General features: G+C 38.3%; 222 protein-coding genes, 1 other RNA gene, 2 pseudogenes, 1 riboswitch and 3 other annotated features (2 of these 229 only partly in view). Of the genes and pseudogenes, 45 read left to right on the top strand and 180 right to left on the bottom strand.

Features of this window, described 5'->3' with window-relative positions; all coding sequences use genetic code 11:
- From MHI34_RS15470 to MHI34_RS15455, 4 genes are all read left to right on the top strand, one after another.
- Positions 1-393, top strand: the 3' portion of a protein-coding gene (locus MHI34_RS15470; RefSeq protein ID WP_036120348.1) for a hemolysin family protein. Its footprint begins 945 nt before the window's first position; 393 of the gene's 1,338 nt are visible here — the last part of the coding sequence; its start codon lies off the left edge, out of view; it ends in the stop codon at positions 391-393.
- Positions 394-485: 92 nt separating this feature from the next.
- On the top strand, positions 486-890 hold the full coding sequence (locus tag MHI34_RS15465) for a hypothetical protein (protein ID WP_330493178.1): 405 nt from the start codon (positions 486-488) through the stop codon (positions 888-890).
- Positions 891-1,015: 125 nt separating this feature from the next.
- A complete protein-coding gene (locus MHI34_RS15460) occupies positions 1,016-1,465 on the top strand; it encodes a helix-turn-helix domain-containing protein (RefSeq protein ID WP_036120355.1) in 450 nt (149 codons plus the stop codon).
- 261 nt (positions 1,466-1,726) lie between these two features.
- A complete protein-coding gene (locus MHI34_RS15455; RefSeq protein ID WP_342503611.1) occupies positions 1,727-2,461 on the top strand; it encodes a metallophosphoesterase in 735 nt (244 codons plus the stop codon).
- A gap of 85 nt (positions 2,462-2,546) precedes the next feature.
- On the opposite strand, the gene cyoE is transcribed toward MHI34_RS15455, so the two are convergent.
- The 6 genes from cyoE to MHI34_RS15425 form a co-directional block, all read right to left on the bottom strand.
- Positions 2,547-3,497, bottom strand: coding sequence for a heme o synthase (gene cyoE / locus MHI34_RS15450; RefSeq protein ID WP_036120361.1), 951 nt, complete (start codon positions 3,495-3,497; stop codon positions 2,547-2,549).
- A 120-nt stretch (positions 3,498-3,617) separates the two neighbouring features.
- Positions 3,618-3,788: a hypothetical protein gene (locus tag MHI34_RS15445; protein ID WP_342503610.1), complete on the bottom strand. Its 171-nt coding sequence runs from the start codon at positions 3,786-3,788 to the stop codon at positions 3,618-3,620.
- 21 nt (positions 3,789-3,809) lie between these two features.
- The gene (locus MHI34_RS15440) at positions 3,810-4,463 is read right to left on the bottom strand and encodes an alpha/beta fold hydrolase (RefSeq protein ID WP_058844801.1); all 654 of its coding nucleotides are present in this window, start codon (positions 4,461-4,463) and stop codon (positions 3,810-3,812) included.
- A gap of 38 nt (positions 4,464-4,501) precedes the next feature.
- Positions 4,502-5,059, bottom strand: coding sequence for a hypothetical protein (locus MHI34_RS15435; RefSeq protein WP_058844802.1), 558 nt, complete (start codon positions 5,057-5,059; stop codon positions 4,502-4,504).
- Positions 5,060-5,189: 130 nt separating this feature from the next.
- Entirely contained in the window at positions 5,190-5,891 is a 702-nt protein-coding gene (locus tag MHI34_RS15430; protein ID WP_058844803.1) for an O-linked GlcNAc transferase, read from the bottom strand.
- A 659-nt stretch (positions 5,892-6,550) separates the two neighbouring features.
- Positions 6,551-7,030: a thioredoxin family protein gene (locus MHI34_RS15425; protein WP_036120381.1), complete on the bottom strand. Its 480-nt coding sequence runs from the start codon at positions 7,028-7,030 to the stop codon at positions 6,551-6,553.
- A gap of 196 nt (positions 7,031-7,226) precedes the next feature.
- Between MHI34_RS15425 and MHI34_RS15420 the strand changes: the two genes are divergently transcribed.
- Both MHI34_RS15420 and MHI34_RS15415 read left to right on the top strand, forming a co-directional pair.
- Entirely contained in the window at positions 7,227-9,521 is a 2,295-nt protein-coding gene (locus MHI34_RS15420; RefSeq protein WP_058844125.1) for a YhgE/Pip domain-containing protein, read from the top strand.
- An 80-nt stretch (positions 9,522-9,601) separates the two neighbouring features.
- Positions 9,602-10,108 carry a PCYCGC motif-containing (lipo)protein gene (locus MHI34_RS15415; protein WP_036120389.1) on the top strand — a complete coding sequence of 169 codons (507 nt, stop codon included), beginning with the start codon at positions 9,602-9,604 and terminating at the stop codon, positions 10,106-10,108.
- Between the two features lie 28 nt (positions 10,109-10,136).
- Here MHI34_RS15415 and MHI34_RS15410 read toward each other — a convergent pair whose 3' ends face one another.
- The 6 genes from MHI34_RS15410 to MHI34_RS15385 form a co-directional block, all read right to left on the bottom strand.
- Positions 10,137-12,179 carry a cellulose biosynthesis cyclic di-GMP-binding regulatory protein BcsB gene (locus tag MHI34_RS15410; RefSeq protein WP_342503609.1) on the bottom strand — a complete coding sequence of 681 codons (2,043 nt, stop codon included), beginning with the start codon at positions 12,177-12,179 and terminating at the stop codon, positions 10,137-10,139.
- Complete coding sequence (locus MHI34_RS15405; protein WP_036120395.1) at positions 12,179-13,450, bottom strand: glycosyltransferase family 2 protein; 1,272 nt, start codon at positions 13,448-13,450, stop codon at positions 12,179-12,181. The genes MHI34_RS15410 and MHI34_RS15405 overlap by 1 nt, the downstream gene beginning before the upstream one ends.
- Positions 13,443-14,891 carry a DUF2334 domain-containing protein gene (locus MHI34_RS15400; protein ID WP_342503608.1) on the bottom strand — a complete coding sequence of 483 codons (1,449 nt, stop codon included), beginning with the start codon at positions 14,889-14,891 and terminating at the stop codon, positions 13,443-13,445. Before MHI34_RS15400 ends, MHI34_RS15405 begins: the two co-directional genes overlap by 8 nt.
- The gene (locus MHI34_RS15395; RefSeq protein WP_271910335.1) at positions 14,881-15,738 is read right to left on the bottom strand and encodes a diguanylate cyclase; all 858 of its coding nucleotides are present in this window, start codon (positions 15,736-15,738) and stop codon (positions 14,881-14,883) included. Before MHI34_RS15395 ends, MHI34_RS15400 begins: the two co-directional genes overlap by 11 nt.
- On the bottom strand, positions 15,719-16,777 hold the full coding sequence (locus tag MHI34_RS15390) for a hypothetical protein (protein WP_342503607.1): 1,059 nt from the start codon (positions 16,775-16,777) through the stop codon (positions 15,719-15,721). The genes MHI34_RS15395 and MHI34_RS15390 overlap by 20 nt, the downstream gene beginning before the upstream one ends.
- A 275-nt stretch (positions 16,778-17,052) precedes the next feature.
- The gene (locus tag MHI34_RS15385; RefSeq protein ID WP_036120402.1) at positions 17,053-17,589 is read right to left on the bottom strand and encodes a hydrolase; all 537 of its coding nucleotides are present in this window, start codon (positions 17,587-17,589) and stop codon (positions 17,053-17,055) included.
- A gap of 415 nt (positions 17,590-18,004) precedes the next feature.
- Here MHI34_RS15385 and serC point away from each other — a divergent pair, with 415 nt between their 5' ends.
- Together serC and MHI34_RS15375 are read left to right on the top strand one after the other, a co-directional pair.
- Positions 18,005-19,093 (top strand): 3-phosphoserine/phosphohydroxythreonine transaminase, encoded by a 1,089-nt coding sequence (gene serC, locus MHI34_RS15380; RefSeq protein ID WP_342503606.1) that lies wholly within the window; start codon positions 18,005-18,007, stop codon positions 19,091-19,093.
- A 274-nt stretch (positions 19,094-19,367) separates the two neighbouring features.
- Positions 19,368-19,727, top strand: a complete 360-nt coding sequence (locus MHI34_RS15375; protein ID WP_036120408.1) for a hypothetical protein — start codon at positions 19,368-19,370, stop codon at positions 19,725-19,727.
- Between the two features lie 66 nt (positions 19,728-19,793).
- Here MHI34_RS15375 and MHI34_RS15370 read toward each other — a convergent pair whose 3' ends face one another.
- From MHI34_RS15370 to MHI34_RS15360, 3 genes are read right to left on the bottom strand one after another with little or no spacing between them, the layout of a single operon-like run.
- Positions 19,794-20,222, bottom strand: a complete 429-nt coding sequence (locus MHI34_RS15370; RefSeq protein WP_036120410.1) for a Fur family transcriptional regulator — start codon at positions 20,220-20,222, stop codon at positions 19,794-19,796.
- A complete protein-coding gene (locus tag MHI34_RS15365; protein WP_036120412.1) occupies positions 20,219-21,082 on the bottom strand; it encodes a metal ABC transporter permease in 864 nt (287 codons plus the stop codon). Before MHI34_RS15365 ends, MHI34_RS15370 begins: the two co-directional genes overlap by 4 nt.
- 14 nt (positions 21,083-21,096) lie before the next feature.
- A complete protein-coding gene (locus MHI34_RS15360) occupies positions 21,097-21,843 on the bottom strand; it encodes an ABC transporter ATP-binding protein (protein WP_036120413.1) in 747 nt (248 codons plus the stop codon).
- A 167-nt stretch (positions 21,844-22,010) separates the two neighbouring features.
- Between MHI34_RS15360 and MHI34_RS15355 the strand changes: the two genes are divergently transcribed.
- Positions 22,011-22,247, top strand: a complete 237-nt coding sequence (locus MHI34_RS15355) for an endonuclease IV (RefSeq protein ID WP_036120418.1) — start codon at positions 22,011-22,013, stop codon at positions 22,245-22,247.
- A gap of 65 nt (positions 22,248-22,312) precedes the next feature.
- Here the strand turns inward: MHI34_RS15355 and MHI34_RS15350 are convergent, their stop codons facing one another.
- Complete coding sequence (locus tag MHI34_RS15350) at positions 22,313-23,206, bottom strand: deoxyribonuclease IV (RefSeq protein WP_141905082.1); 894 nt, start codon at positions 23,204-23,206, stop codon at positions 22,313-22,315.
- Between the two features lie 12 nt (positions 23,207-23,218).
- Positions 23,219-24,520 (bottom strand): DEAD/DEAH box helicase, encoded by a 1,302-nt coding sequence (locus tag MHI34_RS15345; protein WP_036120423.1) that lies wholly within the window; start codon positions 24,518-24,520, stop codon positions 23,219-23,221.
- 293 nt (positions 24,521-24,813) lie between these two features.
- Between MHI34_RS15345 and MHI34_RS15340 the strand changes: the two genes are divergently transcribed.
- Positions 24,814-25,869 carry a 2,3-butanediol dehydrogenase gene (locus MHI34_RS15340; RefSeq protein ID WP_342503605.1) on the top strand — a complete coding sequence of 352 codons (1,056 nt, stop codon included), beginning with the start codon at positions 24,814-24,816 and terminating at the stop codon, positions 25,867-25,869.
- Positions 25,870-25,908: 39 nt separating this feature from the next.
- Here the strand turns inward: MHI34_RS15340 and kdpC are convergent, their stop codons facing one another.
- The 3 genes from kdpC to kdpA are packed head-to-tail and all read right to left on the bottom strand — an operon-like array spanning position 25,909 to position 30,339.
- Positions 25,909-26,553 (bottom strand): K(+)-transporting ATPase subunit C, encoded by a 645-nt coding sequence (gene kdpC, locus MHI34_RS15335; RefSeq protein ID WP_036120429.1) that lies wholly within the window; start codon positions 26,551-26,553, stop codon positions 25,909-25,911.
- 12 nt (positions 26,554-26,565) lie between these two features.
- Positions 26,566-28,629 carry a potassium-transporting ATPase subunit KdpB gene (gene kdpB / locus MHI34_RS15330; protein ID WP_271910339.1) on the bottom strand — a complete coding sequence of 688 codons (2,064 nt, stop codon included), beginning with the start codon at positions 28,627-28,629 and terminating at the stop codon, positions 26,566-26,568.
- A 15-nt stretch (positions 28,630-28,644) separates the two neighbouring features.
- Positions 28,645-30,339: a potassium-transporting ATPase subunit KdpA gene (kdpA, locus tag MHI34_RS15325; protein ID WP_058844118.1), complete on the bottom strand. Its 1,695-nt coding sequence runs from the start codon at positions 30,337-30,339 to the stop codon at positions 28,645-28,647.
- Between the two features lie 368 nt (positions 30,340-30,707).
- Here kdpA and MHI34_RS15320 point away from each other — a divergent pair, with 368 nt between their 5' ends.
- The 4 genes from MHI34_RS15320 (at position 30,708) to MHI34_RS15305 (ending at position 35,799) form a co-directional block, all read left to right on the top strand.
- Positions 30,708-33,395 carry a sensor histidine kinase KdpD gene (locus tag MHI34_RS15320; protein ID WP_271910341.1) on the top strand — a complete coding sequence of 896 codons (2,688 nt, stop codon included), beginning with the start codon at positions 30,708-30,710 and terminating at the stop codon, positions 33,393-33,395.
- Positions 33,396-33,404: 9 nt separating this feature from the next.
- Positions 33,405-34,109, top strand: a complete 705-nt coding sequence (locus MHI34_RS15315; protein WP_036120442.1) for a response regulator transcription factor — start codon at positions 33,405-33,407, stop codon at positions 34,107-34,109.
- Positions 34,110-34,262: 153 nt separating this feature from the next.
- The gene (vrrA, locus tag MHI34_RS15310; protein WP_036120445.1) at positions 34,263-34,757 is read left to right on the top strand and encodes a VrrA/YqfQ family protein; all 495 of its coding nucleotides are present in this window, start codon (positions 34,263-34,265) and stop codon (positions 34,755-34,757) included.
- A gap of 73 nt (positions 34,758-34,830) precedes the next feature.
- Positions 34,831-35,799 (top strand): 4-hydroxy-3-methylbut-2-enyl diphosphate reductase, encoded by a 969-nt coding sequence (locus tag MHI34_RS15305; RefSeq protein ID WP_342503604.1) that lies wholly within the window; start codon positions 34,831-34,833, stop codon positions 35,797-35,799.
- Between the two features lie 47 nt (positions 35,800-35,846).
- On the opposite strand, the gene MHI34_RS15300 is transcribed toward MHI34_RS15305, so the two are convergent.
- Entirely contained in the window at positions 35,847-36,548 is a 702-nt protein-coding gene (locus tag MHI34_RS15300; protein ID WP_342503603.1) for a response regulator, read from the bottom strand.
- An 18-nt stretch (positions 36,549-36,566) separates the two neighbouring features.
- Positions 36,567-38,108, bottom strand: a complete 1,542-nt coding sequence (locus tag MHI34_RS15295) for a sensor histidine kinase (RefSeq protein ID WP_342504470.1) — start codon at positions 38,106-38,108, stop codon at positions 36,567-36,569.
- Between the two features lie 151 nt (positions 38,109-38,259).
- On the opposite strand from MHI34_RS15295, the gene MHI34_RS15290 reads away from it, so the two are divergent.
- From MHI34_RS15290 to MHI34_RS15280, 3 genes are all read left to right on the top strand, one after another.
- Positions 38,260-39,309, top strand: a complete 1,050-nt coding sequence (locus MHI34_RS15290) for a TRAP transporter substrate-binding protein (protein WP_342503602.1) — start codon at positions 38,260-38,262, stop codon at positions 39,307-39,309.
- Positions 39,310-39,574: 265 nt separating this feature from the next.
- Complete coding sequence (locus tag MHI34_RS15285; RefSeq protein WP_342503601.1) at positions 39,575-40,834, top strand: dicarboxylate/amino acid:cation symporter; 1,260 nt, start codon at positions 39,575-39,577, stop codon at positions 40,832-40,834.
- 163 nt (positions 40,835-40,997) lie between these two features.
- Complete coding sequence (locus tag MHI34_RS15280) at positions 40,998-41,534, top strand: hypothetical protein (protein ID WP_036120461.1); 537 nt, start codon at positions 40,998-41,000, stop codon at positions 41,532-41,534.
- Positions 41,535-41,590: 56 nt separating this feature from the next.
- Here MHI34_RS15280 and MHI34_RS15275 read toward each other — a convergent pair whose 3' ends face one another.
- Complete coding sequence (locus tag MHI34_RS15275; RefSeq protein WP_340809236.1) at positions 41,591-42,217, bottom strand: hypothetical protein; 627 nt, start codon at positions 42,215-42,217, stop codon at positions 41,591-41,593.
- Positions 42,218-42,449: 232 nt separating this feature from the next.
- On the opposite strand from MHI34_RS15275, the gene MHI34_RS15270 reads away from it, so the two are divergent.
- On the top strand, positions 42,450-42,629 hold the full coding sequence (locus MHI34_RS15270) for a hypothetical protein (RefSeq protein ID WP_036120467.1): 180 nt from the start codon (positions 42,450-42,452) through the stop codon (positions 42,627-42,629).
- Between the two features lie 184 nt (positions 42,630-42,813).
- Here MHI34_RS15270 and MHI34_RS15265 read toward each other — a convergent pair whose 3' ends face one another.
- The 18 genes from MHI34_RS15265 to MHI34_RS15180 form a co-directional block, all read right to left on the bottom strand.
- Positions 42,814-44,139, bottom strand: coding sequence for a cytosine permease (locus MHI34_RS15265; RefSeq protein WP_342503600.1), 1,326 nt, complete (start codon positions 44,137-44,139; stop codon positions 42,814-42,816).
- A 58-nt stretch (positions 44,140-44,197) separates the two neighbouring features.
- A complete protein-coding gene (locus MHI34_RS15260) occupies positions 44,198-44,515 on the bottom strand; it encodes a cupin domain-containing protein (protein ID WP_036125397.1) in 318 nt (105 codons plus the stop codon).
- 2 nt (positions 44,516-44,517) lie between these two features.
- On the bottom strand, positions 44,518-46,272 hold the full coding sequence (locus MHI34_RS15255; protein WP_036125401.1) for a hydantoinase B/oxoprolinase family protein: 1,755 nt from the start codon (positions 46,270-46,272) through the stop codon (positions 44,518-44,520).
- Positions 46,272-48,314, bottom strand: coding sequence for a hydantoinase/oxoprolinase family protein (locus MHI34_RS15250; RefSeq protein ID WP_036125405.1), 2,043 nt, complete (start codon positions 48,312-48,314; stop codon positions 46,272-46,274). The genes MHI34_RS15255 and MHI34_RS15250 overlap by 1 nt, the downstream gene beginning before the upstream one ends.
- A gap of 24 nt (positions 48,315-48,338) precedes the next feature.
- A complete protein-coding gene (locus MHI34_RS15245; protein ID WP_036125407.1) occupies positions 48,339-48,884 on the bottom strand; it encodes an XRE family transcriptional regulator in 546 nt (181 codons plus the stop codon).
- A gap of 224 nt (positions 48,885-49,108) precedes the next feature.
- Entirely contained in the window at positions 49,109-49,648 is a 540-nt protein-coding gene (locus MHI34_RS15240; RefSeq protein WP_036125410.1) for an NADPH-dependent FMN reductase, read from the bottom strand.
- 187 nt (positions 49,649-49,835) lie between these two features.
- Positions 49,836-50,084, bottom strand: a complete 249-nt coding sequence (locus MHI34_RS15235; RefSeq protein WP_036125412.1) for a DUF2164 domain-containing protein — start codon at positions 50,082-50,084, stop codon at positions 49,836-49,838.
- Positions 50,085-50,532: 448 nt separating this feature from the next.
- Positions 50,533-51,387: an IS3 family transposase gene (locus MHI34_RS15230; protein ID WP_342504450.1), complete on the bottom strand. Its 855-nt coding sequence runs from the start codon at positions 51,385-51,387 to the stop codon at positions 50,533-50,535.
- Positions 51,372-51,878, bottom strand: a complete 507-nt coding sequence (locus tag MHI34_RS15225; RefSeq protein WP_342503599.1) for a helix-turn-helix domain-containing protein — start codon at positions 51,876-51,878, stop codon at positions 51,372-51,374. Before MHI34_RS15225 ends, MHI34_RS15230 begins: the two co-directional genes overlap by 16 nt.
- Positions 51,879-52,119: 241 nt before the next feature.
- Positions 52,120-52,344 carry a hypothetical protein gene (locus tag MHI34_RS15220; RefSeq protein ID WP_342503598.1) on the bottom strand — a complete coding sequence of 75 codons (225 nt, stop codon included), beginning with the start codon at positions 52,342-52,344 and terminating at the stop codon, positions 52,120-52,122.
- Positions 52,345-52,359: 15 nt separating this feature from the next.
- Positions 52,360-53,481: a Nif3-like dinuclear metal center hexameric protein gene (locus MHI34_RS15215; RefSeq protein WP_342503597.1), complete on the bottom strand. Its 1,122-nt coding sequence runs from the start codon at positions 53,479-53,481 to the stop codon at positions 52,360-52,362.
- Position 53,482: 1 nt separating this feature from the next.
- Positions 53,483-54,175 (bottom strand): tRNA (adenine(22)-N(1))-methyltransferase TrmK, encoded by a 693-nt coding sequence (locus tag MHI34_RS15210; RefSeq protein ID WP_058844762.1) that lies wholly within the window; start codon positions 54,173-54,175, stop codon positions 53,483-53,485.
- A 163-nt stretch (positions 54,176-54,338) separates the two neighbouring features.
- On the bottom strand, positions 54,339-54,698 hold the full coding sequence (gene cccA / locus MHI34_RS15205; RefSeq protein ID WP_036120495.1) for a cytochrome c550: 360 nt from the start codon (positions 54,696-54,698) through the stop codon (positions 54,339-54,341).
- Positions 54,699-55,038: 340 nt separating this feature from the next.
- Entirely contained in the window at positions 55,039-55,605 is a 567-nt protein-coding gene (locus MHI34_RS15200) for a hypothetical protein (RefSeq protein WP_036120498.1), read from the bottom strand.
- A gap of 233 nt (positions 55,606-55,838) precedes the next feature.
- The gene (gene rpoD, locus MHI34_RS15195) at positions 55,839-56,966 is read right to left on the bottom strand and encodes an RNA polymerase sigma factor RpoD (RefSeq protein ID WP_342503596.1); all 1,128 of its coding nucleotides are present in this window, start codon (positions 56,964-56,966) and stop codon (positions 55,839-55,841) included.
- Between the two features lie 32 nt (positions 56,967-56,998).
- Positions 56,999-58,831, bottom strand: a complete 1,833-nt coding sequence (gene dnaG, locus MHI34_RS15190) for a DNA primase (RefSeq protein WP_080717049.1) — start codon at positions 58,829-58,831, stop codon at positions 56,999-57,001.
- Positions 58,832-59,036: 205 nt separating this feature from the next.
- Positions 59,037-59,849 carry a pyruvate, water dikinase regulatory protein gene (locus MHI34_RS15185; protein WP_036120506.1) on the bottom strand — a complete coding sequence of 271 codons (813 nt, stop codon included), beginning with the start codon at positions 59,847-59,849 and terminating at the stop codon, positions 59,037-59,039.
- A 17-nt stretch (positions 59,850-59,866) separates the two neighbouring features.
- On the bottom strand, positions 59,867-60,499 hold the full coding sequence (locus tag MHI34_RS15180) for a helix-turn-helix transcriptional regulator (RefSeq protein ID WP_036120509.1): 633 nt from the start codon (positions 60,497-60,499) through the stop codon (positions 59,867-59,869).
- 432 nt (positions 60,500-60,931) lie between these two features.
- On the opposite strand from MHI34_RS15180, the gene MHI34_RS15175 reads away from it, so the two are divergent.
- A complete protein-coding gene (locus MHI34_RS15175) occupies positions 60,932-62,317 on the top strand; it encodes a glycine--tRNA ligase (protein WP_342503595.1) in 1,386 nt (461 codons plus the stop codon).
- Between the two features lie 50 nt (positions 62,318-62,367).
- Here the strand turns inward: MHI34_RS15175 and MHI34_RS15170 are convergent, their stop codons facing one another.
- Positions 62,368-64,086: an HD domain-containing phosphohydrolase gene (locus MHI34_RS15170; RefSeq protein WP_089933549.1), complete on the bottom strand. Its 1,719-nt coding sequence runs from the start codon at positions 64,084-64,086 to the stop codon at positions 62,368-62,370.
- Between the two features lie 1,052 nt (positions 64,087-65,138).
- Here MHI34_RS15170 and MHI34_RS15165 point away from each other — a divergent pair.
- A complete protein-coding gene (locus tag MHI34_RS15165) occupies positions 65,139-66,527 on the top strand; it encodes an S-layer homology domain-containing protein (protein WP_342503594.1) in 1,389 nt (462 codons plus the stop codon).
- A 36-nt stretch (positions 66,528-66,563) separates the two neighbouring features.
- On the opposite strand, the gene recO is transcribed toward MHI34_RS15165, so the two are convergent.
- The 27 genes from recO to MHI34_RS15030 all read right to left on the bottom strand — a co-directional run bounded on the left by recO (position 66,564) and on the right by MHI34_RS15030 (position 92,472).
- On the bottom strand, positions 66,564-67,349 hold the full coding sequence (recO, locus tag MHI34_RS15160; protein ID WP_036120522.1) for a DNA repair protein RecO: 786 nt from the start codon (positions 67,347-67,349) through the stop codon (positions 66,564-66,566).
- 240 nt (positions 67,350-67,589) lie between these two features.
- Positions 67,590-68,507 (bottom strand): GTPase Era, encoded by a 918-nt coding sequence (era, locus tag MHI34_RS15155; RefSeq protein ID WP_036120526.1) that lies wholly within the window; start codon positions 68,505-68,507, stop codon positions 67,590-67,592.
- Positions 68,494-68,907, bottom strand: a complete 414-nt coding sequence (locus MHI34_RS15150) for a cytidine deaminase (protein WP_080717050.1) — start codon at positions 68,905-68,907, stop codon at positions 68,494-68,496. Before MHI34_RS15150 ends, era begins: the two co-directional genes overlap by 14 nt.
- A gap of 58 nt (positions 68,908-68,965) precedes the next feature.
- Positions 68,966-69,316 carry a diacylglycerol kinase family protein gene (locus MHI34_RS15145; protein WP_036120529.1) on the bottom strand — a complete coding sequence of 117 codons (351 nt, stop codon included), beginning with the start codon at positions 69,314-69,316 and terminating at the stop codon, positions 68,966-68,968.
- Positions 69,317-69,790: an rRNA maturation RNase YbeY gene (gene ybeY, locus MHI34_RS15140; protein ID WP_036120532.1), complete on the bottom strand. Its 474-nt coding sequence runs from the start codon at positions 69,788-69,790 to the stop codon at positions 69,317-69,319. It abuts the gene before it with no gap.
- 8 nt (positions 69,791-69,798) lie between these two features.
- Complete coding sequence (locus MHI34_RS15135; protein ID WP_058844758.1) at positions 69,799-71,919, bottom strand: HD family phosphohydrolase; 2,121 nt, start codon at positions 71,917-71,919, stop codon at positions 69,799-69,801.
- A 756-nt stretch (positions 71,920-72,675) separates the two neighbouring features.
- Positions 72,676-73,632 (bottom strand): PhoH family protein, encoded by a 957-nt coding sequence (locus MHI34_RS15130; RefSeq protein WP_036121651.1) that lies wholly within the window; start codon positions 73,630-73,632, stop codon positions 72,676-72,678.
- A 2-nt stretch (positions 73,633-73,634) separates the two neighbouring features.
- Positions 73,635-74,747, bottom strand: a complete 1,113-nt coding sequence (locus tag MHI34_RS15125; RefSeq protein ID WP_036121654.1) for a sporulation protein YqfD — start codon at positions 74,745-74,747, stop codon at positions 73,635-73,637.
- Between the two features lies 1 nt (position 74,748).
- Entirely contained in the window at positions 74,749-74,997 is a 249-nt protein-coding gene (locus MHI34_RS15120) for a hypothetical protein (protein WP_036121657.1), read from the bottom strand.
- A 54-nt stretch (positions 74,998-75,051) separates the two neighbouring features.
- Positions 75,052-75,531, bottom strand: coding sequence for a hypothetical protein (locus MHI34_RS15115; RefSeq protein ID WP_342503593.1), 480 nt, complete (start codon positions 75,529-75,531; stop codon positions 75,052-75,054).
- Positions 75,532-75,556: 25 nt separating this feature from the next.
- Positions 75,557-76,561 (bottom strand): flotillin-like protein FloA, encoded by a 1,005-nt coding sequence (gene floA, locus MHI34_RS15110; RefSeq protein WP_036121665.1) that lies wholly within the window; start codon positions 76,559-76,561, stop codon positions 75,557-75,559.
- A 3-nt stretch (positions 76,562-76,564) separates the two neighbouring features.
- Positions 76,565-77,893: a nodulation protein NfeD gene (locus MHI34_RS15105; RefSeq protein WP_342503592.1), complete on the bottom strand. Its 1,329-nt coding sequence runs from the start codon at positions 77,891-77,893 to the stop codon at positions 76,565-76,567.
- A gap of 313 nt (positions 77,894-78,206) precedes the next feature.
- Complete coding sequence (gene rpsU / locus MHI34_RS15100; RefSeq protein ID WP_004227078.1) at positions 78,207-78,380, bottom strand: 30S ribosomal protein S21; 174 nt, start codon at positions 78,378-78,380, stop codon at positions 78,207-78,209.
- Positions 78,381-78,651: 271 nt separating this feature from the next.
- Positions 78,652-79,221: a manganese catalase family protein gene (locus tag MHI34_RS15095; RefSeq protein ID WP_036121670.1), complete on the bottom strand. Its 570-nt coding sequence runs from the start codon at positions 79,219-79,221 to the stop codon at positions 78,652-78,654.
- Between the two features lie 25 nt (positions 79,222-79,246).
- A complete protein-coding gene (locus MHI34_RS15090; RefSeq protein ID WP_058844755.1) occupies positions 79,247-79,510 on the bottom strand; it encodes a spore coat protein CotJB in 264 nt (87 codons plus the stop codon).
- A complete protein-coding gene (locus MHI34_RS15085; protein WP_101966494.1) occupies positions 79,507-79,731 on the bottom strand; it encodes a spore coat associated protein CotJA in 225 nt (74 codons plus the stop codon). The genes MHI34_RS15090 and MHI34_RS15085 overlap by 4 nt, the downstream gene beginning before the upstream one ends.
- Positions 79,732-79,856: 125 nt before the next feature.
- The gene (gene deoC, locus MHI34_RS15080; RefSeq protein WP_036121676.1) at positions 79,857-80,528 is read right to left on the bottom strand and encodes a deoxyribose-phosphate aldolase; all 672 of its coding nucleotides are present in this window, start codon (positions 80,526-80,528) and stop codon (positions 79,857-79,859) included.
- Between the two features lie 311 nt (positions 80,529-80,839).
- Positions 80,840-82,174 (bottom strand): tRNA (N(6)-L-threonylcarbamoyladenosine(37)-C(2))-methylthiotransferase MtaB, encoded by a 1,335-nt coding sequence (mtaB, locus tag MHI34_RS15075; RefSeq protein WP_036121680.1) that lies wholly within the window; start codon positions 82,172-82,174, stop codon positions 80,840-80,842.
- A gap of 15 nt (positions 82,175-82,189) precedes the next feature.
- Complete coding sequence (locus MHI34_RS15070; protein ID WP_340811710.1) at positions 82,190-82,927, bottom strand: 16S rRNA (uracil(1498)-N(3))-methyltransferase; 738 nt, start codon at positions 82,925-82,927, stop codon at positions 82,190-82,192.
- Between the two features lie 81 nt (positions 82,928-83,008).
- Positions 83,009-83,950: a 50S ribosomal protein L11 methyltransferase gene (gene prmA / locus MHI34_RS15065; RefSeq protein ID WP_036121686.1), complete on the bottom strand. Its 942-nt coding sequence runs from the start codon at positions 83,948-83,950 to the stop codon at positions 83,009-83,011.
- Positions 83,951-83,972: 22 nt separating this feature from the next.
- Positions 83,973-85,091 (bottom strand): molecular chaperone DnaJ, encoded by a 1,119-nt coding sequence (dnaJ, locus tag MHI34_RS15060; RefSeq protein WP_036121690.1) that lies wholly within the window; start codon positions 85,089-85,091, stop codon positions 83,973-83,975.
- 227 nt (positions 85,092-85,318) lie between these two features.
- On the bottom strand, positions 85,319-87,160 hold the full coding sequence (dnaK, locus tag MHI34_RS15055) for a molecular chaperone DnaK (RefSeq protein WP_036121693.1): 1,842 nt from the start codon (positions 87,158-87,160) through the stop codon (positions 85,319-85,321).
- A gap of 75 nt (positions 87,161-87,235) precedes the next feature.
- Positions 87,236-87,808, bottom strand: a complete 573-nt coding sequence (grpE, locus tag MHI34_RS15050; protein WP_342503591.1) for a nucleotide exchange factor GrpE — start codon at positions 87,806-87,808, stop codon at positions 87,236-87,238.
- Between the two features lie 17 nt (positions 87,809-87,825).
- On the bottom strand, positions 87,826-88,854 hold the full coding sequence (hrcA, locus tag MHI34_RS15045) for a heat-inducible transcriptional repressor HrcA (RefSeq protein ID WP_058844752.1): 1,029 nt from the start codon (positions 88,852-88,854) through the stop codon (positions 87,826-87,828).
- Between the two features lie 89 nt (positions 88,855-88,943).
- Complete coding sequence (hemW, locus tag MHI34_RS15040; protein ID WP_058844751.1) at positions 88,944-90,089, bottom strand: radical SAM family heme chaperone HemW; 1,146 nt, start codon at positions 90,087-90,089, stop codon at positions 88,944-88,946.
- Positions 90,090-90,308: 219 nt separating this feature from the next.
- Positions 90,309-91,157 carry a DUF4179 domain-containing protein gene (locus tag MHI34_RS15035; RefSeq protein WP_271910448.1) on the bottom strand — a complete coding sequence of 283 codons (849 nt, stop codon included), beginning with the start codon at positions 91,155-91,157 and terminating at the stop codon, positions 90,309-90,311.
- Positions 91,158-91,272: 115 nt separating this feature from the next.
- Complete coding sequence (locus MHI34_RS15030; protein WP_342503590.1) at positions 91,273-92,472, bottom strand: oligoribonuclease; 1,200 nt, start codon at positions 92,470-92,472, stop codon at positions 91,273-91,275.
- Positions 92,473-92,628: 156 nt separating this feature from the next.
- Between MHI34_RS15030 and MHI34_RS15025 the strand changes: the two genes are divergently transcribed.
- From MHI34_RS15025 to MHI34_RS15015, 3 genes are all read left to right on the top strand, one after another.
- A complete protein-coding gene (locus MHI34_RS15025) occupies positions 92,629-93,333 on the top strand; it encodes a polysaccharide deacetylase family protein (RefSeq protein ID WP_036121717.1) in 705 nt (234 codons plus the stop codon).
- 356 nt (positions 93,334-93,689) lie between these two features.
- A complete protein-coding gene (locus tag MHI34_RS15020; RefSeq protein WP_058844227.1) occupies positions 93,690-95,333 on the top strand; it encodes a pyridoxal-dependent decarboxylase in 1,644 nt (547 codons plus the stop codon).
- A complete protein-coding gene (locus tag MHI34_RS15015; RefSeq protein WP_036121723.1) occupies positions 95,317-97,014 on the top strand; it encodes a methyl-accepting chemotaxis protein in 1,698 nt (565 codons plus the stop codon). The genes MHI34_RS15020 and MHI34_RS15015 overlap by 17 nt, the downstream gene beginning before the upstream one ends.
- A gap of 80 nt (positions 97,015-97,094) precedes the next feature.
- On the opposite strand, the gene MHI34_RS15010 is transcribed toward MHI34_RS15015, so the two are convergent.
- The 5 genes from MHI34_RS15010 to MHI34_RS14990 all read right to left on the bottom strand — a co-directional run bounded on the left by MHI34_RS15010 (position 97,095) and on the right by MHI34_RS14990 (position 101,599).
- Positions 97,095-97,523 (bottom strand): GatB/YqeY domain-containing protein, encoded by a 429-nt coding sequence (locus MHI34_RS15010; protein ID WP_058844226.1) that lies wholly within the window; start codon positions 97,521-97,523, stop codon positions 97,095-97,097.
- Between the two features lie 76 nt (positions 97,524-97,599).
- Positions 97,600-98,613, bottom strand: coding sequence for a DUF1835 domain-containing protein (locus tag MHI34_RS15005; protein ID WP_089933505.1), 1,014 nt, complete (start codon positions 98,611-98,613; stop codon positions 97,600-97,602).
- Positions 98,614-98,957: 344 nt separating this feature from the next.
- Positions 98,958-99,947, bottom strand: a complete 990-nt coding sequence (locus MHI34_RS15000; RefSeq protein ID WP_089933503.1) for a zinc-dependent alcohol dehydrogenase family protein — start codon at positions 99,945-99,947, stop codon at positions 98,958-98,960.
- Between the two features lie 78 nt (positions 99,948-100,025).
- Positions 100,026-100,712, bottom strand: a complete 687-nt coding sequence (locus MHI34_RS14995; protein WP_036121737.1) for a VOC family protein — start codon at positions 100,710-100,712, stop codon at positions 100,026-100,028.
- A gap of 134 nt (positions 100,713-100,846) precedes the next feature.
- Positions 100,847-101,599: an SMI1/KNR4 family protein gene (locus MHI34_RS14990; RefSeq protein WP_036121739.1), complete on the bottom strand. Its 753-nt coding sequence runs from the start codon at positions 101,597-101,599 to the stop codon at positions 100,847-100,849.
- Positions 101,600-101,832: 233 nt separating this feature from the next.
- Here MHI34_RS14990 and MHI34_RS14985 point away from each other — a divergent pair, with 233 nt between their 5' ends.
- The 4 genes and pseudogenes from MHI34_RS14985 (at position 101,833) to MHI34_RS14970 (ending at position 103,469) form a co-directional block, all read left to right on the top strand.
- Complete coding sequence (locus MHI34_RS14985; protein ID WP_342503589.1) at positions 101,833-102,027, top strand: hypothetical protein; 195 nt, start codon at positions 101,833-101,835, stop codon at positions 102,025-102,027.
- Positions 102,024-102,575, top strand: a complete 552-nt coding sequence (locus MHI34_RS14980) for a GNAT family N-acetyltransferase (protein WP_342503588.1) — start codon at positions 102,024-102,026, stop codon at positions 102,573-102,575. The genes MHI34_RS14985 and MHI34_RS14980 overlap by 4 nt, the downstream gene beginning before the upstream one ends.
- A 3-nt stretch (positions 102,576-102,578) precedes the next feature.
- A pseudogene (locus MHI34_RS14975) lies at positions 102,579-103,013 on the top strand (GNAT family N-acetyltransferase).
- A gap of 321 nt (positions 103,014-103,334) precedes the next feature.
- A complete protein-coding gene (locus MHI34_RS14970) occupies positions 103,335-103,469 on the top strand; it encodes a hypothetical protein (RefSeq protein ID WP_004226973.1) in 135 nt (44 codons plus the stop codon).
- A gap of 300 nt (positions 103,470-103,769) precedes the next feature.
- Here the strand turns inward: MHI34_RS14970 and lepA are convergent, their stop codons facing one another.
- The 4 genes from lepA to gpr all read right to left on the bottom strand — a co-directional run bounded on the left by lepA (position 103,770) and on the right by gpr (position 110,195).
- Positions 103,770-105,596 (bottom strand): translation elongation factor 4, encoded by a 1,827-nt coding sequence (lepA, locus tag MHI34_RS14965; protein WP_058844222.1) that lies wholly within the window; start codon positions 105,594-105,596, stop codon positions 103,770-103,772.
- 247 nt (positions 105,597-105,843) lie between these two features.
- On the bottom strand, positions 105,844-107,739 hold the full coding sequence (locus MHI34_RS14960) for an acyltransferase family protein (protein WP_342503587.1): 1,896 nt from the start codon (positions 107,737-107,739) through the stop codon (positions 105,844-105,846).
- Between the two features lie 465 nt (positions 107,740-108,204).
- A complete protein-coding gene (spoIIP, locus tag MHI34_RS14955; protein ID WP_230593800.1) occupies positions 108,205-109,059 on the bottom strand; it encodes a stage II sporulation protein P in 855 nt (284 codons plus the stop codon).
- Positions 109,060-109,178: 119 nt separating this feature from the next.
- Positions 109,179-110,195 (bottom strand): GPR endopeptidase, encoded by a 1,017-nt coding sequence (gene gpr, locus MHI34_RS14950; RefSeq protein WP_342503586.1) that lies wholly within the window; start codon positions 110,193-110,195, stop codon positions 109,179-109,181.
- Positions 110,196-110,358: 163 nt separating this feature from the next.
- Here gpr and rpsT point away from each other — a divergent pair, with 163 nt between their 5' ends.
- Positions 110,359-110,607 (top strand): 30S ribosomal protein S20, encoded by a 249-nt coding sequence (gene rpsT / locus MHI34_RS14945; RefSeq protein ID WP_036121871.1) that lies wholly within the window; start codon positions 110,359-110,361, stop codon positions 110,605-110,607.
- Between the two features lie 95 nt (positions 110,608-110,702).
- Here rpsT and holA read toward each other — a convergent pair whose 3' ends face one another.
- Entirely contained in the window at positions 110,703-111,713 is a 1,011-nt protein-coding gene (holA, locus tag MHI34_RS14940) for a DNA polymerase III subunit delta (protein WP_342503585.1), read from the bottom strand.
- 165 nt (positions 111,714-111,878) lie between these two features.
- On the opposite strand from holA, the gene MHI34_RS14935 reads away from it, so the two are divergent.
- Complete coding sequence (locus MHI34_RS14935) at positions 111,879-112,016, top strand: YqzM family protein (protein WP_036121877.1); 138 nt, start codon at positions 111,879-111,881, stop codon at positions 112,014-112,016.
- 28 nt (positions 112,017-112,044) lie between these two features.
- On the opposite strand, the gene MHI34_RS14930 is transcribed toward MHI34_RS14935, so the two are convergent.
- The 12 genes from MHI34_RS14930 to MHI34_RS14875 all read right to left on the bottom strand — a co-directional run bounded on the left by MHI34_RS14930 (position 112,045) and on the right by MHI34_RS14875 (position 121,761).
- Complete coding sequence (locus MHI34_RS14930) at positions 112,045-114,192, bottom strand: DNA internalization-related competence protein ComEC/Rec2 (protein ID WP_342504469.1); 2,148 nt, start codon at positions 114,190-114,192, stop codon at positions 112,045-112,047.
- 143 nt (positions 114,193-114,335) lie between these two features.
- Positions 114,336-114,905 carry a ComE operon protein 2 gene (locus MHI34_RS14925; RefSeq protein ID WP_036121883.1) on the bottom strand — a complete coding sequence of 190 codons (570 nt, stop codon included), beginning with the start codon at positions 114,903-114,905 and terminating at the stop codon, positions 114,336-114,338.
- A 105-nt stretch (positions 114,906-115,010) separates the two neighbouring features.
- Positions 115,011-115,640, bottom strand: a complete 630-nt coding sequence (locus MHI34_RS14920) for a helix-hairpin-helix domain-containing protein (RefSeq protein ID WP_089933495.1) — start codon at positions 115,638-115,640, stop codon at positions 115,011-115,013.
- A 280-nt stretch (positions 115,641-115,920) separates the two neighbouring features.
- A complete protein-coding gene (locus MHI34_RS14915) occupies positions 115,921-116,661 on the bottom strand; it encodes a class I SAM-dependent methyltransferase (RefSeq protein WP_036121889.1) in 741 nt (246 codons plus the stop codon).
- Between the two features lie 5 nt (positions 116,662-116,666).
- Positions 116,667-117,011 (bottom strand): ribosome silencing factor, encoded by a 345-nt coding sequence (rsfS, locus tag MHI34_RS14910; protein ID WP_036121893.1) that lies wholly within the window; start codon positions 117,009-117,011, stop codon positions 116,667-116,669.
- Positions 117,008-117,580 carry a bis(5'-nucleosyl)-tetraphosphatase (symmetrical) YqeK gene (gene yqeK / locus MHI34_RS14905; protein ID WP_342503584.1) on the bottom strand — a complete coding sequence of 191 codons (573 nt, stop codon included), beginning with the start codon at positions 117,578-117,580 and terminating at the stop codon, positions 117,008-117,010. Before yqeK ends, rsfS begins: the two co-directional genes overlap by 4 nt.
- A complete protein-coding gene (locus MHI34_RS14900) occupies positions 117,549-118,139 on the bottom strand; it encodes a nicotinate-nucleotide adenylyltransferase (protein WP_141905133.1) in 591 nt (196 codons plus the stop codon). Before MHI34_RS14900 ends, yqeK begins: the two co-directional genes overlap by 32 nt.
- A 9-nt stretch (positions 118,140-118,148) precedes the next feature.
- Positions 118,149-118,451 carry a ribosome assembly RNA-binding protein YhbY gene (gene yhbY / locus MHI34_RS14895; protein WP_036121900.1) on the bottom strand — a complete coding sequence of 101 codons (303 nt, stop codon included), beginning with the start codon at positions 118,449-118,451 and terminating at the stop codon, positions 118,149-118,151.
- 5 nt (positions 118,452-118,456) lie between these two features.
- The gene (gene aroE / locus MHI34_RS14890; protein ID WP_036121902.1) at positions 118,457-119,287 is read right to left on the bottom strand and encodes a shikimate dehydrogenase; all 831 of its coding nucleotides are present in this window, start codon (positions 119,285-119,287) and stop codon (positions 118,457-118,459) included.
- A 33-nt stretch (positions 119,288-119,320) separates the two neighbouring features.
- Positions 119,321-120,424, bottom strand: coding sequence for a ribosome biogenesis GTPase YqeH (gene yqeH / locus MHI34_RS14885; protein WP_036121905.1), 1,104 nt, complete (start codon positions 120,422-120,424; stop codon positions 119,321-119,323).
- Entirely contained in the window at positions 120,421-120,942 is a 522-nt protein-coding gene (locus MHI34_RS14880; protein WP_249646111.1) for a YqeG family HAD IIIA-type phosphatase, read from the bottom strand. Before MHI34_RS14880 ends, yqeH begins: the two co-directional genes overlap by 4 nt.
- Before the next feature lie 36 nt (positions 120,943-120,978).
- Positions 120,979-121,761 (bottom strand): phosphatidylserine decarboxylase, encoded by a 783-nt coding sequence (locus MHI34_RS14875; RefSeq protein ID WP_249646110.1) that lies wholly within the window; start codon positions 121,759-121,761, stop codon positions 120,979-120,981.
- 136 nt (positions 121,762-121,897) lie between these two features.
- On the opposite strand from MHI34_RS14875, the gene pssA reads away from it, so the two are divergent.
- Together pssA and sigK are read left to right on the top strand one after the other, a co-directional pair.
- Entirely contained in the window at positions 121,898-122,398 is a 501-nt protein-coding gene (pssA, locus tag MHI34_RS14870; RefSeq protein ID WP_051891644.1) for a CDP-diacylglycerol--serine O-phosphatidyltransferase, read from the top strand.
- 86 nt (positions 122,399-122,484) lie between these two features.
- Positions 122,485-123,192 carry an RNA polymerase sporulation sigma factor SigK gene (sigK, locus tag MHI34_RS14865; protein WP_036121917.1) on the top strand — a complete coding sequence of 236 codons (708 nt, stop codon included), beginning with the start codon at positions 122,485-122,487 and terminating at the stop codon, positions 123,190-123,192.
- A 329-nt stretch (positions 123,193-123,521) separates the two neighbouring features.
- Here the strand turns inward: sigK and mtnN are convergent, their stop codons facing one another.
- The 24 genes from mtnN to MHI34_RS14745 form a co-directional block, all read right to left on the bottom strand.
- Positions 123,522-124,214 carry a 5'-methylthioadenosine/S-adenosylhomocysteine nucleosidase gene (gene mtnN, locus MHI34_RS14860; RefSeq protein ID WP_036121923.1) on the bottom strand — a complete coding sequence of 231 codons (693 nt, stop codon included), beginning with the start codon at positions 124,212-124,214 and terminating at the stop codon, positions 123,522-123,524.
- Between the two features lie 59 nt (positions 124,215-124,273).
- Positions 124,274-124,933, bottom strand: a complete 660-nt coding sequence (locus MHI34_RS14855; protein WP_342503583.1) for a DUF1510 family protein — start codon at positions 124,931-124,933, stop codon at positions 124,274-124,276.
- Positions 124,934-125,064: 131 nt separating this feature from the next.
- Complete coding sequence (gene greA, locus MHI34_RS14850; protein ID WP_036121930.1) at positions 125,065-125,553, bottom strand: transcription elongation factor GreA; 489 nt, start codon at positions 125,551-125,553, stop codon at positions 125,065-125,067.
- 175 nt (positions 125,554-125,728) lie between these two features.
- Complete coding sequence (udk, locus tag MHI34_RS14845) at positions 125,729-126,367, bottom strand: uridine kinase (protein WP_036121933.1); 639 nt, start codon at positions 126,365-126,367, stop codon at positions 125,729-125,731.
- Positions 126,367-127,647 carry a U32 family peptidase gene (locus tag MHI34_RS14840; protein WP_036121936.1) on the bottom strand — a complete coding sequence of 427 codons (1,281 nt, stop codon included), beginning with the start codon at positions 127,645-127,647 and terminating at the stop codon, positions 126,367-126,369. Before MHI34_RS14840 ends, udk begins: the two co-directional genes overlap by 1 nt.
- A 13-nt stretch (positions 127,648-127,660) precedes the next feature.
- Positions 127,661-128,593, bottom strand: a complete 933-nt coding sequence (locus tag MHI34_RS14835; protein WP_342503582.1) for a peptidase U32 family protein — start codon at positions 128,591-128,593, stop codon at positions 127,661-127,663.
- Between the two features lie 5 nt (positions 128,594-128,598).
- A complete protein-coding gene (locus MHI34_RS14830; RefSeq protein WP_089933455.1) occupies positions 128,599-129,231 on the bottom strand; it encodes an O-methyltransferase in 633 nt (210 codons plus the stop codon).
- A gap of 285 nt (positions 129,232-129,516) precedes the next feature.
- On the bottom strand, positions 129,517-130,644 hold the full coding sequence (gene mltG, locus MHI34_RS14825; RefSeq protein WP_036121947.1) for an endolytic transglycosylase MltG: 1,128 nt from the start codon (positions 130,642-130,644) through the stop codon (positions 129,517-129,519).
- Positions 130,645-130,815: 171 nt separating this feature from the next.
- Positions 130,816-132,003, bottom strand: a complete 1,188-nt coding sequence (locus tag MHI34_RS14820) for an acyl-CoA dehydrogenase family protein (protein ID WP_036121950.1) — start codon at positions 132,001-132,003, stop codon at positions 130,816-130,818.
- Entirely contained in the window at positions 132,000-133,346 is a 1,347-nt protein-coding gene (locus MHI34_RS14815) for an LLM class flavin-dependent oxidoreductase (RefSeq protein ID WP_271910480.1), read from the bottom strand. The genes MHI34_RS14820 and MHI34_RS14815 overlap by 4 nt, the downstream gene beginning before the upstream one ends.
- A gap of 14 nt (positions 133,347-133,360) precedes the next feature.
- Positions 133,361-134,197, bottom strand: a complete 837-nt coding sequence (locus MHI34_RS14810) for a MetQ/NlpA family ABC transporter substrate-binding protein (RefSeq protein WP_036121957.1) — start codon at positions 134,195-134,197, stop codon at positions 133,361-133,363.
- Positions 134,198-134,211: 14 nt separating this feature from the next.
- Positions 134,212-134,814, bottom strand: coding sequence for a methionine ABC transporter permease (locus tag MHI34_RS14805; protein WP_230593802.1), 603 nt, complete (start codon positions 134,812-134,814; stop codon positions 134,212-134,214).
- Positions 134,807-135,886 carry an ATP-binding cassette domain-containing protein gene (locus tag MHI34_RS14800; RefSeq protein ID WP_338651584.1) on the bottom strand — a complete coding sequence of 360 codons (1,080 nt, stop codon included), beginning with the start codon at positions 135,884-135,886 and terminating at the stop codon, positions 134,807-134,809. Before MHI34_RS14800 ends, MHI34_RS14805 begins: the two co-directional genes overlap by 8 nt.
- 39 nt (positions 135,887-135,925) lie before the next feature.
- Positions 135,926-136,735 (bottom strand): MetQ/NlpA family ABC transporter substrate-binding protein, encoded by an 810-nt coding sequence (locus tag MHI34_RS14795; RefSeq protein WP_036121966.1) that lies wholly within the window; start codon positions 136,733-136,735, stop codon positions 135,926-135,928.
- Positions 136,736-137,177: 442 nt separating this feature from the next.
- Positions 137,178-138,032 carry an IS3 family transposase gene (locus tag MHI34_RS14790; protein WP_145991300.1) on the bottom strand — a complete coding sequence of 285 codons (855 nt, stop codon included), beginning with the start codon at positions 138,030-138,032 and terminating at the stop codon, positions 137,178-137,180.
- Entirely contained in the window at positions 138,017-138,523 is a 507-nt protein-coding gene (locus tag MHI34_RS14785; RefSeq protein WP_180957783.1) for a helix-turn-helix domain-containing protein, read from the bottom strand. The genes MHI34_RS14790 and MHI34_RS14785 overlap by 16 nt, the downstream gene beginning before the upstream one ends.
- 203 nt (positions 138,524-138,726) lie before the next feature.
- Positions 138,727-139,254: a DUF1292 domain-containing protein gene (locus MHI34_RS14780; RefSeq protein ID WP_036124330.1), complete on the bottom strand. Its 528-nt coding sequence runs from the start codon at positions 139,252-139,254 to the stop codon at positions 138,727-138,729.
- 286 nt (positions 139,255-139,540) lie between these two features.
- A complete protein-coding gene (locus MHI34_RS14775; protein ID WP_036124332.1) occupies positions 139,541-139,849 on the bottom strand; it encodes a DUF1292 domain-containing protein in 309 nt (102 codons plus the stop codon).
- A gap of 19 nt (positions 139,850-139,868) precedes the next feature.
- The gene (ruvX, locus tag MHI34_RS14770; protein ID WP_342503581.1) at positions 139,869-140,285 is read right to left on the bottom strand and encodes a Holliday junction resolvase RuvX; all 417 of its coding nucleotides are present in this window, start codon (positions 140,283-140,285) and stop codon (positions 139,869-139,871) included.
- 2 nt (positions 140,286-140,287) lie between these two features.
- Entirely contained in the window at positions 140,288-140,554 is a 267-nt protein-coding gene (locus MHI34_RS14765; protein ID WP_004226839.1) for an IreB family regulatory phosphoprotein, read from the bottom strand.
- Positions 140,555-140,710: 156 nt separating this feature from the next.
- The gene (alaS, locus tag MHI34_RS14760; RefSeq protein ID WP_342503580.1) at positions 140,711-143,371 is read right to left on the bottom strand and encodes an alanine--tRNA ligase; all 2,661 of its coding nucleotides are present in this window, start codon (positions 143,369-143,371) and stop codon (positions 140,711-140,713) included.
- Between the two features lie 398 nt (positions 143,372-143,769).
- Positions 143,770-144,735 (bottom strand): magnesium transporter CorA family protein, encoded by a 966-nt coding sequence (locus MHI34_RS14755; protein ID WP_036124338.1) that lies wholly within the window; start codon positions 144,733-144,735, stop codon positions 143,770-143,772.
- 247 nt (positions 144,736-144,982) lie between these two features.
- Positions 144,983-145,148, bottom strand: a riboswitch (M-box (ykoK) riboswitch).
- A gap of 56 nt (positions 145,149-145,204) precedes the next feature.
- Complete coding sequence (hpaB, locus tag MHI34_RS14750) at positions 145,205-146,638, bottom strand: 4-hydroxyphenylacetate 3-monooxygenase, oxygenase component (RefSeq protein WP_036124339.1); 1,434 nt, start codon at positions 146,636-146,638, stop codon at positions 145,205-145,207.
- Positions 146,639-146,775: 137 nt separating this feature from the next.
- Positions 146,776-149,208, bottom strand: a complete 2,433-nt coding sequence (locus MHI34_RS14745; protein WP_058844063.1) for an ATP-dependent RecD-like DNA helicase — start codon at positions 149,206-149,208, stop codon at positions 146,776-146,778.
- Positions 149,209-149,397: 189 nt separating this feature from the next.
- Here MHI34_RS14745 and hisA point away from each other — a divergent pair, with 189 nt between their 5' ends.
- The 4 genes from hisA to MHI34_RS14725 all read left to right on the top strand — a co-directional run bounded on the left by hisA (position 149,398) and on the right by MHI34_RS14725 (position 152,158).
- The gene (gene hisA / locus MHI34_RS14740; protein ID WP_271910490.1) at positions 149,398-150,165 is read left to right on the top strand and encodes a phosphoribosylformimino-5-aminoimidazole carboxamide ribotide isomerase; all 768 of its coding nucleotides are present in this window, start codon (positions 149,398-149,400) and stop codon (positions 150,163-150,165) included.
- The gene (locus tag MHI34_RS14735; RefSeq protein ID WP_342503579.1) at positions 150,162-150,449 is read left to right on the top strand and encodes a hypothetical protein; all 288 of its coding nucleotides are present in this window, start codon (positions 150,162-150,164) and stop codon (positions 150,447-150,449) included. Before hisA ends, MHI34_RS14735 begins: the two co-directional genes overlap by 4 nt.
- A gap of 130 nt (positions 150,450-150,579) precedes the next feature.
- Positions 150,580-151,419 (top strand): hypothetical protein, encoded by an 840-nt coding sequence (locus tag MHI34_RS14730; RefSeq protein ID WP_342503578.1) that lies wholly within the window; start codon positions 150,580-150,582, stop codon positions 151,417-151,419.
- 16 nt (positions 151,420-151,435) lie between these two features.
- On the top strand, positions 151,436-152,158 hold the full coding sequence (locus MHI34_RS14725) for a GTP pyrophosphokinase family protein (RefSeq protein WP_036124348.1): 723 nt from the start codon (positions 151,436-151,438) through the stop codon (positions 152,156-152,158).
- Positions 152,159-152,301: 143 nt separating this feature from the next.
- Here the strand turns inward: MHI34_RS14725 and MHI34_RS14720 are convergent, their stop codons facing one another.
- From MHI34_RS14720 to MHI34_RS14700, 5 genes are all read right to left on the bottom strand, one after another.
- On the bottom strand, positions 152,302-153,744 hold the full coding sequence (locus tag MHI34_RS14720; RefSeq protein WP_101966500.1) for an MDR family MFS transporter: 1,443 nt from the start codon (positions 153,742-153,744) through the stop codon (positions 152,302-152,304).
- Positions 153,745-153,914: 170 nt separating this feature from the next.
- The gene (locus tag MHI34_RS14715) at positions 153,915-154,574 is read right to left on the bottom strand and encodes a tetratricopeptide repeat protein (protein ID WP_058844059.1); all 660 of its coding nucleotides are present in this window, start codon (positions 154,572-154,574) and stop codon (positions 153,915-153,917) included.
- A 74-nt stretch (positions 154,575-154,648) separates the two neighbouring features.
- Positions 154,649-155,773 carry a tRNA 2-thiouridine(34) synthase MnmA gene (gene mnmA, locus MHI34_RS14710; RefSeq protein ID WP_058844058.1) on the bottom strand — a complete coding sequence of 375 codons (1,125 nt, stop codon included), beginning with the start codon at positions 155,771-155,773 and terminating at the stop codon, positions 154,649-154,651.
- Between the two features lie 76 nt (positions 155,774-155,849).
- The gene (locus MHI34_RS14705; RefSeq protein ID WP_036124356.1) at positions 155,850-156,998 is read right to left on the bottom strand and encodes a cysteine desulfurase family protein; all 1,149 of its coding nucleotides are present in this window, start codon (positions 156,996-156,998) and stop codon (positions 155,850-155,852) included.
- 402 nt (positions 156,999-157,400) lie between these two features.
- Complete coding sequence (locus tag MHI34_RS14700; protein ID WP_008181126.1) at positions 157,401-157,820, bottom strand: Rrf2 family transcriptional regulator; 420 nt, start codon at positions 157,818-157,820, stop codon at positions 157,401-157,403.
- A gap of 204 nt (positions 157,821-158,024) precedes the next feature.
- On the opposite strand from MHI34_RS14700, the gene MHI34_RS14695 reads away from it, so the two are divergent.
- Positions 158,025-159,305, top strand: coding sequence for a replication-associated recombination protein A (locus MHI34_RS14695; RefSeq protein ID WP_036124360.1), 1,281 nt, complete (start codon positions 158,025-158,027; stop codon positions 159,303-159,305).
- 83 nt (positions 159,306-159,388) lie between these two features.
- Here the strand turns inward: MHI34_RS14695 and MHI34_RS14690 are convergent, their stop codons facing one another.
- The 16 genes from MHI34_RS14690 to hisS form a co-directional block, all read right to left on the bottom strand.
- Positions 159,389-160,105, bottom strand: a complete 717-nt coding sequence (locus MHI34_RS14690; RefSeq protein ID WP_058844056.1) for a hypothetical protein — start codon at positions 160,103-160,105, stop codon at positions 159,389-159,391.
- Between the two features lie 271 nt (positions 160,106-160,376).
- Positions 160,377-160,895, bottom strand: a complete 519-nt coding sequence (locus MHI34_RS14685) for a hypothetical protein (protein WP_036124364.1) — start codon at positions 160,893-160,895, stop codon at positions 160,377-160,379.
- A 210-nt stretch (positions 160,896-161,105) separates the two neighbouring features.
- Positions 161,106-161,492 (bottom strand): hypothetical protein, encoded by a 387-nt coding sequence (locus tag MHI34_RS14680; protein ID WP_036124366.1) that lies wholly within the window; start codon positions 161,490-161,492, stop codon positions 161,106-161,108.
- A gap of 129 nt (positions 161,493-161,621) precedes the next feature.
- Positions 161,622-162,383 carry a tRNA threonylcarbamoyladenosine dehydratase gene (locus MHI34_RS14675; protein WP_271910494.1) on the bottom strand — a complete coding sequence of 254 codons (762 nt, stop codon included), beginning with the start codon at positions 162,381-162,383 and terminating at the stop codon, positions 161,622-161,624.
- Positions 162,384-163,020: 637 nt separating this feature from the next.
- Complete coding sequence (locus MHI34_RS14670) at positions 163,021-164,103, bottom strand: MupG family TIM beta-alpha barrel fold protein (protein ID WP_342503577.1); 1,083 nt, start codon at positions 164,101-164,103, stop codon at positions 163,021-163,023.
- 24 nt (positions 164,104-164,127) lie between these two features.
- Positions 164,128-165,453, bottom strand: coding sequence for a PTS sugar transporter subunit IIC (locus MHI34_RS14665; protein WP_058844054.1), 1,326 nt, complete (start codon positions 165,451-165,453; stop codon positions 164,128-164,130).
- A 46-nt stretch (positions 165,454-165,499) separates the two neighbouring features.
- Positions 165,500-165,820 carry a PTS lactose/cellobiose transporter subunit IIA gene (locus MHI34_RS14660; protein WP_036124376.1) on the bottom strand — a complete coding sequence of 107 codons (321 nt, stop codon included), beginning with the start codon at positions 165,818-165,820 and terminating at the stop codon, positions 165,500-165,502.
- 17 nt (positions 165,821-165,837) lie between these two features.
- Positions 165,838-166,149 carry a PTS sugar transporter subunit IIB gene (locus tag MHI34_RS14655; RefSeq protein ID WP_342503576.1) on the bottom strand — a complete coding sequence of 104 codons (312 nt, stop codon included), beginning with the start codon at positions 166,147-166,149 and terminating at the stop codon, positions 165,838-165,840.
- Between the two features lie 228 nt (positions 166,150-166,377).
- Positions 166,378-167,553: a GNAT family N-acetyltransferase gene (locus MHI34_RS14650; RefSeq protein WP_271910497.1), complete on the bottom strand. Its 1,176-nt coding sequence runs from the start codon at positions 167,551-167,553 to the stop codon at positions 166,378-166,380.
- 96 nt (positions 167,554-167,649) lie between these two features.
- Positions 167,650-167,919, bottom strand: a complete 270-nt coding sequence (locus MHI34_RS14645) for an HPr family phosphocarrier protein (RefSeq protein ID WP_036124382.1) — start codon at positions 167,917-167,919, stop codon at positions 167,650-167,652.
- 19 nt (positions 167,920-167,938) lie between these two features.
- A complete protein-coding gene (locus MHI34_RS14640) occupies positions 167,939-168,658 on the bottom strand; it encodes an SIS domain-containing protein (RefSeq protein ID WP_036124385.1) in 720 nt (239 codons plus the stop codon).
- A gap of 4 nt (positions 168,659-168,662) precedes the next feature.
- The gene (locus MHI34_RS14635; RefSeq protein ID WP_036124397.1) at positions 168,663-169,385 is read right to left on the bottom strand and encodes a GntR family transcriptional regulator; all 723 of its coding nucleotides are present in this window, start codon (positions 169,383-169,385) and stop codon (positions 168,663-168,665) included.
- 26 nt (positions 169,386-169,411) lie between these two features.
- Positions 169,412-170,572, bottom strand: coding sequence for an N-acetylglucosamine-6-phosphate deacetylase (nagA, locus tag MHI34_RS14630; protein WP_257982877.1), 1,161 nt, complete (start codon positions 170,570-170,572; stop codon positions 169,412-169,414).
- A gap of 190 nt (positions 170,573-170,762) precedes the next feature.
- Positions 170,763-170,962: non-coding RNA, 6S RNA (gene ssrS, locus MHI34_RS14625), on the bottom strand.
- Positions 170,963-171,102: 140 nt separating this feature from the next.
- Positions 171,103-172,872, bottom strand: a complete 1,770-nt coding sequence (gene aspS, locus MHI34_RS14620) for an aspartate--tRNA ligase (RefSeq protein WP_342503575.1) — start codon at positions 172,870-172,872, stop codon at positions 171,103-171,105.
- A 64-nt stretch (positions 172,873-172,936) separates the two neighbouring features.
- Positions 172,937-174,205 (bottom strand): histidine--tRNA ligase, encoded by a 1,269-nt coding sequence (hisS, locus tag MHI34_RS14615; protein ID WP_342503574.1) that lies wholly within the window; start codon positions 174,203-174,205, stop codon positions 172,937-172,939.
- A gap of 254 nt (positions 174,206-174,459) precedes the next feature.
- Positions 174,460-174,702 (bottom strand) — a binding site (T-box leader).
- 164 nt (positions 174,703-174,866) lie between these two features.
- On the opposite strand from hisS, the gene MHI34_RS14610 reads away from it, so the two are divergent.
- A complete protein-coding gene (locus MHI34_RS14610) occupies positions 174,867-176,450 on the top strand; it encodes an SH3 domain-containing protein (protein ID WP_342503573.1) in 1,584 nt (527 codons plus the stop codon).
- Between the two features lie 491 nt (positions 176,451-176,941).
- Here the strand turns inward: MHI34_RS14610 and MHI34_RS14605 are convergent, their stop codons facing one another.
- Positions 176,942-178,348, bottom strand: a complete 1,407-nt coding sequence (locus MHI34_RS14605; protein ID WP_058845150.1) for an AbgT family transporter — start codon at positions 178,346-178,348, stop codon at positions 176,942-176,944.
- Positions 178,349-178,910: 562 nt separating this feature from the next.
- On the opposite strand from MHI34_RS14605, the gene MHI34_RS14600 reads away from it, so the two are divergent.
- Entirely contained in the window at positions 178,911-180,266 is a 1,356-nt protein-coding gene (locus MHI34_RS14600; protein ID WP_342503572.1) for a lytic polysaccharide monooxygenase, read from the top strand.
- 338 nt (positions 180,267-180,604) lie between these two features.
- On the opposite strand, the gene MHI34_RS14595 is transcribed toward MHI34_RS14600, so the two are convergent.
- From MHI34_RS14595 to MHI34_RS14565, 7 genes are all read right to left on the bottom strand, one after another.
- Entirely contained in the window at positions 180,605-181,705 is a 1,101-nt protein-coding gene (locus tag MHI34_RS14595) for an alpha/beta hydrolase (protein WP_342503571.1), read from the bottom strand.
- 272 nt (positions 181,706-181,977) lie between these two features.
- Positions 181,978-182,193 (bottom strand): DUF2642 domain-containing protein, encoded by a 216-nt coding sequence (locus MHI34_RS14590; protein ID WP_036124402.1) that lies wholly within the window; start codon positions 182,191-182,193, stop codon positions 181,978-181,980.
- A 71-nt stretch (positions 182,194-182,264) separates the two neighbouring features.
- Complete coding sequence (gene dtd / locus MHI34_RS14585; protein ID WP_342503570.1) at positions 182,265-182,705, bottom strand: D-aminoacyl-tRNA deacylase; 441 nt, start codon at positions 182,703-182,705, stop codon at positions 182,265-182,267.
- Between the two features lie 35 nt (positions 182,706-182,740).
- A complete protein-coding gene (locus MHI34_RS14580) occupies positions 182,741-184,936 on the bottom strand; it encodes a bifunctional (p)ppGpp synthetase/guanosine-3',5'-bis(diphosphate) 3'-pyrophosphohydrolase (protein ID WP_036124404.1) in 2,196 nt (731 codons plus the stop codon).
- 204 nt (positions 184,937-185,140) lie between these two features.
- Positions 185,141-186,055, bottom strand: a complete 915-nt coding sequence (locus MHI34_RS14575; RefSeq protein ID WP_058845311.1) for a pseudouridine-5'-phosphate glycosidase — start codon at positions 186,053-186,055, stop codon at positions 185,141-185,143.
- 4 nt (positions 186,056-186,059) lie between these two features.
- Positions 186,060-187,151 carry a carbohydrate kinase gene (locus MHI34_RS14570; protein ID WP_036124406.1) on the bottom strand — a complete coding sequence of 364 codons (1,092 nt, stop codon included), beginning with the start codon at positions 187,149-187,151 and terminating at the stop codon, positions 186,060-186,062.
- A 120-nt stretch (positions 187,152-187,271) separates the two neighbouring features.
- Positions 187,272-188,522, bottom strand: a complete 1,251-nt coding sequence (locus tag MHI34_RS14565) for an MFS transporter (RefSeq protein ID WP_342503569.1) — start codon at positions 188,520-188,522, stop codon at positions 187,272-187,274.
- A gap of 189 nt (positions 188,523-188,711) precedes the next feature.
- On the opposite strand from MHI34_RS14565, the gene MHI34_RS14560 reads away from it, so the two are divergent.
- The gene (locus tag MHI34_RS14560) at positions 188,712-189,170 is read left to right on the top strand and encodes a MarR family winged helix-turn-helix transcriptional regulator (protein ID WP_101966516.1); all 459 of its coding nucleotides are present in this window, start codon (positions 188,712-188,714) and stop codon (positions 189,168-189,170) included.
- A 451-nt stretch (positions 189,171-189,621) separates the two neighbouring features.
- On the opposite strand, the gene MHI34_RS14555 is transcribed toward MHI34_RS14560, so the two are convergent.
- The 8 genes from MHI34_RS14555 to MHI34_RS14520 form a co-directional block, all read right to left on the bottom strand.
- On the bottom strand, positions 189,622-190,134 hold the full coding sequence (locus MHI34_RS14555) for an adenine phosphoribosyltransferase (RefSeq protein WP_141905033.1): 513 nt from the start codon (positions 190,132-190,134) through the stop codon (positions 189,622-189,624).
- A gap of 35 nt (positions 190,135-190,169) precedes the next feature.
- Positions 190,170-192,488, bottom strand: coding sequence for a single-stranded-DNA-specific exonuclease RecJ (gene recJ / locus MHI34_RS14550; protein WP_036124411.1), 2,319 nt, complete (start codon positions 192,486-192,488; stop codon positions 190,170-190,172).
- Between the two features lie 164 nt (positions 192,489-192,652).
- Positions 192,653-193,444 carry a tryptophan synthase subunit alpha gene (gene trpA, locus MHI34_RS14545; RefSeq protein ID WP_338651602.1) on the bottom strand — a complete coding sequence of 264 codons (792 nt, stop codon included), beginning with the start codon at positions 193,442-193,444 and terminating at the stop codon, positions 192,653-192,655.
- Positions 193,441-194,652 (bottom strand): tryptophan synthase subunit beta, encoded by a 1,212-nt coding sequence (gene trpB / locus MHI34_RS14540; protein ID WP_271910518.1) that lies wholly within the window; start codon positions 194,650-194,652, stop codon positions 193,441-193,443. Before trpB ends, trpA begins: the two co-directional genes overlap by 4 nt.
- A complete protein-coding gene (locus tag MHI34_RS14535; protein ID WP_089934888.1) occupies positions 194,652-195,266 on the bottom strand; it encodes a phosphoribosylanthranilate isomerase in 615 nt (204 codons plus the stop codon). The genes trpB and MHI34_RS14535 overlap by 1 nt, the downstream gene beginning before the upstream one ends.
- The gene (trpC, locus tag MHI34_RS14530) at positions 195,263-196,054 is read right to left on the bottom strand and encodes an indole-3-glycerol phosphate synthase TrpC (RefSeq protein ID WP_089934890.1); all 792 of its coding nucleotides are present in this window, start codon (positions 196,052-196,054) and stop codon (positions 195,263-195,265) included. Before trpC ends, MHI34_RS14535 begins: the two co-directional genes overlap by 4 nt.
- On the bottom strand, positions 196,051-197,082 hold the full coding sequence (gene trpD, locus MHI34_RS14525) for an anthranilate phosphoribosyltransferase (RefSeq protein WP_089934892.1): 1,032 nt from the start codon (positions 197,080-197,082) through the stop codon (positions 196,051-196,053). The genes trpC and trpD overlap by 4 nt, the downstream gene beginning before the upstream one ends.
- On the bottom strand, positions 197,082-198,449 hold the full coding sequence (locus MHI34_RS14520; RefSeq protein WP_342503568.1) for a chorismate-binding protein: 1,368 nt from the start codon (positions 198,447-198,449) through the stop codon (positions 197,082-197,084). Before MHI34_RS14520 ends, trpD begins: the two co-directional genes overlap by 1 nt.
- A gap of 99 nt (positions 198,450-198,548) precedes the next feature.
- Positions 198,549-198,794, bottom strand: a binding site (T-box leader).
- A gap of 322 nt (positions 198,795-199,116) precedes the next feature.
- Here MHI34_RS14520 and MHI34_RS14515 point away from each other — a divergent pair.
- A complete protein-coding gene (locus MHI34_RS14515; protein ID WP_340809271.1) occupies positions 199,117-200,805 on the top strand; it encodes a methyl-accepting chemotaxis protein in 1,689 nt (562 codons plus the stop codon).
- A 74-nt stretch (positions 200,806-200,879) separates the two neighbouring features.
- Here the strand turns inward: MHI34_RS14515 and secDF are convergent, their stop codons facing one another.
- Together secDF and MHI34_RS14505 are read right to left on the bottom strand one after the other, a co-directional pair.
- Positions 200,880-203,147 carry a protein translocase subunit SecDF gene (gene secDF / locus MHI34_RS14510; RefSeq protein WP_101966519.1) on the bottom strand — a complete coding sequence of 756 codons (2,268 nt, stop codon included), beginning with the start codon at positions 203,145-203,147 and terminating at the stop codon, positions 200,880-200,882.
- A gap of 347 nt (positions 203,148-203,494) precedes the next feature.
- The gene (locus MHI34_RS14505; RefSeq protein WP_036124425.1) at positions 203,495-203,803 is read right to left on the bottom strand and encodes a post-transcriptional regulator; all 309 of its coding nucleotides are present in this window, start codon (positions 203,801-203,803) and stop codon (positions 203,495-203,497) included.
- Between the two features lie 93 nt (positions 203,804-203,896).
- On the opposite strand from MHI34_RS14505, the gene MHI34_RS14500 reads away from it, so the two are divergent.
- Positions 203,897-205,414, top strand: coding sequence for an oligosaccharide flippase family protein (locus MHI34_RS14500; RefSeq protein WP_036124428.1), 1,518 nt, complete (start codon positions 203,897-203,899; stop codon positions 205,412-205,414).
- On the opposite strand, the gene MHI34_RS14495 is transcribed toward MHI34_RS14500, so the two are convergent.
- A complete protein-coding gene (locus MHI34_RS14495) occupies positions 205,411-206,046 on the bottom strand; it encodes a DUF421 domain-containing protein (protein WP_036124431.1) in 636 nt (211 codons plus the stop codon). The genes MHI34_RS14500 and MHI34_RS14495 overlap by 4 nt on opposite strands.
- A gap of 100 nt (positions 206,047-206,146) precedes the next feature.
- Here MHI34_RS14495 and MHI34_RS14490 point away from each other — a divergent pair, with 100 nt between their 5' ends.
- Entirely contained in the window at positions 206,147-207,025 is an 879-nt protein-coding gene (locus tag MHI34_RS14490; protein WP_342503567.1) for a polysaccharide deacetylase family protein, read from the top strand.
- Between the two features lie 74 nt (positions 207,026-207,099).
- Here the strand turns inward: MHI34_RS14490 and yajC are convergent, their stop codons facing one another.
- From yajC to MHI34_RS14455, 7 genes are all read right to left on the bottom strand, one after another.
- On the bottom strand, positions 207,100-207,366 hold the full coding sequence (gene yajC / locus MHI34_RS14485) for a preprotein translocase subunit YajC (protein WP_036124438.1): 267 nt from the start codon (positions 207,364-207,366) through the stop codon (positions 207,100-207,102).
- Between the two features lie 744 nt (positions 207,367-208,110).
- Positions 208,111-209,256, bottom strand: a complete 1,146-nt coding sequence (tgt, locus tag MHI34_RS14480; protein WP_036124159.1) for a tRNA guanosine(34) transglycosylase Tgt — start codon at positions 209,254-209,256, stop codon at positions 208,111-208,113.
- A gap of 56 nt (positions 209,257-209,312) precedes the next feature.
- The gene (queA, locus tag MHI34_RS14475) at positions 209,313-210,353 is read right to left on the bottom strand and encodes a tRNA preQ1(34) S-adenosylmethionine ribosyltransferase-isomerase QueA (protein WP_036124157.1); all 1,041 of its coding nucleotides are present in this window, start codon (positions 210,351-210,353) and stop codon (positions 209,313-209,315) included.
- 16 nt (positions 210,354-210,369) lie between these two features.
- Positions 210,370-211,374, bottom strand: a complete 1,005-nt coding sequence (gene ruvB, locus MHI34_RS14470; protein ID WP_036124152.1) for a Holliday junction branch migration DNA helicase RuvB — start codon at positions 211,372-211,374, stop codon at positions 210,370-210,372.
- A gap of 18 nt (positions 211,375-211,392) precedes the next feature.
- A complete protein-coding gene (ruvA, locus tag MHI34_RS14465; protein ID WP_058843999.1) occupies positions 211,393-212,013 on the bottom strand; it encodes a Holliday junction branch migration protein RuvA in 621 nt (206 codons plus the stop codon).
- 112 nt (positions 212,014-212,125) lie between these two features.
- On the bottom strand, positions 212,126-212,959 hold the full coding sequence (locus tag MHI34_RS14460) for a phosphotransferase (protein ID WP_271913604.1): 834 nt from the start codon (positions 212,957-212,959) through the stop codon (positions 212,126-212,128).
- Between the two features lie 34 nt (positions 212,960-212,993).
- Complete coding sequence (locus MHI34_RS14455; protein ID WP_036124142.1) at positions 212,994-214,022, bottom strand: LysM domain-containing protein; 1,029 nt, start codon at positions 214,020-214,022, stop codon at positions 212,994-212,996.
- A 141-nt stretch (positions 214,023-214,163) separates the two neighbouring features.
- Between MHI34_RS14455 and MHI34_RS14450 the strand changes: the two genes are divergently transcribed.
- Complete coding sequence (locus MHI34_RS14450; RefSeq protein WP_089934703.1) at positions 214,164-214,697, top strand: transcription repressor NadR; 534 nt, start codon at positions 214,164-214,166, stop codon at positions 214,695-214,697.
- 175 nt (positions 214,698-214,872) lie between these two features.
- Here MHI34_RS14450 and MHI34_RS14445 read toward each other — a convergent pair whose 3' ends face one another.
- From MHI34_RS14445 to MHI34_RS14370, 16 genes and pseudogenes are all read right to left on the bottom strand, one after another.
- Positions 214,873-215,265 (bottom strand): DCC1-like thiol-disulfide oxidoreductase family protein, encoded by a 393-nt coding sequence (locus MHI34_RS14445; RefSeq protein WP_036124137.1) that lies wholly within the window; start codon positions 215,263-215,265, stop codon positions 214,873-214,875.
- Positions 215,266-215,283: 18 nt separating this feature from the next.
- A complete protein-coding gene (pheA, locus tag MHI34_RS14440) occupies positions 215,284-216,165 on the bottom strand; it encodes a prephenate dehydratase (RefSeq protein ID WP_036124134.1) in 882 nt (293 codons plus the stop codon).
- A gap of 164 nt (positions 216,166-216,329) precedes the next feature.
- On the bottom strand, positions 216,330-216,785 hold the full coding sequence (locus MHI34_RS14435; protein ID WP_004226679.1) for an ACT domain-containing protein: 456 nt from the start codon (positions 216,783-216,785) through the stop codon (positions 216,330-216,332).
- A gap of 24 nt (positions 216,786-216,809) precedes the next feature.
- Positions 216,810-218,099 (bottom strand): GTPase ObgE, encoded by a 1,290-nt coding sequence (gene obgE / locus MHI34_RS14430; RefSeq protein WP_036124130.1) that lies wholly within the window; start codon positions 218,097-218,099, stop codon positions 216,810-216,812.
- Between the two features lie 5 nt (positions 218,100-218,104).
- Positions 218,105-218,632, bottom strand: coding sequence for a Spo0B domain-containing protein (locus tag MHI34_RS14425; RefSeq protein WP_036124127.1), 528 nt, complete (start codon positions 218,630-218,632; stop codon positions 218,105-218,107).
- 179 nt (positions 218,633-218,811) lie between these two features.
- Positions 218,812-219,111: a 50S ribosomal protein L27 gene (gene rpmA / locus MHI34_RS14420; protein WP_016991892.1), complete on the bottom strand. Its 300-nt coding sequence runs from the start codon at positions 219,109-219,111 to the stop codon at positions 218,812-218,814.
- Positions 219,108-219,464, bottom strand: coding sequence for a ribosomal-processing cysteine protease Prp (locus tag MHI34_RS14415; protein WP_036124121.1), 357 nt, complete (start codon positions 219,462-219,464; stop codon positions 219,108-219,110). Before MHI34_RS14415 ends, rpmA begins: the two co-directional genes overlap by 4 nt.
- 16 nt (positions 219,465-219,480) lie before the next feature.
- Complete coding sequence (rplU, locus tag MHI34_RS14410; RefSeq protein WP_036124117.1) at positions 219,481-219,789, bottom strand: 50S ribosomal protein L21; 309 nt, start codon at positions 219,787-219,789, stop codon at positions 219,481-219,483.
- Positions 219,790-219,803: 14 nt separating this feature from the next.
- Positions 219,804-219,881, bottom strand: a sequence feature (ribosomal protein L21 leader region).
- A 45-nt stretch (positions 219,882-219,926) separates the two neighbouring features.
- The gene (locus tag MHI34_RS14405; protein WP_036124114.1) at positions 219,927-220,538 is read right to left on the bottom strand and encodes a stage IV sporulation protein FB; all 612 of its coding nucleotides are present in this window, start codon (positions 220,536-220,538) and stop codon (positions 219,927-219,929) included.
- The gene (locus tag MHI34_RS14400; protein ID WP_036124111.1) at positions 220,528-221,082 is read right to left on the bottom strand and encodes a peptidoglycan DD-metalloendopeptidase family protein; all 555 of its coding nucleotides are present in this window, start codon (positions 221,080-221,082) and stop codon (positions 220,528-220,530) included. Before MHI34_RS14400 ends, MHI34_RS14405 begins: the two co-directional genes overlap by 11 nt.
- A gap of 93 nt (positions 221,083-221,175) precedes the next feature.
- Positions 221,176-221,973: a septum site-determining protein MinD gene (gene minD / locus MHI34_RS14395; RefSeq protein ID WP_036124107.1), complete on the bottom strand. Its 798-nt coding sequence runs from the start codon at positions 221,971-221,973 to the stop codon at positions 221,176-221,178.
- 1 nt (position 221,974) lies between these two features.
- Positions 221,975-222,643, bottom strand: a complete 669-nt coding sequence (gene minC / locus MHI34_RS14390) for a septum site-determining protein MinC (protein WP_058843996.1) — start codon at positions 222,641-222,643, stop codon at positions 221,975-221,977.
- A gap of 27 nt (positions 222,644-222,670) precedes the next feature.
- Complete coding sequence (mreD, locus tag MHI34_RS14385) at positions 222,671-223,195, bottom strand: rod shape-determining protein MreD (protein WP_080717089.1); 525 nt, start codon at positions 223,193-223,195, stop codon at positions 222,671-222,673.
- Positions 223,195-224,109 carry a rod shape-determining protein MreC gene (gene mreC, locus MHI34_RS14380; protein WP_036124096.1) on the bottom strand — a complete coding sequence of 305 codons (915 nt, stop codon included), beginning with the start codon at positions 224,107-224,109 and terminating at the stop codon, positions 223,195-223,197. Before mreC ends, mreD begins: the two co-directional genes overlap by 1 nt.
- A gap of 13 nt (positions 224,110-224,122) precedes the next feature.
- Positions 224,123-225,142 carry a rod shape-determining protein gene (locus MHI34_RS14375; RefSeq protein ID WP_058844000.1) on the bottom strand — a complete coding sequence of 340 codons (1,020 nt, stop codon included), beginning with the start codon at positions 225,140-225,142 and terminating at the stop codon, positions 224,123-224,125.
- A 572-nt stretch (positions 225,143-225,714) separates the two neighbouring features.
- Positions 225,715-225,873: pseudogene (locus tag MHI34_RS14370) on the bottom strand (JAB domain-containing protein); the annotation flags it as partial.
- A gap of 130 nt (positions 225,874-226,003) precedes the next feature.
- Between MHI34_RS14370 and MHI34_RS14365 the strand changes: the two are divergent.
- Positions 226,004-226,540, top strand: coding sequence for a hypothetical protein (locus tag MHI34_RS14365; protein WP_342503566.1), 537 nt, complete (start codon positions 226,004-226,006; stop codon positions 226,538-226,540).
- A gap of 361 nt (positions 226,541-226,901) precedes the next feature.
- On the top strand, positions 226,902-228,323 hold the full coding sequence (locus MHI34_RS14360; protein WP_342503565.1) for a hypothetical protein: 1,422 nt from the start codon (positions 226,902-226,904) through the stop codon (positions 228,321-228,323).
- A 165-nt stretch (positions 228,324-228,488) separates the two neighbouring features.
- Here MHI34_RS14360 and MHI34_RS14355 read toward each other — a convergent pair whose 3' ends face one another.
- The gene (locus tag MHI34_RS14355; RefSeq protein ID WP_342503564.1) at positions 228,489-230,318 is read right to left on the bottom strand and encodes a UvrD-helicase domain-containing protein; all 1,830 of its coding nucleotides are present in this window, start codon (positions 230,316-230,318) and stop codon (positions 228,489-228,491) included.
- Between the two features lie 24 nt (positions 230,319-230,342).
- On the bottom strand, positions 230,343-230,686 hold the 3' end of the coding sequence (locus MHI34_RS14350) for an AAA family ATPase (RefSeq protein ID WP_342503563.1). Its footprint extends 1,735 nt past the window's final position; the window shows 344 of its 2,079 coding nt (coding positions 1,736-2,079); its start codon lies beyond the right edge, outside the window — the gene reads right to left on this strand; it ends in the stop codon at positions 230,343-230,345.

The raw sequence follows: 230,686 nt of genomic DNA, 5'->3' as shown, positions 1-230,686 counted from the left end.
ATGGCCATTTTAATGGACGAATATGGTGGTACATCTGGACTAGTAACGGTTGAAGACATTTTAGAGGAAATTGTTGGTGAAATTCGGGATGAATTTGACGGTGATGAAATTGCTGATATTCGAAAAATCACAGATCATCACTATATTTTAAATGCCAAAATGCTTGTGGAAGATGTTGAAAATCTATTAAACATTACGCTGGATGCAGAGGAAGTAGAAACATTAGGTGGTTGGTTCTTAACAGTGAATAATGGCATTAAAGCTTCAAGAAATATTGAATTAGACACCTATCTCTTTAGCATCTATGAGCAACAAGGGCATCAAATTCATTATATTGAGGTTCGACCTCTACGAAAAAGTGCACCAGTTATCACAGAAGTACAATCAACATAAGGGAATGAAACTGGTATTTATTATTCCATTATTAGCCATTCCACTATATAATGGATAACGTAATAAGATTCTAGTTTCAGGGGGCAATACACATGACATTGTTTAAGCTATATCATTCAGATGGTATTCACATTATTACCGACGTAAAAAAACACAAAACAAATATTGAATTAAAAACGGTTACAGGAGAAATTTTATATATTATCGTTGTAACAGACGAAAATTACACAGTCTATGACGATCGTTTTGCAGGAGCTTCTAAGCAATTAAATTCTGTGGAAGCCTTCGATATTGATGGTAGTTTCCGCAGTTTAGATTTCGATAATATGCGTGCCTTATTTAAGGAGGCCTTTACAAAGCTATTACATGAGATTGCCTTATGTGTCAAAAATAAAGAAGAACTGGTGGATATTGATACGCTCCGCCATAAAGTAAGTGCACAGATTAAAGGCATCCATTTCCGTGTAATCTCTGATACGAAAAAATATGAGATTTAATCATCCAACAGACTGTTCCATTATGGGCAGTCTGTTTCATTTTTAATTCCACTATTGAAAGAAAAACACGTATCTTTACTTTCATGTATAATGGAACATAACAATCTGAAAAAAGGGGTGTTAGGATGAATCGTGAACAATTAATCACACTCATTTCAGAAAAACTGAAATTAATCCGTACAGAAAAAGCTTTTACACAGGATCAAATGAGTGATTTATTAGGGCTATCTAAGAAAACACTTGTACAAATTGAAAAAGGCCGTATCCTAGCTGGTTGGACAACTACTGTTGCCATTTGCACTTTGTGTCGTGACAGCTCGATTTTACAGCATGAGCTTGGCGGTGATCCATTGGAGGTAGTAGATTTAATCGCGAATAATGGAACATTGCAGCCAAAGGAAAAAACAATGGGTGGATACATATGGTGGAAAAATATTCATGAGCACGATGGTTATAAACTACAGCAAAACGTTATCAGTCAGCATTTCCGCATTTTAGACAATAATAACTTTCGCCTTATTTCAACATTTGATGAACAAATCGTTAAACAAGCTTGGGACGAATTAATGATTTAATCTAATAGGTTAACAGTATAAGTATTCTAACCTGCTTCTGCTGTTAACCTTCAGCCCCTCCCCTCTCGCAAAACCCCCACCCCTGACAAATGAATAAGGAAATAAAATCTCCTTTCATATGATAAAGAAAAATAGTAGGAAGTGAATTATTTCTTCGACCATTCTATGTAAAAAGCCAGTAAAAGCTGGAAAAGTCGAAATTTGTAGAAGAATTCTCTATACTGAATAGTAATGCTTTACTATTAGAAAGGATGCTCGGAAATGAATCGAATACTAGCAATTAGTGATATACATGGAGAATTAGGGCTGTTAGAAGAATTACTTTTAAAAGCAAACTACGATCCACCGAATGACCAACTTTTTTTACTTGGTGATTATGTAGACAGAGGTCCCGCTTCTAGTGGTGTATTAAATTTGGTTAATGAATTACAAGCAAAGGGTGCACGTGTTTTGCTAGGTAACCACGAGGCAATCATGCTCAATGCCTGTCGTTCTGGCCTTGCTAAGCCATGGAACCATTGGGTCGGACTATGTGGTGGAGAGGCCACACTGGCAAGCTATGGCTACCAGTTGGAAGATTTTGAGGAAGCTATTGAAAACAATACATTGCCTAGCTTTATTCAAACATTACCGAAGCTTGAAGAACATTTACAACTAATTGAAACATTTGAAATATATATTGAGTTAGAGGATGCTATTTTTGTCCACGGGGGCGTTGTTCCTGGTGTCGCTATCGCAGACACTGACCCCATGCGTTTACTGTGGATTCGTGAGGAATTTCATGCAGGTTATAATGGGGATAAAACGGTGATCTTTGGACATACCCCTACGTATAATTTTCACCAAAATCCAACGGACTATCGTGTCTATTTCGGAGAAAATAACATCATAGGCATTGATGGTGGCGCAGTTTTTGGCGGACAGCTACATGCATTAGAGTGGCCAAGTCGCCAAATTATTTCAGTGGCTAATAAAAAACCAACAAGTAACGAATAACTTGTTGGTTTTTATTTTGAAGATTGTTTTTTCAAGCGAGCTCTATAAATCTGGACGCCATGACGTCTAGTCATCATTGATTGAATCAATATAACTTAAAGATAACCCCTACTAATGAGTATACAATGACAGTTGAAAATAGTATTGTCATATGGAAAAGTGAAAAGACAAACATTTTAGTAGCCCATTTCACTTGATCCGTATTACTATGATAGCCGTAAATACTCATCACTAACCAAGCAACACTTAAAATCAATGCCACAAGCATAATTCCAACACTTAACGAGCCAAATAAAAAGCTTGATAGAATCAATAAAACTAAATAAAAATTGGTTTGATAATACGTACGGCGCATTCCTTTGACAACGGGCAGCATAGGTACACTGGCTGCTTCATAGTCTACACGTTTGCGGATCGCAATGGCATAAAAATGAGGCATTTGCCAAATCACCATGACAAAAAATAAACCAAGTATCGCAGGATGTGTAATATCTGTTGATACCGCAGACCAACCAATTAATGGCGGCACTGCCCCACTAATACTACCAATTTCCGTATTATAAATCGTACGACGTTTTGTCCACATTGTATAAGGGACTACATATAAAAACACACCTAATAGACCAAACGCAGCTGCTAATGGTGAAGCCAGTGCCAACACAGCTACCCCGATGATCAACATCGCAACGGCTAAAGATAGCGTCGTTTTTGCTGACATTTCCCCTGTTACAGTTGGTCGGCTTTGTGTACGAGGCATAATCGCATCAATATCACGATCATAGACATTATTAAATGCCCCTGCTGCTCCAATTACAAGGGCAGAACCGATTGTTGAAAAAATAATTTCTGGTATATTGTCCATTAACGTCATTTTATTTTTGTACATGCCTAGCGTTAAACCAGCCCACATCGGTATTAAATTGGATTTGATAATGCCAGTTTTGACCGTTTGCGCTAAAATAGCAGAGCGTGATGACTTCCCTCTTGATTTTTCGGAGGATTGCGGTTTATGCTCCGTTTTCAGATTTTGTTCCATTCATCTTAATTCCTTTTCTCCATAATTTCTACCCGCTTCCATCGATAGAAAGCGACAAAATTTGCATCTAGCACATCAAATTATTATTTTACCCCTTTTAGATTGGTTCTGTCTCTATGTTCACATAAAGTACATGTTTTCATCTAACCAACCACGCTCATTCACAACATCTTCTATGATACCACCGACTGACATGAATTTGAACCTTCTTGCCTCGATTCTTCTAATCACTATTGGAGAAAAATAATTTGATAAGTGATCTTTTTTCCATAGCCAAAAAAACCGAGACATTTATTTGCCTCGGTTGTCATTTTATTGAAGATCTTCTTGTAATTGCTGTGCTAAAAATGCTACAAGGTCACGAAGATTATCAGGTGTGACACCATGTCCATCTGGATATTGCTTAAAGGTTACCTTTGCACCAAATTGTTCAAAAATCTCCTTACTCTCCATGCCCCATTGAGAAGGAATGACATAATCATAATCACCATGAGAAATAAAAGCATGTAAATGCTCTACTGAGCGAATGGCATATTCCTCCGTTACAAATTTAGGGGTATAGCCACTTAAAGCAACGATTCCTGTCACTAAATTCCCCATGACAAAGGCAAGTGATTGTGCTAATACGGCGCCTTGGCTAAAGCCTAAGACGAATACTTTATGAGGATCGATTTGATATTCATCGATCGCTTCTAATATAAAACGTTGAAGCGCCATTAATACTTTATCAAAAATTGCGCGATCTGGTTGTCCCACCTCTTGAATCGTGAAAAAAGCATAGCCAGGATTCTGTGTAATCGGCCCTCGTAAGCTAAATATATGACATTGCTCTTGAAAATCTTGCACTAATTGTGGTAAGTCCTCTTCATGACTACCCATACCATGCAATAAAAAAATAGCAGGATATTTTTTCGTAGAATCCATTTCAGTTGGTTGTGTATGTTTAAAAGTAAATGGTGTATTCATTCAATTAAATTCCTTTCACGTAAAACTTCGTAACAAAGTTAGCATAATTTTGTTTTATTAATCAAACCATCTGTATGATAAGCAATATACCCATTTACAATACGAATTGTTTCTTCTGGGTCTGCATCAAAAAGTACTTTTGATTGCTCTGGCGTTGATACAAAAACAGTTAATAAATCCATCCGCATTGAATGACCGGCTGAGCTATATGCATAGTCATAAATGATGGCTTCCTCTGTCATGTTTTCCGTCTCATACTGCTTATGGAATAATTCCTTCGCTGCCTCCATTTGCTCTGCTACTTGCTGACGAATTCGCATCTGGTGCATTAATAACTCTTCCTCCAGCGCTGCAGGCTTTAGCCAATTTTTTGCATGAAGCATTTTTAAAAATTGTTGCTCCCAAGCCTGTTCATTCTCAGTAAAAAAGAGCATATTGACCATCAGCATATCCCAAAAGTCCTTAGTGGATGCGGCTGATTGTCGCTGCACGGCAATAGTTTCTTTAAAATGCTCTTCCACCTTCGTTATATTCATATTGCGAACTAAATGATTACATACGTTTTCAATAAATTTATTTGCCACTTCTTGTGCCATAAAAAAATCCGTCCTTTATATCTACAAATCATTTTCTTTCTTATCATACCATGATTGTGGAATATGGCAACGAACCCCTCTCAGCCGAAAAAAGATGCCTCCATTTACAGTTGGAGACATCCTACATAAATTAAGAGAACACATAGCTATCCATAGTATCCATTGTATTTTGAATGGCATCTTTCAATGATCGTTGCTGTTCTCCGCAAGAGGCTAGTGCATCCTCCAAAGCGAGTGCGGCATTCGCCATAAATGGAGCCATTTGTAAATCCTTCGCCAATTGAATAAGGACTAGTGCTTTATTCCATTTCCAACGAGGATTTATAGGATCTAGTTGAATCGCTTGCTCTAAATAACCAAGTGCATCAAAAGGCATCCAACCAAAGCGATGCATTGTCTGCCCCGTAATCCCCCAGTAGACAGCCTTATTTGGGTTTTCCTTTACTGCTTGTTGAAAGCAGTGAACACTCTCATTGTAGTGGTGAGCAAATAAAAACAGCTCCCCTTGTGTAAAAAAGGATTGAGCCCTATCGGATGGTGTGCCTGTTTTCGCAGCTTCCTCTAATTGCTGAATACGCTTGGCAAATGCCTCTTCCTCTTCTATTGCACGTATTTCCACCACCAAATCCGATTCAGGGTAGCTTTCATCAGCTCTTTCTGCATGCTGTACTTCCCCATGTGCTGTAGGCTTTGGGTAGCGATCAAGATCATATTGTTCGAATAAAGCCATGTATTTTTGTGCCCGTGCTTTTTCTTCTTCGCTTGTCACCTGCTTCGCCAATTCATAGCATTTCATCAGTTCACCGTTATAAAAATAATCATCCATTGACATTGTCGATTCCTCCAGTGTACAACTTTTCAGTATTTTTAGTATACACTACAAAAACCAAAAGAGACTGTATCAAAAGTTATTTTGATACAGTCTCTTAATGTGGAAAAGAAAACCATCCATAATAGCATTTTTGTGAAAGGTAAAAAAGGATTTCTGTTGTAGGCTACTTGCTTTCCTGTGGGCGAGCGCCGAGCCGCTTCCTCTGCTACCGCTCCGTTTAGAGGCTCGCCTGTCTCGCTATCCCACGGGAGTCAAGTAGCCTTCCACTCCAACCCACAAAAATATTGCCTTTTTTAGCAAAGGTCTTTACTACTCTTTATGGAGGGGTGTTGTCACACATCACTTCTCCACATTGAAAATAAGAGGCTATCCTCTCTTATAATATAAATAATGGGCTATTTTGTTCAGGAAAAGACACTTTTGCAGAAAGGTTGATTGGAGTGGAGCCAGCGTCACTCCTAGGGAATTTAGCGTCATAGAGGAGACCCTGGAGCGAACGCAGTGAGTGAAGCGGCTCATCGGACGCCCCCTGGAAAGGACGCTGGCGGAACGGAAATCAACCTCTTACCTTGTTAAAAAGTCTTGTTCTGCTATTAACATCATCTTTTTCAACAACATGAGACTGTATCAAAAGTTATTTTGATACAGTCTCTACTTCTCTATTTCTTTAACACGACGGTATTTAAAAAAGTACGTAAATCCTCTTCTTTAAGAGCTCCTACAAAGCGATTTACTTCTTTACCACCTTCGAAATGAATAAATGTCGGTGTTGCTTCAATATTATACTTATTCCATAAATCTTCATATTCATAGACATTCAATTGTGCAACATCAACACCTAGCTCATCGGCAACTGGCATTAATACTGGTGTAAATGCTTGGCAGTGAACACAAATTGGACTGAAGAAGTAAGCATTAACCGCTTCACCAGCTTCAATTTTAGCTTCTAGTTCATCTGGTAACATAATGTTTTGATAGTTTTTATCGTCTAATTGATCGATTGTTTCTTGTTTTAGCTTTTTATCGCCGTAAGGGTTGTTTGCGCTTTCTAATTTACTCTTGTTTGAGACATTGGTAAGCACAATAATTGCTGCAAATAATACAACAATCACTGAGCCAATAATTAATAATTTTTTCACTAAAATAGTGACCTCCTTTTTTACACTAAAAGCCTAATTTTAGTGTATTCGCGTTTGATTATAAAGTGTTTTGAAAACCTAGTAAACTAATTTGCCTTTAAATGAAGATATTTCACATTTATAACATAATTTTAAGTATATTTGGGAACATACATAATGAGAGATCATGCAAATTTTGAAATGTGGGGTGATTTAGATGAAAAACTCGTTCCAGCATGTTTTTCAAATTTATACAAAGGATATCCGAAATATTGTTACCAATTGGGTCGTAGCTGTCATTATAGGTGGACTTATTTTCCTGCCTTCTCTTTACGCATGGTTGAATATTTATGCTTCCATGGACCCGTACGCCCACACAGCTAATATGAAGATCGCAATAGTCAATGAAGATAAGGGAACTACTGTTAGAGATGATGCCATCAATGTTGGAAAAGAGGTCATAGAGAATTTACGTACTAATAATAGCTTTACATGGGAGCTAGAGACGGAGAAACAAGCGCTGGCACAATTAAAAAATGGCGAATACTTCGCTGCCATTGTCATCCCCCATGATTTTTCCGAAAAGCTAACTTCCATTCTAACCGATCAACCAACGAAAGCTCATATCGATTATTATGTAAATGAAAAAAAGAATCCTATTGCCCCTAAAATTACAAGTAAAGGTGCAAGTGTCCTTACACAGCAAGTTTCGAATGAATTTGTGTCGACTGTCAATGGCACTCTTTTTTCCATTTTTAATACAATTGGCGTTGAAATGGAGCGTGACATTCCTGATTTTCGCAAATTTGAAAACTATGTCTTTACAATCGAACAGCATTTACCTGATATCAATTCATTTTTGACTCAAGCCTCTACGCAAGGGCAGGATGCAAATCAATTACTGAATCAAGCACTTACACAAATACCTCAAGTAGAACAACTTACAACAGATGGTTTAACGACCATTCAGAAGGGTTTACATTTAGTGAATGAAGCGGATGTTCTGTTTAATGAGCTGTCACCTGTTATCAAACAAGATGTAGCCACTGTCCAAACTATCGCACAACACTTTTCAGATATCATAAATAAGCTCAATAATATCGACTTAGATCCATCCTCCTTTGCTCAAACGAAGGAAGCATTGCAACAGCAATTGACAACCGCCAAAGATAACATCACTAATAGTATTCAAACGCTTGAAGCTTTGCAAAAATTAATTCAAGCTGATGCCTTAACACGACAGCAATTAGAGAAGTCTTTGACAACTATTATCAATTCTTTACAGGAAAATAATGCCGAAGAGAATCAGTCACTCATTGAACAGCTTACAACGATCCGTGAAGCCTTACAGCATCAACCAAGCTTCATTGATTCCACGACAAACGCTCTTAGCGCATTACAACAGTTACATGCTTTACATGACGATGTACTAAATAAACTGGCACAAGTAAAGCCAATTGATAAGGAAGTCATCAAGCAGGATATTGTCGCTATTCAAAACATGGCACAAAACGCAACGACTAATTTGCAGAAATTTTTATCCTATTATAATGATAGTCTAGAGCCACAAATTCGATCCACCTTAGCTAGTGCTAAACAAACATTAACAAATGCTTCGGCTATGCTGACGGATGTAAAGCAATTCATTCCACAAGCAACAGCTAAATTGTCACAGGCTAAAAATACACTAGGAACGGCTAATAATGCTATTCAAAAAATACAAACGGAATTTCCGACTTTAAGCTCAAAAATTAAGGAATTAGCGACTAAACTGCGGACACTAGAAGAGGAAGCCGATATTGCAGAGATTGTGCAATTACTGAAAAATGACGTCAATGCTGAACGCGATTTCTTTGAGGAACCTATTAAACTGCAGGAGCATCGCTTATTCCCTATTGCAAATTATGGAACAGCTATGACACCGTTTTACACTGTGCTATCTATTTGGGTAGGTTGTTTACTGTTAATTTCATTATTATCTGTGAATCTTCATGGCAATTCATCTTACAGTATTCGTGATATATACTTTGGTCGACTTTTAACATTTGGAACTTTTTCTTTTATCCAAACATTGATTATTACCATCGGCGATACATTTTTAGTAGACGGCTCTATTCAAGCACCCGTTTACTTTATCTTATTTGGTCTTTTCATTAGTCTCGTATTTATAACCGTTGTGTATACACTCGTATCCGTCTTTGGAAATGTAGGGAAAGCATTAGCTATCGTGATGCTTGTGCTACAAATTGCAGGGTCTGGTGGGACATATCCTGTCGAATTATTACCAAGGTTTTTCCAAATAATCAATCCATTTTTACCTTTTACGTATGCTATAGAATTAATGCGTGAAGCTGTAGGAGGGATAATTTGGTCCACAGTTTGGGTGGATCTCCTCTTCTTAGCAGGTTTCTGGTTCATTTTTATCCTGTTCGGCTTTTTCTTAAAGAAATTATTGAGCGAGAAAATGGAACATTTCATGAACAAAACACGTGGATTAGATATATTTCATTGATTTTCAAATAGACTGCCTGTAAATGTTTACGGAAACGATGTTATAATGGAAGTATTGTAAACATGTAGGAGGCGCTATTTTTGAAGAAAACGATTTCTATTTTTGTTGTATTGGCGTTATTATTATTAAGTGCATGTGGTAAAGATAAAAACAGTGTTGAATCGAACCATGAAGCTAATGACGCTTCACATGAAGGACATACACAAGCTTCAGGTGATATACAGGAAGAAACCGCTTCGGCTGATGTCCTGCCATCCTTTTTAGACGATAAACAGGAAAATATTCGTTTAGTCTATCAGCTTGCAGGACAATCGACAGAGGTTCTAGAATGGATGCCATGCTATTGCGGTTGTGGCGAATCAGTAGGCCATAAAAGTAATTTAAACTGCTTTATTCAGGACAAACGAGAAGACGGATCCATCGTCTGGGATGATCATGGAACACGTTGTTTAGTATGCTTAGAGATTGCTGTACAGTCCGCACAAATGCATAAAGAAGGAAAAAGCCTAAAAGAAATTCGTCAGGTCATTGATGATACTTATAAAGAAGGCTATGCAAAGCCAACACCAACTGATATGCCTGCATAAAAAAGCAAAGTCGCACGCGACTTTGCTTTTATTTTTTCAATTGATTTTTCTTCCTTTTGCGAAGAATGATATATAGAATTACTGCGATGACAATAATCAGCCCCACAAATTCCGCAATTAAGACATAGGAGATCTCACCTTTTTTATCTACGTTTATAACGCCGTTATTAGCATGCTGATTCACTGCCACTACAAATTGTCCTTCTTTTGTTTCAATCGCAGCAGCTATCTGTGAATCCGTCTCTTTTAAATGGCTATAAAAGTCTCCCGTTATGGGAGTATCTCCAAATGAATGAATCCATAGTAAAGGCTCATTAACCTGCCAGAAATTTTTTGTTATAAATGCATATTGACCAATAGCCTCAGGTAAAAATCCTTGTTTGATGAACTGCTCAGTTGTATGCGGAATCGTGGTAGCATGTTGTGACAGCCATGTCAGATGCTCCATATCTCCCGTAAAAATAACTGCATGCTTTTGTAACTTTTCCTTTGTGACATTTTTGTCCTTCATCAGTGTGATTTGCGCCATTTTTCCATTCATCATTAATGCTTTATAAAGCGACACCATTTTTGTATCATCCATATTTTCGTTACTAGGGATGACCATTAACGTATTTTCATGAAAGGCATTGGGGAAATCACGTAATGTAAAGGTTGGCTCTGCTGTATCTTTTACTATGGATAATGTGCTGTCACTATCAATATACAGCCAATATCGCTCATTAGTTGTTTCACACGGATCTTCAAGTTGGAAGCCCGTTACCTCAAATTGAAGATCTGTCATCGATTGCTTGTTAAGCACGTTGGTTTGGATCGGTATGATCGCCTCGTACATATCTGATGTTGTTTGTTCTAATTTTCGTAAATCTACAGCATGTGGCACATTATTAATATAAGCAATCAATTCTAATTTTCGATCCTCGTCCTCTTTACTGCTCGGTATAGTAGCAGATTTTTTTAAGATCAATCGCATCGTCGCTTCTTTATTTGCCTCTAGTTGCGGCAAGGAAACATAATAATGAGGTGTCATTGTGACTTGACTAGATAAAAGTCGGTCCTCAAAGCCAAATTGCTGGAATGAAATCGTTGTGTCGGATGTCTGTTCCACTGTCGGTACATCTTTAATCGCTACTGTATTACCGATTAATTGCTCGAATAGTCTTGCTTCGGTTAAAAATGATAGTCGATCCTGTATCGCTTGAGCATTCGAAGAGGTTACCACTAAAAGTTGAACTTTTCGATTAGAGTCTGTATTCAAAAGTTCCTGCATTGTCAGTGTCATTGCATCATCCGTAACACTTATGTTGTTTACTATTTTTTTCAATAGGCTTGTACTAAATTCGGTTTTCGCCCCGACGATAATGATTGGACCTGACGCTTTACTAACAGCATCTTCTCGTTTAATCTGTACATCTATATCACCATGTTCGGATAAAAAAGCAGCAAGCTGATAGCCACTGTTTAATGTGGCTTCAGAGGCCTGCTTCGGTAAAACAACCGTCGTGACATAGCCCTCATAACCTAAAAATGCAGCAGGATAACTTGTTAAGGACCCTGCCTGACTTTCCTCGCTGAATGCTGAAATAGATGATAATATTTCGATGCGTAACCAATTCCCTGCATTGCCTGGAGCGACGCAAATTCCTTCTTTCAGAATGCCATAAAAACTAGCTGTTATTTTATGTGAGCCTTGTAACAGTGCTTCTTTTGGAAGATTGACCGTAACAGTTTGTTTTAATAAATCGGCTCTCAATGGCACTGTTTTAAGTGCTACATCATCCACTTTCACCGTGAAGGAGGACGGTGCTATCAGTAGTTCTGAATGCTGAATTTGAAATGTCACTTGTTGATTATTTGAGGGAACATCCTCAGTTAAATTGTAGTAAAAATCTCTGGACGAAGAAGGCCCCTGTAATTCGATTGGCTGTGCTAATAACGGCTTTTTCTGCTGTTGATTGCCCTCTATTGCAATTATGTTGTCATCCACGGTAATGGTTGCCGCAACTGCATCGTTAGCAAAACATAAAAAACCAATACAAAATAACAATGAATAGAAGAATTTGGTTCTCATTATTCTGCTCCTTTATCTGATTGCTTGGAAAAACGCTCTGTTTTATACCATTGAACTTCCTGCCCTGTAAACATGCGTTTTATTTCTAATAGTAATGACCAAACGACTAGCACGATCCACATTTGCGAATAGGTAAAATACATAAGTATGACATAGAAGAAATTTTTTCGATTCATTTCTGTTTTTTCAATACTTAAAGTAATCATAACTTCACCTAGGAAAAGTAAAAAGGCTAATACCCATAAAACAAGGGCAATATCGCCAACGGTCAAACCAATATCATAAAATAAATTAATGATAAACAAAGTATTGGATAATATAACGCCAAAGAAAAATAAGAAATACGTAAAGAAGAAGTAAAATAAATCAAACATAATACTTTTTCTTTTTAAGGTAAAAAATTGACTCAAGAACTTTAGCACTACATATTGATTGCCCCTTGCCCACCTTGTGCGTTGCTTCCACCATACTTTTAATGTTTCTGGCTCTTGCTCCCATGTAATAGCCTTTGGGAAAAAGCGAATGTGGTAGCCTAAATTATAAACACGAATGGTCAGCTCTGTATCTTCTGCTAATGCTTTTACATCCCAACCACCTAATTGCTCTAAAACAGTGCGCCGGATAGCAAAATTAGTGCCAGGTATGGTAGCCACCTTAAACCATTTCCAACGCCCTCCCTGAGCCATCCATTGGAAACATATCGTTTCAATATTAATAAAGCGTGTCAACCACGTTTCCGCTGCGTTGATAACACGAAACTTCCCTACAGTAGCAGCTGCTTTCGGATCATTTATTAATCCCATCACTAAATACCAAACTGCCATCCGTTCAGGAGTATTATCAGCATCATAGACCACTACGATATCGCCTGTTGAATCAGCAAGTGCCGAATTTAACGCAGAGGATTTCCCTTTCCCCTTGTTCGGCTCTACTGTTTCAATCACACGAATAAATGGAAATTTCTTAGCGTATTGCTCTGCAATCGCACCTGTTTCATCAGAGGAATTATCATTAATGACAATCACCTCTAGTTGATCTTTAGGATAATATAAACGAGACATGGCCCTTAGTGTCTGGTCGATCACGAGCGCTTCATTGTGAGCAGGGATAAAGACACTAACAGAAGGAACTTTGTCCATTTTTTTAGCCCATTCATCAATCGGTTTTTCAAATGTACGAAAGTGTAAATAACCACCCTCCATTAAAAACATATGATAGAGTAACATGATCCAAATGAGGAAAAGTGAAATAAAAAATAATGTATTAGCCATTTGTTTTCCTCTCCTCAAATAATCTCTTACGTAATGTGATACGTAAACGTAAGGTACTTATAAAAAATAATGTAACAAACAGGGAAACAATGAAAACGAGCGCCCATAATATTAACTCAAATGGTCGTTCATCAAATGAAATTTTTAATCGTTCTAATTTCGAAAACGATAAGTGAATGGTTTGTTTACCCTTTTCATCCTGCACGATCGAAACGTTCTCTGACGTTACTTGCTGTTTCGTATGACGGAAATCGAAAAATTCGATTTGTGGATGTTCCCTTAAATAAGCTACAAGACCCTCTACGTAGGAAGCATTTAAATAGGCTGGATATTGAATACCAATGATGGAGCTAGGCACTTTTAATAATCGATCTATTTCCTGTTGGACAGGATATAGAGGAAGATTATCCGTATTGGCAATAGACCCAACCGTCATCGGGTAAATGATGCGATTGTCACTTTTCGATAGATATAGTTGTTGATTTCCTTGTTGTATACTCCCTTTAAATAAGGGGCTATCACCATTGATGACTGTAGGATAAATTTTACGAAGTACTAAATAATCAAGACTTCTTTCAGTTGGAATAGTAGTGGATGATGAAAGAATAAATGGATAATTTTCCTTTTGCAATTGTTGCAAATAACTTAATAATTTTTTATTGTCGTGCAAGTGATAGGATTTTTTTTCATGCTCATCCATGAAAATGGGTGTGACTTCAAGAGCAATGGGTATTTTTTTTTCAGAAAATCCCGTCACTACCTCTTTTAACTTTTGCACATCTGTTTTCATATTAATATCTGTTAACACGATATAGCCAGGATGTACCTGTGGCTTGGGTAATTGTAAAAGCTCGCCTATGATAGCAGGCCATTGATAGGACCATGTATCTTTATTGATGAATTCTCCAATAAATGACCATTTGTCCTTGCTGATGATAAAAGGATAGGATTGGTTTACTGATAAAGCCCTCTGGATTATTTTTGAATCATCGGTTGGTAGTAAACTGTTCCACCGCACAGGGCTGTGTAAACTTTCTTCTCCTATCGCTCTAAGTTCCACTACTGGACCTTCCTGCCATTTGGAAAAGGGTGCAAATTGAAGCGCATTGTCACCTATCAACAGTACGAACCCTTTGAATTGATTCAGTGCAGACAGTGCTTGTGGAGGAAGTTTTGTTGGGTAGGCGTTCATTACAACGACGCGTTTGTATGGTTGCAGCTTTTGTTTGTTGATATCTTCTATCGAAACAACATCTACTGATGTGTAACTCTGCAATATGGCTTGCAATGCGATTACATCCTCATTTGGCTGTTGGTTACTTGTGACATAGATCAAAGCTACGTCCTTATCAGAATCGGCTGCAAAGACCAACTCTTGGTTGATGAAAGTATAAAAACAAAGCATGCCAATGGCGAACCATAAACGATAGTTAGAGCGCACTTGTTTTCATCTCTCTTTCCAGTTCTTCTAGTAATTCATCAAATGTTGATTCCTTCAGTGGATGATAGGTAAAAAAGCTTGTTTTATAACGGAGCGTCACCCATTTTTCATTTAACAATTGGTGATTTTTTAAAGCCTGGTCCAATTTGTCATAAATAACTTCCATATGCTCATCCGTCGTATCAATTAGCAGTAAGCCGATATGGTCTTCACGAAATCGAAATTTTTTATCTGTCTGCCTAACAGTTTGTTGAATCCTTTGAGAGAGCTGTTGCCATAAATGTTGGACTTCTTTCGCTCCATAAAGTTGTTGGAACTTGCGATAATTTTCAATCTTCAACACCATAAAAACAAAGGTATGCTTATGTCGATCCGCTCGTCGCATTTCCTCATTGACACTAATATACATACGTGCCTCATTATCAAATCCAGTTTCAACATCAATCGCTACATATTTTCTAACATCTTCTTGCAACTTTTTTAAATAGTTTTCCTGTTCTTTCATTAATTCATGCATCTTACCAGCACAAAGAATGAGTAGCAGCAATATGATGCCATATATGAAAAATATCTGCATAGAGAAGGTAGAATTTAAAAATGTCATGGATCCAGATATTCCTGTATAGAGAAGTGTTGATCCTGTAATAAAAATAAAGACAAGGCTACTGATAAGCCCAAATACCGTCCCTCTCCAAAGGGTGAGAACAAGTAAGAGCATTAAAAACATGTATAGTAATAAGCCTTCAACATCCTGTCGCAATAAAAAATAAGCAGGTATTTGCAAGAGTAAAATAAGAATGGTCCCATATACCAAAATCGCTCTATTTTTAGTCATTGTTGTACGCATTTTCTACCTCCCTTTCTGCTAATAGTGGTAGTAAATTATCAAAACTATGCGTTGACTGCGTTTTTTTATCAACATAGCCTGTTGTAGGGTCTTTCAAAGCTGACATTTTTTCGATGAACTGTTGTGCTAATTGCTTCTCGTTTAAGGCAATCATATAACGAGCTGCCATTGCATAAACGGCTGGTGATTCATAGCTAACTGTTGATTCGTTTGTTTGTGCATTGTATCGACCATACAATTTATCGTCTCTTTTTAGAAGGTTTAACAGCCAGTTTTTAAATGCGGCTGTATCTCCATTCATTGAAGCCAGATGATAAGCCGTATACAATTGATCAATCATGTGTAGTTCCTCATCAAACACATAGCTCTTAGAAGGAATATCATAATATTTTGGAAAAAACCCTGCCTCAGTGAGTGGCGCATTTTGCAAAATTGCTAACTGATGCTGAACTTGTTGTTGTGATAACACATCATATTTTTCCATTTCTTTGAAAGCAGAAGGCATAATATAGCTAATTGTTAGTGTCTGGGCTTTATCATGAGTATAAACATCCACATAATCGACAAATAGATTTTGATTCATCCCATATTGAACTAACTGATCTCCCATGTTTTTACCCAATTGTATGTAAGACGAATCATGCCATTTTTCACCTGCTTCCAGTAAAACACGAATGATTCGTAAATCATCAATCAGGGCGTTTACCGTAGCTTTTTTTGAGCCCTCTATTCTCCAGACAATCATATCATTTGTTAAAAAATAGGATTTCATGACATTCACCTGGTCATTGAAACGAGCTTGATCGTCTTTTTCTAATAGGTACGCAAGCCATAACCCTACTGATTCTGATAAAAATAAATCCTTTTGGTTTGTTAAATCTGTGCTTAACAACCCTTTATCATTCAGTAAATCTTGAATAACAAACTGTTCCGTTGGTGAAAGAGGTTCTTTTTGAACAGTCACTTCTTTCACCGTACAACTAATCAAAAAAAGAACAACACTACCTATAAACAGCAACCATTTATTATTTTTACGCATTGTCATCATCCTCATTAATCGTTATTTCCCTATAATGAAATCCCGCCTTTTTATTATAGTATACAATAATTAGAATGGCGAAGCTTTTATAAGAGTAGTGTCCTACGCGTATCTGTTTCCATAAAAAAAGATGTCCGAAAAAGGTCTATAGACCCATCGAACACCTACCATATTTATATAAAATCATTATATTTTTGTACATTATTATTAAAAGCAAAAATTATTATTACAAAGATTGCATGTTCCAGACCAATTGTTTCAATTTTAACTTCCTTTTACTTCACTAACTGTAAAATTGTTTTAAAATGTTCATGGTCTGCACGTTGTAACAGCTCGTATAAAATCATCTCTGTGCTCGTTGGATAAATACCAAGTGCATTCATCTTAGTTAGCCCGATTTCTTTATTTGCCTTTGTTCGAGAAGACACAGCATCTACCACAACTTCCACTTCAAATCCTTGTTCCTTCAATTGTCTCGCCGTTTGGTACACACATATATGTGTTTCGATACCCGTGACAATAAATTGTGAACGTCCGCTTTCCTTCATCGCCTCCACAAATGCCTCTTCCTGGCAAGCACTAAAAGCCATTTTAGCAATGGGTTGCCCTTGTAAATGCTGGGCTATATCCAGTGCTGTTCCACCTAAACGACTTGGATTTTGTTCGAGCCATAAAATAGGTACTTCAAGTGCTTGCATGGCTTGTACCAACTTTGCTACATTGTCAATCATCGCTTCACTGTCATCCACAATTGTCGCTAACTTTCCTTGTACGTCCACAACCACTAAACAAGCTTTCTCTACTGTAAACATTTTGAACACCTCTTTTTCCTATTCTCTCTTATGATTATACAAAATCTTGCTTTACCTGTCGTAAAGTAAGAAGTCCCTTTCTTCAAAAATAGAGAGTACTGCAATCGATTTTGCTTGTTTTGGTGCTTCTTATACATTTTATCTATAATGGTAGAATAATTCCTATATCTTCAAAAACGAACATTGCACGAATTAAATCACAGCAATATGTATAAATCACGAAATATACAACTTATTTATTTGACCAAAACTTCTTTTCATTCGTATTTAACCTTCAAAACAGACTTAAATGTGACCATTTTGTTGCGAGTCTGTCGCTATTCTGCTCAAATATTAAGAATTTTATTTTTTCTCTTGAAAATTGGGGTATAATCCAGTAAAGTTCTGTTATTAACCAAACAAGGAGTGTACCACTTTGACACAACGTGCATACAATTTCAACGCAGGTCCATCTGCACTACCACAAGAAGTATTAGAAAAAGCTCAAGAGCAATTAGTAAACTTCCGTGATTCAGGTATGTCCATTATGGAAATGAGTCACCGTAGTGCTATTTTCGACGAAGTACATAACGAAGCCATTGCTTTATTAAAAAAACTTTATGCCATTCCAGAAAACTATGAGGTGCTATTTTTACAAGGTGGCGCAAGTCTTCAATTTACAATGATTCCTATGAACTTCTTAACAACTGAGCAAAAAGCTAGCTATGTATTATCAGGCTCATGGTCTGAAAAAGCTTTTAAGGAAGCGAAATTGTTTGGTACACCTATTGAAGCTGCAAGCACAAAAGAAAACCAATACCGCAATATTCCTGCTTTAGCAGACATTCAATTCAATGAAGATGATGCCTATGTACACATCACATCAAATAATACGATCTACGGTACACAATGGAGAAATTATCCTGACACAGGAAATGTTCCATTAATTGCCGATATGTCTAGTGATATTCTGTCAAAACCAGTGGATATTGAAAAATTCGGAATCATCTATGCAGGCGCTCAAAAAAACCTTGGTCCATCAGGGGTAACGGTCGTCATTATTCGCAAAGATCTGCTTGAGAAAGCCAATAAAAATATCCCAACAATGCTGAAATACACAACACACGCTGATAGTAATTCACTGTATAATACACCACCGACATTTGGTATCTATATGCTAGGAGAGGTGTTAAAGTGGGTAGAAGCTAAAGGTGGCGTAGCTGCAATTGAAAAACACAATGAATTAAAGGCCAAAGTGATTTATGATGCCATTGACAATAGTAATGGCTTCTACAAAGGTCATGCGGCTTCAGATAGCCGTTCTTTAATGAACATTACATTCCGTGTTGCAGATGAGGAGCTTGAAAAGCAATTCCTTGCAGAGGCGAAGGCAGCAGGCTTTGTAGGGCTAAACGGGCATCGATCTGTAGGTGGCTGTCGTGCTTCCACTTACAATGCAGTGCCTCTTGAGGCTTGTGAGGCTTTACGAGATTTCATGGTAGCGTTCCAACAAAAACATCAATAGACTTATACTAAACGACGACGAATTACGTTTCTGTAATGACTCGTCGTTTTTTGTTTAAAAAAATCATGCAAATCTATCCCCCTACAAATCATTTGAATTAGATATTTATAGCAATTTTTCAGCTTAGGGCTTTACACAATGCAAAAGATTTTGAGAAAAATATAGATTTTTAAGCTGCCTATCGGACATATCGCCAGCCTCTAGTTATGCACCAAACATAGATTATTAGTGTAAGGGTTACCCTTACGAAACTAGAGGAAGGGAGGTCTAGACGATGGAAGATAAACGATATACGACACAGATGAACTGGCAAGGCTGTAAATGTCCTAAAAAGGTTGAAAAATGCTGTCAACGTAAAGTTGAGAAATGTCCTTGTCAAAAAGAGGAAAAATGTACACCAAGAATGAGCAGCAACTGTAGAAGTTGTATTTGTCAACAATTAAGAAAATTAGAGCTTGCTACTACACTAGATATCTTCTTATCTGGAGGTATTAGCTTCTTAGGTGTGACTTTCATTTCCTTCGATCCACGAACTTGCTGTGCATACTTCCTTGAGCCAGGTGCAGCACCTGCTTCTCCTTTAATTGTAGATTGTAATAAAATTGTTGCGATCCGTAGAGTAGCAGTAGCTTAATAAGTTAAGAGGGTAGCCCTATATAGGTACTACCCTCTTTCTACATAGAAAAAACGCTGTCGTCTTTTAATTTGACAGCGTTTCATGCTTACAATCTGGACATTTGCCATATATTTCGAACTTATGATTTTCAATTTCATAGTCAGGCAATTTTTCTCCTAGCATTTCCATTGGGCAAAGATTCAGCTCTTTGACGTTGCCACAGTCCATACAGATGAAATGATGGTGATGATGGGCAGATTCACAGTGCATACGGAAGTTACGTTCTCCTGATAGCTCCGTTTCTTCTAAAATCCCCAGCTTCACAAAAGTAGCAAGGTTGCGATAAATAGTATCAAAACTCATTCCTGGAAAATCTTTTTTTAAAACGTCCAATAAGTCACGGGCTGTCAGATATTTATCTGTTGCAGCAAACATATCTAATAGTAACTCCCGTTTATCTGTTTTTTTATAGCCATTTTCTTTTAATATTTCCCACGCTCTTGAAACATTCATTGCGCTACCTCCCCCTGCTTTGCAGCCATTTTAAACGCTACTTTTTTTCCTAGGATTACCAGTAACAAAATCAAAATCGAAGTGACAACAATCGTACCACCCGGCGCTAAATCCATATAAAAGGCACTAATTAGACCAATTAAGACAGCCGTTTCTCCAAAGAGGATAGCATAGATGATCGTTTGCTTAAAGCCTTTTGCCAAGCGCATTGCAGCTGCAACAGGTAACGTCATTAATGATGACACAAGTAAAATCCCTACTATGCGCATACTTGCTGCAATGACAAGTGCTGTCACAATCATAAATAAAAGATGAACCCAACGTGCCGGCAGTCCACTAGCTTTTGCATATTCCTCATCGAAAGATAAAACAAATAATTCTTTAAAAAATAAAAACAAAAAGACAATGACAACAGCTGCAATTCCGATTACAACCCATAAGTCTTGGCGTGACACTGCAGATACCGAGCCAAATAAATAGCTCATTAAATCTGTGCTAAAGCCACTAGCCAGTGAGATGAAGATGGCACTTATGCCGATACCACCTGACATAATGATGGGAATGGCCAACTCCTCATAGTGTTTATACAAACGTCTTAGACGCTCAATTAAAATAGAGCCACTAACAGAGGCTAGTATTCCTAGATAAATAGGATTGAGCATGGCTAAGGCTGTTACAGATTGACTGATATATAAGCTCCCCGCAATTCCTGCAAGTGTTACATGTGACAAAGCGTCCGCAATTAAGGATAACCTTCGTACAACAATAAACACACCTAATAATGGAGCAAGAATGCCAATTAATAATCCAGAGAAAAAGGCATTTTGTAAAAATTCATAGTTTAAAATTGCTTCAATCATGGTGCCTACTCCTTCTAATGAATCTTTCTCACGGAATGACCATACCAAGCGTCTAGCGCATCCTGGGAGATATTATCAAAGTCATTTTTATAGCCGTGGAAGTGAATGGTTTGATTTAAACATGCCACATGGCTAATGCGATTCGATACCGTATCGACATCGTGTGTGACAAGAATCATGGTAATTCCTTGTTCCCGATTCAATTTCGCCAGCATATCATAAAATGACTGCACATTCTCATGATCAATGCCGACAGTTGGCTCATCTAAAATGAGTAGTTTTGGATCACTAACTAAAGCTCTTGCAATAAAGACGCGTTGTTGTTGTCCACCAGATAGCTCGCCAATGTTACGATGCATAAAAGCATCCATGCCAACTGCTTTTAAAGCTGCTTGAACTTTCCCTTTAGCATCTCGCCCTGGTCTTTTAAAGAGCCCTATTTTTTTCGTTAATCCACTTTTCACGACCTCTTGCACAGTTGCTGGGAATCCGGAATTAAAGGCATTAGATTTTTGAGAAACATAGCCAATCCATTCACGATGCTTGAAGGTTGCACTTGGTTCACCAAATAATTTTATTTCTCCAGACAAAGGCTTTAATAAACCTAAAATGATTTTTAATAGCGTTGATTTCCCAGAACCATTCGGACCGAGAAGTGCTAAAAAATCACCCTCTTCTACACGAAAAGAGATGTTTTTTAAAACGTGTGTATAGTCATATTGAAATGACACATTTTCAATATCAATAAGTGTTGTTTTCATGCATGATCGCTTCTTTCTAATTCAAAATCATTACGATTTACAAATTGTAAGTATAAAGGAAAGTGCAGTTTTTGTAAAGAAAAGAAGACAGATGCTTTTTCGAATGGGCTGATTGCGCGTGTGTACATGATGTCATGAAAATAAAACGCGATAAAGGAGGATTGACTTTGAGTATTCAATTTTTACAGCAATTGTCACAAAGCACAGATAAGGAAATTGTCGCGATTGCTCGTGAAGAGGGCTTTAACATTACGACTTCGGAAGTCAAAAAACTTCGACCTTATTTGGAGCAATTCTCATTTTCTTGGCTTTTTTTAGGCATTCCAAAGGACATTTTAGTAGAAGTTGAGGCGGTTTTAGGAAGAAAGCGCTCTCGTCAACTCATCGCATTGTTTACAAAGTAAAAAGAAGCCCGAAATCAGTGTACTATACTGATTTCGGGCTTCTTTATCTTGCTCCATATCGGGTATTAGCCTTTTAACGCTTCAATATGCTCAGGCTTAAATGTACCACTTCGTAGCATTTCAATTTCAACTTTATACGGAGCTACCTTAGATTTTGCATCACTATTTAGTGGCACAAATGGTGTTTCTAAAATTTTAGGAACATTCATCAATTGCGGATGGTGCACCACATAGTTTAGGGCATCAAAGCCAATATGACCAAAGCCAATATTTTCGTGACGGTCTTTACCAGCACCTCGCACATTTTTGGAATCATTAATATGCAAGACTTTAATGCGATCCACACCGATAATTTTATCAAATTCGTTTAATACACCATCAAAATCTTCCACAATATTATAGCCAGCATCATGTGTATGACAAGTATCAAAGCAGACAGAAAGACGTTCGTTATGAGTGACGCCATCTATAATTTTCGCAAGCTCTTCAAAGGAGCGTCCACATTCTGTCCCTTTCCCTGCCATTGTTTCTAAAGCAATTTGAACGGGATAGTCTTGTGTTAATACCTCATTTAAGCCTTCAATAATTTTCGCAATCCCAGCGTCAGCACCAGCACCGACGTGAGCACCAGGATGCAAAACAATTTGCGTTGCTTCCAGTGCTGCTGTACGTTCAATTTCAGATTGTAGAAAATCAACCCCAAGACGGAATGTTTCTGGTTTTTCTGTGTTGCCGATATTAATAATATAAGGTGCATGCACAACAATATTCGTCATGCCGTGCTCTTTCATATGCAGGAGACCATTCATAATGTTTAAATCCGCAATGGCTTTACGACGCGTATTTTGCGGAGCTCCTGTATAAATCATAAATGTATTAGCACCGTAAGATAGTGCCTCTTTACTAGAGCCAAGCAGCATTTCTTTCCCACTCATCGAAACATGTGAGCCAAGTAACATGTAAAAGCCCCCTTATTTTTTACCTCGTGCTTTTAAGCGACGTTCACGTTTTTTTATTTTTTCCATTTCCCATTTCATATTACGTTTATAGCCAGGTTTAACTTTTTTAGGCTTACGCACTAACGCTTTCGCTTTCACATCGATTTCATTCTCTTGCTTCACGCGATTTTTACGTGCGTGACGTTCTTTTAACTCAGACCATTCGCCATCTTTTACGTCTTTTTGCACAAATGGAATGCCCATTTTTTCGACACGAACTACTGCATCCTCATCAGACGGTTCAAATAAAGTAATGGCTGTTCCTTTATTGCCTGCACGTGCTGTACGTCCAACTCGGTGAATGAAGAATTCCAAGTCCTCTGGAATTTCATAGTTAATAACATGAGAAATTCCTTGAATATCAATACCACGTGCCGCTAAATCAGTAGCAACAATGTATTGATAGTCGAGTTCACGAATTTGCTTCATCATCTTTTTACGATCACGTGGACTTAAATCACCATGAATTTGGCCACAACGGATGCCATGCTCATTTAAATAACCAGCAACATGCTCTGCCGTTTTACGTGTGTTAGTAAAAATAACGGCTAAAAACGGATTGATACCTTCAATGACTTCTAATAAACGTTTGTTACGAGATTTTGAGCGCACTGGCACAAGTACAAAATCGATACCTTCTGCCACTGGTCGTTTATCATTCATATGGATGTGCACTGGAGCTTCCATATATTTCTTTAAAAATGGCTGAAGTTTTTCTGGAATCGTTGCAGAAAAAACATACATTTCAAGCTTTTCTGGCATCTGTGAAGCAAATCCATCAATCTCTTCTATGAAGCCCATATCGAAAGCTAAATCTGCTTCATCGACAACTAACATTGGTGCCGTATGCACAAATAACGCTTGTGCTGAAACAAGATCACGAATACGTCCAGGTGTTCCAACAACAATTTGAGGTTGTGTTTTTAATTTATCAATGGAGCGTTGTTTGTCCGTACCCCCAATAAATAGTTTCGCTTGAATAGCAGTTCCTTCTATTAATTGATTTAAAGCATCAAAAATTTGCTGTGCCAGCTCTCGTGTAGGGGAAGTAATAACGGCCTGTACTTCCTGTTTTTCTGCATCAATACGTTGAACAATTGGAATTAAAAAACTATGTGTTTTCCCTGTTCCTGTATGTGCCTGTCCAATGGCACTCTTCCCTTTTAATAAAAGTGGAATAATTTCTTTTTGAATTGGTGTCGGTTCTGTAAAGCCAAGTTTTGCAATGGCGTCCTGCAAAAATGGCTGAAAATTATAATCAGTATATTTTGACATCATTCGTTCCTCCTAACATCTTTCTCATTGTACCATGATTCGAACTTTAAGGTATATTTACGTCCTATTTCTTACAAGCATAAACATAATTTTAGTGTTTTATAATCACCGTAACAAAGCCCTTATCAAAGGTACTTGAAATACGCAGAATATGCAATCAAAAAAGCGCTGTAACAATGTTCGAAAACGCTAGTAATATGTAATTTTTATGTCAATTTATAGTGAACTAATGATTAGCATATTTCCCACATGTTATGATGGTGCTGTAAGATATTATAGGAGGTTGATAGATTATGAAAGCAGCAAGATGGTATAAAGCAAAAGACATCCGTGTAGAAAACATTGAAGAACCAGTCATCACACCTGGAAAAGTAAAGATTAAAGTACATTGGACAGGCATTTGTGGTAGTGATTTACATGAATACGCAGCTGGGCCAATCTTTATTCCAGTGGAGCAACCTCACTATGTAAGTAAAGATATCGCACCAATTGTTATGGGACATGAATTCTCAGGAGAAGTCGTAGAAATTGGCTATGGTGTAACATCCGTTAAAGTGGGAGATCCTGTCGTTGTTGAACCGATCCTTGCATGTGGTGAATGTGCAGCGTGTAAAAAGGGGAAATACAATATTTGTAAACACCTAGGTTTCCACGGTTTATCAGGCGGTGGCGGAGGATTCTCTGAATATACAATGGTAGATGAAAAAATGGTTCACAAAATGCCAGAAGGTCTTTCTTATGAACAAGGGGCACTTGTAGAGCCAGCAGCAGTTGCCTTACATGCAGTACGTCAAAGTAAATTGAAAGCTGGCGACAAAGCGGCTGTATTTGGAACAGGTCCAATCGGGCTTCTTGTGATCGAAGCATTACGTGCAGCAGGCGCAGCAGAAATATATGCTGTAGAGCTTTCAGCAGAGCGTGCCGCAAAAGCTTTAGAACTTGGTGCAACAGCCGTAATTAACCCTAAAGACGAAGATGCAGTAGCTCGTCTACATGAATTAACAAACGGCGGCGTAGACGTTGCCTTTGAAGTAACAGGTGTTCCAGTGGTATTACAACAAGCCATTGATTCCACAACTTTTGAAGGCGAAACAATCATCGTATCTATTTGGGAGTCTACTGCATCTATTCAACCAAACAATCTTGTTCTATCAGAGCGTTCAGTCAAAGGAATTATCGCGTACCGTGATATTTTCCCAGCAGTAATGGAGCTCATGACACAAGGTTACTTCCCTGCGGACAAGCTTGTCACAAAACGCATTGTACTTGATGAAGTGGTGACAGAGGGCTTCGAGGCATTAATGAAAGAGCGAAATCATATTAAAATCCTTGTAAATTCACAAGCTTAATATAGAGAGACAGGTAGAGAGGCTTCCTCTACCTGTTTTTTAATCTTTAACTTTATCCATTTTCCCCTTAATTTCCAGATTCGCCATAAGGAAGTTCACCTTATTTTCTCCAAATACTCCTAATGTACGTTTTTGTATATTTGCCTCTATAATTTTATTAATTTCTTCCTTTGAAAGCCCACTTGCTTGGGCAATTCGGTCCACTTGTATTTGTGCCGCCTTCACACTAATATGTGGGTCTAATCCTGAACCTGAGGCAGTCATTAAATCAGAAGGTATATCTTGTCGTTGTACGGATGGATTTGCAAGTAAAAACTTCTCGATATCTGCCTCTATCCGTTTCTTCAATTCTGGATTCGTTGATGCATAGTTAAATGTACCAGAGCTAACACCACTGTAGTTCACCTGGCCATTGTCATCTGGTAGCATATCCTCTTTCGTATAAACATTATAGTTAACAGATGAAACACGCCCCCAGAAATATTCTGGAGCAGTAAAATTTTGACCGATTAATTCAGAACCAACCGCTTGACCGTCCATTTCTAGTAAACTGCCATTTGCTTGTTGATGAAACACCCCTTGGGCTAAAGCTGTCACGGCAATCGGGTATATTAAACCACATATAATGAACATGGCGATTGTTATAAGTAATGCCTGCTTAGAACTATCAAAAATTTTTCGCATATAGCTTCCTCCCTATAATCCAACTATACGAAATAATGGTCCTACTAGTAGATCAATGATTTTAATGCCAATAAACGGGGCTATTATTCCGCCAACACCGTACACAAGCAAATTTTTATTCAATAATTTCGCGGCACTCATTGGCTTATACTTAACGCCTCTCATGGCGATTGGAATAAGCAATGGAATAATGACCGCATTAAAAATTAAGGCAGAAATAATGGCACTAGTAGGTGAATTGAGATTCATAATATTTAATGCTTTCATCTCAGGTACAGCAACCATTAGCATAGCTGGAATAATAGCAAAATATTTTGCGATATCGTTTGCAATACTAAATGTAGTTAAAGCACCGCGAGTCATTAGCAACTGCTTGCCAATTTCGACAACTTCAATAATTTTAGTTGGATTTGAATCTAAATCAACCATATTCGCAGCTTCCTTTGCTGCATTGGTTCCTGAATTCATGGCAAGCCCTACATTCGCCTGTGCCAGTGCTGGCGCATCATTCGTACCATCACCCGTCATCGCTACAACTTTACCTTGTGCCTGCTCGTCTTTAATCACTTGAATTTTATCTTCTGGCTTACTTTCTGCAATAAAGCTATCTACGCCCGCTTCCTTTGCGATTGCTGCTGCAGTAAGTGGATTATCACCCGTACACATAATCGTTTTAATGCCCATTGCACGAAGTTGTTCAAAGCGTTCCTTCAGTCCAGCCTTGACGACATCCTTTAAATAAATGACCCCTAAAATTTTATCGTTTAACGCTACTAACAGTGGTGTCCCACCAACAGAAGACACTTGTTGAACCAATTGATCCAAATTGCTAGGAATGCTATGACCTGCTTTCATACATTCTTTTTTTATCGTATCAGTGGCTCCCTTTCGAACTTTAGTGCCATCTAGTGTATCTAAACCACTCATTCGTGTCTGTGCGGTAAATGGAATATGCTCACTTGACTTAATCATGTTTTCTTCACTGTCCGTATTTACCCCTAATTGGGTGGCCAATGATAAAATAGATTTCCCCTCTGGTGTATCGTCTGTTAGAGAACTTAGCCATGCAGCTCGAATTAAATCCTTAGTTTCCACCCCTTTTACTGGTAAAAACTCAGCTGCCATGCGATTTCCATACGTGATCGTTCCTGTTTTATCTAGGATTAATGTATCTACATCTCCACATGCCTCTACCGCTCTACCAGACATCGCAATAACATTAAATTGTGTTACTCTATCCATTCCTGCAATTCCGATCGCCGACAATAATCCACCAATTGTTGTCGGAATTAGACAAACTGTCAGGGCAATTAATGTAGCGATAGAAATCGGCACATTTAAATAAGTTGTCATTGGGTAGAGTGACACCACAACTAATAGAAAAATAATCGTTAAACTTACAAGAAGTGTGTTAAGTGCTATTTCATTTGGTGTTTTCTTGCGACTAGCTCCTTCAATAAGCGTTATCATTTTATCTAGAAATGATTCACCAGGCATGGAAGTAATTTCGATTATCAACCAATCACTTGTCACCGTCGTCCCGCCCGTAACTGACGAAAAATCTCCGCCCCGTTCTTTCACTACAGGAGCAGATTCACCTGTAATTGCGGATTCATCTACAGTAGCAATTCCGTCAATGACCTCCCCATCATTGGGAATGACCTCTCCAGCTTGAACTAACACCATATCGCCTTTTTTTAATTCATGTGCCAGTTTAAAAATTTCAGAACCATCATTTAGCAAAACACGTGCCTGTGTCACTGTCTTTGTTTTTTTTAATGTTTGGACCTGTGCTTTCCCTCTTCCTTCTGCAATCGACTCTGCAAAATTGGCAAATAGAATCGTAACAAATAGAATAATAGCTACAATACCATTATATAATCGTGCATGTTCTCCACTCTCATTACCAAACAAATTTGGAAAAAGAACTAATAGTAACACGAACAAAAATCCTACCTCCACAACAAACATAACAGGATTCTTCAGCATATATATGGGGCTAAATTTCTTAAAAGCATCTATTAATGCTCTTTTTAGTATGACGCCAGTCATAAAACTTTTTCTTGCTGTTTCCATATGTGTCTCTCCTCATTAAGAATAAAGTTGTAAGTGCTCTGTAATTGGACCAAGTGCTAAAGCTGGTAAAAATGTCAGCGCACCAATCATCAAAACGACAGCCACAAGTAAAAAAGTAAAAGTTGTCGTATCCGTTTTTAATGTCCCTACTGAATCGCTATGCCTTACTTTATTAGCAAGTAAAGAAGCGATAGCTAATTGAATAATTATAGTTACATAACGACCAAAGAACATAGCAAAACCTGTTGTTATATTCCAAAAGGTTGAATTATCCGCTAAACCTTCGAAGCCAGAGCCATTGTTGGCAGAGGCAGAGGCAAATTCATATAGAACTTGTGATAATCCATGTGCCCCTGGATTCGTTATTCCAGCTATTCCAGATGGTGTTGCAACCGCAAGTGCTGAAAAGAGCAAAATAATAGCAGGATGAATTAGAATACAAAGAGCAATTAATTTCATTTCTTTTTCTTCGATTTTTTTACCTAAAAACTGTGGAGATCGACCAATCATTAGACAGGCAATGAAAATGGTCAGCAGGACATACATCATCATGTTCATCAGGCCAACTCCTTTGCCTCCGAACACAACATTGAGCATCATATTAAACATAGGTACTAGACCACCAAGTGGCGTTAAAGTATCATGCATATTGTTAATAGACCCTGTAGTAAATGCAGTCGTTACAGTCGTAAATAATGCCGATTGTGCTACCCCAAAGCGTATTTCTTTTCCTTCCATACTCCCAAGCTCCTGTGTAATGCCGAGTTCACTAATGAATGGATTACCAGCCTTCTCTGCAATGTACACAGTCACTAATCCTACGAGGAACAATATACTCATTGCCGTAAAAATAGCTAACCCCTGTTTTCCAAAAATAGTTTTCTCTTTTCTGTAGGCAACCATCAGACTAAAAGCGACGACACATGCCCCTGGTAATAACATCATAGATAACATCTCTACTATATTTGAAAGAACGGTCGGATTTTCAAAAGGTGTGGTTGAATTGGCTCCGTTAAAACCACCACCATTTGTCCCTATATGTTTAATAGATTCAAGAGAAGCAATAGGTCCAAGTGCAATATCTTGCAATTTACCCTCTATTGTTTGTACTGTTTGATTGCCATTGAAGGTTTGAGGTGATCCTTGAGATACTAAAATAAGAGCCACAACAATGGAAAAAGGCATTAAAATACGAGTAATAACACGAACAAAATCGACAAAAAAATTCCCTATCGTATCTGTTTTAGCTACTAATCTACGACAGAAAGCCATACAAGCGGCATAACCTGTAGCTGCTGATGTAAACATCATAAAAGTAATGACTAGCATCTGTGATAGATAGCTGAGTCCAGATTCACCACTATAGTGTTGAAGATTTGTATTCGTTATAAAAGAAATAATTGTGTTAAACGAAAGAGTAGCTTCCATGTTGTCAATATTATTTGGATTTAAAAATAGTAATGCTTGAATGCGTAGTATGATATATCCCACAAACACCATCATGGCATTTGAAATAATTAATGAAAGTACATATTCTTTGCCCGTCATATCAAGTCGTTTAATGCCGCAAACTTTATAAATTGCTGCGTCGACTTTATCTAATAGAGGATCAAGCCAAGTTTTTTGTTGTAATGTTACTCGATATAAATAATGACCCGTTAAAATAACGAGCGGTAGATAGATAATGAGTACAATGGCTATTTGCCACATAGTGTGTCCCCCCAGCCTTTAATCATTTTCTGGATAAAGTAATGCATGCCCTAAATAACCAAATAGAAATACTAGTACTACTCCCATAAAAATCCACAAATTGACTTCCTCCTCGTTACTCTTCCACTAGTTTGTAGCACCATACTGTTAACGCCAAAACACAAGCAAAGCTTATGATTAGTAAGCCCATCATAAAAAAATCCATCAATCGTAACACCTCTTCTCCTTAAGGATGCTCTCATCATACTGACTTTCAAATTAATGTAGTGTTAGGAAATCCTTTTTTCTATTAAGAAAGGATAAAGAAGCAAAATCTTTACACTTTCTTAATGGAAGTTAACGCTATAATACAAATGAGGTGAAAGAGGATGGAAGATAAACGCCCAACTCCAGAGATGTTTCTTGCGAGGCTTCAACAGGAGGAACAAACTAAAGGGAAATTAAAAATCTTTCTCGGCTATGCTGCAGGGGTAGGTAAAACTTATGCCATGTTAGATGCGGCACATCAGGCACAAAAACTCGGTAAAGATGTAGTGGTTGGCTATGTGGAGCCGCATCCTCGTCCAGAAACGTTAGCATTACTAGAAGGACTTGAGCAAATTCCTACAAAGATAATAACCTACAAGGGAAAAATATTTCAGGAATTGGATATAGATGCCGTATTGCAGCGCCAACCAGAAATTGTCCTGATCGATGAATTGGCCCATTCTAACGTGCCAACGATGCGGCACAAGAAGCGTTTTGGAGATGTTGAAGAACTACTTGCTAAAGGGATACATGTTTTTACAACTGTAAATATTCAGCATATTGAAAGTCTTCATGATTTAGTAGAAGAAATCACTGAGATTAAAGTGCGAGAACGTATTCCTGATTATTTAATTGATCAAGCTGCACAAATAAAAGTGGTCGATATTGAACCAGACGAATTAATTCAACGTCTGCAAGATGGAAAGGTATATGTCAAGCAACAGGCAGAGAAAGCTTTACATTCTTTTTTCCGCAGACAAAATTTAGTATCACTACGGGAAATCGCATTACGACGAACAGCCGATACAATCAACTATCAACAATTAAACAGTAACGAATCTGTCAGAAATTATGTACAAATTGAAGAACACTTACTTGTAGGAATCAGTAGTTCTCCTACAAATGCAAAAGTGATTCGAACTACTGCAAGGCTTGCACAAGCCTTACATGGCAAATTTACCGCTCTCTATGTTCAAAACATGCAGGCACATGAAAGAAATCACGCCGATTCAGAACGCTTACAACAGCACATCAAACTTGTTGAACAGCTTGGCGGTCATGTTGTCATTGTTCAAGAAGATGACGTAGCCGCAGCCCTTGCCAACTATGCTCAAGTTAGTGGTGTCACTAAACTTGTCATCGGTCGAACAAGTATGAGAAAAAAATGGTGGCAGCCAAACACCAAAATTAGTGATCGCCTTAACGAATATGTGCCGAATTTATCTATACACATAGTGCCAGATCAAGAAAATGAACAATTCTACTTTCCTAGTATCAAAAATAAACTGGCATTTGAATGGCTTGATCTATTTAAAATGTTTATCGTATTTAGCGTAATATCCATAGTCGGCTTATATTTGTATTCCATTGATATTAGTGAGCCTAATATTATAACCATTTATATTCTAGGTGTTCTCATTCTTGCTATTTGGTCATCAGGATGGATAATGAGCATTATTAGCTCTATCGTTGCTGTTTTACTTTTTAATTATTTGTTTACAGAGCCACGGTTTTCATTTGATGCGTATCATCGTGACTATCCTATGACTTTTTTTATCATGTTTCTCTCTGGTGTAATTACAAGTAGTTTAACGAAAAAGATCAAGGCGCAAACTACTATAGCCATACGGAAATCTTATCGAATGGAAGTACTCCTTGAAACGAATCGGAGACTGCAACACGCAAAGTCTATCGAAGAAATTATTACGGAAGGTATGACTCAAATTGTCAAATTAGTAGAAAAACCTGTGCAATTTTTTGAAATAGACAATCAGGTAATTGGGAAATCTACTTTTTTCCGAACGGAGAAAATATCTGCAATAGAAAATCAAAAAATAGCTACACTTTTCAATAATCCAAACGAGCATGGCGTCGTGAGCTGGGTGACGAATAATAAGCACGTAGCTGGTGTATCAACAGATATATTTCCTGAAGTGAGTGCTTACTATATACCTGTTATTTCTAATAGTCATGTTAAGGGGGTTATTGGTATTGCACTGTCTAAATTATTGCCTCTACCTGCATTTGAACGCAATATTTTGCACGCCATCATTAATGATTTTTCATTCGCAATGGATAAATGGTATTTACAGAAGCTCAATGAAGAAGTAGCGCGAGAGGCTGAAATGGAGCAGATGCGAGCTAACCTGTTACGGGCCATATCCCATGACCTTCGAACACCGCTTACTGCTATTTCTGGAAATGCGGATATCTTACTGAATAATGCATCATTAATACCTGATAGTGAAAAAAACAAATTATATGAGGATATTTTTAATAATTCAAAATGGCTTGTCCAAATGGTAGAAAACTTACTAGCTGTTTCTAAGCTAGAGGATGGACAATTTGCTTTAGAAATGCAAATGGAATTAGTAGAAGATATTATTCAAGAGGCTCTTTCCCATGTTGTTCACCAAAACAATTCTCATAAAATATCCTATCAAATAGAACCAGAATTTTTATTGAGCCTAATGGATGCTAGATTGATTATACAGGTTTTCGTCAATATCATTGATAATGCATTGACTTACACCCCTCCAGGCAGTGACATTACTATCTCGGTGAAGGAATGTGATGGTTTAGTAAATTTCAGCATTTCGGATAATGGGCCAGGAATTGATGATTCCTTAAAAGGTAGCTTATTTGAGCCGTTTACGACTGGCAAGGTCCAACGCAGTGATAGTAGACGAGGACTGGGGCTAGGCTTAGCACTGTGTCAAACAATTTTAAAGTTACATGGTAGTCACATAACTGTTTCAGATAATAAACCGCAAGGAACAATTTTTAACTTTTCACTGAAAAAGGAGTAAAGAAATTTGATGAATAAACGAATTCTAGTAGTAGAAGATGATGTGGCCATTGCCAATTTAATTAAAATGACATTATCTACCCAGCATTATGAATTCGACATTGCTCAAGATGGGAACAGTGCACTTCAAAAAGCTATTACCATGAAACCCGATGTTTATATTTTAGATTTAGGACTACCGGACATGGATGGTGTAGAGCTTATTACAAAAATTAGAAGTTGGACTCAAACGCCCATTATTGTCGTCAGTGCGCGTGGGGAAGAATATGATAAAATTAACGCTTTGGATGCAGGTGCAGATGATTATGTCACGAAGCCCTTTAGTGTGGAAGAATTATTAGCAAGAATTCGTGTAGCATTGCGCAGAGCAGCCTATGAACATCCACCTGAACAGGAAAGTTCAACATTTACCAATGGTTATCTTCAAATCAATTATGTCAATCAAACAGTATTAGTGAATGGAAAAGAAATACATGTCACACCTATTGAATATAAACTTTTAGTTGTTTTATCCAAGCATGTTGGAAAGGTTCTAACCCATAATTTTATTTTAAAAGAAATCTGGCATAATGCCCTTCAATCAGATATTCCAAGTTTACGAGTTTTTATGGCAACACTTCGAAAAAAAATAGAAGCCGACCCAGCACAGCCTAAACTTATACAGACACATGTGCGAGTCGGCTATCGAATGCTTCGCTATCATGAAGATGAATAAAATAAGAAGATCGAAGCAGAAGGTTTATTTGCACTTCTGCTCTTTCATTGATGAATTCGCCTTAGAAATTATCGCACCCCACCATTAGCCTTTGCATATCATAGCTATAGTCAGGTATGTCATCAATGAAAAACAAGTAGAAAGGAGATCATTATGGTATTTCGACAACCTTATCCATACCCTATGTATCCGGGTGGCATGAGAATGCCCATGCCCATGCCAACACCTTCACAGATGTCGCCACAGTCCTTTTTTCCGCCTGGAGGCTTCCCTGTTCCACCACGAATTCCAGGCGGCTTTCCAATGGCTAATGGAATAGGTTCCTTTGGAGGGCAAATGCCGATGCCACCTGTGCAAGAAGCTTCGAAAGTCGGTTCGTTTTTACAGCAAGCCAACAGTTTATTCAATACGGCTAAAACCTATACCCCTTATATCCAACAAGCCATGCCGATGGTGAAAAATATTCCATCTCTTTTAAAATTGTATAAAGGATTCCAAGGACTTCCTTCCGCTGGAGCTGGCGCTGAAGCAGCAGGTAGTGATAGTAAGGCCGCTACTGGAAGTAGACGATCATCTAGGCAAAGTGCATCATTTACGCCAGCTGAACCACTTCCATCCAAACCACGTATTTTCCAACCACCTATGTAAATGAACGTTTCTTTGTATTCACCGTCCCTGTCCGTTATAATGTAGATAGGTAAGCTTGAAAGGAGTCACAACCATGCAAGTATTGAAAATTAATCCACGTGGCTATTGCTACGGTGTTGTCGATGCGATGGTGATCGCACGTAATGCCGCACTTGATAAAACATTACCAAGACCTATCTACATCTTAGGGATGATTGTGCATAATAAACATGTCACAGACGCGTTTGAAGAGGATGGTATCATCACGTTAGATGGTGAAAACCGCCAAGAAATTATTGAGCAAGTTGAAACAGGTACGGTCATTTTCACAGCACACGGTGTTTCACCAGAAATTCGTGAAATTGCGAAGCGAAAAGGCTTAGTGTCCATTGATGCTACATGTCCTGATGTAACAGTTACTCACGATTTAATTCGCGAAAAATCTGCAGAAGGCTATGATATTATTTACATTGGTAAAAAAGGACATCCCGAGCCAGAGGGTGCCATTGGCGTTGCTCCGGATCATGTCCACTTAGTGCAGTCCTCTATTGATATTGATGCGTTACAATTAACGAACGATAAATTACTTGTCACAAATCAAACGACAATGAGTCAATGGGATGTCGCCCATTTAATGGATAGTTTAAAAGAAAAGTTCCCACATATAGAGGTACACAAAGAGATTTGTTTAGCTACACAGGTTCGTCAAGAAGCTGTTGCTCAGCAAGCAGGAGAAGCGGATTTACTAATTGTTGTAGGTGATCCTAAATCAAATAACTCCAACCGTTTAACACAAGTCTCTGTAGAAATTGCAGGAACACCATCCTATCGAATTGCTGACGTTTCAGAGCTAAAAATAGAATGGTTAAAAGGCATTAACATTGTAGCTGTCACAGCAGGTGCTTCTACGCCAACACCGATTGTAAAAGAGGTTATTTCCTTCCTTGATCAATTTGATGAAAATGACCCTTCTACACACGAGATTAAGCGTACGGTAACATTAAATAAAATCCTGCCGAAAATTAAAACGCCAACACCTGTTGATAAAATATTGCCTTATTAATTAATAGCAAAAAATCCTGGTTGCCATGATGACAATCAGGATTTTCTCTATTTACTAAAATAATAGTTGATAGGGCGACCAATGCCTCCATAATGGACATCCATTGTAATTTCCTCTTGCTTCTCTAAATAATCCAAATATCTTCTGGCCGTTACACGGGCAATTCCTATTCCACTTGCTACCTCTTCAGCCGATGCACCATCTACCGATTGTAAAAAGTGCACCACCTTTTCGAGTGTTGTACGATTAAAACCTTTTGGAAGATTTTTCTCTGATTGTAATGTATGTGATGGCTCTATGTTATTTTTTTCATCACGATAATGAAATAACTGATCCAATTCTCCCTGTGTAAGCTCTCGTTCTGTTTGTGTTTGCTTCTTAAAGCGTAAATAATTGTCCAGCGTCCCTTTGACTCGTTCAAATGAAAATGGCTTCATAATATAATCAAAGACACCTAGATGCAGTACCTGTTTCACCGTCTCCATATCATTCGCAGCCGTTACAGTGATGACATCCACTGGTAAATCCAGCTCGCGTATTTTGCGTAAACTCGTAATACCATCTTGCTCGGGCATAAAAATATCCATAAAGACTAAATCAGGCTGATGATGGCGAATTTGTGTAATGCCCTCTAAGCCATTAGATGCCTGTCCAATCACTTGAAAATGTTCTACCTTTTCAATAAATTGACGATTTACCTCTCGCACCATTGGATCATCCTCAATTAATAATACTTTGATTTGTGCCACTGTCTGCCCTCCATCCAATTATGAATAATAAAAGGTGATTAAAAAACTTGTCCCTTTGTTGGGTTCACTGATGACTTCAATATCACCCTGTCCTTTTTCAACGATTTCTTTTATTAGGAACAACCCTATTCCACGGTAGTTTTTCTCTTTTGTAGAATAACCATTGTCAAATATGTGCTGTTTGACCTCTTCCGTCATGCCAACACCGTTATCCGTTACTAAAATCGCAAGGACATCCTCATCTTCATCTACTGAAACATGAATCACTTTCTCCTCTACCTGTACATCTTTTAATGCATCAAATGCATTCTCGATTAAATTACCAAATAGAATAACGAAATCATGATGATCCAAATTAGGTGGGAAGGATGTTAATCGACTTTCACGATCAATCTCAAGTCGAATTCCTTGTTCTTTAGCATAGGAAATTTTACTAAGCAATAGCCCAGAAATATTTTCATTTTTTATACGTTCATTTAAAAAATTCGTGATTTCATCATGTTCTTCCTTCACTTGCGTTAAATAAGTGAGTGCCTGTTCATGATGACCGAGCTGTAAAAGACCTGCTATCGTATGCAGTTTATTTTTATGCTCATGCGTTTGTACGCGCAGAGCTTGGACAAAAGCTCGAACGCCCGTTAGTTCTTCTGCAAGCTTTTTCACTTCCGTACGGTCTTTAAACATGGCTACTGCCCCGACGGTTTCCCCATTAACCTGTATCGGAATTCGGTTACTCATAATACTGTGATTATTAATATATAGCTCACGATTAAATAATGGCTGATCTAGCTCTAAAATTTCAGGAAGTCGTGTATCGGGCAGGACATGAAAGATTTTCTGACCAATTAGTACAGAGGGTTTTTCATGAACACCTAATATATCACAAGCTTTTTCATTAAAAATTGTGATGGTTAAATCATTGTCGATGGCAATGATGCCTTCATGCATGGCATTAAATGTTTCTGTACGCTCCACATACATTTTGGCAATTTCATGAGGCTCTAATCCAAACATTTGCTTCTTCATATGAAGCCCTAAAGTTCGTGCACCCCATACACTAAAGATTAAAGATAATAGAACAGTAATCATCAGCTCTGTTTCCATTGATTGTAGTAATTCCACTACTGTAAGTACACTGAACCCCACTACCGTAACACCGATTTGTTGACCTTCTTGATTCATAATCGGTACAAATGCACGCACCATATCACCATGCTCTCCACGAGCGATCGACGTATAATAATGCTCAGAAAACGCAGCGTTTAAATCACCCGATTGCGATATTCGACCAAGTTCCTGGCTATTGGGGTGAGAATATTTTCGACGTTCCATATCAAGAACAACAATATACTTTGCTCCATTGATATCACGAATTTCTTCTACTACAGGGTTAATATGTTGAATCGCCTCCAGGTTATTTTCGCTAGCAATATACGTTTTTATTTCAGGAAGCTGTGAGACGGTTTTGGCCACTAGTAGTGCTTGATCACTTAGTTTTGTTTTCTGTTCATTCATCACAAACCCTAACAAGAAAGTACCACCAATACTAAAGGAAAGCATCAGAATAAAAAACGTCAGAGACATGATTTTTCTCTGCATCGATAACTTTTGAAATTTCAAGATGACCGCCTCCCTCCTACTATATTTTAGCGTACTCCATATGTTAGAATAACAAAAACATCAGAAAATACGAATAAATTGGGTGTATTCAATGAAAAAATTTATTATAGGAACGATGATTACTGTCTTTTCTTTAATCGTTACCATTAGTATTCAGCAAGGATTACTCTTTGCCAAGCCACTTCCCTATGATGATGAGCAAAATGGGTTAGACACACAAATAACGATTCATTTGAGTCATGTAGTTGCTGAGAATACGCCTAAAGGACAAGCGGCCAATAAATTTGCTGAGCTAGTAGAAGAAAAAACAAATGGGAAAGTTAAAGTACATGTCTACTCAAATTCTTCTTTATTCAATGATGAAAATGAGTTCCAGGCTTTACAAAAGGGAGACGTAGAAATGATTATTCCTACTTTTTCGAAGATGACCACTTATGTTCCTAATTGGCAGGTATTGGATTTACCTTATTTATTTAAGACAGATGATGAAGTCAAGGAGGTTCTGACGGGTTCTATAGGTGAACAATTAGTCAACGAACTAGAGCCGTTTCATATTAAGGGACTTGGCTTTTGGTACAATGGCTTTAAGCATTTAACCTCTTCTGATCATCCTATCCATACATTTAAGGATTTACAGGGCTTACGTGTGCGAACGATGCCTAGTAAAACATTGGAAAAGCAATTTGAAGTGGTCAAAGCAACGCCTATGCCCATTTCCTTTAGCGAGGTTTTTACAGATTTAGAGAAGCATGCGATTGACGCGCAGGAAAATACAGCATCGAATATTTACTCAAAAGGTTTTTACAAAGTACAGAAACATATGACCATCACCCAGCATGGTATTTTGGGCTATGCTGTGTTAATGAACGAAACCTTTTGGAATTCCTTGCCTGTAAAAATTCAACACCAATTGTTGGATGCCATGAAAGAAACAACAGATTGGCAATTTGAACAGGCTGCACTGATGAATGAAAAAGATATGCAGAAGCTTAAACAGCAAGATGACTTTGATGTTTATACAATGAGTCCACTAGAAAGACAGCGCTTTAAAGAGCAGCTTGCGCCTGTCTACGATTTTTATAAAGCCCATATTCAAAATGATCGCATCTTAACAGAGATTGAAAAAATCGTTGCGCCTTAATACTTTTGTTCATTAATGAAAGATCCTTACTAACCGTAAGGATTTTTTCTTTTGTATTATAATAGATTAGATAATCTCAAATCTACTATAAAACAGCCTGAAACCCCTGTTATTACTAGCTTTATCTCTCCCCTCCCTAAAAAATGAACAAAATGAACAATACAAACATTACGGTCATAAACACTATTGTCGGAAAATTTCAGCTATGATAACCACATGAAAGCGTTCACACAATATTCATAGATGTTGTAGGGGGAGAACTATTATGCGGATAAATTTTAAAAACTTAACAGTACAAGTGTTGATTGCCATTGTACTAGGGATCATTGTCGGGGCAACATTCCCTGAGTTCGGGGCAAAGCTAAAAATATTAGCGGACATCTTTATTAAACTAATTAAAATGTTAATAGCACCGATTATTTTCTTAACAGTCGTCATCGGTATTGGTAGTATGGGGGATGTCAAAAAGGTTGGGAAAATTGGTGGGAAGGCTTTAATTTATTTTGAAATTGTCTCAACATTTGCACTTGCGATTGGCTTAATTGTTGTCAATATTGTTCAACCAGGAAAAGGCTTTAATACAGAAGCTGCCAGCGGTGCTGATGTTTCACAATATACAGATGCGGCGGCTGCAGAACATGGCTTAGGTGCTTTTATCATGCAAATTATCCCTGAAAATGTGGTAGGTGCATTAGCGAATGGTGAATTATTACCTGTCTTATTCTCAGCTGTTTTATTTGGACTAGCTGCAGCAGCGATTGGAGAACCAGCAAAACCTGTTATTAAATTTTTTGAACAAGTAGCAGATATTTTCTTTAAAATTGTTAACATGGTAATGAAAATTTCTCCTATTGGTGCGTTCGGTGCCATGAGTTATACAATCGGAAACTTCGGACTTAAATCACTTGGAAATTTAGGATTTTTAATGTTATCCGTCTATACTACAATGTTTATTTTTATTGTTGTGATTATCGGATTAATTACACGCTACTTCGGCTTTAGTATTTTTAAATTTATTAAATACATTAAAGATGAAATTTTTATCGTTATTGGGACATCTTCATCTGAATCTGCACTACCTTCCATGATGCGTAAACTTGAAAACTATGGTTGTTCTAAGCAAGTAGTAGGGCTCGTTATCCCAACTGGTTACTCGTTTAATTTAGATGGCACTTCCATTTATTTATCAATGGCTGCTATCTTTATTGCACAGGCATATGGGGTGGATTTAGATGTTTGGCATCAAATTACGTTACTAGCCATCTTAATGCTTACCTCTAAAGGAGCAGCTGGTGTAACAGGCTCTGGCTTTATTACACTTGCCGCAACATTGGCAGCCTTTCCTATGATTCCAGTAGAAGGAATTGCCCTATTAATTGGCGTAGATCGCTTTATGTCAGAGGCACGTGCAGTGACAAATCTAATTGGAAACGGCGTGGCAACAGTGGTCGTGTCAAAAATGGAAAAAGAATTTGATACGGAGCAAGAAAAACGTGCTCTTGCAGGACATACTTCAATGCCATAACAACAAAAAGGCTACTGAAAGCGAAATATTCGCCATTTCAGCAGCCTCTTTGTTTGGAAATAAAGTGATTATGTTACATTGCTCGGCTTGTTCTTTAGTAAGTAAATTTTCTTGAAACCTCCTCGACTGCTTACTCGTATAGATAATGACTGGAGGTTTCTTTATGGCAACATTTACACTTACCTACCCAAAAGCTTTTAAAAGCTTTACGGATATCCCAATCGTGAATGAACACAACGAAACAATATGTATGCTTCAAAAAGTAGATCGTTCCTCTACTGGTAAAATACTGAATGCCGTCCTGCTAGTAGCGGCTCAGCAAACATTACCGTATCGTTATGAAACGCGAACTACGTCAGGAGCACCACTTTTTCAAGTACAATCTACCCTATTAGCAAAAGGGGTCAGCCATCAAATTAGGATGCCTGATGGTAGCTCGATACCGATTCAGCGAAAAACAGTCCAATTATTAGAATCCTCTTATGCATTCAAAATGGACGATTTACATTTTCGATTTGAAAAGGATTTTACCTCTACAGCTTATTTATATTGCAATGATGAAAAGATTGCCAGTGCAAATCCTATTGAAAACGAACTAGTACGAACAGGCATACTATTTAAGCTTTTCCAAACAGACGATATGCACTTCGTTGCACTCCTAGCAACCCTTTATCAAGCACTCTTTGCATTCACTACATAGCCATGACAAAGGCATCGAGCGTTATTTCTCGATGCCTTTGTCATGACTTAAGATAGCTAATTTAGTTTTTCCCGCTGTGTATTTAATATGTTAATGACATAGGACTGATTTGGTGATGCATTTGTTTGTAAAATCTTCTTAATGGCTTGTTCCATCCTCATAGCTAACTGTAAATCTTCATGAGTGGCACTCTTTATCGTTGTTTGAATCGTAATGGTTGTTCGATTTTCAATGACTAAATATTCGTATACATCAAAAGTCTCTAAGCCTTTGATTAAATCTTCCATCAACAGGTTAATATCAGCCCCCAGCATTTTGTTGTCATCAAGCAATGAAGTAAACTCCCATCTTTCAAAAACAATCGGATAGTCCTTTAATGCGGAGGTTTTAATCACATTTTTTGCAATGGATTCCATATCTTTTTTGACGGACTGGAAATAGTCTTCTTCGCCTACAACCTGGATCACCAATTCCTTTTCTGCAGTCGTTTTGACATCAATGCCAACATACTTTTCAAGAAGCTTATCCTTCAATCTAGATAGGCTCAACTCTTCATTCGTAATAAGCGGTTGTCCCTCTTTTGTTGTTTCTGATTTATTATCTATTTTTATTTTATCAAACAGGGTCAATAGAGATATGATGACGACTAACAATCCTATAACAAGCCCAAACCGTTTGACCATTGAATCCCTCCTGTTACGAAGGTATGACCCCATTCAAAACAATATTCACTGTTTTCATGGTCCTGTTCTATCAAATTTATCTCATCGAATAGCTTGTCATTGGATTGCTTATTTTTACCCACATATTCCGGGACACGAAATAAATTTGCTTGTTTTTGTCCATTCTGTGTTACGCTTTTCAAAAAGGAGTACACTAAAGGGGTAGTAATTCTATCATTTTGGAGGGTTTTATATGGGGACAAAAGCAGCGGAAATTAAAAATATGCTAACATTGAATCTACTTATACAAATTTTAGAGGAACGTGGCATTATGACTGATAAAGAATTAAAGGAACGCCTCACAAATACAGTAAAACTATCTTCTATGGAGAATGATTTAAAAGAAAAAGTCATTGAAGAAATCAAACATTAATGGTAGCTGTCTCAACCAAAGGGCCACTTTCATGTTGATCGTATTACTGAAAGTGGCCGTTCTATTAATTTGAAACTCATAGGAAAAATCTCTACTCCTGTTACGATTTCCATTGTAAAGTTGCATTTTATTTTAATATGGAACTACCTTCAAAAATGATCCTCCAGTATCCTTTGATTAATCCCTAATCCGATAGATTATTTCCTGTAAATTGATCAGGGGCCACTTGTTTCTTTACTTTCATTGCGATTAAATAAACAACGATCGAAACAAATAAAGATAGTACTGCAGGTAAACCCATTGGATTTACATATTGGAAATAGTACCCAATCATAACAGCTGCAACGACAGCAATGGTAGCCATCCAATTCCATCCTTTTATTTCAACCCATTGTCTTTTACGGATTAAAAAGAAGTCAGCAAACATAACACCTGCTATTGCTGGATAAAGCAAAGCTGTTAAATACAGAAAGTCTGTGAAGTAATCTAGAATGCCCATTAACGCAATGATTATGGCAATTATGGTACCAATAAATGTGAGTAACGCACGCCCCTTACCTGATGTCACATTTAAAACATTAGCTAACGCTAATCCCATACTGTAATTGTTAACCAATTGAGATGTCCAAGTAGCTAACCATAAGATGAGGAAACCCCAAACTGGAAAACCTAAATTCATCATAACATTCACGATATCAGGATCTCCCACACCCACAGACATGATGGCTCCTACAATAAATAGAGGGAATCCAATTAAAACTATCCCACTTGGAATAATAAAATTGTCTTTCCAAGTCGGCTTTGCGTAACGAGTGTAGTCAGAAGCAATTACCCATTGTGACACATTGACACCAATTACAAGGCTAATAGCTGCCATTATGGTCATCGATGGTTCAGGACTCCAAGATGCAATTGTCTGCCAGCCCGTATTTTTTAATGCTAAATAAATACCACCAACAATTAACAATAAACCCGATGGGACAGCTAAATAATCTGTCCACTTCATTGAACCATAGCCAATAATTGAAGGTGCAGCAAAAAGAAGACCTGCCACTGTCGTGACTATTGCCCAAGCTAACCAGTCATGTTTATAGTCGATCCCAAACATAGCAGCAATGGCATTTCCAGCAACAGCCGTTTGTAATGCCCACCAGCCAAGTGAAACAATAAATATTGTCAATCCAACTATTAACTTAGCTTGAACCGTTCCAAAGCTTGTTTTGGCAATAACTGAAGAAGGTAGCCCTGTTTTTGCACCGATATATCCTTGTAATGCATTACCAAGCCATTGAAAAACAAATAAAGCAATGATCAATATTAAAAAAATCTTACCTAATCCGAAACTAGCCGATAAACTTGCTCCTACCATTAAAACGGGAATGGTAAATTCAAGCCCACCAAATATCATTGTTGGTGTAATCCAATGTTGACGATCTTTCTCTGGTATTGGCGTTAATGCAGGATCTTTCCCAAGCATAGATGTTTTTTCTGTGTTGACTTCATTTTTCATTTTACTTAACCCCCTTACTGTATGTGTTTATTCGTAGCTTGTTTTCTATTAAATCTCTTTATCTTATATCCAATAGCGCATAGACAAGTTCAACCACTTCATCACTATCATTTTTACACCAATGAGGTTCTCCAGCAGGAATATAGGAAGCTTCTCCTTGTGAAATTCGGTAATTTTCTCCACCGGATTCTCCAGTTAAAGTACCTTTTACAATAAAGGAGTACTCATTTTCTAAATGAGAAGTTGTCCCTTCTAATGGTAACCGCTCCCCTGGTTTTATTTGGACAAAGCCAAACTTTATTTGGCTATCGTTGTATTTGTCTTGAAATAGGTTCTGTTGAACAATATCTTTCTGTGATACTTCTTTAATAATCATAGCTATTCTCCCTTTACTACTCGATTTCTTTCTGGCATTTCTTTAAAGCTGTAGTCTGACTCATCTACAAGAACATGAAAAATAGCTTCTGCTTCTTTTCTTGAAAAATAGCCATTTTTCACATCATGTGCTACCTGTTCCGCTGGACGTTTAAGTGGATTGCCATAGCCTCCACCCGTGCCAGTCATTAATTGAACCACATCATTTTTATCTAGTTTATATCTTGGATAGACCCCGAATGGTCCATCTACCTGGCCATTCGCTTTTTTTACATAAAATTCATTCGGCGAACCTTCATGTCCATTGTCAATCCCCCATGGTAAAAACTTATTCCTACCAAAGGTCACTGTTACTGCTTGATTGTCCGTCATGGCTCTATAGGATCTGATTACTCCTTTGCCACCAATGTATTCTCCAGCCCCTGCTCCATTTCTATCTTCTCTTAAACAATATTCATCAATTAACACACCATAGCGAGTTTCCGCTACCTCAATTGGCACATTATATGTCTCACCATCCGAAAAACAGAATTGACCAGAGGCTCCATCAGCATCGTTTCCACCACCCCATCCACCTACTGATGGCTCAACAATTAAAAATGGCTCTCCTGTATCATGATGTGTACCACTTAACGTTACAGCACAAACGGATAAAAACTGACCAGCAGTTAATCGACTCGGTATATGTGGTGCCAAGGCTTTCCATACTAAATCTAAGCTGCCAAGCAAGGTTTCAAAATAATTGGACACAGGTACTGGTCTTTCCGCAGACATAATTGATTGAGGATCAACAATTATTTTTAGTGGTCTAAACACACCATCATTTACATCCTGCGCTGGATTTGTAATAGCTAAGAAGATTGCACGTACAGCTGATGCTAAACCTGTATAGGAACAATTCATTGGTCCAGGTACTTGAGGAGAACTTCCCCTAAAATCACAAATAAATTCATCATCTGATATTGTCACTTTCACTTTTATTGGAAATGGTCCGTTACCAATCCCATCTGTATCAATAAAATCTTCTGCGTAAAATTCTCCTTTAGGTAATCTAGCAAGCTCCTGCTTGGCCATCGCTTCGCCATGATCTAAATGATATTCAATTGCTGCCAATATGGTAGCTAATGTGTATTTATCACACAATTCCCTTACTCGTTTTTCTCCTGTTCGAAGAGCTGCAACTTGTGCAAACATATCTCCTAAAGATAGATCTGGGAATCGCACATTTGAACGTATTATTTCAACAAGTGCTTCATTCAATTTACCTTCGTCATAAAGTTTGATACATGAAAACTGTAGTCCCTCTTGAAATATGTCAACAGAATCGTTAGTAAATGAACCCGGATCCTTCCCTCCAACTTCAGTCCAATGAGCTTTATTAGCTGAAAAGGCAATTAATTGACCTTTATAAAAAATTGGCATTACGAGTCCAACATCTGAAAGGTGTGAACCGCCGCCTTGATAAGGATCATTAATTATAATGATATCTCCTTCTTTTAATTTATCTCCTGGATATTTTTTTAACGTTTCTTTTACCATAAAAGTGAGCATGCCGATAAAACCTGTCACACCATTACCCTGAGTTAATAAATTACCTTCTGAATCTGTTAAGCCACTCGCATAATCTAATACTTCATAAATAATGGGACTCATTGAAGTTCGTGCTAAAGCTACAAACATTTCATCTCCAGCAGATAGCAGTGCATCCTTCACAATTTCTAAAGTAAATGGATCAATTTGCGGATTGATTGCAGTCATTACGCTTCCTCCTTTTCAATAACAATATTTCCATAAGCATCTATATAGAGTGATTGCTTATGATAGATTACGGTAGCTGCAGCTCTTTCTTCCACAATAGCAGGACCACTTATCTTCATTTCAATAGGTAATAGCTCACGATCATATATATTTGTTCTCACCCAGCCATCATTTTCAAAATAAACATTGCGTTGTTCTATTAATGCGTCTTGTAAGCTAGTATGGCGCTCAATCGTTTTTAATTTAGGTTTACCAACCTTCCCAAAGGCCGTCACATGAATATTAACGATTTCTGTCTCTGCTTCTGGTAGTTTAAATGTAAAATTCTTTTCATGTAATAAATTAAAATCTGCAATCGCTTTATCTAACACTCGTTGATTCCATTCACCGCCCTCTACAGGTACCTTCACAGTATGCTCCTGGCCTAGATAACGCATATCTGCATAGCGTTGGAAAAATACATTATCTTTGTCCATACCTTCTTCTTGGAAATGTTGGAATGCCTGACGTTCAATATTTGCCCATATTGAGTTCATTTTTGTTAAATCAAGATTATTCATTCGTTTAATGTATGTTTGAATATAATCATGACGTAAATCTGTCATGAGCATCCCCCATGCGGAAAACACCGGTGATGCAATTGGAATAATAACCTTTTTAACACCCAATTCCAATGCTAAAGCAGGTGCATGCATCGAACCTCCCCCACCAAATGCAATCAAGGTAAAGTCTTGAGGGTTATGACCTTTACGAATAGAAATCAACTTTAGAGCATTTAACATATTGGAATTGGCGATACGAATAATTCCAAGTGCCGCTTCTTCAGCAGACATATGAAAATGTTTCCCAATTTTTTCTTCAATTGCATTTTTCACATTGTTCAAATTCACCTCGTAATCAAAGTTCTTCGGTGATAATCTACCAGTTAATAAATTTGCATCCGTTGTGGTCGGCTCTGTTCCACCTTGACCATACGCAACTGGGCCTGGTCGAGCACCCGCTGACTGCGGCCCTACTTTTAATGAACCTGCACCATCAATCCATGCAATGGAACCACCACCGTTACCAATCTCAACAATATCAACAACTGGTGTTTTAATTGGATAACCTGCGCGTCGAGTATCTTTTTCGATATAGTAATCTGTAGAAACTTTTACTTCGCCATTTTCAATCAATGAACATTTTGCTGTTGTTCCACCAATGTCGAAAGCAATAATATTTTTTTCTCCTAGTAATTCACCGAGTACCGCTGCACCTAAAATACCAGCAACTGGGCCTGATTCTACCATATTAATTGGTAAACGCTTCGCATTATCAAATTTAGTGGTACCACCATTTGACTGCATAATATAACTTTGCTCTATATCAATAGTATCTTGTAATTTTTGCTCAAGTCGATCAATATAAGTTGTTGCAGTTGGTTGTACATAAGCATTTAAAACCGCTGTATTAGTGCGTTCATATTCACGCCACTCTTGTGTAATTTCACTGGAAGCGGTTACCTGAACTTCTGGCCACAATTCCTTTATTTTTTCTACAGCTGCTTTTTCATGCTCGTTATTAACATAGGAGTGTAAAAAAGAGATTGCAATGGCCTCAACCTGTTCCTTCTTGAAATATTCAACTATTTCTTCTAGTTCATTCATTTCCAGAGCTGCTAATACTTGTCCCTTATAATTAAGTCTTTCAGTTACTTCTCTGCGTAAATATCGTTCTACAAATGGCTGTGGTTTTTGATACTTAACATTAAATAAATCAGGTCGATTTCCACGAGCAATTTCCAACACATCCCTAAACCCCTTAGTTGTAATTAGACCCGTCTTTGCTCCTTTACGCTCAGTTAAAGCATTGATAATAACCGTTGTGCCATGGATAAACATTTCTAAATGCTGTTGATCCACTCCACTTTTCTTAATAACATCAATGACTCCTTGTTCAAAATTTGGAGGAGTTGTATTACTTTTTTCATAGCCGAAGTTTCCATGTTCATCAACATACACTAAATCTGTAAATGTACCCCCAATATCTGTTGCGACTCTCATTCCATCCACCCAACCTTCCTTTTTTTAGAAAATCACTGGCGTTAACACACTTAAAACAATACTTTCTTCATTCAAAGGATTTTCCCATGAATGTGGAACTTCAGAAGGATAATGAATTGTTTCACCTTCTCTAAGAAAATATTCTTGCCCATCAACCTTAAATAGGACAGCACCCTTTAATACGTAATAAAACTCTTCCCCTGGATGACTCGATTCTTGATTTTTGTCCATTTGACCCGGGGCCAGCTTCACAAGCAATGGTTCAAGATTTCTTCCACTAAAATGTCCATTAAGTCGCGTATATTCTATCGAAGATGCTTCTAATTTAAATGGTTTGCGATCAGTTTCTTTTACGACATACGTATTATTTGAATCGGACTCAAAAAAGTAGGTGATCGGAACTCCAAATGCATCAGCTATTTTTTTTAGAGATGTAATAGCCAGTGAAGATGACCCCCTTTCTATTTGTGAAAGAAAACTAATCGATAAGTTTGTTTTTTCACTTAAATTCTTTAATGTCATGCCTTGATCAATCCTTGTTTTTTTTATGGTTTGATGAATATCTTCCAAATTGCCACCTCTTTTTTTGATTACACTGTATTTTTTGAAGTATAACTATAATTTTTTTAATAGTATCATATTATTTTCAGAATTGAAAGAATATTTTTAATTTTAGTATTTTCACAAAAATAAAAAACTCCATTCACCGTACTAGTGAATGGAGAAGAGTTATTTTATTAACACATTTAAGCAAAAAAACAATATGCACATAGAACGTGCATATTGCCATGAAATTATGATCGAATTGTTTTTAAAGCGGTTGCCCACGGTACGAGCTGATCTAACATTTGATGAACAGAATCTGCTTGCACCTCTTTTGGTTTAAAGACAGAGCCATTTTCAAAATCAGTAAATAAAGATAGTGCTGGATGCACACGGACATCGGCAACTAGTAATTCTCCAAGAATACCTCGTAAATGCTCAGCTGCACGAGCACCTCCAACAGAACCATAAGAAACGATTCCAGCAGCTTTATTATTCCATTCCACTCGTAAATAATCTAATGCATTTTTTAATGCACCTGTAATGGAGTGATTGTACTCAGCAACAATAAAGACAAAGCCGTCGCATGCTCCGACTTTTTCTGACCAGGCCGCTACTCCTGAAGCATCTCCGCCCGGCTCCCCTAAAAGCGGTAATTTAAAATCAGCGATATCAATTATTTCATATTCCGCATCACGACGTTTTTCTGCCACTTCCTTTACCCATGTGCCAACCTGTGGGCTTACACGACCCTCTCGCGTACTTCCTAAAATAATGCCGATTTTTAACATATGACGCCTCCTCTTTTTCATCCGTTCTTGTGACTCCATCATCGTTCATTGTACGCGATCGCCACTCGTAACCATTTTGGTCAGGAACATACCCCTTTATTCATCACTAATTTGTCAGCCTAGAATAATCAGAATTAAATTAACATAATTTTTTATTTTCTGTCAATTATTTAAACTAGAGGGGCGATTATTTCATTTTAATAGGTTGCTCCAATGCCTCCAATTCCTCCTCAATAGAGGCATATTGTCTTTCCACTACATATTTGGCATCGGATAGAGCGGCATTATAAATATGAGGAGCAATATGTTCCTTGATAAAATCGAATACACGCTCTGCTTCAAATTCACTAATATCTTCATCACGCTGATTATAGAAAAACCGTTGAATATCAGCCAGTATCATTTCTTGCTGATCTTTTGATAATCGAATAAACAAGTCAAATCTCCCCATTCCTATTCTTTGATTTCTCCTCCATCTTATCACTACCTATAGATTCTTTGCCTATTAAAAAGGCTGAATACTAGTTCCACTAGCATTCAGCCCATAGTGTTGACAAACAAAACCATCCATAGAATTTATGTGAAAGGTGAAAAAGGATTTCCGTTGCAGGCTACTTGCTTTCCTGTGGGCGAGCGCCGAGCCGCTCCGTTTAGAGGCTCGCCTGTCTCGCTATCCCACAGGAGCCAAGTAGCCTTCCACTCCACTCCATAAATTTAGCAAAGGTTCAAGTGAAGGTATTCACTCCTCTTTTATGGAGGGGTGTTGTCACACATCACTTCTCCACATTGAAAATAAGAAGCTATCTTTTGCAGAATGGTTGATTGGAGTGGAGCCAGCGTCACTCCTAGGGGATTTAGTGAACTGACCCCAAAAATTTGAACTTTTAAGAAACTCTTCGAAACTCAACTGGACTTTTTCCGTTGAGTTTTATTTTTATCCGTTCATGATTGTAGTAGTGGATATAGCCTACTAACGCTTTTTTGAATGCTTCGTAGTTCTTAAACGTTGTTGCGTATAGAAATTCTGATTTCATAATGCCAAAAAAGCTTTCTATCACGGCATTATCTAAACAATTTCCTTTCCGTGACATACTTTGCTTGATTTCATGTGTTGCCAATAACGCTTTAAAACGTGGTATTTGATATAACCATCCTTGATCAGAATGGACGATTAAGCCACTCTTTTTCGATAACTTTGTATACGTAAATGCCTTCTTAAAAGACTGTTGAACTAACTCAAAATTAGGTGATTTTGATACCTCATACCCAACGATTTCTCGATTGAATAAATCTAATACAGCGGATATATAGATTTTTTGACCGTTTATTTTAAACTCCGTTACATCGGTTACCCATTTCTGATTGGGTGCAGTGGCTTCAAAATCACGTTGGATGACATTCTCTGCGACATAGCCGACTGTCCCTTTATACGAACGGTATTTTTTAGGGCGTACCGTCCCTTTTAAGCCCAATTCTTGCATCAATCGTTGGACCGTTTTATGGTTGATGAAAAACCCTTCATTTCGGAGGGCTAAACAAATACGACGATAGCCATAACGCCCCTTATGGTAATGAAAAAGCGTCTGAATTCGTTCTTTGATCGCCTGATATTTATCTGGTTTTACCCATTTTTGGAGATGATAATAATACGTACTTTTCTTAAGTTTCGCGACTTTTAATAGAGCTTGAAGAGGAAAATCCAACCTTAGCTCATAGACAGCTCTTACTTTTTCTTGGATTTGAAGGCATCCTTTTCTTGAACTAAGGCTTTCAACTTTTTTAAATAGGCATTTTCCATCCGTAAATACTCAATTTCCGCTTTTAACTCATCCGTTGTTTTTCCATTTAAATCGGACGAAGGTGGTTGTTTTTTTGGCATTGATTGGCGCTCCTTTTCTACTTGATAGAGCACCTCACCAGCCGTTGACATCGATTGTTTTTTCCATCTCCGAATGGTTTCACGGGAAGGAATATTAAACTTCGCAGCAGTCTGAAGGAGCGAATCGCCCGTCTCTATCAGGTGTTGAATTACTTTTATTTTAAAAGAATCTTCGTAATTCGTGAACCCTTGAGGACGAATAATTCCTTCGATGCCATGATAGCGATATAATTCAATCCATAATCGAATGTACTGTCGATCCCTCTGTAATCGATTGGCAATCTGATACGTACTTTCTTTTTCTTCAAAGTAAGCTAGAACTGCGGCTAATTTTTGTTCATCAGAAATCACTAACTGCACCCCCTATAGTAGATTTTTAAGTCCAATATTTTGGGTGCAGCTCATAGCGTCACAGAGGAGACCCTGGAGCGAACGCAGTGAGTGAAGCGGCTCATCGGACGCCCCCTGGAAAGGACGCTGGCGGAATGGAAATCAACCCCTCGCCTTTCAAAATTGCTTATTCTGCCGTTGACATTACCTTTTTTCAACAACATAGGCTGAATACTAGTTCCACTAGCATTCAGCCACCATCTTATTGTTTACATTCAAATGAATAGCTAGTGGATAAAAAGTTTTTTTCCTTTGATACAATCGCTTGTCCACCATCATTTTCACATTGCTGTGTCATCGCATCTATTTTCTTGTCATTGATCGTATTTGTCATCACCGTCATACCAATGCCAAAAACAGCAATGAATAAACCAATTATAATCCATAACTTACCCGTCTTATTGCCTTCAGGTCTATCATTCGCCACATTTGTTCCCCTCGCTTATACAAATAAAAATGGTTCTGTATTGATGGTTGATTGTACAAATTCAACATGGTATTTTTTATCCTCACATAGTTCAGCCATTTTTTTGGCTACCCCTGCAATCATCACCTTTTCTACATGATGACCCGGATCTACAATTTGCAAATCAATGGCTTGTGCGTCCTGTGCTGTATGGAAGTACATATCACCCGTTAAGAAAACATCTGCTCCAGCGCGTTTTGCCGCATAAATATATTTATTGCCGTCTCCACCAACAAGCGCCACTCTGTTAATCTTCGATTGTAAATCACCAACCACACGAACTGCTGGAACTTCTAACTGCTGCTTTACAAATTCTGCAAATTGTTGTAGCGTCATTTCTTGTGGCAAGTATCCTACTCGCCCCAACCCCATAACATTAGTTTGCTGCTCAAGACGTATCACATCATAAGCGGGTTCCTCATAAGGATGACTAGTAAGCATCGCCTTTAACACGCGGTTTTTGATGGATTCAGGAAATACGACCTCGACCTTTACCTCTTCCTCGACATGTAATTCATCAATAGTGCCAACGAATGGATTTGCTCCTGCTAATGCACGGAATCGTCCTTCTCCAGTCGTCGTATAACTGCATGCTTCATAGTCACCAATACGACCTGCCCCAGCCTTTGCAAGAGCCTCACGTAATACTTCTGCATTGGCAGTTGGTATAAAGACAGCTAGCTTGAACAGATTTTCGGCATACGTTTCTTCTAATATAGAACGATTTTTTAGCTGTAGGGCATCTGCTAGTAGATCATTGACCCCACCTTCAGCTACATCTAGATTTGTATGGGCCGCATAAACAGCGATATCGTGTTTAATCAGCTTTTCATATAGGCGTCCCGCTGGTTGATCTGTGCGGATATTCGACAGACGTCTAAAGATTGGTGGATGGTGCGCGATAATCAGATCACAGCCCTTTTCTATTGCCTCGTTTGCAACAGCATCATTAACATCTAACGTCACCAATACTCTATGGACAGGTTTATTGAGTGTCCCTATAGCTAACCCAATTGGATCATTGTCCATGCAAGCAAGTTTCTTGGGCGACCATGCTTCGAACACTTGAATGATTTCTTGACCATTCACGGTTTTCATCTTACAAAACTCCTTCCACTAAATGTATCAGAGCCATTAACTCTGCACGCTTTTCTTCAATTTCAGGTGTTTGTTCTGCCTCTTCAATGGATTGTAGCACTCGTTGCCAGTTGTCTTTTTCGCGTAACCATTTTTTCATAAATGCTGGTGATTTGCGTTGGCTTAATTTAGGACCAAATAAAATCTCTGCTGTAGATAGCTTCATTTGTCCTCTTTGCAATACAAGGATTTCATAGATTTTATCATCTTCCTCTAAGATCTCTTCATCCAGAATCGCCCACTGATGTGCTAACGCCCACTCACGAATGACCTTAGCATGAATATTGGGCTGTAAAATAAGACGTGTGACACCTTGAAGCTTTTCAGGATACTTATCTAGGATGGAAACAATCAAAGGTCCACCCATCCCAGCAATTGTGACTGTGTCCACATGGTCAGTCATTTCAATCGCTGCTAATCCATCTGCAAGACGTACGGTAATCTTCTCCGTTAAGCCTTCCTTTTGTACTTGTCCTACAGCTGATTCATAGGGTCCTTTTACAACCTCTCCTGCGATGGCACGAGAAGCAGTTCCCTGATGAATCAAATAGCATGGTAGATAGGCATGGTCACTACCGATATCTGCCATAATAGCTCCTGTGGGAACAAATTTTGCTACTGTTTCTAATCGTTTTGAAAGTTTTTGTGCGTTCATTTTATACCGCCTATCTTCAATAGAGTCCATTAATAGTATGGATGATGTCGTGAAAAAAAACAAATGGAGTTGCCCCACATTTTTTGTGGACAACCCCATTTTTATTATGTAGCTGAAGATAAAAGTAGCTGTACTATGTCAGTACAGCTACTTGTCAGTCATACTATTCTAAAGTAGAAATGTATTCAGCGATTGCTTTTGCTTCCTCTTCAGTTTTCATGTTCGGTTGCATTGGAGTACCTTCGATACCCTTTGTTAAAACTTCAACGATATGGGCTTCATCTAAGCCATGTAGGTTTGGACCCATACTACCACTTAAATCATTACCGTGACAACCGATACAAGATTGTACTAGTGCTGCACCATCATCGTTTGCATCTGTAGTTTCAGTAGTTTCGCCACCGCCCTCATGTTCAGCAGCAATTTCTTTCTTGTTATCTGCACCTTGTAAAGACATGAAGAAAATAAGACCAATACCAAATGCCAGAATTAAGATGTAAGGAACGACTGGATTGTTTTTCATAAGTTTCCCCTCCTCATTTTAAGTCTACTTCTATTATAATATAGAATCAGTCAACATCTAATATTGTACTTCATTAACAAAGAAACGAAAAGCCCTATTCGCTAAGTTTTCCTTTGTTTGTAACAAATTCGACATTTCTGTATCTATTGGATAAAATATGTCTTGCCAACCCCAAAATTTGGTCATATTTATCCTTTTCCATACCATTGTTTTCATTACGATTCTGTTGTTATCATACCCTTTGCACACGTACATATACCAAAAAATTAAAAAATCTGTATGTCTTGTATCAACATACAGATTCTCATGTAATAATAATTTCAATATAATATTTGCTGTATCAAGATAGATTTATGATATAATATCCAATCAGTGCTACTAACCCTAAAACACCTGAGACTGTGAAATATAGCAGTTTCATTTTAATACCCGACCAAAGCCAAATTATACAATTCGCTGCAATCAAACAAAACAAAACCGTATTATTTCCACTAAAATATGTAGTGCAAATACGAATAGACATACTAAATAGCAGAATGGCTGCCAGTACATGAAAAATAGGCGCCAGTAGATGTTTTTTTTGTGCCATTTGCCATGCAGCAATAAATAAGATGCATGCCCCTAGTCCCACAACCACAGTTAATATCAAAGTCAAAGATTGCATTGTAAAATAGAGTGTCAAAACAGCCATGATGGCGATACATAGACCCACTACTAATAGGACCATTTTTCTTTTTTCTGATGGCAAAATCGCTTGTTTAGGATGTTGCACTGGCTCTAACTCCTCTATATCAGCCCCTTCTGTATAAAGAGCTGCTAAAAAGTCACAATAGTGCTCTGGTAAAAGTTTATTTTGCTTCCAAAATAAAATTTCATTAAGGATTATTTTCTTTCGAGGATTTGTCATAATGATAGCTCCAAACATTGCTTAATAATGGTTGTATTACAATTTTATCTCACAATTTTGGAAAACACATCTGTATAAAGTCGCAAATCTTTCATTTCCTTCATTCTAATTATCTATTATTGTCGAAAATAAGAAAGTCGAGTAGCGGGGCTTATTACCTTTTCAGTATATAAAAAAGGAGCTATCCCAACTAGGTATATTCACACTAGTCGGATAGCTCCATCTATTTAAATTTATTCTAAGAAATCTTTTAAACGTTTACTGCGAGAAGGATGACGTAATTTTCTTAATGCTTTCGCCTCGATTTGACGAATACGCTCACGAGTTACGCCAAAGACTTTTCCTACCTCTTCTAATGTACGTGTGCGACCATCATCTAATCCAAAACGTAAACGAAGTACGTTTTCTTCACGGTCTGTTAACGTATCTAGTACATCTTCTAATTGCTCTTTTAACAGTTCATAGGCTGCATGGTCAGATGGAGATTGTGCTTCAGAATCCTCAATAAAGTCTCCTAAATGTGAATCATCTTCTTCTCCAATTGGTGTTTCAAGAGATACTGGTTCTTGTGCAATTTTTAAAATTTCACGAACTTTTTCAGGTGTTAAATCCATTTCCTCTCCAATTTCTTCTGGAGAAGGCTCACGACCCAAATCTTGTAAAAGTTGACGTTGTACACGTATTAATTTATTAATGGTTTCGACCATATGAACAGGAATACGAATCGTACGAGCTTGGTCAGCAATCGCGCGTGTAATTGCCTGACGAATCCACCATGTAGCGTAAGTAGAGAATTTAAATCCTTTACGGTAATCGAATTTTTCAACAGCCTTAATCAGACCCATATTCCCTTCTTGGATTAAATCAAGGAATAGCATACCACGACCAACATAACGTTTTGCAATCGATACAACTAAACGTAAGTTCGCCTCTGCTAAACGTTTACGTGCTTCCTCGTCTCCTTGCTCAATACGCTCTGCAAGTGCAATTTCCTGCTCAGCAGATAGTAAATCTACTCGGCCAATTTCTTTTAAATACATACGTACAGGGTCATTTATTTTAACACCTGGTGGTACACTCAAATCGTTTAAGTCGAAAGTTTCTTCATTTGCTTCTTCTTTCATTAGACTTTCTTCTTCAAATTCTTCTTTTCCAATGATTTGAATGTCTTTATGCTTTTCAAGATCCTCAGCAAAATGGAAAATTTCTTCATTTTCCAATTCATAAGGTGTTAGTTTCTCTGAAATTTCTTTCATCGAAATTTCACCTTCTGTTTTCGCTTTTTCTTGTAGGATTTTTTTTGCATCATCTAATGTAATTTCTACTTCTATCTCTTTTGAACGTTCTGACTTGTCCGCCATAAACCTTCCTCCTTCTAAACAACCGAATCGGGTTAAATCGCCGATAACGATTTTCTTAAATGAATAATCTGTTGGGCGATTTCAAGTGCACGTGCATACTCATGCATCTTCTCCGCTTCCTTTGACTCATGCATCTTTTGATAAATTTCTTGCTCAATTCTATATTTTTGAAGCTGACGGATGGAGTCCATTACCTCTGCCTCTGCTTGATCAGGATCTCGCTCAACTAAAGCTGCTTCCATGACAATTTTTCGTAATTCAGCGTCATCCAAAATTTCCACAAAGCGTTGATAATCAGGATGACCATATTCCTCATAAAACCCTACTAAGCGAACAAAAACAGCCATATAAGCATCTCGTACAAATGGCTCCTTTTGCTCACTACGTAATACCCTGTCCACTACATCTATATTATGAAGCATATGAGCCAGTAATAAACGTTCGGCACGTTCGGCTGCGTCCATAGGCTTTTGCTGCTGCGTGACTGGCATTGAAGGCATCTGTGTAGGCATTTCTGATTTTGCAGAACGTACCTGATTAGCCTCCAACTTTCGGAATTGAGCATAAATGGCTTCTTCCGATATATTGGTTTCATTTGATAACTGTCGTATATACAAATCTCGTTCAACTGGTGAGGATCTCCCTACTAGTTGTTCAAGGACTTCTTGAATATACTGAAGCGTATCATTTTCAAATTGAAAGTTCTTATTGCGTCTAGCATGCATCATCATAAAAGCAATATACGCATGAGGATTTTCCAAAATTTGTTCCTTAAATGCTTGTCCACCTAAAGAGTGAATGTATTCATCAGGATCTAATTTTTCTGGCAATACAGCAATATCGACTTTCATGCGCTCCGTATGCAGTAATTGCGCCGCTCGTTTCGCTGCATCAAATCCAGCATTATCACCATCATAGCAAATCGTAATTTGCTCTACTAAGCGTTTTAGCTTTGTGATATGCTGATTTGTTAGCGAAGTTCCCATTGTCGCAACCACATTCATGACACCTACAGAGTTGGCCGCTAAAACATCCATAAAACCTTCCATCAATACTACTTGACGATTTTTTCTGATAGAAGTTCGTGCTTTATCTAGGTTATAAAGCACTTCACTTTTTTGAAATATTGGTGATTCTGGACTATTTAAATATTTCGCTTCTTCACCAGTTGATGTAAGTATTCGACCTGAGAAGGCAATAATTTTACCATTCTCATCTCGAATCGGAAACATAATACGTCCTCTAAAGCGATCAAAGTAGCGTTCTTCTCCCTCTCGCTTAATGATGAGGCCACTTTCCGCAATTTCTTGTAAGTTATAACCTTTTCTTTCAAGCAATATTGTTAATGCTTCAAAGCTTGGGAGAGACCAACCAATGTTATTAGATTCTATAAGTTCCCTTGTAAATCCTCTTTCTAGCAAATAATTTAAAGGTTCTTCGCCATCCTCTGTATTCAACAGTAGATGATGAAAAAAATCTGCTGCAAAAGCGTGTGCTTCTTTCATCCTTTCTTCTGCTTTAGATATCTTTTTTGTTCCCTCTGGAAAGCTTGGCTCAACATCTAAGTGTATGCCAGCACGTTCCCCAAGTTTCACAACGGCATCAGGAAAAGAAATGCCTTCTATATCCATTACAAAAGTAATAGCATTCCCCCCTGCACCACAACCAAAGCAATGAAAGATTTGCTTGTCTGTTGATACAGAAAAAGACGGTGTTTGCTCTCCATGAAATGGACAGAGGCCAAACCAATTTCGCCCACGCTTGGTCAGCTGCATGTATTCACTAATCACATCAACGATATCCGATTGTGTACGAATCTGTTCAATTACTTCTTCTGGAATCTTCCCTGCCAAATCCATCACCATCTTTAATATTTGCGTTCTAGAAACACAATTCGCTATTCGTTTTAAAATTCCTTTATTTCTCGACAAAAAATTAGGATTTTTCTCTTATAAATATTTTTACCACAATTTTATTATTATAAAACAAAAATTAGTTTTTATCTATACTATTTTCAAAATACACTCAAAAAAACCGCCTCTACTAACCGAGGTGGTTTAAATTTCCATCTTATTTACGAGTAAAAATATGTTCAATGATCGTATTTGCAGTCTCTTCGACAGCTTTATTAGTCACATCAATAACTTGACAACCTATTTTACCGACAATTTTTTCAAAATGTTGTATCTCATCTAAAATCCGTTCATGTTGTGCATAGATAGCATCATCATTTAATCCGAGTGACATTAATCTTTCTCTTCTGATAAAGTTTAACTTTTCAGGTGAAATGATTAAGCCAAAGCATTTTTTCGGATCTATTTGTAAAAGCTCTTCCGGTGGCTCTACCTCTGGTACTAAAGGAACATTTGCCACCTTATATTTTTTATGGGCTAAATACTGTGAAAGTGGTGTTTTGGATGTTCTTGATACGCCTACGAGTACGATATCAGCCTGTAATAACCCACGTGGATCTCTGCCATCATCATATTTTACCGCAAATTCAATGGCTTCAATTTTTTTAAAATAATCATCATCCAACATATGAACAATCCCTGGCGTTTCTAATGGGTTTTCTTCCATAAAGGTTGCCATAGTTTGTAAGGCTGGTCCTAAAATATCTACTGCCTGAATTTTTTCTTGCTCACATAAATCATGTAATAATTTACGCATTTCTTGACGAACTAATGTATAGACGATAAATGCTCGTTGTTGGGCTGCAAGGAAAACAATTTTACGGATTAGCTCCTCGGACTGAATGTGAGGAAACCGACGAATCACAGTATTTTCTAAACCCGGTCGGAACTGGCTAATAACCGCTTTGGCAACTTGATCACCAGTTTCGCCGACAGAATCAGATACAACAAATACGCGTAGTTTTTTCATGCAGCTCTCCTTCTAATTTAGACGTTTTGTGCAAGAGATAAGAAAGCTCGTGTAATCGTTGTTTTTGTAAGACGACCTACTATGGTTAAACCACCCTCCTGTGGTTCAACTACTGGTAGCGAATCAACTTCTCGTTCAATAAGCTTGTTCGCTGCAACAACTAATGAATCTGATCTTTCACAGTACGAAATATTTGGCATACGTGTCATAATAATATGTACTGGAATTTTATTTAAATCCTGCGTACCAATACTTGTACGTAGTAAATCTTTGCGAGATAGTACGCCTGTCAAAAACTCATTCTTATCTACGACAAAGAGTGTACCAACATCTTCTGAAAACATAAAGCAAATTGCATCATAAACCGTCATTGTTTCCGGGACCACGACAGGACCTGAATGAAAGTCTTTCACTTTTAAATTGTGAATACTATCCAATAAATTAATGGATGTTTTTTTACCTGAATAAAAATAACCAACTCTTGGTCTCGCATCTAAAAATCCTGCCATCGTTAGAATCGCTAAATCTGGTCTTAAAGTTGCTCGTGTCAGATTGAGACGTTCCGCAATATGTTCCCCGGTAATAGGGCCATTTTCTTTCACAATCTGTAAAATGTCTTCCTGACGTTTATTGAGTTCGATTGGACTCACCGCCTCAAATCTAATAGTGTTATACTTATGCTCAATTATTATATACTATTTTAATAATTATTGCGAATTAAAGAACTGCATGCTACAATATTGACACATACGCTTGCTCTATCTGTATTTTCGAGCAAAATTGCGTTATACAGGCGATGATGGGAAAAAAGTATCTGTTCCATTCAATAGCGAGTAGAAGATGGTGAAAGTCTACACAGCAACAGAGAAAAGGCACTCCTTGAGCTAACTTTTTGAAAAGAGGTTTTAAACATTCGTTTAAAACAATCAGGGTGGAACCGCGGGTCTTAGCACTCGTCCCTGGGCATACATTGTGCCCGGAGACGGGTGCTATTTTCATTTAGTATCTACTACTAGATGAAATAACTTTAGCGTTTTACCGCTAAAAGAACAATATGAAAAACTTAGAAGGAGGCTATTTTTATGGCTAACAAATCAATGGAAACCATCGTATCATTAGCAAAACATCGAGGCTTTGTCTTCCCTGGTTCTGAAATCTATGGTGGTTTAGCAAACACTTGGGATTACGGTCCACTAGGTGTCGAATTAAAAAACAATATAAAAAAAGCATGGTGGCAAAAATTCGTTCAAGAATCAGAACACAATGTAGGTATTGATGCTGCGATCTTAATGAACCCAAAAGCATGGGTTGCTTCTGGTCATGTTGGTAACTTCAACGACCCAATGATCGACTGTAAATCATGTAAGGCTCGTCATCGCGCAGATAAAATTATCGAGGATGCTGCATTAGCAAAAGGCGATGAAATCATTGTGGATGGTATGACATTCGATCAAATGAAAGAAACAATGATTAAATATGACGTAGTATGTCCGGATTGCGGAAAAGCGGATTTTACAGATATTCGTCAATTCAACCTAATGTTTAAAACGTTCCAAGGTGTGACGGAATCTTCTACAAACGAAATTTATTTACGTCCCGAAACGGCACAAGGTATTTTCGTGAACTTCAAAAACGTTCAACGTTCTATGCGTAAACGTACACCATTTGGTATCGCACAAATCGGTAAATCTTTCCGTAACGAAATTACACCTGGTAACTTCACATTCCGTACACGTGAATTCGAGCAAATGGAGCTAGAATTCTTCTGCAAACCTGGCGAAGATCTCCAATGGCACGCCTATTGGAAAGAATTCTGTAAAAATTGGTTACTAAACTTAGGCATGAAAGAAGAATCTATGCGTCTTCGTGACCATGAAGATGATGAGCTATCTCACTACTCAAATGCTACAACAGATATCGAATTCAAATTCCCATTCGGTTGGGGAGAGCTTTGGGGCGTAGCTGATCGTACAGATTATGACTTAAAACAACATATGGAACACTCAGGTGAAGATTTCACTTATATCGATCCTGTAGCAAACGAACGTTATGTTCCTTATTGTATTGAGCCATCTTTAGGGGCTGACCGTGTCACATTAGCATTCCTATGTGATGCCTATGATGAAGAAGAGCTAGAAGGTGACGATAAACGTACAGTTTTACGTTTCCACCCTGCACTAGCACCATTTAAAGCTGCTGTTCTACCGCTTTCTAAAAAATTATCTGATGAAGCGGCAGATGTTTGGGCAGAGCTCCGCAAAGCGTTCCCTGTTGATTTTGATGAATCACAATCAATCGGTAAACGTTACCGCCGTCAGGATGAAATTGGTACACCATTCTGTATCACATACGATTTTGACTCAAAAGAGGATGGCCAAGTAACAGTACGTCATCGCGATTCTATGACGCAAGTTCGTATGCCAATTGCAGAAGTAAAAGCATATATCGAAAAACATCTTCAATTCTAATCGTTTTGCTGAACAAAAGAGGGAGTAGCCAGTCTGGCAACTCCCTCTTTTTATGCTTTATATGTGGAAAATAAGCGCTCTTGCATTTTTTCCTCGAATGAAAACTTTTTCATGCTCATCCCTACTAAGCTCACTAGTATCTCTTCAATATCAGCTAATGAATAATAAAGAAAGGCACCTTCTCGCATTGGACGAACTCGTTTGTCAACAGTTTGTTCCTCTTCAATAAAATAGGCGACATTGACATCACAATGCCCCATCAATTGTGTAATACGTTGATCATCACCTGGATTGATAAAGAAAGGTACTATTTTATCGATATACAAAATACTTTGCACAAGTTTAATGAAGAAATTTTCACGTAAGGAAGACTCCACCACTAAAATGGTCGTTTGTTCATGCTGATAATCCATATATAATACATTTAATTGCTCTTCTAATAGCTTTTTTAAGATACTAATAGAATTTCTATATTTCGTCATATCTGTTTGTATTTCTCGTGTTAGCAAACGTAGTATACGAAACGCTGGTAAGAAAATTTTTAAGACAATTTCTTTAGGATGTAAATGATCAATTAATTTACTAAAATGAATTCTCAGATTATTCTCATCACAGCGGATTAATTGCTCCACAAATAAGTTAAAAATCTCTTCGAAGCTATTCGCCCTGTAGTCAATCATCTTCGTAATTTTCACACTATAGTTTAAAGGCAAGTTCATAGATTTTTGCTCATCTAGCAACCTCACCTTTGGTAATGTCGGAAATAAATCATAAACTAGCTCTACTTGTGCACTACGATTATCCGATAGCATAACAACCGAGTTGACTGGGTAAATGCCTAAACATTCAACAAACTTATGCATAAAGTTCTCATTATATAAATGACGATCCCTGTATAAAACAGCTAATGCATCTGTAGCACCGTAGCCAACATGGTAGACTCTTTTCGATGTCATGGCTGAATACACATCAATAATTTGTAATAATTGCACACCGTCACTCATTTCATCTGCACAAAGTTGATTTGGATAGCCCTTCCCTGCAAAGCGTTCATGATGATCTCTCGCTAAATAGGCAATGTCTTCCTCCTGATATTCTATTAGTAAGTCATAACCTTTTGTTGTATGTGTTTTGACGATTTCAAACTCATCTTCAGAGAGTTTGCGCTTTAAATTTAATATTTCCTGCGGTATAAAGACCTTCCCAATATCGTGGAATAAATAACCTCTTGCTAATGTTTCAATATCCGTTAAACCTAGATATCTAGCAAAGATTGTCCCTAACACAAATACATCAAATGAGTGGACAAATGAATATTCATCCCATTCCTTTAAGCGCATAAGTAGCTCATAGCGATGTTTTTTTTCTAAAATTTTTTCAAAAACACCACGTACATAAGCCGTATCTTGCATGCTTTTCAGTATTTGTCCATATCGTAATTCATGCACAACATTCTCCAACGTTGTCATAAAAAGCTGACTTACCGTTTCTTTATATTCATCTACTGGTTCAGTTTTTTCAATTAATGGAGCAAATAAATCTTCATATTCTCTTGTTCGTTGAATACTTAAATCATGAACAACTCGAACTGAATCAGATGGTAAATAGACTGACAATTCATCTACTTTTCGAAGTTTAAGTAAGGCAATAATTCGCTCCGTTAAAACTAAATCTTTTTTAGCTAATAGACGATAGTCTGAGAAAATATCTTCAGCTAATATATCATTCGCTTCAACTTCCTGAATACTTAAGGTTACTTTTCGTAGCATGTTTTCTGCCACATACGCAATGTACTAAGCACTATGTGACTCCCTCCTTCTTCCATAGGACTGCGTTATTCTGATAACGTATCAATGACTCCTCGCTTTCGCACAGATGAATATGTCCTGATTTTTCCAAGCTTGCTTGAAAAGCTTCTTTTTTAAAACCGTGACATCTAGCGGAGGCTTTATCTTGATTCAACCAGTGTTTAAACACCCGTTAAAAAAAGCAAAACAAGCATTTATTTTTCCCTATAGAGAGGGAGGCTTTTGTACCTAATGTTGTGCTTTTGATACAAAAAAACATTTGCTGAATCAAGATAAAATACGTTTTGCTGATAGAGGCTTCCATTTCATAGGCATGTCTAAATTGATCTAGCGTACATTTGTGTCGATGGGGATGAAACGACTAAATTATATTTTTAAAATATAAATACGATTATCTATATTTATTACAATATCATAGGTTAAAATACCTTTTCAACTAGTATATGGGACTCAAGTGATCGGTTTCTACTATTAATATATTGAAAACTAAAGAAAAACACAAAACCTTTTACCTATTATTTTTCATTTATCATCGAAATAAAAATTAATAAAAAGTCAAATAGACCCTTTACTTAAATTTCACAATCATAACTTTATTATATAAAACTAATTTTCTATAATCATTTTAATTTGTAAAAATTGAAATTTTATTCATTTACAATCCGCCTCTCATTCCCTTAAAGTATAACCAACGATGCTACTATTGACCTATCCAACTCTCTCCATATAGATGTATAGTTCAAGAGGCAAATCAAGTTTCGTTGCTGTTAAACATTTAATTACCAGTAATGTCATGCTCAAGGATGATATTTCCTCTATTCGCAGTTCCAACTTTTTGGTATAAATAAGGTATTATAGTTAGTATTAGCTGTTAAATAATGAATAATTAATATGCTAAAGACATCCCCCTTTTTAACATTCAATCGTCCGGAAGTTTGAACTGATACATAGGAAGGTCTGAACGAAACATTCATACTATAAAATTTTATATTGTACTATTTGGAGGAATTCAATTGAAGTCTCAACGTTTATTTCAACTAGCCATGGCATCTGCCTTAGTAACAAGTGCGATTGTTATCGCACCACCAGCACATGCAGCATTTTTTCCTGATGTTAATCCATCCACTGAAGAAGGAAAAGCTATCATTCAGTTAGCAGAGCGTGTCATTATTTCTGGCTATATGGACGGAACGTTTAAACCTGCAAACCCTATTACACGCACACAGGCTGCGAAAATTTTAGCAGGTATTTTAAAGTTAGATACAGTTCATGTAAAAAATCCTCAATTTAAGGACATTAAACCTGGCGATGAAAATTACGGAGCGATTGCCGCATTAGCCAATGCAGGAATAATTAATGGGGCAAATGGTTACTTCTACCCAAATCAAAATATTACACGCGAACAAATGTCAAAAATGATTGCTAAGGGCTTTGGATTAACGAGTCCAAGTAATACACAATTGCCATTTACAGATGTCAAAAAAGGAACTGAATTCGAACCTCATATTAAAGCTTTATTTGCCAATGGCATTACAAAAGGAACGTCAGCCACTACATACGGTCCAAAGAGTCCTGTGAAGCGTTCCCAATTGGCTGCCTTCGTTGTACGTGCTGAAAAAATGTTAAGCAATGCAACCGTTTATGCAAGTCAATTTAAACAGGACTATATCTTTGCGTCTTATGGTGGTCTTGAGCCAGCAGAGGATATTTTCACATGGACTGAAGAGGAAGATATGACAGAGTCTATCACGATTACCCCTATAAAAGAAGGTACGGGCAAATTAGTGATTACTGGATTTACTGATGATTCAGAGGACTTTACAACTATTTTTTATTTAGTTCATGTGAAAAATGTCAATGGAAAACTGAAGGTAACGCTTGAGGAAGTAAAGGAAGAGGATTATACAGAAAATTCACCACTTGATTTAGCAGAAAGCAATTTACCATTCGTGCCAACTGAGGTAACAGTTCAAAATATGAACGGGCAGGCACTTGCATCGAATTTATACAGCTTTAATCAGAATGATCAAACATTAACTATCTTGAAAAATGGACAGTTCATTGTTACATTTTCAGATGGGACACAGCAACAAAAGATGGCGGCTGATGTGTATGCCTATGACTTTGTTCGCGGTATTGATTTGTACCATTTAACTGACGAATTAACACTATCAACGCCAGTATTACCTTTCGAGCCAGCTAGTGTAGCTCTTGAAGTTTTTGACTTTGAGCCAGCGCCTGTAAAAGCAACTATTCTTAATGGACAACTACATGTTACACCAAAAACAGAAGGTATTGCCATTCTTCATCTAACAGGTAAAAACGAGGAAACAGTCTATCTCTATGTGGAAAGTAAAAAAATTGCTGGACAATGGGCTTTTCTATATGAATTTGATATCTGAAATAATTTTTTAATAGCACAAAATGCCAGAAGAACATTATGAGTCTTCTGGCATTTCATTTTTAGATCGTATTTGCAATTCAGGCGTTCGCTCTAGTTGCTCAATAAATTTTTTCGTCTTAAAGCGGATACCTGTTTGTTCTTCATAGATGGTTGTAATAATTTTTTTGATGAAATATTTTGTTTCTTTTTTTAGCTCTATTTTTCCGATTTGATCGATTGGAACAGTATAAAACATACGTATAAGCTTCAGTTGTGTTGGTGTTAAACGAATGATATAGGGGTCATACTGATAACAGCGATGACATAAAAACCCTCCTTGTGCAAAGGAAAAAGCAAATTCCCCATCGACAGCACCACACGCAGCACAGGCATGTAAAATAGGTTGCACACCTGTATAGGGTAACATTTTCCACTCAACAAATAGTGTGATAGCTTCGGGATCATAGCCTTCCTCAATTGCTTGTAATGCGTGTAATAATACATCAAAAGCAAATGGCTCTGGTTTCCCTTCTTCCACGACACGTTCCACCAGTTCCATGATATAGCTAGCATAGGCAGTGGCCATAATATCTTCACGAATATGACGCATCGAGTTCAAATGCTCTCCTTGTTGTAATGTCCCCATACCAGTATGATGTTGCACCATAAACATGCCATAGGTAAAGGGTTGTGTGACGGACGCCAATCGACTAGAAGGCTTTTTTGCCCCCCTAGCCATTGTAGCCACTTTGCCAGCTTCTCGTGTTAGCAGAGTGACAATTTTATTGGATTCCCCATAAGCACGTACCTTTAATACAATGCCTTCCCATTTATGAAGCATAGTTCTCCTCCTTTCCTAAAAGAGCTATCCAAGAAAAGAGAGCTATCCAAAATGCTTTGGACAGCTCAAAGTAATACCTCTCAATTACACTCAGATTTTACTGAGCAGACGATTTGAAAAAAGACCTCCAGGAGGCAATCTATAACATCTGCTGAAGTCTATATTTTTAATTCAGCAGGCGTTTGAACATCTGCTAAGAAATTCACCCGATAAACACTGCTGGATTAGGATCACAACAGCTTAATATTCATCATCACGGAATCCAAAATCGCGTAAATGTGTAGATTTATTACGCCAATCTTTTTGTACCTTAACCCATAGCTCTAAATAGACTTTTGAGCCTAACAGCATTTCAATATCCTTTCGTGCACGTGTCCCTACTTCTTTCAGCAAGGCTCCACGTTTCCCAATGACAATGCCTTTTTGAGAATCGCGCTCCACAATAATCGTCGCGGCCACATGAATTTTGTCAGCATTTTCTTCATCACGGCGAATTTTATCAATCACCACTGCAATCGAGTGGGGAATTTCTTCACGTGTTAAATGTAAAACTTTTTCGCGTATCAGCTCTGAGATGATAAATCGCTCAGGATGATCCGTCACTTGATCTGCTGGGTAATATTGTGGTCCTTCTGGTAAATATTTTGCTAACGTCGCTAATAAATTTTCTACATTATTCCCTTGTAGTGCTGAAATCGGTACAATTTCTGCAAAATTATAGCGCTCTTTATAGTTCTCAATAATCCCTATTAATTCGTCTGGATGAATGGCATCAATTTTATTGATGACCAAAAAGACAGGCGTCGGATTCCCCGCCAACAATTCTAAAATGAATTCATCGCCTTTACCAAGTTTTTGCTCAGCATTGACCATAAACATAATAACATCCACTTCACGCAATGTATTTTTAGAAACTTTCAGCATGAAATCGCCTAGTTTATGTTTTGGTTTGTGAATACCTGGTGTATCAATAAAAACCATTTGGCTATCATCTGTTGTCAGTACACCTTGTACTTTATTTCGTGTTGTTTGTGGCTTATCACTCATGATCGCAATTTTTTGGCCAATGACACGATTTAAAAATGTCGATTTTCCTACATTTGGACGACCAATAATGGAGATAAAGCCTGACTTGTAGCCATTGTTAGTTTCCTGCATTCTCTAAATCCTCCGTCGTAAATGCAAACGGTAGTAATTCGCCTACCGACGTTACCGTCACATCACCTTTTAAGTTCGTTAAATAAACAGGCATAGTTGGCGCACAAAACTCCATCATTACCTGACGACATGCTCCACACGGTGCGCATGGCCCGTCCGTATCAGCAACAATGGCAATGGCTTCGAATTCATAAATGCCCTCTGATACAGCTTTAAAGAACGCTGTACGCTCCGCACAATTCGTCATACTATAGCCTGCATTTTCAATATTGCAGCCGTGAATGACCTCTCCCTCTTTTGTTAAAAGAGCTGCACCTACTTTAAATTTCGAGTATGGAACATAGGCTTTTTCACGTGCTTTTTTTGATTCCTCTAATAATCCTTGCATATCCACTGTCATCTATACAAATTCTCCCTCACATTATGGTTTATTTTCATTAAGAAGACACTCATTTCCATTAAAACCATTTTGGCAGAAAGATGAGTAATCCGATTATAGCACTGAATAGCGCAAATACAAGCACTGCACCTGCCGCAATATCTTTCGCCTGCTTAGCAAGTGGATGTATCTCTGGGGAAGCTAAATCAACCGCCCGTTCGATAGCTGTATTGATCATTTCCAGCGCAAACATTAGTGCTATTAATAGTAGCACAATATACCATTCCATACGAGATAAACCTGTCCAATAACCAGCCATTATAACAATGATTGCACTAATTATATGTGATTTTAAATTTTGTTCTTTACTTGCTGTGATAATGCCTTCCAATGCATAGCCAAAAGATCGCAAGTATTTGCGCAAATCCATTTAGTCTCGCCCTAAGCCGAAAGTTTGTAAAATTTCATCTTGCTTTGTAAACATTTTTTTCTCTTCTTCTGGCTCCATATGGTCATAACCAAGCAGATGTAAAAAACCATGTACAGCTAAAAAACCTAATTCTCGTTCAAAGGAATGATTGTATTCCTCAGCCTGCTCTTTGGCACGGTCTGTAGAAATGATAATATCACCTAGTACACGTGGCATTCCTTCAAAAGTTACCTCGATTTCCCCTTCCCCTAGCTCCTCTAACGCAAAGGAAATGACATCTGTAGGCTGATCCTTGCCACGATACTCACGGTTAATATCTTGAATCGTCTCATTCGTTACAAACGTCACTGAAACCTCAGTTTCTGGCTCAATATTTTCAATACTCGCTGCATGCTGTAAAAGCTTTTCAACAAGCTCTGTATGTGGTGTAGCCACTTCATTTGTTTCATCTGTAAAATCAATTGTTAAAATCATAGATCCTCCTACTTATCTGCCTTTGGATATTCAATACGTGAGTGGAAAATACCATTCAACGTTTCACAAAGAACTCTCTCTATACATTTTAACTCTTTTATCGAAATATCGCATTCATCAAACTGATTATCCTGTACACGATCATCAATGATCGCTCGTACTAGCTTATGAATTTTTTCAGCATTCGGCTCTTTCATTGAACGAACTGCTGCCTCAACACTGTCAGCAACACTAATAACCGCTGCTTCCTTAGTTTGTGGTTTTGGACCTGGATAACGGAGCTTTGCCTCATCAATGCTTTTTCCTTGTTCCTTCGCTTTAAACAAGAAGAACTTTAATAAACTTGTACCATGATGTTGTAAAGCGATATCGATAATTTCTTGCGGCATTTTATAGCGTTTTAACATGTCGGCTCCATCTGTTGTATGGGCGATAATAATTTCTGCACTTGTCTCAGGCGGTAAAGAATCATGCGGATTAATACCTGACATTTGATTTTCAATGAAAAAGGCAGGACGCTTTGTTTTACCTATATCATGATAATAACAACCAACACGCGCTAGTAAACCATCTGCACCAATTTCTTCACAGGCAGCTTCTGCTAAATTCGCTACCATTACACTATGATGATATGTCCCTGGTGCTTCCATTAGTAATTTTTTTAATAAAGGATGATTAGGATTGGATAGCTCAATTAAACGCAGCGACGATAATAAGCTAAATGCTGACTCAAAGAATGGTAAAAGTCCCATTGTTAATGCCCCTGAAAGCAAGGCAGATAACATAGCTGCAATCAAGTAAAACACTAATTCTGGCAAGCCGTAGGATGATTGTGTCATGAGTAAATAAAAGGCGATAAATGCCATGTTGACAAGGGAAATCACACCAACTGCATGTAAAATATGTGAGCGTTTTTCCACACTGCGCAAAAAGAACAGGCTTGCAAGCCCTCCAAAAATAATATACAACGTAATTTCCATTTGCATAACAGATGAATAGCCTTCTTGAAAAATAACACCTGCTGAGGCTGCGGTCATAACGGTAATGAGCACAGCTGCTCGTTCATCCGCTAATAATCGTACAAGCATTGTAGCTAATGCCGTCGGGAACAGAAAGGCAATCGTTACATCAAAGCCACCAGACACTAAGCTAATAAATTTCATGAGCAGGATTGACAATGTATAAACAATCACTGTCACTAATAAGGCATTGCGTTTTTTTCGTTCGTCAGCATCCCAACGCTCAAATAAAATATACATAAACATCATTTGCAGTAGCGTTAAAATAATAAGTCCAGCAATTGGCTTCAAGGATGCTTTATTACTTACCATACCCAATAGCTCTAATTGTCGGTAAGCCTCATTATCAATAATTTGACCTTCCTGCACAATGATTTGTCCTTGTAAGATTCGTGTCGGCTCGACGCTTTCCTTCGCCTGCTCTTTGCGAATTTTCGTTTGGTCTTCGTTAATTGTTTCATTTTCAATAATACTTGTACGCCCTATTAACACGACTGTATTGAATATTTTATCAGGATACCCTCGTTGCCCTCGAATCTTTGTCTCAAAATCATTTTGAGCAACAAAGACATTTTCAGGTCGGATAGACTTTTGTAAATAGTCCTCTACAAATTTGGATAATTGCGTACTAGTTCTGTTTAAATCTTCATCACTTTGCACTAACAGACCTTCCAACTGTGAATCTGTAAAGATTAATGGCATCTGGTCTTCATCTATTGATTCGAATTTTTTGCGAAGCTGTGCAACTTGATCGGCAATAGGTATAGGTTCCTTACTGTTTGCAACATCCTTTTTCACTTCTAGTACATAATCAAACAATGATGTTACAATCGCTGCTCTTTGCTTGGCGACATCCTCCGAAAATTGATAGACTGAATCCACTGCATTGGCGGCTTTTTCCCGCTCTAGCTGCGTCTTATAAGTGTCTTCAATCGTTTTGGTAGATCGTACGGTTTCAGGCGCAAGCTGTAGTGGTTTGAAATCATATGTAACTCCCTTAACATTGCCATACATAAACGCAAACTGTAGGCCGCCTGTTAAAATGAGAATGATGATAATAAAGTAGCGAAAACCGATAAGCTCTGTAAATTTTCGAAGTTGTTTCTCCATTTGGCACCTCCTCTATCTACCTACTATCATACCAATTCAACATACATTTTTCTCGAAAAATGTATAAGAAAGCAAAAAACAACTATACAATTTTGCATAGCCGTCACATTTTTTCCCATATTTTGATTAATTTCGTAGTTTAGCTATTTGCTTTGTAATGATGATTTTAAAACACTATCACATCTGGCGCTTCGCTTGCCGGGCAGACTTTTTAAACCTTGTTGCCCCTGGCGCTTCGCTTGCCGGGCAGATTTTTTAAACCTCGTTGCCCCTGGCGCTTCGCTTGCCGGGCAGATTTTTTAAACCTCGTTGCCCCTGGCGCTTCGCTTGCCGGGCAGACTTTTTAAACCTTGTTGCCCCTGGCGCTTCGCTTGCCGGGCAGATTTTTTAAACCTCGTTGCCCCTGACGCTCCGCTTGCGGGGCAGACTTTTTAAACCCCGTTGCCCCTGACGCTTCGCTTACGGGGCAGACTTTTTAAACCTCGTTGCCCCTGACGCTTCGCTTACGGGGCAGACTTTTTAAACCTCGTTGCCCCTGGCGCTTCGCTTGCCGGGCAGATTTTTTAAACCTCGTTGCCCCTGGCGCTTCGCTTGCCGGGCAGACTTTTTAAACCTTGTTGCCCCTGGCGCTTCGCTTGCCGGGCAGATTTTTTAAACCTCGTTGCCCCTGACGCTTCGCTTGCGGGGCAGACTTTTTAAACCTCGTTGCCCCTGACGCTTCGCTTACGGGGCAGACTTTAGAATTGCTTCGCAATTCTAAAGTTGCTGTTCTTCGTAGGCTTGGATGATTTTGGCTACGATTGGGTGGCGTACGACATCGCCTTGTTCTAATACTTGGAAATGTATGGATTTTACATATTTTAATGTACGCTCTGCTACAATCAAGCCAGATTCCGTATTTTTAGGTAGGTCAATTTGCGTTTTATCACCTGTAATGACCATTTTAGAACCGAAGCCTAGACGTGTTAAAAACATTTTCATTTGCTGATGTGTTGTATTTTGAGCCTCATCCAAAATAACAAAGGCATCATCTAATGTACGACCACGCATATAAGCTAATGGCGCGATTTCTATTGTTCCGCGTTCAATCAGTCTTTGTGTTTGTTCAGCCCCGTAAATGTCGTTTAAAGCGTCGTAGAGAGGTCTAAGATAAGGATCTACCTTTTCCTTTAAATCTCCTGGCAGAAATCCTAGAGACTCTCCTGCTTCAACAGCAGGGCGAGTTAAAATAATTCGCTTTACATGCCCATTTTTAAGTGCCTGTGTTGCCATGACTACCGCTAAATACGTTTTCCCAGTACCGGCTGGACCAATACCAAAAACAACGTCTTTATGACGGATTGCTTGTATGTATTCTCGTTGACCAATTGTTTTTGCACGGATTGGCTTGCCTTTCGTCGTGCGTGCTATTTCTTCATCATAAAGTTCTGCAAAATATTCAATCGTGCCTTTTTGTATCATTTCAATCGCTGTTGTAACATCCCGTTGATCAATATTAATTCCTTTGCGAATGACCTTCAATAGTGCATGCAGAAGTAAGGTTGCCTGCTCCTTAGCATTTTCTTCACCAGCCAGCTGAATTTGCTCACCGCGCGTAATGATATGAACATTTAGTGCTTCTTCGACTAATTTCATATTTGCATCTGAAATACCGAGTAGCATAACCGCTTCGTTTGGATTATCCACCTGTAATACAGTTAACTGTTCTGACATAATCATTCTCCTTGTAGGCCTTGTATTGGACTTGCAATGTTTTCATTGACTAAAAATAGAACTTTCCCTTCAACTGTACCATTCCCCCACTTTGCCTGTAAAAGGTTTTCTTTCTTGATCATTGTTTTTGCAGGTAACGAACGTAACACTTTTTCATGCAGTAGAGGGATTAGCAATGACTCTATTTTCGATTCATCAAGCTCCACTTGCATCGTATTTGTCTGTTGTTCCTCTACAATCGAAACATAGGGGTCTAACCAATTCGGTAAATCCTTCTTTTGTACATAATCTACTTTTTCTTTGTGTATCCCCTTTAGCAATACTCGCCACTGCTTTTGCTGCACAGTTTCCATTGTAATCGTTGTTGGGATTTTGAACGAGCATTCAAGCCAATAGTCTGCAAATACCTCTCCCTTAGCCCCAACATAAACTTGATCTGTACCACTTTCAATAACACCACTCACAAGGACGTCTCCCTCATAGGCTGTATCATTTATTGAAATCTTCCGTTCACCATTTTGTATATTAAAATGAGTAATGACACCACTTTTCGTTGCGACTAAATGCGAAGCTAATTTGTCATTCGATTGCTCTGTTTGCTTCGGTGATTCCTGAGGTCTCAGTATTACTCGTCCGCCGTGTTTATCAATATGCACCCATGATAGCTCTCGATGTTGCTCTAACAGCTTTTGACGTATGATGGTATTGGAAGGTAAACTTTTTTTAGAGAGCGGTGTTTCTAGTTGAAAGGTCTCTTGAAAGGTTTTGCCTAGCCGCTGCTCCAGTTCGGGTGTCGCTGCCTCAATGTCCACTCGCCAAATGACTTGTGCGCAGATAATAGGAATGACAATCATCAAGGTTAAGCCAAGCAAAGTCCAAAGCTGTGCTCGGAAAACTTGCAGCTCATCTGCATAAAAAACAGCCATTTTCAAACGAAACTGTCTTCGAGCACGGCGAATTTTTGGTAAGTAATGCATAGTTGTTTCAAAGGAAACTTCTTGCTCACGAAAGACTACACGCTTTAACGGAACATGCTGGGCGTGCAATGCTTGAATAAAAGGATGAACATTTTCATGGCGCTTTATACGTATAATGATAGGCCGATTATTCCACATTTTAGCTCACATCCATATTCTTTGCCTTTTTCATCTGAAGCTCCTGTAGATTATCAACAGAGAGATGAAGCATTTCTTCTTTTAGAGCATTAATCTTCACGGAATCTGCATTGACAGTAATATGATAATCTGCATAAACAAACGAACAGGTCGTAGCATCTGCATGGATAAACCGATAAGGTCCAATAATTTTTAATGATTCGTATTCTAACAATTCGAGTAGTGGCGTTAATTGAAATAATTTTTTCATAAAAAATGCCTCCTTCTTCGGCAATATATGCATCGAAAAAGGAGGACATGCTAGTTATTTTCTTTTTGCTTTAGGTGGTCCTAATATTTCAGCCATTACGATCGCTTGCATGAGATCGTTTTTCGATTGAGGTAATTGAAAAGTCGATGGCGCACCGACTGTTTGCACCTCTTTTTTCCCAGCAGCTAGACGTCCTCTACTTTCTCGAATAGAAGGACGACTAGGAACATCCGTTGGCATAACTGGCGGGGCCATATAGCTTGGTATTTCCTGCTTCACCTGTTCTTCGACCAACTTTTTAGGCTCTTCGGCTTTCTCATTTTCAGGAATCCAATCACCAATAAACTCTCGTGCAAAATCTTCAAAACTTTGCGCTCTCCCTGCACGATGCGGCGTTGTTTCCGCCATAACTGGAGGCTCTGCCGCTGTATCTTTATTAAAAGGAGGCATCTGTTTCTGAGGCTTTTTATTTTTTGATTTTCCGAAAATAGAGCTGGCTATGGCAATTAAGGCAAGAATTATTAATTGTTCCATATGTTAGTTCCGCTCCTTTCCGTTTTTAAGCATTTGGATCATTCGTGTCTGGCTTATCAGTGCTTACTTTTGAAATCGAGTCGCGCATCGCCGTATCCGCTTGAATGTTACGATAATTCATGTAATCCATAATGCCAAGATTACCAGAACGTAATGCTTCAGCCATAGCCTGTGGTACTTCTGCTTCAGCCTCTACTACTTTCGCCTTCATTTCTTGAACACGGGCAATCATTTCCTGCTCATTCGCTACAGCCATTGCACGGCGTTCTTCAGCTTTTGCCTGAGCAATGTTTTTATCCGCCTGTGCTTGTTCAATCTGTAATTCTGCACCGATGTTTTTACCGATATCTACGTCGGCAATATCAATGGATAAGATTTCAAAGGCTGTTCCTGAGTCCAAACCTTTTGATAATACTGTTTGTGAAATCATATCAGGATTTTCTAATACTTCTGTATGGTGCACAGCCGAACCGATTGTCGAAACAATCCCTTCACCAACACGGGCAATAACTGTTTCTTCACCAGCACCACCGACTAAACGCTCGATATTTGCACGCACTGTAATACGTGCCTTTGCTTTAACTTCAATCCCGTTCATTGCTACACCTGAAATAAATGGTGTTTCAATAACTTTTGGATTAACAGACATTTGAACCGCTTCTAATACATCTCGACCAGCTAAATCAATCGCTGCACAACGTTCAAAAGATAGTTCAATATTGGCACGGTGAGCTGCAATTAATGCATTGACAACACGGTCAACATTACCACCTGCTAAATAGTGACTCTCTAACTGATTAATCGTAACAGGTAAACCTGCTTTATGTGCTTTAATCAACGGATTGACAATTCGAGAAGGGATAACTCGACGTAAACGCATCCCAATTAATGTGAAAATACTAACACGAACGCCTGCTGCTAATGCAGAAATCCACAGTGCTACCGGTACAAAGGTAAAGAATACCGCAAGAACAATGAATAAAATAACCAGTCCAGCAATTGGACCAATTAATGCTAAATCAAAACCCATTTTCTATTCCTCCATCTCTTTATCTGTTTGTCTCACAACAATACGTGAGCCTTCAACTTTAATAATTTCTACATGTTGATTGGCATCGATATAGCCACCTTCTGATACAATATCAATGCGTTCACTACCAAGTACCATTGTACCTGATGGACGTAGTGGTGTAAGCGTTTTCCCAATTTTTCCTAACAGTTCTGTGCGATTGACATTAGACACATACCCTTCTTCTGTCGTAGTTGCATCCATTAACACGAGCCTGTTTAAGACATGCATTTTTTTTCCGAAAAATTTCATCAGAATCACCATTCCTATCATCGCTATCACAAGCGCAATGAGAATTGCTACTATCATTTGCATCATATTTGCACCTGCCAGTATCAGACTTAGTAATATGAGCACGCCACCTAAAATTCCCACAATTCCTCCGGGGACAAAAAACTCTGCAATTACAAGGGCTAAACCAACTATAAATAACAATAATGTTTCATAACCAGCGAAGCCTGCAACCATATGTCCAAAGAAAAATAAACCAAGAGCTGATAGCCCCATTATACCTGGAACGCCAAATCCTGGCGAATATAGCTCCATCACCAGCCCTAAACTTGCGATAGACAATAAAATGGGTACAATGATTGGATTTGTAATAAAACGAGCCAATTTTTCAGAAAATGTTGGTTCGATGGGAACAATATCACTACCCTTAAGGTTTGTTTTCGCTAAAAGCTCCTGAAAATTTTTAACCGTTCCTTCAGAATAGCGAACCTCCAATGCCTCCGAAGCAGATAAGGTTAACAAATTCTTTCCGCCAGCACGGTATTCCGGTAGTTCATAGTTGGTATCTGCCATTGCTAATGCATACTTAGGATCGCGACCTGATGTTTCTGCCGCTGCCTGCATTTGAGCAAGCCAGGCACTATTAGCTTTTAAATCTGCTGCATTACCTGCTGAATCAATGACCGCTGCTGCACCGATTGTTCCATTCGGCACCATGTAAATCTCATCCGCATGTAAGGCTAAAAAAGCACCAGCTGAATGCGCATCCTTATTAATATAAGCAATTGTACGTATCTCCGTTGCATCCATAAGCATGGCGATATCACTTGCAGCATTCACAAATCCGCCAGGCGTATGTATATCTAAGATAATCGCCTCTGCATAGTTTTCTTCAGCCTCTTTAAAAGCTCGTTCTAAAAATGCATGAAGCCCTCGCTCTACTTCATTATGAATTGGAACATGGTAGACCTTACTACTTGCAAAAGCTGACGTTAATGGAAACGCTAACAAAAAAGTCATCCATATTACTAGTAAATAGCTGAGGATTCTCCGTCTTCGCATCTTTTTCCCTCCCTTCTAACATGCTTCTCCCTTGTATATACGGTCAATCATGCGAAAAGTTTCACAAATCTTAAAATTTTTTAAGTTTATTTAAGATTCATTTCCTTTGAATGATTGACACTTAGTATGCTACAAAAAAAGCCGAATGAATCAATAAGATATCATTCGGCTTTTTCATATGTACGTAAGCGTGAGCAATGTAAAATACCTGAAATCAATCCTCCATGTGATTAATTTCAGGTATAATTTTGTCTGCTCAGTGAATCATACAATTGCGTGTTATGAACGTAGGGATTTTTAATGGGAAATTAAATTACCACTTACGTTTACGTGCAGCTTCTGATTTCTTTTTACGTTTTACGCTAGGTTTTTCGTAGAACTCGCGCTTTCTAACTTCTTGAATTGTACCACTTTTTGATACAGTACGTTTGAAGCGGCGAAGAGCATCTTCAAGCGATTCGTTTTTGCGAACGACAGTTTTTGACATCTCTCTTTCCCTCCCTCCGAACACACGTCAATACACAATTAGGCAAATTACCTTCTGTTGTGTACTAAAAAATTATATCGTATTGTCTAATAATGGTCAATAGAAAGTGTGCGAAATTATCAAGTGAATTTTTGGTTTTATTTTTGTTAACTTATTCAAATTGTATTTAGCTAGCAATAGATCCAATATTTATTCTTCCTTCTAGTAAAACATGATTTATTGACAAACAAAAAGGCTGTTTCAAGTCCCCCTTGATCCAGCCAGCCACTTTTTAGAAAACTTTCTTCTGATCTCTATCATCTTTTAAAATTTCAACAGCCTCTCTAAAACGCTGGGAATGGACAATTTCCCGTTCACGTAAAAACTTTAAGCTATCATTTAAATCTGTGTCATCTGATAAATCAATAATCCATTGATAGGTGGCACGCGCCTTTTCCTCAGCAGCTATATCCTCATACAAATCTGCAATAGGATCACCCTTAGCCTGAATATAGGATGCTGTAAATGGTACCCCTGAAGCATTCTGATAAAATAAAGCACGATCATGATTTACATAATGGTCGCCTAGACCAGCCTCCTTGAGCATTTCAGGTGTCGCATCTTTTGTTAGCTTATAGATCATCGTGGCAATCATTTCTAAATGTGAAAATTCCTCCGTTGCTATATCAGTTAAGAGCCCTACCACTTTGTCTGGTATGGTATAGCGCTGATTCATATAGCGAAGGGCTGCTGCCAGTTCCCCATCTGCTCCTCCATATTGCTCAATTAAAAACTTAGCAAGCATTGGATTGCATGTACTAACTTTTACCGGATACTGGAGCTTTTTTTCGTAATACCACAAAAATTATTCCTCCTAGTTCTTTTGATTAGACCTGCCATGGCCACGGCGTATCAATCCAATTAAACGGATAATTCGAATAGCTTCTTCCAAAATTCATGAGCGGTCCATATTTCTGTTCGAAATCAACTTTAAGCTTCATGCTTTTCTCTGTATTTTCATTAAATTGCTGGATGGCATCATAATCGTGTGGATGGGTGTCTAAATAGAGGTTTAATTCCACAATGACGAAATCAATTGCCTGTATTTCTTCTAATTGCTTATAAAATTCAGGCGGCATCTTTTTAGTCATGCTTCACCCCTCCTTTTTAGGGGAAATGGATACGGGCTAAATAACTGTGGCCAAAGTGTTCCTGCCATTAGAGCTTCTCGTGGGGTTGGGAATTGTGGTAGTCCAGGTGGTTGAAAACCCATATATAATTGTGGTGGTGTAGCAAAGTATTTTACTTCGATAGGCTTACAAGGATCAAAAGGGCTAATATAGGGTCTCCAAGCCTTATACTGTGTAAACATGGCATCCTCCTTTCTGTCTTCACATTCATCAGTGGAGTATATGTGCGGAAAAAAATATTATGTTTATTCGACACAAAGAAGCCATAAGCTCATGCAAATCTGTGCAAGAGCTTATGGCTTTAAAATTAGTAATTGGAATCTGCAATTAAACCATTCATAATGGCAACACCAGAGCTTGCTCCAATACGTGTAGCACCAGCTTCTACCATTTTTTTCATATCCTCTAGGCTACGAACGCCACCTGAAGCTTTTACGCCCAATTCAGGACCTACTGTTTTACGCATAAGAGCAATATCTTCTGCTGTTGCACCACCAGTTGAAAAACCAGTTGATGTTTTCACATAGTCAGCACCTGCTGCCACAGCTAGCTCACATGCCTTCACTTTCTCTTCATCTGTTAATAAACATGCTTCAATAATCACTTTCACAAGTGCGCTGCCTTTAGCCGCTTCTACAACTGCTGCAATATCAGCTTGTACATGCTCATAGTTTTTATCTTTTAATGCACCGATATTAATAACCATATCTACTTCTTTTGCACCGTTAGCAATCGCATCTTTTGCTTCAAATGCTTTCACTGCTGGTGTATTGGCACCGAGTGGGAAGCCAATAACCGTACAAACTAAAACATCTGACCCTTGCAATAATTCGCTACTACGCTTCACCCATGTTGGATTGACACATACTGAAGCAAAGTTAAATTGCTTAGCTTCTGCACATAATTTTTCAATTTGTTCCTTTGTTGCCTCAGCCTTTAATAATGTATGATCAATCATACGCGCAAAATTTTGTTCCATTGTTAAACGCTCCTTCATTAAGCAAGATGTACGTACCTCTTCGAATCATACCATTTTTTCTCGTTGCCGTCTAATTTCTTTCTTAGCCAATTATTCATTAAATGCTATGTCATTGTTTTTTGAAACTCTACTAAATGAAAATCCGCAGTGAATGGCTTTTCTGACCCTTCCTTATGCCAGTCGTGATAAACGCTCAGTAAGCTTATAAATGACTGATATATTCTCTTCTATTTCTTCTCATTGTAACAAGAAAAGTGGGATATTCATCCAATAAAAAAGGATTGCCTCAAAAGCAGGCAACCCTTTGCATATTAATTAACTGTTTCTAAAACACGTACAAATTGTCCTTGTGAGTGTGGATAGCCTGCTTGTGTAATTTTTACTTTTACAAGCTGTCCAATCAGACTTTCTGGACCTTCAAATACGATTTTCAAGTAATTATCAGTATAACCTGTTAGAAGACCTTGCTCTTCACTGCCATCATGCACAAATTCTTCGGGAATCACTTCTAATACTTGATCTTCAAAACGAGATGCATATTCTTTTGCCAGTTGGTCATTTAAAGAGATCAGACGGTGTACACGCTCATTTTTAATGTCTTCATCAATTTGATCCTCCATGCGGGCAGCTGGTGTACCTGTACGTGGAGAGAATGGGAAGACGTGTAGTTCAGAGAATTTATGATCACGAATAAAGTTGAACGTTTCCATAAACTCTTCCTCTGTCTCACCTGGGAAACCAACAATAACATCAGATGTTACAGCTAAATCTGGTAAAGCTTCATGTAATTTCGTTAAACGTTCCCCGAAAAATTCCATTGTATATTTACGACGCATACGTTTTAACACCGTATCAGAACCCGATTGGATTGGAATGTGTAAATGATTAACGACAATCTTCGACTCACGAAGGACTTCGATGACTTCATCCGTCAATTGACTAGCTTCAATGGACGAAATACGAAGACGCTTTAAGCCTTTTACATTAGCCTCTAAATCACGTAGTAACTGAGCAAGATTATAATCTTTTAAGTCTTGTCCATAGCCACCCGTATGAATACCCGTTAAAACAATTTCAAGATAGCCAGCCTCAACTAATTGCTGGGCTTGATGTAATACTTCTTGGGGATCACGAGAACGCATTAAGCCACGTGCCCATGGGATAATACAAAATGTACAGAAGTTGTTACAGCCTTCTTGTATTTTTAAGGAAGCACGTGTACGGTCTGTAAATGCTGGTACATCTAATTCCTCATAAACGCGATTTTTCATAATATTACGTACGGCATTAATCGGTTGTCGTTCTGAACGATATTGATCGATATAGCCTAATAATTTCGTACGATCCTGTGTTCCTACAACAATATCTACGCCAGGAATCGCCATAATTTCAGCTGGGGATGTCTGTGCATAGCATCCCGTTACACAAATAACAGCATCAGGATTTTGTCGAACTGCGCGACGAATCACCTGACGAGATTTCTTATCTCCAGTATTGGTAACTGTACATGTATTAATGACATAAACGTCTGCTTGATGATCAAACTCTGTACGATCATAGCCATCTTCTTTGAACAGTTGCCAGATTGCTTCTGTTTCGTAATGATTTACTTTACAGCCAAGTGTGTGAAAAGCCACTTTTGACAAGGCTGAACACCTCTTTCATTCAAATTCATAGGATATGGCAGACAGTGCGTATAATGGCGCTGTTTCTGCTCGTAAAATTCTTGGTCCTAATGACATAGTTTGAGCGCCTGCATGTAACAGCGCTTCTGACTCTTGACGAGAAATGCCCCCCTCTGGACCAAAGATTATAAGCATTGATTTCGACTTCTTATCATACACGTTTTTTAGCTTCTCCGCAAACCTTGTGCGCTTTTCAGCCTTTGCATCCTCTTCATCTGCAATAAAAACGGCATCGAATTGATCTATTTGTTGTAGGAGCTGTTTAAAGGTAATTGGTTCAAAAACCTCTGGGATATGTGTACGATGGGCTTGTTCTGCGGCCTCTTTAGCAATTTTTTGTAATCTTTCTTGCTTTTTTGCCCCTTTTTTCTTGTCCCATTTCACAATGGAACGTTCAGCTTCAAATGGCTGTAATGCAAACATCCCAAGCTCCGTCGCTTTTTGTGTAATTAGCTCTAGCTTATCGCCCTTTGGCAAGCCACAAGCTACTGTTACATAAATAGGTAGCTCTGGTGAAGGTATTGTTTGACCAGTCGTTTCAATCACGACCTCATCCCCTTCAAACCCTTCGATTGTACATATATGAGCGGTGTTTTGTGCAACAACAACGATTTTGTCGCCCTGCTTCATCCGCATTACTCGCTCAATATGGCGTGCATCTTCTCCGCTAATACGTGCATTTTCTATGGCTGTTTCAATAAAATAACGTTGCATGCTACACAGTCCTTTCTAGCAAGACAGGAAAACGCCAAATCACAAGCACACGGCTTACGATTTGGCGCTTCTTCAGTCAGGTTATAGCGGTCGACGAGCAATAATAGCTACCCAATCTTCCATTAATAATACTTCTTCAATCACAAAGCCTGAAGCTTCTAATGCTGCTTTGACATCATCACGTTTTGCCCCGATAATGCCTGAAGTGACATATAATCCACCTGGTTTCACAATTGTAAATGCGTCGTCAGTGAAGGACATAATGATTTCGGCCAAAATATTAGCCACCACCACGTCTGCTGGTTCTTTGACAGTATCTAATAAGTTACCATGGAATACCTCTACCTTATCTTCTACTTTATTCAACGCCACATTTTCTTGTGCCGAACGTACAGCTACCTCGTCTAAATCGAGAGCATGCACACTTTTAGCACCAAGTAATGCTGCACCAATAGATAATACACCGGATCCTGTACCGATATCGACAACTGTATCCTCTTCTTTAATGACCTTTTCAAGTCCTTGTAAACACATCACCGTCGTTGGATGTGTACCTGTACCAAAAGCCATACCAGGATCTAATTCAATAATCAGTTCATCTGTTGAAACAGGTGTATAATCCTCCCATGTTGGTACGATTGTAAAGCGTTCAGAAATTTTGACAGGATGGTAGTATTGCTTCCAGGCAGTTGCCCAATCTTCCTCATTGACTTCAACAATGGAGACAACATTTTCACCGATATCAATGTTAAAGTTCGTCAAGTTTGTGATGGCTGCTTTAATTTCTTCGACCGTTTCATTTAAAAAACTAGACTCTGATAAATAAGCTTTGACAATGACGCCATCTTTCGGAAAATCATCTTCATTTAGCGCATAAATTTCACCATATTGATCTTCACGTGGCTTCGCAAATTCTGCAGAATCTTCGATGACAACACCACTTGCACCTGCTTCATGCAAAATATTCGAAATTGCTTCTACCGCTTCATTTTTTGTATGAATGGATAATTCAGACCACTTCACGTAGCTCTTCAGCTCCCTCTAATTATTCACCTTGGAATTTTTTCTTAATTTTATCGAATAGTGAACTACCTTGTTCTTCAGGGATATCGCCACTAATTTCAGCAAATTCTCGTAGTAATTGCTTTTGCTTTTCTGTTAATTTCTCAGGTGTCATGACTTTGACCGTTACATACTGATTCCCCATACCATAGCCATGAACATTTTTAACGCCTTTATCTTTAAGACGGAATTGGGCGCCTGACTGTGTGCCAGCTGGGATACGTAATTTGACTTTACCATGCACTGTAGGCACTTCAATTTCATCTCCAAGTGCGGCTTGAGGGAATGTCAACTTCAACTCGAAGTAAATATCGTCCCCATCACGTTCAAATTCTTTATGCCCTTGAACACGGAACATAATATATAAATCCCCTGCAGGACCACCGTTAATACCTGGTTCACCTTGACCCGATACACGAATTTGTTGTCCATCATCCACACCTGCTGGAATCGTCACTTTAATTTTCTTGCGTTTTTGAACTTTTCCTTCTCCACGACAAGTTGAACATTTTTCTTTAATGATTTTACCTGTACCATGGCAAGTCGTACATGCACGACGGTTCATCATGCGACCAAACGGTGTATCCACTGCTTGGTTGATTTGTCCAGCCCCATTACATGTCGAACATGTTTCTGGCTGTGTGCCTGGCTTCGCTCCTGAGCCATGACATGTTTCACACGTTTCATCTTTCGGAATTTCTATTTCTGTTTCTTTCCCAAAAATAGCTTCCTCAAATTTAATATTCATGCGATATTGTAGATCATCGCCTTTACGTGGCGCATTTGGGTCTTGACGGCGACCACTACCACCGAAGAAAGAGCTGAAAATATCCTCGAAGCCGCCAAAGCCGCCGCCTCCAAAGCCACCACCAAAGCCCGCATTCGGGTCTTCATGACCAAATTGGTCGTAGCGTGCTTTTTTCTGGTCGTCGCTTAATACTTCATATGCTTCAGCGATTTCTTTGAATTTTTCATCTGCACCCGGCTCTTTATTAAGATCAGGGTGATATTGTTTTGATAATTTACGGTATGCTTTTTTAATTTCATCTTTAGAAGCTGATTTTGTTAAACCAAGCACCTCGTAATAATCGCGTTTCTCCATGATTCACACTCCGCTCTGTTTGCATAAAATCTATTGTAACATGCAGTTGTTAAAACTGCCTTATTTTTTCGATTAATCATCCCATAAAATTGAGGTTTTCACTTCCTAGCAGCTAACGTATGCAACTATTCCATAAATGGTGTCATTTACGTGAAGCGATCACAACATCATGACAAAAGCCAAAGCCGCAAGCGGTCTTTGGCTTTTTCACTTAACTGTGTTACTTCCTATTTATCATCTTTTACTTCTTCGAAATCAGCGTCTACAACACCGTCATCTTTTTTACCAGCGCCAGTGTCTGCACCTGCGTCGCCACCTTGAGCCGCTTGAGCTGCCGCTGCCGCTTGCTCATAAACTTTCATCACTAGTGGCTGTAATACGCCTTCTAATTTTTCTTTTGCTGCTTTAATGCCTTCTAATTCACCAGCTTCAAGCGCTTTTTTCAATTCATCACGAGCGTCTTCAACAGATTTTTTCTCATCTTCTGTAATTTGCTCGCCTAAGTCAGCAATTGTTTTATCCACTTGGAATACTAATTGGTCTGCTTCGTTGCGAAGATCTGCTTCTTCTTTACGTTTAGCATCCGCTTCAGCATTAGACTCTGCGTCTTTTACCATGCGTTCAATTTCTTCCTCTGATAAACCAGAATCAGATTGAATCACAATTGTTTGCTCTTTGTTTGTACCAAGGTCTTTCGCTTTGACAGATACGATACCGTTTTTATCAATATCGAATGTTACTTCGATTTGAGGTACACCACGTGGTGCTGGTGGAATATCTGCTAATTGGAAGCGACCTAATGTTTTATTGTCAGCTGCCATTGAACGCTCACCTTGTAGAACATGAATATCTACTGCTGGTTGGTTATCAGCTGCTGTAGAGAATACTTGTGATTTAGAAGTAGGAATTGTTGTGTTACGGTCGATTAATTTTGTGAACACGCCACCCATTGTTTCAATACCAAGTGAAAGTGGTGTTACGTCAAGTAATACTACGTCTTTTACATCACCTGTTAATACGCCACCTTGTACAGCAGCACCCATAGCTACTACTTCGTCAGGGTTTACACCACGGTGAGGCTCTTTACCAGTTTCTTTACGTACCGCTTCTTGTACTGCTGGAATACGCGTAGAACCACCAACTAAAATAACTTGGTCGATTTCAGAAGTTGAAAGACCTGCATCAGATAATGCTTGACGTACTGGTCCAACTGTACGATTTACTAATGGTAATGTAATTTCGTCAAATTTTGCACGAGTTAAAGAAATTTCTAAGTGTAAAGGACCTGCTTCACCAGCTGTAATGAATGGTAAAGAGATTTGTGTTGATGTTACACCAGATAAATCTTTTTTCGCTTTTTCAGCGGCATCTTTTAAACGTTGCATCGCCATTTTATCTTTTGATAAATCAATACCGTTTTCTTTTTTGAATTCAGCTACTAGATATTCAATAACCGCGTCATCGAAATCATCCCCACCTAGTTTGTTATCACCAGCTGTAGCTAATACTTCAAAGACACCGTCACCTAACTCAAGGATAGATACGTCAAACGTACCGCCACCAAGGTCAAATACTAATACTTTTTGGTCTTGGTCTTGTTTGTCTAAACCATAAGCAAGTGCAGCGGCAGTTGGTTCGTTGATGATACGCTCTACTTCTAGACCTGCGATTTTACCAGCATCTTTTGTAGCTTGGCGTTGTGCATCATTAAAGTAAGCAGGAACTGTAATAACTGCTTTTGTTACTTTTTCCCCTAAGTAATCTTCTGCATAACCTTTTAAGTATTGAAGAATCATAGCCGATACTTCTTGTGGTGTGTAATCTTTATCTTCTACTGTTACTTTATCAGCTGTACCCATTTTTGATTTAATAGACATAATTGTATTAGGGTTTGTTACAGATTGACGTTTCGCTACTTCACCAACTTGACGTTCACCATTTTTAAATGCAACAACAGATGGTGTCGTACGGTTACCTTCTGGATTTGGAATTACTTTTGGTTCTCCACCTTCAAGTACAGAAACGCAAGAGTTTGTTGTTCCTAAGTCAATACCAATAATTTTGCTCATTAAAATTTCCTCCTATTATGTCAACGCAAGGGATGCGTTTTCTAACTAATTTTAATTGACTAAATAGTACAAGGACTATTCGTTCACAGATACCATTGTTGGGCGTAAAACACGATCCTTTAAGATATACCCTTTTTGGAGCTCGCGTAAGACAACACCCGTCTCTTTTTCACTATCTTGTTCTTGCATAACAGCTTGGTGAATAGTTGGATCAAATTGCTCACCTTCAGCTTTAATGACTTGTAGACCTTCTTTTTCTGTCGCTTCAATTAAAGAGCGGTACACCATTTCAATCCCTTTAATGATGGATGCAGTTTCTTCAGAAGTTGTCTCTACTTGTAGAGCACGCTCAAAATTATCAAGAACTGGCAATAAGTCAGATAGTAGGTTTTGCGCACGGTACTTCTCAGCAGCCTCACTGTCTAACTGATGACGACGACGCATATTATCGAAGTCAGCACGTAGACGTAGGTGACGATTTTCCTCGTCATCTAGCTTTGCTTGTAGCTCAGCCAGCTTCGCCTCATACTGTTCTTCAATAGATAATTCTACTGCTTCTTGAACTTCTGATTGTGTTACTTCCTCTGCTGTCGTTTCAGCTTGTACATTTTCTTGTACTAAATCTTTGTTTTCCGTTGTTTCCGTCACTTGAATCCTCCTCATTATCATTCACTACGATTTTTCATAAAGGCTTGTGTTAAATCCAAGCGCATTATGTCTAATAAAGCCACGACACGCTTATAATCCATACGTGTTGGGCCAATGATAGCAATGGCTCCTTGTTGGTCATCACCAATGGAATAGGTAGTGGTAATGACACTGCAATTTTCCATTTCTAATTGTTTATTTTCTGAGCCTATCCGAATATGAATACCTGATTCGTTCGGATGGAAAAGGGACTGCACTTGGCTAGTCGTCTCCATCAAGTCCAAAATCATGCGAACCTTATTTAAATCATGGAATTCTGGTTGGTTGAACATATTCGTTTTCCCACCATAGAAAATTTTACTTTCTGAATTATGCATTGTTGCTGTTACGAGCGCGCGAATAAAATCATCCGCTGATCTAATATGTTGCTGTAACACGGCTAGCACTTCAGCTTCAAGGCTTTTATGGAGATCTTCTAAGGATACACCAATCAGGCGATCATTTAAGATATTGACCATTTTCTCTAAATCAGAAGCGGTAAAATCTGGCGGTAAGTTGAACATGCGATTTTCAACATGCCCATTATTCGTTACGATAATTGCTACTGCTGTATCGCTAGAAAGAGGGACAATTGAAAATCGTTTGACACGATGCCTTTGAACATCAGGTCCTAAAAGTATGGAAGTATACGATGTCAGCTCCGATAGAATGTTGGCTGACTTTCGGATAATATGCTCTACTTCTACTAGTCGATCATTAAAAATTGATTGGATTTGTTGAATGTCCTTCGAATTAATGCCTTGAGGACTCAACAAATGATCTACATAAAATCTGTAACCCTTTTCTGAAGGCACTCGACCAGAGGAAGTATGTGTTTTCTCTAAAAAGCCTAATTCCTCTAAATCCGCCATTTCATTTCGAATAGTGGCTGGACTAAATGTAATCCCTTGTTTTTTGGAGATTTGGCGAGAACCTACCGGCTGTGCAGACACAATAAAGTCGTCTACAATGACTTGCAATATCTGTAACTGCCGATTTGTTAGCATGATTATCACCTCTGTTAGCACTCGACTAAGAGGAGTGCTAATACTATTATTAAGTTATCAAATCCCACATTTTATGTCAACGATATCGCTCAATCTTCTAGCAAAAATTGTTGAAAAACTTCATTGCCCACAAAACGTCCTTTTCTAGTTAGACGAACACCCACCTTATCTTGTTCTAAAAGATCTTTTGAAACTAAATCTTTTATAACAGTCTCATAATGAGCAGCCATTGGTGTTTTAAATTTTTCTTCATATATAGTGTGCATAACCCCCGCTGTTTTTCGCAGCCCTAAAAACATTTGTTCTTCTCTTTTTTCCGCTGGAGATACTTCATGTTCATGAACAATAGGTAGCTCATTTACAAAAACAGCATCCATATATTTTCTTAATGGACCATGATTGGAGTAACGTATGCCCTTTAAATAACCATGGGCACCCGCCCCAAACCCTGCATATTCATCATTATCCCAATAAATCTTGTTATGCTCTGAATGGAAGCCTGGTTTTGCAAAATTACTAATTTCGTATTGTTGAAGTCCATGTAAAGCCATTTGCTGCATCAACACATCATACATATCTGCTTCGAGATCTTCCGTTGGTAAATACAACTTGCCTTTTGTGTATTGATTATAAAAAATCGTTTTTGGCTCTACAATAAGAGAGTAGGCAGAGAAATGGGGTAAATCAAGGGCAAAAGCTTTGTCTAATGAGTCCTTCCATTGAGCCATCGTTTGCCCAGGTAAACCATACATTAAATCAATGCTAATGTTTTGAAAGCCAATTTTTCTAGCCAAAGCGATTGTTTCATAAACATGGTCATTACTATGAGTGCGTCCAATCTTCTGTAACAGCCCTTGGTCAAAAGATTGCACACCCATGCTTAGACGATTGACACCACCATCAAACAACACTCGCAATTTTGCCGCAGACAATTCATCCGGATTAGCCTCTGATGTAAATTCTGTCACACTCTCCATCGGAATATACGTATGAATATACGTTAGTAGTTTGTCCAATTGCTCCGGTGATAAAGCAGTTGGTGTCCCACCTCCAAGAAAAATCGTTTCGATATTACGAAAATTGTCCGGATATTTTTGTGTGGCAAGAGCCATCTCTTTACCAAGTGCTTCTATATATTCATCCACTGGTTGGTTTTTAAAGTAAAATTTATTGAAATCACAATAATTACAAATTTGATGACAGAAAGGAATATGAATGTAAACACCTCGTGCCATAGCAATCCCTTCTTTCTCGTTAAGTCTTTTCCATTTCTACATTATAACGAATCAATAGAAGGAACGCTATGAAACCATCTAGCGAGTTTTCCATACATATCTGCAAGGGTAGCTTCCTTGTCATTTAGTTCTAGAAAAAAACAAACTGCACTCCGATTGTTAGCCCGTTTCTAACAAATCGGAAGTGCAGTTTTTCATATATAACAAATGACTACAACTTTATTCTTTTTTTATTTTGATGCCGTCAGCAACTTTACTGCCATCCTTCTTGACAGGAATTAATGTATAATTTTTTTCTGTTAAATAAAGTGCATCTACGCGACTTCCCCACTTTGTCCCCTCTTTATTTAATGGATAGGGTGTAGCAAAGTTCCATGATTGTCCTGCCTTTGATTGGATTTTAAAATAAACTGCATCATTGACAATGCTTTGATCGGCATGAAAATAAATCGTTGTTGAGATGGGTGTGGAGACAACTTTATCAATCGTTATTTCCTGTTGATCGACATGATTGACTTTTTTATTAATCACAAAGATTTTTCGATCTTCTTGTAATTGTTCCTGAGAAGCCTCTACCTGAAATTCCCAAGGTTTATCAATCGGTGTTTCTACATTCCAATCTTTATAACGAATAGCTAATGCTAAATCTTCGTCTGACGGAAAATCATCCATTTTGATACTATTGTATATGGTATATACATTTTTAGACTGGACAATGGATTGACCTCCATTACGAACCATATAATCTTTCCCATTGACGAGTATTTGAGGGAAGAAAAATATTTGGTGTTTTGGTGTAAATGCTTTCACAGGCTCAAAGGTAGCATTCAGTAAAATTTGATTGTCATCAATAATCACTTCATTTAACGTTAAACGCCCTAAGCTATTACTTGCTGTCTTCCCCACCTCTGTTTTATAGGCTTCGAAATCCACATCTCGATTCCACCACAAATACAGCAATGATCCACTAACGACCATCAATAAAAAGATAACAACTATTCCTCGTTTTTTTCTGCGTCCTCGATTTTCCTTATCCAAATCCACTACTCGCAGTATATCATTGGACAACCGTACACCTCATTTTTATAAATATCGTTATAATTCATTGTAGTTTGTAACAAAGCATTATATAACCTTGTTTAAAAGCAAGACAGGACGAATCCATTATGTATAAAAGGAATTTTTACATTCCTTTATGCTGATGACGAACTTTGTTGGCCATTTGCATTAAATAGTCCACAAAGAGATCATCTCTTACTAACCACACCTGATAATTTCGCTTTAAAAACCACTCCGCTTCATGAAAGCTAGCAAAGTTTTGCGCTAATGGCGTGTTATTCTTTTCAATCCCCCAGTCAATATCGTCGCTTGAAAAAAGAATAAACACATCCTCTTGCTGATTTTTATAAAATGTTCCAAATGAAGAAGCCTTTAAATTATAACGATTCCTTTTGGCATCCTCTGGAATAGGTTCTATGTGGAAGGTTGCCAATACAAACTGTTTGTAGGCTTCCATCGTTAAAGAGCAGCCCGCAGCCTTTTGATGTCCGCCTCCACCATAAACAGCGGCAATAGCTGACACATCTATATGGTCATGAACCGTTCGAAAGGATATTCTTTTACTGCCCATATTGATCATCGCGATATAATCAAGATGCATGTTTTCCTTACCTAATTCATTACCAAGCTCAGAATGATAGGATTCCGCATAAACAACGCCAGCATAAAAGTCGCCCAAATTGGTTTGCACAAGTTCTCGTTTCTTCCGCCGAATATAACGCTCTATTTTTTCTTCTTCCATACTTAAAATTTTCTTTTCAAATTCATCAAAATCAAAGCGATCACTTATTTTTAAACGATCCAGCATTTTCTCTTCAAATTCTTCAATGGATACTAGAAAAAACAGTGCATTTAATCGTTGCGCTTGAAAATTGCCGTTCTTTTCCCATTCCCATGTATCATATTGTCTTACTAACTCTACGAATTCTGAAATGGCGGCTGTTTTTTCTAATAAACCATGGGTCACCAAGTACTGATACAATAAAGAAGTAGCGGACGTTAAATAGCCATGCTCATCTTCAATTAAAACCTTTCCCCATTCATACTGATTGAAATGCAGCGCTGTTTTATGATGGTCCAGCAATTGTACATTCCCAGTTGCCTGATAATAGTCCTGAATCCTTTTTTCATTTTCTTCGTTTGGAGAAAGATCTGTAATAAACAAAAATGTTTTCTGTTGATCATTCTCCAAAAAGAATTCTATTTCACGGTCAAGTGCCGTAATAGAATTGTAGCGTATCCTTACCTTATCGTTAAAAGCAAGCTTTGCTAAAATCCCACACCCTACTCCATCTAAATCATTATGTGATAATAATTTATACATCTCTTCACCTCCCATGTAGTATGGTTATTTTTTTGTGATTCAAACAGAAAGTGGTAGCTAAAAATTGCAGTACGGACAAAGCGTCATTGAAATTGGATTCAAGTTAACATACATTTAAAACATGATATCGATTTGGACAAAGAGAGGAGTCTGTTCATGAAACGGAAACTAATTACTATTGGCATAGTTCTTCTACTAATGTGTGCTTTCGCATTTTCAGCTTATAAACTAATGAACGCTCGTAACTATCAATTGTTTGGCAATATTACTTCTCATGTTGACACACAGGAAAAGGTGGCTGCCCTGACATTCGATGATGGACCAACTGACAAGACAGACGCTATTTTAGCGTTACTAGAAGACTACCAAGTAAAAGCAACGTTTTTTCTAATTGGACAGGATATTGAGAAGCATCCAGAAGAAGCAAAGAAAATTGCAGTAGCAGGCCATCAAATTGGCAACCATACGTATTCGCATAAGCGTATGGTATTGAAAAGCCCTTCCTTTATTAAAAATGAAATAGAAAAAACAGATGCACTCATTGCTAGCATTGGCTATCAACAAACACCTTTCGTCAGACCACCCTATGGTAAAAAACTAATCGGCTTTCCCCATTATTTACATAAACATCAACGTGAGACCATTACATGGAACTTAGAGCCCGATACGTTCTTTACAAAGGCAGAGGAAAAAATAAATTATGTGAAAGAAAATATTCAACCAGGTTCTATTATTTTAATGCACCCTATGTACGACCATACAGACAATGAATTACAGGCAATAGAAGGCATTCTTCAAACGCTTATTGATGAAGGCTATACATTTGTTACGATAGAAGAACTTTTACAATATCAAAAATAATCACCCCTGTTGCCAAGAATCTGCATCACCTTTCATGCAGATTTTTTTAGTTAGAAAGGATTAGATTCCCTCTCTTTTTCTATGACCTAAACATTATCTAATTTATAATTTCTAATCTTCCTCTCAATCTCCATATCCAATAGCATGTTCAGCTTATAAACCCCATGGCATAAAGGAAAACAACTTATTTAGAATTTATAAATTGAAGTTGGATTTTTCAGAAATGTTAATAAATATTTTTTCAGTAAAATATAATCACCATCTCTGCTAAAATATGCTATTATACCTTTAGTATAATGTCCTATTTTTATTATATTAAAAATAGAGGAAATATGAACTATAAAAGGATGATGATTATGCAAAATATCCAACAATTATTCCAGAGCGAAGATGGAAATATCCAACAAAGAGAGAATTTTTTATCCCTATTAGAGAAAATTGTTTCCTCATTAGATGAATTAAAAAATCCACATAAGACAACACTTGGTCCAATGAAAGAGCGTTCTGCTAATTTCTATCAAGAGCTGATGCAAGAACATCAAGTGCCAACTACAGGGGTTGGGCTCGATCAAGTTGTAAAAGAAATGACACAATTAATGCAAGGACATCCTTATCATACACGTAACTTTGTAACCAATGTTTTACCAATGGCAAGCATCCCAGGTGTATTAGGTCAATTTACAAATGCCCTACTAAATGGCAACAACTTATGGGATGTTTATGGTCCTGCTGCCGCTGAGTGTGAGGTCAAAGTAGTGGCTATGATGTCTAAATTAGTTGGCTATGATTATACGAAGAGCTTTGGTTATACAACATGGGGTGGACAAGGTGCCGTTTTCAGTGGACTTCGCCTTGCCATCGCCAAACAATTTCCACATGCCAAAGAAGATGGTGTTCCGAATAACTTATATTGCTTTGCTTCAGAAAACGCACATTATAGCCTTTTAAAATCTGTTGAGGCCGTGGGCATTGGCAGTAAACATTTAGTACGTGTAAAAGCTGGCAAAGACCACTCAATGGATGTGGAAGACCTACGTATTCGTATGACAGAAGTAATCGAAAATGGCGGTATCCCTGTCTATGTAGTGGCTACTACAGGAGCGACTGATCAATTTGGTATTGATGATATACAAGCTATTAAAGAGGTTACTACAACGCTTGAGAAGAAGTACAATTTACAGCCAGTACATATTCATGCTGATTCGGCTTTAGGTGGTTTTTATGCCTTCTTCAATGATTATGATTTCGAAAAAAACCCTCTACAATTTGAAGGCGATGTCGTACAAGGCTTACGACATATCCATGACCGCATGCAACATCTAGCTATGGCAGATAGCCTTTGCTTTGACTTCCAAAAGCTTGGACAAACACCTTATTTAACTAGCTTATTCTTAATTAAAGAAGGTAACAGTTTACAGCTATTAGATATTGAGGACTTCGATACACCTTATGTGGGCAATCGTGGTTATGGTTCATACCATACTGGTTATACATTAGAGTGCTCTCGTATGGGTAGCTCCATTGCTATTTTTGCTGCTCTCCAAGCATTCGGTAAGGAAGGTTATCAGCAACTATTAGCCAACTATGTACGTGTGAATTTAGCGTTCCGCACACAATTAGCTGAGAAAACACCAATGCTACAGGTCGTTAATGACACAAATATTGGTCCAGTTACAGCCTTTCGCTTGTATCCTGATGGCTTTAATTGGCAGGCTGAGCAAGCTGGTCATTATACACAGGATCAAATTGAACACATTAATGGTATCAATGCATCATTCTTTGAAATTATAGGTGAAGGTCGTGATGATGTATTCTTTGGTGATACAACACGAGTTTGTACGGTTAGCACGAGTGATACAACACAGCATGTTCCCGTTGCAGCGGCAAAATTCTTCTCTATTTCACCATACACAGAGACAGATCATATCCCAAACATGATTCATTTCTTACAGCAAAAGCTAACAGTATTGGAGGCGTCTCACATTGCGTATCGTCACTAAATTTAAAAGTTCTTTACTCTATAAATATATAGCCAGTTTCACCATTCCAATAGCCATTATTTCATTGCTATTTAGTGTTGTATTATTCGCGGTTTCTTACCGTATTATCGACAATTTTGTCATTAAACAATTCGAAACTACTTTAGAGATCACATCGAATACGATTTTTGAAGATCTTGAGAAAAATGATGTAAAAGCGGCGGATAACGGTAGCTCTGACAATTATAAAAAACTATTAGATCAATTAAACGCTACGGTTAAAAAGTTTGATATAGAAAACGCCTATGTGCTTTCAAAAGCCAATGGTAAGGAGCATATCGTGGCATTAAGTAATACTGACAATCATCAGCAAGACTATGAATTTAGTGATGAAATGCGAAAAGCCGTCGACACGCAAACCATTCAAACAAGTGATATATACAAAGATGAATATGGTATCCATAAATCTATTTTCATCCCATTTAAAGATACTGATATTATTTTTGGTTTAGATATGGATGCTTCCTTCATTTCTAAGCTACAAACAGAAACACTTTGGATTTGTATTATTCTAACCGTTGTTTTTGTGATTTTTGGTATTATCGTTGCTTACTTTATTAGTGTAGGTATTACGAAACCAATTAAAAAAATGACCCGCTATGTCGGTCAGGTTGCACAGGGAGATTTAGCCGTCGAGCCTCTCCAAATAAAAGGTTCCAATGAAATTGCCCAGCTATCATCAGGCATTGAAAATATGACGGAAGATTTACGTACATTAATTCAGCAAATAGCTCAAAATGCTGAACAAGTGGCGGCCATGTCAGAGGAATTAACTGCAAGCTCCGAGCAAACAAGTGCTTCCATACAGCAAATTACATCTTCTATGCAAGAGGTTGCAGTGGGCTCAGAAAAACAAACCTCTTCGATTGAAGAAGTGGAAAGCCATATTACAACCATCTCTAGCAAAATGACAGAGGTTGTCACAAGCGTAACTGGTGTGACAGAAAAGGCATTCCAGGCATCTGCGATCTCAGAAAAAGGCAATACAACGATTCAAGATGCTACAGAAAAAATGGCCGTAACATCCCAAGCCATTCAAGAATCAGCAACTGTCGTTGAACGTTTAAGCACATACACGAATGAAATCGGGGATATTGTAGCATTGATTACCCAAATTACGGATCAAACCAACTTACTTGCGTTAAATGCTTCCATTGAAGCAGCGCGTGCAGGTGAGCATGGCAAAGGCTTTGCAGTAGTAGCTGAGGAAGTACGTAAGCTGGCCGATCAATCTTTAGATGCTACAAACAGTATTCGAACACGTATCGAAACCATTAAGGAAGAATCGGCTCAAGCCGTAAAATCGATGGCTATTAGCAGCAGTAATCTTGCGGAAAGCTCCACAACATTTAATGCATCAGGAGAAGCATTTGCTGACATCTATAGCCACGTCACATCACTTACGCAGGAAATGGACCATGTCAATAACATAATGTCCAATATCAATGAAGGCGTGAGCAGCATCGCGATCTCTGTTGAACAAGTGGGCGTAGTAGCTGTGCAAGCCTCAGGCAATATTCAAAACGTTGCTGCTGCTTCTGAGGAGCAATCTGCAAGTATCGAGGAAATCACAGCTTCTTCGAATAACTTAGCAGAAATGGCTCAACAGCTTCGCAATATCACTCAAAAATTTAAGTTATAAAATTAAGAATCCGCTATGCTCCTTTTCGGCATAGCGGATTTTTCTCTGCATAAAAAATCTCCTACCAAAATGGTAGAAGATTAGGCAATAATATTTTTCACAACTTTTGAGATAACTGCACCTTCCGCTTGGCCTGTAAGCAATGGCTTCGCAATTTTCATGGCTTCTCCCATGTTCATTCCTTTACCAACACCTGCCGCTACTAATTTCTCAGCAATCGCTTCTTCGGATAATTGCTTCGGTAAGAAAGATTTCAAAAGTGTCAATTTGGCTTCCTCTTTTTCAATCAAATCTGCTCGTCCAGCCGTCTGTGCGCCTTCTAACGCTTGATTCGTTTGTTTGACCTCTCGATGAATAATGGCTATCTCTTCTTCAGCGGTTAATGCTGCTCCCTTTTCTTTTTCAGCAGAATCTAAAGCTGATTTCAAAAGAGATAATACACCCTTTGCTAAAGTATCTTTCTCTCTCATTGCCGTTTTTAATTGTTCAAATACTTCTGTTTTTAACAATGATCTCACTCCTTCAAGCCATCTATATTAGAAAACATTATACCATAAAATACCTCAGAACATGACAGTCAGTGCCTCAGTCAAGCAAATAAGCATCTGCTAATTTTACTTGATAATGCAACATCCCTTTTAACTCACCTCGATAAGAAAAGACCCCTTGCTGAATTAATTGACGCAGGCGATATTCAATCCATTCCGCTTCTCTATACTGTTCCATATGCCCTAGCACTTCCCCAATGAGTCTAGCCGCCATTAGATATGGAGCTTCTTCTTGGTCTTCATGTAATCGTTTAGCACAGGCAATGATCCAGTCATCATCTACATTTTCATTGTGATGACTCCAAAGTTCATTGTATTCCCAGGTATGTATACAGTAGTCATCCATTAACATCTTTAATCCTTCTTTAGATAAAGCCTGCTGTACTGATTTTTTTAATGGGCGTCCCTGGTATTGCTCATAAATATGAAGTACATTCTCTACACTGACCTCTCCAGAGGATCTTGGATAATTGTCCTCTGCTAACTGGGGGAATATATGCAACTCATGGAATAACTGAAAAGTATCTAATACATAGATATCATTTGGTTTCTTTTCTAGCATCGCTAAGACAAGTCGAAGCCCTATTTGTTCATGGGCATTTTGACAAGTCCATATGATTATATCTTGATGTGGCGGAATAGATTTTATTTTCTCTACGGCTTCCTTCACCTCGCGCTCAAAAATGGCCAATCCATCGTCTTCTATAAAATAGCGCTCTTGTAGCCATTGAAAACGAGCTTCAATCCCTTCACATAGATGTAAATCTTTCAAAGGACCAACAGAAAAATTACCAGGCATAACGATGATTTCTTCCGTTTTCACGTAGTTACTATTGCGAAATGCAGCCTTCAAACTCCCTCCAGGTGAATGACCAAACACAATATGAACCGTTTCGATCGTTGAAACATCCTGCTCCTCATTTTGCTGCAATAAAAACTGTACCATATCGTCCTTCGACTGTTCATTCATTAAAGTCAAAAAGAGCATAGACTTCGCATCAGCCTCACTCATTCGCTTTATCGCCTTTTTTAATTTGTTGACATGTTCCATTATCTAAACTCCTTTGCACAATGGCCTGTATCTTAAATTCCCTTTCCATAAAAACAGTTACTTCCATCATACCGCAATTTCCGATTACCTTAAATTACTAATTTAGTTTTTTATGAAGATGAAAGATAAAGAATTGCTCTATTTATGTAAAGGTTCTATTCTTTTAAGCGAGGGAGACTTCTTTAGGTAGATTATTTACTTGTTGGAGCGAGGTCATCCTCTTTATGAGCGGATTAACGACTTTCTCATTGTTGGAGCGCATTCCCCCTCAATAGAAAGAAAAAAACTACTACCATCAATAAGAGCTTACAATAAGTTCTTTAACACTGAAGGTAGTAGGGTTCTTAATCAAAATTCGTTAAAAAAATCTTTCCTTTATTAGTAGCTTCAACGGCAGCTATTGCCTGGTGTATGTTCACTAGTGGGAAATGGTCCTGTACCTGCATCATTTTTAACGAATCCGTATGTACCATATTGACGAGCTGTTGCATAGTTTGCTGCCATTTTTCGATTGGTGTTTGGCGTTGCCAGTGGCGCAAATGAAACATCATCGCTTGTACCTTTGCTTCCCTTACAATATTTGTCCAATTTACCTGTATTCCCGATAAAAGACCGATGGCTAAAAATTTCCCACCAGGCTTCACACAGTATGCAAGTTGATTGCCCGCCTCCCCACCAATCGAATCAATCGCTGCATCAGCACCTCTGCCATTTGTTAAAGCCATTATCGTTTCATGAAGTGGCATCTTAGAAGTATCTATGACAAAGCGGGCCCCAAGCCGCTGTAATTCGTCTGTATGCTGATGACTTCGTGTGACAGCAATAAGCTGAAAACCTAGTAATTCGGCAAATTGAGCATAGATATGTCCAATAGCAGAGCCACATGCATTCACTACTAGTACATCATTTGATTGTAATTTGAGAACTTCTGTACAGGTGACGAAGGCTGTTATCGGATTAATATACATTTGTGCTGCAGTAAAATGATCCATCGTAGAAGGAATAGCTACAGCAAAGTCCGCCTGAGTCTTCACCATTTCCTGCCACGTGCCCTCTCCTCGTAGTGGCAAGACTCGCTGACCAATGAGCTTTGAAGAGATAAGTGGCCCAACATCTTCAACGATTCCAACGCCCTCATAACCCGGAACAGTTGGTAAAGTGATTCGGTGGGCATATTTTCCCCAAATCGGTATTAAATCCGAAGGGTTGATGGGTCTTGCTAGCATACGCACAAGAATTTCTTGACCTTGTGGAGGTGTAATCGTTTTATTTTCAATCCTTAACACCTCATGTGGATTTCCAAATTCATATAGTTTAAGGCATTTTGCTTTCAACGATTCTTGCTCCTTTTTCTGATTAATTCTAGCTCTGTATAATCGTTCTGATACTCGCTCCACTTAGGTATGCCCATCTTATCTTTTTTGACTGATGGTCAATTGACCTTTTTCATCTACAAATAATTGTAACATATCGTTTATTTCGATACAGATTGGACTGATTACTGCTTTCTTATCAGAGAAATACCAAAGTCGTTCACTTGGTCCTAATAGAATATTGGCTCCATCTTCGTAGTTACCTAAAAAATGAAGAGCATCTGGTTGGATTTTCTGATCATTAATAGGTTTAATAGCATATTCATTTAATTTTCTAGCGGCTGCTAGAATGTCGTCGGTCGTTACATTGATTTCACCAATCTGTAGCACTTGCTCCATAGAAAAATAGGCTGTATCCTGTTCTGGATTTACTTCCTGCCTCGCAATAAATTCTAGTATATTGCCTTCAGGATCGTAAAAATAACAAGAGTAAGCTTTTAAAAAATCAAAATACACTTCATCCTGCCCCTCTGAAGTAAGCAAGCCAACACGTTCTTTGGCCCAAATTTTTGCCTGATAAAATAAATTTCTTGGAATATTTAATGCAATATGATATTGCTTTTGAATCGTAGTGGGCACTTTTTCAAAAGTCATCTTACTTTCACCAACTGCTATTGTAAAATAGTCACCTGTACTTTCTAATAAGGCAAAGCCTAGCTGGTCGCTATAAAATTTCTGCATCTTTTGTAAATCGTGAACAAATAGTTGAACCTTCGTAATTTTCATCTTCAAGCACCCCTTTGCTACTCCCCACTATACAAGCAAATATATGATATGGCGTCATGCAAAAGAATGAAGTTCCCTTCGGTCCATTTTAAGTAATTCGTTATCCCTATTATTTACAAAAATCATGTAATGGTTCATTCGATAAATTCAGCTAAGCTAATTTTCTTTTTTTGATAGTTTGCACGAATATGCTGGAGCTCGTCTTCTAACCTTAAAGCACCCGCTTCAACTCCTCTATAAATTAATAGTGGAGGCTGTTCTAACATCTCTCTTGCTCGCGAATAATCACAAGAGAATATTTTCTTAAGTAACAATAATGTCTTTAGCTTATTTTCCCCATCTCCTGTTATAGTCAGTTCATAGTAAGTAGTAGAGTTGTCTTCAGGCAACATCTCCTCTAAACCAGGCGGAATTAGCACACTCTCAAGAAACATGATTAGATTGTCATAGGCCATTGTGAAATCCCAACAGCCTGTCCCATGAAGAGCAGAAAAAATTGCCGTATCCCCTCTTGATAAATCCAAACAATATGGATCTCCTTCATCTGTTGCGATGACCAAATAATTGTGCGGCCAATCCAGAATCACCTCTTCTGTCACTGGATTATAATGATAGCCTTCCTGCCCACGCATTAAATCTCTTGCTCCATAGATCTGTAGATTTATATAATCACCCGTATTCCATGTAACTCTTTCAACGACATAACGCCTTAAAAAATAGACATATTCCGTTGGTAATGACCACTGACTGTCTACAAATTGGCTAATATCCTCCTCGATTTGATTGTGAAAAAACATAGGGTAAGCTGAATCCCTCTCTTGAATATCTTGGATAAAACTGCGCATTTGCTCTAATACTGCATCTAGTTTCTCCTGCAACTCTTTCAACTGCATTCCCTCCTTTCGTTACCTAGTGTCTTTCTTTATATTTTAACATATTCCATCATTAACCAATTAAGGTGAACATGTTATAATCATTAAAATAGACTGGTAGTATGCATAACGTGCACAACAATAACGGATGGGGGCTATCTATCATGTCACAATATGCGAACGAACAGACAGTACAATAAACCAAGGTGGCACAAGGAGAACAATGTCTCAAAAAATTAGCTCATCTGGTGAATATCCAAACCTCTATTTGCTATAGAGAGTTGCTTTGGCATACTGAAAAATATGATGCCTCCTATTATTGGCTACAGCTTGCACTTGATCGATTAACCGCAGTACAGGCAGATATAGGTGTTGACGTGCAAAGAGCTCATACCTTATTAAACAAAAAATCACCAAATACGAAGGAGCGTAAGAAAATTTGAAATTACTCATAAGACGTCCCGAACAATCGGACATACAGACATTACATCAATTCTTTTTCCACGTCATTCAAGATACTTATGCAAAAGAAGGGATTGCCGAGCTAGTGGACGATCAACAGCGTGAATGGGCAATGAAAAAGCAGTATGTCGCAATGGACATAGAGAGCCAAGGCAAAAAAAGATTTTTCTGGGTAGCTATGGGCGAAGCAACAAATGACATAATAGGAACGATTGAATATGGGGAAGCCAACGAGATCATTCAACAAACGATTAAAGAAGATCTTTCCCATTGTCCAGAAATCGGTACCGTATTTGTTCATCCGGACTATCAAAATCGTGGTATTGGCACCAGGCTATTACAGAAAATGCTAACGACGTTGGAAAAACAAAAGGTGCATAGCTTTTGTTTAGATAGTGGATATAAACAGGCACAAGTCATCTGGCAGAAAAAATTTGGACAGCCTGACTATATACTTGAGCACTTTTGGGGAACGAATAGCCATCATATGATTTGGCAACGAGTACTACCATTGCGAGAAAAGAAGTAAAAGATGTCTTATCAAATCACACAAGAACGACATAAGAAGAACAAAGCTTATGTCAATAACATGCTTTATGAATACAATGTAAAACACTTTCCAAAAGATTTACAAGGTCGATATCAGGAAATTAATTTATTTCTAACTGATAGCAATGGTCACGTTTATGGTGGCATACTGGGTGAAATTTGCTGGAATTGGTTAGAAATACACACGCTAATGGGAGACGAAAAGCTTCGTGGGTTAGGGTATGGATCAAAGTTGTAGCAAACAATTGAACAAATTGCCTTCAACCATGAATGTGATTTCATTAAAGTTGACACGCTTAGCTTTCAAGCGTTAACATTTTATGAAAATCATCATTATGAAATTTACGGGACTCTCGACCATGTTGGCAGAGATTTTAAACATGATTATTTAAAAAAGACGCTACGATCTGATCTTTAAAGGGGAGATATTATGAAGGTCCATCAACGATTTTTTTGGATTAGTATTTTACTACCTGTATCTCTCTATTTTTCGTGACCTATAAACAGACAACTTTTGGAGGACCGATTCCATGGGTACATTATATCGGAGAAGAAGAAGTCGCAGCCCTTTCCTATTTCAACCCCGCCGTCCTAGTCCAAAGCCATTATCATATGTTTCATTTTTTATGAATGTCTGTATAATCTATCTCACTTTAGCTTTAGGTAAAGATTTTCTGCAATCCGTTAAAGAATAAATCGATTGTAGTGCCCATACTTATTATGTTTGGAGGGAAATGAAATGTTAAAATTCATTGATGATTTAGCCGGTGCGGTTTTCGATGTTTTTATGTTATTTTGTTATTTCTTTGCAGGCGTAATAATTGTAGGAGTCCCTATTTTTTTATTGGCTAAGTTCTTCCTATTGTTTCATTAAATTGCATACAAAGAGTATTACAATAAAAGGGATCTCTATTTCAATAGCGATTCCTTTTATTGTTTATGGCGCTTCAGCTTTCTCAGCAGACGCTTTCTCAGCAGACAATAAAAATGGTCAGGATTTTTTTAAAATGTAGAAAATCTATTTATCTTTTACTAAAATTTTCCCAAAATGTACATGACAGCTACAAAATATAAAAATCGCCAAGAAGCAAACTACTTAGGTGCAGTTTAACTAGAGAAAAAAACAGGGAATGCTACAAAAAAATAGCATTCCCTGTTTTTGAATAGTTGTGTCTTACTTCGAATCATCCATCTTCAGCACAGCCATGAATGCCTCTTGAGGGACTTCGACGGAGCCTACTTGTTTCATACGTTTTTTACCTTCTTTTTGTTTATCAAGAAGTTTGCGCTTACGAGAAATATCCCCACCGTAACATTTCGCTAAAACGTTTTTACGGATGGCTTTAATTGTTGAACGTGCCACAATTTTTTGTCCAACTGCTGCTTGAATTGGTACTTCAAATTGTTGGCGTGGAATTAATTCTTTTAATTTTTCTACGATGATTTTGCCTCGATCATAGGCAAAGTCACGGTGTACGATAAAGCTTAGTGCATCGACCTGCTCACCATTTAATAAAATATCCATTTTCACTAATTTCGATGGCTGGTAACCGATAAGTTCATAGTCGAAGGATGCATAGCCCTTCGTATTTGATTTTAAATAGTCAAAGAAATCATAGACAATTTCGGATAAAGGCATTTCATAAATAATGCTTACACGGGATGTATCAATATAATCCATCGTCATGAAATTACCACGCTTCAATTGACAAAGCTCCATAACCGCTCCCACATAATCATTTGGCACCATAATGGTTGCCTTTACATAAGGTTCCTCAACACGCTCGATTTTTTGTGGGTCTGGCATAAAGGATGGGTTATCTACTTTAATATCAGTGCCATCTGTCATATGAACATTGTAAATTACAGAAGGTGCTGTTGTAATTAAATCAATATTAAATTCACGCTCAATACGCTCCTGAATAATTTCCATATGGAGTAATCCTAAGAAACCGCAGCGGAAACCAAAGCCAAGTGCTTGAGATGTCTCTGGCTCATATTGTAGAGCAGAGTCATTTAGCTCTAGTTTTTCTAACGCTTCACGTAAATCATTGTATTTCGCCGTATCAATTGGGTATAAACCACAATAAACCATTGGGTTCAAGCGACGATAACCTGCTAATGGCTCGGCTGCTGGACGATTTGCATAGGTTACAGTATCACCTACGCGTGTGTCACCTACGTTTTTAATAGATGCTGTTAAATAACCTACATCACCAACTGTTAATTCAGCCTGTGGCACAACCTTTGGTGTATGTACCCCAACTTCAATAACCTCAAATTCCGCACCTGTTGCCATCATACGGATTTTGTCGCCAGGCTTGACAGTCCCGTTGATTACACGAATTGAAATGATAACACCTTTATAGGCATCATACACAGAGTCAAAAATTAAAGCTTGTAGTGGAGCATCAGGATCACCCGTTGGTGCTGGTACCTTTTCCACGATTTGCTCTAAAATATCCTCAATACCAATACCTGCTTTCGCAGAAGCTAGTACCGCTTCAGACGCATCCAGCCCGATGACATCCTCTACTTCTTGACGCACACGCTCAGGATCAGCTGCAGGTAAGTCAATTTTATTAATAACAGGTAAAATTTCTAAATCATTATCAAGTGCTAAGTAAACATTTGCTAGTGTTTGCGCTTCAATACCTTGTGCGGCGTCCACAACTAAAATGGCACCCTCACAAGCAGCTAAACTACGGGATACTTCATATGTGAAATCGACGTGTCCTGGTGTGTCGATTAAATGGAATGTATACACTTCGCCGTCTTTTGCTTCGTACTTTAATTGAACTGCATTTAATTTAATCGTTATCCCTCGCTCACGCTCTAAATCCATTGAGTCGAGGAGCTGTGCTTTCATTTCACGGGAAGTTAAAGATTTTGTTTGCTCTAAAATACGGTCAGCAAGCGTTGATTTCCCATGGTCAATATGTGCAATAATAGAGAAATTTCGTATATTCTCTTGTCGTTTTAAACGTGCATCTCGGTTCATCTTTTCCACTCCTAATTAAACTATAATGAATTATACTATGAACATAACGCAAAGTACAACAGCAACTAGACTAGAAAGCCTATAATATCAATACTTTCAGTGTTTAATGCTGTTTTTAGATTTTACAGTATTAAGTATATAAATGCAGAGAAATTAAGGGCGCATTTGTCCAAATTCAACTTTAGACCATATATTTGCACAGAAAAAGTCAGTCAACAGACAAAGCTGTGTAGACTGACTTTTTTCATTAATTTTTCTTGTTTAAGGATTGTTGAATCAGGTTTGTTAAAACTTCTACCCCTTTTTTCTCTAAATGAACGCCATCTGGGGCGAAGTATTCTGGATGATTGAGTGCTGCAGCATGCCAGTCAATGAGTGTAATATGTTCATTCTCCTGGGCTTTTTGCTGTAATGCTTCATTCACTTTTGCCTCCCATGAACGGGGCACACGTGTATTCACTAAATAAATATCAGCATTTGAAAAAGCGGCAAGGAGTGTGTCCATTTGGTCATTTGTAAAATAACCATTTGTCCCCAATTGAAGAATGACTGCATGATTGGGTTGATTAAAACTTGCATAATTTGGTGCTAGTTTGACAGCTTGTGAAACTTGACGACCTATTTTTCCATCGATTGTAATAGTTGGGTAAATAGTATGTAAGCTCGGGCCAATATCAATCATAAGTGAATCACCAATCGCTACTATTCCACGATAAAACTCATCCCGTTCAGGCACTTTATTTACATCATTTTCTTCTTGCTTTGGTGTTTCTATCTGCTGAACATCCTCCACTTTCTCTTCCTTGGAAGGTTCGTTAGTTGGTAGCTCTGATTGCTGGTCATGCTTGTTTAAATTAGTTGTAGGTTCATCACCATTAATTTTGATGTTTGTTGGATATGAACTCGAAGTGCTTTGCTGACCTTCCCCTACTACTCCTGTCATTCCTGTGAAAAACATAAGAAGGAAAAGTGGAGCCATTACCGTTGAAATTTTTCGTGAGAATGAAAGACTTCCCCATTTATTTTTGTTAAAGACAAAGTATTTCCCATAATAGGCTCGGAATCCTTCTTTACGGATAGGCATTTCAATGAAGCGATAGGATAGCTCTGCTATCATAACAATAAGTATGATTTGAAGTGCAACCCGCCAATAAGATAGGTTGCCAATTTCATGAATAGGTGTACCTAGTACCATGACAGGATAATGCCATAGATATATGCCGTAGGATCGAGAGCCAATCCAACAAAGCGGCCTCCATGCTAGTAGTTTTCCTAAAATGCTGACGGGGTGACAGATACATGCAATCAAAACTGCTGCATTTAAGCAAAATAAGAACATGCCACCTCTATAAAGGAAGGGTTGATATTCATCTACATAAACAATACTAACTAGAAAAATCATAAGCGTAATGAAACTCAAACTATTTAGCTTCTTCACATGGTTTGTTGATAATTTTTGTGCAGATAGCCTTTTCATTGGCCAAACAAGAGCTAGCCAACAGCCAATTAATAGTTCAAAACAGCGTGTGTCCGTTCCATAATAGACACGGCTTGGATCTGCACCTGGCTCATAAAGAATCGCCATTACTAGAGCTGAACAAACCGCTCCGATAAAGACAACTTTAGCCAGTTTGCTTTGTTTTTGAAAAATATAAAGGCCAATCATTAAGAGCAAGGGCCAAATCAGATAAAATTGTTCTTCAATAGCTAGCGACCATAAATTTTTTAAAGGTGACGGGGAGCCAAAACTATCAAAATAAGAAAGTTTATGAAAAATGAACCACCAATTACTTGAATAAAAAATAGAGGACAACGCATCTCCACGTAATGTATGAAGAAGTTCTTTATGAAAGAGCGTTGCCCAGACAAATGATATAACAATCATCACGTAGGCCGCTGGTAGTAACCGCCTAAATCGTCCAATCCAAAATTTCTTTAGACTGACTGTTAATTGATTGCCCTTTACAGGCAAAATGGTAGAGGTGATTAAATAGCCTGATAATACAAAAAAGATATCTACTCCTAAAAAGCCACCTCTAGCCCAATTGAAGTTAAAATGATAAGCAATAACTGCTAATACGGCTAATGCTCGAATCCCGTCTAGTCCAGGAATATAACGATGATTTAATGACTTGCCTGACATACTATTCCTTCCTTCAATAATCTATCAATTTCCTTTTGCATAATGGCCTTATAGCTACTATATCAAGATAAAACCTGTTATCCCTTAATAGCACCTGTGATTTGAACATCATCTCCTCTTTATACTTTTTCATTTGTGCACTTATATGTTTGACGTTTGAAATACGATAAAAGTTTTAGAGAAAAATGAAACGTGATCACTCTTTGTCTTTTTAAAATTCATATGTATGTTTGCTATTGTCTTAAAAGGCATTCCCAAAAATGGTAGATGCTTCAAAAGCACATTTTGCCTTACTTGCATATGCCTTCATTAACGTTTTATCATGAAAATCGAAAGCCAACTTGAAAATTATAAGACAAGAATGAAGCAATGGAAAGACAAATAATTAGATTTTATTCTGGAAATTTTTATGCTAGAATAGCAAAAAAGTGAGCCTGTAACAGACTCACTTTTTTCATCCTTGTTCTATTGTTTTGAATCATTTACAAATGCTTTTGATATGGCCTTGCCAATTACGGCAATCGTACGATTAACCTCTTCCTCCGTATTACCAATTCCACCAATCTCAACAATCATCATTTGCTTTGCCAAATCCTGATTATATCGCCCATCAACACCATCACCACTTTTGGAAATAACACCTTTTGATATTTTTGGAACGATGGCATTTAATGTGGAGGATAAACTTTCTGCATACGCTGTATTCCAGCGGTAATTTGCATGCTCTGCACCAACCACAATAGCAATTTTTGCATAGTTTTCCCCATTATATGAGATCGTTGTAAGATCATGTTTTAATGAGTCACGATGTAAATCTAGTATTAAATCATAATTATTTGTTTCTAAATGCTTACTTAAATAAGGTCTCATGACATTATAGGATTCATGATATCCCTTACCCTCAGCTTGTAATTTCTTCATAATATCTACGTCGAGGATATTTGTCTTCAAGCCATTTACATTAAAATGATTCACAATCTTATCCTTTAGACTCATAATATTGACTGTTTCATGAGAAGTCGCTACCTTACCACTCACAGCTTTCACCATTGGTTCGTATGCTTCATGTGAATGAGTAAATAACACTAACACTTTAAATGGGTCCGGGTCTAGGGCTTGATCTGGTTCAGGCTCTTTCGTTTGTTCCAGTACACTTTGTTCAGCTAAATTGGTAGCGGCAAACACGACTTGCTTATCTTCTGATTGTTTAATCGGAGTCGATGCTTGCTTGTTGAACGGAAGTTGCCCAGCAATGACAGGTAATACGAAAAAGAACAATAATATACCAAATGACCATTGTAGTTTTTTTAGCAAAGTCACACCCTCCTCCCCATATCGTATGGAGAGGGGGTGTCATTTAGAACGAAAATAATTTTCTTGTTTTACGCATAAATCTGAGTGTTTTAGAAGGTCTATCAAGAACATTTTTTTAGCCTTTATTATAAATCACTTGCCCAGTTCATTAGCATGGAAGCCACTAGTTTTGCATAGCGATCAATCCAATAGTCTGCTTCCTTTGGTGTAACCATCAATTGTGTATGTGAGCCAGCGAAGGTTTCTTCAAACAGCTGCTGACGTTCCTCCTTCGTCCATGTCGCCCATTCTCCAAAAATAGGTTGTACTAACGTCATATCAAGCTCTTTATTGATATCGGGTTGCCAAGAGGACAAAGAGAGCTTCGATGATGGTTTACTGCGCTCAGCTACACGAGCAGCTATCGAGCGAAGCATCGTTTCTACCGCATCAGCAATTAATACAGGTGCATCTACTACTGTTGGGATACCAATTGCCGTTACAGGAATCCCTAGCATCTCATAGGAAATTTCTTGCCGTTGATTGCCTACACCTGAGCCAGGATGGATGCCCGTATCTGTTAATTGAATTGTTTTACAAAGACGATTACTCGCCCTTGTAGCAAGCGCATCAACCACAATAATTAATTTTGGTTGTAGACGCTCAGCAATCGCAGCCACAAACTCCCCTGTTTCATAGCCCGTTTGCCCTGTAACACCTGGCGCATACATGACAAACTTTTCATCTATCACATCTAAGCTATGCAGATGATCAATTAAATAAGGACCTATGGCATCAGGTGTAATGGTACGATTGCCCAAACCAACAATTAAAATTTTATCAACTTCTTGCCAAGAAAGTGATTCATGCATGTTTTTAAAATTCACAAGTAATTCTTGCTCAAGCTGTGCAAAGCCATCTTGATCTTCTAATGTCAGTGTTGGGACAGAAAGTGTAATATACTGCCCTTCTTTTTTGCCAATTTGCTTTTCACCCTCAGCATCTACAAGGACATCTGTAATTTTCACTCGACCAGCATTCCGATCTTCTATTTGAACGCCACTCGATTGTTCTAGCTTTTCTTTTTGTTCTTTGGTCTGATGGACAACTACCTCTTCAGATTCATCGATTAAATCTGTTCGTTGCCAATTAAAATTTTGCATACAGTTCACCTCAAGCTGTAGTTTGTTCAAACTGTCAAGTAAATATTCTTTGCATTTATCTATTGCAATTTGGTCAAGCGTTTGTTAAAATGATTTTTGTTGTATTAACACAAGAAATCAATGAGAAGATATCATCTCGTACCTAATTTAGGAGGTGAAATATATGCCAAACATTAAATCTGCGATTAAACGCGTAAAAGTTAACGAAAAAGCAAACATTGCTAATTCTCAAGCTAAATCTGCAATGCGTACTACAGTGAAAAAAGCTGAAAACGCTGTTGTTGCAAACGCTGAAAACAAACAAGAACTTTTACAAGCAGCTTTCAAATCATTAGATAAAGCAGCTTCAAAAGGACTTATCCACAAAAACGCGGCGGCTCGTAAAAAGTCTCGCCTTGCTAAAAAAGCGTAATTGTTTAAAGGATCAGATACTCTATTAGGAGTAGCTGATCTTTTTCATTTCGATAGATAACACAAAAGCTGCCCTTTATTGGACAGCTTTTTATGTTACAGTTGACGTAATAGAAATAATTCTAAATGTCTCTCTCGATTACCACCAGTCGATTTCAGCTGTAAATCAACCTCAGCTAGTTGATATAATGCTCTCAATAAACTTTCTTCTGATGGGCGATGACGCTGCTCAGTCATGAGTTTGACACGATACGGGTGAATTTTTAAATTTTTGGCGATTTGTTGTGGATGATATCCTTTCTTCAACAAATAAAAAACATTGGACATGGTACGAACATTGGATGCAAGCAAGCCAACTAACATAATAGGCTCTTGTTTTTGCCGTAATAAATCATGATAAATGGACAAAGCGCTGACCGAATCATTAGCCAAATAAGCATTGAGCATTTTAAAGGCATCTTGCTCCAATGTTTTTGCTACTAGATCCTCCACTAACGAAGCTGTAATTTCTCCACCCTCACCTAAATAGAGGGTAAGCTTGTCAATTTCCATCTGCAATTGCAGCATGTTGGCGCCCACCATCGTTACAAGCAGCTCAATAGCCTCTTGTGTGATGCTGTTGCCCTGTGCCTTGACAACGCCTTGAATCCATACGGCTAAATCCTGCTCTTTTGGGGTTTCGGCTTGTACAAGTAATGCATGCTCTTTGAGCATTTTGGTCACTTTTTTACGTTCATCTAATTTTTCATAAGGGGCAATAAAAACCGTTACGGAGAAATCAGATGGATTCGATAACCACGTTTCCAAACGTTTTACATCATGATCGATTTTTTCTTTCCCTTTCTCAGTTGCTTTTAAAAACGAAGCGTTTTTAGCAATAATAAGCTTACGTTCTGAGAAAAAAGGAATCGTATCTGCTTCATCCATAACCACATCTACTGGCACCTCTTCTAAATCAAATGCGGTCATTTCCAGCTCTTCTTCTGACCCCATCGCTTCTTTTAAACGTTTAATGGTTTCATCTATAAAATAGCTTTCTTCACCAACAAGTAAATAAACCGGTGCCAGCTCACCTTTTTTTATTGTATTCCAAACCTTTGAAATCATAATTTTCCCTCCATCTAGCAATACTATTAGTATACATGATTTCATGGTCCTTTGTGACTTTGACCGAATTGTGTCTATTCCTTGCCAGACTGGGAATTCTCCTTTTCGATATAGCTTTTATGACCATGTTGTCTTATAATAAATAACAGAATTGGAGGGATAACAATGAATCCATTTGAAGGAAAGAACATACAATGTCGACGTAACGATGCCATCGATTCTGGTGTTGGCTTCGGTGTATCATTTGGCGTTTTCACAATTATGTTTATTATTGCAACTATAGTAGAATTCGTATCACAGTAATTGGACTTATGCAGGAAAAAGGCCTTGGTCATTGGACAAGGCCTTTTTCATTTACTGCAGCAGACCAACCATTAGCACGAATACGTATTTCAATGGTTCCATCCACCCCTGTTGTCAAAGTCGCTAAATTGCGACTGACAAAACGTTGTACTACTTCTTCATGTGGATGACCATAGCGATTATGGAGACCTGCACTGAAAACCGTTAATTCGGGCTGGAGCAGCTCAACAAAGGCTTCTGAACTAGATGTCTTACTGCCATGATGTCCCGCTTTCAGCAATGTTAGATTGGCTAATAGATGCCCATAACGCTTGATTAGCTGTTGTTCACCATATTGTTCCAAGTCACCTGTAAATAACGCTGTAAAGTCGTTCTGTTGCATGTACAATACGAGGGAATCATCGTTTCCTTCATAAAGGGTGTCATCAGGCGATAAATAATAAAAATTTGTTCCACCACTATGCCATGCTGTCCCCATCATCTTTTCTTTAACAGGTACATTGTGCTTATTTGCTTCTAGCAATAATTCTTGCATTAAAGGCTGCTGTAAAGAACTTGGTGTCACGTGTATTTCCTTCATCTTAATCTCTTGTAAAACCTCTTCGGCACCTTCTATATGATCTGCATCCGCATGGGTGGCGATAAAAATATCGATGGTGCGTATTCCTTTAGCTTTTAAAAATGGCACTACAACTTGCTTCCCTACCTCATAAGGACTATCTGCTTTTTCCCACTGCTCCTGTTCAAAGCGTAGTACCCCACCCGCATCAATGACATAGACAGCTTTTCTAAAAGGCAATTCAATAACGATACTGTCTCCCTGTCCTACATTTAAAAATGTGATCTGTGTTTCGTTAGACAGCATGGGTGACAGATGAATCCAAATGGCGGGAATAACAAGTGCGACAATAGCCTTCCTGAACCTTCTCGTTTCTAAGTAATATAAGCTTGCTAAAACACTTAGCAGTGCTACACAGCTAAGCCAGATCGTTGGCTTACCCGGTGACCATAATTGAAATGGTAGCTCCTGCATCTCCATAATCATATGGGTCAGTCCATTACGTAGCGGTTCGTAGCCAGCAAATAGCATATTGGCAAGCGGTAAGGAAATATAGGATAACATAAACACTACAATATTAAATGGTAATATAACAAAGGAAAACAATGGAACAAACAGAATATTGACAAAAAACGAGGACATAGATAATTCATAAAAATGATGAAGTAATAGAGGATAAACGAGCAGCTGGCAGACAAATGTGACGAAAAAAGAACGACTGAGCCAATTCCCCGTCTGTTTGAAAATGATACCTGAATAAACCAAACTAGCGGCAGCTAAATAGGACAGTTGAAAGCCAATTTGAAAAATGACACCTGGTTCAAGCATAACGAAGCCTATAAAGCTAATGGCTAGTGCATCATCTATTGAAAGAGTCCACTTCAAAAAGCGCAGTAACATCATTAGTTCAACTACAGAGACTGCACGCCAAACAGAAGGTGCACCTCCTGCAATGACCCCATAAACGGGTAAAAGGATCAGTAGTGCAGCCGTAGCCATTTCTTTGCGTATGCCTATTCGAAGTAAGCCTTCAAAGAATAACCAAGACACGAGTGCGACATGTAGGCCAGAAATCGCAAACAAATGGGTGATACCAAGCTTTTGATAGGCACGCTGCAGTTCACCCTCCATTTGATCTTGTGCCCCTATCAGAAGTGCTTGTGCCTCTGCTACAAGGGCTTTTGGAAAGGTTCTTTCTATATGTTTTTTCATACTGTGTCTTATTTCAGCCAAAAAGGTGAAGATGGAAGACTGCTTTTCGACATAACGCCAGCTAGCGATTTCCACAATGCCTGTTGCTCCCTTGCTTGTTAAATAGTCAGTCATTGAAAATGCATAAGCATGCGCAGATGGAGACGGTGCTACAAGCTCACCCCTGGCAAGATATGTTTTGCCTGCTAATGAAGTATTTTCATACAAACTTTTTTCTTGCTCTGATGAAAAGGTATATATCACATAAAGCTTTTGACGATTTGTAGTTGTAGCAAAACCACGGAGTTTTTGGCCGTTTATTTTATAATCGTTTGACCAGGTTATAGGGAAGGTTTTTGGTAAGGGGGAAGGTTCCGTCAGTTGATAGGTAGAAAGAAAAAAATAAGCGAATAAAGCACTTATCATTACAAACGTCACAAGAAAACATGACTCACCTTTTAAGATGAGCCACAGGGCTAAAAGCAATAAAAAAGTGAGTAGCCATGCTGACGAGTGTGCTGCAATAGCCGCTATAAGTACAGCAAGAGCTACAAGGATCCATTTATGCTTTAAAGCTCGATGCCAAATAATGCACTCACCTTCTGTTCATATGGGAGCAACTTTTCGGCTGGCACGCCACTCTCGCGAAGCTCATGAAGCATTTCTGTGTACAAGGCTAGTTTTTCATCTCGTAAAAAATCGATTTTACGGTCATCAAAGGGTACATGGACAACTTCCACGCCCGCTTTTGCAAATAATTCCTGGGCATAGGGATTATTTTTATAATCTGTTGCGTAATAGACACGTTCAATGCCCGCTTGAATAATGGATTTTGTACATGGTAGACATGGGAAATGTGTTACATACAAATCAGCACCTTTTGTCGGTGTTCCATATTTAGCACATTGCAGCAAGGCATTCATTTCAGCATGCACCGTACGCACACAATGGTTGTCAACTACATAGCATCCTTGTTCAATACAATGTTCGTCTCCTATAATGGAACCGTTATAACCGCCTGCAATGATGCGTTTTTCACGCACAACAGTTGCTCCTACTGCTAGTCTTGTACATGTACTACGTAATGCGAGTAAATGGCTCTGTGCCATAAAAAATTGATCCCAAGTAATTCGCTCCATATGATTACCTCCAAAAATTGGCTTACAAATTATATTTCTCTTGCTTTTCTACTATAGTGTATCCCTTATAGAAAAGAGGCGTCAATATTACATCCTGTAAAACGTTTACTTTACAGTAATCGCATCTTTTAGCTTCTCAAATGTTTTATCACCAATACCACTTACATTTTTTAAGTCTTCGATCGCTTGAAAGTGTCCGTGTTCCTCTCGATACGTAAGAATACTTTGCGCTTTCGAGGGGCCGATTCCTGGTAAGGTTGCTAGAATTGCTATATCGGCTTGATTAATATTAATCTTCTGCTCTTTAGGAGCACTTTCAGTAGGTATTGTTAAAAGAGTTGTAGCTCCATCTTCTAGCTGTTCACCCTTTGTGGGAATATAAATCACCATTTCATCCTGCACTTTTTGCGCATGATTCATGCGCTGTGTGTCAGCATGCTCTGTATAGCCACCTGCAAGCTCGACAGCATCTTTTATGCGTTGGTCTTGCTGAAGCTCATAAACGCCTGGATACATCACAGCACCCTTTATATCAACAAATATCTGCTGAATCACCGCTTCTTCAGCAGTTTCACTATGATTTTTTTCTGCAAACGATTGGATTGTCTCGATGAGCTCTTCTTGGGGAGGTGAAGAGTCAAAACTCGAAAAATAGAAGTAACAAAGTCCACTGACTACCAGTATGCTGGGGAATAACATACTTTTTTTATACTTTTGCCATAAAGATTGGAGCATAGCACCCATCCTTTCCTTGCAAAAGGTCATCATATGGAGTTATCTACATCATACACTATGACTTGTTGATTGAAAATAATAATAAATATCAGGAGATTCTATTGACCTGCTTAAGAGAGCTATTCTTCGCTTTCGCCTTGCTATCCCACCGATTTAAGCTTGCTATCCTTCGCTTTCGCTTTTCTATCCACTGATTTAAGCACGCTATCCTTCACTTTAGCCTTTCTATCCACCAAAAGAGCCACACTGCCCATTGGGGGACAGTGTGGCTCCGTTTTCTTTATTTCACCGCACGAATAAAAATGCGTTCGCTTTCATATTCAGGTGCTTCATCCGTAAAATCAGCTGTGATTTCCACATCATGAAAACCAATGGCGCGCAGCCAAGCCATATACTGCTCTATTGAGAAAGTACGTTGTAAATGCTCTTCATCAAAACGTTCATATAACTCACTTGCGATATCTCGCACATAAAAGGTCATTTGATGTGTAACAGAATGCTCGAAATCAGCTGGCGCTGTATGCCATACATAACTAATGTCCCCATCATCATACGTAAACGGTCCGTCTAAAAAAATCTCATTCATCTTAAATAATGAATGAACATCAAAAAACAGCTGTCCTCCATCACGTAAAGCATGATAAATACGTTCTAATGTTGTATAGACGGCTTGCTCCTCTACAACATAATTAAGGGAGTCAATGGTAATCGTCACAACATCTAACGCCTCAAAGCCATCTAATTCGTCCATCGACATACAATATAACGGGGCTTGGTAGCCTGCATCAGCAAAGCGTTTTGCTGCGATGGACAGCATCTCTTCTGATAAGTCGACTCCGCTGACCTTATAACCAGCATGGGCGAATAACAAGCTAAGCACACCTGTACCACAACCAATATCTAAAAGTGTGGGGTATTGGCTGCATGGTGCATGCTGTACAACCCAATCTACATAAAGATTGTAAGGAATATCCGTTTGTAGCTCATCATAGACATGGGCAAAGCGTTCGTAACTACTCACTTAGCTTAGGCCTCTGGCATGTCTAGCTGCGGTGCATCGCCCCATAGACGTTCTAAATTATAATAAGCACGCTCATCCTTATGGAATACGTGCGCCACTACATCTCCAAGGTCAACAAGTACCCAACGAGCTGCATCGAAACCTTCGACACGACGAATTTCATAGCCTTGTTGTTCTGCTATATCCTGTAACTCACGCGCGATTGCTTGCACTTGGCGGTCAGAGTTACCATGGGCGATGATAAAATAATCTGCTAAAAGGGAAATTCCTTGCATATTTAAAACGACAATATCCTCACCATGTTTGTCGTCAATTGCTTTGTACGCTGCTTGTAATAAAGTTGAAGTCATCCTTCACTATCCTCTCTGTTCATCGTATCGTTATAACATTCTATTGATAAAGGATAAATTGGTTGCTTTGTGTCTATTAAAAATGCCAAAGTATGGCGTACACATGCACTCATCGCCTTATCCAAATTTTTTTGCGCCTTCTTTCGCAGACGCTCCACACCATCAAATCGACGGTTTGGCTCAATCATATCTGCGACAAAAATGATTTTTTCTAAACGACTCATCCCAACGCGTCCCGTTGTATGGAAACGAATCGCATTTAACAACTCATCGTCTGTGATGCCAAACTCACTTTGCGCTATATAGGCACCGACTGGGCCGTGGAGTAATTCACTGCCCCAGCCAATTAATTGTGGATCTAAATTTTCATCACGAACGATATTCTCCATCCATTCAATGTCATCATATTTAGCAATATCATGGAGGATTGCTGCTATTTCAGCTTTTTTAACATCCTCGCCATATTTTTGTGCTAAATCGATGGCTGTTTCCATTACACCGATTGTATGAATATAACGTTTTTCAGGCATTCTTGGCTTAATCGCCGCTAAATACTGTTCGCGTTCCATAAAGACCTTCCTCTCGTATGAACGTCTCTACCGCTTCTGGTAATAAAAATGTTACCGTTCCCCCAGTCGCAAGGCGTTCACGAATCAGTGTGGACGATAAATCGATTTGAGGCACTTCCACCATACTTATAGGGTACTCTGTTGTCGCCGCTGTTCCTGGACGCTTTACTCCGACAAACCGCACGATTTTTACTAAATCATCAATACAATGCCATGTATGTAGCGAATCAATCATATCGCCACCGATGATAAAGTAAAATTTCACATCCGGTTCTCTTCTACACAAGGCAGAAAGTGTCTCATAGGAATAGGATACGCCACCCTTCTCAACCTCATACGACTCTACTGAAAAATAAGGAAATGGACGAATTGCACGCTTCACCATTTCGAGTCGTTCGACATTACTAGCATCAAATCGTGCCTGCTTATGTGGTGGTATAGCATTTGGCATAAAACGGATTTCATCAAGCTCTAGCGCATGAAAAACCTCATTAGCCATCATGAGATGCCCTATATGTGGTGGGTTAAATGTGCCACCTAGTAAACCGACCCTTTTCATCGTCTCACCTTATTTCGTTGCTTTTGGTAATACAATCTTTTTATGATTGCGTGACTCTTTATATAAAACAACTGTCAGACCGATTAATTGGACAAGCTCCGCACGAGCACCTGTTGCCAGTGATTCAGCAACTTCATGTTTGTCCTCTTCACAGTTATCTAAAATACGCACTTTAATCAGTTCACGTACTTCTAATGCCTCACGAATTTGCTTTGTCATTTCGTCATTAACTCCACCTTTTCCTACTTGGAAAATAGGTGTTAAATGATGTGCCTCTGCACGTAAAAAACGTTTCTGTTTACCTGTTAACATAAAAATTAGTTTCCTCCTAATTGCGCCTTAAGCTGCGCAATCATTGAATTTGTGTTTGGATAGTTTCCTAACCAGTGTTCAAAAGCAATGGCTCCTTGATGGACAAACATCCCTAAGCCTGTGACAATCGTTGCTCCTTTTTCTTCAGCCGCTTGTAAAAAAGGCGTCATTAATGGATTATACACAATATCCGCAACAATTGCTCCTTTCGCAAGTCGATCTAATGAAAATGGCATAGAAAAATTGCCCGTAGCAAGGCCAGCCGATGTCATTTGCACAATAATGCCGAAATCAGCTAATGTTTCTTCTGCTTCTTGTAATGACATCGCACGACCCATATCCATTTCATCAATTATCGCTTGGGCATTTGCCACCGTACGATTGGCGATAGTTAAATGGTGATAGCCTTGTTGCTGCATAGCAAAGGCAATACCGCGAGCAGCGCCACCAGCACCAACAAGTAATACAGGCTTGTCCTTTCGAGATACACCAACGGCTTCTTCTAGTGAGCGAACAAAGCCAATCCCATCTGTATTATAGCCCTTCAGCTTTCCCTCTTTTGTTCGTACGACTGTATTCACTGCGCCCATTTTTTGCGCCAGCTCATCTAGCTCATCTAAATATGGAATGATTGCTGTCTTATGAGGAATTGTCACGTTCCAGCCACTCGCCCCTAATGTTTTCAAACCAGCAACTGCTGATTCTAATTGATCAGAAGGTACATGCAAAGGAATATATGTCGCATCTATTGACATGTCCTCAAACCAAGCATTGTGCATGGCCGGTGATTTTGAATGTTCAATTGGATCACCCATAACTGCAAACCATTTCTTCATTTTCTAGTCCCTCTCTCTACTACATCCTTCTGTTTAGATTAATGAAGGACGAATTGAAACTTGTACACCTTTTGGCGCGTAGGCTGCTACGACTACATTAGCATGCTGTACTGTAATCCAGCCCAGGCCAGAAAATACAACGTCTGTTTTCGCTTCTTTGATGGAAAACTCATGACGTACCAATGGTGGAAGTTGGTCGATAAAATCTGCAGTTGGAGGTGCCAGAAGCTCGCCTTTATGTTCTGCATATAATGTATCGGCCTTCTCAAGCTTTGTACGGTGAATCGGTAGATCGTTTGCCACATGGATTGTAAAGGCTGAACGCTCTCCCTGGATAAAGTCAAATCTCGCCAATGCCCCAATAAATAGGGACTGTCCAGGATTTTGCTGGTAGACTTTCGGTTTAATTTCCTTTTTCGGCATAATATATTTTAATTCACTTGAATCAATATGATGAGCCATTTGATGATGATTAATAATACCAGGCGTATCATATAATGCACTACCATCATCCAGTGGAATGTCAATCATGTCTAAAGTAGTACCAGGGAAGTGTGACGTTGTAATGACTTCCCCTTCTCCTGTAGCCTGTTTAATAATACGGTTAATGAATGTAGATTTCCCAACATTTGTACAACCTACAACATAGACATTTTGTCCGTTACGGTACTCGTCGATGGCCTCCATTGCTTCCGCCATTCCCTTGCCTTTATGGGCACTGACTAATAGAACATCGATAGGCTGAAGTCCTAGTGCCTTTGCCTCGCGTTTAAGCCAATTGATTACTTTTTTCGGTTTCACTGATTTTGGTAATAAATCTGCTTTGTTGGCAATCAAAAGAACAGGATTCTTCCCTACAAAACGGTGAAGCCCAGGTAGCCAGCTCCCATTGAAATCAAATATATCAACAATTTTTACGATTAAGCCCTGCTGTGTTCCAAGGCCGTTTAAAATACGTAAAAAGTCGTCATCTGTTAATGACACGGGTTGAATTTCATTGTAATTTTTCAAACGGAAGCAGCGCTGGCAAATGACCACATCCTTTTCTAATGATGATGGGGGTGCATACCCAACTGCTGTTTTATCTTCTGTTTGAATTGTTGTACCACAGCCAATACAATTTGGCATTTCAATCATTCTTGTTCCTCCCAAGTTATTATTCCTTTACGTTTCAAATCATTAAATACTCGACGCTCAATGAAACGATTCAATTTTGTTACCAGCCCATCTGATTGTGCAACAGGCTTTACTAACACTGTATGCAAGCCTAAACGATTTGCGCCCATCACATCAGTCAGGAGTTGATCTCCAACCATGACTACTTCATTTGGGCGTAAACCTAGTTGAATCAGTGCATTATAAAAAGCATTACGAAGTGGTTTTTTTGCCTTGTGAATATACGGGATATCTAATGGCTCAGCAAAATGCTTCACACGCGCTTCATTGTTATTCGATGCAATAATAACTCGAATACCTGATTCTTTCATAATACGTAACCAAATAATCAGCTCTTCTGTTGCGTCTGGGCGATCCCATTCAACAAGCGTATTATCTAAATCCGTAATGATGCCTCTAATCCCTAATTCTTGTAACTTTTCCGGCGTAATTTCAAAAATATTCGTCACAAATTCGTTCGGTAATAAAAAATTATACAAAATAGCGACCCCTAATCTTAACGTATTATTCGACCATTATAGCATATTTGCAAAAGCTTCACCCATTCGAATTGGGCTTCCCTGTACAACATTATCCGTAAATTCAACCGTATCCTTTTCAAACAGCATAACCACTGTGGAACCAAATGAAAAATATCCAACTTCCTGACCTTTACGCCATTTCGTTGTCGTATTCGTAAGCACAATGGAATTAACAAAAGTCGCACCAACTTTAATAAAGGCTACATGCTGTTGATTGGCTGCTTTCAGCTCTGTCACTAAACGATAATTATGAGAAATTGGTTTTTTACCGTATGTAAGACCTAGCTGATTCACGGGATAAGATTTCTGACCAAGTGTATATTGTCGTACTACTTCCCCATCTATCGGACTATGGATACGATGATAATCAGCAGGACTTAAATAAAATACGATAAAATGACCATCTGCATATTGTGCGGCTCTCTCTGTATTACCTAGTAAATCTTGTAATGCATAGGGCTTACCCTTAACTAGAAATGTCATATCCCATTCAATGCGACCAAAAGATTCCACCTTGGCATCTACTGGGCTAACATAAATCGTTGGATTTTTTTCAATAGGTCGAGCTTCTTCTAGAAGTTCTCTTGTGAAAAAATCATGTAAACTTGAAAATTGTTGTTGTTTTTTTGAAACTTCTTCAATGTTAATATCGTATAACTTCATGTAGCTTGGAATTATACGTTTACTCCACTTCGCTTTTGCAATTGCCTGCAAAAGATGGGAAGATTGCTTACCATTCGTTAGTTCTATCAAGCGTTGATATAGTTTTTCTTTCATACAGTAAAACCCCTATCCATTAATTTAGACTGTCAATTTTTTCGCATTCGAAGTATAATGGTACAATATCTTAAGTGCAAAGGAGTGATCCCCCTTGTTTTTTTATCACAAGTTGGTGGATACCACGGTTAAGAAAATGAAATCGCACGCAGCTAACTTCATCACAATTAGTAATATGTCCTTTGGAGGCGCGGCTATTATGGCCACTTTACATGAATATTATAGCTATAGTGTCTTGTTTATCTTTATTGCAGCCCTTCTTGATCGCTACGATGGTAAGGTAGCGAGAGCACTCGGACAAGTGTCTGAGTTAGGTAAACAATTAGATTCTATGAGTGATATTATATCATTTGGTGTGGCACCTGCATTATTAATGTATGAAGTTGTTCTAGTTGATTTTGGTTTTGCCGGCATGATGATGGCCGTATTATTTATCGTCTGTGGCGCGATGCGTTTAGCTCGCTTCAATATTAGTGAAGCGAATGGTTATTTCACAGGTTTACCAATTACAGCTGCAGGTACGTTCTTAACTTTAACGTATTTCGCAGCCAATGCGTTCCATCCGGCATTTTATCTTTTCCTTTTTCCCATCTTAGCTTTACTCATGATTAGTACATTTACGTTAAAAAAAGTGTAACAGCACATTTGCTGTTGCACTTTTTTCATTTCCCACAGCTTTTAAACATATACTGTCGAAAAATGGGGAAAGGATGAAATCATTCAATGAGCGGAATTTTTACATCAATGTTGCAGTTATGGCTTGAAATCCCTGCGTTGCTTGGCTACTTAAAGGGGCAAACATTCCATAAACCCTTTTCAAAAGAAGAGGAAGCTGCTTGTATTGAACGATTTTTAGGTGGCGATGAGCAAGCACGTCTTGACTTAATCGAACGCAATATGAGGCTTGTCGCGCACGTCGTAAAAAAATTCCATCCAAAACATGAACAACTAGATGATTATATTTCCATCGGAACAATCGGTCTAATGAAAGCTGTCGAGAGCTATACCCCTGACAAAAAAACTAGACTTGCCACATATGCAGCCCGTTGTATTGAAAATGAAATTTTAATGCATCTGCGCACACAAAAAAAAGTGCAGAAAGACGTATCACTGTTTGAGCCTATTGGGACTGATAAAGATGGTAATGCACTGCAAATTCGTGATTTACTTCAGTGTGACGAAGAAAGCGCCACAGAAAAACTAGAGCATAAAGAACATGTGGCACAGTTATATCACTATTTGCATATGCTTGATGAACGTGAGCTCGAAATTGTGACACTACGCTATGGTTTAAACCAACAGGATGCCCTTACACAAAAGGAAATTGCTGCTCGTTTAAATATCTCACGCAGCTATGTATCTCGCATTGAAAAGCGAGCACTTATTAAACTCTATCAACTATACAAACGAGACCAAAAGTCTATTGAATAATATATTGTAAAATGGACAGTAGAAAAATTCAATGCATCATTGGCGGAAGATGTGCCTATTTCATGGCATATAAAAAGCTCCCCTGCGACATGACTATGTCGCAAAGGAGCTTTCCCGTCATACTAATGCGCTGACTCCGATAGTTCTGCTGAAATCAACGTGCCTATTAAAGTTGTAATGATGACTACACCCGCTGTTAAAAATAACATCATGAATGCCTCCCATTCTATTATGAAGAGATTTATTACTGTCAGTGTAGCATTTGTCCATTGCTTTAACTGTGATTTTTCTCACAGAATGACACGCACATTTTGACCATTTTGTGTAGTTTATAGAGAGGCAATTGCTTTTAAAACGACTTGTGTCGAATGCTTTGCAGCAACTGGTAAAAACTCATCGAAGCTAATATTCGATTCTTTCCCAGCAATATCTGATAAAGCACGAATGACAACAAAAGGTGTAGCAAATTGATAACATACTTGAGCAACCGCAGCCGCTTCCATTTCTACAGCCTTCATTTGAGGGAAATGACGACGAACCGCTTCTACACGTTCAGGATCATTCATAAAAGCATCTCCAGAGCAAATTAAACCGATGCCATACTGATGCTCTCCAACCGCCTTGACGGCCTCCTCAGCGACTTTCATCAATTTCTCATCTGATTTATAAGCTGCTGGCATCCCAGCCATCTGTCCGATTTCATAGCCAAAAATTGTGACATCTACATCATGGTGGCGAACTTCATCAGAAATGACGATAGCGCCTACCTCAAGTGCCTCGTCATATCCACCTGCAGAGCCTGTATTCATAACAACATCTGGCTTAAACTCATGTAAAAGGATTGTCGTAGACATAGCAGCATTCACCTTACCAATACCACTTTTTAATAACACGACTTCCTTGCCTTCATAAGTCCCTGTTGTATACTCACTGCCTGCAATCATTGTACTTTGTGCATCGTTTAATGCTGCTCTTAGAAGCTCTACTTCCTCTTCCATTGCGCCAATTACTGCTATTTTCATGTACTGTTACTTCCCTTCTTTATCAACTCTATTAAAAATAATCAAAAGAGTGATTTTCGTCAATAGGCGCCTTCTAATGTGTTAAGTTGCTCTAACTTCACGGGCTTCCATCCTTCATTTTCAACCCATTCCATACTGACACGGTACATCTGAGATTTATCATTCGTTGAAACTGTCGCAACGGATGAATTAGGACCACCATTATTTTGCATACGCCAAATAATCATATTGCTTTGTTCGATGCCTGTCACAGTCGAAACAGTGGCTACCTTCTCAGCCCAGTCTATAGACTTGTCATCATATGAAGAAACATGCTGACCTGTTTGAGTTGTAGGTGTTGGCTGCCAATTTTTATTCGTGATAACCTTGTCAACAATTGGATTATCCGATGTCGACTCTTCTGGCGTACCTTGCTCTTCCTGAGATGTATCAGGCTCCGATTCTTCCTCGGAAGTTTTGTCTTCTTCAACAGCGAGATCTTTATCCTGTTCTTTCGCAGGTTCTTTATCTACTTCTTTTTCGTTATCACCGCTCTTTTCCTCTTGAGCTGGTTCATCTTTCACTGCTTGATCTGCATCATCTTGCCATTTAAACACATAGGTTGCTGTAATAATAATAAGTACAACCACAACACCTATTAAAACATTCAATAGTTTATCTAGCTTTTTATTACGAGATGGCTGCAAATGACGACTACTTCGAGTTTGTCGTTCACTCATAATGTCTCCCCCTCTCTAGCAAATATTCTATCAAGTTCAACAGCTCTTGCAAAATAATTATACTCACTATTTTATTGCCAAAGAATGTTAAAAGCAGTCAGCCTAAGGCTAACTGCTTGTACACTTACACATTATTTAATGGAAATAATTTTCACTTTCATTTCGCCACCAGGTGTTTGTACGGCAACTTCTTCACCTTCAGCACGACCAAGTAGACCCTTTGCAATTGGCGATTCATTTGAAATGCGGAATTCCATTGGATCTGCCTCAGCAGAACCAACAATTGTATACGATTCTTCATCTGATGACGGTTTACCATTAATGATTTCTACAAATGTAACCGTTTTCCCAAGTGATACAACACTGTTATCTGTCTCATCCTCAGAAATAATCACTGCGTTACGAATCATTGATTTTAATGTAGAAATACGACCTTCTAAAAAGGCTTGCTCTTCTTTTGCTGAATCATACTCAGCATTTTCAGATAGATCTCCAAAATCACGTGCTATTTTAATACGTTCAACGATTTCTTTACGTGTTTCTGTTTCTAATTTTACTAATTCTTCTTCTAATTTACGTTTTCCCTCAGCTGTCATAGGGTACTGTTTTTCATTTGCCAAAGTCCTTCACTCCTTGTTTCTTCAATATAAAAACATAAAACTCGACTAAATGCACGGAAGATGCATTTAATCGAATTTTATTATTTTTAAACTTTTTCAAATTACGCTTTGACCTAATAGTATGCATGCTTTTTTTTAATATGCATGAAAATATTGTCAATACCATTCTATCTTATTACAATACGTTGTCGGTTTCAAGAATAGTTTTAATTTTCGTTACCATTAAATCAATTGCTACCTCATTATCTCCGCCTTCTGGAATAATGATATCAGCATAACGTTTCGTTGGTTCAATAAATAAATTATGCATAGGTCGAACCGCTGCTAAATACTGCTCAATAACCGAATCAGTTGTACGACCACGCTCTTTAATATCACGCATGATACGACGAATAATTCGTAAATCTGAGTCTGTGTCTACGAATAATTTAATATCCATTAAATCACGTAAATCAGCATCTTCTAGCACTAGAATACCTTCTAGGATAATAACATCTACTGGTTCAACATGGATCACTTCTTCTGCTCTCGTATGCTGCACATAGTCATAAACAGGTTTTTCAATTGGTTGACGCACTAACAGTTTTTTTATGTGCTCAATTAATAAATCATTATCGAAAGCCAACGGATGATCGTAGTTTGTTCCTAAGCGTTCTTCAAATGTTAAATGACTTTGATCTTTATAATAAAAATCTTGTTCAATCACCACAACGGAATGCTCACGGAAAACTTCATAAATGGCGCGCGTCACACTCGTTTTTCCAGAGCATGAGCCACCAGCGATTCCGATGACAACTGGTCGCTTTGCTGCCATTAGTTATTCTCCTTTCGCATCATATTATGCGGTTTTAAAGGTGTGTCACATTTAAATTTCACAATTTGTAATGGATGACGAGCAGCATCTAGGCTATTGCCATCCTCGTCCCAAATTTCGCCCATTGTTAAACTGAAATTTTCAATTTCAGGACCAAAGAATTCTACTTCATCACCAGGTTTAAAATAATTTCGTTGTTGCATCGTTACTATTTTTGTTTCTGGATCATGATCTAAAATAAGACCTGCAAATTCATACGTTGTTTTACGACCATGTACTCCAAACATTTGCTCCTCGAAGCCAGGTGCATCATGGAAGAATGCTTCAGCCGTATCACGGTTGGCGCATTTATCCAATTCTTCGAGCCACTCGCGTTTAATTTTAAAGTTTTCCGGATCTGCACAGTAAGCATCAATCACTTTACGGTACACTGAAACAACTGTCGCAACATAATGAATGGATTTCATACGACCTTCAACTTTTAACGAATCAATCCCAAGCTCAATCATATGAGGAATTGCTTCGATTAATTTTAAATCTTTTGGACTCATCGCAAAAGATGCGTGATTGTCATCGAACAGTGCTTTTTCTTCACCATCTTCTAATTCATATAAATCATAGTCCCAACGGCATGATTGACAGCAACCACCGCGGTTAGAGTCACGAGCAGTCATATGATTGGACAGAACACAACGACCAGAGTAGGCGATACACATTGCACCATGAACGAAAGCCTCAATTTCAATATCAACCTTTTCCTTCATCAGCTTCATTTCTTCTCCGCCTACTTCACGTGCTAAAACGACACGATGTAAGCCTTCTTCTTTCCAGTACTGAACAGCCTTCCAATTGGACAGTGATTGCTGTGTAGAAAGATGAATTTCAAGCTTAGGTGCTGCTGTACGACATGTTTCAATAATCAGTGGGTCTGCAACGATAATTCCTGTTACGCCTGCTGATTCAATATCCTTTAAGTAACGCTCTAAGCCATCCATATTTTCATTGTGAGCAAAAATATTTGTCGTGACATAAATTTTTGCCCCATATTGTTTGGCAAATTCGACACCTTCACGCATCTCTTCAATCGAGAAGTTGTCTGCATTGGAACGTAGTCCAAATTCTCGTCCACCAATAAATACCGCATCTGCTCCATAATGAACAGCTACTTTTAATTTCTCTAAGCTACCTGCTGGGGCAAGTAGCTCTGGTTTTTTAGTAATGACACGTTTACCGTCGACAATCTCACGGATTTTGTCATTTTGTTCTAATGCTAATGCCATGGTATTGCCCCTCCTAGTAAACTGTTTCCTTGAAGATAAAGCCTGTATCTAATGGTCTAATGGCTGGTTGAATATCTTCAATTCGTGCTAATAAATCATCTTTTATCTCTTCATACGCGTTTTCTGATTCATCAAAATACGTATCGATGGCTTTGCGATAGATTTCTGTAACCGTTACTACATAGTCTGGTGTTTGTAGAACACCCTCGATTTTCAGGGCATCAATGCCACCTTCGAATAATTCACCAAGCTCATCAATTATACACATATCATTTGGACTGAAAATATGTGTCCCATTGACATCTTCATAAATAGGATATTTATTATTTCGCTCATCGTCATGTAGGAACATATTACGATTTTCTTGACGGTTTTCAATGGCCATCACCTTATCTTGATATAAGAAATAATGACCAAGTAATGGGCGTTTCGATTGGAACATACACGTCATGCCATGTACTTGTACCTCAATCTCCACCTCAGTATTTTCTTTAATTTCTAATACTTCATCAAGAGAAAGTTCACGTGCTAATACGGCACGCTTTGCACCACGTTTCCCCCAGTAATTCGCTGTAAACCAGTTTGTAGCAGTCGTTTCTGGATTCCAATGTAATGGAATCGTCACGGCTTGCTCGCGGCGAATAATAAGTACCGCTGGATCACCATAAATTAAACGATCCACTCCGATACGTTGCATTTCTTTTAAATAGTCTGCCAGTGCCTCTAGTTTCTCATTATGAAAAAGTGCATTGACCGCAACATAAACCTTTTTACCTGCTGCGTGAATTAGCTTCGTCGCTTCTTCCACCTCTTCAACAGAGAACTCTCCAGCTAGACGTAGACCAAATTGTTGCTCACCAATAACAAAAGCATCTGCTCCAGCTTCTAAAAGTGCTTTTATATGTTCTACAGATTGTGGTGTCACAAGCAATTCTGGTTTTTTCATAGTAGTCACCTCTTCAAACATAGTAATAAACCGTCACCGACTGGCAAAAAAGCACTTGTATAATCTGGGTGCTGCATAATCCAATCTGTGAAGTTTTTTAAATTGCGAATCATTGTCCGCTTACGACGTGGCACATCCTTCAGCTCTAAATCAGACAGGCCATGCATGTACATATTATCGATATACAAAACCCCACCTGAATTCACTAAAGGGGCATATTTTTCAAAAAAGCGTTGATACTGTCCCTTTGCGGCATCGATAAAGACCGCATCGAAAGTCGTATCAATAGCCTCGTCGTTCACCTCTAATGCGTCACCCTCAATGACCGTAATTCGATCTGATACAGTAGAACGTCGAATATAGGCTTTCGCCCTTGTTACACGCTCTTGATCACGTTCAATTGTAACAATTTGGGCATTGGGCAATGCCTCTGCCATTCGAATAGCAGAATAGCCAATTGCTGTGCCTATCTCTAAAATTTTTGACGGATTTTGAATACGTAACAGTTGATTTAATGCGTCAATACCTGCTAATTGCATAATCGGTACATGATTCTCCTCCGCGTATGCTTCCATCTCTAAAAGCAATTCATTACGTGGCTGTATAAATGATTGTATATATGCATCTGATAATTCCATTGTTTCACCCTCATTTAAAAGGCAACGAGCGTTTGCCGTTGTCTGTACTTCATCATTTATCAACAAAAAGAAAAAGACCAAACGTGATGTCTTGGTACTTTGCCATACAAAAATGAGCAATTGTTTAGATATGCTCCAACAATTGCTACCACGCATATTTGTCCCGCATAAATGAACGGATTGATCAAAAATCACACTTTATAATAGCATGAAAATAGAAGGAAAGCTATTTTTCTTTCCTTCTATCCATCTGTTTGCTATATACTTTTTGCTCTTCCTAAACGCTTATTCTTCTTTTTGTAAATATTTTGCTATTTTCTGTAAATGCTCATCATATGTTTTTGAGAAGTGATTAACACCCTCTTTATCTGCTAAGAAATAGAAATAGTCGGTTTGACTTGGATTTAATGTTGCCTCAATAGAAGTTTTACCAGCACCAGCGATTGGTCCAGGTGGTAAGCCTTTATTTTTATAAGTGTTATAAGCATTATCCACTTCTAAATCTTCAAAAAGCACACGATCTTTATGATCACCAAGTGCATATAACACGGTCGGGTCTGTCTGTAATGGCATGCCTTCATTTATTCTATTATAGAAGACACTTGCGATTGTCTCTCGATCTGTTTGAGCTGTCGCTTCTTCTTCTAATAATGAGGCAAATGTTAACAGCTGATGCACCGACATTTGTTTTTCTGCTAAAACATCACTATAGTTCTTCACCACATTATTCATCGCCGCTATCATCTCTTCTACAATTCCCTGTAATGATGGTTTTTCTTCATAGTAAGAGTAAGTGGCTGGGTAAAGATAGCCCTCTAAATCATAGCGAATATTATCCGCTAACACAGCCTCCGTGACAAGTTCAGGATAATTGGCCATCATTTGCTGAACAAATGTATCACTCGTCACAAGATCCATAAATTCCTGTTTTGTGTATGGTGTTTTCTTTTCAATCACATTCCCAATTTGTTCAAGTGTTAAGCCCTCCGGAACTGTCATTGTAAAGACAGGCTTACGGTAGACTTTCCCTGTTTTCAAGCTTTCGATCAGTTCATCGAATGTCATCGCCTGTGTTAGATCATAATTTCCTGCTTGGAATTGAGATTCATTTTTAAATTTTGCATAGTATTTAAAAACACGTGCATCTTTAATGACGTCTTTTTTCTCTAGCAGCGTGGAAATGGATGATAAACTAGAACCAATAGGTACTTCCACAGCAATGGTCTTCGTCGCATTAGGATCGAGTGGCTTTAATGCACCCTTGACATAGTTGTACCCAAGGATACCAACAACACCGATTATAAGCACGAAAACAATCGCAATAATTGCAACGATTTTTCTCACGATTTTTACCTCAGATTTTCTTTCCTGCATTTTTGAAAACATTTCTTGTTTTTTAGAACCGTTATCCACGGGTTTCCCCCCTATCACTAATCAATATCATACTAGAAATCAACTTTCACGACAAACAGAAATCGACAATTCAGGAGAAATTGTATATGTAAAAAAAATCTGCCAGCTATTTTTACTGGCAGATCCTCTCTCTATAAAATCTTGCACGGTTCAAAATCTTCATTATATAAACTATAATTGAAAAGTTACTTGCTTCTTATCCGCAAGTAACTCCATAGCAAGTTGAGCTATCACCACATCATCTGCTGGTGGATTAAAGCGACTACATTGAACATCTCTAAATAGACGCTGGATTTTGTTTTCTTTAGATAAACTTCGTCCCCCTACAACTTGCATGGCTTTTGTTACTATATCGATGGCGTAATTACAAATTACATACTTTGCGATACTAACAGACTCTGATAGTTGCTCCTTAAGAGCTGGATTTTGTTCTACCTGTGTTGCAATACTATACAATGTTCTTCGTGCAGTTTGATAAAGTACTTCTATTTCACCAATCCTTTGTTGGACATGACTAGCATGAGCGATTGTATTTTCTAAGCTATGTGAATACGTATTTTTGGCAAAATCAATTGCATAATCTCTTGCTGCTCCTGCCACTCCTAAATAAACGGCTGGAATCTCTAACGAATAGACTCGACCATCAGCTAAAAAACGATTAACTCCATTTGGATGATGTCTGTAAAGCAACGCTGCCTCTGGTACAAACGTATCATGAAAAATAATATCATGACTACCTGTTGCCCTCATGCCCATTGCATCCCATGTTTCAACAATTTCCACCTGTTCGTTTTTCGTTATTAGAAATTCCGCTGTTAGGTTTTCTTCTTCCAGATAAGCAATAATGGTGAATTGTTTTAAAATCGGCGCTAATGAAGCAAATGCTTTTTCACCAGTAATGCAATATCCCCCTGGCACCTTTTTAGCAATTGTACCAGGTAAACTCCCCCGAGAAATATTCCCCTTTCCACGTTCACTGCTAATAATATTCAAAAGTGAGCCTTCCTCAACTGCTTTTCGGCATAATTCTGCAAAGATAGGTTCTGGCCATGTTTTTGCCTCACGAACATTCAAAAACGTCAATAAATGCCAGCCAACAGACAAGGCAGTGGAAGCATCGCCTCTAGCTAATTGTTCCTGCACTAATAACATCTCGTATAAAGAAATTTCTTCTCCTCCATATTTTTGAGGCACTGTTAGTCGAAAATAGCCTGCATCTTCTAAAATTTTAAAATGCTCAAACGGAAATTTTCCACTCTCATCATATTGGTTAGCTGTCTTCTCAATTTGTTGCGCTAAATTCTGAGCATATTGAACAAGCCTTTGCTCTCGTTCATTTCGAATAAAAATATCCATCATTCCTGATTCACCTTACTTTTAGCAAAACGATTCAGCGGCTTTTTCAAGCCTAAATGTTCTCTTAATGTTGTGCCCGTATAATCTTTACGATAAATACCTCGCTCCTGCAAAATCGGTACAACCTTGTCAACAAAATCTTCTAAATCACGTGGTAATAACGGAAACTGTAGCATAAAGCCATCTGCTGCTTGCTCTATTATCCAACGCTCCATCTCATCCGCTATTTGTGTTGGTGTTCCGACAAAAGCATCGCGCTTTGCAGGTCCAAAAAGGCGTGCATACAAATCACCAACTTTTAAATTTTCCTTCTTAATAATCTCTAAGTGTTCATAGAAGTGACTTTGAATACTATTAACTTCTGGGAATTCCACTTCAATAGCAGGTGTATCGAGGGAATACTTTGAAAAGTCAACATTCCCCATGTACCCCGAAACAAATTTTAAGCTTTCGTATGGATCAATCAATGACTGTAATTCATTAAATTTACGAATTGCCTCCTCCTCTGTATCACCTACTATTGGGGAAATTCCTTGTAAAACAAGGAGCTCCTCCTCCTTACGTCCAAAGGGAGGAAGCTGTGCCTTTAATTGCCGATAGTGTTCTTTCGATTTTTCAATATCATCCCAATGGACAAATACAACTTCCGCTGTACGTGCAGCTAATTGTTGGCCTGGTTTAGATGCACCAGCCTGCACAATAACAGGCTGCCCCTGTACAGAACGAGCAATATTTAATGGACCTTTGACAGATAAATAGTTGCCCTTAAATGATGTTTCATGCACTTTAAGACGATCATAAAATAAATTATTATCTCGATCATAGAGAAAAGCATCGTCTTCCCATGAATCCCATAGTGATTGAACAACATCGATAAATTCCTCTGCACGTTCATAGCGATGATCATGCTCCCAATGCTTATCGCGGCTAAAATTTAATGCCGTTTCTCCTGTGGCATCTGCTGTGGTTACTAAGTTCCAAGCAACTCTCCCATTGCTTATATGATCGATGGACATTAACTGTCTTGCCAGCACATATGGCTCACTGTATGTGGTTGAAGCTGTTGCACCCAGTCCAATTTTAGTTGTTGCCGCCGCTAAAGCCGTAATTTGAATTAATGGATCAAAGCGATTTAAAATATGTGGATGTGACTCATGATTAATGGCTAAACTGTCGGCAACAAAAGCTATATCAAACTTTCCTCTTTCCGCAATCTGAGCTACTTTTTGTAATGCTTGAATATCGATGCTTGCATTTGCTTGGGCAGATGGGTGCCTCCATGCAGCAACATGCATACCTGCTCCTATTAAATACAAGGCTAGCTTTATTTCTTTTTTACTAGTCATTGTTATCACCCTTCCTAATATGAATAGAAATCTTTCCATGTTGCTAATTCATCCAGTGGTAGCTCCACTGGAATATAGTTACCATTTGACACTTCTTTAATAAACTTCCCCGTTTCATCTCGCTGATAAATTTCCACGATTTTCTTCAATATGTCATTATTTTTGTCTTCTGCCTTTGCCACGATAACATTAATAAATGGCTTAGCTGTTTCACTTTCGTGAATGATGGCATCCTTCAATAAAAGACCAGCTTCTACAGCAACTCCATTATTAATAATGGCAAAATCAGCATCCTCCATCACACGTGGCGTTGTTGCACCATCAACAGGCAAAATGATTAAGTTTTTGGGATTATCCTTAATACGGTCTTCTCCACCGTTACCATCAAAATCATCCGTTACTGTTAGTAGTCCATGCTCCTGAAGCAGTAGCAAAGCTCTACCCCAGTTGGAAGGATCATTTGGTACAGCAATTTTTGCACCTTCTTTTATATCATCTAGCGATTTATATTTGTTTGAATATAAGCCAATTGGTGCCATTATTGTTGTGCCAATTGCCTGTAAATCCGAGTTATTGTTCGTATTAAATAAATTTAAATATGCAACATGTTGAAAAGCATTAATATCTACTTCTCCCTCTGCCAATGCTTGATTTGGGTCATATTGAGCAGAGAATGTTACTAATTCCAAGTTAATACCTTCCTCACTAGCCTGTTCTTTTATATACGCCCATGTTTTCAATTCCGAGCTACGGATACCCACTTTCACAGTATCTTTTTCATCCGCTTCTGCACATGCCATTAGTAACAATAGTAATGTAAAAAGCCCTATTAAATATTTCAGTTTTTTCATGCTCACATTCTCCCCTAAGACACCCTACGTATTTTTCGTTCAAGACTGTTGCCAATGCTTTGAATAATTTGCACAAGTACAACTAAAATGACCACTGTAACCAAAATCGTTGTATTATCAAAGCGTTGATATCCGTAAGTAATGGCAACATCACCTAAACCACCACCTCCAACAGCTCCAGCCATGGCCGTCGCACCAACAAGCCCAATCGTTGCAGTTGTGACACTTAAGATTAACGATGGGAAGGCTTCAGGTAACAAAAATTTTCGAATAATCTGAAATGGAGAGGCTCCCATTGCTTTGGCTGCTTCAATGATGCCTTCATCCACCTCTAATAATGAATTTTCTATTAATCTTGAAATATATGGTCCAATATGCAAGATTAGCGGCACAATGGCAGCAGTCGTACCAATGGCAGTGCCAACGAGTAATCTTGTGAATGGAATAATTGCAACAAGTAAAATAATGAATGGAATGGAGCGCAATGTATTGACGATCGGATTGACAACCGAGAAGATTAATTTATTTTCAAGAATATGCCCTTTTCTCGTCACAACTAAGATTACCCCTAAAATAAAGCCTAAAATAGCACCAAAAAATAAGGAAATGCTAACCATGTACAGCGTATCTAGAACCGCGTCGATAATGATTTGTGTGCTCACTTTCACGTGCAACAACCTCCTCTATTTGAATATTTTTAGCCTGAATAAAAAGAAATGCTTTTTGTATATCTTTTTCAGAACCAACGAGCTCCACGATTAAATGGCCGAATGGAATTCCTTGTAATTCTGTGATATTGCCGAATAAAACATTGACATCTACAGCAAACTTTTTCGCCACCTGTGAGACAATCGGCTGCCCAACGTCTACTCCTATGAATTTTAAATTGTAAATTTTTTTAGAAGCATCTATACTTTTTAGCTGCTCATAAACAGAAGGTGGAACTTCATCACGAACAACCGATTGGACAAAATTTTTAGTTGTCTCTTCTCTTGGTGAGGAGAAAATTTCAAGTACATTGCCTGTTTCAATAATTCTTCCATTTTCCATGACAGCGACACGATTACAAATATCCCGAATAACCTCCATTTCATGAGTAATCATTAAAATTGTAATACCGTACTCGATATTGACCTTCTTCAGTAAGGCTAAAATCGATTTGGTCGTTTGTGGGTCGAGAGCCGAAGTTGCTTCATCGCATAAAAGGATAGTTGGTTTTGTCACTAATGCTCTTGCAATGCCGACTCTTTGTTTTTGCCCGCCTGATAGCTCATCAATATAGCGATCCGTTTTGTCAGCTAAACCAACAAATGCTAAAACCTCTTTTACTTGACCTTCCAAATTTGATTTTTTTACTCCACTTATGATTAAAGGCATTGCTACATTTTCAAATACTGTTTTAGAATGCAGGAGATTAAAGTGTTGAAAAATCATGCCGATATTTTTCTTCTCCTCTCGAAGCTGCCTTTTAGTGAGCGTGGTTAATTCTTTGCCATTCACAAGTACTTGCCCAGATGTTGGCTCCTCCAGTAAATTTACTGTCCGAATCAGTGTGCTCTTACCAGCACCACTAAAACCGATAACACCAAAAATATCCCCCCTCTGAATTGTTAAATTGATTTTATTTAGAGCCGTTACAGTCGAAGTACCGACCTGGAATTCTTTTGTTGTCTCAATAAACTCAATCATGCACGTCTACCTCCTTAGCATTTATGTGATTGCACAGCTTTAAAATGCTGGGACAACAGCACCTTTATATTGATCTTCAAAGAACGAACGTGCCTTTTCACTTGTTAACCACTTAACAATTGTTTGTATAGCTGGATCATCCTTTTTTTCATTTGTCGAGGCTATTATATTGACATAAGGTGATTCTGAATCTTCTATAATCAGTGCATCCTTCACAGGATTATAGCCCCCTTCTAATGCGTAATTTGTATTGATAGCAGCTGCTTCTACATCATCTAATGAACGAACAAGTAGTGGAGAATCAACACCTATAAATTGAATACTCTTCTCATTTTTCGCAATATCTTCGACTGTATAATCACCTTTCTTCGTTTTATCTAATTCAATCAAACCATTATTTTGAAACAGTAGTAACGCTCTTGAGAAATTGACAACATCATTAGGTACAGCAACCTTTGCATTTTGTGGCAAATCACTAATTTTTTTTATTTTTTTTGAGTACACACCAAATGGCTCAATATGAATTCCTTTTACACTGACTAAATCTAAATGACTTTCTTTATTCGACTGTTCTAAAAAAGGGACATGTTGAAAATAGTTAAAATCCAACTCACCATCTGCCGTTTGTTGGTTCGCTTGCACAGCATCTTTTATAATGGTAATGTCTAGTTTCACTCCATCTTTTTCAATATCTTTTGCTAAATACTCCAATACTTCCGCATGAGGAACATTGGCTGCCCCTACTTTTAATGTTACAATCTCCTCTTTAGTAGCCTCTTCTTTGTTTGTGCAACCAGCCAACAAGCCTATTACCAATGCACCGATAAGCCATTTCCAACCTAGTCTCATCACATTACCTCCTTAGTTAATAAATTTACTTGGTTTAATTTAAAACAAATCTTATCTATTTACTAAGAATTGGTCAATGCTCCTTTTGTTCCATTTATTAAAAAATTCAGAAAATTTAAAGTTAAAATGCATATTTTTTCTCGAAAATTCATTAAATTTAATCGAAAATGCAAAAATTCCATTTGCAGATAGAATATTTTTAGACCCTTGATAGAAAATTTCTATTAATAAAACAAAAACCTCTGAGTGGCTAACAACCACTCAGAGGTTTCATAGTATTGAAAAACAAAACGATTCACAGTATTTTTGTGAAAGGTGAAAATGGATTTCCGTTACAGGCTACTTGCTTTCCTGTGGGCGAGCGCCGAGCCGCTTCCTCTGCTACCGCTCCGTTTAGAGGCTCGCCTGTCTCGCTATGAACTGACCCCAAAAATTTGAACTTTTAAGAAACTCTTCGAAACTCAACTGGACTTTTTCCGTTGAGTTTTATTTTTATCCGTTCATGATTGTAGTAGTGGATATAGTCTACTAACGCTTTTTTGAATGCTTCGTAGTTCTTAAACGTTGTTGCGTATAGAAATTCTGATTTCATAATGCCAAAAAAGCTTTCTATCACGGCATTATCTAAACAATTTCCTTTCCGTGACATACTTTGCTTGATTTCATGTGTTGCCAATAACGCTTTAAAACGTGGTATTTGATATAACCATCCTTGATCAGAATGGACGATTAAGCCACTCTTTTTCGATAACTTTGTATACGTAAACGCCTTCTTAAAAGACTGTTGAACTAACTCAAAATTAGGTGATTTTGATACCTCATACCCAACGATTTCTCGATTGAATAAATCTAATACAGCGGATATATAGATTTTTTGACCGTTTATTTTAAACTCCGTTACATCGGTTACCCATTTCTGATTGGGTGCAGTGGCTTCAAAATCACGTTGGATGACATTCTCTGCGACATAGCCGACTGTCCCTTTATACGAACGGTATTTTTTAGGGCGTACCGTCCCTTTTAAGCCCAATTCTTGCATCAATCGTTGGACCGTTTTATGGTTGATGAAAAACCCTTCATTTCGGAGGGCTAAACAAATACGACGATAGCCATAACGCCCCTTATGGTAATGAAAAAGCGTCTGAATTCGTTCTTTGATCGCCTGATATTTATCTGGTTTTACCCATTTTTGGAGATGATAATAATACGTACTTTTCTTAAGTTTCGCGACTTTTAATAGAGCTTGAAGAGGAAAATCCAACCTTAGCTCATAGACAGCTCTTACTTTTTCTTGGATTTGAAGGCATCCTTTTCTTGAACTAAGGCTTTCAACTTTTTTAAATAGGCATTTTCCATCCGTAAATACTCAATTTCGGCTTTTAACTCATCCGTTGTTTTTCCATTTAAATCGGACGAAGGTGGTTGTTTTTTTGGCATTGATTGGCGCTCCTTTTCTACTTGATAGAGCACCTCACCAGCCGTTGACATCCATTGTTTTTTCCATCTCCGAACGGTTTCACGGGAAGGAATATTAAACTTCGCAGCAGTCTGAAGGAGCGAATCGCCCGTCTCTATCAGGTGTTGAATTACTTTTATTTTAAAAGAATCTTCGTAATTCGTGAACCCTTGAGGACGAATAATTCCTTCGATGCCATGATAGCGATATAATTCAATCCATAATCGAATGTACTGTCGATCCCTCTGTAATCGATTGGCAATCTGATACGTACTTTCTTTTTCTTCAAAGTAAGCTAGAACTGCGGCTAATTTTTGTTCATCAGAAATCACTACCTGCACCCCCTATAGTAGATTTTTAAGTCCAATATTTTGGGTGCAGCTCAGAAGTGGCTCATCGGACACCCCCTGGAAAGGACGCTGGTGGAACGGAAATCAACCCCTCGCCTTGCTAAAGGTTCTTTTTCTGCTATTGACATCACCTTTTTTCAACAACATAAAAAAAACTGTGAGTGGCTAACAACCACTCACAGTTTTTACAATTCGTTTAATACATCCTCAACAAAGGCCCATTCTTCATCCGTTTCAATTGGTAATAATTCTTCTATAGAACCGTCATTTCCAGACAAATATTGAGCTGCAAAAATATCACGTTCTTCCATAGGTTCATCCGTCGCTGGAACATATAAAACATACGATTTACCAAATTGCTCAGATGAAAAAGTATGAATAACCTCACAAATTTGATCTGTTCCATCTTCATTGGTCACAGTAATAAGCTGGGGCTCTGCATCGAATTCATCAAGAAGTGTCAACACTACCTCATTAATCATTTCCCATTCGGCATCCGTTTCAACTGGCTGTAAATTGGCCATTTCACCCGTATTGTCATCATAATCAAAGGTCATCGCTGAAATATCCCCCGGGATTTCTTGCCCCTTGTCATCTACAAGTGAAAATAGCACATAAGACTTGTCCTCTGCATCAAATGTAAAGACCACACGGCATTTTTGCTCTTTGCCACCTTCGACTATTATCGTAAATTCTTGTGTTTCTTCATTCATTTGGGTTCCTCCTTTATACCTTTGCTGTCATTTATTAAGTGGATTTTATTTACCCCCACGCTATTATTGTTGCGTATTTTATTAGCGGGCTCTTGAGTAGTTCCAGTCATTTGATGAGTGCTGTCACCCTACTTTTGAGCGGTTTCTCTCACTTTACGAACGATTTACAACACTCTTGAGCGAAACCCACATGTATCTCCACAATTCAACTACTAGACAGAGGCTCAATAAAAAAGGAACAAGGAATGCAAGCTGCGATCCTTGTTCCAAGCTTTGAGTTAGAAGATTATTCTTCGTTTTCATCCTCTAAAGCATTTAAAACGTCCTCTACCATATCCCACTCTGCTTCAGTTTCGATTGGTGTTAATTCACCATCTTCACCATTTTCAGATGGTACAAATGAAGATACGAAGATTTCAACTGAGCCATCTTCATCTTCTTCTGCGCCTACCATTGAGTAAAACACATATGATTTGCCAAACTCTGGAGATTCATGAACGTGAATCACTTCACAAAGCTGCTCGTTTCCGTTTTCGTCAATCACTGTAATGTGTTGAACATGTAGTTCTTCTTCATGGTTATGCTCGTGTGTCATGCCTAAGTCACCTCATCAATTAATTTTTGCTATCTAAGTAGCCTTGTAAAATCATCACAGCCGCCATTTTATCAATGACCTGCTTGCGCTTTTTGCGACTCACGTCCGCTTCGATTAGCATACGTTCTGCAGCCATCGTCGTTAAACGTTCATCCCATAACTTAACCGGTAGTGAAAATGTTCCTTCCAACAACTTTTTATAGTCCTCAGATGCTTCTCCACGCGGTCCTACCGTATTATTCATGTTTTTCGGATATCCTACAACAAATTCTGTTATAGCATATTCCTTTACTAGCTCGGCGATGCGGTCAATGCCGAACTCTCCGTTAGCCTCATCAATTTTTACGGTTTCAATACCTTGGGCAGTCCACCCGAGTGCATCACTAACAGCAACCCCAACAGTTTTCGACCCAACGTCTAATCCCATAATTCTCATTTCTAGTCCTCGTTATTCTTTTTAATATAAAATTTAACAAGCTCCTCTAGAATTTCGTCACGCTCAAGCTTGCGAATTAAATTACGAGCATCCTGATGGCGAGGAATATACGCCGGATCACCAGAAAGTAAGTAACCAACAATCTGATTGATAGGGTTATATCCCTTTTCCTCTAATGAAGAATGTACTTTCAACATTACTTGCTTGACTTCCTGTTCCATTGATTCTTCTGGAAAATTAAATTTCATCGTTTGATCAAATGAACTCATGACCAGCACCTCGCTTTCAGAAATAAGGAGATGTGCAGACAAGCTCATCTCCAATTTCTCTTTATTATAACATGTTTTGGCGTATTATCAATTATACCTCGGCATAATTACGTTCGGAATCAGCCAGAGGCTTTCACTTCTTTTCGTTGAAAGAAGTTAAATGGATTTAATATAATCATACACAGAAACTAATGCTTCTTCAAGTTTTGAGGCATCCTTTGCACCTGCCATCGCCATATCTGGGCGACCGCCACCTTTACCGCCACAAGCTTCTGCAACCATTTTCACAATATTCCCCGCATGGTAATTACCACCAACTAATTCTTTGGAAACCCCAGCGCATAACATAACTTTTTCGCCATCAACCGCTCCAAGAACAATAACTGCTTTTGGCATTTTCACTTTTAAGTCGTCCATCATTTGACGCAGTTGATTATTATCTTTCGCATCTACTTTTGTCGATAGAACTGTCACATCACCAATTGTTTGTGCTGCATCAACGATAGCTCCTGCCTGTGCATTTGCGATTTTTTGGGATAAGGCTTCATTTTCTCGTTGTAACTCTTTATAGTCAGCCTGCAATGCCTGCACTTTTGTCACGACATCTTTAGGGTTTGCTTTTAATAATGCTGCTGCCTCATTTAATAAAGCTTCTTCCTCTTTTACTGCTTCATAGGCAACCTTACCTGTCACAGCTTCAATACGGCGAGTACCTGCACCAATACCACCTTCTGAAACAATTTTGAAGAAGCCAATTTCAGAAGAACGTTTGACATGGATACCACCACATAGCTCAATCGAATAATCTCCTATTGATACAACACGAACTACATCGCCATATTTTTCACCGAACAATGCCATTGCACCCATCGCTTTCGCTTCGTCAATGCCTTTTTCTTCAATAACGACCTCTATATCATCCCACACTTTCTCATTTACAATACGCTCGATTTGCTGTAATTCTTCTTTTGTAACTTGACCAAAATGAGAGAAGTCAAAACGTAATCGGTCAGGACCTACATATGAACCAGCTTGATTAACATGATCGCCTAGCACATCTTTTAATGCACGTTGCATAATATGTGTCGCTGTATGGTTTTTAATAATTAAATTACGGTCATCACGATTGACCACTGCTTGCACTGCATCTTCTACATGCATTTCACCAGATTCAACTACTACTGTATGAAGCGGTTGACCATTCGGTGCTTTTTGAACATCTTTTACGATAGCCGTAAAACGATCATTTGAAATGGTACCGCTATCAGCAATTTGACCACCCATTTCTGCATAGAATGGTGTCTTCGCTAAAATAACGAATGCTTCTTGTCCTTCAGAAGCAACTTTTGCTACTTGACCATTGACGATCATTGCAGCGATTTCAGTAGAAACCGTTAACGTATCATAGCCAACAAATTCACTTGCAACTGTTAAGTTTGCTAATACTTCATTTTGTACTTGCATAGAATCAACATCTTGACGAGCTGCACGAGCACGTTCACGCTGTTCTTCCATCGCTGCCTCGAAGCCCTCATGATCAACCTTCATGCCCACTTCTTCTGCATATTCCTCTGTTAATTCGATTGGGAAGCCATACGTATCGTATAAACGGAAGGCATCTGCACCAGGAATATAATCGTGGCCAGCTGTTTTTTGCGATTCCACTACTGCATTAAAGATTGCTAAACCACCGTCCAATGTTTCATGGAAACGAATTTCTTCATTTTTAATGACACGTTGAATAAATTCACATTTCTCCGTTACTTCTGGATAGAAGTCTTCCATGATTTTCCCTACAGTTGGTACCAGTTCAAACATAAATGGCTTCTCAATGCCAATTTGTTTAGCATAACGAACAGCACGGCGTAATAAACGACGCAATACATAACCACGTCCTTCGTTTGAAGGAAGAGCACCATCGCCAATGGCAAAAGCTACTGTACGAATATGGTCTGCAATAACTTTAAACGGTGTATTAATATCCTCTTCTGAGCCGAAAATTTCATTTAAATCTACTTCGCTAGGACGCTTATATTTACGGTTGGCAAATTCCTCGATTTTTTCAATGATTGGCATGAATAAATCTGTATCGAAGTTTGTTGGTACATTTTGAACAACAGATACAATACGCTCTAAGCCCATACCTGTATCAATATTTTGCTTTGGTAGGGGTGTGTATGTACCATCAGGATTATGGTTGAATTGCGAGAACACAAGGTTCCAAATTTCGAGATAACGTTCGTTCTCCCCACCTGGATACATTTCAGGATCATTTTCATCTGAGCCATATTCTACACCACGATCATAAAAAATCTCTGAGTTAGGACCAGATGGACCTTCTCCAATATCCCAGAAGTTTCCTTCTAAACGGATTAAACGCTCTTCAGGAATACCGATTTCTTGATGCCAAACATCATATGCTTCCTGATCTTCAGGGTGAATTGTGATAGATAATAACGCTGGATCAAAGCCCATCCATTTTTTATCCGTTAAAAACTCCCAAGCATAATGGATTGCTTCTTTTTTGAAGTAGTCACCAATGGAGAAGTTTCCTAACATTTCAAAGAATGTATGGTGACGAGCTGTTTTCCCAACGTTCTCAATATCATTGGTACGAATCGATTTTTGTGCATTCGTAATACGTGGATTGTCAGGAATAACACGACCATCAAAATATGGTTTAAGAGTGGCAACACCTGAGTTAATCCATAGTAGTGATGGGTCATTTATTGGCACAAGTGGCGCTGATGGCTCATGATGATGTCCCTTTTCTTTAAAAAATTCCAAATACATACGGCGAATATCTACTGCTTTCATTGGATAAATTCCTCCTATTTTATATTGTAAAATCACGATAAGAATCCTGCGATCTACATGAATTACACTTTGGAGAGTACTATCGAAGAAAATAAAAAAAGCCCTCATCCCCAAAAAAGGGACGAGGACTTGTCATTTGTCTCGCGGTACCACCCTAGTTGTAAGTAAAAAATGCTTACTTACCTCTTTAGCACTTGTAACGTCAGTGAACGGCAGGGATTAGCTGCACTCTGGAGTAGCTTTCGGCATTTGCTGTCGTGAGGATTTTTCCAGCCTAGAAATCCCTTTCTTGTACACGCACAAATACGTACTTTTTCCATCATCGTTTTACTTTTTCTAACGAAATTATAAAAAAAATCTATTGTGCTGTCAATTAGTACTACTATGACTAATGCTATCTAAGCAATCATTTTTTTAAAATATACCCACATACCCCAAGTAAAGAGCACTAGAAAAGCACTGATTGCAATCGTTGCAATAGGTGAATCCTGATAAGGTAACGGCACATTCATACCAAAAAAGCTAGTGATCACAGATAATGGTAACATTATTGTAGAAATAACTGTTAGTAAATTCAGCTTTTCAATGGATTTACCACTATTAATTGAAAAATATGTGTCGAGTGTACTGTTAACTAAATCGCGGTATGTCTCTGTAGAGTCAACAATACGTTCTAGATGGTCATTTAAATCTTTATAGAATGGGATATTTTCTTCCTGTATCTCAAATTTCCACTGACCATTGATTGTTGAAAAAATTCTTCTTTGCGGCATGATGGCCTGGCGAATTAAAATAATGGCCCGCTTTAGTGCAAGAAATTCCTCAGTCACTACTTTAGGTTGATACTCATAAATTTCTTCTTCTAGTTCATCTATGCGAGTTCGAATTCGCTCTAATACTGGAAAATATTCATCTGTAATGCCATCTATAATGGTATGCAATAAAAAATCAGTACCCTTTTCCATATATTCGGAACGATTAACACAAACATTTTCCATGTGACCTAGCCATTGCAATTTCCGTTTGTGTACAGTGACAACATAGTTTGGACCCATAAAAATATTGAGCTCAACGGTTGTAATTTCATTATTACTTTTTTCATTATAAATGGGTGCATGGAAAACAAAAAATTTATAATCGCCATAATTGTCCATTTTCGGACGGGAGCCTTCATGTAAGCAATCTTCAACCGCTAATGGATGAAAGCCAAATACATCTGCTATATTATTCAATTCATTATAACTATACGCATATAAATCTACCCATAATAAATCTTCATTATGAATAGGTAGTTGTAAATCCTTCATGTTGAAATCATGTTGGACTGTCTTGTTGCTGCTATTAAAATAGTGGATTTTAATCATTGCACTTCACCTCATGTTTTGTTATTGAGGGAAACAAAAGGTCATCCTTTATCGCCTTTTGTCTGCGTTGGTGATCCGAAATGGATGCCTTTTATTTGTTTCCGTTTGCCTAGAATGATACTTATTCGGTTCAGGACTACTATCCATTTCTCATCACCTTCCTTTCATAACAAAAACACGCCTTCTACGAATGAAGGCGTGTTGAATACACATATCAAAAAAGAGCAATAAAAAATCGTTGCATGCGTGTTACCTTCAAACGTTGAGTTTTAGCACTATGCGGCATAGGAATATGTCCAGCTACGTTAAAAAACACCTTATTTCGATGATTTCTGTTGACCCATTGGCGTCTCTCGACATTTTTGGGTAGTAGCGTATCTCCAGCATAGGAGCCTCACCTAACGAAGGGATGTTATTCTTTTATTCCTATAAATCATAGCGGATTGAATTCAAACTGTCAAACTGTAAATCATTCATTTTTTAAAAAGTCTTCTACTCTTTGCACGAATTGGTCCCGTTTATACGATTGATAGAGCAGGCTAGATAAACGCACTGGATCACCAAAGAAAAAGCGTTCATACAGTGTTTGCCTTGTGCCAAAACTACTCATTGTTAAATCCCAAGCTAAACGAAATTTTTTCACTCGCTCTTCGCCTTTATCTTGGAATGATTGCAAATAGTGATCAAGATCTCCTTCATCTGCTGCAAATGCTTTGGCACTTGGTATGGACATTAAGCCGCTTGCCCCAAGTTGTTGGATGATTTCCGTAAAAGTCGGATATACTCTCGGGAAAATTTGAATGGCTACTTGCAAAGTTGAGAGGTCTGGTCGAAGAAAGCCGAACATATCTCGCTGTGCATCTATTTCTGATTTTACGAGCATTGCCTTCATCGTTTCTAGTGTCACAATTACATCCACTACTTTTTGTTGTACATGTTGATAATCACCGATATTAATGGTGTCCACAATCGACTGCACAACACCTAATACAAATTCAGTCTTCGCAATTTGCCGAGAAAGTACTTGATGTAAACTGTATGCTTGGAAGCCACTAACATTCATAAATTGATTGGCAACATCTACATTTTCGTAATAAAAAACCCGTTCCCAAGGGACAACTACATCATCAAAAACAACAATCGCATCCATTTCTTCAAAACGAGAGCTTAATGGATAATCAAATGAGGAATCTCCACCTACAAAAGATTGGCGACATAAAAACTTTAAGCCCTTCGTATTACTCGGTATCGAAAAGCCGAAACCTTTTCCTTCATCATAACCATTTGTTGATAAAACGAGCAGTTCATCCGTTATGCCGCCTTGTGTTGCTAGTAATCTCGCCCCTTTAATGATTAAACCTTCACTCGTCTTGTCAATAATTTTGGCAGCAATCGTCACTTCTTCATCCTCATAGTAATAGCGCTTACGGTTTACCTGTGGTTCGATAAAGGTATGGGTCATAGTAATATCATTCTCACGAGCATACTCATAAAACTTCAGTAAATGCTCTGGAAAACAATTTGGCTTATCTTTTAAAAAGTCTGACGCTGAAGCTAAGGCCATTAAGGTCGTATTCATATAATCTGGGCTTCTCCCCATAAAACCATGGGAAGATAATGCCCATTCCCTTGCCGCATGGCGCCTTTTCACAAGATCTTCTGGCGTCATTACTTGAAGAAAAGACATGCCAACTCTCTGCTTGCTAGTTGGCGATTCATAGGTCATTTTTTCAAGAAGAGCCCCTTGATGTTGTAAGTCAAAAAGTTTTGCTTGACTCTGCATAATCCCCTTAAATGCAGGATGTTCTGACACCTTTCCTGTCACGACTTCCCCATCAATCGAAATATACGTTTTTAAAGCATCTATACGTTCAATATACTGTTGCCCTGTCATTATTGGCATGCTGTCACCCCTATACATTCCCTATGTTTTTGTACTCACCTAGTATATGAAATGTCCAAATATTAGGTGACGATGGGCTAAATAGAAAAGCCCGACTAGACAGTCTAATCGGGCATATACAGCAAATAGTAATTATTTTAGTCATTTAAAAAATCATAAGGGGAGATATCATTCATCCCAATCATTGGATGAATATATGGTGCTGTTTCTACTGTTAGCTTTTGTGCTATGGAGACGGGATTGTTCAACTCCTGCTCCTCTATTGACATAGCCTCCACTTCCACAATTTCTTCATTGATATCCATCGGATTAAGTCTTGCACGTAAAGAAGTGAAACGCTGTAGGTCATCTGTACGCTGTAAGCCATCTGCAAGTACATCGGGTTCACCACATAAAATCAAAAAGTTTTTAGCACGAGTAATCCCTGTGTATAAGAGATTACGCCGCAGCATTTTTGAATATCCTCTGACAACTGGCATAATAACTGTTTGAAACTCAGAGCCTTGAGATTTATGAATAGAGCAGCAATAGGCTAGTGTCAATTGGTTCAAATCACTGCGTTGATAAGTTACCTCGATACCATCAAAGGATACGATCAGTAAGTCCTGTTTTTCGATCGTTTCTTTTGCTTTAATAATACTGATGACCTCGCCCATATCTCCGTTAAAAACATTGCTCTCAGGTTGATTGACCAACTGAAGTACTTTATCTTTTATGCGATAAGTCACATCACCAAAGACCAGCTCTTTTCTTGTTCCCGTATCATTTGGATTAATGAGCTCTTGAATCATTTTATTTAAATTATCAATACCAGCCGTACCTTTATACATGGGTGCTAGCACCTGAATATTGCGAATTTCCTGTCCTTTGGCTACTGCACTTTTGACAACCTGCGTGACAACATTGGCAACTTGATCGGCTGAAGCCTTTATAAACGAACGATCAGATGTTTTAGCTGTTAAATCATTTGGAATCGTTCCCTTTTTAATTTGATGGGCAAGCTCAATAATTGTAGAGCCCTCTGCTTGTCGATAAACATCTGTTAGTTCAACAGTTGGCAGTTGCTTTGATGCTAATAAATCCTTTAACACCTGTCCTGGCCCTACTGGTGGAAGCTGGTCCTGGTCCCCTACAAAAACAACCTGGACATCTTCATGTAAAGCTTTTAATAACTGATGGGCAAGCCATGTATCCACCATAGACATTTCATCCACAATGATGAGCTTTCCTGTTACCTCACGCTCTGTTTCTTCCTCTTTTTCTTGCCCTGTAAAGCCAAGTAGACGATGAATGGTCATTGCAGGAAGCTCAGTTGATTCAGCTAACCGCTTGGCAGCACGTCCAGTTGGTGCACAAAGGATGATAGGAAATGGTTCTTCTTTTTGAGCATATTCTTTTGGATTTAATGATAAACCATGTAGCTTTGCATAAACTTCAACCACTCCACGTACAACCGTTGTTTTTCCAGTACCCGGTCCACCTGTCAAAATCATGACGGCTGAATTTAAAGCCTGTTCAATAGCATTTGCTTGTGTCTCAGCGTAGGTGACATTGAGTAGCTCCTCTGTTTCTCCAATGGCTTTTCTAATTTCGTCCTTACTAAAATGCTCAGCCTTATTATTTCGCTCAATGAGCGATACGATTTTAGAGGCAATCCCTACTTCAGAAAAATAAAGGGATGGTAAATATAATCTAGTTTCTTCACCACAAATTTTACCTTCTTCACGTAGCTCAATACAGGCTTTAGAAATGTCCTCAAACGGGATCTCCTGCCGCTGACTTTGTTGAAGCATATCCTTTACAAGCGGTAGGACATGCTCCGCATCTAAATAGACGTGTCCATCTGATAAAGCAGCTGTATTTAACACATGAAATATCGCTGCTTTGACACGATCAGGATGTTTACCAGTAATTCCTAGTTTAGCCCCTAATTCGTCAGCCCGAAAGAAACCAACGCCTTCAACATCTTCGATCAAGCGATATGGATTTTCAGTTAGTAATTCTATGGCTTCAGTTCGATAGGTTTGATAGATTTTCATACCGAGCTGTGGACCAAAGCCCCACTCATTCAGTTGAATCATCACACGTTCTAGGCCTAGATTTTGTTCGATGGTGCGATGAATAACTTCTTTTTTTTCAGTGGATAAGCGTGGAACGGCGTCAAGTGCACTAGGATCTTCTAAAATAACACGAAGAGCATTAGCCCCTAGTTTTTCTACAATCGTTTCAGCCGTTTTTTTCCCAATTCCTACAAATAAGTCACTAGATAAATAATGAATAATCCCTTGCTCAGTTGCAGGAACCTCTTTCGTAAATGTCTCGATTTGAAATTGAGCACCATATTTAGGATGCTGTTTTAAGATACCCGTAAAACGATATTGTTCATCCATTTGTAATGGTGGAAAATAACCAACAACGATAATTTCTTTATCTTCATATTGTAAGTTCGTCTCTTGTATTTTCACACGTACAATCGAATACATATTTTGTGCATTATGAAAGATAGAGACGATTGGACGTCCGAGTATAAAGAATTTATTGAGTTCAAATAAATCTAGATGATCGGTCATGTTCGGTCCGTCCTTTCTTATTGTCTTCAATCTTTTTATTTTACCATAGCCTCATCAAAATATCGTAGATAAAAATGTATTCTCTACTTTATTTTTACATTATTGCGACAAATGACAATTCTCTGCCTTTATCTCTTATTCCATGCTATGATAAATAAGAATTAGTCGCACGGAAGGATTGTGAAGTTAGTGGAATTTAGACCTTGCATCGATTTACATGATGGCAAAGTAAAACAAATTGTAGGAAGTACTTTGGGTTATGCAAATCAAGCTGTCGTAGAAAATTTTATTTCTACACATGACGCTAGCTACTATGCACAAATGTTTGCAAAAGATCGCTTAACAGGTGGACATGTTATCATGCTTGGTTCTGGGAATGAAGAAGCCGCCTTAGCCGCTTTAGCAGCCTATCCTCAGGGCTTACAAATTGGTGGCGGCATCACGGCTGATAATGCACAAAAATATATTGAAGCAGGCGCTTCGCATATTATCGTGACATCCTATATTTTTCATGATGGACAGCTAGACCTAGCACGTTTAAAGTGTTTAAACCAACTGATAGGTAAAGAACGTCTAGTCATTGATCTTAGCTGCAAGATGCGTGATGGAAAGTGGTTTGTCATGACAGATAAATGGACTACATATAGTCACTTCGAAGTCAATGCAGCATCTATTGCCTATCTAGAAGATTTTTGTGATGAACTTTTAATTCATGCCGTCGATGTTGAAGGAAAAAAGGGGGGAATGCAGGAAAGCCTAGTAAGGGATTTGGCTGCCTGGACTTCTATTCCTACTACCTATGCAGGTGGTGTTCGTTCGCTGGAGGATTTAGAAAAATTTAATCAATTAGCCAACGGAAAATTGCATGTAACCATTGGCAGTGCCCTCTCTATTTTTGGTGGGGAGTTACCTTATACAGATGTAGTAAACTATTGTGAAAGAGGTGGGATCTTGTGAAGCTAATTTATAAAGATTATGTTTTTCCATTTCAAGAAACAAATTTAGAGAGAATCATAGATGGTAAATATTTTAAAGTAAATAAAAAAGATCATTCTCTTGTGATTCACGTGCAACTGGACAACGAACAAATGTTACTAGAGTTTTCAAAATCATTAAAGGCAACTTGTGGCTTGTTACGCGATCAAGAAACAAAACCGTATATCGGAACATATATTGATTTACAGGTTTTTGTCGATGAATTTAATAAGCGCTATAACTTAAATGCTGAAATTATTACTTAAACCGAAGGGGCACTAGCTCCTTTTTTTCATTTTCTCACCTCCGTCTCCTCTATTCCTTTCAACAATTTCTGAAACCTTTTGTTTGTCATATGAGTTATATATTGTATAGCATTACGTATAAGGGGGTCACATGACTAAACTCCATATTAAACATATACTACCTTATTTTTTTATGCTTCCCGCACTTCTTATAGGAACGATCGCTATGATCTTCTACGGTGTAGACATAAGTATTTGGATACAAAATATATTCATCTGGATGTTAGGCGTTTGTTTTTGCTATGTCATTTTAAATAAAACACCCCTAATAGAACTACATAAGAACCCTCTTTTGGTCACATCTATTTTAACTATTTTACTTATTCTGCCCTTTTGGTTTAATGGCTTAGAGGGTGTCCACCGATGGGTAACTTTGGGTCCATTCAATTTTTATATGGCCAGTATTATTTTACCTATGCTCATTGTTTATTTGTGGAGGCTATCAAAAAGTAATTATTTACCATATGTTATAGGATTCATGATTCTCATAGGTGGTATTTTACTATTGCAACCAGATGCAGGGCAAATTACTGCTTTTGCTTGTGCCTCCACCATTATTTTATGGCGAGCTATAGAAAACCCTAAATGGCAGTATATTACGCTAATCATACTAACCCTATATGTCTTTACACCCTGGATTTACATCGATCATTTAGCTCCTGTACCATATGTAGAGCAAATAATATTTTTAGTAGCAGATATGGGAAGTATGTTACTTATTTTAGGAGTTGGAGCCCTTCTATTATTAGTCTATCCATTCTTTATCACATGGAAAAAAGATATATTAGGACTCTATTTCTTGATGACAATTCTTGTCACTTTCTTTGGCCATTTTCCAATGCCTATTATGGGCTATGGAATTTCACCCATTATTGGCTATCTCATTGGGATGACAGCCACACAGAAAATAAAAATGGCACAAACCAACTAGAAAGGATTTACAAACTATGAAAACTGGACTAGAGGTAAACTCTTTAAAAACATTCCAAACTGAATTAACACGTTTCTTTTTAGCCTACAAATTTGCTCTACAGGAAGTAGAAACGAAAATAAATATATTGCAAGAAGAATTTAAGTTGATTCATGAATACAATCCAATTGAGCATATTTCCACTCGTGTAAAATCACCGAAAAGTATTTTAGCGAAGATGATGAAAAAAGAGCTTCCCCCATCCATGGAGGCTGTTCGTGAAAATATTCGTGATATAGCAGGCGCTCGCATCACCTGCTCTTTCGTGGAAGATATTTACAAGGTTAGTGCCATGTTACAGGCACAGCATGACATTGAGGTTGTTGAAGTGAAGGATTATATTGCTTATCCAAAAGAAAATGGCTACCAAAGCTTACATCTCATTATTAAAATTCCTATCTTTATGTCAGACCATATGGAAAAGGTTTACACCGAGATCCAAATTCGTACAATAGCAATGGATTTTTGGGCAAGCTTGGAGCACAAAATTTATTATAAGTATAACAAAGATGTACCCGAGCATATTCGTATTGAATTAAAAGAAGCCGCACTACAAGCAGCCGAATTAGATCGAAAAATGGAGCGTTTGAATAAAGAGATCAATATTTTAAAAGAAAATGAAGCAGAGCCATCATTACTAGACAGTACCCCTATTTCACATTTAGCGAAATACTTAACAGAACTACCTAACAATCAATGACACTCCGTTGTCATTATGACCAAAACTAAATGAACATAAAAATCCACCTAGCTTTCGGTGAGAAAAGTAAAAGACCCAATTGTCCAATGTTCTTTTTCACAGAGAGTGAGGTGGATTTTTACAGTTTTAAAGCTTTGTAATGATTATGCCTGCTCCTTGGATTTCGTCGCTACAAAGAAGGAGAAAATCAGGGCACAAATGGCAAAAACAAAGGTAGCGACATAAACATAGCTTACGCCATTCGCAATAGTTTCTTTTAAAAAGCTTACTTCTTCTAGACTAAAGCCACCTCTTGCAAATTCACCATTTAATTGAATTTCACCTTTTCCTAATGAAGCCATTTTTTCACTCGTTGCTAAGTTAAAAATCATCCCAAATAGTGCTGCCCCAATCGCTTGACTAAATGTATTTGTAAAGGAGTTTAAACCAATTGAGATGCCAAGCTGCTTCGGATTTGCCACCTTTTGAATGGAAATCATCAACATTGGCATGATAAAGCCCATTCCTAGCCCAACTAATGATGAAGCGAAATAAGCGCTGAAATCGCTAGAACCTGAAGATAGTCTTGCCAGTAATAGAGTACCCGTAACCAGTAAAATTGTCCCCATTTGAATAATTCTTTTATTCGTTAAACGCCCGATTAAATAACCTGCCATAATGGAGTTTACCGTCCAGAAAATAGACATCGGTGTTAATAATAAGCCTGCTTGTGTTGCATTTTTACCAAGAACACTTTGGGCAAATATCGGAATATAAACCGTTACACCAATCACAATAGACATCCCGCTTAATGTTAAGGCATTTATGACCATTAGTCGCCCATTTTTAAACAGTGCTAACGGAATAATTGGCTCTTCAGCTCGTAATTCCACCCAAATAAAAATACTAAGGAAGACAACCGCAATTAGATACATTAGCAATGATTGACCTGATAACCAAGCCTGCGTTTTACTGTTTTCGATAATCACAAATAACAACGCCACCATGCCAATTGTAAATAGTACAGCACCTAGGTAGTCAATTTTACGCTTCACCGCTTCTATTTGCTCTTTATAATGTTTCGCAATTAAATAAATAGATGCTAAACCAAATGGTACATTAATGAAAAATATAAAGTGCCATGACACTTGGTCTACAATAAAACCTCCAAATAATGGACCAACTACGCCAGACACGCCCCATACCATACTTAAATAGCTTTGTCCTTTGGCACGCGCTTTTTCAGTCTTATACAACTCCCCAACCATTGTTAATGTGATGGGTAAAATTGAACCTGCACCAATACCTTGGATTGCACGAAAGACAATTAATTGCTCCATCGATTGGGCTAAACCACATAACATCGAGCCTACTAAAAAAATAATAATCCCTGTAATAATCATCCGCTTGCGTCCAAATAAATCAGCTAGCTTGCCAAAAATAATCGCAGCAATAGCAGAGGCTAGTAAATAAGCGGAATAAATCCAGCTAATTAAGTCTACGCCTAATAAATCAGCTGTAATACTTGGAATAGCCGTACTTACAATTGTTCCTTCAATTGCGGCAAGTGCTGTTACAAGTAATAGTGCAATAAATACTTTATTCATCCTGTCACCTTTTCCTTTCCTGCATAACAAACATTACCAAGTTTGAACGAAAAATAAAAGAGGAAGGAATTCATTTGCTGAAAAATAATAAATGAGATTTATAGATTGCTTTGCATTTTGATAGAAAAAAGCAGCAAGTTCATCAATTGACACTTGCTGCTAATCACCTATCAGTTAAATCGTTGGGCAATCATATCATATATATATCGTGCTTGGTCATATTCAGGTTGTAATGTAAAGGCTTGTTTCAAATGATACATTGCATCTTCCGTTTGTTCTGTGGAAACGGCATAGAGCACACCTAAATTATAATGTGCATCTGCATTATTCCAATCCTGCTCGATTAAGAGATCCAGTTCCCTCTTCCCTTCCTCAAACATTTCTAGCGCACATAGCACAATCGCATAGGTTAAACGAATTTGTGTATCTTCTGGCGCAATTTCTACGGCACGTTGTAAATAGGGCAATGCCAGTTTTGAGTTCTCCATACGCTCAAAGCATTTCCCCATCATATAATAAACATCTGCCCCTTCAATCTGATGTTTAAGTGCTTGTTCATACAGTTTTGCAGCTTCCGCATAGCGTTCCGCATTATAATATAAATTGGCTAAACCGTAATAAGCTGTCGCTGCAGTTTCATCTACAGTAATCGCCTTTTGGAAGAAACGTTCTGCACGTTCTGTATCCTCTAACACAGCTAACAAATTGCCGAAATTCACATAACCAATGGCATTTTCGGGCTCTGCTTCAATTGCTTTTGTAAATAGTTGGGCAGCATCCTCATAACGTTTTTCTTGAAATGCTTGAATGCCCTGTTCATTATAATTCATTTGTTCTTCACCTCTATGTAGCGAAAGACTGCTTCTAGAAAGCCAAGAGGCAGTAAGAGCAGTCTTAACGCAAGTTATCCAACATATGTTAGTTTTTCATTACTTTTAAAGACTTCGTCAATCGTACCGCCACCCATACATTCATCACCATTGTACAGCACTACGGCTTGTCCTGGTGTAATCGCACGTACAGGCTCTGCAAATGTAATGTGTGCACGACCATCTGGTAAAATTTCTACTTCTACTGGTGTATCTGTTTGACGATAGCGGAATTTCGCTGTGCAAGAAAATTTCCCAGGCAATTTTTTTGTCGAAGTATAGTTCATTTTCACAGCAGTCAATGATGTAGAGTATGAAAACTCATTGTCAAAGCCTTGTCCAACAAGTAACACATTACGCTCTAAATCTTTCCCTAGCACAAACCAAGGTTCACCGTCTCCACCAATACCAAGACCATGTCGTTGCCCAAGTGTATAGTACATTAAACCATCATGTTGTCCCATCACAACGCCATCCATTGTTTCCATTTTGCCAGGTTGAGCTGGTAAATATTGACTCAAAAACTCCTTGAAGTTACGTTCTCCGATAAAACAAATTCCTGTTGAATCCTTTTTCTTAGCAGTGGCAAGTCCAGCTTCCTCTGCAATTTTACGCACTTCTTTCTTCTCAATATCGCCAATTGGGAACATCACATGGGCTAATTGCTCCTGTGATAGTTGATTTAAAAAGTATGTTTGATCTTTGTTATCATCAACGCCACGTAACATTTTCACTTCACCATCAACACTTCGATCAATACGTGCATAGTGTCCTGTCGCTAAGTAATCGGCGCCTAAGTTCATGGCATGCTCCAAAAATGCTTTAAATTTAATTTCTTTATTGCACATCACGTCAGGGTTTGGTGTACGCCCTGCTTTATATTCTTCTAAAAAGTATGTGAAAACTTTATCCCAATATTGTTTCTCGAAATTGACAGCATAGTATGGGATACCGATTTGATTGCACACTTTAATCACATCATCATAATCTTCAGTCGCTGTACAAACACCGTTTTCATCCGTATCATCCCAGTTTTTCATGAAGATCCCGATTACTTCATACCCTTGTTGTTTTAACAAGTATGCAGCCACCGATGAATCTACCCCACCTGACATGCCGACGACAACGCGAATTTGTGAGGGGTCACGTGTTTCTTTCATTGTGGTCACCTTTTCTTTTATCTAATTACAGTTGATGCTTCAAAAGATATAGAAACATAACGTCGTATTGCGCAAATTATTTGGTAGCTAGTTTTTTCACAATTTGAGCTGTTTTTTCCGCTGCATCGCGTATATCGTTTTCCGTTAAATCTTGCCCAAAGCTAAATCGGATGGAGTTTCGTAATTCCTCTGCTCCTTGCCCAAACATCGCTACTAACACATGCGATGGATCAATCGAACCAGCGGTACATGCTGAACCACTTGATACACAAATACCTGCCATATCAAGATTCACTAGAAACGATTCTACTTCCATCCCTTTAAAGCTAATATTTAGTACATGAGGCAATGAATGCTTTTCTTCACCATTCACATGGAACGCTAGCTTTTCCTGTGTAAAAACTTCGAGCATAATTTGCTTAAAGTGATTGTATAGTGAACGCTTTTCTTCACGCAACTTATTTGCAACTTGCACAGCAGTCGCAAAACCAATAATGGCTGGAATATTTTCAGTACCTGCGCGACGTTTTTTCTCTTGTGCGCCCCCAAGAGCAAAGCTCGCTAACGGTGTTCCTGTCTTTTGGTAAAGGAATCCAACACCTTTAGGACCATTGATTTTATGTGCAGATACACTCAATAAATCCACCTGTAATTGGTTGACATCTATTTTCTCCAAGCCGTAAGCTTGAACTGCATCTGTATGGAATGTGGCATGATGCTCACGTAATAGCTCACCAATTTCAGCAATAGGCTGAATTGTACCTACTTCATTATTACCATACATAATCGTCACTAAAATAGTATCTTCGCGAAGGGCTTCTTGAACATCCTCAACCGCTACACGTCCCAATTGATCTACTGGTAAATAGGTCACCTCAAAGCCATCGCGTTCAAGTTTTTCACAAGTATGTAACACCGCATGATGCTCTACTTGTGTTGTAATGATGTGTTTCCCTTCGTTCGCACGGGCATAGACAGTGCCTAAAATGGCTGTATTATCAGCTTCCGTGCCGCCGCTTGTGAAAATAATTTCCCCTGCTTGGGCACCGATGGATTTCGCTAATAACTCACGTGCATTGTCTAAATATTTTCGTGCTTCTCGACCTGCGCCATGAATACTTGATGCGTTGCCAAAAACCTGCTGCATAGCAGTCGTCATCGCTTCTATTACTTGGCCATTCATCGGAGATGTAGCCGCATGATCGAGATAAATATATGAATTCATGTTGAAAACTCCTTTTTGATCAATTACGCCTCGACGTAATTGCCGCTGACACTTCACTTTCGCGCAGATAAACAATACGTCCATTCTTTTCAAACTAATGAGTAACAGTTAGCCTACTATCGTCACATTCTGTGACAACGGTAACTGACCTGCATCATGCAGACCTCTCTTCAAAATCTGTGACTTTCGCCAGAGACTTTATCTTGATTCAGTGATCGTTTGAACACTCACTGAAAAAATGAGCACCGCATTCAGCTCACCCTTCATAAGTGGAGTCCTCTCCTGAATCAAGATCAGAAGCGCAAAAACCCACATCACTCATCGTAAAAATAGCCATTGCGATAAGACTATTTCACAAAATGAATGAGATTGATGCGGGCGTAGCACTTTAGCTCGAACATTTTAAATATAGAACATGTAACCTTCCGCTACATTTTCTTCTGTATATTGTGCTAGGTCTTCAATTGTCGTTGTATCTAACACATTTTTTACTGCATCGCGAATACGTAGCCATAACTCTCGTTGTGGCGCTTCCTCATTTTCAATACCCTCTACTGGTTGAATAGGCCCTTCTAGCACACTAATAACATGGGCTGCTGAAATTTCGCTAGGTGGATTCGCTAGCATATAACCACCATAAGCACCACGTACACTTTTTACTAAGCCTGAATTACGAAGCGGAGACACTAATTGCTCTAAATATGCTTCAGAAAGCTCCTTTTCCGCAGCAATTTTGCGCAATGGAATCGGCCCTTCACCATAATGCTTTGCTAATTCAATCATAATCGTAAGCCCGTAACGGCCCTTTGTTGAAATTTTCATTTTATCACCCTCAATTAGTCTAGTCAAAATACTACAAACAGTATATCATAATCTCCTCTTGATGAACTCGGAAATACACCTAGAAGGATGTGATATACTAATAAATGCGATTCAAAATCGTTCAAAAATAACAATCAGCGCTTTATTTTAGCGTATAAACATGGTCGAAGCAAAAAATGACAACGACTGAAAGGGGGAACTAAATTGCATAATGAACCACTCGCTTTTCGAATGCGTCCTTTAACCCTTGATGAAATAGTTGGGCATCAGGATTTCATTGGTCCCAATACAGCCCTGTATAAAATGATTCAAAATGAACATGTACCTTCCATGTTGCTATACGGAGAACCTGGAATCGGTAAAACTTCTATTGCCAATGCCATTGCAGGAAGCTCCAAGCTCCCTTTCTTTGCACTCAATGCAACGCGAGCTGGCAAAAAAGATGTGGAGGATATTGTACAAGAAGCCAGAATCTCCGGAAAAGTACTTCTTTTTTTGGATGAAATTCATCGTTTCAATAAATTACAGCAAGATACTTTGTTACCACATGTTGAAAATGGCTCAATTGTATTAATTGGGGCCACAACAGAAAATCCTTACCATGACGTCAATCCAGCTATCCGTTCACGCTGTGGAGAAATTTACCAGCTAAAACGACTAACAAAGGAAAATTTAATTGAGTTGATTGAAAAAGCACTAGCAGATGAAAAACGAGGGTTAGGTAAATATCATTTTGTATTAACACCCACTCAAATTGAGCAAATTGCAGGAGCCGCAAACGGGGATGCGCGGAAGGCATTAACACTACTAGAATCCATTTATTATGCGAGTGATGAGGTTGATGGGCAGACGCTTGCAGCCGATCATGTTATTGAGCATCTCATTAACCGAATTGGTGTTTATGGCGATAAAAAAGGTTCACATTTTTATAATTTACTTTCCGCCTTGCAAAAATCTGTACGTGGCAGTGATACCAATGCTGCTTTATATTATTTAGCGCATTTACTGGAAACAGGCGATTTAGTGGCCGTCAGCAGGCGCCTGCTTGTGATGGCTTATGAAGATATTGGTCTTGCCAATCCCGATGTTGGTCCTCATATGCTGGCTGCCATCCAAGCAGCTGAACGACTAGGGTTACCTGAGGCACGTATTCCACTCGCAAGCGCCGTCATAGAAATGTGCCTTGCCTCTAAATCCAATTCTGCCATAGCTGCAATAGACGCTGCCATTACAGCAATTCATGAAGGCAAAACGGGTGATATTCCTCATCATTTACGAGATGCTCATTACGAGGGAGCGAAAGATTTAGGACATGTTGGCTATCAATATCCACATAACACACCCATTGGCACTTTTGGTGGTTGGGTAGACCAGCAATATTTACCGGATGAACTTGTAGGAACAGAATTTTATAAACCTGTTATTGCTGGAGAAGAAAAACGAATGGCAGGCATCTATGAAAAGCTCAAATCGTTCCATCAATAACAGCACAAAAGCAAAGTCACGATTTCCAGTACTGATAGTGACTTTGCTTTTTTACAAAATAACAGGATGGGCTGCTTTGATGATCATCCTGTAAAGCTCTGGTTATTTGCTGTGTATCGCTCTTTATAAAACAAATTTAATGGTTCTGCTACATGTCGAAGTAATGACAGAAGGGATTCTTTCCCATCCTCTTCATTGACCTTACTATGCAAAAAAACAATCAAATTATACGATTGATACAACACACTCGCGAATTCTTGATTGTTTTCTCTCACTTCAAAGCGAATTGCTTTTACAGCAATAGCTTGTGCAATTTTTTGTTCTCTTGTTTCATAGGATGGCTCTCTAGTTAATTCATCATCCGTCACTCTGTATAACCGCTTTAATGCACCATATACCTCTTGGTTTCCACTAAACCGATCCTTTAACCACTGCAAGACAAATTGTATAAGAATAACTGCATATATAAGGGAAAGACATGCATCACCACGCGACTTTTTTGCTAAGCGCTGGAAAGATTCTGCTTGTGTCACTAATTCAAAAAGAATTAAACGAATTGGGTACAGCATGGCATGACCACTATTAATGTATAACTTTTCTCGATCCCTATACATTGCCAACCAAATATCTTTGACCAATGAAATAGATTTTCTTGTAGAGAGCGCTAATTGACACTGTATAAGTTCCTTCTCAATCGTTGGTTGGATAAGTCGTTGAAATAAATGCTCATCTTCCTCACTAACTAGTAAAAGCGGTTTTTCCAAATTCGCCAAATCTAATTTTATACCGTTTACAATCATTGCCTAGCCCCCTTTCAATAAGTTCTTACAGTGTTGAATAAAATGATCATAGGAGAACCCATTTTTTAACTATAATTCGACAAAAAATCATAATTCCCTTTAAGTAAAATGGTCTTTTTTTACTTTCCAAATAACAAAAAAGAACCCACGAAACAAAACGAAGCAAGTAAATCCACTTTTTTCTAGTATAGAAAAACGAGAATTACTTACAAAAGTTACGTAGATTCTTGTCGTATAGGCTATTTTCTGAAAATAGCTAGTCTAATAATGTCTAGGCTGTCAGTTCTTCATCAACAAATGCTTTGAACTGTTCCAGACACTGCTTCACATCACCCTTTTGTGCAAGCACTTCATTGCGTATCGTTGTCATTTTCTCTTCATCCTCTAGCACTTCCGTTAAGAGAGCAAAGATATCTGTTAATAATAATTCATTCTCTTCCTGTTCAATTCCCGGTAAGGAATAAGCTGCTATTGTTAATAAACGCTCCACTTTTTCAGGCGTTTTTTGCAAGGCATTCGAAGAATAATAGGTCGATGCAGCTAAAAAATAACATAATTTTGCACAACAATCGATAAACAAATGCCAATACGTATTTGCGCTTGGTAATTCCCCTGATCGATGATCAACATACTCTTTATAATAAGTTGTTACTTGACTATATAAAGGATTCAACCCTCTCATAGCTTTCGGATAATTATTAGATGTATCCAAATAGTCAAATACAATGGCATTCATTTTCTCTTGAAGTTTGACAATATCTAAATGATCACGAATTACTTGAATTTCCATTTCCCCACTCTCCCATATGTCATTTGCTGTTTTAACTTCCTGGCTATTTACTAAGTAGCTCGGAGCATCCCAAACAAACTGATCGATTATCTAATGGATGATTTAAATTATATCAATAAACTATATGGAGTAGTGAGGACATGAAAAAAATAAGACAATTTCGTGAATTAATAGCATTTTATGTACATAAGACGAACTATTTTGGTAAAATTATACCCTTTGTACATAATCATCAAATAACCAGGGTTCCTTTGCGCGATCAACAATTTCAATAATGCTCCCCTGCATATATTTTTTAATGCGCTTTTGAGGTATATAAAAATAAGCATTGTTCATAATTAACCATTCACTTAATGTTACATTATTATCTGCTTGATGATTCGTTAAGATTTTCTTATGCCGCAGAACATCCGCCATTTTATAAAAACCATCGGACAATTCATAGGCAGATACATCAAAATTAAAAATGGGGCTGACTACTTGTCCAACATCAAAAATATGTATAGTTTGCTTCTCTTCATCAATCGCTAACTCTACAGTGCTAATTTCATCGAAAAGATTTAAACCTCTATATTCCATTTGATAAATTTTTTCCATCTGTATGCGCCTCCTTTTTTCAACGGTCTAATTGTAACATAGAAAAAGTAGCTACTTCTCAAAACAATGAGGCAGCTACTTCTACGAAAATAATCCATTATGTTGTTTTTTTTTAGTAATTCTCTGACATTATCCTTGTACGCGCGTAATTTTTACATCTTTTAAGATGGTATTGACTACCCAGCTCGCCGCAATTAAACCTGCTACGGACGGTACAAAGGCATTGGATGAAGGCGGCATCTTTGCCTTACGAATTGCCGCATCAGGCTTACCAACATGCTCTACGACATCAGGACGTACAACAATTGGACTTTCATCAGAAAAAACAACCGTTACACCCTTATGAATACCCTCTTTACGAAGCTTTGTACGAATTATTTTTGCTAATGGATCTGTATGTGTTTTTGATATATCCGCAATTTGGAAACGAGTAGGATCCATTTTATTTGCTGCACCCATACTCGAAATAATAGGAATATTACGTTGCAAGCATTCCTTCATTAGATGAATTTTGTACATCACTGTATCGCTTGCATCAATGACATAATCAATGCCTTGTGCGAAAAACTTTTCATAGGTTTCTTCCGTGTAAAACATGTGCATATCAATGACTTCACATGCTGGGTTAATATCTGTAATGCGCTCTTTCATGACAGCTGATTTAGATTTGCCTACAGTTGATAGATATGCCACTAGTTGTCTGTTGACATTTGTAATATCGACATTATCCTTATCAACTAAAATAATGCGACCGATTCCACTTCTTGCGCATGCCTCGGCTGCAAATGAACCAACACCACCTACACCAAGTATGGCAACCGTTGTATTTTTTAATTTTTCGAGACCCTCTGTTCCTATAGCGAGCTCGTTACGTGAAAATTGATGTAACATCCTGACACTCTCCATCTGTATATTTTATTAGTAAACCTAGTTATATACTAAGATAAAATCAAAATCTATCTTACATTTTATCATGTTATTGTTCAAGAGAAAATTATAAAGAAAAAAATGAAGATTGCCTACTGAAAACCATCCAAATAACAGTAATTAAACAAGGATTTTAAAATAAAGTTGGAATGCTTCCTTGGCATTATTTTCTAAAGGGAAACGGTTGATTCCACTCCAGGCTGATACTTTCCACATGCGGTGTCGAGCTGCTTTCCCCGCAGGAGTCACCGTCCTTCGCTATATTCAACATCTATATAAAGCAACTCCATCCATATATGTTGATGAAAAGTAAACTTTTAAAGTGAAAAACGATGCTGACGAAGAATAAAATCAACGAATGTAAACAATTAGAAATGTTTACGATTGATCAATTAGTACGACAAGATCATTAAGTGCGAAAATTAGAAACCACTATTAATTTTTCGTTTATTTATCCATTAGTAGCAAACCCCTATTCTGATTATGGAATGGTTTATCAAATATTGAACAAAGAAAGAAAAATGACAAAAGCCATCGAGAGTGAAGTTCTCGATGGCTACAGTCTGTGAGATTGATGACTCAATCCCTTTCTCACCTTTTTTCATTTTGTAAAGCCGAATGATGCCCATGGTTGAATATGTGCTAATAAAAATTGTTCTTCCTCAACAACGCTAGCGATAACATTGCTCGACCCGGCATTTGGGATTTCTTTTAGAACAATTTGTAGCTCTCCCTTATAACGAACATCCAAATTATTATCAATCGTGATATCGCCTCTTTTTAATGGTCGTGTATCATGCACAGGAAAATCTCCGTTTTTATATTTAACCCGAGATTGTGTGCTACGAATGACATACTCAGAGACATCCCCTCTATTAAAATGGGGCTCTTTAAAAAGAATCGTTTCCTCTAAAATACTCGTGTCTGCTGACGGGACAACCTTTATTTCAAGCTTATTGCGATTTAATTGACCTAACGCACGTATTTCCTCCTCTGAGGCATACATATTGCCAATAATACAATCATCAATGAGCCCTGTATGCCATAAATCTTTCGCTTGTACAGTGATAGGAAGATGACGATGCTCCTCTAATGTAGGTAACCCGTACTCCGTTTGCTCCCAAGGCCCAAATTGACCATGCTGCGAGGAGATCATCGCGGCAGTTCTCAAGCTGTGTGCTTTAAAGTGTTGGGATGTTTGTAAAAAGTGCTGACGAGATAGCCCAGTAAAGCGTCTTGGATAAAAATTATGACACCCGATAATGTTCTCTTTATTGGGCTGGTAAGAAACAATATTGTCTACATATTTCGTCCCGTTACTAATGTTTAATTCTATTTTTAGATTACTTGCGTCAAGTGACATCAACGCTTCTTCCTGACCAGAAAATCCCATATCTAAACGTAAGGCTGCCAAATAATAATGTTCCTTCAAATAGCCAATATCTTTAAAGGTTAAGCCTAAATCATCAAAAACAGCTGGTGCGATATCAGCCGATATGTCAAAACCAAGCTGCTGCGCAAAGGCATTAATTTGCTGTAATTTCTGACGCTCCCCCTCCTGTTTTAATGACATCAAACAGGTAAAGATCCGATCAAAGCCATTGTCATGAGCAAGTTGAACATAGCGCTTCATTTCGTCTAGTGTACTATGCTGTGGATATAGCGAAATTCCTAATCTTCTCACTTCAAACCCTCCGTTAATTGACGCTTATACTTCTACTTTTTCCCCTTGGGATTCCACAACAGATTGTTCGCTCTGTGCTGCTAAAGCAGCCTTTTGTTCATTCTGTCTTGACAAGCGATTAGCCATGGATAAAAATGGTAAATAGATACAAATAGCTACAACAATTAAGACAATACTCAGTACAGCTCCACGCCAAGATTGCGTGACTAGGAAACCATTAATAATTGGAGGCGTCGTCCATGGAACAGCAATCGTTGCTGCTGGCACCCAACCCCATTTTGTTACAAAGAAAGCAATTGTCACATTGACCATTGGTGTCAAAATAAATGGTACAAATAAAATTGGATTTAAGACAATTGGTAAACCAAATAGTAATGGTTCATTAATATTAAATAATCCGGGAGCAGCGGATAATTTACCAACCGTATTATATTGTTTGTTTTTACGAGCAATAATGAATATTGCGATAATTAAAGCAATCGTTGTACCTGAGCCACCCATATTAATAAAAGCGTCAAAGAACGGTTTGTTAATAATGTAAGGTGCTACTTTTCCAGCAGAAATGGCTGCAACGTTAGCATCAATTGCTTGTAGATTAATCGATTGCATAAACGGCTCGATAATATTTGCCCCATGAATACCAAATGTCCATAAAAATGTTGGAATGAAGGCTAAAATAAGTCCAGCTACCCATGTATTTGTTAAGCCCATAAATGGCTCTTGAATCGATGAATAAAACGTTCCAATAATATCGGGTATATCAAACCCAGCAGAAATGATTGTACGAACTAATGCTAATAAACCAATTGTTATAATTGCTGGAAGTAATGCTGCAAATGACTTTGACACAGCGGATGGCACACCCGCAGGCATTTTAATTAAAAGCTTTGGATTGCCAGATAAACGAGAAAATAGTTCTGCGGAAATTAAAGCGGTAATGAGGGCAACAAATATTCCTCCTGTACCTGTCGTTAAACCCGTTAATCCCCCTTCACCAAATGTACCAAATGTCATATAACTGGCAAGCCCTATTACCCCACCAGATAATGCATCCTTGTCATAGCTTTTTGTCAGATGATAGGCAACACAAAAGGCTAATAATAGGGAGATAACCCCAAATGTCGCTCCCCAAATATTCCCCCCAAACTGTGTCCATGTCTCATGCTTCCAAATGGCATCGAGTGCATTTTGATATAATTTAATGGGCAAATTGTTAATAAGTACAGCTAATGATCCAACAATTGTCAACGGCATGATCGTAATAAAGCCGTCACGAATAGCAACTAAATGACGCTGATTCCCAACCCTAGCAGCAACCGGTACAAATTTTTCTTCTAAAAAACGGAACATCCACATACACTCCCTTTGCTTTTTATTGTGACATCAAAATTTGATGTTACTCCCCTTTGATTCGTTCATATAATTCAATCATTTCTTGCGCTAAATCGCGAAAAGTAATAGCATTCATTAAATGATCTTGCGCATGAATTAATAACATGGAAACCTCTACTTTTTCTCCCCTTGCTTCTTGAGATAGTAACCCCGTTTGAGCATGATGTGCTTCAATTAAAGACTCATTTGCTAATTTAATTTTTTCTTTTGCTTCCTCAACTTGCCCCTTTTTCGCTAGCTGAAGAGCTTCCATACACTCACTTTTCGTATTGCCACTATGCACAATAAGACCCATAATGGACTCCATTAATGCTGCTTCTCCCATTCCCTTTAACCCCTTTTTCATCCAATTAAGTGTAGTGCCTGCTTCAGGACATTTTCACCATTCATCATGCCATAATCTGCCATATTGATGATATCGATTGGAAAGCCCCTATCCTTGAATTTTATTTCAAATGACCCCTTTAAATAGCGAACCTGAGGACCTAATAACAGCACATCCGCTTTTTTCGTCGCTAATACTTTTTCCACCTCACCTTCAGCAATGGCATAAATATCAGCTTCAATATTTTGCTCTTGAGCAGCTTTTTGCATCTTAGATACTAATAAACTAGTACTCATGCCCGCTACACACACTAACATAATATTTTTCATTCGAAACACTCCTTTTTATGTTTTTTTGATTGTGTAATCGCTTACTTATTTTGAGAATAGCACCTATTGGTATATACCACAATACACTTTTTACATTAATTTTATATCCGTGTAATTATTTACAAAATTGGGCTATTGTTTTTTTATAGCAACATAAACGATTCTACTCAACTGGTATAGTCCAGAAAAAAATCCAAAAAAATTTAAAATTTTCAAACCATTTAGTGCTTAAAAATACTCATAAAATGCTGGCTTTTCAGTAGGCAATGCCCTTTGCCATCGTTGTAGAGTCTTTTCCACTGTCGATTGATTAGCATAGACAACAGCCTCTTTGACGGAAAGATAACCAACCATCATTGCAGAAAAAAGATTAATTGGTAGTGTTAACATATGCTTGTCAGAGACCGAATTTGTCTCAATTATGGACACTTGACCATTTTTATTTATTTGATAGACATGCTCATTCCAATGACAAAATGGATCGTCAATACGTATCGTCAATGTTTCTGTGATATCTCTCCATGGATACCGCTGCATAAAAGCTGCAACGTCTACGACTCTAACCATCACATCCTGTATGACTTCCCTTTTGAATTGCGGCTCTTTGAAATAAAAACCAAAGGGATAATGATTGCTAGTAACACCTGTAATTTGATCGACACTTGCTGCATGTGACGTAATATAACGCCATATGGCTTGCTCCGCTAAATAATTAGCTACAATAAAGTCTTGAATGACAAACGTCCCCTGCAGAATGGTATAACGAATATAGCCCTCTATTTTATCTGCTTGAAAATAGGCTGCAAAATGGCTGTCAGGGCTCCTTCTCTCAATTCTTTTCCACCAGGCATCATCTCTTACCATGCCTCCATTTTGCAATATTGCCATTATATTATGAAAATCCTTTATTTCCTTGAACAGCTCAGGCTCAACCCATTCAAAGCTCATCCGTTTGACGATATCCAGTTGTTTCCCAAACGACGGAAATTGTGCTTGTGGGATCGTGTAATGAAGCTTCTCAAAAAATAATTCCCAACCAAAATGTCGATAGAAGGACACAGAAAAAGGCGCTAAAACTGAAATGGTTTGCCCATTATCACGCATTTTTTGTAGGGCTTCTATCATGAGCCTTTTAATAATCCCTTGTTGTCGGTACTCAGGATATGTTGCAACAAAGCCGATTCCGCCCATTTTATAAGGAACACCATGAACCGTCATGTTGAGTGGCAATATTAAAAGTTGACCGACAATCTTTTTATGATCATAAGCTCCTAATGTCGTACTCTGCTCTATCCAATAATGAAAGTCCTCTCGTCGAGCCCCTGTGTATTTATTCGGAAAACAATAATCTCTTAATTGATGAATCTGCCTATAATCATTAGGCGAGACGATGTGGATATCCATATAATCACCCCTATTGCAATTCTAAAAATTCAGTTATTTACAAAAGATTCTTCTGCAGTGAGATGAAAACAATCACTGCAAGAATCTTTTGTCCTCTTAACATTCTTCTCCTATTTCTTTTGACACCATGATTTCTGTTACGGTTTGAAATAATTTTTCAATATCTGGACCAGCCGCTGAAATTTCTACTATACTACCAGGTGTTACACCCAATGACATAACGCCCATAATGGACTTTAGATTAACAGATTTTCCCTTGTACGTTAATTGAATATCACTTTCGAATGGAGTTACTGCAGTTACTAGTAGTGCAGCAGGTCTGGCATGAATGCCCTCAGGTGAAGTAATTTTATACATTTTTTTCATTTACGATGTCTCCCCTTTTTCATGTAAAATCTATACGATGTTGATAGTTGGCCATCATTGTTTCATTATGCGACCAATCCGAGTCAACATTATTGCTGACAAAAATAGGTAACTCCTTTGTCGTCTTTGCTATTATTTCGATGACTTCGCTGAACAAGGCGTTTAATAATAAGGAACCAATGACAGTAGAAGCTGGCGCATACTGCATTTCATGTAGATGCAAAACACCATCTCCAATAGGGATATGTGTATTGATCACAAAATCTACCACGTCTTCAAGCCTGTGCCCACTGTGATGACGTGCAACCTGCTCTCTATAGAGGAGCGACTGTAGAGAAAACACGTATACCCCTGACTCCTTTGCCAACAAAGCAGCATCTATAGGGGCCGCATTTCTCCCTGAAGTTGAAATGACAATGCAAACGTCATTTTCACGAAAATCAAACTGTTCCTTATGTTGTTCAATAATAGTGGGATCCTTCTCATTGATTGAGGAAGCTAGTGCTCCAGCATGTAATGCCAAAGGTTCTAGAAAAATCGGACGAACAGGTACTAAACCACCAGCTCGATAAAAAGCCTCCTGCGCTAATAGCTGAGAATGGCCGCAGCCAAATAATTGGATGATTCCACCTCTTTGAAGACGTTGAACAATGATTTGTGCTGCTTCCTTTAAATGAACAGTCTCCTGCTCCTTCACAATCTGGATGAGCTTTTCGATTTCAGAAAAATATGCATGCATATAATCACCTTTTAATTTCACTTATAAATTTATAGCGATCAGCTCGATACGTACTGCGTACAAGCTCAAATGGTTTACCGTCCGATAAATAACTCGTACGTTTGATAATTAAAACAGGTGCTGTTTGATTTATCTGTAGAAATTTACTATCTTCTTTTGAGACAATGGCTGCCTCCATTTGCTGTACGGCATTCCCAATCTTTTGATGGAACTTTGCTTCGATTAAAGCATAAAGCGAGCCCATTATTTGCTTTTCATCCAACTCTGGATAGATTTTGACTGGGATATACGTTCTTTCAATCGCCATTGGCTGAGAATCGGCATTTCTAATTCGCACCACAAAGAATACTTCTTCTCCAGGCTCAATCATTAAATCTCTTGCAATATCCACTGGTGGTATGATTTTTTCAAATCGTAACACCTTACTGCTTGGTTCCATTCCTCTAGCGCGCATATCTTCCGTAAAACTTGTTAAGCCCTTTAATGGCTGCTCCAATTTGGGATTAGCAACATAGGTACCTCTCCCTTTTTCTCGATATAACAGACCGCTGTTTACGAGATTGGTAATGGATTGACGCACAGTCATTCTACTAACATCAAATTGTGCAGAAAGTTCACGTTCTGAAGGTATCGTCTCACCAATTCTGTATTCTTCTAAATAAATTCTTTGTTTAATAATCTCTTCTATTTGTATATAAATAGGTATATGAGAATTTTTCTCTAACAAATCTTGCACCTTCCTTATCGCCTCTTTTATGATTTCTCAAATACAACTTTACCTCGACAAATCGTTTTTTGCACATTTAATTGTTGATCTAGCAAGACAAAATCTGCATCAAAGCCTTCTTCAATTCGACCTTTCATGGGAAGCTGCAATTGTTCAGCGGCATTCGTAGAAGACATGGCGACTATTTCTTGTAAGGAACAATTCGTAATGGCCTTCATATTTTTAACCGCCTGTTCCATTGTTAACACACTGCCAGCTAATGCTCCGTTCGCTAAATGGGCTCCTTTTTCACTTACATACACCGTTTGCCCACCTAAATCATATTCACCATACTGCAAGCCTTTCGCTCGCATGGCGTCCGTAATAAGAATGATCCCCTTGGCACCTTTTGTCCGATAGGCTAGCTTGACTGCTTGAGGATGACTATGCACACAATCAACAATTAATTCCACTTTGATGTTATCTTCTAATAATACCCCACCAACGACACCTGGATCACGATGATGAAATGGTCGCATTTGATTATATAAATGAGTGGCTTGACTTATACCTAATGATACTGCTTGATGGACTTCCTCTATTGTAGCATCTGAGTGACCAATAGACGGAATCACATTAAAGTTCTTTAATGCTTCAAGAAATGTGAATCCACCTTCTATTTCTGGTGCGACGGTAATTTGTTTGATACGATAACAGCTCATTTTTTGCCAATTAGCAAATTGTTCAATCGTAGGACTAATCATGTATTCTTCTGGCTGTGCACCTGCACGTATTTTCGAAACAAATGGACCTTCAACATGAATGCCCAGTAAAACGGCTTCTCCTTCTTGCTGTTCAAATTGCGCCACATTGACTAAAGCGCTTTCAATTTTGGCTATAGTTTGTGTCATAGTTGTAGCAAGGAAACCTGTAACGCCTTCTTGCACTAAGGACTGTGCTATTTCATGCAAAGCTAATGGACTAGCATCCATCGTATCATGCCCAGCTGATCCATGAATGTGCATATCAATATAGCCAGGGAGCAGTAGCCAATCATGATTTTGCCCATCAATACGTTGCACTGCCTTTCTTGACAAACACTGCCCTATTTGAATGATCTTACCATCTTCTATATAGACGTCACCCTTAAACGGCTGATCATCAGGATTAATAATCCTAACATTTGAGATTAATAATGTGTCCTTCAAACTTATCACCTCCAACCTTTTTATGAACGCTCTCCAAAAGGTATAGTTGTCTATACCAATTATATGCTCGTTCATCTAAAATAAAAAGTTATTTTTTCATATTTTCAAAATTTTTCTATAAATCTTTCTTTTAAAAATTGGCAACAAAAAAGGAGCTACTCTCAAGCTCCTTTTTAATCCTATGTATAGGACGAATCCCAATTGTGCCGTAATGCCAAGAAACATTCGTTTTGAACCCGCAATTTGCAGGGGGGTGCCCGCTTTGCAGCTTTAAACGTCCCGCTCCGCTAGGGGCATGTTTGCGACTACAAAATGAAGGCTCCCGATTCGATAGTGTTCGGTCAAAACTGTGAAGTAGATTTAGCAGTTAGACAAACACATCAGGATTCGTATTACAGTTATCATAACACCACTTTTCTGATAATTCAAACGATTTTCTCTCATAATCTATATTTTCCTGAAAAAACACAAAAAAATACCTAGATTCTCAACAATATTTGCTAGGAAATCCAGGTATTTTGTTTTATTCATTATTTTTTAAATGGTTTGATGGCTAAGCTTAATTCACTTAGTTGCTCTGGTGATACTTCGCTCGGTGCTTCTGTCATTAAGCAGCTAGCACTTGCTGTTTTCGGGAATGCGATAGTATCACGTAAATTCGTACGTCCTGCTAGTAGCATCACAAAGCGATCAAGACCAAAGGCAAGACCTGCATGTGGTGGCACGCCATACTCAAATGCTTCTAATAAGAAGCCAAATTGCGCTTGTGCTTCTTCTTCTGTAAAGCCAAGTAATTCAAACATTTTTTCCTGTAGGTCACGTTCATAGATACGTAATGATCCACCACCAAGCTCGTAACCGTTTAATACGATATCATAGGCTTGTGCACGAACTGCTGAAGGATCTGTATCCATTAACGCTATATCTTCATCGAACGGACGTGTGAATGGATGATGTGCTGCATAGTAACGTCCATCTTCCTCAGAGAATTCAAATAATGGCCAGTCAGTAATCCAAAGGAAAGCAAATTGTGATTCGTCAATCAAGTTTAAATCTTGTCCTAATTTCGAACGTAATGCCCCTAAAGAAGCTGCAACAACAGGTGCCTTATCCGCCACGAATACAAGAATATCGCCAACTTCTGCTCCCATACGTTCGATTAAAGCTGCTGCTAACGCTTCGTCAAAGAATTTCGCGATTGGGCCATGTAAGCCTTCTTCTGTAACCTTTAACCAAGCAAGACCTTTTGCTCCGTAAATACTAACGAATTTTGTTAATTCATCCATGTCTTTACGAGAATATTTGTCCGCTGCTCCTTTAATATTGATACTTTTCACTTGTTTTCCTTGTGCAACAGTATCTGCAAATACTTTGAAATTACAGCCTTCAAAAATATCATTTAATGCTACTAGCTCTAATCCAAAACGTACGTCTGGCTTATCTGAACCATAACGATCCATTGCTTCTTGATACTTCATACGCTGGAAAGGTGCAGGGATATCGATTCCTTTTACTTCTTTCATAACAGCTTGAATTAAGCGTTCATTCATTTCTAATACTTCTTCTTGTGTTAAGAAGCTAGTTTCAATGTCCACCTGTGTAAACTCTGGTTGACGGTCAGCACGTAAGTCTTCATCACGGAAGCAACGGGCAATTTGGAAATACTTTTCAAAGCCTGCAACCATTAATAATTGTTTAAACAATTGTGGTGATTGTGGTAATGCATAAAATTCACCCTCATGGACACGGGATGGTACTAAATAATCACGAGCACCCTCTGGCGTTGATTTTGTTAAAATCGGTGTTTCTACTTCTAAGAAGCCTTCATTTTGTAAGAAGTTACGGATTGTACGTGTAACATCAGAACGCATTTTGAATGTATCGAACATGACTGGACGACGTAAGTCCAAATAGCGATATTTTAAACGTAGGTCTTCTGATACGTCTGTGCGATCTTCAATTTGGAATGGTGTTGTTTTGGCCGTATTAATTACGATTAAACTTGTTGCTTCTACTTCAATTTTACCGTTTGGTACATTCGGATTAATTTGATCCTCTGTACGAAGGATAACTGTTCCTTCCACTTCAATCACATATTCACTACGTACTTTATCCGCTAGTGCATGTGCTTCAGCCACGTCTGGACTAAATACGACCTGTGTAATTCCCGTACGGTCACGTAAATCAATGAAAATCAAACCACCAAGGTCACGACGACGCTGCACCCAACCTTTTAATACGACTTTTTCGCCTTGTAACGCCTCTGATAGCTCGTTACTAGCATGTGTTCTTGTAGCCATTGTTAAATTCCTCCAAAATATCTTCAATTTATGTAGCATCTACTAGCAATGCCCTGTATCTACTTTAAGATTGTTGTGATAAATAATTCACTAGCTCTGAGAATGCCACTTTGTGCTGTTCACCAGATTCCATATGTTTCACGGCAGCTGCTTGCTCTTCAAGCTCTGTTTCGCCAAGAACGATTGTGTATTTTGCACCTAGACGATCCGCTGATTTCATTTGGGCTTTCATTTTACGATCTAAATAATCCATTTCTGTCGCAAGACCCTTTGCACGGAAAGTACTAGTTAGCTCTACAGCCTTTTGCTTGGCTTCAGCGTCCATTGCGATAATATAAACATCTAGTCCTGAAGCGGTATCTAATTCAACGCCCTCTGCTTCAAGTGCTAATAATAAACGCTCAATACTTAATGCAAAACCAATACCTGGTACATCTGGACCGCCAATTTCTTGCACTAGCCCATTGTAGCGTCCGCCTCCACATAGTGTTGTAATCGCACCAAAGCCAGCTGCTGTAGACATAATTTCAAATGTTGTGTGATTGTAATAATCAAGCCCACGTACAAGATTTGGATCCACCTCATAAGAAATGCCCAATGTATCTAAATACGATTTCACCTGACTGAAATAAGCAGCTGACTCCTCTGTTAAGAAATCAGTTAACGCTGGAGCCGTTTGCATTAATGGGTGTTCACGATCCACCTTACAATCTAAAATTCGTAATGGATTTTTTTGCAAACGATTTTGACAGTCAGAGCAAAACTCTTGAATATGTGGCTCAAAATGCTGTAACAAGGCTGTACGGTGAGTATTACGCGTTTCTTTATCACCCAGTGAATTAATCACTAGTTTTAAATCCTTTAAGCCAGCTGATTCATAAACATCCATCGCAAGAGCAATGACTTCCGCATCAATTGCAGGATCTGCTGAACCAATGGCCTCTACTCCAAACTGTACAAATTGACGATAACGCCCAGCCTGTTGACGCTCATAGCGGAACATTGGTCCTAAGTAAGAAAGCTTAACGGGCTGATCTGGAGCACCAAACATTTTATGTTCTACGTAGGCACGTACGACACCAGCCGTATTTTCAGGACGTAATGTTAGTGAACGTCCCCCGCGATCCTCAAATGTATACATTTCCTTTTGCACAACATCCGTTGTTTCACCAACACCACGCGCAAACAAATCCGTTTGCTCGAAAATCGGTGTACGAATTTCGTTATAACGATAAACACGACAAATATCACGAATAATCGCTTCAACCCTTTGCCATTTTTCAGATTGACCTGGCAAAATATCTTGTGTCCCTCGTGGCACTTTAAAACTCATGTAAATCCCTCCTATATCGATTGCTTATGATAGAGCAGCTGTCATTCTACTTGGGGCGGAGGCATGCTTCGATTGAGCAGTTTTCATTCAGGTTGGAGTTTGGTTACACCTTCAAAGAGCGGTCTTCACTTTGATTAGAGCGGGTTCGCAATTTTGATGAGCAGACTCACCACCTAAAACCGAACCCATCCCTTTTCTCAAAAGAATCTCGCAGTTTTTTCGAACAACAAAAAAGCCCCCGTCACCTTGCCATAGCAAGGGACGAGAGCTGTATAAGCTTCCGCGGTTCCACCCTAGTTGACACAATTAATTACATGTGTCCTCCTCGTAATCGGATAACGGCCGATTCCGTTTTTTCCTACTAAGCACTGCTTTTCAGAAAAAAGCCTCTCAAGTGTTATTCGCGTGATACATTTTTGTAGGAAAGATTGCAGCCTAAGTCTTTCCCTCTCTGTTCCAATAGAGGTATACGCTACTTGCTTGGTCATAAGCGATTAATCATTTTTCGATTACCCTTTATGTTAGTCACTAGCCATGCCAATGTCAACTGTTTTTGTATTTTTCATAGGGCTATAATGAAAATAACAAATTCCGTTACCATTTTACCACGAATTTTATGACAAAAGCATGGTAAAATAGCACAAGGAATAGGAGGAATCTGATGAGGACAAAAATTTTACATAGTATAATCATATTCGTACTAATGGTAACGATTGCGATGCCAAATAAGAACTTTGTTCAAAGAGCTTCCGCTGACACCAGTGATCTAAAAGTCGCTGGAACGATTCTTCATTTGCGTGAGGGTCCTGGATTATCATATCCCATTATTACGACATTAGAAGAAGGTGATCCTTTAACCTCTATCGGTCGTGAAGGTGATTGGATTCAAGTAAAAGCAGGTAACTATGAGGGCTGGGTTGCTTCATGGCTGACGGCTCCTACAAGTGCTAAACAGGCCATCGATAAATCCGTCATCTCACAAGTTGACCGTTTAAATATACGAACAGATCCAGATATTTCTTCAGCTGTTCTTGGTCAACTTTCTACAGGCAACCAAGCCAACCTCATTGAAGAAAATGCTGAATGGGCAAAAATTGATTGGAATGGACTTACGGGATGGGTTTCAAAGGATTATGTCACGATTAATGATAATCCTAAAAAAGAAAAGGAACCTAAAGATGATGCCGTAGAAGTAACGACAACTACAACACCTGTTAACAAGGACACAACCTTTACTATTTTAGTAGACGTCCTCAATGTTCGTAAAAAACCAGACTTGAATGCTAAAAAAATCGGCACTGCGAAAAAAGGTCAAGCCTTTAAAGTAATTGCACATGAACATAATTGGGTACAAATTCAGTACAATGATAAAAAAACAGGCTGGGTTTATAGCTTTTATGGTACTTTCTCCAATAAAGTTAAAAGTACATCCAAAACTTCCTCTTCCAAAGAGTTGGAATCCGTTACCATAATCTATAATGGGACAAACTTACGAACAGATGCCTCAACAGCAGCTGAAGTGGTCGAACGGGTAGATGCTGGCTTAAATTATCCAATTGTCGGCGTAAAAAATGATTTTTATGAAATTCAATTAGACGAAGATAAAACAGCATTTGTTGCAAACTGGGTTGTAACAACAAGTTCTAATAAAACGATGATTCCTCAAAAGGAAAAAGAAGAGCCGCGTAAAAAAGGGACGTTAAGTGGGTTAACAATAGTTGTTGATGCTGGCCATGGGGGAAATGATCATGGCACAACGGGTCAACGTGGTACAGAGGAAAAAGGCATTACGCTGAAAACAGCTACTATGCTTGCATCCAAGCTAAGTGCGGCTGGCGCCAATGTAGTCATGACGAGGGAATCCGATGAATATGTGGCATTGCGGAAGCGTGTATCAATTGCGCATCAATATGAAGCAGATGCCTTTATTAGTCTCCATTATGATGCAACAGACGATAGCTCTATTAACGGCTTCACCTCCTATTATATGAATAGTAATCAAAAAGGGCTTGCTGAAGCGATTCATGATGGACTATCAAGTAAATTAGAGTTAAGAGATCGTGGCACACAACAAGGTAACTATTTAGTACTACGAGAAAATCGTCAAAAAGCAGTCCTTATTGAGTTAGGCTTCTTAAGTAATTCAAGTGAAGAGCGTGTCATCACCACAGCGAAGTTCCGTGAACAGGCGACTCTCGGTATTTATCAAGGAATTCTCAACTACTTTAATGAGCAAGAGGAATAATGAAAAAAGATCATGTCAAAGGCAGAAAAAGCAACTTTGCAAGGGGAGGGGGAGATTTCCGTTCCGCCAGCGTCCTTTCCAGGGGGCGTCCGATGAGCCGCTTCACTCACTTACGCTCGCTCCAGGGTCTCATCTGTGACGCTAAATCCCCTAGGAGTGACGCTGGCTCCACTCCAATCAACCATTCTGCAAAGAGTCTTTACTTTTTTTCATAGTAATATAGCGATTAAATAGCCCATTATTTGTATTCTTAGAGGGAATAAGCTCTTATTATTAATGTAGAGAAGTGATGCGTGACAACACCTCTCCATAAAGAGCAGTGAAGACCTTCACTTTATTTGAAAACCTTCACTAAAAAGGTAACACTTTTGTAGGTTGGAATGGAGTCAAGTAGCCTGCAACGGAAATCCATTTCTACCTTCCAATTGACTGTTTTGTTTTTCAACACTAAGAAAAAAGCTGCGGATGCTATCCACAGCTTTTTTCACGTATTAAGAAACCCCTATTGCTACCGCAGCAATTAACGCCAGGCATGCAATCACTGCCCAGCCAAGAATCATCTTCCAAATGAATTTGATCCACTTTTCATAGGGAATGCCTGCAACCGCTAAATAGGCCATTAAGGCAGATGAAGTAGGAATAATAGAGTTCGTTAAGGAATCACCATATTGGAAGGCTAATACAGCCACTTGTCGTTCTAACCCTAATAAATCGGTAATTGGTATCATAATCGGCATTGTTGCGGCTGCCTGTCCACTACCAGATGAAATAAATAAATTTAACAGTGCTTGAATAAATAACATACCGATTGCACTGATAGCATGTGGTAAATGCCCAATTGTTTCCGATGCCGCATAAACGATAGTATCGATAATTTTCCCTTGCTCTAAAACAACCGTAATCGCACGGGCAAAACCTACAATTAAAGCACCGAATGTTACAGCCTTCGCTCCTTCAATGAAGGAATCAAAAATAGTTGCAGGTTTCAACCCACCAATTAGCCCTGCAATTAACCCCATAATTAAAAAGGAGGCGGTTAACTGTGTTAAGAACCAGCCCCAATTAAATACACCATAAATATTAAAGCCAATTCCACAAGCCATCACAATAAATACAAATTTATGCTTTCCTGTTAATGTGGGAATGTCAATAACGGATACATTAGATTTAGCCTTTTGCTCGATGTCATAAATAACACTTGCCTGTGGATTCTTTTTCACCTTAAAGGCATAGCGAGATACATAGAAAATAGCAAAACCTAACACAAAAACATAGACAACTGCACGGAAGCCGATCCCAGAGAATAACGGTACATCTGCTAATGATTGTGCAACACCCACCGTAAAGGGATTAAGCATCCCTCCAAAAAATCCACTGGCCGCTCCAAGTGTGATCATGGCAGTCCCTGTCACAGCATCGAAGCCCATCGCACGCGCAATTGCTACACCAATCGGTACGAAAATAATTGTTTCTTCGGCCATCCCCATTGTAAAACCACCAACAGAGAATAAAATCATTGATAATGGGATAAGTAATTTTTCTCTTCCCTCTAAAGCTTTTACCCCTTTATAAACACCAGCTTCAATGGCACCCGTGGAACGAATAATCCCAAAAACACCACTGACTAAGAAAATGTAGAAAATAATTTGAGCCCCTTTTTCAAGACCCATTGGAATAGCTGTAAACATTTCAAAAAATGAAACTGGATCACTCTCAATATGATGATAGCTTCCATCTACAACGAGCATTCGCCCTTCCTTATCCTCTATTCGTTCAAACTCACCTGCTGGAATAATATAGCTTGCAATACCCGCTAAAAAAATAATAGCAAAAATAATGGTATATGTATGAGGTACTTTCAGCCAGCTTCTTTTCTTTACACCCTGTTCATTTTCCATGACATCACCCTCCTGTTAATCAATTTAGACATTTGCATTATATTGTCGCTATATGTCGTTAATTGAAAATAAATATACATGAGTTCAAATTTATTGTAAAGTATTAATTTTCTATTATTTCAGAAATTCTATTTATTTGTTGCCACAGCAAGCTTTCTCAGACGACCCTGCTGATAAGGATGCTTATCCTCTGCTAGCATAAAATATTCATACTCGATTAATTGGATAATTATGCGTTTAGCAGAGCGCCGTGACTTGAGTATGGTGACCAAGGTTAACAACTTCTATAGCTACATTTCACGAATGAGAAGAGTAACTGTACGTAAATTGACAAATTTTAATAGATTTGAAAATTTTATTATAATACCTAATTATTTTTAATAGAAAACAATCCTCTAAAGTAAGATATTTACCCAATTAAGGTCTATATACTCATTAATTTTGCAACAAAAGTTATTTGCACAACAAAACTATTATCCTATAAAAACAGACTTTGAATAATTTTTAATATATTGCTATCATACTAGTTGCTATCCAATTCCAACAAAAGGAGAATAGTTATATGAATACTAAATTCGCAAAAAAGTTAAGTAAAAAGGGAATAAGTGCTGCCATATTAGCAGCAGGAATCATGGGTATTTCAATGGCACCTAATGCATATGCCCATGGATTTGTTGAAAAACCAGCTAGCCGAGCTGCTTTATGTAGTCAAAATTATGGAGCACTTAATTTAATGTGCGGAAACATAATGTATGAGCCACAGAGTTTAGAGGCACCTAAGGGATTTCCACAAAGTGGGCCGGCTGATGGAAAAATCGCATCTGCTGGAGGTCTATTTGGTGGCATACTCGATCAACAAACCGCTGATCGTTGGTTTAAAAACACGATTACAGGAGGTTCAAATACCTTTACATGGAAGTATACAGCGCCACATTTAACAAGCAAATGGCACTATTATATTACTAAAAAGGGATGGAATCCAAATAAACCATTAAACCGTGCTGACCTTGAACTAATTGCAACTGTAGAACATAATGGTTCTGCTGCATCGAATAATTTAACTCATACAATTAACGTGCCAACTGATCGTAGTGGTTACCACATTCTTCTAGCTGTTTGGGATGTAGCTGATACTTCAAATGCATTCTATAATGTAATCGACGTTAATTTAGTGAATAATGGAAATGTAGATATAGAAGCTCCAACTCAGCCAAATGGATTACATACTACGAAAGTTACTTCAAACAGTGCCGAGCTAAAATGGAGTCCTTCTACAGACAATGTGAGTGTAAAAGAATATCAGATATTACGTGATAATAAAGTAGTTGGAGTGGTACCAGGAACAACATTCACAGATAAAAATTTAAAACCGAGTACCAAGTATACATATACGGTAAAGGCAGTGGATGCAGCTGGGAATGTTTCTAATGAAAGTGAATCGATAGTTGTAGAGACAATGCATACAGCTCCAGATACAGAAGCACCAACGCAACCGACTGCACTTCACACAATGGGCGTAACATCTTCAAGTGCAGACTTAATGTGGAGTGCATCAGAGGATAATGTAGCAGTTGACCATTATGTTATATATCAAGGAACACAAGCAGATCAAATGTCTGTTGTTGGAACATCAAAAACTACATCATTTATGGACATGAATCTCCAATCGAATACAACATATATGTATGCAGTAACTGCAGTGGATGCGGCTGGAAATGAATCAATTAAAAGTTCCATTTTAACTGTGACTACAAAAGATCTAGGGGCTTCTTATGAGCAATGGAGTCCATTTAAGGCGTACACAAAAGGAGATAAGGTTGAGTACCAAGGAAAGATTTATGTAGCCGTTCAAAGCTATCAAGGATACGGAGATCCAAATTGGATAAACGCATTGTCTTTATGGAAAGAAATTGAGTAAAGTCCTAGTATGAGATTGCGGTGATTGAAAAGATCCTTTTAAATCAACAATAGTTTTATTTCTATAGATAATAGCTATCAATTCATGTTAGAAGTTAAATAAATTCATACAAAGGCCATCGAGAAGTCGCTCTCGATGGCTTTTATCATTTTTCTTTCTCTTTAATTTCCAACATTTAGTAAAATATTGCCGTATCCAACCCCTGCACGGAGTGGGAGCGGAGAGGCGCTCGCCCACAGGAAAGCAAGTAGCCCATGCATGTGTATATACTAATTATATCGCTTGCATTATTGATTCTGCTTCCACAAGTTACAATTAACAAAAGTAAAAAAGACACATTATAAGGAATTGAAAACCTTTTTTACCCATTCAAGAAACTCTCTCATATAGTGTTCCTGCTTAAAGCCATGATTCTGACCTTCTACTACAATTTCAGTAATATCCGCATCTGCTACTCGTGCAGATTGAATATATTCTTGTGGCCCTTTTACCCCAACAGCTAAATCATTCGTCCCATAAGCAATAAACTGAGGTATATTTGCTGTGCTAAAATGTTTAGATAGATCTGTCTGATTCAAAAGCTCTTCACGCACTTCTGGACTTCTTACATCTTCATCTTTAAAAGAAGCAAAGAGCATAGGCACATTATAGCGATAGGTCAATGCTGGATAAATCATAGCTGCAGAGACAACTTGATCATCGACTGCATCGATGTCATCAAGCTGATAACTATTAGGAAATAGATTTTTCCCCTGAATGAGATTAATAAAGCTACCGGTTTGAAAACCACCCGCGCTAAAACCGATCAATCCAATTTTATCTGGATGAATACCATAATCATTTGCATGATAACGTAGATAACGGACAGCCCGCTGAACATCCAATTGGGGAATAGGCCATTCATATGGGTTAGAACGATAGTGTAGAACGAATGCATTGATACCTGCCTTATTTAATGATTCAGCTACTTCTTTTCCTTCAGCAGTTCCACCATCCATTTCCTTAAAGCCATAGCCACCTCCTGGAATAATAATGATGGCACTGTCACTGTTTGACCTCGTATAAGGAATCAGATATGGTTCATCTTCATAGGTAGATTTTTCATAGCCTCCTACAATTTCATGGACATATGTAAAGGTATCAATTGCAGCTTCATTGTCTTTATATTCTTCTCCCACAATACTAGTAGAAAATTTGAATGTCGCTAAGAGTCTGTTAGGATTACCCTTAATATTCATATCGTCTAGCTTACTTCCAGAATGATTTCCTGCAACTTCTTCTCCCCAAATTTCAACCTTGTGCTCAATATCCGCAACTGGCTTGCCTGGTTTATTCCCAAATGGATTAATTTCAAGAATAGCGTATCCACCCCCTATAAACAAAGCGAAAATAGCTAGAATTATTCCCACTATCTTGGCTATTTTCTTCATTATGTTCATAATATATAACCTCCTTTAAACCTATTCATGACAGTATTAAATAGTATATTAGCAGCCATTACTACTTGTTTCTTAGTTGAGTATAATTCTAGTCGCTTTATGACCGATTTCACAAGAGACATACCAAAAGTGTCTTTCTCCATGAACGATCCCTGCTTCTGCCCTCAAACCAATATAAACTCCATATTCTAATAATTAAATTTGCTCATTATACCTTAAAATATAAAAAAGAACCTTCTATCATCTTTTATGATTCGAAGGTTCGTACTTCATTAATTTTTTGTAGTTTCCAATGTAACCCATACAATTTCCTCCATTCGAATGAAGAAAGGGGTACGATTCATCTCAAGGATCATATGGTCAGGTAGTATGGATAATAAAATACCTTTTTGCATCGTTTTTTCTGTTTGCACCACTACTGCCTGGCCAATCATCATGTTAAGTGTTTCGTATAAATATGGATTAGATCTACTCCCTATCTGCGTCAAGTTCAAGACACTCCTTCCTATAAAACTAACCATACTCATTAGTATATGAAGGATTTATAGGAAATGTTCCATTATTTTGATTCTAGAAGTATTGTTACTGGACCATCGTTGATTAGTGCAACATCCATCATTGCACCAAAAATACCTGTTTCCACATGTAAGCCGAGCTCACGCAATGCTTGATTAAAAGCTTCCCACAGCGGTTCGGCTACTTCTGGTCTAGCTGCACTGATGAAACTAGGACGATTTCCCTTTTTTGCATCCCCATACAATGTAAATTGTGAGACGGATAAAATTGCGCCTCCATGCTCTTGGATCGAATGATTCATTTTTCCTTCCGCATCTTCCCAAAGGCGTAAATTCGCTACTTTTTTCGCTAAATAAGCGACATCCTCATGTGTATCCTCATGTGTAATACCTACTAGAAGAACATAGCCATTATCAATCGCTCCTGTGACAGCTCCGTCAACCGTTACAGAAGCAGCTTTACTGCGCTGTAATACTACTTTCATGCATTAAAACCCCAATTCTATGTTGTTGCCAATCATTAATTGATGACACGCTGCACCGAATAAATATCAGGTGTTTGTTTAATCCGCTCAACAACCTTATGCAAATGTGAAATGTTTGAAATGGAAATCGTTAAATGAATTGTTGCCATTTTATCACGATCAGCACGACCACTGACTGCTAAAATATTTGTTTTTGTTTCACTAACAATTTGCATAATTTCATTTAAAATACCAGGTCGATCAAAGGCTGACACTTCGATATCCACTGGATATTCTTTTTTCTCAGGGATGATTCCATGCTCCCATTCCACTTCAATTAAACGTTCTTGCTCATCCTCAATTTGAATATTTGGACAGTCTGCACGGTGTACAGAAACACCTCTACCTTTTGTAATAAAGCCTACAATCTCATCACCAGGTACAGGCGTACAACAACGAGAAAGTCGAATAAGCATATTATCAATGCCCTTGACGATGACACCCGATTCCGTTCGTTTTTGCGGAATTGGATTTTTCATTTTTTGTTCGATTTTCTCTAAAGCTTCTTCCTGCTCACGCTCTTTACGACGTTTTTCTGCTAAACGATTAACCACTTGCTGTGCAGTAATGCCATTCACTCCTACTGCTGCATACAAGTCCTCCTCATTCGTATAGTTGAATTTATCACATACACGTTTGAGGTTTTCTGATGACATCGTTTCCTTTAAATCGAAATCCTGAGCACGAATTTCCTTTTCAATCATTTCTTTCCCTTTGATGATATTCTCTTCACGCAAATGTCGTTTAAAGAATTGCTTAATCTTATTTTTCGCCTGTGAGGATTGTGCTATTTTTAGCCAATCGCGGCTCGGACCAAAGGATTGCTTAGATGTTAAAATTTCAATGATATCGCCGGTTTTCAGTGGTGTATCAAGTGGCACCATTTTCCCATTGACTTTTGCCCCAATCGTACGATTTCCGACCTCTGAATGGACACGATAGGCAAAATCGATGGGCACAGAACCCGCTGGCAATTCGATGACATCGCCTTCAGGTGTAAATACGTAGACCATATCAGAAAATAAATCAAATTTTAAGGATTCCATAAATTCTTCAGCATTAGAAGATTCATTTTGGAATTCTAAAATCTCACGGAACCATGTTAATTTTTGATCGACATTTTGCTTTTGATGATCAACATTTTTGCCCTCTTTATACGCCCAGTGTGCCGCAATCCCGTACTCTGCAATTTTGTGCATTTCCTTCGTACGAATCTGAACCTCTAATGGATCACCATAGGGTCCAATAACGGTCGTGTGTAAGGACTGATACAGGTTTTGTTTTGGCATGGCAATATAGTCTTTAAAGCGCCCTGGCATCGGTTTCCAGAGTGTATGCACAATCCCTAAAACCGCATAGCAATCTTTAATACTATCGACAAGTACACGTATGGCTAATAAATCATAAATTTCATTAAATTGTTTCTTTTGGAGCACCATTTTTCGATAAATACTGTAAATATGCTTTGGACGACCATAGATATCTGCTTCAATTTCAACCTCATTAAGCTGTGACTTCATCTCAGCCATGACATTCTCTAAATAAGCCTCACGCTCATCACGCTTTTTCTTCATCAAACTGACAATACGATAATATTGTTGTGGGTTTAAATAACGAAGTGCTGTATCTTCAAGCTCCCATTTTACAGTCGAGATTCCCAGACGATGTGCAAGTGGTGCAAAAATTTCTAGCGTCTCTTTCGATATACGTCGCTGCTTTTCAGCAGGTAAATGCTTTAACGTACGCATATTATGGAGACGGTCTGCTAGCTTAATTAAGATGACACGAATATCCTGTGCCATAGCTACAAACATTTTTCGATGATTCTCCGCCTGCTGCGCCTCTTTTGATAAATATTTAATTTTCCCTAGCTTTGTCACACCATCAACAAGCACGGCTACTTCTTCGCCAAATTCCCGTACCAAATCATCCCGCGTAAAATCCGTATCTTCGACAACATCATGTAAAAAACCTGCCGCTACTGTTTCCGGGTCCATTTGTAATTCAGCTAGAATACCTGCCACTTGTACTGGGTGAATGATATAAGGTTCACCAGAGCTACGGAATTGCTCAATATGGGCATCCCTTGCTAATTCATATGCTTTTTTCACGAATGTGACATTTTCATCATTCATGTAGGATTTGACTAACTCAAAAACGTCCTCAGGAGTCAAAATTTGCTCTTTCGCCATAACATGTCCACCTTGCTCGTCAAATTTTTCAGATTAGATATAAACTTAATTGTATAAAATTTTGTAGCCTATTGTAAAGAGACTGTGTCATTTAGTTTAGTTAATCTCGTGAACAGTTCGAAAAATGGAAAAAATATTCTTCTTTTTAATGAAAAAGACCCTTTGCGACAGGATGTCACAAAGGGTTCTTGTTTCGACAAATGATTAGTGTAATTGATTGTAGGCAACAGCAATTTTTGCACCAACGACTGCATTGTTTTTCACTAATGCAATGTTCGCATCAAGACTTTTACCTTCTGTTAATTCTTTTACTTTACCAAGTAAGAATGGTGTAACGTTTTTACCTTGAATACCATTCTCTTCAGCTTCAGCTAAAGCTTTTTCAATAATGTTTGTAATAAATGTATGATCTAATGCTTCAGCTTCTGGAATTGGGTTGGCAATGACAGCGCCACCTTTTAACCCTAATTGCCATTTCGCAGATAGCATTGCTGCAATCTCCTCTGGTGTATCAAGCTGGAAGTTGACATCGAAACCACTTTGACGTGTGTAGAATGCTGGTAATTCATCTGTACCATAACCAACTACTGGTACCCCTTTTGTTTCAAGGTATTCTAATGTAAGACCAATATCTAGAATAGATTTTGCACCCGCGCAAATAACAGCCACATTAGTTTGTGCTAATTCTTCTAAGTCAGCAGAGACATCCATTGTTGTTTCAGCACCACGGTGTACACCACCAATACCACCTGTTACAAAGATTTCAATGTCTGCAAGTTCAGCACAGATCATTGTAGCTGCAACTGTTGTCGCACCTAATTTTTTTGTTGCAAGTAAGTAGCCTAAGTCACGACGTGAAGCTTTTGCAACGCCTTGTGAATTTCCAAACATCTCTAGCTCTTCATCTGATAAACCGATTTTGATTTTGCCATCTATTAAGGCAATGGTTGCAGGTACTGCACCATTATCGCGAATAATTTGCTCAACTTCACGCGCAGTTTTCACATTTTGTGGATATGGCATACCGTGTGAAATGATTGTAGATTCTAATGCCACGATTGGTAGACCTTTTGCTTGTCCTGCTTTTACTTCTTCTGATAATACGATGAATTCTTTCATGTTGTTATTCCTCCATTTCATTTTTTAACAAATCTACTGATAATTCAGGTCTTACTGTATAAGGAGATGCCAATGTATTTTTAGCATTTGTTAACCCTGCATCAATACATGTCTCAAAAGATTGACCTGTCAACCAACTGTGTATCACAGCGCTGACAAACGCATCTCCTGCTCCTGTAACATCTTCAATTTTGTTGATCACTTTCGCAGCGAAATGACGAGGTGCGATCGTCGTAGATGCTGCATAAACACCCTTGCTACCAGCTGTGATAATGACATGTTCAGCACCTAGTTGTAAGAGCTGTTGTAATGCTTTTTCATAATGGGTAGCGTTTTCAATTTTATGTCCAACAATTGTTTCTGCTTCATCCGTGTTACAAATAAACCAAGTTACACCTTGTAATGTTTCAGGTAGTCGATTCATTTTTGGCGAAGATACTGGCACAATGACTAATGGAATGGCACGAGCAATGGCTACTTGCTGGATATACGCCACTGTTTCTTTCGGGCAATTTAAATCCAAAATAAAGCAACCAGCATTCACTAGCATTGTTTCATGCTTTTTCAACAAACTCGGTAACAGCAGGTCATAAACCTCCATATTGGCTACAGCTAATGCTAGCTCACCTTGTTCATCCATAATAGCTGTATAGGAACCCGTAGAAGCCTCAGCTAGCTGCTCCACATAACGTAGATTCATAAAGGATTCCGAAGCTTCTTGGATCACTTGCCAATCAGCATCTTTACCAGCCGTTGTTAATAACGTCACTTGATGGTTTAATCTGCCTAAGTTTTCAGCAATATTTCGACCAACTCCACCTACACTAAAAGAAGAGCTGGCAGGGTTAGATGTTCCAAATTGAACATTGCCCTTCACATGGAATTTTCGGTCTAAATTAGCTCCCCCGATGCAAATAATTTCATTTTCCTCGGGTAAAATATAAGCACGACCTACAATTTTTCCTTGCTTTGTTAAACTAGACACTAAATTAGCAAGCACGGGACGGGACAGATTCATTGTATCTGCCATCTCTTGCTGAGACATAAACGGGTTTTGGCGAATTAAAGCAAGCACCGCCTGTTCTCTTTCATTCATAGCATCACCTTTTATTATATTTGTTTATATTGTAAACTTTTGTTTGTTAAATGTCAAACTAATATTGATAAAAAAAGTTGAACCTCTTTCTGTCGAGGTTCAACTTTTTTAGTCGACTGTTTATCCTTGCTGAGGCGTTTGTTTTTTTACAATGATAACGAATAAGCTTGCCAATGCACAGAATAGGCCAGCAAGGAAAAAAGCCCATGTGTAGGAATTGAAAAATTTATAAATCACCCCACCCCCATACGCAGCAACTGCCGCTCCTGCCTGATGTGAGGCGAATATCCATCCGTAAATAATGCTGCTTTTTTGCATCCCAAAAATTTGTCGTGTAATGCTGATAGTTGGTGGTACTGTGGCAATCCAATCGAGTCCATAAAAGATGCTGAAAATCGTCAATAAAACAAAGGAGCCTTGAGCGAGTGCATAAGGGAGTAGCAAGAGAGAAGCTCCCCTTAACAAGTAATACCAAAATAATAGCCAACGATTATCAAAGCGATCCGATAGCCAGCCAGAGGCAGTCGTGCCTAATAAGTTAAACACCCCCATAAAAGAAAGAAGAGATGCAGCGGTTACTAGCGGAACGCCAAAGCTAATACAATATGACACAAAGTGAGTTCCGATTAATCCACTTGTCGAAAGACCACAAATGAAAAAGCTGCCTGCTAAGAGCCAAAATGCTTTGACTTTAACTGCCTCTGCTAAACCAAGAAATGCCATACTAATTGGATTCTTCTTGGGCTGTACTTGCGGCTCTCCTATAATCTCATCATGACCGTAAGGGGTTAGACCAATATCTTGCGGCTTGTTTTTAATAAACATAGCAATCATGACGAACATCATGGTACTCAGGAGTAGGATCAATCCCATTGCCCATCGCCAAGAATAATGTTCAATAATAATGGCTAGCACTGGCAGTAAAATTAATTGACCTGTGGCTGTACTAGCCGTTAAAATCCCAACTGCCAGCCCTCTGCGTTTAACAAACCAATGATTCGCTACATAGGGACTGAGCACCGTTAAAAAAAGGCTCGCACCAAGCCCAATGATACCTCCCCAAATAATGATTAACTGCCAGGATTGGCTCATCCAAAAGGTTAAGGTCATTCCTACTATTAAAGTAGACATGACACTAAGCATCATTTTCTTTAAGCCAATGACTTCAAGCAGCGCCGCCATAAATGGTCCAGATATGCCATATAAAAATAAACTTACAGCAAATGCTAAAGCAATCGTTGAGCGATCCCATTGAAATTCTTTTTCGAGGGGATCCAGGAAAACACCAGACGATGACATTGTAATCCCTGCTACAATAATCGAGAAAAATGTGACAATCAAAATCAACCAGCTATAATGAACTCGCTTCATCCTAACACCTTCTTTTTTTGTGAGATGCATAACAAAACATGTATATACATGTTTTGCGATCTCTTCATTCCATTTATATGTATATACATGTATAATGATAATAATCGTTCCTATAGCTGTCAAGCAGTCTTTTCTAGCTCTTAGGTGTATACTTACAATTAGTAGAATCCCCTCAAAGGAGTACTGACGATGAAGAATCAACTTAAAACAATCGATTATACACAAATCTGTGTTTGTGCAAACCTTAGAAAAAAAACAAGGGTTGTCACACAATTATATGATAAGCTGCTACAGCCCACTGGTTTAAAGGTTACACAATATTCCATGCTGGCCCATATCGATCTTCAGCAAACTGTCTCAATTAGCCGTTTAGGTGAAATTTTACAACTTGATCAAACGACTGTGACCCGTAATATTAATCTATTAAAGCAACATGGCTATGTTGAATTAAAGCGAGACACAAGCGATGCGCGCACTAAAAAGATTACGCTCACTGAAAAAGGATTAGAAAAGCTGCATGAAGCCGCACCCATTTGGCAAACGATTCAAGATAGAATCATCGAAGATATAGGGGTTGAAAAATATGCAGATTTCTATGATACCTTGCGCACAATGCAGAAGATCATCCAAACATATGATGAAGATTAAAAAGTACCTACTTTATTGAGCGCTTCAAACTGCAAACAACAGCCATCGAAAAGTTCACCTCGATGGCTGTTGTCATTTTTTCTTCTAATTACTTACCAAATATAGAGTGGCATGATCAATATTTGGGCATCCATAAGCTTAGTAAGTCGTTTCTACTAAAGGGTAAATAGCAGCCTCTAATTTTCGCTCGAATGGTATAAATTGATCAACCGTTACCATTTCTAATTGTTCACGTTTATTGATTTAATTATCCGTCTTCAGCTTTCATCAGCTTAAAAGTTTACGGTTAATCAACACAGTAATAGGGAAGAAGTTGGATGGAGCAGGGAAAGCAACTCGGCCCGTATCGGCTTTACTTTATTTCATTGTAAAAGAAAAAGACTGTAGGCAAACTCGTAATTTCTTGAGTTTGTCTACAATCTGAAGTGCCCACTATGGTAGACGCTTTCTCTTAATATTGAATAAGTGTTTTAATATTTAGATCTCCAAGCTTTGCACGACCATTTAATTCTAAAAGTTCGATTAGGAAGGCACAGCCTACTACCTGACCACCTAATTCTTCTACTAAACGAACAGTTGCTTCAACTGTCCCACCCGTTGCTAGTAAATCATCACAGATTAAAACCTTTTGACCAGGCTTAATCGCATCATGATGCATTGTTAACGTATCTTTACCATATTCAAGACCATAGTCTGCACTAATAACCTCACGTGGTAATTTACCTGGTTTACGAACAGGTGCAAAGCCAATTTCAAGTGCATAGGCAACTGGGCAACCGATGATAAAACCACGAGCCTCAGGGCCAACTACAATTTCAGCTCCCACTTCTTTTGCATATTCTACAATTTGGTCTGTTGCATATTTGTATGCTGGTCCATTATCCATAATTGTCGTAATATCTCTGAAGCTAATGCCCTCTTTCGGCCAGTTTTCAACTGTTGTAACATATTGCTTTAAATCCATGTTATTGCTCCTCCTACGAAACGCTGTACGTCCGTTTATGTTAATCGTTCATCAAACCATTGTTTTAATTCTATATAAGGAGCATAGACAAGCTTTTGCTCCATCTCAATCTGTTCTGAACGTTGTTTGTAAGACGGTGCCTCTGTTAGTGCTTGTTTTGGGGCATTCACGTTGACAGTCGTCAGTCCACTCTCCATTTTAACAAAACCAAGCTCAAAAAACACCTGTGTCATAAATTTTAATACATCCAATGGCCAACCTGTATGCTTTGCTAAATCTGCTATATGCATATCAAGCGGAAAGGCTGGTCGATTTTTCAAAAATTTATAATACCAAGAAAATTGCTCACGAGTAGGTAAACCACTAAAGTATTGCGAATCAGGCATATAAAAATGCGCATAAATACGTGAAGGTGTCGTCTTCTGTAACACCTCTTCTAGTTTTTGAACTTGTTGTGGCAAATCTAAGAGCACAATATAATCACTTTGTTCCACATTGGATAGTGCTGGGTCAACTACTGTAATAGGAGCACCAATCAATGATTGATAATACGCCATCGTTGCTGGATGAAAGGCAATAAACTGTGCCTCATCCTTCGGTACCGTATTAAGCCAACGCGCAGTTTGACGGATACCACGAATATCAAATAGCTGCCATTCCGTTGTTTGGACATCCTCGATCATAAATTGGGCTTTTTTACGTCCTTGCCATTCATTAATTTGTAAATCGCCTATAAAGGATACTTTAATGCCATACGTTAATTCATCATGTAAATGTCCTTTATTAAAGCCGACACTATCTAATTTATCATAGCCATTTGTTAATTCCATTTTAATATGATTCTCAGCTGCTCCAATTTTACGCATAGATGAGATTTCAACATCCTCAAGTACGTAAACAGGCTTTGGAAAATCTGTTCCAAATGGTCCTAGTGCTGAAATTTCTTCAATAGCATCTGCTGAAACTTCATCGATACTTAACGGAATATCAATATGGACGATCGGTGTTAATTGCTCCTCTGTTAAACATTCTCTTGCCTGTGCATCCAAGCGTGTACGTAGTTCATCCACATGCTCTAACGATAAGGTCATGCCTGCGGCCATAGGATGTCCACCAAAATGCGGTAAAATATCTCGGTTTTTAGCTAGTTCATTATATAGATGGAAGCCTTCAATGCTTCGAGCGGAACCCTTTGCTGTGCCCTTTTCAGGATCAAGTGAAAGGACAATGGTTGGACGGTAGTACTGCTCAACAAGTCGTGAGGCAACTATTCCAACAACGCCTGCATTCCAGCCTTCCCCCGCCACAACAAGAACTAAGGAATTGCCGATTTTTTCATCCGATTCAATAAGTGCAATGGCCTCATCTGTAATGCTTTTCACAATATCTTTGCGCTCTGTATTGCAGGCATTAAGCTGCTTTGCCAATGCGCTTGCTTTAGCACTATCATCTGCCATTAATAACTCGACTCCTGGAGCTGCTTCTCCGAGTCGACCAACAGCATTTAATCGAGGACCAAAATAAAAGCCAATTGTCTCTTCCGTAATTTTTGCCTGCTCTGTACTGGCTATATCACACATTGCTTGTACCCATGGACTAAGGGAACGACGCATTTCCTGTATACCTCGCTTCACGAGATAGCGATTTTCATCCACTAAAGGAACTAAATCGGCTACAGTTCCAATCGCCACCAATTCCATTAAATGGATTGGTAGTTCACCATATAAAGCATGTGCTAACTTAAAGGCTACACCTACTCCAGCTAGCTCTCCAAACGGATAATGTCCTTCTGGTAATCGAGGATGAAGAATAATATCTGCTGGCGGTAGTTCCTCACCTGGCTCATGGTGATCTGTCACAATGACATCCATGCCAAGCTCTTTAGCCACTCGAACAGGTTCGATACCAGATATCCCGTTATCTACTGTAATGATTAACTGTACACCCTCTTCATATGCTTCACGAAATAATGCTTCATGTGGACCATAACCATGGATAAAACGATTGGGGATTTTAAAGGATACATCCGCTCCAAGATCTAGTAAAACATTTAGCATAACAGTCGTGCTTGTGACACCATCGGCATCATAATCGCCATAGACTAAAATCTTCTGCCCATTTTCTAATGCTTGCTCAATTCGTGCTACTGCTTCAGCCATACCGTACATAAGAAATGGGTCATGGACATTTGCTTCAGTCATATTTAATAAGCTTTCTGCTTCAGCCGTAGTTTCACAGCCTCGTGCTGCTAAAATTTTTGCAGCAATCGCGGAAAGTTGTAAGTCATTTTGTAATGCTTGTACAAGTGTGGCATCTGGACGCTCCACCTGCCATCTTTTTTTCGATAGAATCATCTTCTCACTTCCTTACGAAAGCTATTATACCGAAATTCTATTGGATACGCACTATCCGTTAGATTGATAGTTTTACCCATCAATGTGAAATTTCTATCCGCCCCTTTTACTGATTAATCCATCAGTTTAAACTTACTATCCATCTAGCAGCAAAAAAGCCTACTCTATAGAGTAGACTTCTCGAATACACCTTTTGAAGCGGCCACTAATGCTGCCACGGTGGCCATATCTTCTTCATGCAATGCTGTTACAATAGCACTACCGACAATAACTCCATCTCCCAATGACCCCATCCTTTTCACTTGCTCAGGTGTTGAAATACCAAAGCCTGCAAGCACAGGGATTGGACTTGCTTGACGTAGACTTGCAAAATGCTGCTCTAAGTTTGCAGCAAAACGGGACCTTGCCCCTGTAATTCCATTCACAGTCACAGCATAAACGAAGCCCTGACTAGCTGCTGCAATACGAGCAATACGCTCAGGAGGGCTTGTTAAAGAGACGAGTTGAACAACATCAATCGTATATGGGTTTAATGCCTCCCGTAATAGAGCACTTTCTTCTAATGGAACATCTGGTACGATTATTCCCTTAACGCCCCCAGCTACACAGGCTTTTGCAAAAGCCTCTAAGCCATACGCTAACACTGGATTGAAATAAGTCATGACAACTAGAGGTACCGTGATTTCATCTCTAAATGAAGTGAGCGTTTGCAATACCTTCGTTAATGTTACGCCAGCTGCGAGTGCACGTTCTCCTGCCCGCTCAATTGTTGGCCCATCTGCAACAGGGTCTGTAAAGGGGATACCTACTTCAATAGCTGTCACACCTAGCTGCTGTAGTGTTAGGATGGTTGGCTTGATCGTTTCTAGCCCTCCATCACCTGCCATGATATATGGAATAAAGGCTTTGTTTCCTGCTACCTTTGCTTGTTCAATTGCTTGTTGTAACGTCGTCATTTGCCATCTCCTCCTAGTACCGCCCTAACCGTGTGTACATCCTTATCTCCGCGACCAGACAAGCACACTACAATGATCTGGTCTTTCGGCATGGTTTTAGCAAGTTTTGCTGTGTAAGCAATAGCATGGGAACTTTCAAGCGCAGGAAGTATCCCCTCTGTTCGACTTAACAATTGTAAGCCTTCTAGTGCCTCAGCATCTGTGATGGCGTCAAACTGCGCTCGACCGATATCATGTAAATAACAATGCTCTGGCCCTTTTCCCGGATAATCTAACCCCGCGGAAATCGAATGTGCTTCTTGGACAAAGCCATTTTCATCCTGTAATAAATACATGTAGGCACCATGCAATACACCTAATTGTCCACCTGCAATTGCCGCAGCGTGTTTCCCTGTTTCAAGACCACTCCCTGCAGCCTCTACACCATATAAAGCGACTGATGCATCATCTACGAACGGATGAAACATACCGATTGCATTACTGCCACCACCAATACAAGCCACAACAGCATCAGGTAAACGACCTTCCTTTTGCAAAATTTGCTTTCTCGTTTCTACCCCAATGACACGCTGAAAGTCTCGAACGATTTTAGGAAATGGGTGAGGTCCTAAGGCAGAGCCTAAAATATAATGCGTATCCTCAACATTTGTCACCCAATAGCGTAGCGCTGCATTCACAGCATCCTTTAAAGTTTTAGAACCACTTTCCACCGATTGAACCTTTGTGCCAAGTAGCTCCATGCGAAAAACATTTAACTGCTGACGTTTCATATCTTCCGCACCCATAAAAACAACACATTCTAGATTTAATAAGGCACAAGCAGTAGCCGTTGCCACACCGTGCTGTCCTGCACCTGTTTCAGCAACAATTTTCTTTTTGCCCATGCGTTTGGCAAGAAGCGCCTGCCCAATCGCATTGTTAATTTTATGTGCACCTGTATGATTTAAATCTTCACGCTTTAAATAAATCTTAGCTCCTCCAAGTGCGCTCGTTAAATTTTCTGCGTAATAGAGTGGGGTTTCTCGCCCTACATACTCCTGTAAATAATAGGATAGCTCCTCTGTAAACATTGAATCCTTCATCGCTTCTTCATAAGCTGTTTCTAATTCTAGTAAAGCTGTCATTAATGTTTCTGGCACATAACGTCCACCAAATTGTCCGTAACGACCTTCCTTAGTCGGTACATTAAATGCGATTGAATTTCCCATTATTCGCTCCCCCTCTTTACTGCCTGCAAAAATGCCTGTATTTTTATAGAATCTTTGACTCCGTCTGTTTCCACGCCACTTGATACATCCACCATTACAGGAGCAACACTTGAAATGGCCGCTTCAATATTGTCCACATTGAGACCACCCGCTAATAATAATTTCTCTCGTAGAATACCTACTTCCTCAAGTAACGTCCAATCAAAAGTATGACCGCTACCACCTTTAAAATCTGTTCCAGGCGCATCAAATAAATAATAATCCACCTGATAATGAACAGCTGCTTGAACATCCTCTCTTCCTCGTATCGACAATGCCTTAATGGCTGGGTAGCCTTGCTCCTGAATAAATGCTGGCGTTTCCTCTCCATGATATTGCACATAGTCTAAAGGCACGCGCTCTACCGCTTCCTTTAATTCAGCTGGTGTGGGATTGACAAAGACACCTATTTTCAAAACACCTCGTGGCACCTCCTTCGCTAACTGTTGGGCTTGCTCAACAGTTACACGACGTTTACTTGGTGCAAAAACAAAACCAATGGCATCTGCGCCAGCATGAATAGCTGTTTTGACATGTTCTTGTTCTTGTAATCCACAAATTTTGACTTTTGTCATATAGAAGCTGCCTCCTTTTGTACCTGTAAACATTGTAGTGCTTGCCCCGCGTCTTCACTGCGCATCAATGCCTCCCCTACAAGAACGCCACTAGCTCCCATTGTGGCAACTTGATTGGCATCTTCCTGTGACCAAATACCACTTTCACTAATTAATATACGTTGCTCACTGAATGGGAAAACTTCGGCAATTTCTTTTGTCCGTTGTAGACTAACCTCAAAGGTACGTAAATCCCGATTATTGACACCAATCAACTTTGCATCTACTGCAAGAGCACGTTCAAGCTCCTCTGTATCGTGTACTTCCACTAAAACTTCTAGGCCTAAGCCCGTTGCATAACTATATAAGTCGCGTAAAGCGTCATCCGTTAAGGCCGCCACAATTAATAAAATAATAGAGGCACCTGCTGCCTTCGCAAATCGAATCTGCACCCGATCTATCATAAAATCCTTACAAAGAAGAGGCGTGTCAACAACATGAGCAACTGCCGCTAAATCTTCAAAGGAGCCTTTAAAAAACGCCTTATCTGTTAAAACAGAAATAGCTGCTGCTCCTGCCTGTGCATAGACCTGTGCTTGAGCAACTGGATCTGCCGCACCAGCGATGACCCCCCTGGAGGGCGAAGCACGTTTCATTTCAGCAACGACCTGTAATGTTGTAGCTTGACGTAATGTTTCGACTAATGAGGGTCGTGACTTTTCTGTAAAATTTGCTAAAGGATCTGGCTGCTCTAATAAAGCACCTATCTCAATTTTCTTTTGCTGCAGAATTTTATAGAGTATATTCATTGCCCTACCTCCACTTCTTTCATTTGTTCACTGTAAGTAATAACTGCTTCCAATTTTTTCAATGCTCTCCCACTAAAAATACTTTCCTTCGCCATCGCGACACCTTCTTTAATGGTTTCTGCTTGACCATAACCGAATAAGCCAATACCCGTATTTAATAACACCGTATCTAAGTACGCACTGTGCTCTCCAGCCAATATTTTTTTCATAATGACCGCATTGTCATCTGCATTGCCACCACGGATAGCTTCTAAAGGTGCTGCTTGAAGACCAACATCTTCAGCCGACAAGGAGAAGGGAATTAAATCTCCTCTATCTACTAGGACCAATGTATTTTGTCCTGCTAAGGAAGCCTCATCAAGCCCCTTAGGACCTGAAACAACAATGGCTCGCTCCCGCCCCAGCATCTGTAGGACTGAGGCATATTCCATGACAAAATCAGGACGATTAATACCTGTGAATTGCGTAAATAATGGTACTGGATTGGTTAAAGGACCGACTAGATTAAAAATCGTTGGTTTTCCTAATGAACGACGAACTTCGCCAATTCGCTTTAATTTTGGATGAACATTCGGTGCATAGATAAAAGCAATTCCTTCTTTCTCTAGCAATTCAATCGTTTGAGGTATGGAAATAGCTGTATGAATACCTAATGCCTCCAACACATCTGAGCTACCCGAGGATGAAGATATTTTACGATTCCCATGCTTTGCCATTTTGACACCTGCTCCAGCTAGTACAAAAGCAGAGGCTGTACTAATGTTGAAGGTATGAAGACCATCTCCACCCGTACCACAATTATCCATATAGTCGTCTTCTTTTACAGCTACATCACGTGCAAAAGAACGCATAATAGTTGCTAATGCTGCTACCTCGTGTGCTGTTTCCCCTTTCACAGCTAAAGCCGTTAAAAAACTGGCGATTTCCTCTTTAGGTGTCTCATCCTGAAATAACCATTGCGCGACCTTCAGCATTTCCTCATACATCAGATGTTCACCTTGCACTACTTTCCGTTGTAATTGTTCCATCAGTTTCGCCCTCCATCGTTAACCAATAACTGTAAAAAACCTTTCTCTTCCTCTTGCACTTGCTGTAACACGTTAGGGATATTCGTATATTTAGTCATTGTTATTGTGGATTGCATATACATCGTTTCATGTTCAACTACAATGGATTGCGCTGTTAAAGCAAAATCCAAATGGCCATTGAATCCAATAAAGCCAAGAGCATCACCAAAAATACATGCCATGTGTGACCCATTTTCTAAGTAACGTATCACCTGCTTCTTAGAAATCTCTGTAACTGAAAATGGTGGGATTGTTACTGCCAGTACATCTAAAGCGTGCAACATAGGTAAAAGCCGACCTTCTACTCTCGACGTCAAGTGCAGTGCCTGTTTTGACCTTTCAATACGCATGGCCTCAATGACCTGAACAGAGTCTCGAAAACAAACAGACTGTAATTTTTGCTGAATGGCACTAACGAGTATTGCATGTGAATTTCGAATGTCCGTTTGTTCATATAATGTGCGCTCATTTTTTAGGTCTTCACTTTTAGTCTCCCCACGTGGATAGGTGCCCTCCGTTGGTGTGGCTATCACTCGCTCCCCCTTCACTCGTATAAGGCTGTCAGGAGAAGTGCCTAATATAACGTGATCCTCAAACTCTACATAATACATATAGGGTGCAGGTTTTTTTTTGCGTAGCTGTCTGTATAAGGAAAACGCATCACCTTGAAAATTTGCTACATAACGCTTAGGCAGTACTACCCTTGTTATGTCATCATTTAACTTGGTTTGCATCGCCTGTAACTCTGCTGCAAAGGATTCATCCGTTGCCTTTTCTATTGCGTGATAATGATAAGTTGCTTCGTCATAAGCATCACCATTTAATAATTGTTGGGCCAGCACTTCCAAATCAGGTTGCTGTTTTTCCGCATCAATATTTGTATGAATCAGTGTCACTTCATCTGTTAAATGATCGAACACAATGATCGTTTCATACACATGGAAGTGCGCATCAGGAAGTCCTATTTTCTCGTCAGCGAACATTGTCGTTCCGCCATGACCTATATATCCGACAGCACCTCCTGAAAACGGAAATTGTGTCGTATTAGAGATACGTGGCATAAGTCGTTTAAGGAAGACAAAGAGCTCCCCTTTATGCACATATGTTTTTCCCGTTTTATAGGATATCTCCTGAATTTCTTGTCCCACACCTTTATAGGTTTTTCGTGGATTCGCACCAATAAATGAAAATCTGCCTGCTCCCTCATGCTGTGCAGAGCTCTCCAGCAAAAATTTATATTTCCCCTGTAAACGTCTGAAAATTAAAATAGGTGTTAAAGAATCGCCATTGATAGTTTTCATTTTTGTTCTTGAACTCGTTGTTTGCATAGCTTATAAGCTCCTTTTCAAAAATTCCTTTTGCTAATGTCTAGACGAATGCTGAAGCAAAATAAAAAAAGCCCTCTGCAAAAAGGATTATTCCTAATTGCAGAGGACGATCATGACCGCGTTGCCACCTCATATTAGAGCATATGCTCTCACTTTTGTGCTTTCTATGATGACCAGCTTCATTTTAGCCATACATTCAAAGCACCCCTATAACGTGGGGAATCACGTTCGCTTTTTAAAAGCGACTCTCATAAGTCCATTCACATAAGCTGTAAATCAGTTCACACCACCCACTGACTCTCTAAATTACATACCTATGCTACTACTCTTATTCAACAATTTCTCAGCTATTCTCATCTAAACTCAGCTCATCTGTTCTTAGGCTGACCTCGCTCCCGAGGCCTTCTACCTTGACCGAACAAAAAGTTAGCCTTAATTCTATGCCAAACCAATTTAATTGTCAATCAATTCTGAAGAAAAAGATTGAAATTTATGTTTTCGTAAGAACTTTTTATGTAGGTATATTATCCTTCAAAAAGACCTTAAAAGGGAAAAGGATTCCTTACTATTGAATATTTTCTGAGTATTGACCATGTAAATATATCAAGTTATAGTAATTTCAGAACAATAATTTTTTCCATATAATATATAGAAAGTAGGAACGTATATGTCCGTTCGCAAAAAATTAAATTTAGGCTTCATTTCTTTAACCTGTTTACTACTCATTTCAAGCATCTTATCATTTCTTCAATTCAAAACAACACAAAATGATTTAGAGGAAGTATTGAAGCATCGTATTGTTCAAATTCAATTAACGGAGAATATACAGCAACAACTTGCGTCTCAAGGTTTATTTTTACGCTCCTATGTTTTAAATAATAAGGATGAAGCAGCTCGGGACAATTTAGAGCGTTATCACAAACTTTTACCTGAAACAGTTCAAGAACTTTCTGGTCTTGTTCGCTCTGATTATACAAAAGATATTGTGCAACAAGTCACTGCATTACAAAACGAGTTACTAGCCTCTTCAGCGAAAGCCTTGCAAGCGTTTAATAGTGGCAATACGGATTTAGCTCTCACTTACATAAATAACGATGTCACAAAATACAATAAGGAAATTTTCAAGCTAACAACTGATTTATTAGTTTATCATGATGAGCAGCTTCAAAAGGTCGATCAAGAAGTGAACCATACCGTTTCACGTGCTCTTATTATTTCCATTAGTCTACTAATTGCTAGTATTATTATCGGTATATATTTTATGTATTTTGTCAAAAACTCCATTGTTCAGCCATTACGGAAGGTCATTGGGGCAGCAGATACATTAGCACAAGGAGATTTAACAATCGCTGAGCTTGACCATCATACAAAAGATGAGATTGGCACACTCGCGGGTGCAGTCAATACATTAAAACAAAGTCTAGCTGGCCTGATGACGAACATTCAAGATAGTGCATCCCATTTATCAGCTGTCTCTGAAGAGCTTACTGCGAGCACAGAGGAAGTAACGGCAACATCCGATGATATTGCACAAAGAATTCAAGAAAACGCAACATCTCTCACTTCTTCCGCTCGTACCTCGCAGCAAAGTGCTGTGGCAATGGATGAAACAGCAGCAGGTGTTCAACGCATTGCTGAGGCGACACATAGTCTTCACCACAATACAGAGAGTATGCGCCAACTAGCCCATACAGGAGGAGCAACGATTTCAACAGCGAAAGAACAAATGAATATCATTTCTGTCGCTACCTCTGAAATTGCCACATTGACCCAAAAGCTAAGTAAGCAATCGGAAGAAATCGGACAAATTACAACCGTCATTACAGCCATTTCAGAACAAACAAATTTACTTGCACTCAATGCGGCCATTGAAGCAGCAAGAGCTGGAGAACATGGTAAAGGCTTTGCCGTTGTAGCTGATGAAGTGCGTAAACTAGCAGAGGAATCCAATCAATCTGCTAATCAAATTGTTGCCATTACGAAGGAAATCCTAACAGATACGCGCAATGTGGCTAATGCAGTGGACCATGGCTTAGCTTCTGTACAGGATGGCGTGTCTAAAATTCACGAGGCAGGAGATGCTTTCTACTCTATTACCTCAGCGGTCACAGCCTTTACAGAGCAAATTGAAGAAATATCTGCCACATCTGAAGAAATTTCAGCAAGTGCCGAGCAGGTTGCCGCCTCTGTCACCGAAACAGCCAATGTTTCAAATCAATCAGCTAGCAATTCTCAACTGATTGCAGAGTCTGTTGACGAACAAGTGGCGACAATGCAGCAAGTGAATGCGGTTGCTGAGGAATTAAGTCAGAATGCGCAACAGCTCCAAGAAGTCCTTCAGCAATTTAAATTATAAATACACTCGGCAATCTCGCCTACAAAAAAGCAGGGAATAGAAAACGAATCGTTTTCTATTCCCTGCTTACTAAATTATACTGTAGGTTCGTCAGTTCCCCATTGTTTTTTCTCTTTCTTGAGTAGCTTTCCATCTGATTTTTTCATTTCACGAATTTTTAATGAATACCAGATTTGAGCGGCGATACAGATAGAAGAATACATACCTGTAATTAAACCAATCAATAAAGCGATAGAGAAGTTTTGAATAGATGGTGCACCAAAAATTAATAGGGATACAACAACGATAATAACAGTTAACACTGTATTAACAGAACGTCCCATCGTTTGGCGTAGCGATTTATTCACAATATTTGCCAATATTTCACGGTCATTAATGGTATCATATCGATCTAAGTTTTCACGCATACGGTCAAAGGTAACGATTGTATCATTAATGGAATAACCAACAATTGTTAAAACAGCCGCAATAAACGTAATATCTACCTCTAAACGCATGAAACTAAACACAGCAACAATTAAGAATACATCATGCAGAAGCGAAACAATTGCCCCGACCCCCATGCGCCATTCAAAGCGAATAGCCACATAAATGATAATACCTAGTGCTGCAAGAGATAATGCCTTAATGGCATTTTTCACAAGTTCCTTACCAACAGTAGGAGATACTGTACTTACAGTAGGTTTATGACCATATTCCTCAGTTGTTTCTTTTTGGAATTTCAAAATATCTGCTTGAGATAAATCGGTTTTATAACGTACAACCGCTGAGGTACTCTTTTCTCCTGAAAGAACTACATCTTCCGAAGGGAAGCCGATACTATCAACATATTTTTCCACTGCTTCTTTTGTTAATGTTTGATCTGCTTCAATTTGAATACGTGTACCACTTGAGAAATCAATACCAAGGTTTAGACGGAAAATACCAAGAACAACTAAACCAGCCACTAAAATAGCTAATGAGAATGTATAGAATTTCTTACGATTGTGTACAAAGTCAAAGCGATCAAATTTCGTTGATAAATCTAATGCACCAATATTTTCATCCAGACTATGTTGTTTTGATTTCGCAATACCATACCAGGCTGGATTATTGAAATAGCCACTGTTCACAAGTAAACCTAATAGTACACGTGAGCCCCACACTGCTGTTAAGAAGCTCAATAAAATACTAATGATTAATGTTGTAGCGAACCCTTTAACAGAGCTTGTCCCAAAGTAGAATAGTACACCTGCTGCTAATAATGTAGTTAGCTGTGCATCGACAATGGCTGATAAAGATTGTTTAGAGCCTAGTAGGAAGGCTTGCTTCGCCGAGTAGCCGACACGTAATTCTTCTCGAATACGTTCTGCTGCTAAAATATTGGCATCTACTGCCATTCCTATACCAAGCACAATGGCTGCTATACCAGGAAGCGTTAAGACTGCATTAATCCAATCAAATACAACCAGTACTAGGAATGTAAATACACCAAGTGTGATGATCGAAATAAAGCCTGGTAAACGATAGTAGAATAGCATAAATAAGAAAATGATTACTACGCCAACAATACCAGCGAAAATAGTGCTTTTCAGTGCTTCATCACCAAATTGAGCACCCACAGAAGTTGAATAAATTTCATCAAGTTTAACAGGTAATGCCCCTGCATTTAAAATACCTGATAGATTTTTTGTTTCTTCAACAGAGAAATTACCACTTATCATTACATCTGTTGTATTTAATGTTTGAGAAACTGTTGCTGCAGATGCATAGCGAGGCTTCGCTTTCTGTGATTCCGCTTTATAAGAATCAACACCCTCTTCGAAGTCTAACCATACAACCAATAAATTTTGTCCTGCGGGTTTCGCAGCAATCTTACTTGTTACATCAGCAAATTTTTTCGCATCTTTTAATTTTAGCGAAACAATTGGGCGATTTTGTTGGTCAAAGGAAGCACTTGCTCCATTTTCTTTTAGATCATCTCCATCTAATAATAAATTATCATCAACATCACGGAATGTTAAATTCGCAGAAGTAGACAATAACTTACGTGCAGATTCTTGATCTTCAACACCTGCTAATTGCACACGGATTCGGTTTTCTCCCTCAACTTGAATGCTAGGTTCACTTACCCCAATAGCATTTACACGGTTGCCAAGAGCTGTTGCCGTAGCAGTGACGATTTCAGGTGTAATTTTTTGACCATCTTTTAATTCATTTACCTCGTAAAGTACTTCAAACCCGCCCTGTAAGTCAAGACCAAGCTTGATGTCCTTTAAGACGCCGTTTACAGTCGTACTAATTCCTGCTGCGAAAAGCACTAGAATTAATAGGAATGCAACTATACGACTTTTTAGTTTCATCAATAAATCCTCCTCGAATTGGTGTAAGGGCTGTCCTTACACGCCAAACAAGTAACTAGCAATACCTTTTGAAACGTTTAATCCTCCTTTTCCTTTAGAATCGTGTTACCTGTGCCTCAAAAAGGTTGCTCTACTTATTCAATCGTTCATAACGCGCAAGTTTATCTTTGTATTATTAGGTACTAGCCTTCCAAATGCAAGTAAAAGAGCATTCAAGACTTATGTAAGTAAAAACTTATTCAAAATAAAAAAAGCGCAACACACTTATTATGAAACAGGTTGCGCTTGGTGTCAATTCAACACATTTAGGATTCTTTGAAATATTGTAAAATTTGACACATCCTTGATTACGTTCTAACTGGACCAAGCAGTAATTGTAATTCTTCCATACCTACTTCTTCAAACCAATTATTACTTTGTAAAAACTCTACTTGATTAAATGAGACAATATCAGATGGTGATACCGCAAAAATGGTCGCAATCACCTCATGTAAACGTAGCTGTTCGATTTTCTTTTTACGCCATTTTTTTTCAATACAGTAGCGCCAAAGTTCTTCCGCCGTAATGGCATCATATTGATAATGTTTGAACTCTGCCATCTTACTATCAATTGCCGGACGGATTTTTTCAAATAGTTGCTCATATTGCATACTCATTTTGAATCATCTCCAATCAAAGTCGTAACGTAAGACATGTTTGCATACAAATAGTGTAAATGAATTTTTGCGGCTTGAGAAGGGACGGATGGCATGAGTTCTTTTGTAAGAGGTACATTATTTTTAATGTTCGTGATTTTTTTATCTAAACTTTTTGGCTTCTTTTATAGAATGCAATTTATGCGTATTGCTGGTGAAGAGGCTGTCGGCATTTATATGACCGTCTATCCAGCATTTATTTTCTTTATCTCACTCATTCAACTTGGACTACCTATCGCTGTAGCTAAAATCGTGGCAGAATTACTAGCAAAAAATAAGCGCGAAAACATCTTTGGTGTCATGCGTACGGCCATTCTTTGGTCATTCATAGGTATGATCATTTTTATGCCACTCGTTGCACTCACAATACCATATATTTCGACGACGCTCTTACATAATGAACAGACAACATTTACGCTATGGATTGCACTCTTTGCTGTACCTGTGTCCGTTGGATCTGGGTTATTACGTGCTTATTTACAGGGTGTAGCTAAAATTACCCCAACTGCTTGGGCTCAAATGATTGAGCAAATTGTCCGAATTAGCTTCATTACGTTAATGCTGCCTTATGTGGCTAATTACAATAATGCGGCTGTTACTGCTGCTGCTGCAATGGGTATTACACTTCTTGCTGAGGTTGTAGCATTCCTCTATTTATGGCTACATTATATCGTTTCGAAAAAGAGACTATTGACGCGTAAAACTAAAATCGAAGGCTACCCTGCATCGCCCATGCTACGTATTGCCCTTCCCTCTGCGGGCAGTAAGCTGTTTGGTTCTTTCACTTGGTTTTTAGAACCGATTATCTTTTTAAAAGCTTTGACAGTTGCAGGTTTAACCGCTTCTGCTGCTACTATTTTATATGGTGTCATCTCTGGTGTTTTAGTACCCTTACTATTATTTCCAGCTTTTGTATCAACAGCCTTATCCATTGTACTAATTCCAGCTGTGAGTGATGCCGTCGCTCGACAGCACATCCCGCTGTTACAAGAGCGAATTTCGGTCTCCCTAAGATTATCTTCCTTAGTAGGCTGCTTTGCTGCTACGTATTTCTTTGTACATGGTGATGAATTAGCTATGAAGCTCTTCCATCTAGAAGAAAATCGAGGGTACGTTAAAATTTTAGCACCAATTTTTTATTTTTATTATATTCAAAGCCCACTCCATTCTATCTTACAAGCGATTGGTGAAGCTAAAGCTGCTATGATGAACTCCATCTATGGTGGACTCGGTAAATTATTTGTGATGTTTGTACTAGCCTCTCAACCTGGCATTCAGGAAAAAGGAGCCGTCGTAGCTATTGGTTTTGGTGTTTTACTGACGTCCTTCCTGCATATCGCAACTGTTAGACAAAGAAAAAACCTACGTGCTGGCTTCAGAATGTTTGTCGTACCTTATAGTTGCTTTATTGCCGTTTGTGTCGCACAGTATTTTCTTATTCCAATCTTATCACTACCATTTATTTTGAGCAGTGGTGTTACATTATTTTTACTGTTTACTTTTTTATTATTTACCAATCAGTTACGAATCACTGATTTCCGCTACATCAAAAAATTAGCGAAGAAGGTTTAAGATTCTTTTAATTGGATGTGGAGCTTATGGTCTTCCCAAATACAAAAAAATACCGTTTCACTGTTTGTTATATTGTTTTTAGCTAGCTCACCCATTAACCAATCCACATCTTTATGCATGGTCAATAAATGTCTTTCTTGAATATCGCCATCGATAATAAGTGGATACACGAAAGCTTTTTCATCTTTTTTATAGATGGAAAGATTGCCTGATGGCTCTAAATAGGCAAATGCCACATCTGTCACTGATGCAACGCCATTTTCTCGTAATTGCTGACATAAATCATCTAAATTATAGCGGTGTTTTCGCATCTCACTCTCTAAAATAACACCATCTTTTACTAATAAAGCTGGGTCACCATCCACTAAATCTCGTATTTTTTTGAACTTTAACGATAAGTAAGCACTTAAAATTTGAATAAAGAGCAAAATAATGATAGGTAGTATGGCATTAAAGAGAGGATTTTTAAAGTCATCTAGCGCAAAAGCAGCAACTTCTGCAATCAATACAAATACAACCAAATCTATGACTGATAATTCTCCTACTTCTCGTTTACCCATTAAACGGAAAACAATGATAATAAACACATATAAAAAACAAGTTCGAAAAATAATATGGTAATATTCTTCCATAGAAACACCCCCATACTATCAAAGTGACCTTACTTATTGTTTTTTATACAATTTTCAAGGAATAGTCTCCACTTGTTCGTACACAATAACAAAGAACAAAATGCTTAACGACTATAAAAACAAACAAGGTGAGAACATGACAAGGAAAATAATTGTTTTCGTTGTTGTTTATATGCTGCTGTTGCTAATAAGCCCCTCCCCTATTTACGGATACCAAGAGCCGGAAATACCGGTTCTTATGTATCATCATTTAGAGGAACATATAAATAATACTACAGTTATTTCACCCGAAAATTTTGAAAATCAAATGAGGGCGCTGAAAGGTGCAGGATATCATACCATTTCTGTTCAGCAATTATATGATTACTTAAATGGGCAAACGCCATTACCTCCAAAGCCTATATTAATTACGTTTGATGATGGGTATTTAAGCAATTATGAAAAAGCATACCCTGTTTTAAAAAAATACGATATGCATGCAGAAATCTTTGTGATTGCAAGCCGAATCCTAGAAAATGATGAAAAAATTCAACAGCCAAAAGAAATTCCAAAGATGAGCTGGGAGCAGTTAAAGGAAATGAAGGATTATATGACAGTTCAGAGTCACACATGGGATTTGCATTATAAATTACCTTCAGAAAACGGTAGGCTAAATGGTGCGGTATATGGACCAGGTTTTGTAGACGGACAACTTGAAAGTTATCATGCATACGAAGAAAGAGTTAGAAATGATTTTATTCGCTCACGAAAAATAATAAAAGAAAAACTTGGCTATGAGCCCATTGCTATTAGCTATCCTTACGGCATTCATTCACCATCCACCATAAAATTAGCAAAAGAAGCTGGTTTTAAGATGGCCTTTGTTATTCAAAATAAACATGTGAAAAGGGGCGATTCTCTGTTTACGTTAAGCAGAATAACTGTAAACGGCAAAGATTCTGGTGAAGTATTGATCCATAAAATAAAAACAGCTAACTAGCCATGAGTTCGCTTCATGTGTAAAAAAAGACTTACAACATAGCTAATGCCCTATTGTAAGCCTTTTCTCTTTTGTTACTGATTGTCATTAACAATTCGCCCAATTGCTTGACGGTCAAATTTCACTCGTACATTGTCAGCGATTTTTAACGTCACTGCTGTGTCCTCAATCGCATCTACGACACCATGTAGACCACCGATTGTAATGACTTTATCTCCACGTTGCAAACTACTTTGCATATTTTGTGTTTCCTGCTGTCTTTTTTTAGCTGGACGGATTAAGATAAACCACATTGCAACGAACATTAATAATATTGGCGCTAATCCTAATAATTGATCCATAATATATCTTGCCCCCTTTCCAAATCTCACTTTTTTAGTATAGACTATTCCACCAATAAAAAGCGATGGACAAGCCAAAAAATTTTCTCAATTACTAATATTTTTTCTATGATTGACATTATTTTGCTAGAAATATTCACTTTTTACAAAGATTTGAATGCTTTTACAAAACGATTGCCATAGTATAAGGACATTAGGCACTGCCTAATGTCCTTTCATAGTGTTGAAAAACAAAACCATCCATAGAATTTATATGAAAGGTGAAAAAGGATTTCCGTTGCAGGCTACTTGCTTTCCTGTGGGCGAGCGCCGAGCTATCCCACGGGAGTCAAGTAGCCTTCCACTCCAATCCATAAAAATGTTTCTGTTTAGCAAAGACCTTCAAATAAAGTGAAGGTATTCATTACTCTTTATGGAGGGTGTTGTCACTCATCACTTCTCCACATTGAAAATAAGAGGCTATCCTTTCTCTAATCATACAAATACGGCTCGTATGAAAGATAAGGAAAAGACATTTTTGCAGAATGGTTGATTGGAGTGGAGCCAGTGTCACTCCTAGGGGATTTAGCGTCATAGAGGAGACCCTGGAGCGAACGCAGTGAGTGAAGCGGCTCATCTGACGCCCCCTGGAAAGGACGCTGGTGGAACGGAAATCAACCCCTCGCCTTACAAAATTGCTTATTATGCCGTTGACATTACCTTTTTTATTTCGATTCAGTAACATAAAATGAAAGGCGTAATGGCTTAAAAGTTCTTAGCATTTGGCCCATTGAAGCCATATTTTTCAAAGAATTCTTCTCGGAAATCACCAAGGCGGTCTTGACGAATGGCTTCACGCACTTGTTCCATCAGCTTCAATAGGAAATGTAGATTATGATAAGACGTTAAACGAATACCAAACGTTTCTTCCGTACGGATAAGGTGTCGAACATAAGCACGAGAATAGTTTTTACATGTATAGCAATCACAATTCGGATCAATTGGACCAAAATCACGTGCATACTTAGCATTTTTCACCACTAGACGGCCTTCAGATGTCATTAGTGTACCATTACGCGCAATACGTGTTGGCAGCACACAGTCAAACATATCAATCCCACGAATTGCTCCATCAATTAAAGAATCTGGTGAGCCAACCCCCATTAAATAACGTGGTTTATTTTCAGGCATCATTGGCGTCGTAAATTCTAACACTCGGTTCATCACATCTTTCGGTTCACCAACAGATAATCCACCAATTGCGTAGCCTGGGAAATCTAATTCCACTAATGCTTCTGCTGAACGACGGCGTAAATCCTCATACTCTCCGCCTTGGATGATCCCAAACAAACCTTGCTCCTCTGGACGCTTATGCGCTTCTTTACAGCGTTTTGCCCAACGTGTTGTACGATCAACTGATTGCAGCATATAATCATGTGTCGCAGGAAATGGTGGACATTCATCGAACGCCATCATAATGTCAGACCCTAAATCATTTTGAATTTCCATTGCTTTTTCAGGGCTTAAAAATAGCTTATCTCCATTAAGGTGATTACGGAAATGAACGCCTTCCTCCTCAATTTTACGGAATTGACTTAGGGAGAACACTTGGAAACCACCTGAATCCGTTAAAATAGGACGATCCCAGTTCATAAATTTATGGAGTCCGCCTGCTTCCTTGACAATATCATTGCCTGGACGAAGCCATAAATGGTACGTATTGGACAAAATGATCCCAGCATTCATTTCTTTTAATTCCTCTGGCGACATCGTTTTAACAGTTGCTTGTGTGCCCACTGGCATGAATGCTGGTGTTTCAAAGGAGCCATGTGGTGTATGGACGATGCCAAGACGTGCTCCTGTTTGTTTACAAGTATGAAGTAATTCATATCGAATTGCTGGTTGTGTCATAAACTAAAAATCCTCTCTTATCTGAAGTAAAAACAGTACTTCGATTGTATCCACTATTATTTTTTCGGACGTATAAACATCGCATCTCCAAAACTAAAGAAGCGATATTTTTCCTCCACTGCTTGCTGATAGGCACTTAAAATAGTTTCTCGAGTAGCTAGCGTACTAACAAGCATGACAAGTGTTGATTTCGGTAAATGGAAGTTTGTAATTAACCCATCCACCACCGTAAAGTTGTAGCCTGGATAAATGAAAATAGACGTCCAACCTTGTTCTGCTCGCACTTCCCCCTCATATTTAGAGCCAATTGTCTCCAATGTACGTGTAGAGGTTGTCCCAACAGCTATGACCTTGCCGCCGTTTTGCTTAACACGATTAATCGTATCTGCCGCTTGTTCGGTCACACTATAGAATTCAGCGTGCATTTCATGGTTTTCAATCGAATCCACACTAACAGGACGGAAAGTGCCGAGACCCACATGTAGCGTGATAAAGACCACTTCTACACCTTTCGCTTTTACCTGCTCTAATAATTGCTCCGTGAAATGCAGTCCCGCTGTTGGTGCTGCAGCTGAGCCACGTTCTTTGGCATAAACCGTTTGGTAACGATCCTTGTCCTCAAGTTTTTCACGAATATATGGAGGCAACGGCATTTCACCAAGTTGCTCTAATATTTCATAAAAGATGCCATCATAATGAAAGTCAAATGTACGTCCGCCATGTTCAAGCTCTCCTGTACAAGTAGCTGTTAATAAACCTTCACCAAATGTGATAACAGTTCCTACTTTTACACGCTTAGCTGGTTTTACAAGTGTTTCCCACTCATCTGTACCAGCTAATTGCTTTAATAACAATACTTCTATATGTGCACCTGTTTCCTCTTTCACACCCATTAAGCGAGCAGGTAAGACTCTTGTATCATTTAATACGAGACAATCTCCAGCATGTAGCTCATCTAAAACGTGAGCAAAATGGTGGTGCTCTACTTTAGTAGCGCCAGGTGTAACAACCATTAAGCGGCTCGCAGTACGATCAATTAATGGCGTTTGAGCAATAAGCTCCTCCGGTAATTCAAAATCAAAATCTTCTACACGCATGAAAAAACTTCCTTCTTTATGTTTGTTGTGGATACTCATATCCAAAATGTTCATAGGCTAAATGTGTGGCAACTCTTCCCCGTGGTGTACGTTGAATAAGGCCAATTTGCATCAAATAAGGTTCATATACATCCTCTATCGTAACCCGTTCCTCACCAATGGATGCCGCAAGCGTATCTAAGCCCACTGGACCGCCTTGGAAGCGCTCAATCATGTTCGTTACAAGTTTATGGTCGATATGATCAAGCCCTCTAGGATCAACTTGTAACAGCTCTAGCGCTTGCTGTGCAAGACCCTCCGTTATCATACCATCTCCAAGCACTTGTGCATAATCTCGTACTCGTTTTAATAGACGATTCGCAATTCGAGGTGTTCCGCGTGAGCGTCTCGCCATTTCCATTGCCGCTACTTGCTCAATTTTCACCTCAAATAAATGAGCACTTCGCACCACAATTTCAGCAAGTGAACGATCATCATAATATTCTAAGCGTAGTAACACACCAAAGCGATCCCTTAAAGGGGCTGATAAGGCGCCAGCTCTTGTTGTAGCACCTACAAGGGTAAAGGGAGGTAAATCAAGGCGTACAGAACGTGCTTCTGGACCTTTCCCCACCACAATATCTAAACAGAAGTCCTCCATTGCTGGATATAGCACTTCTTCAATGGCACGGGAGAGTCGATGAATTTCATCTATAAATAAAACGTCCCCAGGCTCAAGTGAACTTAAAATAGCTGCTAAATCCCCTGGGCGCTCAATTGCAGGGCCACTCGTCATGCGTACATTGACATTCATCTCATTCGCAATAACAGCAGCTAATGTCGTTTTACCAAGTCCCGGAGGTCCATATAACAGCACATGGTCTAAACTTTCTTGGCGAAGCTTTGCCGCTTCAATGAATATTTGTAAGTTTTCCTTCACTTTATGTTGCCCAATATACTGCGTTAATTTTTGAGGGCGTAAAGATAATTCAAACTGCTCATCATAGCTACCTGCCTCACTTGCCATCATACGTTCAGACATGCACCTTCCCTCCTTTCCTTATTTTATTTTTAGCAATAGTTGCAACGCTTGTTTCATAAAGGCATCTGTCGTTTCCAGCTTGTCGTTGTCCTCAAGCTGTGGACGAATTTTTTCGAGCTCTTTTTCAGAATAACCAAGTGCCATTAACGCCAGTATAGCTTCTTCTAGCTCATGCTTATAAGGATTCACACCAAACAATGGTAGCTCATGTTCTGCACTAGGAAGCTCCAATGTATCTAATAACGAGCCTAGCTTGCCCTTCAAATCAAGAATCATTTGACGTGCCGTTTTTTTCCCAACCCCAGGGAACTTCACTAAAAACGCTTCGTCCTCCCGCTCAATGGCACTAATAACCTGTTGCGGATTCCCAGTAGCTAAAATCGCTAGAGCCCCCTTTGGCCCTATGCCAGATACTAATATTAGCTTTCGAAATAGCTCACGTTGATCTAGATTAGGGAAACCATATAAAACTTGTGCATCCTCTCGTACATGCAAATGAACATATATCTGTTGCTCCAGGGCTGATGTGCGGAATGCAAACGGATTGGGCGTATGAAGTTGCCAGCCAATACCTTGTTGTTCTAATACTATAAACTCAGGTGTAATACGAGTTACTTGTCCTTTTAAATAATCATACATCTATAATCCCTCACAATCATCGTCTTCGATTATAGCATATAGCGAACGAATGCTCGACAAAAAGTAGTGGCAAAAGCGCTGTTGCCAAACAAAAATGACCGCCAAATGACGGTCATTTTTTAACAAATCTATCAATATCGTACCACAGTTTTGGCCAATAGGTGAGGGCTCGTTTTGTGAATGGCACTAAATAATCTAAAAATACTAGCTGTTGCTCTAGTGGTAAATCCACTGCAAAAAGCCATTCTCGTAATAGCTCATTCGGATATTTCAAACGATGGAGCTTTCTTTTATCCAGTCGTTTCAGCTCAGGTAATTCGGCAAAAATTTTCCCAAGATCATAATCAACAGCAGGTAATACACGATGCAACCATAAAATATATTCATCATCTGCTTCGCCAAGATGTGCTAAATCAAAATCAATTAAACGTAATTGGCCATCAGAGCACCATAAAAAATTATGATGAACCACATCCCCATGTAATAGTGTGATTTCTTTTTCAGGCGCATCCTCTAATGCAATCAGTTGTAAAGATTTATCACTATAATGCACAATTTGATCGATTTCTTCTTTTGTTAAAAAAGCTCGAAACTCATTTCTTCTACTTTTAAAACGCATATGACGCATTTGCCATTTTAAAAGCTGCGAGTAGGTATGCAAGCCTGGCATTCGCTGCCAAGCTATTTTTTTATGTGTATCATGTAAAGCTATTAATAATTTAAGAGATTCTTCACGATCTTTTTTATATGCAAAGTTAGCACCATGGCTTCCTTCTTGCCATACTTGCACAATTAACTGCTCATCATCACTCTGGACCAATGGTAAGATTAGAGAAGGCTCCATGCGTCCTAACTGGCGATGAATTGCTCTCACCTTCTCTGCAATTTCCACTTGCTTCGCTCGTTTGACAAAATAATGATTCGATTCATACTTATATTTCCAAATGTTTGACTTTAACTCTTCTACAATATACGCTTTTTCACCATCGATAAGGCGTCATCCCGCCTGGGAAATAGTGCGGTGACATCCATTGTCCCCCTGCTGGTGGGCACGGCGGTGGACAATGTGTCGGACATGGTGGTGGCGGACAATGACAAGGATCCATTTGCCATGTAGGCATCATCATTGGTTGTTGATGACAGCCACAGGATTGACCCATGTTCATATCAGGCATCATCATTGGCTGTGTACCACAGCCACAAGATTGACCCATATTCATATCCATTTGTGGCTTCATTTGCTGATCCTGTGTATGGAAGAATGGTGATGTAGACTCTAAAAAGTCTTCCATCCCACCTACTTTATGATCTGGCATGTCACAAGACATTGGCTGTTGTGGCATCGTATAATGCTCGACCTGAGGTTGCATTGGCATCATCGGCCACCACATTTGATGATAGATCGGTTGATGACAACTTGAGCAATGTGGGACAGCAGGCATTTGTGGCATGATATGCATCGGTGGCTGTGGCGCTGGTTGTGGCATTGGCTTCGGTTGAGCTACAGGTGGTGGTGTAGGTGCTGGCGGTGGTGGTGGCTGTATTTGTACAGGTGGTGTTGTAACATTTTGCTCCATTTGTGGCATCACCAATTGTTGGTGCCAATTCATTTCCACAGGCTGCGGTACCCACATCGGTTGTTGTGGCATTTGCATAGGCATTGGCATCGGTATTGGAATCGGAATCATTTGTGGTTCTGGCATTGGCATAGGAGCTGGTGGTGGCGGTACAATAGGCGGCGGTGGTGGCATCGGTCGCTGTACCTCTTTTTTAGGACTTTCCTTCGGTGCCTCCTTATGCACTTGTGTTTCCTTTTTCGGCATTTCTTTATGTGATTCTCTATGCGGCTCTTTGTTTATTTTTTCAGGCAATATAATTTCCATACCTGGAACAATATAATCTGGGTTGGCAAGATGGACATTGAGCCGCTTCAAATCTTCAAACGAAATGCCGTACTCTTTCGCAATCTTCCACAAGGTGTCTCCCTTTTGAACAATATGAATACGCAATTTTTTCCTCCCTTCCTCTCTACGTATCATATGTTCAATGTTTCATTTGGATACAAAAATTTCAGCAAGTTAGAAATGCTTCATGGTACACTAAAACATAAGGAATGCTGATTCCTTTATTATGAGCAGAGGTGAACTCTTATGAAAAAAATGTTAGGCGAAGAACGCCGACTGCAACTTTTAGCGCAATTAAAAAACAGTAAAGCACCTATAACTGGGACAGACTTGGCTAAGTTCGCCAATGTTTCTAGACAAGTTATCGTCAATGATATGACTCTATTAAAGGCAAGAAATGAGCCCATTATTGCCACAAGCCAGGGCTATCTTTATATGCATCAGGAACAATTACAGCAAACCGTTGAACGTACGTTCCCTTGCTTGCATACCTCAGAGCAAACAGAGGATGAATTAATGACCATTGTCGATTGTGGTGGTACTGTCAAAAATGTTATTGTAGAACATCCAATATATGGTGAACTCACTGCCTCCATTATGGTATCAAATCGCCATGAGGTGAAACAGTTTATCGAACGTGTCAATGCCACACAGGCTAATTATTTATCCGCCCTTACTGGTGGCATTCATCTGCATGTCATCTCTGCACCCTCTGTTGAAGTTTTAACTTTAATTGAACAAGCCTTACAAAAAAAGAGCTACTTAGTGTCAGATCAATAAATAGCAAAAGCACCGTATGATATCCTTTTTCATACGGTGCTTTCTGTTTTGATTGCAAATGTTATGCTTCTGATTGGACGCTTGAGCGACGGTATTTCTTTTCTCTTCGCGAGTATTTTGATCCTGAGCGAAAGTATTTTTCCACTCTCTGCGGATATTATAAACCCGTGCGCTACTAGGAAAGAAATCGTTGCCGTTGAGAAGGTGTGGGCAATAAGCATTCACTTTTTTGACCAAATAAACGATAGCGTTGTTTAGCAAATAATCGATACAGCGCATTACGGATAATGGGGGGAACAAGAATCAAGGCATAGAAGCAAGGCCACAGTCCATCCAATTTCCTGCATATGTTTAATGCTGCGGTAGATTCCAGCGAGACGTTCCCTTGTTCAATCAGAATCACACTATCTATATTCTTTGGTATATTGTACTGATTGAGCAATGCTTGGCCGATATCACTTTGAAGTGACGCAAATTGAAAATAGCCAGCTTCATCGTGTTTGATAATAAATTGAACAGTGCTATCACAAAAATTACAGATACCATCAAATAAAATGATGCCAGCCATTACCATTCCTCCCTACAGCTATTCTGCCTCGTCTGATGTAACATAAGTGAAGTAAGTACCCAAAGATTTTACCTTACAGCCTAGTGCAGCTAATTCTTCCATGGCGCCACGCATCATCGGTTCTTTTTCATCTGCTAATACATCAATCATAAAGAAATAATCACCTAAGCCCGTTTTAAGTGGACGTGATTCAATTTTACTTAAATTCAGTTGACGCCATGCAAAAACAGAAAGCACCTGATGCAATGCCCCTGAACGATCCGTTGGCAATGTAATCATAAACGTTGTCTTAGCTTGCCCTTCAGATAGCTCTTGCGGCAATCGTTTATTTTGCTTGGACAGTACAAAGAAACGTGTATGGTTAAAATGGAAATCATGGATATTCGATTCAACTATGTCAAGGCCATATTTTTCGGCTGCTGCTGCATTGCCTACTGCGGCTATACATTCTTGTGGATTTTCTGATACATATTTCGCTGCTGCCGCTGTGGAAGTTGTTTGATGTAATGGCACATGACTGAAACGATAAAATAAGTATTTATGACATTGAGCTAGTGCATGTGGGTGGGAATAAACACCTGCGATAGACTGCCAATGATCCTTTTGCGCTTTATTCACCATTAAATGCTGCTGGATTTTTAGCAATAATTCACCTGTCACATAGAGTGTTGCCTCATGGAATAAATAATCTAATGTTAATGTTACAGAGCCCTCTAAGGCATTTTCTAGCGGAACGACGGCTAAATCCACCTTTCCCTCCGCGACAGCCTCTATACATTCTGGAATCGTCGCACACGGTACAAGCCACTCATTTGGAAAAGTAGCCTTTGTTGCTAAATATGTAAATGATGCTTCTGGTCCTAAATAGGCGATTCTATTTTCCCATTGTTGCTTTGTCATTGCAAATACCTCCTTTATGGCACAATAAGGAGCAGTCCCGCGAGATTACTCACTGTTGGGACAGCTCCTTATTTGAGCTTGTTATCGCATTCTGACCTAGCAGTCTTATTAAACACGATAATTCATTTTTGTCAAAAATTAAAGGATTGAACACTGTACTGTTATTATAATGCTCCAGAACTAATTACTTCTGCTGATTCTACAAAATCTAAGCGCTTTAATTGCTGAATGAGGTCATCAAGATCACAGGTCATGCTTGTTACATCTAATGATAAAGTAACATTGGCACGTCCCTGAATCGGAATCGTTTGATGAATTGTCAATACATTACAATGTGTAATTGTCACAGTTTCTAAAAGCTTAGCAAGTGTTCCTTTTCTATCTTGAAGCTGTAAAAAGACTGTTAAAATGCGTTCCTGCACAATTGAATGAAAAGGAAAAACCGCATCACGATATTTGTAAAACGCACTTCGCGATAAATCCACCTGCTTTACCGCATCCCAAATGGAAGATACTGAACCACTTGATAGTAAGTGTTTCGCTTCCAAAGTTTTTTGCATTGCATCCGTTAAAACATCCTCACGAACTAAATAATATCGCTGATTCGCAACATTCTTCATACGCTTCCCCCTAAAACTCATGTCTTAATCGACAAATTCAAATTCAAACTCTTGTAGGCGTACTGTATCGCCATCTTGTGCTCCACGTTGACGCAGAGCCTCATCCACACCCATTGCACGCAATTGACGAGCAAAACGACGAATACCATCTTCACGGCTAAAGTCCGTCATTTTAAATAAACGCTCAATGGCATAACCATTAATAATAAATGTACCATCATCGTCACGAGTGATTTCGAAATCTTCACCTTTTGCCTCATGCTTGTACATGACAGTTGCGTCTGATTGCTCCTCTACATCTTCATATAGTGGGAATTCAGGCGTTACTTCCAGTAGATCCGCAATGGCAAACAACAGCTCTTTTAACCCTTGACGTGAAACAGCAGAAATTGGGAAAATTTGAACATCTTCTCCTACCTTTTGGCGGAATGCTGCTAAGTTTTCTTCTGCATCTGGCATATCCATTTTATTGGCTACAATTATTTGTGGGCGCTCTGTTAAACGAAGATTATATTGTTTTAGCTCTTCATTGATTGTTAAATAATCTTCATATGGATCGCGACCTTCCATTCCTGACATATCAATAACATGGACAATAACGCGTGTACGTTCAATATGTCGTAAAAATTGATGGCCTAATCCTACCCCTTCATGTGCCCCTTCAATAAGCCCAGGTAAATCTGCCATCGCAAAGCTTCGGTGATCTTCCGTTTCAATCATGCCTAAGTTCGGTACAATTGTCGTAAAATGATATGCACCAATTTTTGGCTTAGCAGCAGAAACCACTGATAAAAGCGTTGATTTACCAACACTTGGGAAACCAACTAATCCTACATCTGCTAAAACTTTTAACTCTAATATAACATTTAATTCTTGTCCTGGCTCACCTTTTTCAGAAAGTTCTGGCGCTGGGTTGGCAGGAGTGGCAAAACGAGAATTTCCTCGTCCACCTCGGCCAGCTTTCGCAATAATGGCTCTTTGCCCATGCTCGACTAAGTCGGCAATAACTGCATTTGTTTCTTCATTCATAACCACTGTGCCTGGTGGAACTTTAACGATTAAATCCTCTGCATTTTTACCATGCATGCCTTTACTCATCCCATGTTCACCACGAGGCGCTTTAAAATGACGTTTATAGCGGAAATCCATTAACGTTCGTAAGCCTTCTTCTACTTCAAATACGACGTTACCGCCATGTCCACCATCTCCACCAGCTGGACCACCATTTGGTACATATTTTTCTCGACGGAAGGCAACCATACCATCTCCACCGTCGCCACCTTTAACAAAAATCTTTACGTGATCGACAAACATTTAGTTCACTCCCTATTTGCACTCAAGACATATTGCCAGCGCGTAGTTGTCTGCTCAATTGTTTGAATGTCGAATTGTTTCAAACCTTTTTCGGTGAATGCATCAGCACTCCATAACCCATTTAGCGTGAATGTCACGGCAAATGTATGATCGTCAACACGTACATCAAGCGTTAGGATCTGCTCTGTAAATGGATCTAATGTATCATAAACATGCATAACTGTTTTGTTTAAATAATCTACAACTTCCCGATCAATATTGTTGGTCACTGGCTTTTTTATCTCACCGCTTAGCTTCCATGCTAGTGATGGATAACGCCATCCTGCTGTTTGTAGCCACTCAATTGTTTGTGGTAATTGTAGTCGATTGAGGATAGAAAACACGCGTAATTGTTCTGAATAATGTTGAATAAGTTTCTTTGATTCATCAATTCTACCTAAATCTAAATTCATGCGAATCAGTTGCAGTTGATTCACATAATCATGATTTGCAAAACGTAATACTTCACTAATGGTTAGTGATTGATTGTTCATCCCATTCACTCCAATAAAGTTATCCTTACTAGTATAACAAGTTTTGCTCTATTTTTCCCTTAATTCTTTAATCAATTATGCCTCAGCTTAATTGAGACCAGAATCGGCATTGTTGAAATTTAGCCAAAAAAAGGACTGCAATAAATGCAGTCCTCCGCTTTATGTTATCTTATAAAAGATTAAGCTTCTTGTGTAGTTGGATATACAGATACTTGTTTGCGATCGCGACCTAAGCGTTCGAATTTAACAACGCCGTCAACTTTAGCAAATAGTGTATCGTCACCACCACGACCTACGTTTGTACCTGGGTAAATTTTTGTACCGCGTTGACGGTAAAGAATTGAACCACCAGTTACGAATTGGCCATCAGCACGTTTAGCACCAAGTCGTTTAGACTCAGAGTCACGTCCGTTTTTAGTAGAACCTACCCCTTTTTTCGATGCGAAAAGTTGAAGATCTAATGCTAATAATAATTTCATCGAGTTCCACCTCCTACTTGGTTGTAGTTGATTTGGATGTATTGTCCGTAATTTTGCACCATAGAATACACTTGGGCAGTCATTACTTGAACAATTAACTGTAGTTTTGCATCTACTTCAGGCTCTAAATCTGATGGTAAATCTACCTTAAGATAGCCTCCACCTTCAGCAGCTTGTTCGACTTCTGGTTGAATTTGTAATAATGCATAAATAGCATTTACTGTACCAATGGCAATAGTAGATGCTCCTGCACACACTAAATCTTTACCAGATTCATCGTACCCAGCATGTCCTGAAAATTCAAATGCTGACACATGTCTATTTTCATTGTGATGAATCGTAACTTGTATCATTCGCTACACCTCACAATTAAGCGTTGATTGCTTCAACAACTAATTTTGTGTAAGGTTGACGGTGACCTTGTTTACGACGGTAGTTCTTTTTAGCTTTCAATTTGAAAACAACGATTTTTTTCGCACGGCCTTCTTTAACAACTTTAGCTGTTACTGTAGCGCCTTCTACGAATGGAGCGCCAACTTTAACGTTTTCGCCACCTACGAATAATACTTTATCAAAAGTAACAACCTCATCAGCTTCTACGCCTAATTTCTCAACATAGATTTCTTGACCAGCTTCTACTTTGATTTGTTTACCACCAGTTTCAATAATTGCGTACATTTTACTGCACCTCCTCTTAGACTCAGACTCGCCTGTTTTAAAAGGTGATCTTATTAGATACTTAAACCTTTCCAGAGCGGTTGTAGTAGCACGGGTGCTACAAACAATAACATTAAAATATTACCATACGTTTTTTTTTAAGTCAATCTATTCATAACATATTTTTCAAAAGCAACTCTATATTTTCGATAGCGCCATTCTTTCAATGCTTGCAGCCAAATGAATAAATTAATGATGGCTAAAAAAATAGACTGTGGCAAGAACTTGAAAGTGACTAGTAATAGTGTAGTGGCAATGATGAAAGACAACCAATAATACATTTCCACCACTTGAGCTCTTGGATAACTTAAAAATAGCCAGGCTAATACTAGCCTGCCACCATCTAACGGTATGATGGGCACAATATTTACAGCCAGTAACACTAATTGTACAGTTATTAGCTTAGTGGCGAGCAGATCAGGCATAAAAAAAGCGAGGCCAATCCCAATAATGGTAGCGATTGGTCCTCCTAATGCAATCCATAGGAGTGACGAAGCTTGCACAACCGCTGGATTTTCAAATTGAATTTCTCCCCCATATGGTGTAATAACGCATGATTTCACCTTCACTCCGCACAATACTGCTGCTACTAAATGACCTGCCTCGTGCCACAGCAAAGAAAATAAAATGATGGCGTAATAAGCTAATTGTCCACTAAAAATCATGACAAATACCAGAGGGATACATAGAAGATGTAATTTAATCCTCATTGGTCTCCGTCGATTCAAGCCATTGTACAATTTGCTCTAAATCATAATGAGTATCTCCCTTTTCAATGGACATATATAATTGACCAGCTTCTTTCATACCAATTAAATCATTAGCTTGAATCGATGTATAAGGGAGCTGCGCTAAACTATCTAACATACCATAAGATACCGTTGTCCCGTCCTCATAGCTGATTGTCATAGTCTTGCCCGTATACTTTGTATGACCAGTAAAAACCACCAACCCATTCTGCCCAGCATAGATCGGTAAACCAACATCATACTGCAATAAATAACCTTCTTTAAAAACTTGGGCATTAGCAAATGTTAGAAGATCGGCCTGCCCTACATCACTTGATACCATGATGGTCTCTTTTTCTTTTTCGAACCAACTTTGTCCGAGCTCACTTAAATAGGTTAAATCTGCAGAGGTTGTTACAAGCTTTCGAACGGGTGTATCTACTACGCCTTGATCTTCTAAACGAATTACAAGCATGATTGCTGCCACAAGTAGTATCGTGACGAACCATTTCCATTTTTTAAACAAGCTCTCATCCTTTTTTCCACACTATATGAGATTGCATGTCCAAACATGCACAAGAAAAAACCTTCTCGTACATTTGTACGAAAAGGTTGTCATTTATTTTGAAAATAGAGCCTTAAGTTTTGAAAACATACCTCTTTGCTCATTTTGAATAGCCATCAATGGCACGGACTCACCAAGAATACGACGGGCAATATTGCGATAGCCCAATGATGCTTTATTTGATGGGTCCATGACGATTGGTTCACCTTTATTGGAAGATGAGATGACACCCTCACTATCGACAATAATGCCTAATAGATCAATAGAAAGATGTGTAGTAATTTCATTGACATCCAATGTATCACCGCTCTTCATCATATGCTGTCGAATACGATTAATGATGAGTTTAGGTGCTGTAATCTCTTCTTGTTCAAGTAAACCAATGATACGATCTGCATCACGAACAGCGGAGATTTCAGGTGTTGTCACAACAATCGCATGATCTGCACCAGCGACAGCATTACGATAGCCTTGTTCAATACCGGCAGGGCAATCGATTAATACATAATCATAATCCCTTTTCAATTCCTCTACTAAGCTCTTCATTTGCTCAGGGGTAACAGCGTTTTTATCCGTTGTTTGAGCAGCAGGTAATAAAAATAGTTTCTCATCTACGCGCTTATCCTTAATTAATGCTTGATGGATTTTACAGCGTCCTTCCACCACATCAACTAGGTCATAAATAATACGATTTTCGAGACCTAAAATGACATCTAAATTGCGTAGGCCGATATCTGTATCAACTAAACATATTTTTTTACCTTGTAGAGCCAATGCAGTCCCAAGGTTAGCCGTTGTCGTTGTTTTACCGACACCGCCCTTACCTGAAGTTATGACGATCGCTTCTCCCACACTAGCTTCCTCCCTTAGACACATTTAACAATGGTCGTATATTTTTTAAGGCATGAATTTGATCGTACGTAATGCGTCCATCATAGCCAAGAAATGCACAAGTCATTTCTGCCTGATTGATCGCGTTTACATGTTCATCTGACATTGCCTGAACTTGATCAGCAATCATGATATGTGTGGCTTCAAATCGAGATGCTGCAATGATTGCTTCTTTATTGCCATGCACACCCGCATGTGCAATTCCTTTTAGTCTACCTAGGACATATACATTACCGCCAGCCTCTACTCGACCGTTTGGATTTACATGGCCTACAATGATAATGTCCCCTGATGAACGCAGAACTTGTCCTGATCTGACCACACCAATATATGTATCTTGTTGACCTTCAATCATTTTCTGGTTGCTTTCTTGGACAGTCAGTACTTCACTTTGCACCTTAGATACAATAAGTTGCTCCGTTTCTTCTACAATTTTTATCAGCTCATTCATTTGTTCATCAGTACAGTATCGATAGCCTAAGTATAATTGTACATCTACTTTACCATCGATACCGCCTTCTAACACTTTCTTCTTCAATTCTTCTACTAACTCGCTATACGAACATTGATCGTCTAGACGTAGTACAAAACCGTCCTTCGTTCCCTTCATATTAACTAACTGTTTTTTCATGAATGCCTCACCTCACGTTGTTCTTTATTAAGAAACTTCACGTGCTCTCTGTAAGACACGCGCATTAATTAGATATTTGAAGGCCCAACCAAGAATCATTAAAAATAAAGCATTAGCAATAATTGTTGGTAGTAGTCGTGAACGTAAGAAATCCGCTAAAGGTATTGCTGTAAAATCAATTAGGAAGAAAAATTGATATAGTATGAATTCTAAAATGGCTACTAGTACAACTGAAATTGTCGTTGTCACAACTAAGTGCTGATGGATAACTTTCACGATAGAGCCTGCTAAAAAACATATAAGTGGATAAAGCACTGAATATAATCCAATAATATCAATGTAAAACACATCATACAAGACACCAAAAAAAACTCCATACATTACCGCACGTTTACGGCTGTAATAGATGGATATAAAAATTAAATATAAGATTAAAAAACGTGGTACCAGAAAATAGACTTCCCCTTTAATTTCAATCGGGGAAAGCATAGCAAATTCTGGCTCTAATAAGAATAGTAAAACCGCTACAGAGGGGATGAGAAATCGAACCATCATTCCGCCTCCTCTTCACTCGCCTCTTGCGGATTCGATAAATCTTCATTTGTTGTATTGCCGTCTGAGCCATCAATAACTGTTGATGTACGTTTAGCAATGACAACATGTTCTAAAATTGAAAAATCAGCAGATGGTTTGACATAAGCCATTTTTGTTAAGCCATGATCATCTGTACTAACTTCTGTAATTTCTCCGATTGGGACACCTTTTGGGAAAATACCACCAAGCCCTGAAGAAACTACTTGCTCGCCTTCTTTCACCGTTAAGCTAGAATCGATTCGCTTCATAATGAGTTTATTACGTTCTTCATCAAAGCCCTCGATTAAACCGTATGCTTCTTTTTCTCCTAATACCATCGCAGAAACACGATAGTTTGGATTATTTGTATATAAAAGCTCTACCTCAGATGTGAAAGGTGTTACTAGTATAATTTTCCCTACTAAACCTTTCGCCGTCATAACTGCCATATTTTTTTGGACACCATGAGAAGACCCTTTATCTAAAATGATTTTCTCTTCCCACTGGTCTGGATTTCTAGCAATCACTGTTGCATGAATTGGATTAAATGCCTTCAAGCTCTCGGTTTTATCCAATAGCTCTCGTAGCTTGTTATTCTCTGATTTTAAATCCGTAGCTTCAGCTTGTACAACTGCAAAATCTTCTAAGCGTGCTTTTAAACGTTTATTTTCTTCGTACGTGTTTAAGAGGGAGTCAATACTATTAAAAATACCATTAATATAATTCGCCGGCTTCGCAACAATCGATTGTGCGACGCCGACAGTATCTTTAATAATTTGCTCTGGTAAAGTTGCATTCGTCCGATCACGTAATGAGAAGCTAATCAATGCCACAAGAAAAACCATACCTACGAGCAGCAAAATTACTTTCTTATTGAAGAAAAAGTGTGGCATTGCCTCAACCTCCTTACCCTTTTACTTGTTGTTGACGAATTAAGTCGATATGATCTAATGCTTTACCTGTGCCAATTGCTACACAGTCTAACGGATCTTCTGCGATAAAGACTGGCATGTTTGTTTCTTGGCTAATAACTTTGTCTAAGTTTGTTAATAGCGCACCACCACCAGTTAATACAATACCACGTTCCATTACGTCAGCAGATAATTCAGGAGGGGTTTGTTCTAATGTTTTGCGAACGCCGTCAATAATAGAGGCAACCGCTTCACGCAATGATTCAGAAATTTCCTGTGAAGAAATTTCGATTGTTTTTGGTAAACCAGTTAATAGGTCACGTCCTCGAATATCCATTTTATTCTCTGGACCTTCTGCCAATGCCGTACCAATTTCCATTTTCACAGCTTCTGCAGTACGTTCACCAATTGTTAAATTATATGTTTTACGAATATACGAAATGATGGATTGATCCATCGCATCCCCACCAACACGTACGGATTCACTCGTTACAATACCACCTAAAGAAATAACGGCAACTTCTGTTGTACCACCACCGATATCAACAACCATTGAGCCAGTAGGATCCCATACAGGAAGATTTGAACCGATTGCTGCTGCAAATGGCTCTTCAATTGTGAACGCCTCTTTTGCACCCGCTTGTCGTGCTGCATCAATAACCGCACGTTGCTCCACTGATGTAATGCCATAAGGCACACAAATCATCACATTCGGTTTTTTCCAGTTGCCTCCAGAGTTTTTACATGCCTCTTTTAAGTAATATTCGATCATTGCTGTTGTAATATCGAAGTCAGCAATAACGCCATCTTTCATTGGACGAATTGCTACGATTGAGCCAGGTGTACGACCAATCATATTTTTCGCATCATTACCAACGGCAACGATATCTCCTGTTTTTGTATTTTTTGCTACAACTGAAGGTTCACGTAAAACGATCCCCTTTCCTTTAATAAACACTAATGTATTCGCTGTGCCGAGGTCAATCCCGACATCTTTGCTTCCTAGTCCAAACAAATTGTGTACTCCCTTTCTATATAAGCCATACTTTCGTTGATATCCATTATCTTTGACGACAATGTGCAGGAACTTTAATTGTGTAAAAAACACAATTGACTCCTCTCAAAGCCTATCACACCTGTCAAAGCTTTTATCTTCATCAGTTGGTGATTGACACCTCGAAAAAATTACACACTCATTCACCTCACCACCAATTTCGATGGGAGTCCTTCCTGAATAAAGATAAAATTCATACCGTTCATTATAACGGAAAAGCGCAAGAATTTGTAGTGTCACATACTACATCTCACAGAAAAGATACTATTTTAATTCCCTCTTAAACTAAAAATAGTACGTATAGATTAGCATATAATTTTTATTCTCATAAGACAACGTGTATCAGGCTACCAATTTTTGTGAAGATAATAGCGTTTCTATGAATACATTAACGATTTGTAAAGAAAAAGGTTCGCCAATAAACCACAAAAAAATACAAAAATTTTATAGCTGCCTAACGAAGATGTTTAACTTTCTGTATAAAAAGCATTTGCTGGCTCAACATAAAAAAACTCTGCATGCTTCATGCAGAGTTAAAAATACCCTTTTTCTTTCATGCTAATAAATTGATGATCACCAATGATCACATGATCAATTAATTCAATACCGATAATATAACCGGCTTCAACAATTCGCTTCGTTACCTCAATATCCTCCGTACTAGGTGTTGGCACACCACTTGGATGGAAATGTATATGTTTATTTTTTTAAGTTAAATTTAATTTCTTAACTAAAAGGTATTGATAATTCAAAAAACTTGTTTTATCTTTAAATTTGATTAATACTAAAATATTACTATTTATTTAATATTTGGAGGATGAAATGAGTAAAGATTACTTTTTTGAAGGTAAATTAACTAAAGATTTAAATGATAAAGGTAGATACTATATAGCAGGAAATCCATTGCAAGGTGGGCAAACAATTGAGATGAAAATAAAAAATGAATGGAAAGAATGTACAGTTAATTACTTAGAAGGTGAATATTTTATTTCTGCTTTAGGTTTTATGGTGACTTATGGTGTAGCGAGAGTTGATTTAAGAAAATACCAACTTGATTGGACTATAAGAGACTATCCGTCACCTAATTATGAAAATCTAATTAATTACTTAAAAAATAATAAAATGAAATTAGAGAATAATGAATTCAAAGCAGTTCTATTAGCTCTTAACTTGATAACTCTATATAATTTATCAAAAAAATTAACAGTTAAATATGTATCTATTAAAAATCAAGTAACTCAAAAGTTTTTACAAGATTTGATAACAAAAATGGCTGTAGTCAGTAAACAAGAAGTTGAAACTAGAAAAGAACAAGCTAAAATTATCCAGTATGAGAAAAATTCTTTAAAATGGATTTAAATACTTTCCCATTGAAATATTACGATTAAGTCTCTTCAGATAAATATTTTAGAAGAGTCACTCTACTGCTTTTAAAGAAGATGCAATTGATTGAAACGCAACAATATTATAAAGGATAGATGAAATTGATTAATAAAAAGATAATATTCCATTTCGATGAAAATCACCTAAAAAATCACCTCATACTGAAGCTAGAATGAAATTCATGTCATTGAATAGTATTATAATCTCGCTTTAGAACAGTATATCTACAAACAGCTAAGAATATTGTTTCCAAAAAATGGTTGTTCAAATATTTGGACAACTGAAATCCGTTGCTTATAATTAATTTATACGAACTGATGTTTTTAGGAGGGCTAAAATGGAACAAACAGATTGGGAAAATACAATGGATAACCATATTCTTAATATCCAGGTTAAAGATTTTAAATTAAAATTATTTATGAGTGAAGGACAGGCTTTTGAAGATTTATTTTGCGAATTAATGTCAGCAATTAATTCAGATTTTAGAAAAGTAAAAGCTTTTGGAAGACAGGGCGATGAAAAAAATGATGGTTTCATTCCTTCCAAAGGTGAATACTTTCAATGTTATAGTCCAGAAGATATATCAAAAGAAAAGACAAAAAAATATGCTTTGAAAAAGTTAAAGGAAGATTTTGCAGGACTGTTGGAAAATTGGAATGATAGATGGCAAATACATAGCTTCTCTTATGTAATTAATGACAAATATAAAGGTACTCCTCCATCTGTTTTGGATGAATTAGCAATTCTAAAAAATGAATATAGTAAAATTTTCTTTGATCTCCTTGATTCAAAAGGTTTAGAAAATATATTTAAAAGTAAATTAAATAGAATGCAGAGAAGAGAGATAGTAGGTACTACTCCAGCAGAAATAATATTAGAAATGAACAAATCTAGAATTATCCAACCTCCTAATGACTTAGATATTTTAGGTTGGTTTAATATAATTAATGATAATATTGAAGCAAAAATAAATAAATTAACGATGTTACGAATTCAGAATTGGTACTACGTGGATAATTCTTACAGCGTTAGAGAGCAATACATTGAAGATCTAATAAACCTAATGTCCAAGCAAGAAGAGATGGAAAGTAAATTTCTAGAGGTTCTGAAAGAAAAATATACTTCAATGTCCCATTTATGGTCTGAATACTTCAAAGATGAGAAAGATATTGTTTATAGGTTGATTAATAATATACGATTAAATGAATTTTTTCTATTTAAAATTACCGGGTTTGATTATCAATCATTTATAGATGAATCGATTTCAGAAGTAATAAAGATGTTTAACGTAATTGTTGATAAAATTAATAAAACATTTGGTTTAAATTCATTGAATACGATACAGCAAACTTTTGAAAAAGTTAATAAAGTAATAGGTTATAATAAGAATCAAAAATTTCTAAAGCTTAATGAAGTTTTAAGAGATATTAAAGAATCTAAAAATTGTAACTCAGTTACGATTTTTAAAAACTCTAAGGATAAATTTGAAATTGATGAAGATATACACCTATATTTTGAATCATGTCTTTGTCATTGTTTACCTTTAAATGGAGATGTACTTGGAAGGGGAGATATTGTTAAGTATTTAATATTTAATTTTGAATCTATTACAGAAGATGCTTTAACACGATTTTCACCACATTTTTCAACTGATCATATAATTTTCCTTGAAAGATTCTTAAATCTTAATGACAAATTAGAAATTGAAAAGTTACAAAAAAGAAGCAATATAGCAATTTATTATCTTGAAGAATGTTGAACTTAAACAACTCTATTTATTGTTAAAGTTTTTTCATTATATCATTTTAATAACTTTAACTGAAAAACTCCCCTATTTTGATTAACTTAAAATAGGGGCTGTTTAATTTTGTATTCGTTTAACTTAAATTAATAAATAACTCTAATTTTCATTAGTATTAGAAGTTCAGCTATCCACTCTACTAGCTTCTTCTTTACAATTGTACTCTTTCCAACCAAATTCTTTTAACTCATCTATGAATGCTTTATCTTGAATAAATTCTTCAGGAATTGCTATAGCAGCTAAATGTGTTGGTCTACTTAGCGCAACGTAAGCTAGTTTTAAAGCTTTAGCCGAACTACTTTGTATGAATGTATCCTGTATTTGATTTAATTCCACATACTTCCCAGTTAAATACCCTCTCAATAAATCCATCATTTGATGGGATTGACCCTCTTTTTCAAAAGTATAATTTAATATTAATAGTGTAGAACGATGTGTTTCTCCTTTAGTCGAATGTATTGTACCAATATAAAAATCTTTTTCTTTAAATTCTTTCTGTTCTTTATTAACTTTAATTGACTCTTTAAATACTTGTATTTTCTGTTCTAAATATTCACATTTAAATTTTTGTTCATCAGCTTGTGTGATATCTCGTAAAACGGTTGAAATATAAGTTGAAATTACAGAGATATCTTTCAATTCATCACCTAATAACAATGTAACTATTTTACTAAATTTAATTTTAAACTCCAGATTCTCATCTATTATTTTTTTAGTTTCTTTAAAAGACATGTCGAACTCTTTAGCTATAAGATCCACTAAGAATTTGTAAGATTGTTGAATTAGGGACCCGGTATTTTTAATAGTTGATTTTGGTCTAATATATGATTTAAAAGTGCTTGTTAAGTTTCTATGTGTTACAGCTACTATTGCGTCTTTTTTAGTTGACTGTGAAAACAAAGCTTCTTCATTACTTAATTCTCCAATTAACTCTCTATAGGCTGTTAATAGACCTTCTTCATTCTTATAAACCAAAAAATACGGTGAAAATGATTCTACCAATTTTTGAGATTCGAAAGTATCATATTTTTCTATAGAAAGGTTTTTTACTATATTTGCTATACTAGTTCCAAATCTGGAACTCTTAGATATATCTGCTCTATTTACTTGAGATATCTCTTCTGTAGGTTTCCATACATCCTCATCTTCATTGAAAATATTATATAAAGCTTGATAAGGATCCCCAAATCTTTGAAAATTTACGTTATTATCGAATAATTGTTTTAAAAGACTATACTGCATCTCATTCGAATCCTGTGCCTCATCTAAAAGTACAAAATCAAATCTGTTAGCCATTGCGGTCTTTAGCTTCTCTTTATACTTCGTTATATACCACTGGCTTACATCCAAACATTGAGCGTTTGTCAGTATACCACTTTGAAATACCTGTTTAACTGCCTGTTTGAATTCACTTATATATTTATAATTTATACTATCACTTATAATTTCAAAGGTATTATCATCTTTAAAAAGAAATTCTGTATTACTTTTAGAAAAGTTAGGAGGATTGCCAGTATACCAATGAGGTTTCACATAATTGAAACTCTCAACAAATTTCTCTTGATAATCATTTTTATCTAATACCCGGAAAGATTTATTTCCTATAAGTAAATGTAATGCTTTTTTTACAAAGAAAGTATTAAAAAACTCTTGAATAGTCCCTATAAAGTTAGGAAACTCAATATTTTTATATCCTAACCTTTCTAACCCTATCTTCATTTCTTCAACAGCTACATTAGTATGTGTTATTAAACAAATACCTTTTTTTCCAGCTTCATTCTTTTTTAATAATAATGCGCATTTAGCTATTAATACTGTTGTTTTACCTGAGCCTGGTCCTGCTACAATATTTAATGAATTGTTATTTAATATTACCTCTCTTTGTTGATCAAAAAGCTCAGCATTCGAAGGTAGGAGCTTTCTTTCTATTTCCTTTAATGTGTCTAGACTCACCTATATTTCCTCCTTTCTTAAAGTTTATTTTATGACATGTTCAATAGCATTCACCAAATATTTCAGGTTTTTATCTTCTAAGATTAAGTTTTTAAGTTTTTCTCTTTCTTGTAACTCTAAAGATTTAATCATTGTTGCTAAAGTCTGGGCAGTTTCTGCCTTTGAAATTGTTTTATCATTTAATGGTTTAAAGATGTTATATGCTACTTTCTCAATATCTTTTTTTGGATCTCTAATTTTCTCTAGCATTGAGGTGAAATCTTCATTCTGTACATTTTCAATATCTACAACATTATTTTGTAATTGGTATATACTTTTAAATAAATATTCTGCTAAACAACTTAGGGATAGACAATATTCTAAAGTCC

This window comes from Lysinibacillus sp. FSL L8-0126 (genome assembly GCF_038630385.1).
Taxonomy (GTDB): Bacteria; Bacillota; Bacilli; order Bacillales_A; family Planococcaceae; genus Lysinibacillus; species Lysinibacillus fusiformis_D.
The sequence above is the reverse complement of the archived record's forward strand: the minus strand, read 5'-3'. Positions and strand labels throughout refer to the sequence as shown.

What these genes read in the sequence shown, in the direction of transcription:
- MHI34_RS14830 (WP_089933455.1), bottom strand. Translation starts at nt 129,231, where the DNA reads ATGGAATTATCAGATGCATATATACAATCATTTATACAGCCACGTAAT.
- MHI34_RS15215 (WP_342503597.1), bottom strand. Translation starts at nt 53,481, where the DNA reads ATGAAAACCGTGAATGGTCAAGAAATCATTCAAGTGTTCGAAGCATGG.
- MHI34_RS15445 (WP_342503610.1), bottom strand. Translation starts at nt 3,788, where the DNA reads ATGTCTCGGTTTTTTTGGCTATGGAAAAAAGATCACTTATCAAATTAT.
- MHI34_RS15255 (WP_036125401.1), bottom strand. Translation starts at nt 46,272, where the DNA reads ATGACTGCAATCAATCCGCAAATTGATCCATTTACTTTAGAAATTGTG.
- trpC (WP_089934890.1), bottom strand. Translation starts at nt 196,054, where the DNA reads ATGAATATACTCTATAAAATTCTGCAGCAAAAGAAAATTGAGATAGGT.
- MHI34_RS14680 (WP_036124366.1), bottom strand. Translation starts at nt 161,492, where the DNA reads ATGGAAAAAATTTATCAAATGGAATATAGAGGTTTAAATCTTTTCGAT.
- MHI34_RS14570 (WP_036124406.1), bottom strand. Translation starts at nt 187,151, where the DNA reads ATGAATGAAAGAGAACAGGCGGTGCTTGCTTTAATTCGCCAAAACCCG.
- MHI34_RS14450 (WP_089934703.1), top strand. Translation starts at nt 214,164, where the DNA reads ATGAAAAAAATGTTAGGCGAAGAACGCCGACTGCAACTTTTAGCGCAA.
- MHI34_RS14640 (WP_036124385.1), bottom strand. Translation starts at nt 168,658, where the DNA reads ATGCATGCATATTTTTCTGAAATCGAAAAGCTCATCCAGATTGTGAAG.
- MHI34_RS15365 (WP_036120412.1), bottom strand. Translation starts at nt 21,082, where the DNA reads ATGATTGAAGCAATTTTAAACTATGAATTTTTACAAAATGCCTTTTTC.
- MHI34_RS15285 (WP_342503601.1), top strand. Translation starts at nt 39,575, where the DNA reads ATGCGGATAAATTTTAAAAACTTAACAGTACAAGTGTTGATTGCCATT.
- yqeH (WP_036121905.1), bottom strand. Translation starts at nt 120,424, where the DNA reads ATGATTGAAATGCCAAATTGTATTGGCTGTGGTACAACAATTCAAACA.
- MHI34_RS15260 (WP_036125397.1), bottom strand. Translation starts at nt 44,515, where the DNA reads ATGATTATTAAAGAAGTATCACAGAAAGATATTGTTCAACAGAACCTA.
- MHI34_RS15145 (WP_036120529.1), bottom strand. Translation starts at nt 69,316, where the DNA reads ATGGATTTGCGCAAATACTTGCGATCTTTTGGCTATGCATTGGAAGGC.
- MHI34_RS15345 (WP_036120423.1), bottom strand. Translation starts at nt 24,520, where the DNA reads ATGTCAAAATATACTGATTATAATTTTCAGCCATTTTTGCAGGACGCC.
- queA (WP_036124157.1), bottom strand. Translation starts at nt 210,353, where the DNA reads ATGCGTGTAGAAGATTTTGATTTTGAATTACCGGAGGAGCTTATTGCT.
- MHI34_RS15130 (WP_036121651.1), bottom strand. Translation starts at nt 73,632, where the DNA reads ATGTCAGAACAGTTAACTGTATTACAGGTGGATAATCCAAACGAAGCG.
- MHI34_RS15120 (WP_036121657.1), bottom strand. Translation starts at nt 74,997, where the DNA reads ATGAAAAAATTATTTCAATTAACGCCACTACTCGAATTGTTAGAATAC.
- lepA (WP_058844222.1), bottom strand. Translation starts at nt 105,596, where the DNA reads ATGAACCGAGATGCACGTTTAAAACGACAAGAGAATATACGAAATTTC.
- MHI34_RS14775 (WP_036124332.1), bottom strand. Translation starts at nt 139,849, where the DNA reads ATGACACACGAGCATAACCATGAAGAAGAACTACATGTTCAACACATT.
- MHI34_RS15200 (WP_036120498.1), bottom strand. Translation starts at nt 55,605, where the DNA reads ATGACAAATCCTCGAAAGAAAATAATCCTTAATGAAATTTTATTTTGG.
- MHI34_RS14665 (WP_058844054.1), bottom strand. Translation starts at nt 165,453, where the DNA reads ATGTTCCGTTTTTTAGAAGAAAAATTTGTACCGGTTGCTGCTAGGGTT.
- MHI34_RS14560 (WP_101966516.1), top strand. Translation starts at nt 188,712, where the DNA reads ATGAAGAATCAACTTAAAACAATCGATTATACACAAATCTGTGTTTGT.
- MHI34_RS14415 (WP_036124121.1), bottom strand. Translation starts at nt 219,464, where the DNA reads ATGATACAAGTTACGATTCATCACAATGAAAATAGACATGTGTCAGCA.
- aroE (WP_036121902.1), bottom strand. Translation starts at nt 119,287, where the DNA reads ATGAAGAAATGGTTTGCAGTTATGGGTGATCCAATTGAACATTCAAAA.
- MHI34_RS14495 (WP_036124431.1), bottom strand. Translation starts at nt 206,046, where the DNA reads ATGGAAGAATATTACCATATTATTTTTCGAACTTGTTTTTTATATGTG.
- obgE (WP_036124130.1), bottom strand. Translation starts at nt 218,099, where the DNA reads ATGTTTGTCGATCACGTAAAGATTTTTGTTAAAGGTGGCGACGGTGGA.
- kdpC (WP_036120429.1), bottom strand. Translation starts at nt 26,553, where the DNA reads ATGCGAAAAATTTTTGATAGTTCTAAGCAGGCATTACTTATAACAATC.
- MHI34_RS15240 (WP_036125410.1), bottom strand. Translation starts at nt 49,648, where the DNA reads ATGTTAAAAATCGGCATTATTTTAGGAAGTACGCGAGAGGGTCGTGTA.
- MHI34_RS15265 (WP_342503600.1), bottom strand. Translation starts at nt 44,139, where the DNA reads ATGAAAAATGAAGTCAACACAGAAAAAACATCTATGCTTGGGAAAGAT.
- MHI34_RS14700 (WP_008181126.1), bottom strand. Translation starts at nt 157,820, where the DNA reads ATGAAAATTTCAACAAAGGGCCGTTACGGGCTTACGATTATGATTGAA.
- MHI34_RS14705 (WP_036124356.1), bottom strand. Translation starts at nt 156,998, where the DNA reads ATGAATTCATATATTTATCTCGATCATGCGGCTACATCTCCGATGAAT.
- MHI34_RS15170 (WP_089933549.1), bottom strand. Translation starts at nt 64,086, where the DNA reads ATGCTACGAAAAGTAACCTTAAGTATTCAGGAAGTTGAAGCGAATGAT.
- MHI34_RS14995 (WP_036121737.1), bottom strand. Translation starts at nt 100,712, where the DNA reads ATGAAAATTACGAAGGTTCAACTATTTGTTCACGATTTACAAAAGATG.
- MHI34_RS15270 (WP_036120467.1), top strand. Translation starts at nt 42,450, where the DNA reads ATGGGGACAAAAGCAGCGGAAATTAAAAATATGCTAACATTGAATCTA.
- MHI34_RS15115 (WP_342503593.1), bottom strand. Translation starts at nt 75,531, where the DNA reads ATGGAACAATTAATAATTCTTGCCTTAATTGCCATAGCCAGCTCTATT.
- minC (WP_058843996.1), bottom strand. Translation starts at nt 222,643, where the DNA reads ATGAAAAAACAGTTAGTTAATATGAAGGGAACGAAGGACGGTTTTGTA.
- recJ (WP_036124411.1), bottom strand. Translation starts at nt 192,488, where the DNA reads ATGATTCTATCGAAAAAAAGATGGCAGGTGGAGCGTCCAGATGCCACA.
- cccA (WP_036120495.1), bottom strand. Translation starts at nt 54,698, where the DNA reads ATGAAAAACAATCCAGTCGTTCCTTACATCTTAATTCTGGCATTTGGT.
- MHI34_RS15290 (WP_342503602.1), top strand. Translation starts at nt 38,260, where the DNA reads ATGAAAAAATTTATTATAGGAACGATGATTACTGTCTTTTCTTTAATC.
- MHI34_RS14800 (WP_338651584.1), bottom strand. Translation starts at nt 135,886, where the DNA reads ATGATTGAGTTTATTGAGACAACAAAAGAATTCCAGGTCGGTACTTCG.
- ybeY (WP_036120532.1), bottom strand. Translation starts at nt 69,790, where the DNA reads ATGATTTTAACAATTGATTTTACAGATGAAACAAATGAAGTGGCTACA.
- dnaG (WP_080717049.1), bottom strand. Translation starts at nt 58,831, where the DNA reads ATGGTGATGGATTTGGCAGGGAAGATTCCAGAAGAAGTAATTGAACAG.
- MHI34_RS14970 (WP_004226973.1), top strand. Translation starts at nt 103,335, where the DNA reads ATGTTAAAATTCATTGATGATTTAGCCGGTGCGGTTTTCGATGTTTTT.
- MHI34_RS14960 (WP_342503587.1), bottom strand. Translation starts at nt 107,739, where the DNA reads ATGTCAGGCAAGTCATTAAATCATCGTTATATTCCTGGACTAGACGGG.
- mnmA (WP_058844058.1), bottom strand. Translation starts at nt 155,773, where the DNA reads ATGAAAGAAACACGTGACCCCTCACAAATTCGCGTTGTCGTCGGCATG.
- MHI34_RS14600 (WP_342503572.1), top strand. Translation starts at nt 178,911, where the DNA reads ATGAATACTAAATTCGCAAAAAAGTTAAGTAAAAAGGGAATAAGTGCT.
- MHI34_RS15295 (WP_342504470.1), bottom strand. Translation starts at nt 38,108, where the DNA reads ATGCTTTCCTTTAGTATTGGTGGTACTTTCTTGTTAGGGTTTGTGATG.
- MHI34_RS14655 (WP_342503576.1), bottom strand. Translation starts at nt 166,149, where the DNA reads ATGAAAAATATTATGTTAGTGTGTGTAGCGGGCATGAGTACTAGTTTA.
- MHI34_RS14795 (WP_036121966.1), bottom strand. Translation starts at nt 136,735, where the DNA reads ATGAGACTAGGTTGGAAATGGCTTATCGGTGCATTGGTAATAGGCTTG.
- MHI34_RS14605 (WP_058845150.1), bottom strand. Translation starts at nt 178,348, where the DNA reads ATGGAAAATGAACAGGGTGTAAAGAAAAGAAGCTGGCTGAAAGTACCT.
- MHI34_RS15090 (WP_058844755.1), bottom strand. Translation starts at nt 79,510, where the DNA reads ATGACTAAAAAGATGCCGCCTGAATTTTATAAGCAATTAGAAGAAATA.
- alaS (WP_342503580.1), bottom strand. Translation starts at nt 143,371, where the DNA reads ATGAAAGCAGTAGATATTCGCCGTATGTATTTGGAATTTTTTAAAGAA.
- MHI34_RS14725 (WP_036124348.1), top strand. Translation starts at nt 151,436, where the DNA reads ATGAAAACTGGACTAGAGGTAAACTCTTTAAAAACATTCCAAACTGAA.
- trpB (WP_271910518.1), bottom strand. Translation starts at nt 194,652, where the DNA reads ATGGGAAATTCAATCGCATTTAATGTACCGACTAAGGAAGGTCGTTAC.
- MHI34_RS14555 (WP_141905033.1), bottom strand. Translation starts at nt 190,134, where the DNA reads ATGGATTTAAAGCAATATGTTACAACAGTTGAAAACTGGCCGAAAGAG.
- MHI34_RS14580 (WP_036124404.1), bottom strand. Translation starts at nt 184,936, where the DNA reads ATGGCGAAAGAGCAAATTTTGACTCCTGAGGACGTTTTTGAGTTAGTC.
- gpr (WP_342503586.1), bottom strand. Translation starts at nt 110,195, where the DNA reads ATGCAAAATTTTAATTGGCAACGAACAGATTTAATCGATGAATCTGAA.
- MHI34_RS15375 (WP_036120408.1), top strand. Translation starts at nt 19,368, where the DNA reads ATGGAAGATAAACGATATACGACACAGATGAACTGGCAAGGCTGTAAA.
- mreC (WP_036124096.1), bottom strand. Translation starts at nt 224,109, where the DNA reads ATGCCACACTTTTTCTTCAATAAGAAAGTAATTTTGCTGCTCGTAGGT.
- mtnN (WP_036121923.1), bottom strand. Translation starts at nt 124,214, where the DNA reads ATGAAAATAGCAGTAATTGGCGCAATGGAAGAGGAAGTAGAGCTTCTA.
- hrcA (WP_058844752.1), bottom strand. Translation starts at nt 88,854, where the DNA reads ATGCTAACAAATCGGCAGTTACAGATATTGCAAGTCATTGTAGACGAC.
- MHI34_RS14840 (WP_036121936.1), bottom strand. Translation starts at nt 127,647, where the DNA reads ATGGCATTAGCATTAGAACAAAATGACAAAATCCGTGAGATTGTCGAC.
- MHI34_RS14765 (WP_004226839.1), bottom strand. Translation starts at nt 140,554, where the DNA reads ATGAGTTCATTTGATCAAACGATGAAATTTAATTTTCCAGAAGAATCA.
- MHI34_RS15465 (WP_330493178.1), top strand. Translation starts at nt 486, where the DNA reads ATGACATTGTTTAAGCTATATCATTCAGATGGTATTCACATTATTACC.
- MHI34_RS14720 (WP_101966500.1), bottom strand. Translation starts at nt 153,744, where the DNA reads ATGAATAAAGTATTTATTGCACTATTACTTGTAACAGCACTTGCCGCA.
- MHI34_RS15455 (WP_342503611.1), top strand. Translation starts at nt 1,727, where the DNA reads ATGAATCGAATACTAGCAATTAGTGATATACATGGAGAATTAGGGCTG.
- MHI34_RS14755 (WP_036124338.1), bottom strand. Translation starts at nt 144,735, where the DNA reads ATGATTAAAATCCACTATTTTAATAGCAGCAACAAGACAGTCCAACAT.
- MHI34_RS14900 (WP_141905133.1), bottom strand. Translation starts at nt 118,139, where the DNA reads ATGAAAAGGGTCGGTTTACTAGGTGGCACATTTAACCCACCACATATA.
- MHI34_RS14405 (WP_036124114.1), bottom strand. Translation starts at nt 220,538, where the DNA reads ATGAGGATTAAATTACATCTTCTATGTATCCCTCTGGTATTTGTCATG.
- MHI34_RS15150 (WP_080717050.1), bottom strand. Translation starts at nt 68,907, where the DNA reads ATGACAGTGGATATGCAAGGATTATTAGAGGAATCAAAAAAAGCACGT.
- mreD (WP_080717089.1), bottom strand. Translation starts at nt 223,195, where the DNA reads ATGGTTCGATTTCTCATCCCCTCTGTAGCGGTTTTACTATTCTTATTA.
- MHI34_RS14715 (WP_058844059.1), bottom strand. Translation starts at nt 154,574, where the DNA reads ATGAATTATAATGAACAGGGCATTCAAGCATTTCAAGAAAAACGTTAT.
- MHI34_RS14835 (WP_342503582.1), bottom strand. Translation starts at nt 128,593, where the DNA reads ATGAAAAAACCAGAATTGCTTGTGACACCACAATCTGTAGAACATATA.
- MHI34_RS15440 (WP_058844801.1), bottom strand. Translation starts at nt 4,463, where the DNA reads ATGAATACACCATTTACTTTTAAACATACACAACCAACTGAAATGGAT.
- MHI34_RS14815 (WP_271910480.1), bottom strand. Translation starts at nt 133,346, where the DNA reads ATGACTAGTAAAAAAGAAATAAAGCTAGCCTTGTATTTAATAGGAGCA.
- MHI34_RS15360 (WP_036120413.1), bottom strand. Translation starts at nt 21,843, where the DNA reads ATGAAAACAACACTTATTGATATTGAAAATGTGTCATTTCAATATGAC.
- MHI34_RS15020 (WP_058844227.1), top strand. Translation starts at nt 93,690, where the DNA reads ATGCAAAATATCCAACAATTATTCCAGAGCGAAGATGGAAATATCCAA.
- MHI34_RS15025 (WP_036121717.1), top strand. Translation starts at nt 92,629, where the DNA reads ATGAAACGGAAACTAATTACTATTGGCATAGTTCTTCTACTAATGTGT.
- udk (WP_036121933.1), bottom strand. Translation starts at nt 126,367, where the DNA reads ATGGCAGCAAAGCGACCAGTTGTCATCGGAATCGCTGGTGGCTCATGC.
- trpA (WP_338651602.1), bottom strand. Translation starts at nt 193,444, where the DNA reads ATGACGACGTTACAACAAGCAATTGAACAAGCAAAGGTAGCAGGAAAC.
- MHI34_RS15395 (WP_271910335.1), bottom strand. Translation starts at nt 15,738, where the DNA reads ATGCGTACAACAATGACTAAAAATAGAGCGATTTTGGTATATGGGACC.
- ruvX (WP_342503581.1), bottom strand. Translation starts at nt 140,285, where the DNA reads ATGAGAATTATGGGATTAGACGTTGGGTCGAAAACTGTTGGGGTTGCT.
- MHI34_RS14675 (WP_271910494.1), bottom strand. Translation starts at nt 162,383, where the DNA reads ATGTTACATCAATTTTCACGTAACGAGCTCGCTATAGGAACAGAGGGT.
- MHI34_RS15420 (WP_058844125.1), top strand. Translation starts at nt 7,227, where the DNA reads ATGAAAAACTCGTTCCAGCATGTTTTTCAAATTTATACAAAGGATATC.
- MHI34_RS14935 (WP_036121877.1), top strand. Translation starts at nt 111,879, where the DNA reads ATGAATCCATTTGAAGGAAAGAACATACAATGTCGACGTAACGATGCC.
- ruvB (WP_036124152.1), bottom strand. Translation starts at nt 211,374, where the DNA reads ATGTCTGAACGTATGATGGCAAGTGAGGCAGGTAGCTATGATGAGCAG.
- MHI34_RS14780 (WP_036124330.1), bottom strand. Translation starts at nt 139,254, where the DNA reads ATGAATGAAGAAACACAAGAATTTACGATAATAGTCGAAGGTGGCAAA.
- rpsU (WP_004227078.1), bottom strand. Translation starts at nt 78,380, where the DNA reads ATGTCAAAAACTGTCGTTCGCAAAAACGAATCGCTTGAAGATGCTCTT.
- MHI34_RS15320 (WP_271910341.1), top strand. Translation starts at nt 30,708, where the DNA reads ATGGAAGATAAACGCCCAACTCCAGAGATGTTTCTTGCGAGGCTTCAA.
- recO (WP_036120522.1), bottom strand. Translation starts at nt 67,349, where the DNA reads ATGCTTCATAAATGGGAAGGCATTGTATTAAAGGTACGTGCTTATGGG.
- MHI34_RS15460 (WP_036120355.1), top strand. Translation starts at nt 1,016, where the DNA reads ATGAATCGTGAACAATTAATCACACTCATTTCAGAAAAACTGAAATTA.
- yqeK (WP_342503584.1), bottom strand. Translation starts at nt 117,580, where the DNA reads ATGGAACGCGAACAGTATTTAGCGGCGATTAAGCCAAGAATGCCTGAA.
- dtd (WP_342503570.1), bottom strand. Translation starts at nt 182,705, where the DNA reads ATGAAAGTAGTATTACAGCGCAGTAAAGCTGCTTCTGTAACGGTTGAC.
- MHI34_RS15210 (WP_058844762.1), bottom strand. Translation starts at nt 54,175, where the DNA reads ATGAACGCACAAAAACTTTCAAAACGATTAGAAACAGTAGCAAAATTT.
- MHI34_RS15410 (WP_342503609.1), bottom strand. Translation starts at nt 12,179, where the DNA reads ATGAGAACCAAATTCTTCTATTCATTGTTATTTTGTATTGGTTTTTTA.
- MHI34_RS14820 (WP_036121950.1), bottom strand. Translation starts at nt 132,003, where the DNA reads ATGATGGATATTTTTATTCGAAATGAACGAGAGCAAAGGCTTGTTCAA.
- tgt (WP_036124159.1), bottom strand. Translation starts at nt 209,256, where the DNA reads ATGACACAACCAGCAATTCGATATGAATTACTTCATACTTGTAAACAA.
- vrrA (WP_036120445.1), top strand. Translation starts at nt 34,263, where the DNA reads ATGGTATTTCGACAACCTTATCCATACCCTATGTATCCGGGTGGCATG.
- MHI34_RS15305 (WP_342503604.1), top strand. Translation starts at nt 34,831, where the DNA reads ATGCAAGTATTGAAAATTAATCCACGTGGCTATTGCTACGGTGTTGTC.
- era (WP_036120526.1), bottom strand. Translation starts at nt 68,507, where the DNA reads ATGCAGGAAACTAACAATGGCTACAAGTCAGGCTTTATCTCCATTATT.
- MHI34_RS14365 (WP_342503566.1), top strand. Translation starts at nt 226,004, where the DNA reads ATGAGTAAAGATTACTTTTTTGAAGGTAAATTAACTAAAGATTTAAAT.
- secDF (WP_101966519.1), bottom strand. Translation starts at nt 203,147, where the DNA reads ATGAAACTAAAAAGTCGTATAGTTGCATTCCTATTAATTCTAGTGCTT.
- MHI34_RS14425 (WP_036124127.1), bottom strand. Translation starts at nt 218,632, where the DNA reads ATGAACAATCAATCACTAACCATTAGTGAAGTATTACGTTTTGCAAAT.
- pssA (WP_051891644.1), top strand. Translation starts at nt 121,898, where the DNA reads ATGAAATCGCACGCAGCTAACTTCATCACAATTAGTAATATGTCCTTT.
- MHI34_RS15435 (WP_058844802.1), bottom strand. Translation starts at nt 5,059, where the DNA reads ATGGCACAAGAAGTGGCAAATAAATTTATTGAAAACGTATGTAATCAT.
- trpD (WP_089934892.1), bottom strand. Translation starts at nt 197,082, where the DNA reads ATGGAACAATTACAACGGAAAGTAGTGCAAGGTGAACATCTGATGTAT.
- MHI34_RS14505 (WP_036124425.1), bottom strand. Translation starts at nt 203,803, where the DNA reads ATGAGTATGCAATATGAGCAACTATTTGAAAAAATCCGTCCGGCAATT.
- dnaK (WP_036121693.1), bottom strand. Translation starts at nt 87,160, where the DNA reads ATGAGCAAAATTATTGGTATTGACTTAGGAACAACAAACTCTTGCGTT.
- yhbY (WP_036121900.1), bottom strand. Translation starts at nt 118,451, where the DNA reads ATGTTAACAGGTAAACAGAAACGTTTTTTACGTGCAGAGGCACATCAT.
- MHI34_RS14685 (WP_036124364.1), bottom strand. Translation starts at nt 160,895, where the DNA reads ATGGAAATTCAAGTAATTCGTGATCATTTAGATATTGTCAAACTTCAA.
- MHI34_RS14875 (WP_249646110.1), bottom strand. Translation starts at nt 121,761, where the DNA reads ATGAAAGAAAAACTATATCAACGCTTGATAGAACTAACGAATGGTAAG.
- MHI34_RS14610 (WP_342503573.1), top strand. Translation starts at nt 174,867, where the DNA reads ATGAGGACAAAAATTTTACATAGTATAATCATATTCGTACTAATGGTA.
- hpaB (WP_036124339.1), bottom strand. Translation starts at nt 146,638, where the DNA reads ATGCCAATAATGACAGGGCAACAGTATATTGAACGTATAGATGCTTTA.
- MHI34_RS14805 (WP_230593802.1), bottom strand. Translation starts at nt 134,814, where the DNA reads ATGGTTAGCATTTCCTTATTTTTTGGTGCTATTTTAGGCTTTATTTTA.
- MHI34_RS14690 (WP_058844056.1), bottom strand. Translation starts at nt 160,105, where the DNA reads ATGATTGTAAACGGTATAAAATTAGATTTGGCGAATTTGGAAAAACCG.
- MHI34_RS15340 (WP_342503605.1), top strand. Translation starts at nt 24,814, where the DNA reads ATGAAAGCAGCAAGATGGTATAAAGCAAAAGACATCCGTGTAGAAAAC.
- MHI34_RS14730 (WP_342503578.1), top strand. Translation starts at nt 150,580, where the DNA reads ATGACTAAACTCCATATTAAACATATACTACCTTATTTTTTTATGCTT.
- MHI34_RS14535 (WP_089934888.1), bottom strand. Translation starts at nt 195,266, where the DNA reads ATGACAAAAGTCAAAATTTGTGGATTACAAGAACAAGAACATGTCAAA.
- MHI34_RS14575 (WP_058845311.1), bottom strand. Translation starts at nt 186,055, where the DNA reads ATGAAAGAATTCATCGTATTATCAGAAGAAGTAAAAGCAGGACAAGCA.
- MHI34_RS15085 (WP_101966494.1), bottom strand. Translation starts at nt 79,731, where the DNA reads ATGTTTACACAGTATAAGGCTTGGAGACCCTATATTAGCCCTTTTGAT.
- MHI34_RS14650 (WP_271910497.1), bottom strand. Translation starts at nt 167,553, where the DNA reads ATGGATATCCACATCGTCTCGCCTAATGATTATAGGCAGATTCATCAA.
- MHI34_RS14660 (WP_036124376.1), bottom strand. Translation starts at nt 165,820, where the DNA reads ATGGGAGAAGCAGCATTAATGGAGTCCATTATGGGTCTTATTGTGCAT.
- MHI34_RS14435 (WP_004226679.1), bottom strand. Translation starts at nt 216,785, where the DNA reads ATGAAGAATGTTGCGAATCAGCGATATTATTTAGTTCGTGAGGATGTT.
- MHI34_RS14745 (WP_058844063.1), bottom strand. Translation starts at nt 149,208, where the DNA reads ATGACCGATCATCTAGATTTATTTGAACTCAATAAATTCTTTATACTC.
- MHI34_RS15405 (WP_036120395.1), bottom strand. Translation starts at nt 13,450, where the DNA reads ATGGCTAATACATTATTTTTTATTTCACTTTTCCTCATTTGGATCATG.
- sigK (WP_036121917.1), top strand. Translation starts at nt 122,485, where the DNA reads ATGAGCGGAATTTTTACATCAATGTTGCAGTTATGGCTTGAAATCCCT.
- rpmA (WP_016991892.1), bottom strand. Translation starts at nt 219,111, where the DNA reads ATGAAATTATTATTAGCATTAGATCTTCAACTTTTCGCATCGAAAAAA.
- MHI34_RS14445 (WP_036124137.1), bottom strand. Translation starts at nt 215,265, where the DNA reads ATGGCTGGCATCATTTTATTTGATGGTATCTGTAATTTTTGTGATAGC.
- MHI34_RS15350 (WP_141905082.1), bottom strand. Translation starts at nt 23,206, where the DNA reads ATGTTACTTGGCTCACATGTTTCGATGAGTGGGAAAGAAATGCTGCTT.
- MHI34_RS15275 (WP_340809236.1), bottom strand. Translation starts at nt 42,217, where the DNA reads ATGGTCAAACGGTTTGGGCTTGTTATAGGATTGTTAGTCGTCATCATA.
- MHI34_RS15385 (WP_036120402.1), bottom strand. Translation starts at nt 17,589, where the DNA reads ATGTTTACAGTAGAGAAAGCTTGTTTAGTGGTTGTGGACGTACAAGGA.
- MHI34_RS15005 (WP_089933505.1), bottom strand. Translation starts at nt 98,613, where the DNA reads ATGGAACATGTCAACAAATTAAAAAAGGCGATAAAGCGAATGAGTGAG.
- MHI34_RS14645 (WP_036124382.1), bottom strand. Translation starts at nt 167,919, where the DNA reads ATGAAAAAAATGTATAAAATTACTTCACCTGAGGGCATTCATGCCAGA.
- MHI34_RS14500 (WP_036124428.1), top strand. Translation starts at nt 203,897, where the DNA reads ATGAGTTCTTTTGTAAGAGGTACATTATTTTTAATGTTCGTGATTTTT.
- rpsT (WP_036121871.1), top strand. Translation starts at nt 110,359, where the DNA reads ATGCCAAACATTAAATCTGCGATTAAACGCGTAAAAGTTAACGAAAAA.
- MHI34_RS14920 (WP_089933495.1), bottom strand. Translation starts at nt 115,640, where the DNA reads ATGCTCCAATCTTTATGGCAAAAGTATAAAAAAAGTATGTTATTCCCC.
- MHI34_RS15070 (WP_340811710.1), bottom strand. Translation starts at nt 82,927, where the DNA reads ATGCAACGTTATTTTATTGAAACAGCCATAGAAAATGCACGTATTAGC.
- MHI34_RS15390 (WP_342503607.1), bottom strand. Translation starts at nt 16,777, where the DNA reads ATGCGTAAAAATAATAAATGGTTGCTGTTTATAGGTAGTGTTGTTCTT.
- MHI34_RS14810 (WP_036121957.1), bottom strand. Translation starts at nt 134,197, where the DNA reads ATGAAAAAACTGAAATATTTAATAGGGCTTTTTACATTACTATTGTTA.
- MHI34_RS15370 (WP_036120410.1), bottom strand. Translation starts at nt 20,222, where the DNA reads ATGAATGTTTCAAGAGCGTGGGAAATATTAAAAGAAAATGGCTATAAA.
- kdpA (WP_058844118.1), bottom strand. Translation starts at nt 30,339, where the DNA reads ATGTGGCAAATAGCCATTGTACTCATTATCTATCTACCGCTCGTTATT.
- MHI34_RS14360 (WP_342503565.1), top strand. Translation starts at nt 226,902, where the DNA reads ATGGAACAAACAGATTGGGAAAATACAATGGATAACCATATTCTTAAT.
- MHI34_RS14855 (WP_342503583.1), bottom strand. Translation starts at nt 124,933, where the DNA reads ATGAGTGAACGACAAACTCGAAGTAGTCGTCATTTGCAGCCATCTCGT.
- MHI34_RS14490 (WP_342503567.1), top strand. Translation starts at nt 206,147, where the DNA reads ATGCTTAACGACTATAAAAACAAACAAGGTGAGAACATGACAAGGAAA.
- MHI34_RS14595 (WP_342503571.1), bottom strand. Translation starts at nt 181,705, where the DNA reads ATGAACATAATGAAGAAAATAGCCAAGATAGTGGGAATAATTCTAGCT.
- MHI34_RS15250 (WP_036125405.1), bottom strand. Translation starts at nt 48,314, where the DNA reads ATGAGAGTCGCAACAGATATTGGGGGTACATTTACAGATTTAGTGTAT.
- rplU (WP_036124117.1), bottom strand. Translation starts at nt 219,789, where the DNA reads ATGTACGCAATTATTGAAACTGGTGGTAAACAAATCAAAGTAGAAGCT.
- rpoD (WP_342503596.1), bottom strand. Translation starts at nt 56,966, where the DNA reads ATGGCGGACAAGTCAGAACGTTCAAAAGAGATAGAAGTAGAAATTACA.
- deoC (WP_036121676.1), bottom strand. Translation starts at nt 80,528, where the DNA reads ATGGAACAAAATTTTGCGCGTATGATTGATCATACATTATTAAAGGCT.
- MHI34_RS15125 (WP_036121654.1), bottom strand. Translation starts at nt 74,747, where the DNA reads ATGTGGAATAATCGGCCTATCATTATACGTATAAAGCGCCATGAAAAT.
- pheA (WP_036124134.1), bottom strand. Translation starts at nt 216,165, where the DNA reads ATGACAAAGCAACAATGGGAAAATAGAATCGCCTATTTAGGACCAGAA.
- hemW (WP_058844751.1), bottom strand. Translation starts at nt 90,089, where the DNA reads ATGGCACGAGGTGTTTACATTCATATTCCTTTCTGTCATCAAATTTGT.
- holA (WP_342503585.1), bottom strand. Translation starts at nt 111,713, where the DNA reads ATGATTTCAAAGGTTTGGAATACAATAAAAAAAGGTGAGCTGGCACCG.
- MHI34_RS15175 (WP_342503595.1), top strand. Translation starts at nt 60,932, where the DNA reads ATGGCTAACAAATCAATGGAAACCATCGTATCATTAGCAAAACATCGA.
- yajC (WP_036124438.1), bottom strand. Translation starts at nt 207,366, where the DNA reads ATGGATCAATTATTAGGATTAGCGCCAATATTATTAATGTTCGTTGCA.
- aspS (WP_342503575.1), bottom strand. Translation starts at nt 172,872, where the DNA reads ATGGCTACAAGAACACATGCTAGTAACGAGCTATCAGAGGCGTTACAA.
- MHI34_RS15135 (WP_058844758.1), bottom strand. Translation starts at nt 71,919, where the DNA reads ATGGAGAAACAACTTCGAAAATTTACAGAGCTTATCGGTTTTCGCTAC.
- MHI34_RS15030 (WP_342503590.1), bottom strand. Translation starts at nt 92,472, where the DNA reads ATGTATAAATTATTATCACATAATGATTTAGATGGAGTAGGGTGTGGG.
- MHI34_RS14930 (WP_342504469.1), bottom strand. Translation starts at nt 114,192, where the DNA reads ATGATAAGTGCTTTATTCGCTTATTTTTTTCTTTCTACCTATCAACTG.
- cyoE (WP_036120361.1), bottom strand. Translation starts at nt 3,497, where the DNA reads ATGGAACAAAATCTGAAAACGGAGCATAAACCGCAATCCTCCGAAAAA.
- dnaJ (WP_036121690.1), bottom strand. Translation starts at nt 85,091, where the DNA reads ATGGAGAAACGCGATTATTACGAGGTGCTTGGTTTAACAAAATCAGCT.
- ruvA (WP_058843999.1), bottom strand. Translation starts at nt 212,013, where the DNA reads ATGTATGATTATTTAAAAGGACAAGTAACTCGTATTACACCTGAGTTT.
- rsfS (WP_036121893.1), bottom strand. Translation starts at nt 117,011, where the DNA reads ATGACTTCAACTTTATTACAAGCAGCGTACAAAGCAATTGACGACAAA.
- MHI34_RS15315 (WP_036120442.1), top strand. Translation starts at nt 33,405, where the DNA reads ATGAATAAACGAATTCTAGTAGTAGAAGATGATGTGGCCATTGCCAAT.
- MHI34_RS14925 (WP_036121883.1), bottom strand. Translation starts at nt 114,905, where the DNA reads ATGGAGCGAATTACTTGGGATCAATTTTTTATGGCACAGAGCCATTTA.
- MHI34_RS14565 (WP_342503569.1), bottom strand. Translation starts at nt 188,522, where the DNA reads ATGAAGCGAGTTCATTATAGCTGGTTGATTTTGATTGTCACATTTTTC.
- MHI34_RS15430 (WP_058844803.1), bottom strand. Translation starts at nt 5,891, where the DNA reads ATGTCAATGGATGATTATTTTTATAACGGTGAACTGATGAAATGCTAT.
- MHI34_RS14515 (WP_340809271.1), top strand. Translation starts at nt 199,117, where the DNA reads ATGTCCGTTCGCAAAAAATTAAATTTAGGCTTCATTTCTTTAACCTGT.
- MHI34_RS15280 (WP_036120461.1), top strand. Translation starts at nt 40,998, where the DNA reads ATGGCAACATTTACACTTACCTACCCAAAAGCTTTTAAAAGCTTTACG.
- MHI34_RS15105 (WP_342503592.1), bottom strand. Translation starts at nt 77,893, where the DNA reads ATGCGAAGACGGAGAATCCTCAGCTATTTACTAGTAATATGGATGACT.
- kdpB (WP_271910339.1), bottom strand. Translation starts at nt 28,629, where the DNA reads ATGGAAACAGCAAGAAAAAGTTTTATGACTGGCGTCATACTAAAAAGA.
- MHI34_RS14520 (WP_342503568.1), bottom strand. Translation starts at nt 198,449, where the DNA reads ATGCAAACAACGAGTTCAAGAACAAAAATGAAAACTATCAATGGCGAT.
- hisS (WP_342503574.1), bottom strand. Translation starts at nt 174,205, where the DNA reads ATGAGTTTTAAAGTGCCACGAGGGACACAAGATATTTTGCCAGGTCAA.
- floA (WP_036121665.1), bottom strand. Translation starts at nt 76,561, where the DNA reads ATGGGTTTTGATTTAGCATTAATTGGTCCAATTGCTGGACTGGTTATT.
- MHI34_RS15185 (WP_036120506.1), bottom strand. Translation starts at nt 59,849, where the DNA reads ATGAAAAAACTACGCGTATTTGTTGTATCTGATTCTGTCGGCGAAACT.